201 protein-coding genes, 1 tRNA gene and 1 pseudogene (2 of these 203 cut by a window edge) are annotated in these 224,609 nt (G+C 72.1%); 107 read left to right on the top strand and 96 right to left on the bottom strand.

Features of this window, described 5'->3' with window-relative positions; genetic code table 11:
• Positions 1–422: the start of an esterase-like activity of phytase family protein gene (locus ACIBEJ_RS23205; RefSeq protein ID WP_397184863.1), read on the bottom strand. It extends 760 nt beyond the left edge of the window; the window shows 422 of its 1,182 coding nt (coding positions 1–422); the start codon lies at positions 420–422; its stop codon lies off the left edge, out of view.
• A 158-nt stretch (positions 423–580) separates the two neighbouring features.
• On the opposite strand from ACIBEJ_RS23205, the gene ACIBEJ_RS23200 reads away from it, so the two are divergent.
• The gene (locus tag ACIBEJ_RS23200) at positions 581–1,945 is read left to right on the top strand and encodes a glycoside hydrolase family 16 protein (RefSeq protein ID WP_397184862.1); all 1,365 of its coding nucleotides are present in this window, start codon (positions 581–583) and stop codon (positions 1,943–1,945) included.
• Here the strand turns inward: ACIBEJ_RS23200 and ACIBEJ_RS23195 are convergent.
• The 5 genes from ACIBEJ_RS23195 to ACIBEJ_RS23175 all read right to left on the bottom strand — a co-directional run bounded on the left by ACIBEJ_RS23195 (position 1,938) and on the right by ACIBEJ_RS23175 (position 8,487).
• Positions 1,938–4,502: a M48 family metalloprotease gene (locus ACIBEJ_RS23195; RefSeq protein ID WP_397184861.1), complete on the bottom strand. Its 2,565-nt coding sequence runs from the start codon at positions 4,500–4,502 to the stop codon at positions 1,938–1,940. The genes ACIBEJ_RS23200 and ACIBEJ_RS23195 overlap by 8 nt on opposite strands.
• On the bottom strand, positions 4,499–4,960 hold the full coding sequence (locus ACIBEJ_RS23190; protein ID WP_397184860.1) for a hypothetical protein: 462 nt from the start codon (positions 4,958–4,960) through the stop codon (positions 4,499–4,501). Before ACIBEJ_RS23190 ends, ACIBEJ_RS23195 begins: the two co-directional genes overlap by 4 nt.
• A gap of 75 nt (positions 4,961–5,035) precedes the next feature.
• Positions 5,036–5,212, bottom strand: coding sequence for a hypothetical protein (locus ACIBEJ_RS23185; protein ID WP_397184859.1), 177 nt, complete (start codon positions 5,210–5,212; stop codon positions 5,036–5,038).
• Between the two features lie 48 nt (positions 5,213–5,260).
• Positions 5,261–7,777 carry a PEP/pyruvate-binding domain-containing protein gene (locus ACIBEJ_RS23180; RefSeq protein WP_397184858.1) on the bottom strand — a complete coding sequence of 839 codons (2,517 nt, stop codon included), beginning with the start codon at positions 7,775–7,777 and terminating at the stop codon, positions 5,261–5,263.
• A complete protein-coding gene (locus ACIBEJ_RS23175; RefSeq protein ID WP_397184857.1) occupies positions 7,774–8,487 on the bottom strand; it encodes a TetR/AcrR family transcriptional regulator in 714 nt (237 codons plus the stop codon). The genes ACIBEJ_RS23180 and ACIBEJ_RS23175 overlap by 4 nt, the downstream gene beginning before the upstream one ends.
• 125 nt (positions 8,488–8,612) lie before the next feature.
• Between ACIBEJ_RS23175 and ACIBEJ_RS23170 the strand changes: the two genes are divergently transcribed.
• On the top strand, positions 8,613–9,158 hold the full coding sequence (locus ACIBEJ_RS23170; RefSeq protein WP_397184856.1) for a hypothetical protein: 546 nt from the start codon (positions 8,613–8,615) through the stop codon (positions 9,156–9,158).
• 131 nt (positions 9,159–9,289) lie between these two features.
• Here ACIBEJ_RS23170 and ACIBEJ_RS23165 read toward each other — a convergent pair whose 3' ends face one another.
• Both ACIBEJ_RS23165 and ACIBEJ_RS23160 read right to left on the bottom strand, forming a co-directional pair.
• Positions 9,290–10,486, bottom strand: coding sequence for a cytochrome P450 (locus tag ACIBEJ_RS23165; protein WP_397184855.1), 1,197 nt, complete (start codon positions 10,484–10,486; stop codon positions 9,290–9,292).
• Positions 10,483–12,378, bottom strand: coding sequence for an ABC transporter ATP-binding protein (locus tag ACIBEJ_RS23160; RefSeq protein ID WP_397184854.1), 1,896 nt, complete (start codon positions 12,376–12,378; stop codon positions 10,483–10,485). Before ACIBEJ_RS23160 ends, ACIBEJ_RS23165 begins: the two co-directional genes overlap by 4 nt.
• A gap of 460 nt (positions 12,379–12,838) precedes the next feature.
• Here ACIBEJ_RS23160 and ACIBEJ_RS23155 point away from each other — a divergent pair, with 460 nt between their 5' ends.
• The 7 genes from ACIBEJ_RS23155 (at position 12,839) to ACIBEJ_RS23125 (ending at position 23,485) form a co-directional block, all read left to right on the top strand.
• Positions 12,839–14,353, top strand: a complete 1,515-nt coding sequence (locus tag ACIBEJ_RS23155) for a cytochrome P450 (RefSeq protein ID WP_397184853.1) — start codon at positions 12,839–12,841, stop codon at positions 14,351–14,353.
• A gap of 10 nt (positions 14,354–14,363) precedes the next feature.
• The gene (lanKC, locus tag ACIBEJ_RS23150; RefSeq protein ID WP_397184852.1) at positions 14,364–16,877 is read left to right on the top strand and encodes a class III lanthionine synthetase LanKC; all 2,514 of its coding nucleotides are present in this window, start codon (positions 14,364–14,366) and stop codon (positions 16,875–16,877) included.
• Between the two features lie 167 nt (positions 16,878–17,044).
• Positions 17,045–18,184: a cytochrome P450 gene (locus ACIBEJ_RS23145; RefSeq protein ID WP_397184851.1), complete on the top strand. Its 1,140-nt coding sequence runs from the start codon at positions 17,045–17,047 to the stop codon at positions 18,182–18,184.
• Positions 18,181–19,188 (top strand): radical SAM protein, encoded by a 1,008-nt coding sequence (locus ACIBEJ_RS23140; protein WP_397184850.1) that lies wholly within the window; start codon positions 18,181–18,183, stop codon positions 19,186–19,188. Before ACIBEJ_RS23145 ends, ACIBEJ_RS23140 begins: the two co-directional genes overlap by 4 nt.
• Before the next feature lie 67 nt (positions 19,189–19,255).
• On the top strand, positions 19,256–20,386 hold the full coding sequence (locus ACIBEJ_RS23135) for a sensor histidine kinase (RefSeq protein ID WP_397184849.1): 1,131 nt from the start codon (positions 19,256–19,258) through the stop codon (positions 20,384–20,386).
• A gap of 31 nt (positions 20,387–20,417) precedes the next feature.
• Entirely contained in the window at positions 20,418–21,836 is a 1,419-nt protein-coding gene (locus ACIBEJ_RS23130) for a BTAD domain-containing putative transcriptional regulator (protein WP_397184848.1), read from the top strand.
• Positions 21,833–23,485, top strand: coding sequence for a sensor histidine kinase (locus tag ACIBEJ_RS23125; protein WP_397184847.1), 1,653 nt, complete (start codon positions 21,833–21,835; stop codon positions 23,483–23,485). Before ACIBEJ_RS23130 ends, ACIBEJ_RS23125 begins: the two co-directional genes overlap by 4 nt.
• Positions 23,486–23,497: 12 nt before the next feature.
• Here ACIBEJ_RS23125 and ACIBEJ_RS23120 read toward each other — a convergent pair whose 3' ends face one another.
• Complete coding sequence (locus ACIBEJ_RS23120; protein WP_397184846.1) at positions 23,498–24,277, bottom strand: 1-aminocyclopropane-1-carboxylate deaminase/D-cysteine desulfhydrase; 780 nt, start codon at positions 24,275–24,277, stop codon at positions 23,498–23,500.
• 43 nt (positions 24,278–24,320) lie between these two features.
• Between ACIBEJ_RS23120 and galK the strand changes: the two genes are divergently transcribed.
• The 4 genes from galK (at position 24,321) to bla (ending at position 28,555) form a co-directional block, all read left to right on the top strand.
• The gene (galK, locus tag ACIBEJ_RS23115) at positions 24,321–25,433 is read left to right on the top strand and encodes a galactokinase (protein WP_397184845.1); all 1,113 of its coding nucleotides are present in this window, start codon (positions 24,321–24,323) and stop codon (positions 25,431–25,433) included.
• Between the two features lie 191 nt (positions 25,434–25,624).
• Positions 25,625–26,758: a nitric oxide synthase oxygenase gene (locus tag ACIBEJ_RS23110; RefSeq protein ID WP_397184844.1), complete on the top strand. Its 1,134-nt coding sequence runs from the start codon at positions 25,625–25,627 to the stop codon at positions 26,756–26,758.
• 38 nt (positions 26,759–26,796) lie between these two features.
• Positions 26,797–27,570, top strand: coding sequence for an enoyl-CoA hydratase-related protein (locus tag ACIBEJ_RS23105; RefSeq protein ID WP_397184843.1), 774 nt, complete (start codon positions 26,797–26,799; stop codon positions 27,568–27,570).
• Positions 27,571–27,655: 85 nt separating this feature from the next.
• The gene (gene bla / locus ACIBEJ_RS23100; RefSeq protein WP_397184842.1) at positions 27,656–28,555 is read left to right on the top strand and encodes a class A beta-lactamase; all 900 of its coding nucleotides are present in this window, start codon (positions 27,656–27,658) and stop codon (positions 28,553–28,555) included.
• Between the two features lie 360 nt (positions 28,556–28,915).
• Here the strand turns inward: bla and ACIBEJ_RS23095 are convergent.
• Positions 28,916–28,988 (bottom strand) — tRNA-Asn (locus ACIBEJ_RS23095).
• A gap of 137 nt (positions 28,989–29,125) precedes the next feature.
• On the opposite strand from ACIBEJ_RS23095, the gene ACIBEJ_RS23090 reads away from it, so the two are divergent.
• Complete coding sequence (locus ACIBEJ_RS23090) at positions 29,126–29,407, top strand: YtxH domain-containing protein (protein ID WP_397184841.1); 282 nt, start codon at positions 29,126–29,128, stop codon at positions 29,405–29,407.
• Between the two features lie 27 nt (positions 29,408–29,434).
• Here ACIBEJ_RS23090 and ACIBEJ_RS23085 read toward each other — a convergent pair whose 3' ends face one another.
• Positions 29,435–30,025, bottom strand: coding sequence for a TetR/AcrR family transcriptional regulator (locus tag ACIBEJ_RS23085; RefSeq protein WP_397184840.1), 591 nt, complete (start codon positions 30,023–30,025; stop codon positions 29,435–29,437).
• A 98-nt stretch (positions 30,026–30,123) separates the two neighbouring features.
• On the opposite strand from ACIBEJ_RS23085, the gene ACIBEJ_RS23080 reads away from it, so the two are divergent.
• Positions 30,124–30,891, top strand: coding sequence for an alpha/beta fold hydrolase (locus tag ACIBEJ_RS23080; protein ID WP_397184839.1), 768 nt, complete (start codon positions 30,124–30,126; stop codon positions 30,889–30,891).
• A 19-nt stretch (positions 30,892–30,910) separates the two neighbouring features.
• Here the strand turns inward: ACIBEJ_RS23080 and ACIBEJ_RS23075 are convergent, their stop codons facing one another.
• From ACIBEJ_RS23075 to ACIBEJ_RS23065, 3 genes are all read right to left on the bottom strand, one after another.
• Positions 30,911–31,387 (bottom strand): hypothetical protein, encoded by a 477-nt coding sequence (locus ACIBEJ_RS23075; RefSeq protein WP_397184838.1) that lies wholly within the window; start codon positions 31,385–31,387, stop codon positions 30,911–30,913.
• Entirely contained in the window at positions 31,384–32,661 is a 1,278-nt protein-coding gene (locus ACIBEJ_RS23070) for an amylo-alpha-1,6-glucosidase (RefSeq protein WP_397184837.1), read from the bottom strand. Before ACIBEJ_RS23070 ends, ACIBEJ_RS23075 begins: the two co-directional genes overlap by 4 nt.
• 107 nt (positions 32,662–32,768) lie before the next feature.
• Entirely contained in the window at positions 32,769–32,924 is a 156-nt protein-coding gene (locus tag ACIBEJ_RS23065) for a hypothetical protein (RefSeq protein ID WP_397184836.1), read from the bottom strand.
• Positions 32,925–33,043: 119 nt separating this feature from the next.
• Here ACIBEJ_RS23065 and ACIBEJ_RS23060 point away from each other — a divergent pair, with 119 nt between their 5' ends.
• The 7 genes from ACIBEJ_RS23060 to ACIBEJ_RS23030 are packed head-to-tail and all read left to right on the top strand — an operon-like array spanning position 33,044 to position 41,295.
• Positions 33,044–34,216: a hypothetical protein gene (locus tag ACIBEJ_RS23060; protein WP_397184835.1), complete on the top strand. Its 1,173-nt coding sequence runs from the start codon at positions 33,044–33,046 to the stop codon at positions 34,214–34,216.
• Entirely contained in the window at positions 34,213–36,336 is a 2,124-nt protein-coding gene (locus ACIBEJ_RS23055) for a tetratricopeptide repeat protein (RefSeq protein ID WP_397184834.1), read from the top strand. The genes ACIBEJ_RS23060 and ACIBEJ_RS23055 overlap by 4 nt, the downstream gene beginning before the upstream one ends.
• On the top strand, positions 36,333–37,157 hold the full coding sequence (locus ACIBEJ_RS23050; protein ID WP_397184833.1) for a PP2C family serine/threonine-protein phosphatase: 825 nt from the start codon (positions 36,333–36,335) through the stop codon (positions 37,155–37,157). Before ACIBEJ_RS23055 ends, ACIBEJ_RS23050 begins: the two co-directional genes overlap by 4 nt.
• A complete protein-coding gene (locus ACIBEJ_RS23045) occupies positions 37,150–38,424 on the top strand; it encodes a VWA domain-containing protein (protein WP_397184832.1) in 1,275 nt (424 codons plus the stop codon). The genes ACIBEJ_RS23050 and ACIBEJ_RS23045 overlap by 8 nt, the downstream gene beginning before the upstream one ends.
• Positions 38,424–39,095 carry an FHA domain-containing protein gene (locus tag ACIBEJ_RS23040; protein ID WP_397184831.1) on the top strand — a complete coding sequence of 224 codons (672 nt, stop codon included), beginning with the start codon at positions 38,424–38,426 and terminating at the stop codon, positions 39,093–39,095. Before ACIBEJ_RS23045 ends, ACIBEJ_RS23040 begins: the two co-directional genes overlap by 1 nt.
• Complete coding sequence (locus ACIBEJ_RS23035) at positions 39,092–40,495, top strand: hypothetical protein (RefSeq protein WP_397184830.1); 1,404 nt, start codon at positions 39,092–39,094, stop codon at positions 40,493–40,495. The genes ACIBEJ_RS23040 and ACIBEJ_RS23035 overlap by 4 nt, the downstream gene beginning before the upstream one ends.
• The gene (locus tag ACIBEJ_RS23030; protein WP_397184829.1) at positions 40,492–41,295 is read left to right on the top strand and encodes a transporter substrate-binding domain-containing protein; all 804 of its coding nucleotides are present in this window, start codon (positions 40,492–40,494) and stop codon (positions 41,293–41,295) included. Before ACIBEJ_RS23035 ends, ACIBEJ_RS23030 begins: the two co-directional genes overlap by 4 nt.
• Positions 41,296–41,344: 49 nt before the next feature.
• Here ACIBEJ_RS23030 and rpoD read toward each other — a convergent pair whose 3' ends face one another.
• The 5 genes from rpoD to dnaG all read right to left on the bottom strand — a co-directional run bounded on the left by rpoD (position 41,345) and on the right by dnaG (position 47,754).
• Positions 41,345–42,448 (bottom strand): RNA polymerase sigma factor RpoD, encoded by a 1,104-nt coding sequence (rpoD, locus tag ACIBEJ_RS23025; RefSeq protein WP_397185282.1) that lies wholly within the window; start codon positions 42,446–42,448, stop codon positions 41,345–41,347.
• A gap of 268 nt (positions 42,449–42,716) precedes the next feature.
• Positions 42,717–43,583: an SDR family oxidoreductase gene (locus ACIBEJ_RS23020; protein WP_397184828.1), complete on the bottom strand. Its 867-nt coding sequence runs from the start codon at positions 43,581–43,583 to the stop codon at positions 42,717–42,719.
• Between the two features lie 48 nt (positions 43,584–43,631).
• Positions 43,632–44,762, bottom strand: coding sequence for a hypothetical protein (locus ACIBEJ_RS23015; protein ID WP_397184827.1), 1,131 nt, complete (start codon positions 44,760–44,762; stop codon positions 43,632–43,634).
• Positions 44,759–45,721, bottom strand: a complete 963-nt coding sequence (locus ACIBEJ_RS23010; RefSeq protein WP_397184826.1) for a hypothetical protein — start codon at positions 45,719–45,721, stop codon at positions 44,759–44,761. Before ACIBEJ_RS23010 ends, ACIBEJ_RS23015 begins: the two co-directional genes overlap by 4 nt.
• A gap of 191 nt (positions 45,722–45,912) precedes the next feature.
• The gene (gene dnaG / locus ACIBEJ_RS23005) at positions 45,913–47,754 is read right to left on the bottom strand and encodes a DNA primase (protein WP_397184825.1); all 1,842 of its coding nucleotides are present in this window, start codon (positions 47,752–47,754) and stop codon (positions 45,913–45,915) included.
• A 169-nt stretch (positions 47,755–47,923) separates the two neighbouring features.
• On the opposite strand from dnaG, the gene ACIBEJ_RS23000 reads away from it, so the two are divergent.
• Positions 47,924–48,784: a M23 family metallopeptidase gene (locus tag ACIBEJ_RS23000; RefSeq protein ID WP_397185281.1), complete on the top strand. Its 861-nt coding sequence runs from the start codon at positions 47,924–47,926 to the stop codon at positions 48,782–48,784.
• On the opposite strand, the gene ACIBEJ_RS22995 is transcribed toward ACIBEJ_RS23000, so the two are convergent.
• The 3 genes from ACIBEJ_RS22995 to ppdK all read right to left on the bottom strand — a co-directional run bounded on the left by ACIBEJ_RS22995 (position 48,744) and on the right by ppdK (position 53,909).
• A complete protein-coding gene (locus ACIBEJ_RS22995) occupies positions 48,744–49,907 on the bottom strand; it encodes an NAD(P)/FAD-dependent oxidoreductase (RefSeq protein ID WP_397184824.1) in 1,164 nt (387 codons plus the stop codon). The two genes, ACIBEJ_RS23000 and ACIBEJ_RS22995, sit on opposite strands and share 41 nt — an antisense overlap.
• A 24-nt stretch (positions 49,908–49,931) precedes the next feature.
• Positions 49,932–51,152 carry a deoxyguanosinetriphosphate triphosphohydrolase gene (locus ACIBEJ_RS22990; RefSeq protein WP_397184823.1) on the bottom strand — a complete coding sequence of 407 codons (1,221 nt, stop codon included), beginning with the start codon at positions 51,150–51,152 and terminating at the stop codon, positions 49,932–49,934.
• 120 nt (positions 51,153–51,272) lie between these two features.
• Entirely contained in the window at positions 51,273–53,909 is a 2,637-nt protein-coding gene (gene ppdK / locus ACIBEJ_RS22985; protein ID WP_397184822.1) for a pyruvate, phosphate dikinase, read from the bottom strand.
• A gap of 229 nt (positions 53,910–54,138) precedes the next feature.
• On the opposite strand from ppdK, the gene ACIBEJ_RS22980 reads away from it, so the two are divergent.
• Both ACIBEJ_RS22980 and ACIBEJ_RS22975 read left to right on the top strand, forming a co-directional pair.
• Positions 54,139–55,464, top strand: coding sequence for a cytochrome bc complex cytochrome b subunit (locus ACIBEJ_RS22980; RefSeq protein WP_397184821.1), 1,326 nt, complete (start codon positions 54,139–54,141; stop codon positions 55,462–55,464).
• A gap of 13 nt (positions 55,465–55,477) precedes the next feature.
• A complete protein-coding gene (locus tag ACIBEJ_RS22975) occupies positions 55,478–55,924 on the top strand; it encodes a septum formation family protein (RefSeq protein WP_397184820.1) in 447 nt (148 codons plus the stop codon).
• 46 nt (positions 55,925–55,970) lie between these two features.
• On the opposite strand, the gene ACIBEJ_RS22970 is transcribed toward ACIBEJ_RS22975, so the two are convergent.
• The 7 genes from ACIBEJ_RS22970 to ACIBEJ_RS22940 are packed head-to-tail and all read right to left on the bottom strand — an operon-like array spanning position 55,971 to position 61,865.
• Positions 55,971–57,140, bottom strand: a complete 1,170-nt coding sequence (locus ACIBEJ_RS22970; protein ID WP_397184819.1) for a sensor histidine kinase — start codon at positions 57,138–57,140, stop codon at positions 55,971–55,973.
• Positions 57,137–57,799, bottom strand: coding sequence for a response regulator transcription factor (locus ACIBEJ_RS22965; RefSeq protein ID WP_397184818.1), 663 nt, complete (start codon positions 57,797–57,799; stop codon positions 57,137–57,139). The genes ACIBEJ_RS22970 and ACIBEJ_RS22965 overlap by 4 nt, the downstream gene beginning before the upstream one ends.
• A 5-nt stretch (positions 57,800–57,804) precedes the next feature.
• Positions 57,805–58,653: a S1C family serine protease gene (locus tag ACIBEJ_RS22960; RefSeq protein WP_397184817.1), complete on the bottom strand. Its 849-nt coding sequence runs from the start codon at positions 58,651–58,653 to the stop codon at positions 57,805–57,807.
• Positions 58,650–59,591, bottom strand: coding sequence for a VWA domain-containing protein (locus ACIBEJ_RS22955; protein WP_397184816.1), 942 nt, complete (start codon positions 59,589–59,591; stop codon positions 58,650–58,652). The genes ACIBEJ_RS22960 and ACIBEJ_RS22955 overlap by 4 nt, the downstream gene beginning before the upstream one ends.
• Positions 59,588–60,532, bottom strand: a complete 945-nt coding sequence (locus ACIBEJ_RS22950; protein WP_397184815.1) for a DUF58 domain-containing protein — start codon at positions 60,530–60,532, stop codon at positions 59,588–59,590. Before ACIBEJ_RS22950 ends, ACIBEJ_RS22955 begins: the two co-directional genes overlap by 4 nt.
• Entirely contained in the window at positions 60,529–61,671 is a 1,143-nt protein-coding gene (locus tag ACIBEJ_RS22945) for an AAA family ATPase (RefSeq protein ID WP_397184814.1), read from the bottom strand. Before ACIBEJ_RS22945 ends, ACIBEJ_RS22950 begins: the two co-directional genes overlap by 4 nt.
• Positions 61,668–61,865: a hypothetical protein gene (locus ACIBEJ_RS22940; protein ID WP_397184813.1), complete on the bottom strand. Its 198-nt coding sequence runs from the start codon at positions 61,863–61,865 to the stop codon at positions 61,668–61,670. The genes ACIBEJ_RS22945 and ACIBEJ_RS22940 overlap by 4 nt, the downstream gene beginning before the upstream one ends.
• Before the next feature lie 485 nt (positions 61,866–62,350).
• Here ACIBEJ_RS22940 and ACIBEJ_RS22935 point away from each other — a divergent pair, with 485 nt between their 5' ends.
• The 5 genes from ACIBEJ_RS22935 (at position 62,351) to ACIBEJ_RS22915 (ending at position 65,650) form a co-directional block, all read left to right on the top strand.
• Entirely contained in the window at positions 62,351–63,319 is a 969-nt protein-coding gene (locus ACIBEJ_RS22935; protein ID WP_397184812.1) for a dienelactone hydrolase family protein, read from the top strand.
• 206 nt (positions 63,320–63,525) lie between these two features.
• The gene (locus tag ACIBEJ_RS22930) at positions 63,526–64,002 is read left to right on the top strand and encodes a methylated-DNA--[protein]-cysteine S-methyltransferase (RefSeq protein WP_397184811.1); all 477 of its coding nucleotides are present in this window, start codon (positions 63,526–63,528) and stop codon (positions 64,000–64,002) included.
• A 9-nt stretch (positions 64,003–64,011) separates the two neighbouring features.
• Entirely contained in the window at positions 64,012–64,749 is a 738-nt protein-coding gene (locus ACIBEJ_RS22925; protein ID WP_397184810.1) for a 2OG-Fe(II) oxygenase, read from the top strand.
• 225 nt (positions 64,750–64,974) lie between these two features.
• On the top strand, positions 64,975–65,232 hold the full coding sequence (locus tag ACIBEJ_RS22920) for an Ada metal-binding domain-containing protein (protein ID WP_397184809.1): 258 nt from the start codon (positions 64,975–64,977) through the stop codon (positions 65,230–65,232).
• On the top strand, positions 65,225–65,650 hold the full coding sequence (locus ACIBEJ_RS22915) for a hypothetical protein (protein ID WP_397184808.1): 426 nt from the start codon (positions 65,225–65,227) through the stop codon (positions 65,648–65,650). Before ACIBEJ_RS22920 ends, ACIBEJ_RS22915 begins: the two co-directional genes overlap by 8 nt.
• A gap of 171 nt (positions 65,651–65,821) precedes the next feature.
• Here ACIBEJ_RS22915 and ACIBEJ_RS22910 read toward each other — a convergent pair whose 3' ends face one another.
• From ACIBEJ_RS22910 to ACIBEJ_RS22900, 3 genes are all read right to left on the bottom strand, one after another.
• A complete protein-coding gene (locus ACIBEJ_RS22910; RefSeq protein ID WP_397184807.1) occupies positions 65,822–67,207 on the bottom strand; it encodes a glycine--tRNA ligase in 1,386 nt (461 codons plus the stop codon).
• Positions 67,208–67,293: 86 nt separating this feature from the next.
• Positions 67,294–67,584, bottom strand: a complete 291-nt coding sequence (locus ACIBEJ_RS22905; RefSeq protein ID WP_397184806.1) for an antibiotic biosynthesis monooxygenase family protein — start codon at positions 67,582–67,584, stop codon at positions 67,294–67,296.
• Positions 67,585–67,596: 12 nt separating this feature from the next.
• A complete protein-coding gene (locus ACIBEJ_RS22900) occupies positions 67,597–68,823 on the bottom strand; it encodes a BtrH N-terminal domain-containing protein (protein WP_397184805.1) in 1,227 nt (408 codons plus the stop codon).
• A gap of 255 nt (positions 68,824–69,078) precedes the next feature.
• Here ACIBEJ_RS22900 and ACIBEJ_RS22895 point away from each other — a divergent pair, with 255 nt between their 5' ends.
• A complete protein-coding gene (locus tag ACIBEJ_RS22895) occupies positions 69,079–69,468 on the top strand; it encodes a DUF6703 family protein (protein ID WP_397184804.1) in 390 nt (129 codons plus the stop codon).
• A gap of 55 nt (positions 69,469–69,523) precedes the next feature.
• Here the strand turns inward: ACIBEJ_RS22895 and ACIBEJ_RS22890 are convergent, their stop codons facing one another.
• The 4 genes from ACIBEJ_RS22890 to sucC are packed head-to-tail and all read right to left on the bottom strand — an operon-like array spanning position 69,524 to position 74,677.
• Positions 69,524–71,059: an aldehyde dehydrogenase family protein gene (locus ACIBEJ_RS22890; protein ID WP_397184803.1), complete on the bottom strand. Its 1,536-nt coding sequence runs from the start codon at positions 71,057–71,059 to the stop codon at positions 69,524–69,526.
• Between the two features lie 8 nt (positions 71,060–71,067).
• Positions 71,068–72,675, bottom strand: coding sequence for a thiamine pyrophosphate-binding protein (locus tag ACIBEJ_RS22885; RefSeq protein WP_397184802.1), 1,608 nt, complete (start codon positions 72,673–72,675; stop codon positions 71,068–71,070).
• Complete coding sequence (gene sucD, locus ACIBEJ_RS22880) at positions 72,672–73,547, bottom strand: succinate--CoA ligase subunit alpha (RefSeq protein WP_397184801.1); 876 nt, start codon at positions 73,545–73,547, stop codon at positions 72,672–72,674. The genes ACIBEJ_RS22885 and sucD overlap by 4 nt, the downstream gene beginning before the upstream one ends.
• Positions 73,547–74,677, bottom strand: a complete 1,131-nt coding sequence (gene sucC / locus ACIBEJ_RS22875) for an ADP-forming succinate--CoA ligase subunit beta (protein ID WP_397184800.1) — start codon at positions 74,675–74,677, stop codon at positions 73,547–73,549. The genes sucD and sucC overlap by 1 nt, the downstream gene beginning before the upstream one ends.
• Before the next feature lie 90 nt (positions 74,678–74,767).
• On the opposite strand from sucC, the gene ACIBEJ_RS22870 reads away from it, so the two are divergent.
• The 4 genes from ACIBEJ_RS22870 (at position 74,768) to ACIBEJ_RS22855 (ending at position 77,410) form a co-directional block, all read left to right on the top strand.
• Positions 74,768–75,973 (top strand): hypothetical protein, encoded by a 1,206-nt coding sequence (locus ACIBEJ_RS22870; protein WP_397184799.1) that lies wholly within the window; start codon positions 74,768–74,770, stop codon positions 75,971–75,973.
• A 79-nt stretch (positions 75,974–76,052) separates the two neighbouring features.
• The gene (locus tag ACIBEJ_RS22865; RefSeq protein ID WP_397184798.1) at positions 76,053–76,781 is read left to right on the top strand and encodes a GntR family transcriptional regulator; all 729 of its coding nucleotides are present in this window, start codon (positions 76,053–76,055) and stop codon (positions 76,779–76,781) included.
• A gap of 55 nt (positions 76,782–76,836) precedes the next feature.
• Positions 76,837–77,013 carry a hypothetical protein gene (locus ACIBEJ_RS22860; protein WP_397184797.1) on the top strand — a complete coding sequence of 59 codons (177 nt, stop codon included), beginning with the start codon at positions 76,837–76,839 and terminating at the stop codon, positions 77,011–77,013.
• A gap of 25 nt (positions 77,014–77,038) precedes the next feature.
• A complete protein-coding gene (locus tag ACIBEJ_RS22855) occupies positions 77,039–77,410 on the top strand; it encodes a hypothetical protein (RefSeq protein ID WP_397184796.1) in 372 nt (123 codons plus the stop codon).
• A 35-nt stretch (positions 77,411–77,445) separates the two neighbouring features.
• On the opposite strand, the gene ACIBEJ_RS22850 is transcribed toward ACIBEJ_RS22855, so the two are convergent.
• The 7 genes from ACIBEJ_RS22850 to ACIBEJ_RS22820 form a co-directional block, all read right to left on the bottom strand.
• Positions 77,446–78,405, bottom strand: a complete 960-nt coding sequence (locus tag ACIBEJ_RS22850; protein WP_397184795.1) for a TerC family protein — start codon at positions 78,403–78,405, stop codon at positions 77,446–77,448.
• The gene (locus tag ACIBEJ_RS22845; RefSeq protein ID WP_397184794.1) at positions 78,402–78,794 is read right to left on the bottom strand and encodes a hypothetical protein; all 393 of its coding nucleotides are present in this window, start codon (positions 78,792–78,794) and stop codon (positions 78,402–78,404) included. The genes ACIBEJ_RS22850 and ACIBEJ_RS22845 overlap by 4 nt, the downstream gene beginning before the upstream one ends.
• Positions 78,794–80,200 (bottom strand): Nramp family divalent metal transporter, encoded by a 1,407-nt coding sequence (locus ACIBEJ_RS22840; RefSeq protein WP_397184793.1) that lies wholly within the window; start codon positions 80,198–80,200, stop codon positions 78,794–78,796. The genes ACIBEJ_RS22845 and ACIBEJ_RS22840 overlap by 1 nt, the downstream gene beginning before the upstream one ends.
• 156 nt (positions 80,201–80,356) lie before the next feature.
• Positions 80,357–82,471 (bottom strand): acetate--CoA ligase family protein, encoded by a 2,115-nt coding sequence (locus tag ACIBEJ_RS22835; RefSeq protein WP_397184792.1) that lies wholly within the window; start codon positions 82,469–82,471, stop codon positions 80,357–80,359.
• Positions 82,471–83,694 (bottom strand): formyl-CoA transferase, encoded by a 1,224-nt coding sequence (gene frc / locus ACIBEJ_RS22830; protein WP_397184791.1) that lies wholly within the window; start codon positions 83,692–83,694, stop codon positions 82,471–82,473. Before frc ends, ACIBEJ_RS22835 begins: the two co-directional genes overlap by 1 nt.
• 7 nt (positions 83,695–83,701) lie before the next feature.
• Positions 83,702–85,369 carry a thiamine pyrophosphate-binding protein gene (locus ACIBEJ_RS22825; RefSeq protein ID WP_397184790.1) on the bottom strand — a complete coding sequence of 556 codons (1,668 nt, stop codon included), beginning with the start codon at positions 85,367–85,369 and terminating at the stop codon, positions 83,702–83,704.
• Between the two features lie 85 nt (positions 85,370–85,454).
• Entirely contained in the window at positions 85,455–86,648 is a 1,194-nt protein-coding gene (locus ACIBEJ_RS22820) for a molybdopterin molybdotransferase MoeA (RefSeq protein ID WP_397184789.1), read from the bottom strand.
• A 73-nt stretch (positions 86,649–86,721) separates the two neighbouring features.
• Between ACIBEJ_RS22820 and ACIBEJ_RS22815 the strand changes: the two genes are divergently transcribed.
• From ACIBEJ_RS22815 to ACIBEJ_RS22790, 6 genes are all read left to right on the top strand, one after another.
• Complete coding sequence (locus ACIBEJ_RS22815; protein WP_397184788.1) at positions 86,722–87,699, top strand: 2-dehydropantoate 2-reductase; 978 nt, start codon at positions 86,722–86,724, stop codon at positions 87,697–87,699.
• A 38-nt stretch (positions 87,700–87,737) separates the two neighbouring features.
• A complete protein-coding gene (locus ACIBEJ_RS22810) occupies positions 87,738–89,639 on the top strand; it encodes a molybdopterin oxidoreductase family protein (protein WP_397184787.1) in 1,902 nt (633 codons plus the stop codon).
• On the top strand, positions 89,639–91,531 hold the full coding sequence (locus ACIBEJ_RS22805) for an NAD(P)H-dependent oxidoreductase subunit E (RefSeq protein WP_397184786.1): 1,893 nt from the start codon (positions 89,639–89,641) through the stop codon (positions 91,529–91,531). Before ACIBEJ_RS22810 ends, ACIBEJ_RS22805 begins: the two co-directional genes overlap by 1 nt.
• Positions 91,531–92,370, top strand: a complete 840-nt coding sequence (locus ACIBEJ_RS22800) for a 2Fe-2S iron-sulfur cluster-binding protein (RefSeq protein WP_397185280.1) — start codon at positions 91,531–91,533, stop codon at positions 92,368–92,370. The genes ACIBEJ_RS22805 and ACIBEJ_RS22800 overlap by 1 nt, the downstream gene beginning before the upstream one ends.
• Entirely contained in the window at positions 92,363–93,220 is an 858-nt protein-coding gene (gene fdhD, locus ACIBEJ_RS22795) for a formate dehydrogenase accessory sulfurtransferase FdhD (RefSeq protein ID WP_397184785.1), read from the top strand. Before ACIBEJ_RS22800 ends, fdhD begins: the two co-directional genes overlap by 8 nt.
• 198 nt (positions 93,221–93,418) lie before the next feature.
• Entirely contained in the window at positions 93,419–93,817 is a 399-nt protein-coding gene (locus ACIBEJ_RS22790) for a hypothetical protein (RefSeq protein ID WP_397184784.1), read from the top strand.
• An 87-nt stretch (positions 93,818–93,904) separates the two neighbouring features.
• Here ACIBEJ_RS22790 and ACIBEJ_RS22785 read toward each other — a convergent pair whose 3' ends face one another.
• Positions 93,905–94,549, bottom strand: a complete 645-nt coding sequence (locus ACIBEJ_RS22785) for a TetR/AcrR family transcriptional regulator (protein ID WP_397184783.1) — start codon at positions 94,547–94,549, stop codon at positions 93,905–93,907.
• A gap of 143 nt (positions 94,550–94,692) precedes the next feature.
• Here ACIBEJ_RS22785 and ACIBEJ_RS22780 point away from each other — a divergent pair, with 143 nt between their 5' ends.
• Both ACIBEJ_RS22780 and ACIBEJ_RS22775 read left to right on the top strand, forming a co-directional pair.
• The gene (locus tag ACIBEJ_RS22780) at positions 94,693–95,034 is read left to right on the top strand and encodes a hypothetical protein (RefSeq protein ID WP_397184782.1); all 342 of its coding nucleotides are present in this window, start codon (positions 94,693–94,695) and stop codon (positions 95,032–95,034) included.
• A gap of 30 nt (positions 95,035–95,064) precedes the next feature.
• The gene (locus ACIBEJ_RS22775) at positions 95,065–95,691 is read left to right on the top strand and encodes an SRPBCC family protein (protein ID WP_397184781.1); all 627 of its coding nucleotides are present in this window, start codon (positions 95,065–95,067) and stop codon (positions 95,689–95,691) included.
• A gap of 94 nt (positions 95,692–95,785) precedes the next feature.
• Here the strand turns inward: ACIBEJ_RS22775 and ACIBEJ_RS22770 are convergent, their stop codons facing one another.
• Positions 95,786–96,715, bottom strand: a complete 930-nt coding sequence (locus tag ACIBEJ_RS22770) for a LysR family transcriptional regulator (RefSeq protein ID WP_397184780.1) — start codon at positions 96,713–96,715, stop codon at positions 95,786–95,788.
• Between the two features lie 86 nt (positions 96,716–96,801).
• Here ACIBEJ_RS22770 and ACIBEJ_RS22765 point away from each other — a divergent pair, with 86 nt between their 5' ends.
• Complete coding sequence (locus ACIBEJ_RS22765) at positions 96,802–98,025, top strand: MFS transporter (protein ID WP_397184779.1); 1,224 nt, start codon at positions 96,802–96,804, stop codon at positions 98,023–98,025.
• A 33-nt stretch (positions 98,026–98,058) separates the two neighbouring features.
• Here the strand turns inward: ACIBEJ_RS22765 and ACIBEJ_RS22760 are convergent, their stop codons facing one another.
• Both ACIBEJ_RS22760 and ACIBEJ_RS22755 read right to left on the bottom strand, forming a co-directional pair.
• On the bottom strand, positions 98,059–98,775 hold the full coding sequence (locus ACIBEJ_RS22760) for a DUF5941 domain-containing protein (protein ID WP_397184778.1): 717 nt from the start codon (positions 98,773–98,775) through the stop codon (positions 98,059–98,061).
• On the bottom strand, positions 98,772–100,292 hold the full coding sequence (locus ACIBEJ_RS22755; RefSeq protein ID WP_397184777.1) for a CDP-alcohol phosphatidyltransferase family protein: 1,521 nt from the start codon (positions 100,290–100,292) through the stop codon (positions 98,772–98,774). The genes ACIBEJ_RS22760 and ACIBEJ_RS22755 overlap by 4 nt, the downstream gene beginning before the upstream one ends.
• 118 nt (positions 100,293–100,410) lie before the next feature.
• Here ACIBEJ_RS22755 and recO point away from each other — a divergent pair, with 118 nt between their 5' ends.
• Positions 100,411–101,145 carry a DNA repair protein RecO gene (gene recO, locus ACIBEJ_RS22750; protein WP_397184776.1) on the top strand — a complete coding sequence of 245 codons (735 nt, stop codon included), beginning with the start codon at positions 100,411–100,413 and terminating at the stop codon, positions 101,143–101,145.
• Positions 101,142–101,921, top strand: coding sequence for an isoprenyl transferase (locus tag ACIBEJ_RS22745; RefSeq protein ID WP_397184775.1), 780 nt, complete (start codon positions 101,142–101,144; stop codon positions 101,919–101,921). The genes recO and ACIBEJ_RS22745 overlap by 4 nt, the downstream gene beginning before the upstream one ends.
• Positions 101,922–101,925: 4 nt before the next feature.
• Here the strand turns inward: ACIBEJ_RS22745 and ACIBEJ_RS22740 are convergent, their stop codons facing one another.
• Positions 101,926–102,474 carry a CGNR zinc finger domain-containing protein gene (locus ACIBEJ_RS22740; RefSeq protein ID WP_397184774.1) on the bottom strand — a complete coding sequence of 183 codons (549 nt, stop codon included), beginning with the start codon at positions 102,472–102,474 and terminating at the stop codon, positions 101,926–101,928.
• 93 nt (positions 102,475–102,567) lie between these two features.
• On the opposite strand from ACIBEJ_RS22740, the gene ACIBEJ_RS22735 reads away from it, so the two are divergent.
• Complete coding sequence (locus tag ACIBEJ_RS22735; protein WP_397184773.1) at positions 102,568–103,470, top strand: DMT family transporter; 903 nt, start codon at positions 102,568–102,570, stop codon at positions 103,468–103,470.
• A gap of 86 nt (positions 103,471–103,556) precedes the next feature.
• On the top strand, positions 103,557–104,807 hold the full coding sequence (locus ACIBEJ_RS22730) for a cryptochrome/photolyase family protein (protein ID WP_397184772.1): 1,251 nt from the start codon (positions 103,557–103,559) through the stop codon (positions 104,805–104,807).
• Here the strand turns inward: ACIBEJ_RS22730 and ACIBEJ_RS22725 are convergent.
• From ACIBEJ_RS22725 to ACIBEJ_RS22705, 5 genes are all read right to left on the bottom strand, one after another.
• The gene (locus ACIBEJ_RS22725) at positions 104,789–105,190 is read right to left on the bottom strand and encodes a Fur family transcriptional regulator (RefSeq protein ID WP_397184771.1); all 402 of its coding nucleotides are present in this window, start codon (positions 105,188–105,190) and stop codon (positions 104,789–104,791) included. The genes ACIBEJ_RS22730 and ACIBEJ_RS22725 overlap by 19 nt on opposite strands.
• Positions 105,187–106,020: a metal ABC transporter permease gene (locus tag ACIBEJ_RS22720; protein WP_397184770.1), complete on the bottom strand. Its 834-nt coding sequence runs from the start codon at positions 106,018–106,020 to the stop codon at positions 105,187–105,189. Before ACIBEJ_RS22720 ends, ACIBEJ_RS22725 begins: the two co-directional genes overlap by 4 nt.
• 28 nt (positions 106,021–106,048) lie before the next feature.
• Positions 106,049–106,822 (bottom strand): metal ABC transporter ATP-binding protein, encoded by a 774-nt coding sequence (locus ACIBEJ_RS22715; RefSeq protein WP_397184769.1) that lies wholly within the window; start codon positions 106,820–106,822, stop codon positions 106,049–106,051.
• Complete coding sequence (locus tag ACIBEJ_RS22710; RefSeq protein ID WP_397184768.1) at positions 106,819–107,760, bottom strand: metal ABC transporter substrate-binding protein; 942 nt, start codon at positions 107,758–107,760, stop codon at positions 106,819–106,821. The genes ACIBEJ_RS22715 and ACIBEJ_RS22710 overlap by 4 nt, the downstream gene beginning before the upstream one ends.
• Before the next feature lie 69 nt (positions 107,761–107,829).
• Entirely contained in the window at positions 107,830–111,483 is a 3,654-nt protein-coding gene (locus ACIBEJ_RS22705; RefSeq protein ID WP_397184767.1) for a helix-turn-helix domain-containing protein, read from the bottom strand.
• A 97-nt stretch (positions 111,484–111,580) separates the two neighbouring features.
• Between ACIBEJ_RS22705 and ACIBEJ_RS22700 the strand changes: the two genes are divergently transcribed.
• On the top strand, positions 111,581–113,944 hold the full coding sequence (locus tag ACIBEJ_RS22700) for a GH1 family beta-glucosidase (protein ID WP_397184766.1): 2,364 nt from the start codon (positions 111,581–111,583) through the stop codon (positions 113,942–113,944).
• Here ACIBEJ_RS22700 and ACIBEJ_RS22695 read toward each other — a convergent pair.
• Positions 113,928–115,088: a hypothetical protein gene (locus ACIBEJ_RS22695; protein ID WP_397184765.1), complete on the bottom strand. Its 1,161-nt coding sequence runs from the start codon at positions 115,086–115,088 to the stop codon at positions 113,928–113,930. The two genes, ACIBEJ_RS22700 and ACIBEJ_RS22695, sit on opposite strands and share 17 nt — an antisense overlap.
• A 57-nt stretch (positions 115,089–115,145) precedes the next feature.
• Between ACIBEJ_RS22695 and ACIBEJ_RS22690 the strand changes: the two genes are divergently transcribed.
• Positions 115,146–116,093, top strand: a complete 948-nt coding sequence (locus ACIBEJ_RS22690; RefSeq protein WP_397184764.1) for an isopenicillin N synthase family dioxygenase — start codon at positions 115,146–115,148, stop codon at positions 116,091–116,093.
• On the opposite strand, the gene ACIBEJ_RS22685 is transcribed toward ACIBEJ_RS22690, so the two are convergent.
• Complete coding sequence (locus ACIBEJ_RS22685; protein ID WP_397184763.1) at positions 116,090–116,794, bottom strand: hypothetical protein; 705 nt, start codon at positions 116,792–116,794, stop codon at positions 116,090–116,092. The two genes, ACIBEJ_RS22690 and ACIBEJ_RS22685, sit on opposite strands and share 4 nt — an antisense overlap.
• Positions 116,791–117,924: a hypothetical protein gene (locus tag ACIBEJ_RS22680; protein ID WP_397184762.1), complete on the bottom strand. Its 1,134-nt coding sequence runs from the start codon at positions 117,922–117,924 to the stop codon at positions 116,791–116,793. Before ACIBEJ_RS22680 ends, ACIBEJ_RS22685 begins: the two co-directional genes overlap by 4 nt.
• A gap of 312 nt (positions 117,925–118,236) precedes the next feature.
• Here ACIBEJ_RS22680 and ACIBEJ_RS22675 point away from each other — a divergent pair, with 312 nt between their 5' ends.
• The 3 genes from ACIBEJ_RS22675 (at position 118,237) to rocD (ending at position 120,872) form a co-directional block, all read left to right on the top strand.
• The gene (locus ACIBEJ_RS22675) at positions 118,237–118,710 is read left to right on the top strand and encodes an Lrp/AsnC family transcriptional regulator (protein ID WP_397184761.1); all 474 of its coding nucleotides are present in this window, start codon (positions 118,237–118,239) and stop codon (positions 118,708–118,710) included.
• A gap of 139 nt (positions 118,711–118,849) precedes the next feature.
• Positions 118,850–119,641: a dimethylargininase gene (ddaH, locus tag ACIBEJ_RS22670; RefSeq protein WP_397184760.1), complete on the top strand. Its 792-nt coding sequence runs from the start codon at positions 118,850–118,852 to the stop codon at positions 119,639–119,641.
• Between the two features lie 19 nt (positions 119,642–119,660).
• Positions 119,661–120,872, top strand: a complete 1,212-nt coding sequence (rocD, locus tag ACIBEJ_RS22665; RefSeq protein ID WP_397184759.1) for an ornithine--oxo-acid transaminase — start codon at positions 119,661–119,663, stop codon at positions 120,870–120,872.
• Positions 120,873–120,969: 97 nt separating this feature from the next.
• On the opposite strand, the gene ACIBEJ_RS22660 is transcribed toward rocD, so the two are convergent.
• From ACIBEJ_RS22660 to ACIBEJ_RS22645, 4 genes are all read right to left on the bottom strand, one after another.
• Complete coding sequence (locus ACIBEJ_RS22660) at positions 120,970–122,136, bottom strand: hypothetical protein (protein ID WP_397184758.1); 1,167 nt, start codon at positions 122,134–122,136, stop codon at positions 120,970–120,972.
• Positions 122,129–122,716 (bottom strand): RNA polymerase sigma factor, encoded by a 588-nt coding sequence (locus ACIBEJ_RS22655; RefSeq protein ID WP_397184757.1) that lies wholly within the window; start codon positions 122,714–122,716, stop codon positions 122,129–122,131. The genes ACIBEJ_RS22660 and ACIBEJ_RS22655 overlap by 8 nt, the downstream gene beginning before the upstream one ends.
• 361 nt (positions 122,717–123,077) lie before the next feature.
• A complete protein-coding gene (locus ACIBEJ_RS22650; RefSeq protein ID WP_397184756.1) occupies positions 123,078–123,785 on the bottom strand; it encodes a class I SAM-dependent methyltransferase in 708 nt (235 codons plus the stop codon).
• Between the two features lie 9 nt (positions 123,786–123,794).
• Entirely contained in the window at positions 123,795–125,336 is a 1,542-nt protein-coding gene (locus ACIBEJ_RS22645; protein ID WP_397184755.1) for an alkaline phosphatase D family protein, read from the bottom strand.
• A gap of 242 nt (positions 125,337–125,578) precedes the next feature.
• Between ACIBEJ_RS22645 and ACIBEJ_RS22640 the strand changes: the two genes are divergently transcribed.
• The 3 genes from ACIBEJ_RS22640 to ACIBEJ_RS22630 all read left to right on the top strand — a co-directional run bounded on the left by ACIBEJ_RS22640 (position 125,579) and on the right by ACIBEJ_RS22630 (position 127,615).
• The gene (locus ACIBEJ_RS22640; RefSeq protein WP_397184754.1) at positions 125,579–126,856 is read left to right on the top strand and encodes a Glu/Leu/Phe/Val dehydrogenase; all 1,278 of its coding nucleotides are present in this window, start codon (positions 125,579–125,581) and stop codon (positions 126,854–126,856) included.
• Between the two features lie 74 nt (positions 126,857–126,930).
• Complete coding sequence (locus ACIBEJ_RS22635; protein WP_397184753.1) at positions 126,931–127,119, top strand: hypothetical protein; 189 nt, start codon at positions 126,931–126,933, stop codon at positions 127,117–127,119.
• A 16-nt stretch (positions 127,120–127,135) separates the two neighbouring features.
• Positions 127,136–127,615: a cupin domain-containing protein gene (locus ACIBEJ_RS22630; RefSeq protein ID WP_397184752.1), complete on the top strand. Its 480-nt coding sequence runs from the start codon at positions 127,136–127,138 to the stop codon at positions 127,613–127,615.
• Positions 127,616–127,618: 3 nt separating this feature from the next.
• Here the strand turns inward: ACIBEJ_RS22630 and ACIBEJ_RS22625 are convergent, their stop codons facing one another.
• The gene (locus tag ACIBEJ_RS22625; protein WP_397184751.1) at positions 127,619–127,990 is read right to left on the bottom strand and encodes a VOC family protein; all 372 of its coding nucleotides are present in this window, start codon (positions 127,988–127,990) and stop codon (positions 127,619–127,621) included.
• A gap of 133 nt (positions 127,991–128,123) precedes the next feature.
• Between ACIBEJ_RS22625 and ACIBEJ_RS22620 the strand changes: the two genes are divergently transcribed.
• The 3 genes from ACIBEJ_RS22620 to ACIBEJ_RS22610 are packed head-to-tail and all read left to right on the top strand — an operon-like array spanning position 128,124 to position 131,353.
• On the top strand, positions 128,124–129,503 hold the full coding sequence (locus ACIBEJ_RS22620; RefSeq protein ID WP_397184750.1) for an APC family permease: 1,380 nt from the start codon (positions 128,124–128,126) through the stop codon (positions 129,501–129,503).
• The gene (locus ACIBEJ_RS22615) at positions 129,500–130,510 is read left to right on the top strand and encodes an acetamidase/formamidase family protein (RefSeq protein ID WP_397184749.1); all 1,011 of its coding nucleotides are present in this window, start codon (positions 129,500–129,502) and stop codon (positions 130,508–130,510) included. Before ACIBEJ_RS22620 ends, ACIBEJ_RS22615 begins: the two co-directional genes overlap by 4 nt.
• Before the next feature lie 54 nt (positions 130,511–130,564).
• On the top strand, positions 130,565–131,353 hold the full coding sequence (locus tag ACIBEJ_RS22610; protein ID WP_397184748.1) for a trypsin-like serine peptidase: 789 nt from the start codon (positions 130,565–130,567) through the stop codon (positions 131,351–131,353).
• On the opposite strand, the gene ACIBEJ_RS22605 is transcribed toward ACIBEJ_RS22610, so the two are convergent.
• Genes ACIBEJ_RS22605 through ACIBEJ_RS22595 form a run of 3 tightly spaced genes read right to left on the bottom strand, consistent with a single transcriptional unit; the run spans position 131,337 to position 133,464 of the window.
• Positions 131,337–132,227: a Gfo/Idh/MocA family protein gene (locus tag ACIBEJ_RS22605; RefSeq protein ID WP_397184747.1), complete on the bottom strand. Its 891-nt coding sequence runs from the start codon at positions 132,225–132,227 to the stop codon at positions 131,337–131,339. The two genes, ACIBEJ_RS22610 and ACIBEJ_RS22605, sit on opposite strands and share 17 nt — an antisense overlap.
• Positions 132,224–133,135: an NAD-dependent epimerase/dehydratase family protein gene (locus ACIBEJ_RS22600; RefSeq protein WP_397184746.1), complete on the bottom strand. Its 912-nt coding sequence runs from the start codon at positions 133,133–133,135 to the stop codon at positions 132,224–132,226. Before ACIBEJ_RS22600 ends, ACIBEJ_RS22605 begins: the two co-directional genes overlap by 4 nt.
• Positions 133,136–133,137: 2 nt before the next feature.
• The gene (locus tag ACIBEJ_RS22595; RefSeq protein ID WP_397184745.1) at positions 133,138–133,464 is read right to left on the bottom strand and encodes a YrdB family protein; all 327 of its coding nucleotides are present in this window, start codon (positions 133,462–133,464) and stop codon (positions 133,138–133,140) included.
• 137 nt (positions 133,465–133,601) lie between these two features.
• Between ACIBEJ_RS22595 and ACIBEJ_RS22590 the strand changes: the two genes are divergently transcribed.
• Positions 133,602–134,315 (top strand): TetR/AcrR family transcriptional regulator, encoded by a 714-nt coding sequence (locus ACIBEJ_RS22590; protein WP_397184744.1) that lies wholly within the window; start codon positions 133,602–133,604, stop codon positions 134,313–134,315.
• On the opposite strand, the gene ACIBEJ_RS22585 is transcribed toward ACIBEJ_RS22590, so the two are convergent.
• The 3 genes from ACIBEJ_RS22585 to ddaH (ACIBEJ_RS22575) all read right to left on the bottom strand — a co-directional run bounded on the left by ACIBEJ_RS22585 (position 134,281) and on the right by ddaH (ACIBEJ_RS22575) (position 137,571).
• A complete protein-coding gene (locus ACIBEJ_RS22585) occupies positions 134,281–134,877 on the bottom strand; it encodes a TetR/AcrR family transcriptional regulator (RefSeq protein WP_397184743.1) in 597 nt (198 codons plus the stop codon). The genes ACIBEJ_RS22590 and ACIBEJ_RS22585 overlap by 35 nt on opposite strands.
• 80 nt (positions 134,878–134,957) lie before the next feature.
• Positions 134,958–136,664 (bottom strand): 2-isopropylmalate synthase, encoded by a 1,707-nt coding sequence (gene leuA / locus ACIBEJ_RS22580; protein WP_397184742.1) that lies wholly within the window; start codon positions 136,662–136,664, stop codon positions 134,958–134,960.
• Between the two features lie 163 nt (positions 136,665–136,827).
• The gene (gene ddaH, locus ACIBEJ_RS22575; RefSeq protein WP_397184741.1) at positions 136,828–137,571 is read right to left on the bottom strand and encodes a dimethylargininase; all 744 of its coding nucleotides are present in this window, start codon (positions 137,569–137,571) and stop codon (positions 136,828–136,830) included.
• A 38-nt stretch (positions 137,572–137,609) separates the two neighbouring features.
• Here ddaH (ACIBEJ_RS22575) and ACIBEJ_RS22570 point away from each other — a divergent pair, with 38 nt between their 5' ends.
• From ACIBEJ_RS22570 to ACIBEJ_RS22550, 5 genes are all read left to right on the top strand, one after another.
• Positions 137,610–137,855 carry a DUF2630 family protein gene (locus tag ACIBEJ_RS22570; RefSeq protein ID WP_397184740.1) on the top strand — a complete coding sequence of 82 codons (246 nt, stop codon included), beginning with the start codon at positions 137,610–137,612 and terminating at the stop codon, positions 137,853–137,855.
• A 41-nt stretch (positions 137,856–137,896) separates the two neighbouring features.
• Positions 137,897–138,862, top strand: coding sequence for a GNAT family N-acetyltransferase (locus ACIBEJ_RS22565; RefSeq protein ID WP_397184739.1), 966 nt, complete (start codon positions 137,897–137,899; stop codon positions 138,860–138,862).
• Positions 138,863–138,971: 109 nt separating this feature from the next.
• Positions 138,972–140,288, top strand: coding sequence for an MFS transporter (locus ACIBEJ_RS22560; protein WP_397184738.1), 1,317 nt, complete (start codon positions 138,972–138,974; stop codon positions 140,286–140,288).
• A gap of 10 nt (positions 140,289–140,298) precedes the next feature.
• Positions 140,299–140,964, top strand: a complete 666-nt coding sequence (locus ACIBEJ_RS22555) for a response regulator transcription factor (RefSeq protein WP_397184737.1) — start codon at positions 140,299–140,301, stop codon at positions 140,962–140,964.
• Positions 140,961–142,298 (top strand): sensor histidine kinase, encoded by a 1,338-nt coding sequence (locus ACIBEJ_RS22550; RefSeq protein WP_397184736.1) that lies wholly within the window; start codon positions 140,961–140,963, stop codon positions 142,296–142,298. Before ACIBEJ_RS22555 ends, ACIBEJ_RS22550 begins: the two co-directional genes overlap by 4 nt.
• Here the strand turns inward: ACIBEJ_RS22550 and ACIBEJ_RS22545 are convergent.
• A complete protein-coding gene (locus ACIBEJ_RS22545; RefSeq protein ID WP_397184735.1) occupies positions 142,289–143,194 on the bottom strand; it encodes a TAXI family TRAP transporter solute-binding subunit in 906 nt (301 codons plus the stop codon). The two genes, ACIBEJ_RS22550 and ACIBEJ_RS22545, sit on opposite strands and share 10 nt — an antisense overlap.
• A 67-nt stretch (positions 143,195–143,261) precedes the next feature.
• Here ACIBEJ_RS22545 and ACIBEJ_RS22540 point away from each other — a divergent pair, with 67 nt between their 5' ends.
• Entirely contained in the window at positions 143,262–143,999 is a 738-nt protein-coding gene (locus tag ACIBEJ_RS22540; protein ID WP_397184734.1) for a Mut7-C RNAse domain-containing protein, read from the top strand.
• On the opposite strand, the gene ACIBEJ_RS22535 is transcribed toward ACIBEJ_RS22540, so the two are convergent.
• The gene (locus ACIBEJ_RS22535) at positions 143,960–147,490 is read right to left on the bottom strand and encodes a protein kinase (protein ID WP_397184733.1); all 3,531 of its coding nucleotides are present in this window, start codon (positions 147,488–147,490) and stop codon (positions 143,960–143,962) included. The genes ACIBEJ_RS22540 and ACIBEJ_RS22535 overlap by 40 nt on opposite strands.
• Positions 147,491–147,548: 58 nt before the next feature.
• Between ACIBEJ_RS22535 and ACIBEJ_RS22530 the strand changes: the two genes are divergently transcribed.
• The gene (locus ACIBEJ_RS22530) at positions 147,549–150,071 is read left to right on the top strand and encodes a BTAD domain-containing putative transcriptional regulator (protein WP_397184732.1); all 2,523 of its coding nucleotides are present in this window, start codon (positions 147,549–147,551) and stop codon (positions 150,069–150,071) included.
• Between the two features lie 116 nt (positions 150,072–150,187).
• Positions 150,188–151,720, top strand: coding sequence for an endonuclease/exonuclease/phosphatase family protein (locus ACIBEJ_RS22525; protein WP_397184731.1), 1,533 nt, complete (start codon positions 150,188–150,190; stop codon positions 151,718–151,720).
• Positions 151,721–152,085: 365 nt separating this feature from the next.
• Here ACIBEJ_RS22525 and ACIBEJ_RS22520 read toward each other — a convergent pair whose 3' ends face one another.
• From ACIBEJ_RS22520 to ACIBEJ_RS22480, 9 genes are all read right to left on the bottom strand, one after another.
• On the bottom strand, positions 152,086–152,571 hold the full coding sequence (locus ACIBEJ_RS22520; protein WP_397184730.1) for a hypothetical protein: 486 nt from the start codon (positions 152,569–152,571) through the stop codon (positions 152,086–152,088).
• 45 nt (positions 152,572–152,616) lie between these two features.
• A complete protein-coding gene (gene era, locus ACIBEJ_RS22515) occupies positions 152,617–153,525 on the bottom strand; it encodes a GTPase Era (protein WP_397184729.1) in 909 nt (302 codons plus the stop codon).
• A gap of 18 nt (positions 153,526–153,543) precedes the next feature.
• Positions 153,544–154,023, bottom strand: a complete 480-nt coding sequence (locus tag ACIBEJ_RS22510) for an NUDIX domain-containing protein (protein WP_397184728.1) — start codon at positions 154,021–154,023, stop codon at positions 153,544–153,546.
• Position 154,024: 1 nt separating this feature from the next.
• Positions 154,025–154,342: a cytidine deaminase gene (locus ACIBEJ_RS22505; protein ID WP_397184727.1), complete on the bottom strand. Its 318-nt coding sequence runs from the start codon at positions 154,340–154,342 to the stop codon at positions 154,025–154,027.
• An 11-nt stretch (positions 154,343–154,353) separates the two neighbouring features.
• Complete coding sequence (locus tag ACIBEJ_RS22500) at positions 154,354–154,986, bottom strand: hypothetical protein (protein ID WP_397184726.1); 633 nt, start codon at positions 154,984–154,986, stop codon at positions 154,354–154,356.
• Between the two features lie 510 nt (positions 154,987–155,496).
• On the bottom strand, positions 155,497–156,786 hold the full coding sequence (locus tag ACIBEJ_RS22495) for a hemolysin family protein (protein WP_397184725.1): 1,290 nt from the start codon (positions 156,784–156,786) through the stop codon (positions 155,497–155,499).
• The gene (gene ybeY, locus ACIBEJ_RS22490; RefSeq protein ID WP_397184724.1) at positions 156,783–157,259 is read right to left on the bottom strand and encodes an rRNA maturation RNase YbeY; all 477 of its coding nucleotides are present in this window, start codon (positions 157,257–157,259) and stop codon (positions 156,783–156,785) included. The genes ACIBEJ_RS22495 and ybeY overlap by 4 nt, the downstream gene beginning before the upstream one ends.
• On the bottom strand, positions 157,256–158,293 hold the full coding sequence (locus ACIBEJ_RS22485; RefSeq protein WP_397184723.1) for a PhoH family protein: 1,038 nt from the start codon (positions 158,291–158,293) through the stop codon (positions 157,256–157,258). The genes ybeY and ACIBEJ_RS22485 overlap by 4 nt, the downstream gene beginning before the upstream one ends.
• 97 nt (positions 158,294–158,390) lie before the next feature.
• A complete protein-coding gene (locus ACIBEJ_RS22480) occupies positions 158,391–158,735 on the bottom strand; it encodes a histidine triad nucleotide-binding protein (protein WP_397184722.1) in 345 nt (114 codons plus the stop codon).
• A 296-nt stretch (positions 158,736–159,031) separates the two neighbouring features.
• On the opposite strand from ACIBEJ_RS22480, the gene ACIBEJ_RS22475 reads away from it, so the two are divergent.
• Both ACIBEJ_RS22475 and ACIBEJ_RS22470 read left to right on the top strand, forming a co-directional pair.
• Positions 159,032–159,511, top strand: a complete 480-nt coding sequence (locus ACIBEJ_RS22475; RefSeq protein ID WP_101783532.1) for a SigE family RNA polymerase sigma factor — start codon at positions 159,032–159,034, stop codon at positions 159,509–159,511.
• The gene (locus ACIBEJ_RS22470) at positions 159,508–160,149 is read left to right on the top strand and encodes a hypothetical protein (RefSeq protein WP_397184721.1); all 642 of its coding nucleotides are present in this window, start codon (positions 159,508–159,510) and stop codon (positions 160,147–160,149) included. Before ACIBEJ_RS22475 ends, ACIBEJ_RS22470 begins: the two co-directional genes overlap by 4 nt.
• Positions 160,150–160,153: 4 nt before the next feature.
• Here the strand turns inward: ACIBEJ_RS22470 and ACIBEJ_RS22465 are convergent, their stop codons facing one another.
• From ACIBEJ_RS22465 to hrcA, 3 genes are read right to left on the bottom strand one after another with little or no spacing between them, the layout of a single operon-like run.
• Positions 160,154–160,885: a 16S rRNA (uracil(1498)-N(3))-methyltransferase gene (locus ACIBEJ_RS22465; RefSeq protein ID WP_397184720.1), complete on the bottom strand. Its 732-nt coding sequence runs from the start codon at positions 160,883–160,885 to the stop codon at positions 160,154–160,156.
• A gap of 28 nt (positions 160,886–160,913) precedes the next feature.
• Complete coding sequence (gene dnaJ / locus ACIBEJ_RS22460) at positions 160,914–162,053, bottom strand: molecular chaperone DnaJ (protein ID WP_397184719.1); 1,140 nt, start codon at positions 162,051–162,053, stop codon at positions 160,914–160,916.
• Positions 162,054–162,064: 11 nt separating this feature from the next.
• Complete coding sequence (gene hrcA / locus ACIBEJ_RS22455) at positions 162,065–163,078, bottom strand: heat-inducible transcriptional repressor HrcA (RefSeq protein WP_397184718.1); 1,014 nt, start codon at positions 163,076–163,078, stop codon at positions 162,065–162,067.
• 144 nt (positions 163,079–163,222) lie between these two features.
• Between hrcA and ACIBEJ_RS22450 the strand changes: the two genes are divergently transcribed.
• The 5 genes from ACIBEJ_RS22450 (at position 163,223) to ACIBEJ_RS22430 (ending at position 167,765) form a co-directional block, all read left to right on the top strand.
• Positions 163,223–164,140 (top strand): hypothetical protein, encoded by a 918-nt coding sequence (locus ACIBEJ_RS22450; RefSeq protein WP_397184717.1) that lies wholly within the window; start codon positions 163,223–163,225, stop codon positions 164,138–164,140.
• Positions 164,141–164,157: 17 nt separating this feature from the next.
• Positions 164,158–164,967, top strand: a complete 810-nt coding sequence (locus tag ACIBEJ_RS22445; protein WP_397184716.1) for a DUF3097 domain-containing protein — start codon at positions 164,158–164,160, stop codon at positions 164,965–164,967.
• Entirely contained in the window at positions 164,964–165,686 is a 723-nt protein-coding gene (locus ACIBEJ_RS22440; protein ID WP_397184715.1) for a DUF4870 domain-containing protein, read from the top strand. Before ACIBEJ_RS22445 ends, ACIBEJ_RS22440 begins: the two co-directional genes overlap by 4 nt.
• Before the next feature lie 82 nt (positions 165,687–165,768).
• Positions 165,769–167,385, top strand: coding sequence for a hypothetical protein (locus tag ACIBEJ_RS22435; protein WP_397184714.1), 1,617 nt, complete (start codon positions 165,769–165,771; stop codon positions 167,383–167,385).
• On the top strand, positions 167,382–167,765 hold the full coding sequence (locus ACIBEJ_RS22430) for a hypothetical protein (RefSeq protein WP_397184713.1): 384 nt from the start codon (positions 167,382–167,384) through the stop codon (positions 167,763–167,765). Before ACIBEJ_RS22435 ends, ACIBEJ_RS22430 begins: the two co-directional genes overlap by 4 nt.
• 93 nt (positions 167,766–167,858) lie before the next feature.
• Here the strand turns inward: ACIBEJ_RS22430 and hemW are convergent, their stop codons facing one another.
• The gene (gene hemW / locus ACIBEJ_RS22425) at positions 167,859–169,079 is read right to left on the bottom strand and encodes a radical SAM family heme chaperone HemW (protein ID WP_397184712.1); all 1,221 of its coding nucleotides are present in this window, start codon (positions 169,077–169,079) and stop codon (positions 167,859–167,861) included.
• A gap of 97 nt (positions 169,080–169,176) precedes the next feature.
• Between hemW and ACIBEJ_RS22420 the strand changes: the two genes are divergently transcribed.
• A complete protein-coding gene (locus ACIBEJ_RS22420; RefSeq protein WP_397184711.1) occupies positions 169,177–170,430 on the top strand; it encodes a glycoside hydrolase family 18 protein in 1,254 nt (417 codons plus the stop codon).
• A 145-nt stretch (positions 170,431–170,575) separates the two neighbouring features.
• Here ACIBEJ_RS22420 and ACIBEJ_RS22415 read toward each other — a convergent pair whose 3' ends face one another.
• Both ACIBEJ_RS22415 and ACIBEJ_RS22410 read right to left on the bottom strand, forming a co-directional pair.
• Positions 170,576–171,199 (bottom strand): MOSC domain-containing protein, encoded by a 624-nt coding sequence (locus ACIBEJ_RS22415; RefSeq protein ID WP_397184710.1) that lies wholly within the window; start codon positions 171,197–171,199, stop codon positions 170,576–170,578.
• 43 nt (positions 171,200–171,242) lie between these two features.
• On the bottom strand, positions 171,243–171,515 hold the full coding sequence (locus ACIBEJ_RS22410) for a hypothetical protein (RefSeq protein WP_397184709.1): 273 nt from the start codon (positions 171,513–171,515) through the stop codon (positions 171,243–171,245).
• Positions 171,516–171,603: 88 nt separating this feature from the next.
• On the opposite strand from ACIBEJ_RS22410, the gene ccmA reads away from it, so the two are divergent.
• Positions 171,604–172,233 (top strand): heme ABC exporter ATP-binding protein CcmA, encoded by a 630-nt coding sequence (gene ccmA / locus ACIBEJ_RS22405; protein WP_397184708.1) that lies wholly within the window; start codon positions 171,604–171,606, stop codon positions 172,231–172,233.
• A complete protein-coding gene (locus ACIBEJ_RS22400) occupies positions 172,230–173,672 on the top strand; it encodes a DUF6297 family protein (protein WP_397184707.1) in 1,443 nt (480 codons plus the stop codon). The genes ccmA and ACIBEJ_RS22400 overlap by 4 nt, the downstream gene beginning before the upstream one ends.
• A 2-nt stretch (positions 173,673–173,674) precedes the next feature.
• Here the strand turns inward: ACIBEJ_RS22400 and lepA are convergent, their stop codons facing one another.
• Positions 173,675–175,504 carry a translation elongation factor 4 gene (gene lepA, locus ACIBEJ_RS22395; RefSeq protein ID WP_397184706.1) on the bottom strand — a complete coding sequence of 610 codons (1,830 nt, stop codon included), beginning with the start codon at positions 175,502–175,504 and terminating at the stop codon, positions 173,675–173,677.
• Positions 175,505–175,559: 55 nt separating this feature from the next.
• Between lepA and ACIBEJ_RS22390 the strand changes: the two genes are divergently transcribed.
• The 3 genes from ACIBEJ_RS22390 (at position 175,560) to ACIBEJ_RS22380 (ending at position 177,735) form a co-directional block, all read left to right on the top strand.
• Positions 175,560–176,564 (top strand): hypothetical protein, encoded by a 1,005-nt coding sequence (locus tag ACIBEJ_RS22390; protein WP_397184705.1) that lies wholly within the window; start codon positions 175,560–175,562, stop codon positions 176,562–176,564.
• A gap of 102 nt (positions 176,565–176,666) precedes the next feature.
• Positions 176,667–176,936, top strand: coding sequence for a 30S ribosomal protein S20 (gene rpsT, locus ACIBEJ_RS22385; RefSeq protein WP_397184704.1), 270 nt, complete (start codon positions 176,667–176,669; stop codon positions 176,934–176,936).
• Positions 176,937–177,357: 421 nt separating this feature from the next.
• Positions 177,358–177,735: a hypothetical protein gene (locus tag ACIBEJ_RS22380; RefSeq protein ID WP_397184703.1), complete on the top strand. Its 378-nt coding sequence runs from the start codon at positions 177,358–177,360 to the stop codon at positions 177,733–177,735.
• 56 nt (positions 177,736–177,791) lie between these two features.
• Here ACIBEJ_RS22380 and ACIBEJ_RS22375 read toward each other — a convergent pair whose 3' ends face one another.
• Positions 177,792–178,727, bottom strand: a complete 936-nt coding sequence (locus tag ACIBEJ_RS22375; RefSeq protein WP_397184702.1) for an FkbM family methyltransferase — start codon at positions 178,725–178,727, stop codon at positions 177,792–177,794.
• A 188-nt stretch (positions 178,728–178,915) separates the two neighbouring features.
• On the opposite strand from ACIBEJ_RS22375, the gene ACIBEJ_RS22370 reads away from it, so the two are divergent.
• Positions 178,916–179,179, top strand: coding sequence for an SDR family NAD(P)-dependent oxidoreductase (locus ACIBEJ_RS22370; RefSeq protein WP_397185279.1), 264 nt, complete (start codon positions 178,916–178,918; stop codon positions 179,177–179,179).
• Positions 179,180–179,249: 70 nt separating this feature from the next.
• A complete protein-coding gene (locus ACIBEJ_RS22365; protein ID WP_397184701.1) occupies positions 179,250–179,810 on the top strand; it encodes a cysteine hydrolase family protein in 561 nt (186 codons plus the stop codon).
• 25 nt (positions 179,811–179,835) lie between these two features.
• Here ACIBEJ_RS22365 and ACIBEJ_RS22360 read toward each other — a convergent pair whose 3' ends face one another.
• The gene (locus ACIBEJ_RS22360; protein ID WP_397184700.1) at positions 179,836–180,450 is read right to left on the bottom strand and encodes a hypothetical protein; all 615 of its coding nucleotides are present in this window, start codon (positions 180,448–180,450) and stop codon (positions 179,836–179,838) included.
• A 114-nt stretch (positions 180,451–180,564) separates the two neighbouring features.
• Here ACIBEJ_RS22360 and ACIBEJ_RS22355 point away from each other — a divergent pair, with 114 nt between their 5' ends.
• The 6 genes from ACIBEJ_RS22355 (at position 180,565) to ACIBEJ_RS22330 (ending at position 193,941) form a co-directional block, all read left to right on the top strand.
• On the top strand, positions 180,565–183,786 hold the full coding sequence (locus ACIBEJ_RS22355; RefSeq protein WP_397184699.1) for an FtsX-like permease family protein: 3,222 nt from the start codon (positions 180,565–180,567) through the stop codon (positions 183,784–183,786).
• Positions 183,783–186,350 carry a hypothetical protein gene (locus ACIBEJ_RS22350; RefSeq protein WP_397184698.1) on the top strand — a complete coding sequence of 856 codons (2,568 nt, stop codon included), beginning with the start codon at positions 183,783–183,785 and terminating at the stop codon, positions 186,348–186,350. Before ACIBEJ_RS22355 ends, ACIBEJ_RS22350 begins: the two co-directional genes overlap by 4 nt.
• A 149-nt stretch (positions 186,351–186,499) precedes the next feature.
• Positions 186,500–189,673, top strand: a complete 3,174-nt coding sequence (locus ACIBEJ_RS22345; protein ID WP_397184697.1) for an FtsX-like permease family protein — start codon at positions 186,500–186,502, stop codon at positions 189,671–189,673.
• Positions 189,670–192,330: a hypothetical protein gene (locus tag ACIBEJ_RS22340; protein ID WP_397184696.1), complete on the top strand. Its 2,661-nt coding sequence runs from the start codon at positions 189,670–189,672 to the stop codon at positions 192,328–192,330. The genes ACIBEJ_RS22345 and ACIBEJ_RS22340 overlap by 4 nt, the downstream gene beginning before the upstream one ends.
• Before the next feature lie 2 nt (positions 192,331–192,332).
• Positions 192,333–193,253: an ABC transporter ATP-binding protein gene (locus ACIBEJ_RS22335; RefSeq protein ID WP_397184695.1), complete on the top strand. Its 921-nt coding sequence runs from the start codon at positions 192,333–192,335 to the stop codon at positions 193,251–193,253.
• The gene (locus ACIBEJ_RS22330) at positions 193,246–193,941 is read left to right on the top strand and encodes an ABC transporter ATP-binding protein (protein ID WP_397184694.1); all 696 of its coding nucleotides are present in this window, start codon (positions 193,246–193,248) and stop codon (positions 193,939–193,941) included. Before ACIBEJ_RS22335 ends, ACIBEJ_RS22330 begins: the two co-directional genes overlap by 8 nt.
• Here ACIBEJ_RS22330 and ACIBEJ_RS22325 read toward each other — a convergent pair.
• Positions 193,914–195,191, bottom strand: coding sequence for an MFS transporter (locus tag ACIBEJ_RS22325; RefSeq protein ID WP_397184693.1), 1,278 nt, complete (start codon positions 195,189–195,191; stop codon positions 193,914–193,916). The two genes, ACIBEJ_RS22330 and ACIBEJ_RS22325, sit on opposite strands and share 28 nt — an antisense overlap.
• A gap of 67 nt (positions 195,192–195,258) precedes the next feature.
• On the opposite strand from ACIBEJ_RS22325, the gene ACIBEJ_RS22320 reads away from it, so the two are divergent.
• From ACIBEJ_RS22320 to holA, 5 genes and pseudogenes are all read left to right on the top strand, one after another.
• The gene (locus ACIBEJ_RS22320) at positions 195,259–195,744 is read left to right on the top strand and encodes a MarR family winged helix-turn-helix transcriptional regulator (RefSeq protein WP_397184692.1); all 486 of its coding nucleotides are present in this window, start codon (positions 195,259–195,261) and stop codon (positions 195,742–195,744) included.
• 504 nt (positions 195,745–196,248) lie between these two features.
• Positions 196,249–196,941, top strand: coding sequence for a helix-hairpin-helix domain-containing protein (locus ACIBEJ_RS22315; protein ID WP_397184691.1), 693 nt, complete (start codon positions 196,249–196,251; stop codon positions 196,939–196,941).
• Positions 196,910–198,001: pseudogene (locus ACIBEJ_RS22310) on the top strand (ComEC/Rec2 family competence protein); the annotation flags it as partial. The gene ACIBEJ_RS22315 and the pseudogene ACIBEJ_RS22310, both read left to right, overlap by 32 nt.
• Before the next feature lie 573 nt (positions 198,002–198,574).
• Positions 198,575–199,783: a ComEC/Rec2 family competence protein gene (locus tag ACIBEJ_RS22305; protein ID WP_397185278.1), complete on the top strand. Its 1,209-nt coding sequence runs from the start codon at positions 198,575–198,577 to the stop codon at positions 199,781–199,783.
• A 321-nt stretch (positions 199,784–200,104) separates the two neighbouring features.
• Complete coding sequence (gene holA / locus ACIBEJ_RS22300) at positions 200,105–201,088, top strand: DNA polymerase III subunit delta (protein WP_397184690.1); 984 nt, start codon at positions 200,105–200,107, stop codon at positions 201,086–201,088.
• 318 nt (positions 201,089–201,406) lie between these two features.
• Here holA and ACIBEJ_RS22295 read toward each other — a convergent pair whose 3' ends face one another.
• The 4 genes from ACIBEJ_RS22295 to ACIBEJ_RS22280 form a co-directional block, all read right to left on the bottom strand.
• Positions 201,407–202,213 carry a DegV family protein gene (locus ACIBEJ_RS22295; RefSeq protein ID WP_397184689.1) on the bottom strand — a complete coding sequence of 269 codons (807 nt, stop codon included), beginning with the start codon at positions 202,211–202,213 and terminating at the stop codon, positions 201,407–201,409.
• 13 nt (positions 202,214–202,226) lie between these two features.
• Positions 202,227–203,435 carry an imidazolonepropionase gene (hutI, locus tag ACIBEJ_RS22290; protein WP_379616555.1) on the bottom strand — a complete coding sequence of 403 codons (1,209 nt, stop codon included), beginning with the start codon at positions 203,433–203,435 and terminating at the stop codon, positions 202,227–202,229.
• Between the two features lie 426 nt (positions 203,436–203,861).
• Positions 203,862–205,280, bottom strand: a complete 1,419-nt coding sequence (gene hflX / locus ACIBEJ_RS22285) for a GTPase HflX (RefSeq protein ID WP_397184688.1) — start codon at positions 205,278–205,280, stop codon at positions 203,862–203,864.
• 75 nt (positions 205,281–205,355) lie between these two features.
• Complete coding sequence (locus ACIBEJ_RS22280; RefSeq protein WP_397184687.1) at positions 205,356–206,045, bottom strand: DUF4097 family beta strand repeat-containing protein; 690 nt, start codon at positions 206,043–206,045, stop codon at positions 205,356–205,358.
• Positions 206,046–206,192: 147 nt separating this feature from the next.
• Between ACIBEJ_RS22280 and aceB the strand changes: the two genes are divergently transcribed.
• From aceB to ACIBEJ_RS22255, 5 genes are all read left to right on the top strand, one after another.
• The gene (aceB, locus tag ACIBEJ_RS22275) at positions 206,193–207,770 is read left to right on the top strand and encodes a malate synthase A (RefSeq protein WP_397184686.1); all 1,578 of its coding nucleotides are present in this window, start codon (positions 206,193–206,195) and stop codon (positions 207,768–207,770) included.
• Positions 207,767–209,215: an FAD-linked oxidase C-terminal domain-containing protein gene (locus tag ACIBEJ_RS22270; RefSeq protein WP_397184685.1), complete on the top strand. Its 1,449-nt coding sequence runs from the start codon at positions 207,767–207,769 to the stop codon at positions 209,213–209,215. The genes aceB and ACIBEJ_RS22270 overlap by 4 nt, the downstream gene beginning before the upstream one ends.
• The gene (locus ACIBEJ_RS22265) at positions 209,215–210,495 is read left to right on the top strand and encodes an FAD-binding oxidoreductase (protein WP_397184684.1); all 1,281 of its coding nucleotides are present in this window, start codon (positions 209,215–209,217) and stop codon (positions 210,493–210,495) included. Before ACIBEJ_RS22270 ends, ACIBEJ_RS22265 begins: the two co-directional genes overlap by 1 nt.
• 2 nt (positions 210,496–210,497) lie before the next feature.
• Entirely contained in the window at positions 210,498–211,739 is a 1,242-nt protein-coding gene (locus ACIBEJ_RS22260) for a (Fe-S)-binding protein (RefSeq protein ID WP_397184683.1), read from the top strand.
• 388 nt (positions 211,740–212,127) lie between these two features.
• On the top strand, positions 212,128–212,871 hold the full coding sequence (locus tag ACIBEJ_RS22255) for an IclR family transcriptional regulator (protein ID WP_397184682.1): 744 nt from the start codon (positions 212,128–212,130) through the stop codon (positions 212,869–212,871).
• A 293-nt stretch (positions 212,872–213,164) separates the two neighbouring features.
• On the opposite strand, the gene ACIBEJ_RS22250 is transcribed toward ACIBEJ_RS22255, so the two are convergent.
• Complete coding sequence (locus ACIBEJ_RS22250; RefSeq protein ID WP_397184681.1) at positions 213,165–213,869, bottom strand: VOC family protein; 705 nt, start codon at positions 213,867–213,869, stop codon at positions 213,165–213,167.
• Positions 213,870–213,931: 62 nt separating this feature from the next.
• Between ACIBEJ_RS22250 and ACIBEJ_RS22245 the strand changes: the two genes are divergently transcribed.
• From ACIBEJ_RS22245 to ACIBEJ_RS22235, 3 genes are all read left to right on the top strand, one after another.
• Positions 213,932–214,669 carry an IclR family transcriptional regulator gene (locus ACIBEJ_RS22245; protein ID WP_397184680.1) on the top strand — a complete coding sequence of 246 codons (738 nt, stop codon included), beginning with the start codon at positions 213,932–213,934 and terminating at the stop codon, positions 214,667–214,669.
• 3 nt (positions 214,670–214,672) lie between these two features.
• Positions 214,673–214,885 (top strand): DUF2277 domain-containing protein, encoded by a 213-nt coding sequence (locus ACIBEJ_RS22240; protein WP_397184679.1) that lies wholly within the window; start codon positions 214,673–214,675, stop codon positions 214,883–214,885.
• A gap of 73 nt (positions 214,886–214,958) precedes the next feature.
• Positions 214,959–216,872, top strand: a complete 1,914-nt coding sequence (locus tag ACIBEJ_RS22235) for a hypothetical protein (protein ID WP_397184678.1) — start codon at positions 214,959–214,961, stop codon at positions 216,870–216,872.
• 39 nt (positions 216,873–216,911) lie between these two features.
• Here ACIBEJ_RS22235 and ACIBEJ_RS22230 read toward each other — a convergent pair whose 3' ends face one another.
• Positions 216,912–217,319 (bottom strand): hypothetical protein, encoded by a 408-nt coding sequence (locus ACIBEJ_RS22230; protein ID WP_397184677.1) that lies wholly within the window; start codon positions 217,317–217,319, stop codon positions 216,912–216,914.
• 50 nt (positions 217,320–217,369) lie between these two features.
• On the opposite strand from ACIBEJ_RS22230, the gene ACIBEJ_RS22225 reads away from it, so the two are divergent.
• From ACIBEJ_RS22225 to ACIBEJ_RS22215, 3 genes are read left to right on the top strand one after another with little or no spacing between them, the layout of a single operon-like run.
• Entirely contained in the window at positions 217,370–218,050 is a 681-nt protein-coding gene (locus ACIBEJ_RS22225; RefSeq protein WP_397184676.1) for a response regulator transcription factor, read from the top strand.
• Positions 218,047–219,285: a sensor histidine kinase gene (locus tag ACIBEJ_RS22220; protein WP_397184675.1), complete on the top strand. Its 1,239-nt coding sequence runs from the start codon at positions 218,047–218,049 to the stop codon at positions 219,283–219,285. The genes ACIBEJ_RS22225 and ACIBEJ_RS22220 overlap by 4 nt, the downstream gene beginning before the upstream one ends.
• A 46-nt stretch (positions 219,286–219,331) precedes the next feature.
• On the top strand, positions 219,332–219,649 hold the full coding sequence (locus ACIBEJ_RS22215; protein WP_397184674.1) for a PepSY domain-containing protein: 318 nt from the start codon (positions 219,332–219,334) through the stop codon (positions 219,647–219,649).
• A 3-nt stretch (positions 219,650–219,652) separates the two neighbouring features.
• On the opposite strand, the gene ACIBEJ_RS22210 is transcribed toward ACIBEJ_RS22215, so the two are convergent.
• Positions 219,653–220,327, bottom strand: coding sequence for an HNH endonuclease family protein (locus tag ACIBEJ_RS22210; RefSeq protein ID WP_397184673.1), 675 nt, complete (start codon positions 220,325–220,327; stop codon positions 219,653–219,655).
• A gap of 188 nt (positions 220,328–220,515) precedes the next feature.
• On the opposite strand from ACIBEJ_RS22210, the gene ACIBEJ_RS22205 reads away from it, so the two are divergent.
• Entirely contained in the window at positions 220,516–221,097 is a 582-nt protein-coding gene (locus ACIBEJ_RS22205; RefSeq protein ID WP_397184672.1) for an RNA polymerase sigma factor, read from the top strand.
• A complete protein-coding gene (locus ACIBEJ_RS22200; protein ID WP_397184671.1) occupies positions 221,094–222,158 on the top strand; it encodes a CU044_5270 family protein in 1,065 nt (354 codons plus the stop codon). The genes ACIBEJ_RS22205 and ACIBEJ_RS22200 overlap by 4 nt, the downstream gene beginning before the upstream one ends.
• Here the strand turns inward: ACIBEJ_RS22200 and ACIBEJ_RS22195 are convergent.
• Positions 222,118–224,609, bottom strand: partial view of a 2Fe-2S iron-sulfur cluster-binding protein gene (locus ACIBEJ_RS22195; protein WP_397184670.1) — the 3' portion only. Its footprint extends 601 nt past the window's final position; the window shows 2,492 of its 3,093 coding nt (coding positions 602–3,093); its start codon lies beyond the right edge, outside the window; the stop codon is at positions 222,118–222,120. The two genes, ACIBEJ_RS22200 and ACIBEJ_RS22195, sit on opposite strands and share 41 nt — an antisense overlap.

Raw genomic sequence — 224,609 nt, 5'->3', positions numbered from 1 at the left:
AGGGGGAAGGGGACCAGCTTGCGCGGGTCGGAGAGGTTGAAGCCGCCGTGCAGGCTCAGCTTCTTCGAGCGGAAGTCGGGGCGCACGCGGTGGACGCGCAGCAGGAAGTCGGCGCTGTTGGCCTTGGCGCCGAAGCCGTTGTCCGACAGGACGTCGTAGCCTCCGTCGTGGCGGCGGGCGATGCCGCTGAACCCCTGCACGGGCTGGCCGGGGAAGGGCGGGGTGATCCCGTTGATGGGGGCCGTACCGAGTTGCGCGCCGGACCGCTCGCTGCCCGGCACGTACGTCTGCGCTGGCAGCGAGGCGAACCCGGCCAGGGCGGCCCTGCCGAAGCCGTGCTCGGGCGGGGTCGCGGCGGCCGGGACCGCGGCGCCGCCCAGTGCCAGCGCGCCGGCGCACATCAAGATGGCGATACGTCTCATGGCGGGCACCCTAGGACGGTGAGGTGACGAGATGTTGAACACCGCGCAACCGCTCCGACGCGAGAGCGCTCTCATCGAGGTTGACACGGCGTTAACCGTGTGTTTCCTTCAGGTGTGAGAGCGCTCTCTGCACCCGTCACCCCCCGCTAGGAGCAGTGATGCCGCGCCGCCGTCTCGCCGTCGCCGCCGCCGCCTTGTCGGCCGCCTTCTCCCTCGTCCTGTACGCCGTCGCCGCCTCGGCAGCCGTGCCGCCCCCGCCCTCCGGGTGGTCGCTGGTCTGGGCCGACGACTTCAACGGCCCCGCCGGATCGTCACCCGACCCCGGCAACTGGATCGTCGACACCGGCCACTCCTACCCGGGCGGCCCCGCCAACTGGGGCACCGGAGAGATCCAGAACTACACCGCCAACCCCGCCAACCTCAGCCTCGACGGAACCGGCAACCTGCGCATCACCCCGCACGGCGCCAACCGGGACTGGACCTCGGCCCGCATCGAGACCCGCCGCTCCGACTTCAAGCCCGCCGACGGCCGCATCCTGCGCATCGAAGGCCGCATCCAGATGCCCAACGTGACCGGGCAGGCCGCGCTCGGCTACTGGCCGGCGTTCTGGGCGCTCGGCTCGCCGTACCGGGGGAACTACTGGAACTGGCCGGGCATCGGCGAGTTCGACATCATGGAGAACGTCAACGGGATCAACTCCGTGTGGGCCGTGCTCCACTGCGGGGTCGCGCCCGGCGGGCCGTGCAACGAGTTCAGCGGCCTCGGCGCCAGCCGCGCCTGCCCCGGCGCCTCCTGCCAGTCGGCCTTCCACACCTACCGCTTCGAGTGGGACCGCAGCGTCTCGCCCAACCAGTTGCGCTGGTACGTGGACGGCCAGCAGTACCACTCGGTCAGCCAGTCGCAGTTCGACGCCGCCACCTGGAACAACATGACCGGCCACGCCGGCTACTTCATCCTGCTGAACGTGGCCATGGGCGGCGCCTTCCCCGACGGCGTGGCGGGCTTCTCCACCCCGACGGCGGCGACCGTCTCGGGACGTCCGATGGTCGTCGACTACGTGGCCGTCTGGCAGAGCGGCACCACCGGCCCCACCAACCCGCCGGGCGACGTCGACGCCCGCTCCACCATCCAGGCCGAACGCCACCAGGCCCAGTCGGGCACCATCGTCGAGGCCACCACCGACACCGGCGGCGGCCAGAACGTCGGCGCGATCTCCAACGGCGACTGGCTGCGCTTCGACAAGGTGGCCTTCGGCGCCACCCCCGCCACCCAGTTCCGCGCCCGGGTGGCCTCCGGGGCCGCGGGCGGGGTCAGCGGGCTCGTCCAGGTCAGACTGGGCAGCCCGACCGCGCCGCCGATCGGCGACTTCGCGCTGGCCGGCACCGGCGGCTGGCAGAGCTGGCGCACGATCCCGGCGAACATCTCCCCCGTGACCGGCACCCACACGGTCTACCTGACCTTCAGCAGCGGCCAGCCGGCCGACTTCGTCAACGTCAACTGGTTCACCTTCTCCACTAGCTGACCCGCATGCAGTAGGCGTTGGCGGGCGCGATGAAGTCCCGCAGCCGGTACTGGGCGGCACGGGCGTCGGCGTAGCCGGCGTGCCCGAGCTTGACCAGGAAGTCGCTCCCGCTGGCGCCGATCCTGCTGAAGGCGCGTGCCCACGTCCCGTAGTAGGCGTCCCCGAAGAACGGCTCCAGCGCGGCGTTCGCCACCGATGCGCACGCCGCGCGGGTGCCGACCGTCCCGGGCGGACCAGGCGGAGGTACGGCGGCGCCCGGGTTGTCGACGACCGGGCGATGCGCGAAGTCGATGAAGCCGTACTGGAGCAGCCAGGTCGGAGCCGTCGCGCCGATCCACAGCGCCGACGCCCCCACCGCGGCGATCGCCAGCGTACGGCGCAGCCAGGCACGACCCGGCCGCGCCCCGGACCGCACCGGAGCCGAAGATCCCAGCGCCACGAGGCCCCGCAGGGCGCTCACCGCTCCCGCGGCCAGCAGGCTGACCGGCACCCCGTACCCCATCACGCCGACGCACAGCGCGTTGAACTGGGACAGCAGGAGCGCGGCCGAGCACTGCCCGGCCGAACAGGCCAGCGCCAGCGGCTCCCACACGATCGCCACCGAGCAGCCGAGCCCGACGGCGACCGCGGACAGGACCGCGTGCGAAGGACCGAGCCCGCCGCCGGTCATCGTCGAGACCACGATCGCGATGATCCCCTGCAGCAGCCCCAGGCCGAGGATGAGCCCGACGCCCACCTTCATCATGTCGCCGAGCGAGTCGGTGCGCACGCCCGGGTCCAGCCCGGTGACCACGCTCACCAGCAGCGGCTCCGGCGTGACAAGCTCGGCCCCGAGGACCAGCAGCGTCAGGGCCGCGGCGGGGACGAGGGCCGCGAGCGGCCTGACCCGGGCGGCGGGCAGGGCGAACTCCTGCGGCGTGTCCAGGTACAGCCGCCGCCCCCGCGCCCGCGAGGTGTGCGCCAGCCAGGACCCCAGCGGATACAGCAGCGCCAGGAGCAGCACGGTCAGTTGCCCGGCGTCGAACAACGACGCCAGCAACGCCCAGACGGCCCCGGCCGGCCCAGGCGTCTCCAGCCCGATCCGCGCGGCCATGACCCAGGAGCTGAGGAACAGCCCGAACAGCAGGGTCGCCGGCACCAGGGCGCCCAGGTAGACAGGCAGGAGCGTGCGCGAGCGCGCCACGGGCAGCCACGCGGCCGCGCACGCCGACAGCCAGCGCGCGAACGCCAGGCACAGTCCGAGCAGGATGGCCACCACGAGCGCGGCGACTCCCGGGTCGGCGGCGAAGGACTCCGCCCAGGACAGGCTCATCCGGCTCGGCGCGGCCACCAGGCCCAGCACGATGCCCGCGGCCAGCGCCGCCCCCGCCGCGCCGCCCCTGGGCGCGGGCCGAGCGGCCGCCATGGCCGCAAGCGTCGCGCGGAACGCCCCGGCCAGCAGGATCGCCGCCACGGGCAGCCCGGCGAGCAACGCGCTCACCTGGTAGGCCAGGCGCTCGGCATCGCTGAACCAGAGGCTGACGACCTCCATCACGTACGGCATCGCCAGTCCCGCCGCGATCCCGGCGCCGAGCGCCTCACCCGGCATCCACCGCAGCAGCCGGCCCGGCTGCCTGACCACCTCGGCCCGGTCGGCCGCGCGCGGGTGCAGCCGCAGCAGCCTGACCAGGCTGCCCTTGACGTCTCCCCAGGAGGGGACGGGCGCGCCGCCGGACATGGTCGCCCGCACGTCGGCGTAGTGCTCGCGGGCGCGCAGCACCGACGCCGCCAGCAGGACGACCAGGACGGTGCCGAGCACGGCCCTGATCGACAGGGCGAGTGGCCGTTCCTGGTCGAAGATCGCGGCGTACACCAGCAGCGGCGCGCCGGCCAGCAGCGCGAAGACCCACACGGCCGACAGCGTGAGGTTGGTCAGGTCCACGTCGCGGTTACGCAGGTGGGCGAGCTCGTGCAGGATGATCGCCTTCAGCTCGGTCCGGTCGCCGCGCCGCCTGGCCTCGTGGACGGTCCCGATGTTGAGGCGGAGGCGGTAGCGCGGGTGACGGCCGAACGCGCGGCCGCCCGGCGCGCCGCGATTGGCGTCGAGCAACACCTCGGGTGTACGGCGCAGCCCCTCCTCGGCCGCCAGCCCCGCGACCAGCCCCGACAGCTCCTCCCCCGCCGGCACCAGGTGCTGCCGGGCGATCGTCAGCCGGGGCCTGACCAGGTACAGGGCGAGGATCGCCGCGGCCACGACCAGCAGGGCGCCCAGCACGACCGCGGCCCGCTGCAGGCCGACCTCGCGCAGGCAGCCGAGATAGCCGGCGGCCAGCTCCCGCGCGGTCCCGCCACCGGCCCCCGCCCCGGACCCGGCCGAGGCCCCGGGCACGGCCCCGGCCGCCGACTCGGCGGCGCGGTCGCAGGCCGCGTACGCCGCCTGCCACTGCGAGACGCCGCCCGCGATCAGGTCGAAGGAGGAGGCCGCGGCGGCCGGCACGAACGTGACCAGCAGGAGGAAACGGGAGGTGGTCGCCGCCGGTAACAGGAAGGGGTTGCCAGGACGCTCCCGGCCGTTCACTGGGGAGGCGTCCAGTCGCGGCGGCTCCAGCGCTCCACCGCGCGTTCCGCGATCGCCTGGGCGTGCTCGCACCCGGCGGAGTCCAGTTCCTTGGCGATACGCCGCTCCGCCTCGCCGGCGAACTCGCCGAGCTCCGGCACCGGCGCCCGCGGGTCGCCCGCGGTCCGGCGCTCACGCCAGCGGCGCAGCCTGGACCTGCCGTCGCGCACGCCGACGACCACCATCTCGGTCATGAGGCCGCCGACGACGCCCCAGAGCAGGTTCGTGAGGGTGGGGTCACCCAGGTCGATGCCCGCCGCGCCGGGCTCGTCGCGGGCCCTGCGCGCGCGGCGGGCGGCGGCGGGATCGGCGAAGTACACGCCGGTCATCAGATCGAACTCGGGAAGTTCCTGGGGGGCGAACTCGGCCACCAGTGCGCGTACGAGCGCGCGGCGGTCGCCGACACTGTCCGTCGTCACGTCCGCACTGTAGATCGCCGCGCCGCCTCCGGGAAAGCGTTGACCGGGAGGAGGCAACGGGCGCCACGCAATCGGTCAACAACCCTCGGAGGCGGGGGCCGGCGCGCCGGGGCGGCGGCCGTCGGCGAGGTCACGCGGCCACGGCGCCACCGCGCCCACGCGCCCCTCGTCGCCCGGTCCCGCCCGGTCCAGGGCCAGCTTGGCGCGCCGGTAGACCACGCACCGTTCCTCCCACTCCATCTCGTCGCTCATGACGGACATCGTGACCGCGAAGGGTGATCGTCCGCATGCGCCTTGCCATCAGTTGAGGACTTCCACGCTTCCCCGTTCACCGTCGACGCGCACGCGGTCGCCGTCGTGGATGCGCGCGGTGGCGTTGCCGGTGCCGACGACCGCGGGGATGCCGAGCTCGCGGGCGACGATCGAGGCGTGGGACAGCGGCGCGCCCATGTCGGTGACGACGGCGGCGGCGCGCGGGAACATGGGCGTCCAGCCGATGTTGGTCAGCGTCGTCACCAGGATCTCCCCCGCCTTCAGCCGCTCGCCGTCCTCGGGACCGGTCAGCACGCGGGCCACGCCCTCGACCACGCCGGGCGCCCCGGGGAAGCCGGTCACCGTGTCGGACGGGGGCGCCTGGCCGCCGCGGGCGTCGTAGAGGTCGACCCGCCGGTCGGGCGAGGCGGCCCAGCGGACCGGGTCGAAGGGGCCGACGATGAGCATGGGGTAGATCGGCAGGGCGGCGTACTTGCGGTAGGTGGCCCGCCGTACCGGGATCCTCGCCAGCGGGGCGCGCCCGCCGCGCAGCACGTCGACGATCTCGTCGATCTCCAGGAAGAAGACGTCGTCGCCGAGGCCGGTCAGCTCCCCCGCGCGCAGGACGAACGCGCGCATCGCCCAGAACACGCGCATGTTCTCCGAGCGGGTGTCCTCGCGGTCGCGCACGATGGCGTTCCATCTGGCCACCCGCTCGCGCATCGACGCGCCTTTGCGGGGGTGGCGGTGGTCGAAGCGGGCCCAGGCCGCCGCGCGCGCCTCCTCCTGCCGGGCCAGCAGGTCGCGGGCGTCACCGGAGGCGACCTCGGCGAGCTGCCTGTCGATCCAGCCGGGGTCCTCGCCCGGCCTCGGCACGCTGACCTCGAACTCGTGGGCGCCCCGGTGCCCGTAGACGGCGGCGAACTCCGCGCGGTCGATCTCGCCCCTGGCCAGCTTGCCCAGGCCGATGATCGGGCCCATGCTGGCCAGCTCGCCGTCCGCGTTCGCGCCGGTGAGCATGGCCTCGGCGTCGCTGTCGCCGACCATCTCGCGCAGCTTGTCGCGGGTCATGACGAGCGCGGCGCCGCCCTGGCGCCCCGCCGCCTCCAGCATCCTGCACGTCTCCACCACGTACGGCCGCAGCTCCTCCTCCCAGAAGCGGGCCAGCTCCGCGGGCTCCCCGATCAGCCCGGCGCGCTCGCGCAGCCCCTCGCAGCGCTCGCGGGCGGTGGCCAGGAAGGGCCGCAGCCGCCTCACGTTGGCGGCGACCCGGCGGCGCAGCCTGATCGCCATCGGCAGCATGGCCTTGACCAGCTCCCAGCGGGAGGCGGGCAGCAGCGGCACGTCGAGGCCCGGCGGGATCCTGCCGAAGACCTGCTCGATCGCGCCGAGCCTGCTGCTCATGCCGAACGCCCTGGCGGCGGAGATGGCGATGCTGAGGTTCAGGTAGAAGCGCCCGCCGATGTTGCCGACCAGGCGGTAGCCGGGGATCGCCGAGGCGGACATCGCCTCGCGGATGAACAGCCGCACCAGCGACCAGGTGACCGGGGTCATCACGTCGGGGATGGCCTCGCCGAGGTTGCCGCTGGTCCACAGGTACTGGCCGGTCAGGCTGTCGTTCCACTCCTCCACCTCCTCGGCCAGGCCGGTGATCGGGCGGGCCTGGACGACGAAGAGCTCCTCGCCGCGCCTGGCCCACTCGACGTCCATGGGCGTGCCGTACAGCCGCTGGATCCGCTCGCCCAGCTCGGCCAGGCGCAGGACCTCCTCGTCGGCGAGCACGCGCAGGGAGCGGCGTTCCGGCGGCACGTCCCGCTCGCGCGTGCCCTCCGGCTCGCGCACGGTCATGACGGCCTTCTCTGCGACGATGTACGAGCTCACGCGCCCGTCGGCCACCACGGCGGTGTCCGGCGTGACCTGGCCGCCGACCACGGCCTCGCCGAGGCCCCAGGCGGCGTTGATCACGGTCTGCCCGCGGGCGCCGGTGACGGGGTCGGCGGTGAACATGATCCCGGCGGCGTCGGCGTCCACCATCTCCTGGACGACCACGGCCAGCGCCACGCCGTCGTGCGGCACGCCATTGCGCTCGCGGTAGGCGACGGCACGCGGGTTCCACAGCGAGGCCCAGCAGCGGCGGACGGCGTCGAGCAGGTCGGGGCCGCGCACGTTCAGATAGCTGTCCTGCTGCCCGGCGAAGGACATCTCGGGCAGATCCTCCGCGGTGGCCGACGACCGCACCGCCACCGCCACCTGACCGCCGCCATCGCGCCCGCCGCCGCGCTCGTCAAGGCGGTCGCCGCCGTCGCGTCCGCCCAGGGCGGTGTAGGCGGCGAGGATCTCGGTGGCCAGGTCCTGCGGGATCTTGTGTTCGGTGAACAGTTCCTGCGTGCCGGGAGCGCCGAGGCGGTCGCGGAAGGGCGCGGTGAACGCGCGGTAGGCGTCGGTGGTGATGTGGAAGCCCGGCGGGACCGGCAGCCCGGCGCGGCTCAGGCGGGCCAGCGACGCGCCCTTCCCGCCCGCGACGGCGAGATCGGCGGCCGCGTCATCGAGGGGGAGAACGTTCACAGCGCCTGTCCTTCCAGTGCGGTCTCCAGCTTGTGCCCGGCCAAGTCGGCGGCGTACGCGACGTAGGCGCCGACGGCTTCGGCGATCGCGCGGGCCTCGCGCGGGGACGGCTCGCGCCCCGCTTCGAGCGCGCGGTGCGCGGTGTCGGCCAGCAGCGCGGCCAGCCGTTCCCCGGGCACGCGGTACGGCTCGGGCGTGAGCCGCGCGGCGGTCAGGAACCCGAACACGACCGAGGTGAGCACGCTCACGTGCTCGGCGTCGGTGAGGTCGGGGCGGATCGCGCCGTGCTTCCTCAGCTCGCCGAGCAGCCGGTGCAGCGCCTCGGCCTGGTCGGGGTCGCTGGGCCGCTCGCTCTTCATGGTGGTCAGCCTGCCGAGCACCTCGGTGTCGGACAGCAGCACGGCGCGCATGAGCGGCCTGCGCATGACCTCGGTGGCCACCACCCCGACCAGCTCGCGCAGGGTGGCGGGGGCGGCCCGCCGTACCTCCTCCAGGGTGGCGACGCGCTCGCGGCGCAGCAGCGCGACGAACATCAGCTCGCGCGTCTTCCAGTGCAGGTAGATCGTGCCCTTGGCGACGCCGGCCACGCGGGCGACGTCCCCGATGGTGGTCTTGTCGTAGCCCCAGCGCAGGATCAGCTCGGCGGCGGCGTCGAGCACGCGGTGGGCACGCTCGCGCTGCCGAGCCGGATCGGCGGGCGGCCTGGCCATGCAGCACTCCGTTCTTTGACCGAATAAGCATATGTGGTCAGAAAACCCCTCACAAGGTACGGCCCCGCCCGGACATTCCCGGATCTTCAGCCCCCGAGCCCGCGCCGCGCCGTACGGTAGACCCCATGGCCAAGGCCTTCTGGATCGACCAGGACTTCGACAGGGACCGCCACGGGCGCTACGCCGCGCACGTGGAGAAGAACCTGCCGGAGTTCGAATGGGGCGACATCGCGCCGGTGCGCTTCGCCTGTGCCGCCTGGAGGCTGGCCACGCCGCCCTCGCTCGACCCCGGCTACGTCCGCTGGGACCGGCGCGTGCTCGACGCGACCTGCGCGCGCAACACGTGGGACGGCACGCTGACCGCCCGCGTCAGGATCGTCTCGCCGCTGCCCGAGCCGCTCACCCGCTCGCGCGCGTGGTGGCGCGACCGCGGCTGGCAGGGCTGGCAGGAGCTGTTCGGCCAGTACGTCGAGCCGACCCAGCAGGACCTCGCCAGAAGCCCGTTCCTGCGCGCGACGCTCCTGGTGGAGGCGCCGGTGCCGCTGGCCGGGCTGCCCCCGGAGCCGGAGGGCCCGCACGAGCGCGTCGAGGAGAGCGCTCAGCGGGCCGTGGCCGTCCTGGTGCGCGAGCTCAACGAACTCGTCTCACCGATCCTCGACCAGCTCGGCTAACCCGGCCAGGTTCAGAGTCGACCGGCTCGGCTAACCCGGCCAGGTCCAGAATCGACCAGCTTGGCTAACCCGGCACGGTCCAGAATCGACCGGCTCGGCCGACCCAGGCCGGTCGAGGATCGGGCGGCCCGCTAACCCGGCTCGGGCAACACGCGCAGCTTCTTCGGCTCGCGCAGGTCGCCGGAGCGGTACTCCAGCTCCTCCTCCGCCAGCCGCATCCGGGGGAAGCGGGCAAGCAGTCTCGTCAGCGCCAGCCGCAGCTCGGCCCTGGCCAGCGCGGCACCGAGGCAGAAGTGGTGACCGTAGCCGAAGGCCAGGTGGGCGTTGCCGGGGCGTTCGGGGTCGAAGGCGTCGGGCTCGGCGAAGCGCGCCGGGTCCCGGTTGGCCGCGCCCCACGCGCAGCGCACCACCGCCCGGCCGGGCAGCTCCGCCCCGCACACCCGCACGGCGGCCGTGGTGTGCCGGGGCACGCTCAGCGCGATCGGCGTGACGTAGCGCAGCAGCTCCTCCACCGCGTCGCCGACCATCTCGGGCCGCTCCACCAGCCGCCGCCACAGTCCCGGCTCGCTCAGCAGCAGGGCCAGCCCGTTGGCCAGCAGCGCGGTCACCGCCCGGTGCCCGGCCACCAGCGTGAGCCTGAGCCCCGCCACCAGGTAGGGCTCCGGCAGCCCCTCCCGGTCCGCCTGCCGGATCATGCCGCTGACCAGGTCGTCGGCCGGCTCGCGGCGCCGCTCGGCGATCAGCGCGGCCAGGTGGGCGAGCATCGCGGCGGTCTCGGGGGAGGTCATGTCGGGCCCCGGCGTCATGGCCTCGGGCCGCTCGGGCAGCGCCGCGATCCGGCCGCTCACGTACGCCTGCACGTACGCCCGGTCGGCGTCCGGCGCCCCGATCAGCGCGCACAGCGTCCTGATCGGCAGCGGGCGGGCGAAGGCGGCGACGAAGTCCACGCTCTCGGCAGGCTCGATCGCGTCCAGGAGCTCGTCGGCGATCCGCCGGATCCTGGGCTCCAGCGCGGCCACGCGCCTCGGGGTGAGCTGCCGGGAGATCATCCGGCGCAGGCGCTGATGGTCCTCGCCGGACAGGTCAACCAGGTCCTCCTCGAAGATGACCCGGCCCGCCTTCTCCGCCTCCTCGATCGGGTTGCCCGCCTGGCCGCCGTCGCCCATGAGGCGCTGGTCGGAGAAGCCGGTGACGGCCGCCTCGTAGCCGGTGAGCAGCCATTCCGCGCCGCCCCGGCCCAGGTCGACGTGGTGGACGGGGGCGCTCTCGCGCAGGCTTCGTACCGTGGGGACGTCGTTGAGCTGGGCGGGGGTCAGGCGGGTGGTCATGCGATCCGCTCCTCGAGGTATCCGTCGGCCTGCAGGGTGAACAGCTCGGCGTAGCGGCCGCCCAGCGCCATCAGGTGGCCGTGGGTGCCCTCCTCGACGACGCGGCCGTGGTGCAGGACGTAGATGCGGTCGGCGTGCCGTACGTTGGCCAGGCGGTGGGTGATCAGGACCGTGATCCGGCGCTCGGCGCCGGCGCGCAGGCCCGCGAACAGCGCGTGCTCGGCCTTCGGGTCGAGCGCGGCCGACGGCTCGTCGCAGATGAGCAGGGGCGCGTCGCGGTAGAAGGCGCGGGCGCAGGTCAGCCGCTGCCACTGGCCGCCCGACAGGTCCTGGCCGCCGGCGAAGACCCGCGACAGCAGCGTGTCGTAGCCCTCGGGCAGCTTCTCGATCATCTGGTGTGCGCCCGCCCTGGTCGCGGCGGCGCGCATCCGGGCGGGGTCCTCGTGCTCGGAGCCCAGCGTGATGTTGCGGGCGGCGGTGAACGGCCAGCGCCAGTACTCCTGGCTGACCAGCCCCACGTGCCGCCACAGCTCGTGGCCGTCCACGGCGTCCAGCGGCAGGCCGTCCCAGGTGACCGCGCCGGAGGTGGGGCGGCGTAGCCCCGCCAGGAGCATGGCGAGGCTGGTCTTGCCCGAGCCGTTCTCGCCGACCAGCGCGATCGTCTGGCCGCGCCGGGCGGTCAGGGTGACGCCGTCGAGCGCCGCGGGACCGTCGTGGCCGTAGCTGAGCCCGGCGTGCTTCACCTCGATCGTCTCGGGCGGCGTGATCACGGCGGTGTCGGCGGGCGGCGGCAGGCGGCTCTCGCAGCGCCGCGCGAACTCGGTGAAGTCGCCGTAGTAGAGGCCCTCTTCGTAGATCTTGTTGACGTTGGTGAGCGCGAGCGTGAGCGACTGCCTGGCCGCCTGCAGGGCCAGCACCGCCGTGGCCGCCGCCGCCAGCGGCAGCGCGCCGCCGGCCAGCAGCAGCCCGAGCACCGTGTACAGGCCCGCGGTGGCCGCGCCGGACAGCAGGCCGCCCGCCACCCGCACGCGGGTCTGCGCCGCGACGACCTCCAGCTCCGCCTCGGTCTCCGCGGCGACCATCCGGTCGTACTCGCGCAGCAGGAAGCCGCGCATGGTGAACACGCGCACCTCCGCCGCGGTCAGCCGCTCGGCCATGAGCTCGCCGAGCATCCACATGCGCCGGCGGCGCGAGGTCCTGTTGCGCTCGCTCACGTACGCCAGCCTGGCCACGCGCACCGCCGCCCACGCGCCGGGCAGGCTCGCCAGCACCAGCGCGGCCAGCAGCGACGGGTGCACCACCAGCAGCGCCACCGCGGTGCCGGCCAGCCCGGCCAGGCCCGCGGCCAGGTCGAGGGTGGCGCGCACCAGCGCCTGCAGGGCCATGCCGCCGCGGTTGCGGGCCCGCTTCATCTCGTCGCTGAAACCCGGGTCGTCGAAGGCCGCCAGCTCCACCCGCGTGGTCAGCTCGAACAGCTCCCGCTCCACCAGCGTCAGCACCCTGGGCATGAGCCTGGCCTGCGCCCATCCCGCCCCGATCGACAGCGCCGACCTGGCCGCCACGGCCGCCGCCACGGCCAGCAGGGCGGGCAGCGCCGCCTGGACCCGTCCGAGCGTCGGCCCGGCGGCGAACAGCGCCACGAGCACGTCGCGGGTGGCCAGCAGGCCGTAGGAGGTGGCGACGCCGCCGAGCACGCTCAGCGCGAGGGCGATCGCGGTGTCCCGGCGTCCGGCCCGCCAGGCGACGGCGACCGCGCGGGCGGTGGTGGCGGGCAGCCGGGCGGCGATCCGCAGGAAGCCGGTGCCGGCGAGCGCGGCTGTGTGGGCGTCCCACCAGGCCGTGGCCAGCGACGGCAACTCCCCCGCACCCGCGCCCCGCCTTCGCATCCCCATGTCCCCTCCGCGTGTAGCCCGACGCTCCGCCTGCGCGCCCGCACGCCGCTCCGCGCTTCGGCGGCCGTAGCGTCCGCACGCCGCTCCGCGCTTCGGCGGCCGTAGCGTCCGCACGCCGCTCCGCGCTTGGGCCGGCGCCGCGCCACCGCAGCCACGTGTCGCCCTCCGCGTCACGTCCGACGCCGGTGACCAGCGTAGAAAGGCGGACTTGGAAGTGGCTTGACGACCTCTGGGAGGGCCTTCGTCGGGCCTTTGACCTGCGGGTTCTCCGCCTCCGGGCGGGGCGGGAGGTGGCCGCGTGTTCCGCCCTCCGGGACGGCGCACGGCGCGTCGGGGCGCTGCCGTACACGCTGACCTGCGCGAACACCGTCCCGGGCGGGTTTTGCAGCCGTCTCCCAGGGCGATCCAAGTGCGGCCGTTCATCCTCGGTCTGTCAGGTCGGAAGGCGGAGGGAGCGGTGATGACGGGGACCCTGGTGGTGTTCGGCGCGGGGGCGCCGCCGGTGCGCGAGGGGTGGCGGGTCAGCGTGGCCGAGGCGCCGGACGGCGACTGGCCGCGGGCGGTCGCGGACTTCCTGGCCGCACCCGCGAGCCCCTCCCGCGCGGTCCTCCTAGGCTACGGCCCCGCCGCCGCACCCGTCCTGGATTTCGCCGACCATCACCCGGAGCGCGCGGCGGCCGTCGTCGCCGTGGGCGCCCCCGAGCACCTCGACCCGTCCGGCCTGTGCTGCCCGGCCCTGGTCCTGGCCGAGGACGACCCGAGGAGCGTGAGCTCCTTCCTGGCCGCCCTGGACCCCGGCGGTGAGCCCGGCTGCCCGGTCCGGCTGCCCGCGCTGACCCCGGTCCTGCTCAACGACCCCGACGTGATCCGGCAACTGCGCGTGCTGGGTCCGGTCCACCGGGTCAACGCCCCCGGGGTGTCGACCTCGTGGATCCTCACCGGCCACGCCGCGAGCACCGCCGCCCTCGCGGATCCGGCGCTGGCCGGTGAACTGGAGATCACGGCCGGCTTCCGCCCGCAGGGCGAGCTGGAGCACCGCGGCGAGCAGGACCTGATCACGATCGCCGGCGACGAGCACGCCAGGCTGCGCGCGCTGGTCGGCCCGCACCTGACGCCGCGCAGGATGGACAGGCTGCGCCCGCGCGTGCGGGCGGCGTGCGAGCGCCTGCTGGCCGCGCTGCCCGAGCACGAGCCCGTGGACCTGGTACGCGCCTTCGCCCGCCCGCTGCCGATCATCGTCCTGTGCGACCTGCTCGGCATCGCCGAACAGGACCGCGACGACATCGCCGACTGGCTGCTGGTGCGGATGAACACGGTGCCGCCCGTGGCCCACGCCGACATCGACGAGCGCCTGCGCGCGCTGATCGCCGACCGGCGCGCGCGGCCCCGCGACGACCTGCTGAGCTGGGTGGCGCAGGCCGAGGGCGAGGAGCTGTCCGAGGACGACCTCGTGGCCGCCGCCCGCCTGCTGATGGTCGGCGGGCACCGCGCGCCGACGACGCTGCTGGCCAACGGCCTGGCCGCGCTGCTGCGCGAGCGTGAGCAGTGGAAGCGGCTGGTCGCCGAGCCCGCGCTGGTCGAGAGCGCGGTCGAGGAGCTGCTGCGCTACGTCACGCCGTTCCCCGTCGGCCTGGCCAGGACGGTGTCGTGCCCGGCCGAGGTGGGCGGGCGGGCGATCCCGCCCGGCGACCTCGTGGCCGCCTCCCTGGTGGCCGCCAACCGCGATCCCGCCTTCTTCGCCGACCCCGACACGCTGGACGTCGGCCGCGCCCGTAACCCGCACCTGGCCTTCGGGCACGGCCACCACTTCTGCCTGGGCGCGGCCCTGGCCAGGATGCAGGCGCGGGTCGCCCTGGAGACGCTGGCCGGCCGCTTCCCCGGCCTCGACCTCACACACGACGCCCGCGACCTGCACTACCGGCAGAACCGCGTGCGCTACCTGCTCGAACTCCCCGTCGTCCTCAGCCCGCGCTAGGAGCCCGCCCATGGACGCGACCATCCCCCAGTTGCTCGCCTACTGCCAGGCGGACCCGCTGTTCTTCGAGCCGCCGTGGCGCGTCTCCGACGAGCGGGGCCGCTTCGCCGCCGCGCGCCGCGACCTGCCCGGCGGGTGGCTGCGCAGCGAGCGGGAGCTGTGGGTCGTGCTGCGCCCGCCCGCCGCCGAGCTGCCCGAGCAGGGGTGGAAGATCCACGTCTCCGCCACGCCGGCCGACGCGGAGCGCGTGTGCGACCTCGTCGTGGACCACTGCCTGCAGCGCGGGGTGGCGGTGAAGTTCCTGCGCGGCGCCGCCGCGGTCCGGCTGCTCAACGGCAAGTACGCCGAGCGCGGCAGCAGCGGCAAGCTGCTCACCCTCTACCCGGCCGGCGAGGACGAGCTGAGCCGCCTGCTGCCCGAGCTGGAGGAACTGCTGCGCGGGTACGCCGGGCCGTACGTGCTGACCGATCTGCGCTACGGCGAGGCCCCCGTCTACGTGCGCTACGGCGCGTTCCGCCCGATGACCTTGACCGGCGCGGACGGCGAGACCGTCTACGCGGTGCGCGCGCCGGACGGCGAGCTGGTGCCCGACGACCGCAGCCCGGCCTTCACCGTGCCCGCGTGGGTGCGGGTGCCGGAGGTGCTGCGCGCGTCGCTGGAACGGCGCGGCCAGGGCGGCGCGGAGTCCTTCCCCTACCTGATCGAGCGCCCGCTGCACTTCTCCAACGGCGGCGGCGTGTACCTGGCCCGCGACAGGCAGTCCGGCGGGTACGTGGTGCTGTCGGAGGCGCGCCCGCACGCCGGGCTCGACCGCGACGGCGCCGACGCGGTCGCCCGGCTGACGCGCGAGCGCGAGGTGCTGAGGCGGCTGGAGGGCCTCGACTGCGTGCCCCGCGTCCTGGACCACCTGGTGATCTGGGAGCACCACTTCATGGTCGAGGAGTACGTCGAGGGCAAGACCCTGATGGAGGAGGTCTTCGACCGCTACCCGCTGGCCGGGCCCGATCCGGCGCCCGGGGACCTGGCCGCATACACGCGGTGGGCGATCGACGTGCTGGCCAAGGTCGACCACGCGCTCATGGCCGTGCACTCCCGGGGAGTGCGCTTCACCGACCTGCACCCGGGCAACGTGATCGTGCGGCCCGACGGGCGGGTGGCGCTGGTCGACTTCGAGATCGCCTGCGACCTGGCCGACCCGCACCGGCCGGGGCTGGCGGCGCCCGGCTTCGCCGCGCCGGCGGGGATGAGCGGGCGGGAGGCCGACCAGTACGTGCTGAACTGCCTGCGCCAGTGGGTGTTCCTGCCGATCTCGCCGCTGCAGGACCGCGACCGGGTGAAGCTGTCCAGCCTGACCGGCGTGATCACCGAGCACTTCCCGGTGCCGCCGGGGTTCGGGCCCCGGATGCTCAGGGGGTTCGGGCTGGGCGCGGGGGCGGACGAGCGGGCCGGGATGTTCGACGACCCGTCCTGGCCGGAGATCAGCGACTCGATCACGGCCGGGATCCTGGCCTCCGCCTCCCCGGAGCGGCGGGACCGGCTCTACCCGGGCGACCCGCGCCAGTTCGACACGGGCGGGCACACCGTGGCCCACGGCGCCGCCGGGGTGCTCTGGGCGCTTCATCACACGGGCGGGCCCGTGCCGGAGGAGCACCTGGACTGGCTGGTGACCGCCACCCGGGCGGCGCCGGCGCGGGCCGGGCTGCTCGACGGGCTGCACGGCGTGGCCGTGGTGCTGGACGAGCTGGGCCGCCGCGAGGAGGCCGCGCGGACGCTGGCCCGCGCCAGAGCGGCCGAGGCGGACTGCGTAATCCCCGGGCTCCACGGCGGGCTGGCCGGGGTGGGACTGAGCCTGCTGCACTTCGGGCAGGTCGAGGCGGCCGAGGCGGTGGGCGAGCGAGTGGCCGCCGCGGCCCGCGGCTGCGAACGCGGCGGGCTCCAGCACGGCCTGGCCGGGATCGCCCACCTCTTCCTGCGCCTGCACGCCGCCACCGGCGCGGAACGCCACCTCGACCTGGCGCTGGACGCCCTGCGCCGGGCCGTCGAGCGCGGGCAGGTCCTGCCGGACGGCGGCTTCCAGCTTCTTGAGGACCACCGCTACCACGCCTACCTCGGCACCGGCGGCAGCGGCCTCGCCCTGGTCCTGGCCCAGTACCTCTCCAGGCGGGAGGAGCCCGGCTTCGCCGAGGTGATCGCCGGGGCGCGCAGGTCGTGCCGCGCGCCGTTCGTCAGGCACCCGTTCCTGTTCATGGGCAGGGCCGGCACCATCGCCGCCCTCCACCACCTCGGCCACCCCGAGGACCGGCAGGTGGTCCACGACCACGTGCGCCGGCTCGGCTGGCACGCCCTGTCCTACCGGGGCCACCTGGCCTTCCCGGGAAACCAGTTGCTGCGCCTGTCCATGGATCTGGCCACGGGCACCGCCGGCGTACTGGCCGCCCTAGGCGTCGCGTTCGACCGGAACGCGTCGATCATCCCCGCCGTCGACCTTCGGGTACCCGCGGTCGACGGCGCAGGAAGGAGGTGAAGGAAATGGCATTCGTCCTCGAGCTCCAGGCGCTCAACGCCCCCAAGGCTCTCACGGCACACCCGTGCTACAGCCACGTCACGTCGTACGCAGGCACCTGCTGACCGGCGCCGGTGCCGGGGATCGGGCCGCGGTCCCCGGCACCCGCCCAGGAAAGGGTCTTTCGCATGGAAAGTAGTCTGCCCCTGGTCGGCGTCGAGACGCTGCGCGACATGGACGCGCTGCGCCGGATGCGCGAGGCCGGTCAGGTCCACCACGTCAACATGGGCGGCAGGGAGCAGGGCTGGATCCTGACCAGCCACGAGGCCGCCGCCAAGGCGCTGGTCGACCCCCGGCTGCGCGGCGACGCGCCCCAGGCGCGCGGACCGGAGAAGGAACTCGCCGACGAGGAGGACCTGTTCTTCCTGCCGGGCGAGCAGCACGCCAGGCTGCGCCGGATGATCTCCCGGCAGCTCACCCCGCGCCGCGTGGCCGGGCTGCTGCCGCGCGTCCAGCACGAGGCCGACCTCCTCCTCGACGCGATGCCGACCGGCGAGCCCGCCGACCTCATCGCCGCCTTCTCCCGGCCGTTCCCCGTGGCGGTGCTGTGCGAGCTGCTGGGCGTCCCTCCGGAAGGCCGCCACCACCTGCGCGACTACGTCTTCGGCTGGGTCGCCGAGGCCGGCGTCGGCACCGTGGTCACCGAGAGCGCGGGCGTGGCCATGGCCGGCTACCTCAGGGAGCTGATCGCCTTGCGCGGCGCCGAGCCGCGCGACGACCTCGTCAGCGCGATGGCCGCCGGCGCCGACCCGCGCGACGTCCTGTCCGCGGTACGGCTGCTGCTCGTCGCCGGCCACCGCCCGGTCACCCGCCTGCTGACCGAGGGCGTGGAGATCCTCCTGAGTCGCCGGGGCCTGGCCGAGGCCCGCGCGAACCTCGACGCGACCGTGGAGGAGCTGCTCAGGCTCATCACCCCGACCGCCCTGTCCTCCAGGTACGTCAAGGAGAGCATGGAGATCGGCGGCGTGGAGCTGCCGGAGGGCGGCGGCGTCCACTGCGTGCTGGCGGCGGCCAACCGCGACCCCGACCGCTTCCCCGACCCCGACGCCTTCGCCCCCGGCCGTCCGGCCAACCCGCACCTCTCCTTCGGCCTCGGCCACCGCCACTGCCTGGGCGCCGCCCTGGCCAGGGCGGAGGCCAGGGTCGCGATCGGCACGCTCGCCCGGCGCTTCCCGCGCATGCGGCTCGCCGCCGACCAGGGCCCCGCCCCCACCCGGGCGGGCACCAGGAAGCTGCTCGTCGTCCTCGATCCGGGAGACCCGACGTGACCATCCCCGACCGTCCCCTGGAGATCATCTGGGACATCACCTACGCCTGCCCGCTGCGCTGCGTGCACTGCTACTCGGAGTCCGGCCGGCGGCCCAGCCGCCAGCTCCGCCGCGACGACCTGCTGCGCATGGCCGACGCCATCGTGGCCATGCGCCCCTACGGGATCTCGATCGCCGGCGGCGAGCCGCTGCTGGTGAAGGAGCTGTTCGAGGTCACCGGGCGGATGACGGCGGCGGGCATCCAGGTGGCGCTGTTCACCGGCGGCTGGACGCTGCGGCCCGAGATGGTCCGCGACCTGGCCCGCGCGTTCTTCCGGGTCAGCGTCAGCGTGGACGGGGCCACGGCGGAGGTGCACGACCGCGTGCGCGGCCGGCGCGGCTCCTTCGACCGGGCGCTGCGGGCGCTGGCCATGCTGGAGGGCGCGGGGCCCGTCTTCGGCATCGACTACGTCGTGGTGCGGGGGAACTTCGGGCAGATCGAGCGGGTGTGCACGGAGCTGGTGCCGCGCTTTCCCGGGCTCGGGTTCGTCTCGTTCGGGGCGGTGGTGCCGGAGGGGCTGGCCAGCCGTACCGGATTCGCCGAGCGCGAGCTGCTGACGGACGAGCAGATGGCGGCGATGGGCGAGCCCGCCTTCGGCGAGCGGCTGCGCGCGCTGGTCCCGCCGGGCGTGCGCGTCACCGCCACCGACAACCTCGCCCTGCAGATGCACCCGGACCGGGTCCGCGAGGGCCGGTTCTTCCCCGCGCTGCAGATCGAGCCCGACGGCGCGGTACGGGCGATGCCGGCCTACGAGGGCACCGTCGGTAACCTGCTGACCGACTCCCCCGCCGAGCTGTGGCGGCGCTCGGTCGAGCGGTGGCACGACCCGTTCGTGGTCGCCGCGCTGACCCCGGTGCGGACCGTGCGGGAGTGGGCCGAGGCCACCCGGCGCATCGACTACCACTTCGCCTCCGACGCCGACCGCGCGCGCATCGACCGGCGCCCGGCGTTCGCGCGCCTGTGAGGCGGGTTCCGCGTTGAGCGGACGTTGATCCGGCGTTGGCAGGCCGCGATTAACCTCCCCGGAAGAGATGGGGAGAACGTACCGGGCTCGCAGCGTGGCGGTCGGCGCCGCCACGCTCGCCGTCATGCTCGCGGCGGTGGCGGCGGCCTGCGTCGCCGGCCGGTGGGCGGGTCTCGGGGCCGCGCTGCTCGCCGGCGCGCTCTTCCAGCCCGCCTACCGGCTGGCGCGGCGTCTGGCCGACCGGCTGCTGGACGGCAGGACGGCCGACGTGCGCGCGCTGGCCGCCACCGCCAGGCAGCGCCTGCAGCAGGGCGACCCGCACTCGGGGCTGCGCGCGATCCTCGCGCTGCTGTGCGCCGCGCTGCCGGTGACCGGGGCCGCCGTCGAGGTCGACGGCCGCCTCGTGCGGAGCGGCACGCTGCCCGCCACCGCCACCGCCCTGCCCCTGGACCGGCACGGCGAACCGGTCGGCCGGCTGCTGCTCGGCCCCTGCACCGGGCGGGGCGCGCACGGCCGGGTCACCGCGCGGGTGCTGGCCGCGCTCCTGCCCGCGCTGGCCGACGCCGCGCATGCCGTACGGCTGGCCGGAACGCTCCAGCGCGAGCACGAACGCGCCTCGGCCCTGCGCGCCCAGGAGCGCCGGCGGCTCGGCCGGGACCTGCACGACGGGCTCGGCCAGTCGCTCAGCGGGCTGGCGATGTCCATCCACGCGGCCCGCGTGGCCGCCAGAACCGCCCCGGAACAGGCCGAAGCCTTCTTTACTCGGTTGCTCTCCGCGATGGAGGAGGTGACTATTGAGGTCGGCAGGCTGGTGGACGGCGCGCCCCCGACCCAGCTCGCCGAGCTCGGCCTCCTCAGGGCGATCGAAACGCTCGTCGGTTCCCCGCTCTCCTCGGGGGGCGGTGACCTGGAAGGGCTGCCGCCCGCGGTGGAGCTGGCGGTCTACCGCATCGTCCAGGAGGCGGTGACGAACGCGCATCGGCACGCGGCGGCGACCTCGGTCACCGTCGCACTGGAGCGATGCCAGGACCGGCTGCGAGTGCGGGTCCGCGACGACGGTCGCGGGCTGCCCGCCGAGCCGCCGGCCGGCATCGGTCTGCGGTCCATGCGCGAGCGTGCCGCCGAGCTCGGCGGCTGCTGCGTGATCCGGCACGCGGAGGGAGGCGGGACGGTTGTCGAAGTCGATCTACCCCTGTGAGGTTCCCACGTCCACCCGGCTGAGCTTCCAGATGCTTGGACCGTTCCAGGCCCACCGCGACGGCACCGCCCTCGACCTGGGCGGACTGCGCCAGCTCGCGGTCCTCGCCCGGCTGCTGGTGGCGCGGGGGCGGGCCGTACCCGCGAGCGTGCTCGTGGACGAGATCTGGCCGGGCAGCCCGCCCGCGCAGCCGCTGGCCAGCATCCAGGGGTACGTCTCCCGGCTGCGCCGCGCCCTGGAACCCGACCGGCCGCCGCGCCAGGAGGCCACGGTGCTGGTCAACGCCGCGCCCGGCTACGCCCTGCGGGCCGGCGCCGAGCAGGTGGACGCCTGGCGCTTCGAGTCCGAGGTACGCCGAGCCGCCGGCGAGCCCCGCCAGGTCTGGACGTCGATGGAGGCGGCGCTGGCCCTGTGGCGCGGACCGGCGCTGGCCGAGCTGGCCAACCTGCCATGGGCGGCCACCGAGGCGGCCCGGCTGGAGGAGCTGCGCCTGGTGGCCGTGGAGCGGCACGCCGACGCGGGGATCGGGCTGGGGATGGGCGCCGCGCTCGTACCCGACCTGGAGGCGCACGCGCGCGCCCACCCCCTGCGCGAGGAGTCCTGGCGGCTGCTGGCCAGCGCGCTCTACTCCTGCGGCCGGCTCGGCGACGCGCTCGGCGCGCTGCGCAGGGCCAGGGCCTCGTGGCGGGAGGAGCTGGGCCTGGACCTGTCGGCGGCGCTGCGCGGGCTGGAGGCCGACTTCATCGCCCAGCGCCCGGCCGCGCGCCCGTGGCTGCCCGAGCAGCGGCGCGCGCCCGAGCGTCCGGCGCCGCGGGTGCTGGTCGCCGACGACCAGGCGCTCGTGCGGGCGGGGCTGCGCGTCGTGCTGGACGCCGAGCCGGACGTGCGCTTCGCCGGCGAGGCCGCCGACGGCGAGGAGGCGGTGGCGGCGGTGCGGGCGCTCCGGCCGGACGTGGTGCTGCTCGACATCCAGATGCCGCGTATGGACGGCCTGGCCTCCGCCCGCCGCATCCTGGCCGGTCCGCGACCGCCCAAGGTGATCATGCTGACCACGTTCGGCAGCGACGAGAACCTCTACGCCGCGCTGCGGGCCGGGGTGAGCGGGTTCATCCTGAAGACCTCGCCGCCCGAGCAGCTCGTGGCCGCCGTGCGCGCGGCGGCCGACGGTAACGCGCTCATCGACCCCGCGGTCACCACCCGGCTCATCGCCACCTTCGCCGAGACCGCGGGGCCGGAGACCGACGGGCTCGACGGGCTGCCGCCCGCGCTGCTGACCGTGCTGCGCCTGGTCGCGCGGGGGCTGAGCGACCGGCAGATCGGCCAGGTGATGGACGTCGCCGACGCCGGCGCGCTGGTCGGCGACCTGCTGGCCAGGCTGGGCCTGCGCGACCGCGCCCAGCTCGTCGTGCTCGCCTACGAGTCCGGCCTGGTCACGCCGGGGGGCCGGTGAACCGATGGCCGGCCGTCGCGGCGGCGGCGCTGACGGTCGCGGCGCTGGTGCTGCGGGCGCTGCTGCCCGCCGCGTGGTCGCCCGACGTGCCGCTGCTGCCCGACCACGCGGCCGGGCTGGCCTTCCCCGCGCTGGCGGCGTTCCTGCTGCGCCGCCGTCCCGGTCACCTGCTGGCGCGGCTGATGTGCGCGGGCGGGCTGGCGTGCGCGGTGCGGGTCGGCGCGGAGACGGGCATGCTCACCGCGGCCGCCGCCGGTGACCTCGAACTGGCGGCGCTGCTGCGCTATCCGGCCGCCGTCGGCCGCGTGGTGGGCGGCATGCTTCTGGCCGGGCTGCTGCCCGCGTACTCGCCCGACGGCCGGCTGCCCTCGCCGCGCTGGCGTCCTGTGGTGGCCTTCGCGGTGCTGGTGACGGCGCTGGAGTGTGTGCGGGCGGTGGTGCGGCCGACGCCGGCGGCGCGGCACTGGCCCGCGGCCATACCCAACCCGCTGGCGATCGAGGCGCTGGCGCCGGTCGACGGCCTGCTGCGTGCGGCCACCGAGATCGGCACGCTGGCGGTGGTCGTGGCCGGGCTGTTCTCGCTGGCGCTGCGGGCGCGGGGGGCCGACGCCGCGCTGCGCCGCCAGCTCGCCTGGCCGCTCGGGGCCTTCGCGCTGTATGTCGTCTGCCTGCTGGCCGGGCCGGCGTTCTGGGCGCCGTGCCTGGTCGCGACCGCGCTCGTGCCGATCGCGATCGTCGTCTCGGTGCTGCGCCACCGGTTGTTCGGCATCGAGGTGCTGCTCGGCAAGGCGCTGGTCGGCGCGGGGGTGGCGGGCGTGGTCAGCGGGGCCTACCTGGCCGCGTCCGGCATGGCCAGCCTCGTGGTCTCGGGCCGCGGCCAGCTCTTCGGGCTGGCCGCCGCGCTCCTGGCCGGGGCCGCCTTCCAGCCTCTGCGGGTACGGCTGCGCCGCCTGGTCGACCACGCGATCTACGGCCCCCACGGCGACCCGCAGCGCCTGGCCAGACGCCTGGCCGCCGAGGTCCGCGGCGCCGACCCGGACCAGGCTCTGCGCGCGGCGTTGCGGGTGACGGCCGACGGTCTCGCGGTGCGCGGCCTGGCCGTCCGCATCCGCCGGGGCGCGACGGTGGCGGTGGGCGAGCCGATCATGGTCGGCGACCCCGACACCGGCGGCCGCGACACCGGCGGCCCCGACACCGGCGGCCTGGACACCGGTGGCACGGCCGGGCGGCTCCGGGCGGCGGGCAGGGAACTGCCGCTGGTCTGGTACGGCGAGCCGGTCGGCACACTGGTCATCGGCCCGCCGGGGGCCAGGCAGTTCACGGCCGGCTACACCGAGGAGCTGCTGTGGGCGGCGGCGCCGTACCTGGCCGACTGCGCCCACGCCGTGCGGATGCGCGAGGACCTGCGGCGCTCGCGCGAACGGCTGGCGGCGGCGCGGGAGGAGGAGCGGCGGCGGCTGCGCGACGGGCTGCGCGCCGAACTCGGCCGGGCGCTCGAAGGCGCCCACCGCTCGCTGCGGGAGGCGGGCACGAGCCTGCGCAGTTCGCCCTCGGCGGCCGACCGGCTGCTCGGCGACGTGGGCACCGGCGTGCACGACGCGGCCATGCGGGTGCGCGCGCTTCTGCACGGGCTGACCGAGCGGAGCTGAGCGCCCCTGGTGTCACGGCCCGGCGGTGACGAGGGCGACGATCCGGGCGCCGGGGGCGAAGGCGCCCTGCCGTGCCAGGTCGAGGACGCCGTAGAGCATCTTGGCCACGTAGATCTTCTCGACGTCGTGGCGGGCGGCGAAGGCGTCGAGTTCGGGGGTGGTCCTGGCGTAGCCGCCGAAGTGGTAGCCGGTCTCCAGGCGCCAGTTGCGCCGGACGCGGCCGTAGGCCTCGTGCTGCAGGCGTTCCACCTCGCCGGCCAGGAAGGCGCCGCCCTTGAGGATCGGGAAGCCGATGGCCCGCCGCCCCTCGGGCAGGCCCGCGGAGATGCCGGCGAGCGTGCCGCCGGTGCCGACCGCGCAGCAGATCACGTCGTACGGCTCGGCGATCTCGCCCGGCAGTTCGGCGCAGCCGCGTACCGCCGCGGCGTTGCTGCCGCCCTCGGGCAGGATCGCCACCTCGCCCCACCGCGCGCGCAACATCTCCTGTACGGCCGGCGTGTGCTTGAGCCGGTAGGCGGCCCGGTCGAGGTAGCCGAGGCGCATGCCGCACGCGACCGCGTGGGCCAGGCAGGGGTTGAGCGGCAGGTGCTCCTCGCCGCGGATGATCCCGATCGTCTCGATGCCGCGCTCGCGCCCGGCGGTGGCCACGGCGCGGATGTGGTTGGAGTAGGCGCCGCCGAAGGTGAGGATGCGCGGGTGGCCGAGGTTGTACTTCAGCTTGCGCGGTTTGTTGTCGTCGGCCATCAGCATGACCCGTACCGAGCCCAGCGACGGATCTGCCAGCGTCCGCATGCCGCTAGTCTACGGACGGGCCGTTGTTGAGGAGTGTTGGATTATGCGGGTTACTGAAGCTTTCCGTGCGGCGTTCGGCGCCGACCCCCAGGCGGTCTGGCGCGCGCCCGGCCGGGTCAACCTGATCGGTGAGCACACCGACTACAACGACGGCTTCGTGCTGCCCTTCGCGGTGCCGTGGGGCGTGACGGCCGCGGTCAGCCCGCGCGCGGACGGCGTCGTGCGCCTGCTGTCGCTCCAGGCCGAGGGCGGCCCGGTCACCCGCGCGCGGCTGGAGGACACCCAGGGCTGGGAGCGGTACGCCGCCGGGGTGCTGGCCATCCTCGGCGACCGGGTGCGCGGCGCCGACATCGCGGTGGACGGCGACGTGCCGAAGGGCGCGGGGCTCAGCTCCAGCGCGGCGCTGGAGGTCTCGGTCGGCTCCGCCGTCAACGAGGTGTACGGCCTGGGCCTGACCCCCATGGAGATCGCCCTGATCGGCCAGAAGGCGGAGAACGACTTCGTCGGCATGCCCTGCGGGATCATGGACCAGGCGGCGTCGGCGCTGTCGAAGGAGGGCCACGCGCTCTTCCTCGACTGCCGCTCGCTCGCCTCCCGCAACGTCCCGCTCGACCTGGCCGCCGACGGCCTGGAGATCCTCATCATCGACACCCGCGTCCACCACGAGCTGGCCGACGGGGAGTACGCCAAGCGCAGGGCCGAGTGCGAGTCGGCCGCCCGCGCGCTCGGCGTGCCCGCGCTGCGCGACGTCACCGACCTGGCCGCCGCCCTGGACCGGCTCTCGGGCGACGAGCGCAAGCGGACCATGCACGTCGTGACGGAGAACCACCGGGTCGAGGCGCTCGTCGGCCTCCTGCGGGCGGGCCGGCCGACGGAGATCGGCGCGCTGCTCAACGCCTCCCATCTGTCGCTGCGCGACCAGTTCGAGGTGACCGTACCGGAGCTGGACGTGGCGGCGGAGGCCGCGTTGCGGGGCGGCGCCCGTGGCGCGCGCATGACCGGCGGCGGCTTCGGCGGCTCGGTGATCGCCCTGACGGCCACGGAGCGGGTGGCGGAGGTCCAGCGCTCGGTCGGCGCGGCCTACGCGGAGAAGGGCTGGCGCGAGCCCCGCTTCCTGCGCGCCACTCCGGCTCAGGGTGCCCACGCGCTGACGTAGAGGCCCACGATCACTCTTTGTAGCCATAAGATCACCGAGTTTTCGATTTTGTGGGACAAATGCCTGCCTGTCGGTTAAGGATGTGACTGCTGCGGAAACGGGGCGGTGTGGAAAGGGCGCCGCCACGAGGACGTCAGGGCGGCCCGGAACCGGCCAGGCGATCCGTGTTGTGGAATGCGTTGGTTTCCTGCGTGCGTACCTGGATCAGGTCCCTGCGTCCCTTCGACGCCGTCTCCCTCCACACGATCATCGAGCGGACGGTCGACCTCCGCGAGGCCGAGCGCTTCATCAGGCTCTTCCACGCCGAGAACCCCGGCTCGGGCGACGTGCTGTCCCGCCTACGCCAGGTGGCCGCCGACGTGGCCCGCCACGGCACCTACACCCACACCCCCGAGGAACTGCGGTTCGGCGCCAAGGTCGCCTGGCGCAACAACGACCGCTGCATCGGCCGCCTCTACTGGCGCTCCCTGAAGGTCCGCGACCGCCGCGCGATCTCCAGCGCCGAGGGCGTGGCGCTGGAGTGCGTCGAACACCTACGCCAGGCGACCGGCGACGGCAGGATCCGGCCCATGATCACGGTGTTCGCCCCTGACGCGCCCGCCCGTCCCGGCCCGCGCGTCCTCAACGACCAGCTCATCAGGTACGCCGGGCACCGCGCCCGCGACGGATCGGTGGTCGGCGACCCGCGCTCCGCGGAGCTGACCGCGCTGGCCAGGCGGCTGGGCTGGCGGGGCGGCCGGGGGCGCTTCGACGTGCTGCCACTGGTCGTGCAGCCGGGGTTCGGCGATCCGCTGCTGTGCCATCTGCCCGGGGACGCGGTGCTGGAGGTGCCGATCGAGCATCCGGAGTACCGGTGGTTCGCGGAGCTGGGGCTGCGGTGGCATGCCGTACCGGCGATCTCGAACATGTGCCTGGAGATCGGCGGGATCTGCTACCCGTGCGCGCCCTTCAACGGCTGGTACATGGGCGCGGAGATCGGCGCGCGCAACCTCGCCGACACCACCCGCTACGACCAGCTTCCCGTGGTGGCCGAGCGGCTCGGCCTGGACACCTCGACCGAGCGCTCGCTGTGGCGCGACCACGCGCTGGTGGAGCTGAACGTGGCGGTGCTGCACTCCTTCGACCGGGCGGGGGTGACGATGACCGACCACCACACCGAGTCGCGCCGCTTCCTCACCCACCTGGAGCGGGAGGAGAAGGCGGGGCGGGTGTGCCCGGCGGACTGGTCGTGGATCGTGCCGCCGATCTCCGGCGCGGCCACGCCGGTCTTCCACCGCTACTACGACCGGAGCGTGCTGACGCCCGCCTACGTCCCGCGCCACTGAGCTTGCGCCCACGCCCTAGAACATGGTTCGGTTGTGGCATGCCGGAACTCGTTCTCTCCGCGCTCGACCAGGGCGTGCTCACGCTGACGTTCAACCGTCCCGAGCGCCTCAACGCCTGGACGGACGCGCTCGGCCGCCGCTACTTCGACCTGCTCGAACAGGCCGAGAAGGACCCCGAGGTACGCGCCGTCGTCGTGACCGGGGCGGGCAAGGGCTTCTGCTCCGGCGCCGACTTCCAGACCCTGACCGCGCTGCAGACCGGCGAGTACGACGAGACCCCCGACCCGCGCCCCAACACCTTCCCCACCACGATCCGCAAGCCGATCATCGCCGCGGTGAACGGCGCCTGCGCCGGGCTGGGCATGGTCCACGCGCTCGTCTGCGACCTGGTCTTCACCGCCGCCGAGGCCAAGTGGACCACCGCCTTCCCTCGACGCGGGCTGGTCGCCGAGTACGGGCTGTCATGGGTGCTGCCCCGGCTCATGGGGCAGCAGCGGGCCATGGACGTGCTGCTGTCGGGCCGCGTCTTCACCGGGGCCGAGGCGTACGAGATGGGGCTGGTCAACCGCGTCCTCCCGGCCGCCGGCCTGCTGGAGGGGGCGCGGGCGTACGCGCGGGAGCTGGCCGTGCACAGTTCGCCCGCCTCGATGGCGGTCATCAAGCGCCAGGTGTGGAACGACTGGGACGTCACGCTGGAGGCGTCCGCCAGGACCGCGGTGCAGGAGATGCTCGCCTCGTTCGGCCGCCCCGACTTCGCCGAGGGAGTGGCCAGCTTCCTGGAGCGCCGGAACCCGTCGTTCCCGCCCCTGTAGCCCCCACCTATATCCGGATTTATATCGACACGCCGTTCATATCAATATTGGACGCCCGCGACCGATCTCTGCTCTGCTCTCCGCTATGAGATTCCGGACTTTGCTGAGCGTCGCGGGCGTCGTCACCGCCTCCACCCTGATCGCCACCACCTCCTCCGCCGCGTCGGCCACTTCGTCCAGCCTGGACCAGAAGCTGCGCGCCCTGGAGAAGTCCTACAACGGCCGCATCGGCGCGGTGGCCATGGACCTGGGCACCGGCAAGACCGTCGGTTACCGGGCCAAGGAGCGGTTCCCTTTCAACTCCATGTTCAAGGCGTACGCCTGCGCCGCCGTACTGCGCAAAGCCCGCGACACCGATCCCGGGCTGATGGACCGCGTGCAGCGCTGGAAGCCGGATGAGGTGCTGGACAACTCCCCCGAGACCCGCGAGTACACCGACACCGGCATGACCCCCGCCCAGTTCTGCCGCGCGGCGGTCACCAAGAGCGACGGGTTCGCGGGCAACATGCTGCTCCGCAACATCGGCGGCCCGGCGGCCCTGACCAAGTTCTTCCGTTCCCTGGGCGACCGGGACAGCCGCCTGGACCGCTACGAGCCCCACCTGACCGAATGGAAGCCAGGCTCGGTCCTCGACACCACGACCCCCACTGCCGCCGCGAAGAGCCTGACGGCCATCACCACAGGCAAGGCCCTGCACCCCGACGACAGGAAGCGCCTGATCGACTGGATGCGCGGCGCGGTCACGGGCGACGAGCGCATCAGAGCCGGACTCCCCAAGACCTGGGACATCGGCGACAAGACCGGCACGGGCGGCGCCTCCAACCACGGCACGGCCAACGACATCGCGATCGCCTGGCCGCCCGGCTCCAAGACCCCGATCATCATCTCCATCTTCACCAACCGCAACGTGAACGGCACCCAGCCCGACAACAAGGTGATCGCCACCACCGCCACCGAACTGGCCAAAGCCCTAGGCCACCTCTAACCACCCCGTGGCCTCCCGGCCCACACTCCGGGTCCCCCTCACGCCACACCCCGGGCCTTCCCCGGTTCCGCGCCCTCCGGGCCACGCTCCAGGTTCCACCCTCCCACCCACCGCTCTTCCTGACCGTCCCGTTCTCGCGCCAACCACCTCTCGCCCCCGCTCTCACGGGCGGCCAGGCGGGGGGCCGGACGCGCCGACGCCAAATCGGCCGGGCGGGGCGGTGGCCGGGCGGGGCGGTGGCCGGGCGGGGCGGTGGCCGGGCGTGTGGGGGTGGCCGGGCGTGTGGGGGTGGGGGCGGCGGGGCGTGGGGCCGGGGATGCAGAAGGCCCCCTTCCGTGGTGGAAGGGGGCCTCTGGGTCGCTCCCGCGATAGGACTCGAACCTATAACCTGCCGGTTAACAGCCGGCTGCTCTGCCGGTTGAGCTACACGGGATCGAACTTTGCGCTGGTCCGCAGGGCTTGTGGGCCTGTCCGTCCGGCGCATGAATAGATTAGCGCACTCCGGGAGTGCGTGTCGCATCGATAGCGGGGTAGGCCGGGAGACAGCGGAGGTGCAAGATGCGTTATCGAATGTCATTCGCGGTCGGCCTGGCCGTCGGCTATGTGCTGGGCAGCCGTGCCGGTCGTGAGCGTTACGAGCAGATCAAGCGGGCCGCCCAGCGGGTGGCCGACAGTCCGACGGTCCAGGAGGCCGCGGGGCTGCTCGGGGCCCAGGTCTCCAAGGCCGCCTCGGTCACCAAGGCCAAGGTGGGCGATCGGGTCCCGTTCCTGTCGCGGTACAACCACCACGACACCGGCACCGGCTGGCCCGACGAGGAGCGCAAGCCGGAGGAGACCGGGATTCCGTACTAACCGGGGGGCGGGCCACCCGCCTGCCCCCTAGGAGCCCGGGTCCACGATGCGGGAGAGCCGACGTAGCCCGGTGACCACGTCGGCCCCGGTCGGCGCCTGGGCGGGGTCGGTCAGCCACTGGGTCACCACGCCGGTCAGCAAGGCCAGGTGAACCGCGCCGAGCGTACCCGCCCCCTCTTCCGAAGAGCCGTCGAGTTCTGAAGAGCCGTCGAGCACGGCCGCCAGCCCCCGCCTGCCCTGCTCCTGCCCACCGGCCAGATACCGGCGCAGTTCGTCGGAGTGCTCGGCCTGGACCAGCGCCTCGATCGAGGCCAGCCACAGGGTGCGATGCTCCGCGAAGGACTCGATCACCCGATCCCACATGGCCGCGTAGCGCTCGGCGGGCGTGGCGTCGCCCGCGCCGAAGGCGCCCAGCGTGCGGCCCACCTGCGTGCCCCAGTCGTCGAGCGCCGAGATGAGCGCGGCCGTGAGCAGCGCCTCGCGCGAGCCGAAGTGGTAGCCGATGGCGGCCATGCTGACGCCGGAGGCGGTGGCGATGTCGCGGACCGTGGTGCGGCCCCACCCCTTCTCCTCCAGGCAGCGGCGCGCCCCGGCGAGCAGGTCTTCGCGGTTTCCCATGGCGTGCAGCCTAGTGGATCGCACGCCTAAGACATTTGTCTTGCGCAAATGCGCAAACGCGGGCTAGCGTTACTCCACCCCACACAAGGAGTGACGAAATGATGCGCGCCCACCTGACGATCGACGGCCGCCGCCTGTCCTACCTCGACTTCGGCGGCACCGGCCGCCCGCTGGTCGCCCTGCACGGGCACCTGTCCGAAGGCGCCACCTTCGCCCACCTGGCCGCCGCGCTCGCCCCCGAGTGGCGGGTGATCGCCCCCGACCAGCGCGGCCAGGGCGAGTCCGACCGTGGCGCCGACTACTCGCGCGAGGGCTACCTGGCCGACCTGGAAGCCCTCCTGGACCACCTCAACCTGGGCCGCGTCGTCCTGCTGGGCCACTCGCTCGGGGCGATCAACGCCTACCAGTTCGCCGCCCGCCACCCCGGTCGCGTGTCAGCGCTGGTCAACGCCGAGGGCCCGGTGGTGCTCGACGGCGGGAACCCCTTCGGCTTCCTGCTGGGCCTGCCCTACTCCGCGCCCACCCGCGAAGCACTGGTCGAGGGGCTGGGCCAGGCCGCGCCGTACTTCGCCGACCGGCTGCGGGAGAACCCCGACGGCACCTGGCGCCTGCCGTTCCACCCCAAGGAGATGTACGCGTCGGAGGCGAACGTGCACGGCGACCACTGGGCCGACTGGACCGAAAGCGACTGCCCGGCCCTGCTGGTCCACGCGAGCAAGGGGGTCATCCCGGCCGAGCAGGTGAACGCCATGGTCGAGCGCCGTCCCGGCACGACGTCGGCCCAGGTGGAGGCCGACCACCTCGTGTACACCGCCGCCCCGGAAGAGTTCGCCGCCGCCGTGCGCGCCTTCCTGGCGAACGTCTAGACCGCCGGCCGGCGAAGGTCTAGACGCCCATGCTCCGCCGTACACCCTCAAGGGCCTGTTCGGCCTGGGCGCGCAGGCCCGGGTCGTGGGGGTCGAGGCCCTCGTCGAACACGAGCGTCCATTCCTTGACCTCGCCGCCCGGCGGCCGGCGGGCGACCAGGCGCACGCCACCCCGCCCCGGCAGTTGCACGTGCTTGTTGACCACGATGGTGGCGTTCACCCGCTCGCGGATCGTCTCCGGCAGCCGGCGGGGCTCGCTCACCGGCGCCTGATGGCGCTCGCCCGCGGTGGTGGCGACGTTCAGCACGCCGTCCTCGCTCCACGCCGCCCTGTCGATCGTCTCGTACGGCAGGCGCACCCCACCCGGCAGGAACAAGGCCAGATCGGTGGCGACCACGTACCCCTCGCCGGAGGCGGCGAAGGCGAGCACGCGCTCCCCCGGCTCGGTGGCCAGGGACTTGCGGACGTCGGCGGGCAGGCGGCGCAGAAGGCTCATTCCTCCACGCTATCGGCCAGCAGGTCGAGGGTGAGCGCCGCACTCCAGGAGAAGTCCCTGCACCCGCGCCCGCTGCCGTCGAAGGGGTCGAAGCACTCGCGGAACCCGGCCTGGCGTACCAGGCGGAGCGTTCCCGTGGTGAGCTGGCGGGCGAGCTGGCCGAGGGAGTGGACGGCGGCGGCGCGACGCAGCAGCCAGTTGGTGTTGACCCAGGACGGACCGCGCCAGTACCGGGTGCGGTCGAACTGGGCGGCCCTGATCTCGCAGCTCGGCACGGGGTAGCCGGTGGCGCCCATGAACCTGGCCGACTCCAGCACCTCGATCAGCGCCCGCACGTGTTCGGCGGGCAGCCCGGGGTCGAGCAGGGGGCCGAAGGCGCCGATGGTGCTGACCCTGATGAGGCGGCCGGCGCGCAGGTCGCGGGCGTAGAAGCAGCCGTCCCAGAGGCGGTCGAGCAGCGCCCGCCTGATGCGTTCCGCCTGCTCGCGGTGGGGCGCGGGGTCGGCGCCGGCGACCCGGGCGAGTTCGGCGAGAGCGTGGCAGGAGGCCAGCCAGATGCCGTTGAACAGCGGGTCCTCGACGGCGAAGGGGTGCTCGTCGCGCAGGTATTCGGGGCGGTATCCGGCGTTGCGGTAGCGCAGGGCGAGCCAGACGTAGCGGTCGTGGTCGCTGTCGGGGTGGCGCTCGTCGAGTTCGACGTTGCGGTAGCCGTACCGGATCTCGGGGAGGGCGGCGAGCGGCTCGTCCCAGGACGGGCTGTCGTCCATGCCGGACTCCCACGGATGGATGATCGCGGCGAGTCCCGAGCCGCCGAGGTCGCGGGCGGCGGCCAGGTAGGCGTGCTGGGCGGCGAGCTTCGGGTACAGGTGGCGGGCGAAGGCGGCGTCGCCGCCGTGCCGCCAGATCCACCAGGCGGCGAGCGCGTGCAGGGGCGGCGCGGTGAGGCCGGAGGTGAGCACGCCGCCGGGCGCCGCGGCGTGGTCCTGGGAGCGCCAGACGGACGGCCCGGGGAAGTACGCCTCGGGGGTGTGGAAGACGATGTGCGGCACCATGCCGGTGGACCACTGCCCGGCCAGCAGCCCGGTGAGCTCGGCGTGGGCGCGTTGCGGGCGGTGGCGGGCCAGCCCGATCGCGACGAAGGCGGAGTCCCAGCTCCACTGGTGGGGGTAGAGGCCGGGCGCGGGCACGGTCGCGGTCCCCGTCCAGTTCGCCTCGAGCACGGCCATGGCCTCGCGCCCGAGCGCGGCGTCATCGACCGCGGGCCGCGCTTCCATCAACCCACTATGCGCGCCCCACGTCAAAACCCAAACCCCCAAAAACCTGAGGATCTCGTACGGCTTTCGCCATCAGGCGGACAGTGATGTCCGCCACCCCCGCGGCCTCAGTCGGTGAGCACCTTCTTCACCAGAACCACGCCGAGCGCGACCGCGCCGATGATCAGGGCCCACTTGATCAGCGTGAACACGAGACCGACGAGCGGGCCGAGCAGAAGGAAGGCCGCGACGAGCGCGGCGATGATCAGAAGAATTCGTCCCATGCCCTCGACCGTATGCGCGGATTCAAGCCAAATGCAGGCGTCACAGGGTTGAATCAGGGTCAAGTCAGGGATCCCCCTACCTGGCCTGAACGGGGAGTGTGATGAGCCTGGGTCTGCCCATGAGCCGAGAAGGCGCCGACTACGAGCTCCAAGCCCGCGCGGAGGAACGCGACCGCATCTCCGGCGACCTTCTCGACCTGGATGCCCACGACACCTACCAGTTGCTCAAGGGCGCCACCCTGCGTGGCGTCACCGCGAGCAGGTGGGCCGCCGCGCAGGCGTCGGTGGCCGCGATGTGGGCGCTGTACGACCTCTACCGCGCCGTCCTCCGCCAGGCCGAGGAGGTGCGGGCGCGCCGCGGCAAGCCGGGCACCACCGAGCTGACCGAGATCACCGCGTTGCTGACCGGCCCGTCCGTGGTGCTCAAGGCCGCCGCCAAGCCCGTGGAGCAGCGCACGCTGGGCGAGGCGGAACCGGACGAGCGCCTCACCCTCGACCAGACCGTGGCCAGGATGGACGCGGCGTTCGGCGAGATCACCCAGACCCTTCAGGACGTCGACGCGGTCTGGAACCCCTTCCTGCCCCGCATCGAGCGGGCCGAGGCCGGCGCGCAGACCCTGGCGGCGCTGTCGGCGGAGCTGGGCGAGCGCCTGGACCTGACCGCGGTCGAGTCCGACCTGGCCCGCGTGCGCGCGCAGGTCGTCGAGGACCCCATCGGCGGCCCTCCGCCGGGCCCCGAGCTGGACCGCCTCACCACGCTCCTGGACGCCAGCCGCGCCGACCTGGAGCGCGCCGTGCGCGCCAAGCGCGACTACACCGCCCGCCGCGACCGGCTGCTGGCCGCCATCGACACGGTACGGCAGGCCGAGGCGGAAGCCCGGATCGCCCACGGCAAGGTCGTCGTCAAGATCGTCCTACCGCCCTCGGCGGCGCCCAGGAACCGGCTGCGGAACCTCACCGCCCACCTGGCCGCCCTCGACGCCGCGACCGAGGGCTGGCTGGCCCGCGCCGCCCGCCTCGACGCGCTGGAGAAGTCCGCCGCCGAGGCCGCGGAGCAGGCGCGGGCCACCACGCGGGCGCTGTTCGGCCTCATCGGCCGCCGCGACGAGCTGCGCGGCAGGCTCACCGCCACCCAGGCCAAGGCCGCCAGGGTCGGCCTGGCCGAGAACACCGAGTTCTGCCGTCTGTACGAGCGGGCCCGCCAGATCCTCTGGAGCGCCCCCTGCGACCTGAGGCAGGCGTCCACCGCCGTCGACCTCTACCAGAACGCGATCCATGGAGGCAGCCGATGACCAAGTGTGCCCAGCCGGGCTGCACGGGCACCATCGAGGAGGGCTACTGCGACGTGTGCGGCATGCCGCCCGCCGCGCAGAGCGCCCAGGCGGCGCCCGTCACCGGGCCGATGAGCACACCGATGAGCACGCCGGTCAGCGGCCCGGTCAGCCGCCCGACCGGCGGCCGGCTGGCCGACGCGCTGGAGGACCTGCCGCCGGTGCCCGTCGTCAACCCCGCCGACGTGGTGCTCCAGGACCCGCAGGTGGCCGAGGACAAGCGTTACTGCACCTCGTGCGGCAAGCCGGTGGGCCGGGGCAGGGACGGGCAGCCGGGCCGCGCCGACGGGTTCTGCCCGAACTGCCGCACCCGCTTCTCCTTCAGCCCCAAGCTGAGCGCCGGCGACCTGGTCGGCGGCCAGTACCGGGTCACCGGCGCGATGGCGCACGGCGGGCTCGGCTGGATCTACCTGGCCTCCGACGAGAACCTCGACGGCAAGCCCGTCGTGCTCAAGGGCCTGCTCAACACCAACGACGCCGAGGCCCTGGCCGCGGCCGAGGCCGAGCGGCGCTTCCTCACCACGGTCGACCACCCCAACATCGTCGACATCATCAACTTCCAGCACCACGACGGGCTCAGCTACATCGTCATGGAGTTCGTCGGCGGCCAGTCGCTGCACCAGCTACGCCGCCAGGGCCTGATCCCGCTGCGCGACGCGCTCAAGTACGGCAGGGAGATCCTGCGCGCCTTCGGCTACCTGCACGAGCAGGGCCTGGTCTACTGCGACCTCAAGCCCGCCAACGCCATCCGCGTCGGCAGGCGGCTCAAGCTCATCGACCTGGGCGCGGTGCAGCGGCTCGGCTCGCCGCCCGGCACCTCGTGGGTGACGGTCGGCTACCACGCGCCGGAGCTGGACACCCAGCCCGCCTCCGTGGCCTCCGACCTCTACACCGTGGCCAGGACGCTGGCGGTGCTGGCCGTACCCAACTTCAGCCCGGCGCGCGATCGCAAGGAGAACCCGCTACCCGCCGACTGCGGGCACGAGTCGTTCACCCGGCTCCTGCGCAGGGCGACCGCCCGTGACCCGCTGGCCCGCTTCCAGAGCGCGGCGGAGATGGAGGAGCAGCTCACCGGCGTGCTGAGGGAGATCAGCGCGGCGGCGGAAGGCGTGCCGTACCCGCAGGTGTCGGGGTTGTTCGGCCCCGAACGGCTGGCGGCGGGCGCGGCGCTTTCGCCCGATCCCGCGCGGGTCTTCGCCGAGCTGGATCCGGTAGAGGCCGCGGCGGCGATGCCGGTGCCGCTGGCCGACCCGGCCGACCCCGCGGCCGGCGCGCTGGCGGGGCTCGCGGGCCGCTTCCCCCAGCAACTGCTCGCCCAGGTGGAGGCGATGCCGCAGACGCCGGAGACCGTGCTGACCCGGATCAGGCTGCTGGCCGAGACCGGCAGCCCCGAGGCGGGCAAGGCGCTGAGCCAGGCCGCCGCCACGCTCGGCGGCGACTGGCGCCTGACCTGGTACCAGGGCGTCCACGCGCTGGCCACGGGTCGCGCCGACGACGCCGTGCGCATCTTCGACGAGACCTTCACCATGCTGCCCGGCGAGCCGGCGCCCAAGCTGGGCCTCGCCCTGGCCCTGGAGGCCGCCGGCAAGGACGCGGGCCGCTGGCACGAGACCGTCTGGCGGACCGACCGCTCCTACGTCAGCGCCGCCTTCGGCCTGGCCAGGCGCCATCTGGCCGCGGGCGACACCGCCTCGGCGGTCCGCGTGCTCGACCAGGTTCCCGCCAGCTCCAGCCACCGCGTGGCCGCCCAGCTCGCCTGCGTGGCCATCAGCGCCCGCGCCCAGGCGGGCGGGCCCGACGAGATCGCCGGCGCCGCCGACCGCCTCGACGCGCTGACCGACCTCGACCAGGGCCGCCGCGACGGCATGCTGGCGGAGGTCCTGACCTCGGCGCTCGGCCGGCTCGCCGGTCCCGGCCAGGCGACGGGGCTGACGATCGCCGGCCGGCCGTTCACCGAGGAGAACGTGCGCGGCCAGTTGGAGGCCATCTACCGCCGCCTGGCCCACGCCGCGGGCTCCCGGCGCGAGCGCCACGCCCTGGTCGACCGGGCCAACGCCGTCCGGGTGAGGACGTGGGTATGACCTGTCCCCTCTGCGCGGCCTCGGTGCTGCCGTCGGACTCCTTCTGCGAGGCGTGCGGCCACCCGCTCGACACCCCCTCCTGTACGGCGTGCGGCACCCCGACCGTGGACCCCGAGGGCTACTGCGAACGATGCGGCCTGCGCCAGCCCGCCGGCCGCGACCACGAGGAGGCCGCCCTGTCCGGCGGGGCCGCCGGTGTGACCGACAGGGGGCTGCGCCGTACCCGCAACGAGGACGCGATGGCGCTGCTGGAGGCGGGCGGCACGATCGTCGCCGTGGTCTGCGACGGCGTCGCCTCCTCCCCCAGGGCCGACGAGGCGTCGGCGGCGGCCGTCGGCGCCGCCTGCGCCGCGCTGGCCGGCGGCGCGTCGTCGGAGGAGGCGTTCAAGCTGGCCTTCCGCGCCGTCGCCGAACTGGCCGACGACCTGGACAACCCGCCGGCCTGCACGTACGTGTCGGCCGTGGTGGGCGGCGGGCGGATCACGCTGGCCTGGGCGGGCGACAGCCGCGCGTACTGGCTGCCCGGCTGGACCCAGCTCACCGTGGACGACGCCGCGCCCACCGGCGAGATCACCGCCTGGCTCGGCGCCGACGCCGGCCCGGTCGAACCGCGGGTGCGGACGTTCGCGCCCAGCGAGCCCGGCCTGTTGTGCGTGTGCACCGACGGCCTGTCCGGCTACCTCGGCGAGGGTGTGCCCGACGCGGGCGAGCCCCGCGAGCTCGCCCGCGACCTGCTCAAGCACGCGCTCGACGCGGGCGGGCGGGACAACGTGACCGTCGTTCTGATCCCCGTGAACCCCCTAGGAGGCACTGATGGCTGACTTCACGCTGAATATCGACCAGAACAAGTTCCTGCCGACCGACGGCCGCGAGGTGCACGCCGTCCTGACGATTGAGTCCTCGGGGACGGTCACCAAGGACACGGGTCCGGCCGAGGCCGCCGAGATCATCATCATCGACGTGTCGGGCTCCATGAGCGGGAGCAAGATCAGGGATGCCAGGGACGCCGCCTCCGCGGCGGTGCAGGCGCTGCGCGACGGCGTGCACTTCGCGGTGATCGCCGGCAACCACGATGCCGCGGTCATCTATCCGCAGAGCGGCAGGCCGGTTCCCGCGCACGGCGGCTCGCGCAAGGAGGCGCTGGGCGCGATCAAGCGGCTGGGCGCCGGCGGCGGCACCGAGATCGGCAAGTGGCTCCTGCTCGCCGAGCGCCTGTTCGGCAACCACCCGAACGCCATCAAGCACGCGATCCTCATGACCGACGGGCAGAACAACCAGAGCGCCGACGTCTTCGCCCAAGCGCTGCGCTCGTGCGAGGGGAAGTTCGTCTGCGACAGCCTCGGCATCGGCGAGGACTGGGTCCCGGCCGAGCTGCGCAAGGTGGCCGAGGCGCTGCTGGGCACCTCCGCCTTCGTCAGGAACCAGGGCGACCTGGCCGCGTTCTTCCGCGACCTGACCAAGGAGGCGATGGGCAAGACCGTGGCCGAGCTGGCGCTGCGCCTGTGGACGCCGCAGAACTCGCGGATCAAGTTCGTCAAGCAGGTCAATCCCACGCTCGTGGAGCTCACCGGCAAGCGCGCCGAGGTGAACCCGCTGACCGGCGACTACCCGACCGGCTCCTGGGGCGCCGAGGAACGCGTCTACCACCTGTGCGTCGAGCTGGACCAGCCCGGCCAGATCGGCAGCGAGATCAGGGCGGGCTGGGTGAAGCTCGTGCTGCCCGACACGCAGGAGGTCTTCGCCAGCGGCAACGTGCTGGCCCAGTGGACCGACGACCTGGCCCTGTCCACCCAGCTCAACCCCAAGGTCGCCCACTACAGCGGCCAGGCCGAGATGGCCGTGCTGATCCAGGAGGGGCTCAGCGCCCGCGACGCCGGCGACGTGGACACCGCCACCGCCCGCCTGGCCAAGGCCAGGAAGATCGCGGTCGAGTCGGGCCGAGGCGACACCGCGAAGCTGCTGGACAAGGTGGTCGAGATCGACGCCTCCGGCACCGCGAGGCTGCGCCGTCAGGTGGACAAGGCGGACATGATCGAGCTGGACACGGGCTCCGTGCGTACCAGCAAGCTGCGCAAGGAGGAGGGCTGATGGCCACCTGCCCGAACGGGCATCCGTCGGGCGCCGACGACTACTGCGACGTCTGCGGCACCCAGATGGCCGGCGGCGGGAGCGCGGCCTCCCCGACCCTCCAGCCGCCCACCCAGGTGGCGGCGCGGTCCTCCGCCGCCGAGCCGTGCCCGGTGTGCCAGACGCCGCGGGCGGGGCAGTTCTGCGAGGTCTGCGGCCACGACTTCAACGCGCCCGCGGGCGGGCAGGTCCACGCCGACCTCAGCGTTCCCGCTCCCGGCCCGCCGACGCGCTGGGAGGCGATCGCCGGCGCCGACCGGGCCTACTTCAACGAGGTCATCGCGGAAGGGGGTCCCGACGCCGCCGCCATGGCGTTTCCGCCGTACTGCCCGGAGCGCTCGTTCGCGATGGCCGGGCGGCACGTGCGGATCGGCCGGCACAGCTCCTCGCGCGGCAGCGACCCCGAGATCGACCTCAGCGGCCCGCCCCAGGACCCGGGCGTCTCCCACCTGCACGCCGTCCTGATGCTCAGGGACGACGGCGGCTGGGACGTCGTCGACCCCGGCTCGGCCAACGGCACCCGCGTCAACGGCAGGACGCTCAAGATCAACGTGCCGGTGCCGGTCAAGCCGGGCGACCGCATCCACGTGGGTGCCTGGACCGTGATCACCATCCGCGAGAACACGCCATGACGGTCGTCCAGCCCACCAACGCGCCGCCGCCCGCGCAGACCCAGAGCGCGGTCCCCGCGTCGGTGGTCACGCAGACCGCCGTCTCCCGCCACAGTGTGCCCGGCCGCGTCCGCACCCTCACCGCCGCCGTGCTGCTCGCGCTCGCGCTGCTGTCGGCGCTGCTGGCCGTCGGCAGCGGCAGCGCGCGCGAGGGCCTGCGGGTGATCGGCCACGACTCGGGCCCGCAGGTCGTCGCCACCGCCGGGCTCTATCTCGGGCTGAGCGACATGGACGCGCAGGTCGCCGACGTCCTGCTCATGGGCAGCGAGTACGGCGAGCGCCGCGCCGCCGCCATGACCCAGTACGAGCGCCGCCGCACCGAGGCCAACCAGGCGCTGCTTGACGCGTTCGAGCTGGCCGACGGCGACCCGGCGGAGCGGCTCACCATCCAGTCGGTCCTGGACGGCCTGGGCCGCTACGAACGCCTGGCCGGCGAGGCGCTGCTGCTGAACACCCAGTCCGCCCACGCCGCGGGCGCGCCGCCGGAGCGGGTGCTGCGCGTCTACCGGCAGGCCACCAACCTCATGCGGCTGGAGCTGCTGCCGAAGGCGTACAACCTGACGCTGGAGAGCGGCACGATCGTGCGGCGCACCCACGACGAGGAGAGCGCCGCCGTCCGGGTGCTCATGCTCGGGCTGATCGCCGCGGTGCTCGCCGTCGGCGGCCTGATCGTGGCCCTGCAGGTCTACCTGGCCCGCGCCTACCGCAGGCGGCTGGCGCCCGCGCTGCTCGTCGCGACCGCGCTGGCCGTGATCGCCGGCCTGGTCGGGGTGAGCGTGCTGGGGCAGGCGCTGCAGTCGATCGCGACGGCCAAGCGCGACGGGTTCGACTCGGTGCTGACCACCGCCCGCGCCCGCGCCATCGGCAACAGCCTCCACGCCGACCAGGCGCGCTACCTGCTCGACCCGACCAGGGCCGACACCTACGAGCACGCCTTCCTCGACAAGTCGCAGTCGCTCGTCTACGCCGACGGCGGCAACGTGGAGGCCTACCACGCCACGCTGGCCAAGAACGAGCCGATCAGCCTGGGCCTGCTGGCCCCGGTGCGCGGCAACATCGCCGGGAACTTCGCCGCCTACCGGCGCTTCCAGGAGGCCGACGGGCGGATGCGCGCGCTGGCGACCTCGGGGCAGACGCCGCAGGCCGTCTCGGCCAAGCTCGACGAGCTGGGCAAGAGCTTCACCGAGTTCGACAAGGAGCTGGTGACGGTCGGCGAGCGCTACGAGGCGACGTTCACCAGGACCGTGGCCGCCGGTGACGGCGCGCTGGACGGCCTGTGGCGGCTGGCGCCCTGGGCGCTGGGCGCCGCGGCCGTGCTGATCGTCGCGGGCGTGTGGCCCAGGCTGAGGGAGTACCGATGAGACGGGTTCTGGTCGCGGCCGCACTGGCCCTCCTGGTGACCTCCTGCGGGAACGGCGCGGCCGGGAGCGTGATGGGCAAGGACACGATCAGGATCGGCGTCCGCACCGACCTGCCGGGGATCGGGGTCCGCACGTCCTCCGGCGGGTTCGAGGGCTTCGACGTGGACGTGGCCCGCTACATCGCGGGCAAGCTCGGGGCGCGGCCGGCGTTCGTGCCCGTGCTGGCCGCCGACCGGGAGAAGGTGCTCGCCGACGACCGGGCCGATCTGGTGCTGGCCACGTTCTCCATCACCCAGGAACGCAAGTCGCGGGTGTTGTTCGCCGGTCCCTACCACCTGTCGTACCAGGACATCCTGGTACGGCCCGGCGAGAGCCGGATCAAGAACGTCCGGGACCTGGCCGGACGGCGGATCTGCGAGGTGCAGGGCGCCAACGCCGGCCAGCGGGTGGTCGAGGAGCGCAAGGTGGCCGCCCAGCTCGTCCCTGTGCCCGACTACGGCACCTGCCTGGAACGCCTGAAGGGCGAGCAGGTGGACGCCATCACCACCAACGACATCATCCTCGCGGGGCTGGCCGCCAAGGACGGCTCCGGCCTGCGGCTGCTCAACGCGGGCTTCAACGAGCAGCGGACCGGCGTGGGCCTGCGGGTGGGCGACGTGGAGGGCTGCGAGGCGGTCAACCGCGCGATCACCGACATGTACCAGGACGGCACGGCCAGGTCGCTGCTCAAGAAGTGGTTCGGCACGTCGGGGCTGGACTTCTCGACGGTTGCCGTCCCTCAGTTCGAGGGCTGTTCGTAACACGGACGCGCGGGCCCGGCGGCGTCCGGGCCCGCGTGCGTCGGTGAACTCAGTCCAGGTAGTCCCTCAGCATCTGCGCCCGGGTGGGGTGGCGCAGCTTGGCCAGGGTCTTGGACTCGATCTGCCGGATGCGCTCGCGGGTGACGCCGAACTCGCGTCCGACCTCCTCCAGCGTGCGCGGATGACCGTCCGCGAGGCCGAAGCGTAGCTGGATGATGCGCTGCTCGCGGTCCGACAAGGTCGCCAGGATGTCGTCGAGCTGGTCCTGGAGCATGATGAAGGCGGCGGCTTCCATGGGGACCACCGCGTCCGCGTCCTCGATGAAGTCGCCGAGATCGGAATCCTCCTCACCGATCGGCGACTGCAGCGAGACCGGCTCCTGGGCGATGCGCTGGATCTCCACCACGCGATCGACCGGCAGGTCCATTTCCTTGGCGATCTCTTCGGGGATGGGCTCGCGCCCGAGGTCCTGGTGAAGCTGGCGCTGCACCCGGACGAGTTTGTTGATCGTCTCCACCATGTGCACCGGAATGCGAATGGTGCGGGCCTGATCGGCAATCGCCCGGGTGATCGCCTGACGGATCCACCAGGTGGCGTACGTGGAGAACTTGTAGCCCTTGGTGTAGTCGAACTTCTCGACGGCCCGGATGAGGCCGAGATTGCCTTCCTGGATCAGATCGAGGAAGAGCATTCCGCGGCCCACATAGCGTTTGGCTATCGAGACCACGAGGCGCAGGTTGGCCTCGATGAGGCGCTGTTTGGCCCGGGTTCCCTGCCAGACGAGCTCGCGCAGCTCGGGGAAGGCCAGGCGGGAGACCCCGTTGCCCAGCTTGTCCTCGGCGAACAGGCCGGCCTCTATCGACTTGGCGAGTTCCACCTCCTCCTCAGCGGTCAGCAGCGGCACCCGGCCGATCTCGCGCAGGTAGATGCGGACAAGATCGCTGGTCGGCGCGCGTTTGCCTACGTCTTCCTCGTCGGCGCGAGTGGTCTCGTCGTCGCCCTGAGGCTCGAGGACCTCCACGCCGTTCTCGGCGAGCATGCGGACGACGCGTTCCAGCGCGTCGGACGGCAGCTCGGATCGGTCGAGCGCGGCGGCAACGTCATCGACGGTTACGCTTCCGCGCTCCCTTCCCTTCGCGACGAGGTCCGCCACCTGATCGACCGATGGCGCTCCTGCTGGCAGTACCGATGCACCCACGGGACACAGTCTGCAGTATTGGTTCCATAAAATGGCAGACCCATTTTTGTCACTGAAGGTAAGGCCGGGGCCCTTACCAAATTGAGATCGGTTTAAGGTTTAGCCGGAGTTTGATCAGGAAAGTAAAGTCAATTACGCGATCTGGTTTGGCGCGCCCGGCAACTGTGCGGTGCCGGGCGCACGGCATTCCCTGCCCGGAGTATCGGGAATCAATCCGCTGAATTCACCGGAAATCCTCCACGTGGTCGCGGGCCCAATCGGCGTACGTCCGGCCGGGACGGCCCAGCACCTGCTCCAGATCGGGCCAGGGACGCTCCAGCGCCGACCAGTCCTGGTCGGAGTAGCCGTCCTCGCCGGTGGCGTCGGCACCGCCGTAGTCGACGAACCCGAGCATGAGATCGGCCGCCTCGGCCGCGAACCCGCCCTGCGCCTTCAGCAGCTCCCTGGCCCGCTCGCGCGAGACCTCCTCGTAGCGCACCGGCTCGCCGAGCGCCGCGCCGATGGCCGCCACCTGCTCGCGCACCGTCCACGACGCCGGCCCGGTGATCGTGTACGCACGCCCGTGGTGCCCGTCCTCCAGCAGCGCCTTCACGGCGACGGCGGCGATGTCCGCCTCGTGGACGAGGTTCATCGGCTCGTCGGCGAACGGATAGCGCACCACCCGCTCGGCCCGCACCATCGGGGCCCAGAGCTGCAGCATGTTCGCCATGAACCCGCCCGGCCGCACGTGCGTCCACGTGAGGCCCGACCGCTCGACGACGGTCTCGACCGGGTTGTGGTGCAGTCCCACGCTCACCGAGGCGGCCGACAGGTCGACGATCCGCCGCACCCCCGCCTCCTCGGCCAGCGCCACCACCTGTTCGGCGCGATCCTCGACCGGGAACAGGTAGAGCGCCGCGACCCCCTTCAGCGCCTCGCGCAGGGTCTCCGGCCGTTCGAGATCGGCGCCGACCACCTGGACCTCTTCCGGCAGCCCGTGCGCGCTCCCGGGCCTGCGGGTCGTCGCCCGCGTCTCCACGCCCGCGTCCACGAGCTGCCTCACCACGTTGCGGCCCACGAATCCCGTGGCGCCCGTCACCAGAACCGTCATGCGACCCACGTTAGGAACCATTGCGGCAAGCCTCTTGCCGCAATGGTCTCAGCCGTCCGGGTGAACGGTCCGGTCGACGCCCAGATACGAGTCGGTGGTCCGCACGGCGCCGGTGTCCAGCGAGACCGCCAGCAGCCGGGTACGCCTGCCCGCGGTCACCCGGAACGTCACCTCTCGCGGCCCGGTCCAGAACGCGGCGGCGGGCACGAACCCCCGCGCCAGCGGCACCTCCTCGACCGTCCGGCCGGCCAGGTCGTACAGGGCCACCCGGGGCCGGTTCCCCGGCACGTACACCGCCACCGTCCGCCCGTCCGCCGACAGCGCCCCGGCCTTGTGCTCGTCCCCCGCGATGCCCGTGGGCAGGTTGTAGGCCACCAGTTGCGGCGGCACGTCCTTCACCAGGCGGCGCCCGCCGCGCTCGTGCACGTAGAGCACCGTGCGATGGCCCGCGTACACCATCATCGCCTGGTCGCCGTCCGGGCTGAACCCCCTGAGCTCGCCCACGTCGCCGTCGGGCAGCCTGCCGACCTGCTTGCCGGTCGTCGTGTCGTACACCCTGATCGGGCCGTCGCCCTCCATCGAGGTGTAGCTGAGCGTGCGGCCGTCCCGGCTGAGCGCCAGCCGCGTGGTGTCGGCGCCCACCTTCTCGGTGAACCTCTTCACCCCGACCACCAGGGCCTTGCGCCCCACCCGGTGGACCACCAGCCGCCGATCCCTCGCCCGGAAGAACGCGACGGCGTCCCCGCCGACCGCGATCGGCCCCCACCCCTCCATCACGGGCCGCTCCCCGATCTCCACGGTCCGCCCGTCCCGCAACGCCACCCGAACCTTCCCGCAGGCCCGCTCCCCGCACACCTTCACCGAAACAAACCGAACCACCCCACTCGGCGCCCCCCTCTCCCCCACCGCCGCCGGTCGCACGCCACTTGCCCACGCGCCCATCTCCCCCGCCGCCGCCGGTCGCACGCCATCCCCCCACGCGCCGCTTCCCCGCACAGCCGCCCGTCGCACACCGCCCGCGGCTTCCTCCCCCGCCGCCGCCATTCGCACGCCGCCCGCGGTTTGCTCTCCCGCCTGTCGCACGCCGCTTTCCGGTACGGCCGCGCCCCGCCGTACCTGTGCCATGGCCGGATCGCTCAGCAGCAGCAAGCCCAGCACGCCCGCCAGCACGGCCCTCATCGCGGCACCCCGAACCTGATCATGTACCTGTCCAGTTTCCTGGCCCGGCCCGTGGCGGGGTCGAGCGAGTAGGTGGTGACGACCGAGTCGGCCTCGTCGCCGGACACGTGGGTGAACTCCAGGCGTCCGGCGGAACCCCAGCCGAGTCCTCTGGACCCGCCGCGCACGCTGATCCGCTGGGCCGGACCGACCCAGCCGGGCGAGGCGAGGTCGTAGCGGCGAACGGTCTCGTAGCCGCCGTTCGGGGGCGTGTTGACCACCACCGCCGTACGCCCGTCGCCCTCCAGCGCGAGCTGCGCGTTGTGCGACACCACCGCCTGCGGAGGCACGTCGGACACCTCCGAGCCGTTCGCACCGAGCACGACCACATGGATGGTGTTGTCCGACTGCGGGCGCCGCGCGAGCACCTCGTCCCCGTCGGCGCTGAAGCCGATCACCTCATCCCCGGCGGGGAACGTCCGCACGGTCCTGCCGGTGGTGGCGTCGATCAGCAGACCGGGCCCGTGGCCCTTCTTCTCGGCCAGGCTGTAGTCGACGGCCAGGTAGCGGCCGTCGTGCGAGAGGTTCAGCCTCATGTAGCCGGTGCCGGACGCCTTGCCCAGGGCCGGCAGCACGGTCGCCCTCCCCTTCGGCCAGGGGCGTACGACCACCTTGCCGTCGCAAGCCCTGACATAGGCGAGGTGCCGCCGATCCCCGCTCAGCACGAACGGCGCCGGCCCGTCCTCCACATCCTTGGACAGAGATCCATCAGGCTCAGTGGCGTACCTGGCCGCATCCGGAAATTTCACCTTCTGACCGTTGCTCAGGTACAGCCGCCAGGACGCCCCCTCGCACGGACTGAAGTAGTCACCACCACAGTTCGGCAGGTCCACGGCCCGCACCCACGGGGCCCCGGCCTGCGCGGGCACCGCGGCCAACGCGGCCGTCAGCACCACACCTAACGCGATCTTGATACTCACCCCCGCTTAGACGCCCCCACCCCACCGAAGGTTCAGCCCCTCCCGGCACTCACCGCGCCACAGAGTGCTCGGCGACGCCGTGTCAGACGGCCCGATGGCGCGGCGTGGGGCGGTCCGATGGCACGGCGACGGGCGGCCCGTGGCGCGGGGTGGGCGGTCGGGGGCAGGAGTAGGGCAGGGCGGTGGTGGGGTCAGCTTCCGGCGGCGCGGTCGCGTAGGACGCGGCGCTGCTGTTCCAGGGCGACCAGTTCGCCGAACATCCGGTTGTACTCCTGCTGCTCCTCCACCGGATTGAGCCGCTGGATCCGGGCCTTCACCTGGGCGATGGCCCGGTCGACGGCGACCGCCTCGATGGCGGCCAGCATCGCCGCGCCGTACCTCTCCTCGACGTGCGCGTCGGCCTGGATGACCTCGACGGCGAAGCGCGTCACCAGCCCCCGCGCCGCCTCGTCGGGCGCGTGGTCCAGCAGGCGGTCGACCCACTCGCGCCCGCCGAACCCCGCCGCCGCCATGCCCCCGGACGCGACGATCACGCCGTGGAGCACCACGTGGTCGGCCCCGGTGAACGCCGCCGGGTCGAGCGCGTCGAAGCGCGGGCCGAGCAGGGCGGGGCGCTGGACGGCCAGCTTGAGCAGTTCGCCCTCCACCCGCACGTTGGGGTCGATCGGCGCGGCCCGCGGCGCCCGCTGCGGACGGCCCTGCTGCGCGCCGCCCACCTCGGCGATGCGCTGCATGACGAAGCGCTCGTCCATGAAGCCGAGCCAGCGGTCGAGGTCGATCGCGTAGCGCTTGCGCAGGCCGACGTCCTTGATCCCGGCCACGATCGGCGCCGCCGCGTCGAGTGCCGCGATCTTGCCCTCGTTGCTGCGCAGGTCGTAGCGGCCGATGGTGGAGCGGATCGCGAACTGGAAGAGCGGCTCCCGGCTGGCGACCAGATCCCGCACCGCCGCGTCGCCCTGCTTGATCCGCAGGTCGCAGGGGTCGAGCCCGTCGGGCTGGACGGCCACGTAGGTCTGGGTCACGAACTTCTGCTCGTCGGCGAACGCCCGCAGCGCCGCCTTCTGTCCTGCCGCGTCGCCGTCGAAGGTGAAGATCACCTCACCGGTGGCGGCCGACTGGTCGAGCAGGAAGCGCCGCAGCACCTTGATGTGCTCCTCCCCGAACGCCGTGCCGCAGGTGGCCACGGCCGTGGGCACACCGGCGAGGTGACAGGCCATGACGTCGGTGTAGCCCTCGACGATCACGGCCTGCGAGCGCTTGGAGATCTCCTTCTTGGCCAGGTCGATGCCGTAGAGCACCTGGGACTTCTTGTAGAGCGGGGAATCGGGGGTGTTGAGGTACTTCGGCCCGTCGTCGGCCTCGATCAGCTTGCGCGCCCCGAACCCGATCACGTCGCCCGTGGCGTCCCTGATCGGCCAGATCAGCCGCCCTCGGAACCGGTCGATGGGCCCCCGGCGTCCCTCCTTGGCCAGCCCGCCCTTGACGATCTCGTCCGCCGTGAAGCCCCGGCCCATCAGGTGCCGGGTCAGCGCCTCCCATTCGTTGGGCGCGTAGCCCACCCCGAACAGCTCGGCGTCGGCCCGCTCGAACCCCCGCTCCGACAGGAACTTCCGGCCCGGCGCGGCATCCGGCGACAGCAGCCGGTCGCGGTAGAACTCGGCCGCCGCCCGGTGGGCCTCGATCAGCCGGGCGCGCTCCCCGTGGTCGCGCTTGGGCACGTAGCCGCCCTGCTCGTACTGGAGCGTGATCCCCGCCCGCGCCGCCAGCCGCTCCACGGCCTCGCTGAACGGCAGATGCTCGATCTTCTCCACGAAGGTGATCACATCGCCACCTTCTGAGCAGCCGAAACAGTAGTACATGCCGCGTTCCGGGGTGACGTTGAAGGACGGGCTCTTCTCATCGTGGAAGGGGCACAGGCCCTTCAGGTTGCCGCCGCCGGCGTTGCGCAACTGGATGTGCTCGCCGATCACGTCGGCGATGGGGGAACGCTCACGAACGAGTGCGATGTCGACATCACGGATCCGGCCTGCCACGCGGCAGAGTCTATTGCGATGCACCGACACAATCGCCGCCGCATGCCCAACCCGCCTCGCCGTACGCGGGAAGGTAGCAAGCCCTTTCGGGTAAACAGGTGATGCCGGAGCTCCCGGTCGGCTACAAAGGGAACGGTTGTCGTTGGATACGGTGACACGGGTGGAGAGCATGCGATCGGGGCTTTTGGGGCGTAGTGCCGCCGTGGCGGGGGCATTGCTGGTCAGCGCGGGCTGTGCGCAGGGCGCCGGTGTGGCCGGGGTCAGCGCCAGCGCGCCCGCCACCGTCACCCCCTCCGCCACCCCGATGGTCACCGGCACGATCCCACCCAAGGTGCCGCTCACGCGGCCCACGGGCGACGACCCCGTCAAGGTGCCGCCGCCCAAGATGTCCAAGTACGAGTACGTCTTCCCCGTCAAGGGGTGTAAGACGACCTACCAGCGGCAACTCCTGGTCCTGCCCAAGACGACCATCTGGGCCGCCCAGGGCTGCGCCTTCGTCGCCCCCATCGGCGGGACGATCGACGAGGTCAACACCAAGAACCGCTGGCGTCCCTCGACCGACAAGGGCCCGGACCGCGAGGGCAGGTTCGTGACGCTCATCGGCGACGACGGCGTCCGCTACCTCGGCGGCCATCTCGACAGCGTCACCGAGGGCCTGGCCCCCGGCACCAAGGTCAAGGCGGGCCAGGTGCTCGGCCAGGTCGGCAGATCGGGCAACGCCCGCGACACCGGCTCGAACCTGTACTTCGCCATCTCCTGGAAGACCGGCCCCGCCTACTGGTGGGTACGCCGCGGCATGGTCGAGCCCTGGGCCTTCCTGGACGCCTGGGCCGACGGCAACAAGACCTACTCCCCCCGCGACGCCGCCTTCGACCTGCGCAAGAAGCTGGGCGAGACGCCGCCCTGCCAGGTGCAGTGCAAGTCGAAGAAGGCGCCGCAGCCGACCAACGACACGAAGAAGCCGAAGGAGGACGAGGAGCCGCCGATCGTCATCGGGGACCCGACGACAACTCCTGCGAGTCGACCTTGACCCCTGACCTGATGAGGTCCTGGATGTCGCCGACGACGTCCCAGACGTTGACGTTCATCCCGGCGACGACCCGGCCGTCGCGCATCCAGTAGGCGATGAACTCCAGCGCGTCCACGTCGCCGCGGAAGACGACCTCGTCGTAGCCCTGGATGTCGCCGGAGAACTCCATCCCGATCTCGAACTGGTCGCTGAAGAAGTACGGCACGCGGTCGTACACCACCTCCTGCCCCAGCATGGACCGGGCGGCGGCGGGGCCGCTGTTGAGCGCGTTGGCCCAGTGCTCGACGCGCAGCCTGCGGCCGTACAGCGGGTTGAAGGCCTCGGCCACGTCGCCGGCGGCGTAGACGTCGGGGTCGGAGGTGCGCAGGGCGGCGTCGGTCAGGATGCCGTCGGCGACGTCGAGCCCGGCGTCCACGGCCAGGCCGGTGTCGGGCGCGGCGCCGATGCCGACGACGACGAGGTCGGCTTCGAGCCGTTCGCCGCTGCTGAGCCGTACCCCGGCCTGGGTGATCTCCGCGACGGCGGTGCCGAGGCGCAGGTCGACGCCGTTGCGGCGGTGCACGTCCGCGAAGACCTCGCCGAGTTCGGGGCCGAGCACGCGGTGCAGCGGCGTGGGCTCCGGCTCGACGATCGTCACCTCGCAGCCCGCGCCGCGGGCCGCGGCGCCGGTCTCCAGGCCGATCCAGCCGGCGCCGACGACGAGCACCCGCCCGCCGCGGGCGAAGCGCTCCTTGAGCGCCTCGCTGTCCTGCACGGTGCGCAGGTAGCGCGCGGGCCCCGGCAGGCGTCTGGGACTGGATCCGGTCGCGATGAGCAGCTTGTGGTACGGCTGCCGCGACCCGTCCGACAGCCGGACCGTGCGGCTGCCCACGTCCAGCCGGGTGGCCCGGAGGCCGAGCCGCAGGTCGATATCGTGGTCCGCGTACCAGTCGGCAGCGTGGACGAAGATCTTTTCTCGTTCGCTCTTGCCCTGCAGATAGCCCTTGGACAGGGGCGGGCGTTCGTAGGGTCGTTCGGTTTCCGCGCCGATGAGGATGATTTCGCCGTCGAAGCCCTCTTCGCGCAGCGTCTGCGCCGCCTTGGCCCCAGCAAGCCCGGCACCGACGATCACAAATGTGGCCATGGGGGCAGTATCCGCCCCCTCACGTCATCCGGAAAGTCGCCGGTGCCACGCGACGGCGGAAGTGTCGGTGAGGGAGGCGATCTGGTCGATGACGACACGGACGCGGCCGGCGTCGTCGTCGGCCTTGAGGTAGGCGGGGCGGAAGGCGGGTTCGAGCGTGCGGGGCGCGCCGAGCGTGATCAGGGAGGCCAGTTCGGTGATGAGCTCGCGCTGCCTGGCCTGGTTGGCGTGGTGGTCGTCGCGGGTCATCACGTAGTGGGCGGTGACGCCTTTGAGCAGGGCGCATTCGAGCCGGGTGTCGTCGGGCACGACGAGGTCGGCGCGGTGGCGCGGGCCGTACGCGCCGATGGTGGCGCTCTGCGCGGAGCGGCAGAAGCGTCCGATGAGGCCGCTGGTGAGGGCTTTGAGGCCGGCCAGGTCGGCGATGGTGGCGGCGAACGCGCGGGGCCAGAGCGGGTCGGCGATGAGCTTGGCGAAGACCTCTTCGAGCCGGCCGGGGTCGGCGTCGCGGGCGTACCAGAGCCGGGTGACCTCGCAGACGTCGCGGCGCTCCGCGGCCGACTGGAGGGCCTCGGGGGTGACGTATCCGGCGTGCAGGGCGTCCTCGAGGTCGTGGACGGAGTACGCCACGTCGTCGGCCCAGTCCATGATCTGGGCCTCGAAGCTGACCCGGCCCTCGGGGGCACCGTCGCGGATCCACTCGAAGACCGGCAGATCGTCCTGGTAGACGCCGAACTTGGGGGACTTGTCGCAGGTCCAGGGGTACTTGATGGAGGCGTCCAGGGCGGCCCTGGTCAGGTTGAGCCCGGCGCTCTCGCCGGACTCGGTGAGGACCTTCGCCTCCAGGCGGGTGAGCAGGCGCAGGCTCTGGGCGTTGCCCTCGAAGCCGCCGCACGAGGGGGCGAGCGCGTTGAGCGCGACCTCGCCGTTGTGCCCGAACGGCGGATGCCCGAGGTCGTGCGCCAGGCAGGCGGTCTCCACCAGGTCGGGGTCGACGCCGAGCGTGGCGCCCATCTCCCTGCCGACCTGGGCGCACTCCAGCGAGTGCGTCAGCCGGGTGCGCGGGATGTGCTGGCCGACCCCGAACGTCTCGCCGGGTCCGACGACCTGGGTCTTGGCCGCGAGGCGGCGCAGGGCGGCGCTGTGGAGCACGCGGGCCCGGTCCCGCCCGAACGGGCTGCGCTCGGGGTTGCCGGGTGGTTCCGGCACCCAGCGCTCCTGGTCATGCTGGTCATAGCGGGACATAAGAACGGTGAGTCTACCCCTGTCCACCCAACCCCTCCTGTGCTGGGAGTACTGCCCCGGTGAACACCTCCCTACGCGTCTGGACGGGGCGCCAGGCCGTCCGGCCTGGCGCCGGTGGGGTCAGCGGGTGTCGGAGTCGTCCTGTGTCAGTACGGCCCGGCCCGCCTCCAGCCGCGCGACCGGGATGCGGAAGGGCGAGCAGGAGACGTAGTCGAGCCCCGCCTCGTGGCAGAAGTGGACCGAGTCGGGGTCGCCGCCGTGCTCGCCGCAGATGCCGAGCTTGATGCCGGGCCGGGTGGCCCTGCCCTCCTCGACGGCCAGGCGCACCAGGCGTCCGACGCCGTCGCGGTCGAGGGTCTCGAACGGGGAGACGCCGAAGATGCCGAGCTCCAGGTAGCGGGAGAAGAAGGCGGCCTCGACGTCGTCGCGGGAGAAGCCCCAGGTCATCTGGGTGAGGTCGTTGGTCCCGAAGGAGAAGAACTCGGCGGCCTCGGCGACCTGCCCGGCGGTGAGCGCGGCCCGCGGGGTCTCGATCATGGTGCCGACCAGGGCCTCGACGCCGGCCTCCTGAAGGATCTTGACGGCCTCCTCGCGGACCGCCTCCAGCTCCTGGACGGCGGCCACGAGCGGGATCATGATCTCCGGGCGGGCGCCGGGCACCTCGCGGGCGGCTTCGGCGATGGCCCGCACCTGCATGGCGAACAGGCCGGGGATGACCAGGCCGAGCCGTACCCCGCGCAGGCCGAGCATGGGGTTCTCCTCGTGCAGGCCCTTGACGGCGGCCAGCAGCGCGCGGTCCTTGTCCGTGGCCTCGCCCGTGGCGGCCTTGACGGAGAGGGCGACGAGATCGGGCAGGAACTCGTGCAGGGGCGGGTCGATGAGGCGAATGGTGACAGGAAGACCCTCCATTGCCTGAAAAATCCCGATGAAGTCGGACTTTTGGAGCGGCTCCAGCGCGTCCAGCGCCTTCTGCCGCCCCTCCTTGGAGGAACGTGCCAGCACGAGGTCCTCGACGAGCTGGCGGCGCTCGCCCAGGAACATGTGCTCGGTACGGCACAGCCCGATCCCCTGACCCCCGAAACGCCGCGCCCTGGCCGCGTCCTCCGGGTTGTCGGCGTTGGCCCGGACCCCGAGCCTGCGTACCGAGTCGGCGTGCGACATGATCCGGTCGACCGCCCGCACCAGGTCGTCATCGGGCTCCGCGCCCTCGAAGTACTCCACCACGGCCGAGTCCACGACCGGCACCTCGCCGAGGAACACCTCCCCGGTGCTGCCGTCGATCGAGATGACCTCGCCCTCGCGCACCTCGATCCCGCCCGGCGCGGTGAAGCGCCGCTCCGAGGCGGAGACCTCCAGCTCCTCCGCCCCGCACACGCAGGTCTTGCCCATGCCGCGGGCGACCACTGCCGCGTGGGAGGTCTTGCCACCGCGCGAGGTGAGGACGCCGCGGGCGGCGATCATCCCGGACAGGTCGTCGGGGTTGGTCTCCCTGCGCACGAGAATGACGTCCTCACCCTGCTCGGCCAGCTCGACCGCGCGCTCGGAGGTGAAGACGGCCTTGCCGACGGCGGCGCCCGGCGAGGCGTTCATGCCCTTGGTGATCTTCTCGCGGTCGCCGTCCTTGCCGAAGCGGGGGAACATGAGCTGCGCGAGCTGGTCGCCGCTCACCCGGGTCACGGCCTCGTCGAGCGTGATGAGGCCCTGGTCGACGAGCTGCACGGCGATGCGGAAGGCGGCGGCGGCCGTGCGCTTGCCGACCCGGGTCTGCAGCATCCACAGCTTGCCGCGCTCGATCGTGAACTCGATGTCGCACAGGTCGCGGTAGTGGGTCTCCAGCGTCTCCATGATCGACAGGAGCTCGTCGTAGGAGGTCTTGTCGATGCGCTCCAGGTCCTGCAGCGGGACGGTGTTGCGGATGCCGGCGACGACGTCCTCGCCCTGGGCGTTCTGGAGGTAGTCGCCGTAGATGCCCTGGCGGCCCGAGCCGGGGTCGCGGGTGAAGGCGACGCCGGTGCCGGAGTCGTCGCCGAGGTTGCCGAAGACCATGGCGACGATGTTGACGGCGGTGCCGAGGTCGGCGGGGATGCGTTCCTGGCGGCGGTAGAGGATGGCGCGGGGCGCGTTCCAGGAGTCGAAGACGGCCTTCACAGCCAGGCGCAGTTGCTCGCCGGGGTCGGCGGGGAAGTCCTTGCCGGTCTGCTCGCGCACGATGCCCTTGTAGGTCTCGACGAGGCCCTGGAGTTCGCGCGCGGTGAGGTCGGTGTCCTGGCGGTCCTGCTTGAGCTCCTCCAGCGCGTGCTCGAACAGGTCGCCGTCGATGTCCTGGACGGTCTTGCCGAACATCTGGATGAGCCTGCGGTAGGAGTCCCAGGCGAAGCGGTCGTTGCCGCCCGCCTGCTTGGCCAGGCCGTGGACGGATTCGTCGTTGAGCCCGATGTTGAGGACGGTCTCCATCATGCCGGGCATCGAGAACTTGGCGCCCGAGCGCACGCTGACGAGCAGCGGGTCGTCGGCCTGGCCGAGCTTCTTGCCCATCGCGCTCTCCAGCGCGCTCAGGTGGTCGGCGATCTCCTGCTCCAGCCCCTCGGGGACGGAGCCTTCCGCCAGGTAGTGACGGCACGCCTCGCTGGTGATCGTGAACCCGGGGGGAACCGGCAGCCCGAGGTTGGTCATCTCGGCGAGGTTGGCTCCCTTGCCGCCGAGCAGGTCCTTGAGGTCCCTGTTGCCCTCGGTGAAATCGTAAACGAACTTGGCCACCACAGCTCCAATCAACGCCTCTGCCCTGGACTGTACCGGCGAAAAAGATGATGAAACTGCACAGGTCGGTTAAGTCGCTGTTTTCCCAGGTCAACGGCCAGCATGAGGTCTAATCCAATTAAAACTCCAGTCTCCCGGAAATTGGTTTATACCAATTGGTTTACACCAATTCTTGAGAAAGCTGTGGGGTAGGAGGAGAATCAGAGCACCCCCTGACCGGGAGGCGCCGATGGCCACCCCCACCACCAAGCCGACCCGTCGCGCGCGCCTGACCGCCGGATCGTCACGGGCCGCCACGGGCAGCGCCCGCTACCTGGACGACCGGCTCGGCACAGGCCGCTGGCTCGCGCCCAACCTGCGCAAACTCTTCCCCACCCACTGGTCGTTCCTGCTGGGCGAGTTCGCGCTCTACTCCTTCGTCCTGCTGGTCCTGACCGGCACGTTCCTCACGCTCTTCTACAAGCCGGAGGCCGGCGCGGCGTTCGCGTCGGTGCGCGAGCTGAGCGTGGACGTGCGCGGCGGGCTGCTCATCCGGCAGATGCACCACTGGTCGGCGACGATCTTCGTACTGGCGATCGTGGCCCACATGTTCCGCGTGTTCTTCACCGGGGCGTTCAGGAAGCCGCGGGAGCTGACGTGGGTGCTGGGCGCGCTGCTGTTCGGGCTGGCGTTGTTCGAGTCGTTCCTCGGGGTGACGCTGCCGGCCAACCAGCTCGCCATGTCCGGGCTGCGCGAGGCCCAGGGACTGCTGCTGTCGATCCCGCTGGTCGGCACCTACCTGTCGTCCTTCGTCTTCGACGGCGCCTTCCCCGGCCAGGTGATCCCGCGCGCCTTCGTCACCCACGTGCTGCTGGTGCCCGGCCTCCTGCTGGCGCTGGTGCCGCTGCACGCGCTGGTGCTGACCTGGCGGCAGAAGCACACCGAGCACCGCGGCGAGAGCGGCAAGGTCACCGGGGTGCCGTTCTTCCCCGCCTTCTCCCTCAAGCAGGGCATCACCTCGCTGGGCACGTTCACGGTCGTCGCCGCCCTGGCCACGTTCGTCGTCGTCAACCCGGTCTGGACCGCGCAGCAGACCTACCAGCCCGGCGCCGCGCCGCCGTCGGCGCAGCCGTTCTGGTACTACGGCGTGCTCGAAGGCATGCTGCGCCTGCTGCCGCCGTGGGAGTTCACGATCGCCGGCTTCACCTTCGCGGCCGGGCTCTGGATCCCCATGCTCGTTCTGGGCGGCTTCTTCGCGATCCTGCTGTTCTGGCCGTTCATCGAGCGCCGCTTCACCGGCGACCGCGCCTACCACCAGGTCGTGCAGCGCCCCGCCGCCGCGCCGGTGCGGACCGCGCTGGGCGTCGCGGTCGTGGTCTTCTTCACGGTCATCTGGTCGGCGACGTGGTTCACCACCGACCTCACCGCGGGCCCGCCGCTGCTGGCCGTCCCCGCCGACCTCTACCCCATGCTCCTGAACGGCTTGCGCGTCGCCGTCTTCGTGCTGCCCGGCGTGGCCTACGCGATCACGCTGTGGGTGTGCGGAAGGCGATATCGCGATGTGATCTCCGAATGACACGCTGCCTGGCGTGCGATCCCTGTTAGCCGCCGCCGCGCTGCTGGCGGCCACCGCCTGTTCCGGCTGCTCCGCCTCCTCCGGCGACGCGGCGCCCTCTGCGGCCGCGTCGCCCACCGCGCAGACCTACCACGCCACCGACCTGCGTCCCGGCGACTGCTTCGACGACCTCGCCGCCGACGGCTTCGCGACGCTGGTGACGTGCGAGAAGCCACACGTCTACGAGTTCGCCGGGGTCTGGGTGCTGCCCGACGAGCCTTGGCCCGGCGACGACAAGGTGATCGAGGCGTCCACGAAGGGCTGCGAGGAGAAGGTCAGGATCAAGAAGGAGCTGCGCGACACGGTCACCTGGACGGCCTTCGCGCCGGTGGAGGCGACCTGGCCGAGGCACAGGACCGCCTACTGCGTGGCGCTGTCGGTGGAGGAGGGCGTCAAGCTCAGCGGCCACGTGCTCGCCTAGGGAACGGGCCCGCAAGGGGAACGGGTCCGCAAGGGGAACGGGTCCGCTAGGGGAACGGGTTTTCGCTGGGGACCGGGGCGCTGGTCCCGCCCAGCGGCGGGAACCACAGCACGAACGTCGCCCCCGCGCCGAGCCGGGAGAAGACCGCGACCCTGCCGGCGTGCGACTCCACGATCTGCCGCACGATGGCCAGGCCGAGGCCCGTGTGCCGGTCGCGGCGGCTGCTCTCGCCCCGCCAGAACCGGTCGAAGACCCTCGGCTGGTCCTCCTCCGACAGGCCGGGGCCGTCGTCGGCGACCGCGGTCCAGAGCCAGCCGTCCTCCCGGCCCGCCGCCACCCGGACGCGGCCGTCCGGAGGCGAGAGCCGTACCGCGTTGGACAGGAGGTTGGCCACGGCGCGGCGCAGCGCGTCGTGGTCGCCGCTCATCGCGAGGTCCTGTTCCAGCCGGCGGGTCAGGGTCAGGCCGCGGGCGGCGGCCAGCGCGCCGTACTCCTCGCTGGCCTCCTGCACCACCTTGGCCAGGTCGAGGTCGGCGTCGGCGAAGGCGGAGCCCTGGCGTCTGGCGCTGGCCAGCAGGTCCTCGACCAGGCGGGTCATGCGGGTGGTCGCGCGGTCCACGACGGCCACCGCCCTGGTGCGCTCCTCCTCGCTGGCCTCGGAACTGGCGAGGACGGCGTCCACGTTGGCCCGGATGATCGTCAGCGGGCTGCGCAGCTCGTGCGAGGCGTCGTCGATGAGCCGGCGCTGCGCGCTGAAGGCGGACTCCAGCCGGTCCAGCATGGTGTCGACGGTGTCGGCCAGGTCGCGCAGCTCGTCGCGCGGGCCCTTCAGCCGGATGCGCCGGGTCAGGTCGGTGGCCTGGATCTCCTCGGTCGTGCGGGTGATGGCCCGCACCGGGCGCAGGACGCGGCCGGACAGCACCCACCCGATGCCGAGGCTGGCCAGGAACAGCGCGCCCAGCGTCAGCAGCGAGTAGTCGCGCAGCGTGGCCAGCGTCTTGACGTTGACCGCGTTCTCGACCTCCCCGACGATCACGACCTCCTGCTTGCCCTGGTACTCGCCGCCCCGGTAGGTCTTGGCGAGCTCCGTGGTGTACGGCCGCTGGTCGGTGGTCGTGGACACGCCCCAGTAGATGCCGCCGAGTACCAGCGCGGCCAGCACGAACAGCAGTCCCGAGTACAGCACCGTGAGGCGGAACCTGATCGTGTGGATCATGCCGGCTCCTTCAGCCGGTAGCCCCTGCTGATGACGGTCTCGATGAGCCCGTCCTCCTGGAGCTTGCGGCGCAGGTTGCCGACCGTGACCCGGACGGTGTTGGTGAAGGGGTCGGCGTGCTCGTCCCACACGTGCTCCAGGAGTTCCTCCGAGGAGACCACGTGCCCCGGCCTGGTCATCAGGTAGTGGAGCACGCCGTACTCCTTGGGGGTGAGCGCCAGCGCGCGGCCGCCCAGCGACACCTCCATCCTGGCGGTGTCGATCCGCAGCTGTCCGACTTCCAGGACGGAGGTGCCGCCGGTGTCCCTGCGCAGGAGCGCGCGTACCCTGGCCAGCAGTTCGGGGAAGGCGAAGGGCTTGACCAGGTAGTCGTCGGCGCCTTCGTCGAGCCCGCGCACCCGGTCGTCGAGCCGGTCGCGGGCGGTCACCATGATGACCCGCACGCCGCTGCCCGCCGCGCGGATCTCCCTGCACACCTGGAAGCCGTCGCCGCCGGGCAGGTTCAGGTCGAGCAGCACCAGGTCATAGGTGTTGACCTGGAGCTTCTCGTGCGCGGCGGGCGCGTCCAGAGCCACGTCCACCGCGTATCCGGCACGGGCCAGGCCGACACGCAGCGCGTCGACCAGGTCCTCTTCGTCTTCGACGACCAACAGGCGCATGTGTCCTAGTCTCTGATGATTTGTTCGGCTATGGGGGCCGCGCGGTCGATCGGGATCGCGAAGCCGATGCCGATGTTGCCACCACCCCTGCTCGCCGCGATCGCCGTGTTCACGCCCACGACCTCGCCGCGGGCGTTGACCAGCGGGCCGCCGGAGTTGCCCGGGTTGATGGAGGCGTCGGTCTGCACCGCGCTGCGGGAGGTGCCGCCCAGCCGTACCTGGCGGTCGAGGGCGCTGACGATGCCCGCAGTCACCGTGCCCGACAGGCCCAGCGGCGAACCGATCGCCAGCACCTGGTCACCGACCGCCAGGTCGGCCGAACGGCCCAAGGTGGCGGGCGCGAGCCCAGTGACGCCCGCCACCTCCAGCACCGCCAGATCCTCATCCTGATCAGCACCCAGGACTCTGGCGGAGAACCTGCGACCGTCGTTCAGCACCACGCCCACCGTGCTCGCCTCGCCGACGACGTGGGCGTTGGTGATGACGTGGCCGTCGCCGTCCACGATGAAGCCGGAACCGCCGCCCCTGCCGACGTCGATCGAGACCACGCTGGGCAGCAGCCGCGCCGCCGTACCGGACAGTCCGGCCGTGTTGGGCGCGGCGGGCGCCGCGCGGGGCAGCGTGACCGGTGCGGGGCCGCTCGCCAGCCCCGCGCCCGCGAACCCCGCCACCGCGCCCGTCAGGCTCGCGACGAGCACCGCGCTGAGCAGCAGCGCTCCTCTGCGAGGAGCCCGCCCAGCCGGTACGGCTGCCGCCACCTCCCCGGCAGGCTCACCGAGCACGGAGTGGCCCGGCGGCGGCGCGACGAAGTCGGGCCCACGCGGCGTCCCCAGCCCCCTGCGCGTCCCCGTCATGGCAGCCTCGAGAACCAGATCATGGACCCCACGGCCGCGACCAGCGCCGCCGCCAGGCCCGCGGCCACGAACCACATCCAGATCTCCTGCCGTTCCGTCCGGTAGCCGACCGAGGTGCCGATGTCCTGGTAGACGGCCTGCAACTCGTCGCCGCTGGCCGCCTCGTAGAAGCCGCCGCCCGCGGACTCGGCCAGCTCGCGCAGCGCCGGGCCGTCCACGGGCACCGGCACCCGGCTGCCCTGGAGTTCGACGGTGCCGCCCGGCGTGCCGTACGCGATGGTCGTGACCGGGACACCGCGCGAGGCGGCCTGCGCGGCGGCCTCGCGCACGCTGCGGCCGGTGGTGTTGGAGCCGTCCGACAGCAGGACGATGTGCGCGGGCGGCGTCTCCGCCTCGCGGTCGAGGCCGGCGATGGCCTCCAGCGAGGAGTACACGGCGTCACCGATCGCGGTGCCCGACGCAGTGGTCAGGCGGTCCAGGGCGCTGAAGACGGCCTGCCGGTCGGTGGTCGGCGGCACCGCCACCGACGCCTCCGAGGAGAACGTCACCAGCCCGAGGTTGAAGCGCTCCGGCAGCCCGCGCACGAACTGCGTCGCCGCCGCCCGCGCCGCCGTGAACCGGTCCGGGGCCACGTCCGTGGCGCCCATCGAGGCCGACACGTCGAACGCCACCATGATCGTCGCCCGTTCCCTGGGCACCTGCACCTCCGCCGTCGGACGGGCGAACCCGAGCACGAGCAGGGCGAACATGGCCAGCAGCGCGCCCGCGGGAACGTGCCGCCGCCATCGGGGCCGCTTCGGCGCCACCTTGTCCAGCAGGTCCAGGTTGGTGAAGCGGACGGCGTAGGCGCTGCGCCGTACCGACATCAGGACGTAGGCGAGCGCGAGCAGCGCGACCGGCACGAGCAGCCACAGCCAGACCGGAGAGATCAGCGTCATGCGGCGCCGCCCCCTCCCTGCCACGTGCCGCGCGCGCCCAGCCGCGCCAGCCGCCGCTGGCGCAGCACGTGCTCCACCAGGTCGCGCACCCAGTCGCCGTCGGTGCGCAGCCGCAGGTGCGTGGCGCGGGCCCGGCGCAGCGCCGCCTCGATCCCGTCGCGCTGCTCCGCCGCGGCCTCGGCGTAGCGGCGGCGCAGCCGGGCGCTGGCGGTCGCGTACTCGCGGCGCCGGCCCGTCTCCGGGTCCATCAGCGTGAGCAGCCCCACGTCGGGCAGCGCGAGCTCGCGCGGGTCCAGCACCTCGACCGCGAGCACCTGATGGCGTACGGCCAGCCGCCGCAACTCCCCCTCCCAGGTCTGCGGCGGATCGAGGAAGTCGGAGACCACCACGACCAGCCCGCGGCGCACCACCGTGCGTCCGAGTCGCCCGGCCGCCGCGCCCAGGGCGGCCCCCTTCGTGCCCGGCCGGGAGCGCGGCATCGTGAAGATCTCCTGCAGCAGCGCCATCAGGTGCGGACGGCCGGTCCTGGCCGGCAGCGCCCGCAGGCCGGAACCGTGCAGGAGGTGCGCGCCGATCCGGTTGCCGGTGCGCTGGGTGAGGAAGCCGAGCGCGGCCGTCGCGGCCAGGGCCAGGTCGCGCTTCTCCATGGCGACGGTGCCGAAGTCCATGCTGGCGCTGGCGTCCAGCAGCACCCAGAGCTCCAGCTCGCGGTCGGCGACCACGTCCCGCACGTGCGGCTCGTTGCTGCGCGCGGTCACGTTCCAGTCGATCCGCCGCACGTCGTCGCCCACCTGGTACGGCCGCGCCTCCGCGAGCTCGGTGCCGGGACCGGGCAGCAACCCGAGATGGTCGCCCTGCAGCAGCCCGTCGAGCCGCCGGGTGATCGTCAGCTCCAGGCGGCGCAGCGCGGGCTCGGCCCGTTCGTAACCGTGCAGGTTCATGCCGCCGACTCCCCCCTTCCCATCGCCGCTGTCTGGTGTGGCGCCTGCTGCGGCGCGGGGTAGGGCGCGGGGTGCGGCCCTGACTGCGACGCTGGCTGCTGCGCTGACTGCGCCGCTGGCTGCTGCGCTGGCTGCTGCGCTGACTGCGGCGACGCTGGCTGCGGCGCGATCACCGGTGCCGGCACGGCCGCCAGGACGCGGCCGACCAGCTCGCGGGGCGTGACGCCCTCGGCCAGCGCGTCGAACGACAGCACCAGCCGGTGCGCCATCACGTCGTGCGCCACGTCCCTGACGTCGTCCGGCAGGACGTACTCCCTGCCGCGCAGCAGCGCCAGCGCGCGGGCGGCCGCCAGCAGGCCGAGCGTGGCGCGCGGGCTGGCGCCGAAAGCCAGCATCCGCCCCACGTCCGTTACGGCGTAGCGCTCCGGCTCCCGGGTGGCGTAGACGAGGCGGACGGCGTACTCGGCGACCGCGTGGTGGACGAACACCCGGTCGGCGCGCCCCTGCAGCGCGATCACCCGGGCCGGGTCCAGGATCGGTCGGGCCCGCGGCGGGTCCACGCTCATCCGGTAGACGATCGCCAGCTCCTCCGACTCGCTGGGATAGCCCACGTCGATCTTCATGAGGAAGCGGTCCCGCTGCGCCTCGGGCAGGTGGTAGACGCCTTCCGACTCGATGGGGTTCTGGGTGGCCAGCACCAGGAACGGGGCGGGCACCGGGTGCGTGACGCCGCCGATGCTCACCTGGCGTTCCGCCATGATCTCCAGCAGGGCCGACTGCACCTTGGCCGGTGCGCGGTTGATCTCGTCGGCCAGCAGCAGGTTGGCCATGACCGGGCCGAGCTCGATGTCGAAGCTCTCGGTGGAGGGACGGTAGATCCGGGTGCCGACGATGTCGGACGGGACCAGGTCGGGGGTGAACTGGATCCTGGCGAACGTACCGCCCACCACCGTGGCCATCGTCTCGGCCGCGAGCGTCTTGGCGATGCCCGGCACGCCTTCCAGCAGGCAGTGACCGCGCGCCAGCACCGCCACCATGAGGCGCTCGACCATGTGGTCCTGGCCGACGATCACCCGCTTGACGGCGAAGAGGGCGCTTTCCAGGAGCGCGGTGTCCTCGCGGGCGTCGTGCTGGGTCACGGCTGGACCTTGGCCGGGCAGTCGTCGAGGACGAGCCTGAGCTCCAGGGGCTCAGGGGATTCTGCCTGGCCGGCGTGGGCGGCGCCGGCGGTGGCCAGGACCGCTCCACCGGCCAGCACCAGCGCCGCCAGGCGCGGCAGCCGTACCCGGGGGGCGCCTGACTTGGCGGCCGGGCGGGATATGCGAGGCTTCATGCTGTCCTTCCGCAGGATGGGCGTCGGGGGGACTCCCGATGTCATCGCCCATGTCACCAACCACCCGCGAAAACTGCCGTAACGCACGCCTTTACACGATTTTTCGCCCGACAGGCCCTAAATCCCCGCAACACCCAATCCTTACCAGGGCTAGGCGACTTGCACCGCGTGCGCCCTGCGCGGAGTTTCGCGCGCTTTGTACGAGGCTTCGCGCGCCGTGCGCGAGGTTTGAGGCACGCCTGCGTGAGCCTTGGGGTTTGTGGCTTGACCCGTGTGCGCCCTGTGCCCGGCAGGAGGCATGCCTCCGTGGAACTTCGGGGTCTGCGGTTTGCTCCGCGCGGCCTCTGCCGAGGTTAGGGGGTTTGCCTCGCGTGGTCCTTGCCGGAGGTTGTGTGGCTTGACCCGCGCGGGCCTTGCCGGAGGTTTGGGGGTTGCGCTGCGTGGGCTTTATCCGAGCTTTCGGTGGCCCGGCGTACGGTCCGGGCATGATGTCACCCTTCAAGCGGTATCTCGCGGAAGAGGTGGCCCTCGACCACGCCGAGGGACTCATCCCGCGCCGCGAGGCTCTGAGGCGGCTGGGCCTGCTCGGGCTCACCCTGCCCGCGGCGGGCGCGCTCCTGGCCGCCTGCGGCGCCGACCCGCCCGCTGCCTCGCCCACCACCGGCACACCCGGGACCGGCGCGAACCCGTCCGCCACCGGCGCCAGCCCGTCCGGGACCGGCGCCAGCCCGTCCGGAACAGCCGCGTCAGGCCCGCCCGCCGGCCCCTCCCCGTTGCCCACCGAGGCCATCACCTTCCCCGGCCCGCAGGGCACGGAACTCCAGGGCGCCTGGGCAGCGGCACGCGACCCCAAGGGCGCGGTCCTGGTCATCCACGAGAACCGCGGGCTCAACGACCACACCCGATCGGTCGCCGGTCGCCTGGCCGCCGCCGGCTACTCCGCGCTCGCCCTCGACCTGCTCTCCCGCGACGGCGGCACCGCCGCGTTCACCGACACCGCGCAGGCCACCGCCAAGCTGGGCGAGATCCCGCCGGAACAGTTCGTCGCCGACATGAAGGCCGCCCTGGGCGAACTCCAGAACCGCGCGAAGGGCGCCAAGCTCGGCATGGTCGGCTTCTGCTTCGGCGGCGGCATGACGTGGCTGCTGCTGTCCTCGTCCGAACCGCGCCTGGCCGCCGCGGCCCCCTTCTACGGCCCCCTGCCCGCGGGCGCCGACCTGACCGGCACCAAGGCCGCCGTCCTGGGCGTCTACGCCGAGCAGGACGACCGGGTCAACGCCACCCGCGACGCCGCGCGGGCGGCGCTGGAGAAGGCGGGGCTGACCCACGAGATCGCCACGTTCGCCGGAGCCGGGCACGCGTTCTTCAACGACACCGGCCAGCGCTACAACCCCACGGCCGCGGCACAGGCATGGGACCGGCTGATCGCCTGGTTCGACCGCCACCTGAGCTGAGCCCCATCAGGGCAAAGCCCCATCCGGGCAAAGCCCCACCTGGGCTGAGCCACCACCTGGGCAAAGGCCCCATCTGGGTTGAGCCACCTGGGCTGAAGAGACGTCACCCGGCCCGGTCGAGTAGCCGCCGCCTCCCGCGGCCGGGTGACCAGCACGAAGTCCGAAAACCGCGCCTCATTTCGGGTCTCGGCGGTGTTCTACTCAACATGAGCATCTACACCACCATCGACAGCCCGATCGGCGAGATCGTCCTCACCGGCATCGGCGAGACGCTGACCTCAGTCAAGGTGGGCGTGCCGGTGCCGGAGGGGGCCATCAGGGCCGACGCGCCGTTCGCCGAGGCCGTGCGGCAGTTCGCCGAGTACTTCGCCGGTGAGCGCACCGCCTTCGACCTCGACCTGGGCCCGTCCGGGACCGCGTTCCAGCAGCGGGTCTGGGCCGAGGTCGCGGCGGTGCCGTACGGGAAGACGACCACCTACGGCGAGATCGCCGCGCGCATCGGCGCGCCGCGCGACCGCATCCGGGCGGTCGGCGCCGCGGTGGGGGCCAACCCCCTGCTGATCGTACGGCCGTGCCACCGCGTCATCGGCGCGGGCGGCGCGCTGACCGGCTACGCGGCCGGGATCGAGCGCAAGCGGTTCCTGCTCACCCACGAGGGTGCCCTCCAGCCGGCGCTCATCTGAAGGACCATCATGACCGACATCCAGGACAGAACCCACGACGCCGCGATCCGGGACCGGGTCGCGGCGACCGACTGGCCCGCGCTGGCCCGCGAGGTCGACGCCCACGGCTGCGGCCTCACCGGGCCGCTGCTGACGGCGGCGGAATGCCGGGAGATCGCCGATCTGTACGACGACGTGGCCCGCTTCCGCTCCACCGTCGACATGGCCCGCCACCGCTTCGGTTCCGGGCAGTACCGGTACTTCCGTGAGCCCTTCCCCGAGGTGGTGGCGGCGCTGCGGGAGACGCTCTACCCCCGGCTGCTGCCCATCGCCCGCGACTGGGCGGCCAGGCTGGGCTGGGCGGCGCCTTGGCCGGAGGAGTTCGGCGAGTGGCTGGAGCGCTGCCACGCCGCCGGGCAGGTCAAACCCACACCAATCCTCCTCAAGTACGGCGAAGGCGACTGGAACGCCCTGCACCGGGACCTCTACGGCGACCTGGTGTTCCCGCTCCAGGTGGTCATCGGTCTGGACGTGCCGGGCGCCGACTACACCGGCGGCGAGTTCCTGCTGGTCGAGCAGCGCCCCCGCGCCCAGTCTCGCGGCACGGTGACGATGCTGCCCCAAGGCCACGGCCTGGTGTTCACCACCCGCGACCACCCGGTCCGATCGTCGCGCGGCTGGTCGGCCTCCCCGGTACGCCACGGCGTGAGCACGATCCGCTCCGGCCTCCGCCACACCCTGGGCCTCGTCTTCCACGACGCCACATGACCGGCCCGCATGTGCCGGCCCGACGGACCAGACACGGCACGACTGCCGGTATGCGCCGACCAGGGGCCGGCGGCCGCATGACCGGCGCGCATGTGCCGGCCGGACGGACCACGACTGCCGGTATGCGCCGACCGGGGGCCGGCGGCCGCATGTCCGGCCCGGCTGTGCCGGCCGGGGCAGGCGGCTCGTGACCGGCCCGCATGTGCTGGCCGGGGGAGGCGGCTCGTGACCGGCGTTTATGTGTTGACCGGGGCCGATGGACGTGCGTACCTCAGCCCGTCGCCCGGGGCGCTTGGCGGCCACCGGCGGCAGCGTGTCTACGGGCGGCTGGACTGCCCGTCCGCGCTGCGGGCCATCGCGGCCGGAGGGTACGTCCGTCACCGCGTCTTCTTCGCCGACGAACCGGCCGCCGTGTCGGCGGGTTACCGGCCGTGCGCGGTCTGCCTGCCCGAGAAGTACCGGGAATGGAGGAACAGTGGTTGAGCCAGGTCAGGCCCGGACGGTGGCGGAGCTCGCGGGCCTGCTGAAGTGGCAGGTGCCCGGGGTGGTGACCGTCTCGGTGGGGCACGGCCGCGACCCGGGGTCGGTGGCGGCGGCCGAACGGTTCGTCGCGGAGTGGGAGGCCGGGGGCGGGGTGGTACGGGAGGTGGTGAGCTGGCCGGAGGAGGCCGCCTCGTGGCTGCGACAGGCCCGCCGGTTCGCCTCGGGTGCGCCGGACGCCTGGGTGGTGATCGCGGGGGCGGCGGGGTGGGCGGGCATGCGTTCCCGCCTCCTTCAGCACACCACCTGGGACCCCGCCCGCACCCTGATCGCCCCCGCCACCCCCAACCACCCCAAACCCAAGAGCCACAACCACCCCGAACCCGCGAGCCGTGACCATCCCCGGGTTCCGCGAGGGTGACGTCGCGGCCCGTCGTACCGGAAAGCGCGGCCGTACCGGAAAAGGCGCGGTGAGGGACCACACGCGCGGAAGAACCGAAGGCGCGGGAGGGGCTGAGCGAGCGCGGGTAGCCGGAGAAAGCGCGGGAGGGCGTCCGGCGGGAAGCCGGACGCCCTCGCATGTATGGGGGCCTCAGTCGTTGAGGTGCTGGCGGAGGTAGGAGTCGACCTGGTCGAGTGCGATGCGCTGCTGCGCCATCGAGTCGCGCTCGCGGATCGTCACCGCCTGGTCCTCCAGGGTGTCGAAGTCGACCGTGATGCAGAACGGCGTGCCGATCTCGTCCTGGCGGCGGTAGCGGCGGCCGATCGCCCCGGCGTCGTCGAACTCGACGTTCCAGCGGCGGCGGAGCTGGGCGGCGAGGTCGCGGGCCTTCGGTGACAGGTCGGCGTTGCGCGAGAGCGGCAGCACCGCGGCCTTCACCGGCGCGAGGCGGTGGTCGAGGCGCATGACCGTGCGCTTCTCCATGACGCCCTTGGCGTTGGGCGCCTCGTCCTCGGTGTAGGCGTCGAGCAGGAACGTCAGCGTGGCCCGGTCGACACCGGCCGCGGGCTCGATGACGAAGGGTACGTAACGCTCGCCGGTGTCCTGCTCGAAGAAGGACAGGTCGACGCCGGAGGCCTTGCCGTGGGCGGTGAGGTCGAAGTCGGTGCGGTTGGCGATGCCCTCCAGCTCACCCCACTCCGAGCCGGTGAAGTTGAAGCGGTACTCGATGTCGACGGTGCGCTTGGAATAGTGGGACAGCTTGTCCTTGGGGTGCTCGTACAGGCGCAGGTTGTCCTTGTTGATGCCCAGGTCGGAGTACCAGCGGTAGCGCTCGTCGATCCAGTACTGGTGCCACTCCTCGTCGGTGCCCGGCTTGACGAAGAACTCCATCTCCATCTGCTCGAACTCGCGGGTGCGGAAGATGAAGTTGCCCGGCGTGATCTCGTTGCGGAACGACTTGCCGATCTGGCCGATGCCGAACGGGATCTTCTTGCGCGCCGACTGCTGCACGTTGAGGTAGTTGATGAAGATGCCCTGCGCGGTCTCGGGGCGCAGGTACGCCAGGCCGGACTCGTCCTCGATCGGGCCCAGGTAGGTCTTCAGCAGGCCGCTGAACTGCCGCGGCTCGGTGAAGGCACCCTTGTTGCCGCAGTTGGGGCAGGTGATGTCGGCCAGGCCGTTCTCGGGGGCCTTGCCGTTCTTCTCCTCGTACGCCTCGACGAGGTGGTCGGCCCGGAAGCGCTTGTGGCAGGACTGGCACTCGGTCAGCGGGTCGGTGAAGGTCTCCACGTGGCCGGAGGCCTGCCACACCTCGCGGGCCAGGATGACGCAGGAGTCGAGGCCCACCACGTCGTCGCGGGCCTGCACCATCGACTGCCACCACTGCCGCTTGACGTTGTTCTTCAGCTCCACGCCCAGCGGACCGTAGTCCCATGACGCACGGAGGCCCCCGTAGATCTCGCTCGACGGGTAGACGAGCCCGCGGCGCTTGGCGAGGCTGACGATGGTGTCCATGACGTCTGTACGGCGTGCCATGAGGATGGGTCTCTTTCCGGCTGGAGGTCGGCGAGGAAAAGGATGAGGTCCCAGCTTAGGGGACGTCGGGGCGCCCTCGCGCGCGACTATTCCTCTTGTCCGGATACGTAGATGTCCTCGAAGGCGCTCGGCTCGTTGACCATGAGGATCATCAGCGGATACATCGCCATCCTCGCGGCCGAGAGGGCGCGGCGGTAGTAGCCCGCGCCCTCCCATTCGCTCACCAGCGCCCAGAGGTTCGGCTCGTCGACGGAGCGGGCCAGCCGGCCGCGGAGGAATCCGGGCTGGGCGCGCAGGGTGTCGACGATGTTCTGGCCTTGCTTGAGGAACTCTTGGGACTGAGCTTCCGGAACGGTGTAGCGAATGACGGCGAGCACCTTCTTAGAATGTCAGACGATCTCCCGCAGCCGGGCGATCGCGGCGGACTCCGCGGCATGGATCGCGGTCACGTGCTCGGCGATTGCGGAGAAATCCACCTTTCTCGGCGTGCGATCGGCTTCCGCCCGCAGTCGCCACAGCTCCTCCGCGTCCTCCTCGCGCGCCTCGCCGTCCGACAGCACGGCCTCGCGGACCGCCACCGTCAGCTCCCTGATCCGCCCGAACTCCGCGTACGGCAGGGCCGCCTCGGCCAGCTCATGCCACATCCCGTGAATCCGCCGGAACTCCACCGCCGACTCCCCCAGCTCCTCCCGCCCCAGCAGCCCGGCCGCCGCGTCCAGCCCGTCGGCGAACAGGTCGCGCAGGTTGCCCCCGTCGATGCCCACGGGCTCGACGCCCTCCCAGATCGACAGCAGCGCCCCCGCCAGCCGCGTGCCGTCGGCGAACACCTTCGGCCACCCCTTGGCGTTGCGCTCGTCGGTGAGCAGCCGCCCCCACTTGCGCCAGGCGGGCAGCGAGAACGAGTCGGACGACGACGACAGGTGCTCCACGCAGTCCTTGAGCCCCTCGCCCACGGCCTGCGCGAGATCGCCCGTCGCGGGCCCTCCCAGCACATAAAGGCTGTTCTTGTACGAGGTGACCCGCCCCCTGGCCGCCTCCATCCGCTCCTCCGGCACCAGGATCGGCCCACTGCCCCGGTCGTCGACGTGCACGAAGCCGCCCGACCTGCGGTAGGCGATGACGGGGTGCCCGCCGTACCCGTCGAGCTCCTTCGGCAGCCGCCAGTACCCGATGTGGTAGCGGTCGGGCAGCACCACGCACGGCCGTCCCGCGTCAAGCTCCTCGGCCAGCCGCCGAGCCGCGCCCTTGGCGCCGCCCGTCGAGTGGTTCGTGTACGGCACGCCGAGCCGATCAAGCGTCTTGGTCATCCAGCGGTCGTAGTACTGCCACTGGTTGCGGAAGGCCATGACCAGGGCGGCGCTGTCGTGCCGCTTGAACTCCCACAGGATGTACCCGGCCCCGATCCCGCCTCCGGCCAGGAGCACCAGCGGCTCGGGCACCCCGGTGAGCCGCGAGACGACCGCCGTGTCGGGGTGGTGCCCGCCCCTGAACTCCCAGCCGTGGTCGTCGCGCGGCCGCTGAACGCCGAGGGTGTGCCGTCTGGCGGTGGTGTAGCTCTCGCCGGTCTTCGCCATGCGCGCCCTGATGCGGGCCTTGAGCTGCTTCTTGTCGGTCATAACCGGTGTCCGTGTCCGCGGTCGCGCTGGGGTCCGGTCCACGCCCGCCGACCCCGGCCGCCGCGATGCTGGGCCATGCCGAAGGTTCGTCCCCCGAGGCGCCTGCGTCCCCTTTGCCTCCGTGGTGCGCCGCGGGCAGCGTGGATGCCCGCTGGAAGGAGGTGCGGCGCTGGGAGTCGCCGTGCCGTACATCCTAGGGAGCCCGTGCGCTCCTGTCACGCGACCTGGAGGGACGGGTGGGGTTAGGCTCGGGGCGTGGCCCCAGAAAACGACCGCAGGCACCCGCTGGCACAACCCAGGGCGGCGGCCAAGCCGAAGCGTCCGTTGCCGGCCGGTGAGCGGTTCTTCACGCCCGGCGCGACCGGCCTGCGCAAGGCGGTGGAGCAGCGCAGCGCCGTGCCGATGGCGTATCTGTTCACGCAGGTTCCGCGCTGGATCACGCCCGTGGTCATGGTCGTGCTGCTGCTGGCGGGCTTCGCCGTGCAGAACTGGCTGGGCGGGGTGGCGGTGCTGCCGGTGGTCGCCTTCGTGGGGCTGCTGGCGTACCTGTCGTGGCCGTCGCTCGGCGCCGGCGGCAAGCTGCTGCGGGTGGCCATGGTGACGTTCCTGCTGCTGGTGGTGGCCAGCCGCTTCGGCGCCTTCTGACCCTCGTGTGACGAACGGGGCCGGGGGCGGGACTCGCCCCCGGCCGGTGAGCGGGTTAGCTGGCCAGCAGGGTGTAGGTGGGGAAGTTGCCGGGCAGGCGCTCGCCTTCCGGGCCGGTGGTGACGGCGCGTACCAGGAGGTCGCCGCCGACGAAGGCGCCGCGCCAGGACGCGCCGAGCCCGCCGAACAGCTCGTCCCTGTCCCCGCGCGAGCGCGGCTTGTTGTGGCCGACCTTGAACGCGCGCACCTCGGGCGAGAGCCGGGCGAAGGTCTCCTCGTCGTCGCAGGACAGGGTGGCGACGAGGGCGCCGTTGCTGGCGTTCATGGCGGCCAGCAGCTCGGCCTCGGTGTCCACGAGCACCATGGTGTCCACGGGCCCGAACGGCTCCGCGTGGTACAGGGGTGAGGAACGGGGCGGGTTCAGGATCGCCGTCGGCGCGAAGTAGGCGGAGACATCCTGGTTGGGAAGGAAGTGCCCGTCCGACAGCCGCGCGCGGTAGAGCGGGACCCCGCCCCGCGCGATCGCCTGGTCCACCTGGCCGGACAGCTCGGCCGCCTTCGCCGCGTTGATGAGCGGCCCGAAGTCGAGCTGCGGCAGCGGGTCCTCCGGCGACTCCACCGCCAGCGGGTGCCCGAACCGCAACGATCCCACCGCGTCCAGGTAGGCGGCCAGGAAGTCGGGGAAGAGGTCGCGCTGCACGACGAAGCGCGGGTAGGCGGTGCACCGCTGCTTGGCGTAGTCGAAGGACGCGCGGATCTGCCGCGTGAGCAGCTCCCACCCCGAGTACTCCCACACGCCCCAGCAGTTGAGGCCCTCCTGCTCCAGCACGTGCCGCCGCTCGACGTCGGCCAGCGAGGTCGCCACCTGCGCGCCGGCGTCCCTGCCGCCCACGAACGACACGCATCCCAGCGAACGCCCGCCCACCAGCACCGGCGACAGCGCCGCCCCGCCCCCGCTGACCAGCGTGAACGGCAGCCCCTCCCGTACGGCCAGCGCGCAGGCCAGCGTGAGACAGGCCAGCCCGCCGTCGGTGGGCGTCTTGGCGATCACCGCGTTCCCGGCCAGCGCCTGGACCAGCATGGCGTGCATGAGCACGCTCATCGGGTAGTTCCAGCTCGCGATGTTGCTGACCGGTCCGGGCAGCGGGACGCGCCCGGCGGTCATGCGGTCGATCTCCCCGACGTACCAGCGCACGCCGTCGAGGCAGCGGTCCACGTCGGCGCAGGCCGTCTTCCACGGCTTGCCGATCTCCCACACCAGCAGCAGCGCGAGCAGGTCGCGGTGCTCGGCCATCGCCTCGACGGCCGCCGTGACGCGGGCCTTGCGCTCGGCGGCGGGCACGTGCCGCCACTGCCGGTGCTCGGCCTCGGCGCCGGCCACCGCGCGGCCCGCGCCCGCCCGGTCCAGCCTGGGCGGCACGGCGATGGCGGTGCCGTCGATCGGTGAGAAGACCGCGCTGTCGGGGCGGCCGTCGCGGTGCCAGAAGCCACCCCAGTGGTTGAGCACCCTGTCGTCGTGGAACGCCTCAGGCGCCGCCGTACAGCATCTGTCGTAAGTGTCCTGCCAGGCTGTGCCCGGTTTGATCCGCATCTGGCCTCCTAGTCCGACCAGTCGACGGTGACGAGCTCGGGCAGCGGCTCGAACTCCTTGATCGCGCCGGGCGCGGGGCCCGTGTCGGCCCCCCGCTCGACCATGACCTCCACCAGCGCCGGCAGCCGCGTCCGCGCCATCTCCCGCGACGCCCAGGCGAGCGCGTCGCGCAGGTCCTCCGGCCGCTCGACCCGGCGGGCCGGGCAGCCGGAGGACTCCATGGCCTTCACGTGGTCGACGCGTGCTCCGCCGCGGTGGACGTCGTTCCTCTCGTCCGGAAGCCCGTCGTCGACCAGCAGGATCACGAACGGGATCCGGTGCCGGGCCGCGACCGCGACCTCCTCGGCAGGGAGCCGGCGGGCGACCGCGACGACCTGCCGCTCCGGATGGGCGCACTTGGCCCCCATCGCCGCGGGAACCTCCCAGCCCGCCTGGCCGCAGGCGAGGTGGCGCCGGGGCGGGCAGGCGGCCGGGAACCCGTCCGGCCAGATCCGGTGGAGCCCCGCCGCGGTGACGAAGGTGGTGTCGCGCGGGTAGAAGTCGTCGATCTCCCTGAACGCGCGGGGCGGCTTGATCGGCACGTCGTCGCGGCGTGCCTTCGTGCGGCACAGCTCGCCGGCCCTGCGCACCCACCTGCCGGGTTGCAGGGCCGCCGTACGGCTGCGCGCCTCCGCCACCATCTCAGCCAATACGGGCCGGGCATGCCCGAACACCCCTAAGTCCGGCTCGACGACCCTGCCGAACTGGGTGGGATCGATGTCGACGTGGACGAGGCGGCGGCCCTCGCGGTAGGCGCCCAGATCGCCGGCGTGCCGCCCGTCGAAGCGGACGCCCACGGCCAGCACCAGGTCGCTCTCCAGGAACACGGCGTTGCCCCAGCGGGCCCGCGCCAGGGGCCCAGCCAGGCCGGCGAACAGGGGGTGGTCCTCGGGGAAGGCGCCCCTGCCCATGAGCGTGACCTGGACCGGGATCTGGAGGTGTTCGGCCAGGTCGAGCAGTTCCTCGCCGGCGCCGGCGGTGACGACCCCGCCTCCGGCCAGGATGAGGGGGCGCTTCGCCGTACCGACGAGGTCGACGGCTCTGCGCACGGCCTGCGGCAGCGGGCGCGGGAGCTCGACCGGCAGCGGTGCGTCCAGGGCGCGGTCGTGGTGGCAGGCGCCGCGCTGCACGTCGGCGGGCAGGTCGACGAGGACCGGGCCGGGACGGCCGGAGCGGGCCACGCGGAACGCCTCGCGGAAGATCCAGGGCGCCTGGGCGGGCCGTTCGGGCCGGACCGCCCATTTGGTGACGGGTCCGGCGATCTCCACGATGCCCGGCTCCTGCCCGGTGACGCAGATCATCGGGACCGAGTCGGCCAGCGCGGCGCGCAGGCCGGTGATCACGTCGGTGCCCGCGGACCCCGCCACGCAGACGCCGGCGTTGCCGGTGGCCCTGGCCCAGCCGCCGGCCGCGTGGGCGCCGCCCGCCGCGCGGCCCATCGTGACGTGCCGGACGGAGCTGCGGCGCAGCGCGGCGTACAGGGGAAGGACGGCGGCGCCCGGGAAGCCGAAGACGGTGTCCACGCCCTCCGACTCCAGCACGGCGACCACCGCCTCCATGCAGGGCACCCGGCTCATGCGCCCAGCACCGACCGCATCAGCCGCGCGGTCTCCGAAGGGGTGCGCCCGACCCGTACGCCCGCCGCCTCCAGGGCCTCTTTCTTGGCCTGCGCGGTACCCGACGAACCGGAGACGATCGCGCCCGCGTGGCCCATCGTCTTGCCCTCGGGCGCGGTGAACCCGGCCACGTAGGCGACGACTGGTTTGGTGAGGTTCGCGGCGATGTAGGCGGCGGCCCGCTCCTCGGCGTCGCCGCCGATCTCGCCGATCATCACGATCGCGTCGGTGGCCGGATCCTCCTGGAACGCCTGGAGGCAGTCGATGTGCGTCGTGCCGACGACCGGGTCGCCGCCGATGCCGACCGCGGTGGAGAAGCCCAGGTCGCGCAGCTCGTACATGAGCTGGTAGGTGAGGGTGCCCGACTTGGAGACCAGGCCGACGCGCCCGGCGGAGGTGATGTCGGCGGGGATGATGCCGGCCGACGACTGGCCAGGGCTGATCAGGCCGGGGCAGTTGGGGCCGATGATCCGGGTACGGCCGCGGGCCAGGGCGCGGAACCTGACCGTGTCGTGCACGGGCACGCCCTCGGTGATCACCACGCACAGCGGCATCTCCGCCGCCACCGCCTCCTCCACGGCCGAGCCGGTGAAGCGCGGCGGCACGAAGACCACCGACACGTCGGCGCCGGTCTCGCCCATGGCCTCGGCGACCGAGCCGAACACCGGCACCGTGCGCTCACCGAAGTCGACCGTGCGCCCGCCCTTGCCCGGCGTCACCCCGGCCACCACGTCGGTTCCCGCGGCCAGCATGCGCGCGGTGTGCCGCGCGCCCTCGGCACCGGTCATGCCCTGGACCAGCACCCGGCTGTCCTTGGTCAGGAAGATCGCCATCACGCACCTGCCGCGAGTCTGGCCGCCAGCTCGGCGGCGCCGTCCATGGTGGGAATCTGGCGGACCGCCGGGTGCCGGGCGTCGCTGAGGATGCGCCGGCCGATCTCGGCGTTGTTGCCGTCGAGCCGGACCACGATGGGCCGGGTCCTGCCGCGTTCGCCCAGTTGTTCCAGCGCGGTGACGATGCCCGTGGCCACCGCGTCGCAGGTGGTGATGCCGCCGAAGACGTTGACCAGCACCGAGCGCACGTCGGGGTCGGACAGGATGATCTCCAGCCCGTCCGCCATGACCTGGGCGGAGGCGCCGCCGCCGATGTCGAGGAAGTTCGCGGGATCGGCTCCGGCGCCGGCGACGACGTCGAGCGTGCTCATGACCAGCCCGGCGCCGTTGCCGATCACGCCCACGCGGCCGTCCAGCTTGACGTAGTTGAGCCCCTTCTCCCTGGCGCGGTCCTCCAGGCTGCCGGTCGGCTCCTCGGGTACGCGCTCGTGCCGGAAGGCGGCGTTGTCGTCCAGGGTGACCTTGCCGTCCAGCGCGACGATCCGCTGGTCGGTGGTGAGGATGAGCGGGTTGACCTCGACCAGCAGGGCGTCCTCGGTCACCATGACGTCCCAGAGCCTGCGCAGCGTGGCGGCGGCCGCCTCGGGCAGCCCGGCCTTGGCCACGAGTTGCCGGGCGACGTCGGCGTCCACCCCGACGACCGGGTCTATGGGCAGCCTGACCAGTGCGCCGGGGTCGCGCTCTGCCAGTTCCTCGATCTCCATGCCGCCCTGCGCCGACACCATCGCCAGGAACGACCCGGCCGCCCGGTCGACGAGGAAGGCCGCGTAGTACTCCTCGAAGGGCACGGTGGCCACCTCCACGAGCACGGCGCGGGTGAGGTGTCCCTTGATGTCCATCCCGAGGACGTGCTCCGCCTCCTCCTCGGCCGCCGCCGGTCCCGGCGCGGCCCTGATGCCGCCCGCCTTGCCTCTGCCGCCGGTCTTGACCTGGGCCTTGATGACGACGGGAGCGCCGATCTCGGCTGCGATCGCGCGGGCCTCGGCGGGGGTGCGCGCCACGCTTCCGAGGGGGACCGGGATGCCGTGGCGGCCGAAGAGTTCCTTCGCCTGGTACTCGTACAGGTCCATGCGAGCCTCCTTTGTAGACGGTATACCGTATGGAATAAACCTCGTCCAGAGGCTCGACAAGGATCCGATTGTGTGGATATTCCATACGGTATGGAGAATGCAATTCATGACTGGCGTGGCCGCGCGTACCTGCCCGGCCCCGTCCCCGCCGACCGACCGCGCACGTTCTGGCTGGCCTGGGCCTCGATGGCGGCCATAGCGCCCCTTCAGTACGGCTACGCCGCCCTGCTCACCCGCGACCAGGCCGCGCTCATCCCGCTCGGCGTGTGGATCGTCTGCCAGGCGGCCGGGGCCCTGCTGCGCCGCCGCCTCCCCCTGGCCGCCGGCGCCGCGCTCACCACCGCCGGGCTGCTCGCCCTCGGGCTGGGGGACGGCTGGCCGTACCTCACCGTCTACGCCGTGCTCGGCGGGCTGGGCGCCGGCCTCGTCTACGGCGTGTGCGGCGAGACCGTCGCCGCCTGGCACCCGGAACGGCCCGCCACCCGCGTCGGCCTGGTGACCGGCGCCTTCGGCTACGGGGCGGTGCCGCTGCTGCTGTGGGCGGGCCTGTTCCCCGCCACGCTGCACCAGGCGTTCCTCGTCTCGGGCGTCGTCGCGGCCCTGGTCATCGGCGCCGCTTCCCGGTACGTGCGCATGCCCCCTGCCCTGTGGTGGCCCGACACCGTCGATCCCCGCTCGTACGCGCTGGACGCCGCCGTCCTGCGCAGGACCCCGGCGGCGGTGCGCGAGTTCTCGCTGGCCCAGGCGCTGCGCACCAGGGCGCTGCCGGCGCTGGCCGCCATCCTGGTGTGCGCCGGGGCCGTCTCCATCGCCGACGTGGTCATCGTGGCCGCCTCCGGCGTCTGGGGCGCGGTGGTGGTCCTGGTCGGGCTCAACGGGGCCGGCAGGGCGGTGGCCATGCGGTGCTCGGAGGCGCTGGGCCGTACGGCGGTGCTGGCCGTCGTGCTCACCCTGCTCGCGCTGGGCCAGCTCCTCCTGGCCGCCCACGCGAGCACCGGAACCGTGCTCGGACTCTGGGCCGGGGCCGTGGCTGCGGGACTCGGCGGCGGCGCTTTCTACCCGCTGGTCGCCAGCCTGGTGCGCGACTACTTCGGCGTGGCGGGGACCGGCACCATCCACCCCGTCGTCTACAGCGCCAAGGCCGCGGCCGGGCTGCTGGCGGTCGCGCTGAGCTGGCTGGCGCTGTCCGGGGCGGCCGTGCCCGCGCTGCTGCTCGCCGCCGCGTGCGCCGCGCTGCCCGCGCTGGCCGCCCGGCGGTTGCGCGCGCCGGGCAGGCCGGTCACGATCCCCCTGTGATGAGGCTCACCAGCAAGGTAGTAAACGCAAACTGTATGCTGTAGGCAGTCGACGACAAACCGTTAGTGGAGCCGCGAACATGTTGCTGTCGGATCAGGCCGGTCAGAGCGCGGCCAAGATTCCCCGCCCCGCCACGCTCCGCGAGAGCGTGATCGAGGCCATCCAGGAGCTCATCGTCTCCGGCCAGCTCAAGCCCGGCCAGCACCTGGTCGAGAGCGAGCTGGCCGAGCTGCTCGGAGTCTCCAGGCAGCCCGTGCGCGAGGCGCTCCAGCAGCTCAGCGGCGAGGGCTGGGTCGACCTCTTCCCCGGTCAGGGCGCCTTCGTCCACGTGCCGACCCTCGAAGAGGCCGACCAGCTGCTGGCCGTACGCACGCTGCTGGAGACCGAGTCGGCGCGGCTGGCCGCGCAGAACGCCGGCGAGGACGGCGTGAAGCGGCTGCGCGCCCTGTGCGCGCGCGGTGTCGCGGCGGTGCGCTCGGACGACGTCGACGGCGCGGTCGCCACCAACTCCGAGCTCCACGCGCTCGTGACCGCGCTGTCGGGCAACAAGGTGCTGGCCGAGCTGGCCGCCCAGGTGGCCAGGCGGGTGCGCTGGTACCACACGCCGGTGGCGAGGCGGCGCGGCATGACCTCGTGGGAGGAGCACACCGCGCTCATCGACGCGATCGAGGCCGGCGACGAGGAGACGGCCGCGCGGATCATGCGCGAGCACACCGAGCACACCCGCGCCTCCTACCTGGAGTCACGCGCGGGCGAGCCGGTCGAACCCGCCCCCAAGCCGGTACGGCGCCGCCGCCGCACCGGCTGATTGCCGGCGCGGACCTCGGGTAGAGGATGGAATCCGGACAGGAGGTGACGTGACGATGAAGGCGTTGATCAGCTTTCTCCGCGGTGATCCCATGGGCCAGAGCGGGGACGGACGCTCCTTCGGCATCGGGCTGAGCGCCGCGCTCAGAAAGCAGTACTCGGCCGAGGAGGCCGACCGCTACCTGCGCCTGTGGACAGCCGACCGCGATGTCCACAGATCCCCTCGACCGTGACAGCCCCGCCGGTACCCTGGTTTCCATGCCGTACCTCGAACAACGCATGGACAGCGTTGAAACCGACATCAAGGAGATGCGAAGCGACATCTCCGACCTCAAGTCCGACGTCTCAGTCCTGAAGACTGATGTCGCGGTCCTCAAGTCCGACGTCTCAGTCCTGAAGACTGATGTCGCGGTCCTCAAGACCGACGTCGCGGAGCTGAAGGCAGACATGAAGGTCGTCAAGACCGACATCGTCGACATGAAAGGCGACATCGGCGTTCTGCAACGCTCGGTTGGCAACATCGAGAAGACACTCGGCGTGATGAAGGATCAGCAAGCGCACACGCAAGCGACGATGATCGATCTCAGTAACATGGTGGCCAGACTGCTGGCCAAGTCTGAAGGCCTGTAGCCACGGGCGGACGGCCGCGCCCGCCCGCGGCCGGTTCAGCGCTCGGCAGGCTCCTTGTCCCGAACGGCACGGGACTTCAGCAGGCTGAGCACCGTGGTGACGGCGAGCGTGCCGAGGATGACGCCGAGGGAGACCAGGATCGGGATCTCCGGCGCCCACGACACGCCGTCGTGGTGCAGCGCCTCCAGGATGAGCTTCACCCCGATGAACGCCAGCACCACCGACAGCCCCTTGCTCAGGTAGACCAGCCGGTCCAGCAGTCCGCCGATGAGGAAGAAGAGCTGCCGCAGCCCCATCAGCGCGAAGGCGTTGGCGGTGAACACCAGGTAGGGCTCCTTGGTCAGGCCGAAGATGGCCGGGATGGAGTCCAGGGCGAACAGCAGGTCGGTGGTCCCGATGGCGACCATGACGATGAGCATCGGGGTCACCATGCGGCGGCCGTGGTGCACGGTCAGCCGGGCGCCGTGGTAGGTGTCGGTGGTCGGCAGCACGCGGCGTACCGTCCGCAGCGCGATGTTCTCCGAGAACTCCGCCTCCTCCTCTTCGTGCCCGATCAGCTTCCACGCGGTGTAGACGAGGAAGGCGCCGAAGACGTAGAAGAGCCAGTCGAAGCGGGCCACCGCCTCGGCTCCGGCCGCGATGAAGCCGCCGCGCATGAGCAGCGCCAGCACGATGCCGATGAGCAGCACCTTCTGCCGGTACTGCCGCGGCACCTGGAACCTGCTCATGATCAGCAGGAAGACGAACAGGTTGTCGACGCTGAGAGAGTACTCGGTGATCCATCCGGCGAAGAACTCCCCGCCGTGCGCGGGGCCGGAGAACATCAGCAGGCCGAATCCGAACAGCACGGCCAGGCCGACGTAGAAGGAGACCCAGCCGACGCACTCCCGGAAGGAGGGTTCGCGCGGGTTGCGGGCCACGAGGTAGAAGTCGAGGGCGAGAATGAGGCCGAAGCCGCCGATCGTGGCGAGCCAGACCCACGTGGGCAGGTTCATCGTCTCCTCACGGTCAGGCGTTCGTGCAGCCACACGAAGCCGATGGCGAAGCCGACGCTCACCATCGCCTGGTAGGCCAGGAACAACAGGACGCCGTCCCGCATCCCTATCCCGGCCAGGCTTTCCTGGATGAGCCTGGACAGCGGGAACGCGACCATCCAGAACAGGGCGACGGGGGCGAAGGCCCCGGGCCGGAAGAGCCAGCGTCCGATGAGCAGGCCGTACGCGCCGCCGCACAGCGCCAGGGGTACGGCCAGCGCGAGCGCCGACAGCGCGGCCCGGCCGAGAGGCTGCCCCGCGAGCAGGGTCAGCCCCCCGGCGGCCACGCCGGCGACGGCTCCGATCGCCGCCCCGGGCAGGGCGGGTTCGAGGCTGTGCCGGATCGCCATCAGTCCACGACCACGCCGTACGCGAACAGGCTGTAGAAGAGCATGCCGAGGTAGAACACCGCGCCGAATGCGACGATCACGTTGCTCCACCACCTGGGCCTGATCGGCTTGGGCAGCATGCGGTTGTTGACGAGCAGCAGCGTCACGCAGTACGCGCCCATGGCGAACGTCGACAGGAACGCCAGCGTGTCCAGGATGCCGCTGGGCCCGTCGGCGGGGCCGAAGAGCAGGATCAGGATGCCGAAGATGATGACGCCCCAGAGGAAGCCCGCGTACAGGTGGGACATCTTCCGCTTGCGGGCGCCGGGCACGAAGTTGTAGGTCATGTCGGCCTGCCCGCGCGAGAACGAGTCGAACAGCCCGAGCGTGGCGTTGAGGCCGATCAGCGCGATGAACCCGAGGAAGACCACCCCGAGCACCGAGCTGCCCGCCGAGGAGACGGCGTCCGACATGGCGGTCAGCGCCACCTCGCGGTCGTCGCCCGAGATGACCGTGCGCACTCCGGGGTTCTGCCGGACGGCGGCCTGGGCGATGACCGTGAAGGAGATCGTGACCAGCATCGTCACACCCCAGAACAGCAGCAGCGCGTCGAAGGTGACCCAGCGCCGCCAGCCCTTCCACTTGGCCATCTCCGCCGGGTCGTCGGTGTCGAACATGAAGCCGCGCGTCGGCATGGCCTCTTCCTCGCCGGCGTGGCGCAGGCCGCGGATGCGGGGGATGTGCGCGCCCATGCCGGCGCCAGAGTCGCGCAGGTGCAGCGTGTACCACATCTGCTGCATCCCGGACGGGCCGGCGAACGCGCACGCCCCGACGATGACCGGGAACCACGCCGCCGACAGCGCCTCGGGCGGCAGGTAGCCGAAGGCGAACATGCCGGAGATCGTGGAGACCACGTCACCCCAGGAGCCGACCATCGCCGCGACCACCGCGGTGCCGAGGACGAGGACGCCGATGAGCAGCGACAGCAGGTTCTCCAGCACGTTGTAGATCACCTTGGCCAGGGAGAAGACCACCCCGACCAGGATGAGCCCGATGATCGCGGTGACCATCCACGGGATGCCGGTGATCTCCTCGAAGGCCGCCGCGCCCGCCGACAGGTGGCCCGGCCAGATGTAGACGGCGATGGCCGTCACGAAGAAGAACCACATGATCGGTTTGAACACGCGGGCGGCGCCGGAGAAGATGCTCTCACCCGTCGCCATGGCGTAGCGCGCCATCTCCAGCATGACGACGGCCTGGAGCGTGACGCCGATCAGGAACAACCACCTGATCTCCGGCCCGAACAGCAGGACGAGCCTGGGCCACATGTAGGACTCGCCCATCCCCACGCCCAAGGCGACCAGGAAGACGGTCGGCCCGAGAATGTGCACCGACGGGGGCGCGTCGGGCAGTTTCCTGATGGGCATCGGCTCAAGCCGGCCCGCTTTCCATACGCGTTCGTCCTCAACCGGTGGCGCTGTCGCCGCCGATGGTTTGGATGTGTCCACCTAAGGACCTCCTGGGGGAAAGGTTGGTTCCTATGGGCTGCCCCGATGTGCCCCCTCGCCTGCCGCGTCCGGCTCTTAACGCAGCAGTCCGGCCGCTCGGGCCCAGCGGTACTTGGCGCCGAGCACGGCGACCGGCTTCTCGGTCGTGTACGGGTAGGCGATGACTCCGTGGTCGAACAGGTACGCGCAGGCCTCCTCCACTTCGGTGTCCCCTGCCAGGGACGCGACGACCGGCTTGACGTTGCCCTTCGCCCGCTCCTCGGCCACCACGCGGGCGAGCAGTTCGGCGAAGACCATGGGCGGGGTCACGATCGTGTGCCAGTAGCCGAGGACCAGCGCGTGGACGCGCTCGTCGGACAGCCCGAGCCTGACCGTGTTCTCGTAGGTCGAGGGCGGCTCGCCGCCGGTGATGTCGATGGGGTTGCCCGCGGCCCCGAAGGGCGGGATGTAGGCGCGGAACGCCTCGTCGAGGTCGGGCGGGATCTCCATGAGCGTGAGCCCGGCGTCGACGCAGGCGTCGGACAGCAGCACGCCGGACCCGCCCGCGCCGGTGATGATGACGACGTTCTCCCCCTGCGGGGCGGGCATCAGCGGCAGCGCCCTGGCGTACTCCAGCATGTCGTTGAGACCGGGCGCGCGCACGACTCCGGCCTGGCGCAGGATGTCGTCGTAGACCTTGTCGTCGCCGGCCAGCGCTCCGGTGTGCGAGCCGGCCGCCCGCGCGCCCATCGCGGTGCGCCCGGCCTTGAGCACGATGACGGGCTTCTGCTTCACGACCCTGCGCGCGGCCTCGACGAAGCCGCGCCCGTCCTTGAGGTCCTCCAGGTGCATGGCGACCGCGCGGGTGTTGTCGTCCTGCTCGAAGAAGGTGAGCAGGTCGTCCTCGTCCACGTCGGCCTTGTTGCCGACGCCGACGATCGCCGAGACGCCCATCTTCGTGGTACGGCTGAAGCCCAGGATGGCCATGCCGATGCCGCCGCTCTGCGAGGTCAGCGCGACACTGCCCTTCACGTCGTACGGCGTGCAGAACGTGGCGCAGAGGTTCTCCGGCGTGTAGTAGTAGCCGTAGATGTTGGGCCCGAGCATCCGCACCCCGTGCCGCCGGGCGATGTCGACGATCTCCCGCTGCCCGTCGGTGTTGCCGGTCTCGGCGAACCCCGACGGGATCATGATGGCTCCGGCGACCCCCTTCTTGCCCGCCTCCTCCAGCGCGGGCGCGACGTAGGCGGCGGGGATGGCGAAGACGGCCACGTCCACGTCGTAGGGCACGTCGGCGATGCTCTTGTAGGCGGGCAGGCCCATGATGTCGGCGGCCTTGGGGTTGATCGGGAAGATCTGGCCCTGGTAGCCGCCGTTGATGAGGTTGCGCATGACCGAGTTGCCGATCTTGCCCTGTTCGGCGGAGGCGCCGATGACGGCGATGGCACGCGGCTTGAAGATCCGGGTCATCTGCTCCAGGATGCGCTCCCTCGGCAGCTGTTCGACCGGCGCGGGCGCGGCGCCGACGAGGATGCGCACGTCGGCGGCGACGGCGCCGGAGGCGCTGGCGAAGACGGGGTTGAGGTCGATCTCCACGATCTCGGGGTGCTCGTCGACGAGCCTGCCGACGGCCTCGATGAGCCGGGCGAGCGCCGCGCGGTCCGCAGGCTCCGCCCCGCGCGCCCCACGCAGCACCTCCGCCGCTTTGATGTCGTCGAGCATCGTGAGGGCATCATCACCCGAGACCGGCGCCAGGCGGAAGGTCACGTCCTTGAGCACTTCGACCAGGACCCCGCCCAGCCCGAAGGCGACGACCTTGCCGAAGGTGGGGTCGGTGACGGCGCCGACGATGACCTCGTGGCCGCCGCCGACCAGTTGCTGGACCTGGACGCCGTCGATCTGGGCGTCGGCGTCGTACGCGAGCGCGTTGGCGAGGATTTTCGCGTGGCCTTCGCGTACCTCCTCGGGGGTCTTGAGTCCCACGAGCACGCCACCGGCGTCGGTCTTGTGCAGGATGTCCGGCGAGACGATCTTCAGGACCACCGGGAAGCCGATTTTTGCTGATATTTCGACCGCTTCCTCGGCCGTGGTGGCCAGGCCCTCGCCCGGGGTGGCGATGCCGTACTCCTCGCAGATCGTCCGCCCCTCCGGGGCGGTCAGCGCCGTGCGGCCCTCGGCCAGCGCCTTCTCGATGACTTCCCTCGCGGACATCAGATGACTCCGTTCGTCTTCAGCTCGGCCAGCTCGGCCGCGCTCACGCCGAGCGCGGCGTAGATCTCCTGGTTGTGCTCGCCGAGCAGGGGCGGGGTGACGACGTCGACCGGCGAGTCGGAAAGCTGCAGCGGGCTGCCCACGGTAACGAACTCGCCGCGCTCCGGATGCTCCACCGCCACGACGATGCCCTCCTCGCGCAGGCTCTCGTCCTCGGCCAGCTCCCTGGTCGACAGGATCGGGCCGCACGGGACGTTCTCCGCGTTCAGCCGGTCGAGCACCGTCCATTTGTCGTGGCGGATCGTCCACTCCTCGATGAGCTGGAACATCTTGTCGAGCTTGCCCAGCCGGGCCTCCGGCGTGGCCCACTCGGGGTCGTCGGCCAGCTCGGGACGGCCGATGATGCCCGCGATCGGCCGCCAGCCGACCGGCTGGACGATCACGTAGATGTAGTCGTTGGGCCCGCCGGGCGCGCAGCGCACCGCCCACCCCGGCTGGCCGCCGCCGCTGGCGTTGCCCGAGCGCGGCACCTCGTCGCCGAAGGTCCTGTTCGGGTACTCGCGCAGCGGCCCGTGCGCCAGCCGCTGCTGGTCGCGCAGCTTCACCCGGCACAGATTCAGTACGGCGTGCTGCATCGCCACCTGCACCCGCTGCCCGCGCCCGGTGCTCTCCCGCTGGTACAGGGCGGCCAGGATGCCCGCCACCGCGTGCACGCCGGTGCCCGAGTCGCCGATCTGCGCGCCCGTGGCCAGCGGCGGGCCCTCCTCGAAGCCCGTGGTGGTCATCGAGCCGCCCATGGCCTGGGCGATCACCTCGTACGCCTTGAACTTGGCGTACCTGCCGGCGCCGAAGCCCTTGATCGAGGCGTAGATGAGGCGCGGGTTGAGCTCGCTCAGGCGGTCCCAGGTGAAGCCCATCCGGTCGACGGCGCCGGGGCCGAAGTTCTCGACCAGGATGTCGGCGCCCTTGACCAGTTCGGTGAACAGCTCCTTGCCGCGCTCGGACTTCATGTTGAGGGTGATGCTGCGCTTGTTGCAGTTGAGCATCGTGAAGTAGAGGCTGTCGACGCCGGGTTTGTCGCGCAGTTGCTGGCGGGTGATGTCGCCCGTGGGCGCCTCCAGTTTGACCACGTCGGCGCCGAGCCAGGCGAGTAGCTGGGTGGCCGACGGCCCGGACTGGACGTGGGTCATGTCGAGGACGCGGACGCCTTCCAGAGCCTTCATCTGAGCCTCACTTGTACATCGTCTGGTTCATGGTTCCGGGGGCGTAGACCTCCGGGTCGACCCACACGTTGATCAGCGAGGGCTTGCCGGACTCGCGGGCCCTCTGCAGCGCCGGGCCGATCTCCTCCGGGTCGCGGACCTCCTCGCCGTAGCCGCCGAGCAGCTTGGCGAAGTCGCCGTAGCGGATGTCGCCCAGGGTGTTGCCGACGCGGGCGCGGTCCTCGCCGTACTTGGCGGCCTGGCCGTACCTGATCTGGTTCATCGAGGAGTTGTTGCCGATGACGCCGATGAACGGGAGGTCGAAGCGGATCATGGTCTCGAAGTCCCAGCCGGTCAGGGAGAAGGCACCGTCGCCGAACAGGCAGAGCACCTCCTTGTCACGGCGGGCCTGCTTGGCGGCCATCGCGAACGCCATGCCGACGCCGAGCGTGCCGAGCGGGCCGGGATCCATCCAGTGGCCGGGCGACTTGGGCTGCACGACCTGGCCGGAGAAGGTGACGATGTCGCCGCCGTCGCCGATGTAGATGGTGTCCTCGGTCAGGAACTCGTTGATCTCGTGGACCAGCCGGTACGGGTCGATGGGCGTGCTGCCGGAGAGCTGCCTGGGCAGGCGCTTGTCGTAGGACTGGGTCTCGACCGCGCGCAGCTCCTCGATCCACTCCTTGCGCCGGGCGGCGGCGTCGCTGATCCGGCCGCTCGCGGCCTGGACCGCGGCCGACAGGATGAGGCCGGCGTCGCCGACGATGCCGAGGTCGATGTCGCGGTTCTTGCCGACCGTGCGGTAGTCGAGGTCGATCTGGACCACGGTGGCGGTCGGGGACAGGCGCTTGCCGTACCCCATCCTGAAGTCGAACGGGGTGCCGACGATGATGATGAGGTCGGCCTCGGTGAAGGCGTACCTTCTGGAGAGCTGGAAGTGGTGCGGGTCGCCGGGCGGGAGCGTGCCGCGGCCGGAGCCGTTCATGTAGGCGGGCACGTTCAGGCTTCTGACGAAGTCGATCGCCGCGTCGGTGGCCCGGCAGGTCCAGACCTGGCTGCCGAGCAGGATGCACGGCTTCTCGGCGTGGGCGAGCAGGTCGGCCAGGCGCTCGATCGCCTCCGGGTCGCCGGCCTGGCGGGTGGAGGCCCGGTAGTTCTTGGGGATGCGCGCCTTCTCCAGCGGGATCTTCGCGTCCAGGACGTCACGCGGGATCTCCAGGAACGACGGTCCGGGAGCGCCGTGGTAGCACTCGCGGAAGGCCATCGACACGATGTCGGCCACGCGCTCGGTGCTCGGCACCGTGGCGGCGAACTTCGTGATCGGCGTCATCATGTCCACGTGCGGCAGGTCCTGGAGTGAGCCCATCTTGTGCTGGCTCAGCGCGCCCTGGCCGCCGATGAGGAGCATCGGGCTCTCGGCGCGGAAGGCGTTGGCCACGCCGGTGACCGCGTCGGTCGTGCCCGGTCCCGCGGTGACCACCGCGCAGCCGGGTTTGCCGGTGATGCGCGCGTAACCGTCCGCGGCGTGCGCGGCCACCTGCTCGTGACGAACGTCGATCACCTCGATGCCCTCATCGACGCAACCGTCGTAGATGTCGATGATGTGCCCGCCGCACAGCGTGTAGATCACGTCCACGCCCTCGGCCTTGAGCGCTTTGGCTACCAGATGACCGCCAGAGATCGTTTCCGACATCATGCACCCTTCCCGGCGACTGTCTCCCGCATACTGCATACCGTATGACGCCAATGGTTACTCCCTTGTGAACGGCCTGTCCAGACCTCTAGGGCAACTCGATCAACTCCACGGGCCCGCCGCACCACCCCGGCGGCACCGCCGCCAGGGCCTCGGCCAGCGCCGCTCCCCACAACGAACCCGGCCGATCGTGACCGACCGGAACCGCGCCCTTCCCCGACCGGCGGACCGGGACGAGGCGGGTGTCGCGCGGATGCGCCCGCACCGGTCCCGCCAGCGTGCTGCTCTCTCCCCGGTACGGCCCGCCGAGCAGGGGCACGAGCAGCGTCAGCGCCGCCCCGAGCGCGGCGAACGGGTTGCCCGGCAGGCCCACGAGCATGGCCCCTGACGTGAGGCGGGCCAGCAGTTGCGGATGCCCGGGACGCACGGCCACCCCGTCGACCAGCACCTCGGCGCCCTGGAGCACGCTCCGCAGGTGGTCGGCAGGCCCCTTGGACGAGGCCCCGCACACCACCACGACATCCGCCCTCTCCCCCACTTCCTGCCCCAGACCCCGGCCCATGGAGTGGCCTTCACCAGGGCTCGCGTCTTGATCCACGCCGCGGCCCGCGAGCGCCTCTCGCAGCACGTGTTCGCTGTCGGGCAGTCTGGTGACGCCTAGCAGGCGGCCGCCCGCGTGCTCGACCAGACCCGGCAGCATCGGCCCGATCGCGTCGCGTACCCGGCCCGGCGCCGGGAGCCCGGCGAAGACCACCTCGTCACCCGTCACCAGCACCGACACCGCGGGCTTGCGCAGCACCCTGAGCCGGTCGTGTCCCAGTCCGGCGGCCAGCCCCAGCACGGCCGGGGTCACCACCGTCCCGGCCCCGAGTACGACGGCGTCCTGGGGGACGTCCTCGCCCCGGCGCCTGATGTGCCGGCCCGTCTCGGCCGAGCCCTTGACCCACTGGCCGTCGGCGTCGGCGATTTCGTAGGGCAGCACCGCCATGGCGCCGGCGGGCACCGGGGCTCCGGTGGCGATCTCCACGGCCTCGCCGTCGGCCAGCGACGGGTGGGCCGCTCCCCCGGCCAGCACCCTGCCCACCAGCCGCCAGGGCGGCGGACCGCAGATCGCGTAGCCGTCCATGGCCGACACGTCGGTGCCCGGCACCGGGACCAGGGCGCGGAGGGGTTCGGCGAGGCGGCAGCCGTACACCTCGGGGAGGGGGAGATCGGCCGGTGCGGGCGGGCAGGCGTGGGCCGCGGCGAGGGCGCGCGCCCGCTCCCAGGACAGTGTGCTCATGGGCGGCTCCTTGACCGGCATTTTTCCATACTGTATACCGAATGCAGATTCCGACGCGAGAACGGAGCGCAGCATGAAAGTCGCTGTTCTTGGCGCCGGCGCCATCGGCGCGTACGTGGGAGCCGCCCTGCACAGGGCGGGAGTCGAGGTGCATCTGATCGCGAGAGGCGAGCACCTTGCGGCCATCCGCCGCGAGGGAGTACGGGTGCTCAGCCCCCGGGGCGATTTCGTCGCCCACCCCCATGCCACCGACGATCCGACCCACGTCGGCCAGGTGGACCACGTCTTCCTGGGCCTCAAGGCGAACAGCTACGCCGCCGCGGGCCCCATGATCAAGCCGTTGCTGCACGAGGCCACGAGCATCATCGCCGCGCAGAACGGCATCCCGTGGTGGTACTTCCACGGGCTCAACGGCCCATACCAGGGCTACCGCATCGAGAGCGTCGATCCGGACGGGGCCGTCACCGCGGCGCTGCCGCTGGAGCGCGCGATCGGCTGCGTCGTCTACGCCGCCACCGAGATCGAGGCGCCGGGCGTCATCCGGCACCTGGAGGGAACCCGGTTCTCCATCGGCGAGCCGAGCGGGCAACTGACCCCCCGGTGCGCCGCCTTCAGCCAGGCCGCGGTCGAGGGCGGGCTCAAGTGCCCGGTCGAGGCCGACGTCCGGCGCGATGTGTGGATCAAGCTGATGGGCAACATCGCCTTCAACCCGATCAGCGCCCTGGCCCGCGCCACCATGGCCGGCATCGCCCGCCATCAGGGCACGCGCGAACTGGTCATGGCGATGATGCGGGAGACCGTCGAGGTGGCGGGAAGGGTCGGGTGCGATCCGGGTGTGTCGATCGAACGGCGGCTGCGCGGCGCGGAGAAGGCGGGCGAGCACAAGACCTCCACGCTGCAGGACCTGGAGAAGGGCAAGCCGCTGGAACTGGACGTCCTGCTGGCGGCGGTGGTCGAACTGGCCGATCTGACCGGCGCCGAGGTGCCGGTGCTGCGTGCGATCCACGCGGTGAGCGACCTGCTGAACGAGAACCTTGTCCCTACGGCTTAGCCCGACATACCGTAGGCTGTATACAGAATGGAGGGATCATGAGCTATGACCGCCTGACCCGTCCACTGGTGCGTGAGGACGGCGTGCTGCGCGAGGCCACTTGGGACGAGGCGCTCGACCGCGCCGCCGAGGGCTTCAGGCGTGCCGTCGAGCGGCACGGCCCCGACACCTTCGCGATGTTGTCGTGCGCACGCTCCACCAACGAGATGAACTACATAGGCCAGAAGTTCACCCGTGTGGTCATGGGCACCAACAACGTGGACTCCTGCAACCGCACCTGCCACGCGCCCAGCGTGGCGGGGTTGTCGGCGGTGTTCGGCAGTGGAGGCGGCACCTCCTCCTACCAGGAGGTCGAGGACACCGACGTGATCGTGATGTGGGGTTCGGCTGCCAGGAACGCCCACCCCATCTTCTTCCACCACGTGCTCAAGGGCATCCACAAGGGCGCCCGCATGTTCGCCGTCGACCCGAGGCGCACCGGCACCGCGCAGTGGGCCGACCGCTGGCTCGGCCTGAACGTCGGGACCGACATCCCCCTCGCCCACGCCGTAGCCCGCGAGATCATCCACTCCGGGCTGCACAACCAGGCGTTCATCGAGCGGGCGACGTCGGGGTTCGCGGAGTTCGCCGCCTCGGTCGAGCCGTGGACGCTCACCGCCGCCGAGCAGGTGACCGGCGTACCGGCGGAGGCGATCAAGGAGCTGGCCCACGCCTACGCCCGCGCCGACCGGGCCCAGCTCTGCTGGACGCTCGGCATCACCGAGCACCACAACGCCACCGACAACGTGCGCGCGCTGATCAACCTCGCGCTGCTGACCGGGCACGTCGGCCGCTACGGCTCCGGTCTGTCGCCGCTGCGCGGCCAGAACAACGTGCAGGGCGGCGGGGACATGGGGGCCATCCCCAACCGGCTGCCGGGCTTCCAGGACATCCTGGACCCGGCGGTGCGGCGGCGCTTCGAGTCCGCCTGGAATATCGGGATTCAGCCGAAATATGGGCTTAATCTCACCCAGATGCTGGAGGCGATGGCCGAGGGCGAGGTCACCACCTGCTACCTCATCGGCGAGAACCCCGTCCAGTCCGAGGCCGACTCGCTGGCCTGCGTCAAACGCCTGTCCATGCTCGACCACCTGGTCGTCCAGGACATTTTCCTCACCAAGACCGCCCAGCTCGCCGACGTGGTCCTGCCCGCCAGCGCCGCCTGGTGCGAGAGCGACGGCACCTTCACCAACAGCGAGCGCCGCGTCCAGCGTGTCCGCAAGGCGCTCGACCCGCCCGGCGAGGCCCGCGACGACATCTGGATCATGTGCGAGCTGGCCCGCAGGCTCGGCCACGACTGGCACTACGACGGCGCCGAAGAGGTCTGGAACGAGCTGCGCGCCCTGTCCCCCGCCCACGCCGGTATGACCTACCAGCGGCTGGCCGACCTGCAGGGCATCCAGTGGCCGTGCCCGTCGGAGGACTCCGTCGAACCGCCCTACCTGCACGGGCGGCTCTGGGAGAGCGACCCCGCCCGGCGCGGCGTCCCCGCCCCCTTCGCCGTGCTGCGCCACTCGCCGCCGGTGGACCTGCTCGACGAGGAGTACCCGCTCCGGCTCACGACCGGGCGGCGGCTCGACTCCTACAACACCGGCGTGCAGTCCTCCGGGTTCGCCTCGCCGCTGCGGCGCGGGGAGACCATCGAGCTGTGCCCGGAGGACGCGATCCGGCTCGGGCTCGCCGCCGGGGAGGAGGTGCGGATCACCTCCAGGCGCGGCTCCGTCGTCGCGCCCGTCTTCATCGATCCCGCGCTGCGGCCCGGGCTGGTGTTCATGACGATGCACTTTCCCGACGAGGTGGACACCAACGCCCTCACCATCGAGGCGACCTGTCCCATCGCGGGGACGGCGGAGTTCAAGGCGGCAGCCGTACGGGTCGAGAAGCTTGTGAAGGTGGGCTGATGGACCTGCGCTTCCGCGACGCCGAGCCCACCCCCGAGGAGCGCGCCGCCGTCGACGCGCTCCTCGGCCCGCCCGCCACCGCGTGGGACGGCGGCGACAGAACCGCCGCCGACCTGCGCTTCGCCGCCCGCGCGGAACCGGCCAGGGACCTGTTGCTGCCCGCGCTGCACGCGGTCAACGACCGGGTGGGGTGGATCAGCGAGGGCGCGCTGGACTACATCTGCCGCCGCCTGACCGTGCCGCCGGCCGAGGCGTTCGGGGTGGCGTCGTTCTACTCGCTGTTCTCGCTGTCCGAACGTCCCGCCTCGGTGCTGCACGTCTGCACGGACCTAACCTGTCACGCTCGGGGCGCCTCCCAGGTACGGCAGGCGGTCGAGGACCGGCTCGGGCCGCCGGGGACGGCCTGGCAGGAGAGTCCTTGTCTGGGATTGTGCGAACGGGCACCGGCCTGCCTGACCTTGACGGCAGGCAACCCCCCATCAGCCACCATCCACGCCCCAGCCACCCCAGATCTGACCACCTCCGGTCTGACCGACTCCGGTCCAGCCGGCTCAGGTCTGACATCCCCAGGTCTGACAACCTCAGGTCTGACCGACCCCGGTCCGACATCCCCAGGTCTGACATCCCCTGGTCTGACCGACCCCGGTCTGACCGATTCCGTTGCGGGTGAAACGCCCGTGGCGGCGGCGGTGCCGCAGGCTGGGCGGGGCGGGCTGGTGCTGTTGCGGCGGGCCGGGGTCGTGGACCCGCTGAGCCTGGACGACTACCGGGCCCAGGGCGGCTACCAGGCCCTGCGCCGGGCCTTCCAGCTCGGCCCCACCGGCGTGATCAGGGAGGTCACCGAGTCCGGCCTGGTCGGCAGGGGTGGCGCCGCGTTCCCGACCGGGCGCAAGTGGGAGGCGACGGCCCGCCAGCCCGACCATCCCCACTACCTGGTCTGCAACGCAGACGAGAGCGAGCCGGGCACCTTCAAGGACCGCGTCATCATGGAGGGCGACCCGTACGCGCTGATCGAGGCCATGACGATCGCCGCCTACGCCACCGGCTGCGCCAAGGGCTACCTGTACATCAGGGGCGAATACCCACGGGCAAGGCACGCGCTGGAGAACGCCATGGCCACCGCCCGAGCCCGGGGCCTGCTCGGCGCGGACATCCTGGGCCAGAGATTCTCCTTCGACATCGAGCTCAGGCGGGGCGCGGGCGCGTACATCTGCGGGGAGGAGACGGCGATCTTCAACTCCATCGAGGGGCAGCGTGGCGAGCCGCGCAGCAAGCCGCCGTTCCCGGTGGAGAAGGGCCTGTTCGGCAAGCCGACCGTGGTCAACAACGTGGAGACGCTGGTCAACGTCCTGCCGATTCTGGAGCGGGGTCCTGAGGCGTACAGGGGCGCGGAGCCCAAGCTGTTCTGCGTGTCCGGAAATATCGGGAAACCGGGGGTGTATGAGCTGCCCTTCGGCGGCACGCTCAGGGAACTGCTCGACCTGGCCGAGCCCACCGGCGCGGTCAGGGCGGTGCTGCTGGGCGGCGCGGCCGGGGCGTTCGTCACCGATCTGGACATCCCGCTGACCTTCGAGGGCACCCGGCAGGCCGGAGCCACGCTGGGTTCCGGCGTCGTGCTCGTGCTCGGCGAGGACGTCGACCTCAAGGGCATCCTGCTGCGCATCGCCGAGTTCTTCCGCGACGAGTCGTGCGGCCAGTGCGTGCCGTGCCGGGTCGGAACCGTCCGGCAGGAGGAGGCGCTGCACCGCCTCTCGCGCCGCGTCGACCACGCCGACCTGGTCCTGCTGCGCGAGGTCGGCCAGACCATGCGCGACGCCTCCATCTGCGGCCTCGGCCAGACCGCCTGGAACGCGGTCGAGTCGGCCATCGACCGGTTGGGAGTCTTCAAGTGATCCCGTTGCAACCCCCTCGGCGGCTGATCGACGTCGAGATCGACGGCGAAGCCGTACGGGTGCCCGAAGGAGCGACGCTCCTGGACGCCTGCGCGACGGCGGGAAAGGACATCCCGACGCTCTGCCACGGCGACACCCTCACCCCGAAGAACGCCTGCCGCGTCTGCGTGGTCGAGGTCGAGGGCGCGCGCACGCTGGCCCCGGCCTGCTCGCGCAAGGCGGAGGCCGGGATGAAGGTGGCCACCGGCACCGAGCGCGCCCGCCACAGCCGCAAGGTCGTGCTCGAACTGCTGGCCTCCTCCACCGACCTGTCTACGACCCCGCGGGCCAAGGAGTGGATGGCGGAGTACGGGGCCGACCCGGCCAGGTTCGGCGAGGACGCGGCCACCGTCGAGCAGCCCGCCAAGGTGGACAACGACCTGTACGTGCGCGACTACAGCAAGTGCATCCTGTGCTACAAGTGCGTGGACGCCTGCGGCGAGCAGTGGCAGAACTCCTTCGCCATCACCGCGGCCGGGCGCGGCTTCGACGCCACCATCTCCACCGAGTGGGACGCGCCGCTCACCGACTCGGCCTGCGTCTACTGCGGCAACTGCGTCGAGGTCTGCCCGACCGGGGCGCTGTCGTTCAAGACCGAGTTCGACATGCGCGCCGAGGGCACCTGGGACGAGGAGCGCCAGAGCGAGACCACCACCGTCTGCAGTTACTGCGGCGTCGGCTGCAACCTCACCCTCCACGTCCAGGACAACAAGATCGTCAAGGTGACGTCACCCCACGACAACCCGGTCACCCACGGCAACCTCTGCGTGAAGGGACGTTTCGGGTACGGCTATGTCTAGAGTGACGATCAAACGCCCCATCCTGCGGGTCCGCGACACCACGACCCGCCGCTTCGACTCCCTCGCCGCCGAGGAACCCCTCGAGATCCGCCTCGACGGCACCCCCCTGACCGTCACCATGCGCACGCCGGGCGACGACTTCGACCTGGCCGCCGGGTTCCTGGTCAGCGAGGGCGCGGTGGGGCGCGCCGCCGACGTCGCCGCCATCCGCTACTGCGCGGGGGCCCTGGCCGACGGGACCAACACGTACAACGTCCTCGATGTACGGCTGGCGCCCGGCCTGCCCCGGCCCGAACCCCGCAACTTCTACACCACGTCGTCCTGCGGCGTGTGCGGGAAGGCGTCGCTGGAGGCGGTACGCACCGTGGCCAGGTGGACGCCGCGCGAGGACCAGGTCAGGCTGAGCCACCGGACGATCACCGCCCTGCCCGACCGGTTGCGCTCGGCCCAGCGTGTCTTCGACCGCACCGGGGGGCTGCACGCGGCGGGCCTGTTCACCCCGGCCGGGGACGCGATGTGCGTACGCGAGGACGTGGGCCGGCACAACGCGGTGGACAAGCTCATCGGCTGGGCGCTGCGCGGCGACCTGCTGCCGCTGCGCGAGACCGTCCTGATGGTCTCGGGACGCGCCTCCTTCGAACTGGTGCAGAAGGCGGTCATGGCCGGGATACCGGTGCTGGCCGCGGTGTCGGCGCCCTCCTCCCTGGCCGTGGAACTGGCCGCCGAGGAGGGGATGACGCTGATCGGCTTCCTGCGGGGGGAGTCGATGAACGTCTACACCGGCGAGCACCGCCTCGACGTCACCCCGGCCACCGGCCTCGGCTCTGCCGGTGGACGCAGTCCGGGGTGATGACGGGATGCCGCACGGTGCTCCGGTGCCCCCGACACCGTCCGGCATCCCACCCACCCAGCACGGCCCGCCGTTCAGGACGTGAACCCGTTCGTCCCGGTGACGAGTCACGCCTGCCCGATAGCAGGAAAAGCCGATCTAAAGCGGTGATTGTCATGATTTCTCCCTAGAGAACCCACCCTCGTCAAGGAGAAATCCATGCCCGGAATGGTCAGCAGGCGTACCCGAGAGGTCTCATCGGCCCGCAAGCGCGGCAGGGTGGCGATCGCCGGCCTCAGCGGTCTGGCCACGGTCGCCGCCGGCCTCGTCACGCTGTTCGCCGCCGCCGGACCGGCGCAGGCGGCGACGGATGTATGGGTCAGCGGCATGCTGGATTGCAAGATCACGCGAGTTTCCGATCTGCAGGGCGACATCACCAAGTTCTCGGTCCGCTGCCGGGCCAAGTACACCTCCGTGAACGGGTACTACATCGCGGGCTGGTGCAACGGCAGGTACCAGACCAGCGGGGAGGCCAGTGCCAACATCTGGGGCTACGGCGCCTCCGTGTACCTCAACTGCTCCTCGGGCTTCACCAAACTCCAGGTCTTCAGCACCTGATAAGTCAGCCTCGGCACTGATCGCGCACGCCCCCAGGCACTGACGTCGACCGTCGCGCCGCGGGGGCGTCTGCGTGTTCCGGAGCGGTCAGCGGGTCAGGAGGTCGTTGAGTTCGGCTTCGAAGAGCAGGGCGGGGTCGAAGCGCATGCCGGTGAAGTGGCCGGCGAGTTCCAGGGACAGGACGCCGTGTACGCGGGTCCAGAAGCTCAGTGCCCGGTGCAGGGCCTCGGGCGGGGCGGGGTGGCCGGCGGCCCAGTCACGGTGGTCGGCGAGGTGCAGGTCCAGGGGGGTCGGCTCGGCATGCTGGGGGAGCTTCACGGCGGCGTCCAGAAGGGCCGTCATGATCTCGGATGAGATGAGCGTGATGTCGTCGGGCGCCTGGTAGCCGGGCACGGGAGTGCCGTAGATCAGCAGGTAGCGCTGGGGGTCCGCCAAGGCCCAGTCGCGCATCGCGTGGGCCAGTCCGGCCAGGTCGGCGCCGGCCGTCGCGGCACTCAGGACGGTGTCGGCGAGGCTTCGGTAGGCGTCCCTGATGAGCTCGGTGATCAGGTCGTCGCGGCTGGCGTAGTAGCGGTAGAGGGCAGGGCCGCTCATGCCCATCTGCTTGGCGATCGCGTTCAGGGAGAGCGCGGAGGCGCCAGTGGTGGCGATCTGTTCCCAGGCGTGTTCCTTGATCTCCGCGCGTACCTGGGTGCGGTAGCGCTCGCGGGGGCTCTTCGTCGTCTCCGCCATCTCCTGCCGCCTTCCGCCGCCGCGAACTACATCCTCAAGATTTCGTTAGAAGGTATCACGAAACCTCTTGACGCTTCCTTCCATGCTTCGTTATAACTTCTAACGTAAGCATGAAGCTCTAGCAGCGACCGGAAGGAACCGTCATGACCACCGCCCTCGCCCCCGCCACCAGCCGGCGCATCCCGCTCGCGGTCACCATCTCCGCCTGGGCGGTTCCCGTCATGGTGGTCGGCCAGTTCGCCATGCTGGCGATCATCCCGGTCGTCGTCGCGCTGGTCGGCGCGCTCCGCCTGGTTCGCGACCGGCTGGTGCGCGTGACGGCCGCGATCGTCGCCGCCACGTGGACGATCCCGTTCATCATCTGGCAGGCGCGTCCCGACGGCGCGCCGAGCATGTCCAAGGACATCCACCCCGGCTTCGTCGCCCTGATCGTCGCCGCCTCCGCCGCGCTCATCGTGGCCATCCTCCGCGCCCGCCGCGGCTGAACCACCGAACCGCACCGAAAGGGAAACCTCATGCCCAAGCTCGCCGCCCTCACCCTCTCCCTCGCCGCCGCCGGGGTACTCCTGGCCAACGCCCCGGCCGCACAGGCCGCCACCCGGCCCGGCCCCGACGCCCCGCAGACCGGTGGCCTGACCTGCCGCGGCGTGGGCGTGGACCCCGGCGCCAAGGTCCGCTACCGGAGCGAGATCCTGGTCAAGGCGCCCATGCGGACGATCTGGAAGCTTCAGACCGACGTGGAACGCTGGCCGGACTGGCAGAAGCCCGTCGCCACCATGAAGCGCCTCGACAAGGGGCCGTTCCGCGAGCACTCGCGCTTCCGCTGGACCACCCCGGTGCCCGCCACCCCCGTCACCCCGCCCACCACGCTGGTCATCACCTCCACGGTGAAGCAACTGAAGAAGGACCGGTGCATCCGCTGGACCGGCCCCGCGATCGGCGAGGGACTCCGCATCGACCGGGGCGTCCACGTCTGGACGTTCGAGAAGGTCAAGGGCGGTGTCCTGGTACGCACCGAGGAGACCCACGCCGGCAAGCAGATCGAGTCCAACGCCCCGCTCGCCACCCAGTTCCTGGGCAAGGGCCTGGAGGCATGGCTGCGTGACCTGAAGACCACCGCCGAGGCCGAGCACCGGCGATAGCCGTACCACCGAAGACCAGGCCCGCACCGGCGCGAAACCGCCGGCGCGGGCCTCGGGGTCGTCACGACCTCGGCCGGCGCGGCGTGGAGTGAGGTCAGTGTGGGTTGGTCCAGGTCGGGGTCCAGACGTCGTCGCCGGGCTCCTGCCGGGTGGCGAAGTGGGTGCGGAGGGCGGCCAGGGCCGGGTGGGGGTTGTCGCGGCGCCAGGTCAGGGAGTGCGGATAGACAGGCATGGGATCGGTCACGGCGATGCGGCGCAGGCCGTGGTCGGCGGGCCAGACGAGTCTGGTCTGCTCGCCCACGAAGGTCGCCAGCGAGCGCGAGTCGGCGATCGTGTCCAGGAGCGGCTCTGTGCCGAAGTCGGGGCCGGTGATCTCGATGGTGAGGCCGAACGCGGCGGCCAGGTCGGCGTAGTAGGCGCCCCACTCGGTGCCGGGGACGATGCCGGGCATCCAGATCCGGTGGCCGGCCAGGTCGGCGGGGGTGACCGTGCGGGCGGTGGCGAGGGCGTGGGCGGGGCCGGTGAGGAGCTGGATGGGTTCGTCGTGGACCCGGGCGGCCTCCACGTCGTCGGGGAGCCTTCTGCCGGGCATGGTGACGGCGCGGAAGGACGCGTCGATCGTGCCGGATCCGAGCGCGGCCATGGCGGCGTCGGCGTCGAAGAGGGTCACGACGTCGAGTTCGATCTCGGGGTGGGCGCGGTGGAAGGCGCCCAGGAGGGCGGCGGGGGCCAGCCGCCTGCCGATCACATCCACGCGTAGCGCGCGGCTGCCGGGGCGGACGCTGGCGACCGCTCGCTCCTCCGCCTTCAGCAGGTCGCGGGCATGCGGCAGGAACGCCTGGCCGTCGATGGTGAGCCTGCTCCCTCGCGCGGTGCGCGTGAACAGCGGCACGCCGAGGTCGCGTTCCAGGGCCGCCACCCGCTTGGAGACGGCCTGCTGGGTGATCGACAACTCGTCGGCGGCGTCCTGGAACCGGCCCGCGTCGGCGGCGGCCACGAAGGTCCGCACGGCATCGAGATCCACGCCGACCGATGCTAGTGCCACAACGTTCGGTTGTGTCCGAGGGCCGCGTCGGTTGTTTGATCCGGCCCTCCGCCTGCCGCTTGGATGTGCCCGTGACAGACGGGCTACGGAGGGGTTCGCGCGGATGTGGGTTCGGGTGGTTGTGGGGGGCTTATGCGATCAGCTCGTACGGCACCAGCCTGAGCTTCGGAGCCTTTCCCCTGATCGCGGTCCTCGTGCTGGGATCAGGGCCGGCCGAGGTATCGGCGTTGTCCGCCGCCGGACTCGCCGTCGGGGCGATCGTCGCGATCCCGCTGGGCCCGTGGGTGGAGTTCCGCCGCAAGCGGCCGGTCATGGTCACGACAGACCTGGTCAGGTTCGGGGCACTGGCGAGCGTCCCCGTGGCGTTCGCGCTCGGCCTGCTCAGCTTCGCCCAGCTCCTGGTGGTGGCGATCATCAGCGCCGCGGCCAAGATCGCCTTCACGGCGGCCGGCGGCGCGTACCTGAAGGCGCTGGTTCCGCAGGAGGACCTGCTGGCCGCCAACAGCCGCTTCGAGTCCACGATGTGGTCGGCGACCGTCGTCGGCCCGCCGCTCGGCGGAGCCGCGACCGGGCTGTTCGGGCCGGTGACGACGGTCCTGGCCGACGCGGTGAGCTACCTGCTGTCGGCCCTGTGTGTACGCGCGATCCGCTGGGACGAGCCGCGCCCCACCCGCACCGCTCCCTCACGCCCAAGCGCCGGTGACCTGCTCGAAGGATGGCGCGACATCCTCGGGAACCCAGTGCTGCGCCGCCTGTTCGTCAACACGATCCTGGTCAACGGCCTGATCATGGCGGCCGAGCCGCTGATGGCCGTGCTCATGCTGGGCCATCTCGGGTTCGAACCCTGGGAGTACGGCCTCGCCTTCGCACTCCCCTGCCTCGGCGGCCTGGCCGGGGCCCGGCTGGCCAGGCGGCTGGTGAGACGGTTCGGGCAGCGCGCGATGATGCTCACCACCGGCACGCTGCGCGCGATCTGGCCCGTCGGGCTGGCGTTCGTACAGCCCGGCCTGCCCGGGATCGTGCTCGTGATCGTCGTCCAGTCGGGGCTGGTGACCTGCTTGGCGATGTTCAACCCGGTCCTGGCCACCTACCGGCTCGACCACACCGGGCCCGGCCGGGTCGCCCGCACGTTGTCCGCCTGGTCGATCAGCACCAGCCTCACCATCGCGGCCATGACCGCCCTGTGGGGCCTGCTGGGCGCCCTCGCCGGCACCCGAGCCGCGATCGCGGCGGCGGGGGTGCTGCTCCTGGCCACGCCGCTGCTGCTGCCCCGCAGGGCGACCGGGTGAGGGCGGGGCCGTGGCCCCGCCGTACCGGAGGGATCAGCCCTTGTCGGCCTCGCCGGTGGCCGCTTCCTGGGCCTCCTCGGGGGAGGCCTCGAGGTCCTGCTCGGCGTCGGCGCCCGCCTGGGCGGAGGCCTTGTCCAGCCGGACCCAGGAGGTGACGCTCTCCACCGCGAACAGCACGAACAGGTACGCCGTGAGCACCGCCAGCACCGGCAGCAGGATGCCGAGGGCGGCACCGGCGCCGATGATCAGGAGGCGCACCTCCCAGCCGAGACCCGCGTGGAAGACCCAGGCCGGCGGCCAGATGCTCTGGCGGGTGCGGTAGACGGTGTCGTAGGTGTGGTAGCCGACCACGTAGACCAGCACGAACACCAGCCACTTCGGCGCGTCGGCGGCCAGGCTCACCAGAATCACGGTCAGGAGCTCGGTGCCGCGCAGCAGCGGCGGCGTGAGCCAGTCGAAGCGGCCCAGGTGGTCGCGCGGGGCGGTCGGCAGCACCAGCAGGACCACGATCAGCGGCGCCACGAAGAGCATCGGGCCGGACTTCAGCAGCCCGGCGACACCCAGGGCGATGACGACCAGCAGCGCGGCGAGCGTGGCCGGCACCGGGGGCAGGCCCTTGCCGATCTTGCCGGCGAGGGCGTGGACGAGGGGGCCGTCGTCGCGGTAGGCGAGCAGGCGGGCCGTCTGGATGCGGCGCCGCTCCTCGTCGGGGTCGGGCGTGGTGGCGGCGGCCTGCGGCTGGGTGATCATGCGAGCGACCTCATGAGGCGTCCGGTGAGGGTGTAGGCGGCGGCGACGGTGCCCCAGGCCACCAGGGTGATGAAGGTGACGCGGGCGTCGAAGAGGGCGGCGGTGATCGCGATGGCCGCGAACCGCTCGCCGATGGGGAACACGATCATCTTGCGGGCCCAGTGCACGGCCCGGTAGCGCCCGGCCTTGGTCCACATCTTCAGCAGGCCGCGGATGCCCTGGCTGCGCTCGATCTTGCGCTTCTCCAGGTCCTTGCGGAGCCTGCGGTCGTCGGGGGCGTCCAGCGCCAGCGTGGGCAGCGGGGCGGGCGGCCTGCGGCGGTTGGAGATGCCGAAGGAGAAGTCGAGCAGGTGGCGCACCGACTGCAGGCCGAGCGCGGCCAGCGCGAGGATCCAGATGTCGTCGCCGTTGCCGGAGACCACCCAGCCGACGGCCAGCCCGGCGAAGACCACGTACTCCTTGAACCGGTCGAACGTGGCGTCCAGCCACGCGCCGAGCACGCCGAACTTGCGGGCGTAGCGGGCGACCTGGCCGTCGACGCAGTCGAAGACGAAGGCGAAGTAGATGAGCACGCCGCCGGCGACCATCCACGGACGCTGGCCGGTGGCGAAACAGGCCGCCGCCGCCACGCCGAGCAGGATGGAGATCAGCGTCACCTGGTTGGGCGTGAGGCCGCGGCGGGCCGCCCAGCGGGCGATGAAGCGCGAGTACGTCGAGACGAAGTACGTGGTGAAGAAGCCGTCGGCGCCCTTGACCGCGTTGTCGAGCCTGGCACGGTCCTCGTTCATGCCGGCCATCTCGGCGCCGGCCTCGTTGGCCTCCTCCTGGGTGGTGACCCGGCGGTAGAACAGGTCGCGACGCCCGCGCAGGCCGACGGAGACACCCTTGCGCACCAGGCCGAACACGACGAGCTGCACCAGGTCGTCGTCAGGGCCGAAGCGGTCGGTCATGCCGGCCAGCTCGCGGCAGGTCTCCGCGAGGATCGGCATGTGCTGCGCCTTGATGTGGAGCGGTCCGAGCAGCACCGTGTTGGGCCTGGTCACCGCGATGGTGGCGGTGCCGACGGAGACGATGCGGGACTTGCCGGCGCGGGCCCGGACGGGCAGCCCCTCCAGCGTGCGATCGCCGATCTCGGGGTCGGCCTCGTCGATCGGGACGGTGTCGGGAACGCTGTCCTCCTGCGCCTCCTCACCGTTGTCCGGCCGCGGCTCCTTGGCCACGAGCGCGATCGCGCCGCGCTTGGCCTTGGTGATCTGGTAGATCAGCTCGTCGTGTACGACGGAGTTGGCCGGGAGGATGAGAAGGTTGTCCGTTGCGGATTCTGCGACGTCGGCAAGGGCACGCAGGGCGGCGGCCACGTCGTGGGGCTCGATCGTGGCCGGCTGCGGATCCAGGGAGAGGATCTGACCGCGCAGTCTCTCGCCAACCGTGGGGTTGCCGGGCAGCGCGGCCAGCCGGAGGCCGGTCGGAGCGGTGTCGGGGCCGGGCGAAGAGCCCAGCAGGACCACGCGGGTCATGACTCCCTTTCGAGGCAGTTGCGGGGGGTTGAACAACGGGTAATGCGGGGACAGACGTCAAAGTCTAGTGAGCCTTGGGTAAAGCCGGTCCACCCGTGTGTCCCAATAGGATGTCCTGGTGAGTCTCTATCGTGACGAGGGCGTGGTCCTGCGCACGCAGAAGCTGGGCGAGGCCGACCGCATCATCACGGTGCTCACCAAGCGGACGGGCAAGGTCAGGGCGGTCGCCAAGGGCGTGCGGCGCACCACGAGCAAGTTCGGGGCGCGCCTGGAACCGTTCACTCACGTAGATCTTCAACTGCACGTCGGACGCTCGCTCGACGTGGTCACGCAGGCCGAGACGCTCAGACCGTACGGCGAGGCGCTGGCGATCGACTATCCCAAGTACACCGCGGGCAGCGCGATGCTGGAGACCGCCGACCGGCTCACGCACGGCGAGAAGGAGCCGGCGCTGCGGCAGTTCCTGCTCCTGGTGGGCGGGCTGCGCACGCTGGCCGACGGCGAGCACGAGTCCAGGCTGGTCCTCGACGCGTATTTCCTGCGCTCGCTGGCCGTCGCCGGGTACGCTCCGGCGCTGGAGGCGTGCGCCAAGTGCCGTGCCCCGGCGATCAGGGCGTTCGCGATCGTGGCCGGTGGCGTGGTGTGCGGCGGCTGCAAGCCGGCGGGCTCCGCCGTACCGTCGATCGAGACCATCGGGCTCATGACGGCGCTGCTGCGGGGCGACTGGACGGCGGCCGACGCGTCCGAGCCGCGCCATCGCAGCGAGTGCAGCGGGCTGGTTGCCGCCTACCTGCAGTGGCACCTGGAGCACGGCATCCGCTCGCTCCGACACGTAGAAAGAGAGCCGGTTTGAACGTCCGTCCGCCAGCGCCCCACCCTTCAGGCGCGACGCCGCCGCCGATCCCGCGCGACCTGGTGCCCAGGCATGTGGCGATCGTCATGGACGGCAACGGCCGCTGGGCCAAGCAGCGCGGGCTGCCGCGCACGGAGGGGCACAAGGCGGGCGAGGCGTCGCTGTTCGACGTGATCGAGGGCGCGATCGAGCTCGGCGTGCCCTATCTGTCGGCCTACGCCTTCTCCACGGAGAACTGGAAGCGCTCGCCCGAGGAGGTGCGCTTCCTCATGGGCTTCAACCGCGACGTGATCCGCCGCCGCCGCGACGAGCTCAACGCCATGGGCGTGCGGGTGCGCTGGGCGGGCAGGCCGGGGCGGCTGTGGAAGAGCGTGATCTCCGAGCTGGAGACGGCGCAGGAGATGACGGCGCTCAACCGGACGCTGACGTTGCAGTTCTGCGTCAACTACGGCGGGCAGGCCGAGATCGTCGACGCCGCGGTGAAGCTGGCCGCCGACATCGCCGCGGGCCGGGTGAAGCCGGGCAAGGTCAACGAGAAGGTCTTCGCCCGCTACCTTGACGAGCCGGACGTTCCCGAGGTCGACCTGTTCGTACGCTCGTCGGGCGAGCAGCGCTTCTCCAACTTCCTCCTGTGGCAGTCGGCCTACGCGGAGATGGTCTTCCTGAACCGCCTCTGGCCGGACTTCGACCGCCGCGACCTGTGGGAGGCGTGCGAGGTCTTCGCCAAGCGCGACAGACGGTACGGCGGTGCCGTGCCCAACGAGATCCCCCGATGACCCGTCAGGCCCGCCGGCGGGCCCGGTAGGCGGCGACGTGCATGCGGTTCCCGCAGGTACGGCTGTCGCAGTAGACCCGTGAGCGATTGCGGGACTCGTCCACGAACACGCGCTCGCAGTCGGGCGCGGAGCAGGTGCGCAGCCGCTCCCACTCGCCCTCGACGAGCAGTTGGGCGAGCGCGACCCCGCAGTCGGCCGCCACGTGCTCGGACAGCACGGCGTCCTGCGCGAAGTAGTGGATGTGCAGCGGATGCCCGTCGTGCTCGGCCAGCCGGGGCGTGATCCGGGTCTCGGCCAGCAGCGAGTTGAGCAGCCGGACCGCGACGGTCTGGTCGGCGGCGACGAACACCCGGTGGAAGGCCTCCCGCAGCATGCGCACCTGCCCCAGGTCGCGGGGGGTGAGCACGCCGATGCCGCTGATCTGCCGCGACTCGACGAAGGCCTGCAAGTCGCCCAGATCGGCCAGGCCGTCGTCGCCCCCGGTCGAGGGTGAGGTGTTCACAAGCTCGACGACGGTGGCCAGCGAGTGCACCATGTCATGGCCAAACGGCATATTGACTCCTGTCTACGCCTGCTCATAGCGTGGACGAAGCGTATCTCTACAACGGGCGGGCGGGGGTCCTCGGTGAGTGCACATCGCCGTATCGTGCTGATCGCCGTGGTGGGCGCGCTCGTCATCTCCACGTCGGGGCCGCTCGTGCGGCTGTCCGAGGTGTCCCCGGCCACGTCGGCGTTCTGGCGGCTGGCGTACGCGGTGCCGCCCCTGCTCGTGCTGGCCTGGCTGGAGCGGCGCCGGCTCGGCCCGCTGCCGGCAAGGGGGCGCTACCTGTCCTGGGCGGCGGGCTTCGTCTTCGCCCTCGACCTGCTGTTCTGGCACACCGCGATCGAGTACGTCGGCGCCGGGCTGGCCACCGTGCTCGGCAACCTTCAGGTCTTCCTGGTGGCGTTCGCCGCCTGGGCCGTCTTCCGCGAGCGTCCCTCCACCCGGCTCATGATCGGCACGCCGGTGGTGTTCGCCGGCGTAGTCCTGATCTCCGGGCTCTTCGACAGCGCCGCCTATGGCACCGATCCCCGGCTCGGCGTGGTGTTCGGGCTGGCCACCTCGGTCGCCTACGCCGCGTACCTGCTGCTGATGAAGGCCGCGGGCCCGCACGCCATGGCGCCCCTGGCGCACACCGTCGTGGTCGCCACGCTCTCGGTCGCCGCGCTGAGCCCGCTGTTCGGCGGCGCGGGGTTCGTGCCGACCTGGCCCGCCCACGGCTGGCTGCTCGCCCTGGCCCTGGGGCCCCAGGTGCTCGGCTGGGCGCTCATCACCTGGGCCCTCCCCCGCCAGCCCGCCGCGCTCACCGCGCTGCTGCTGCTCATCCAGCCGATGACGACGGTCGCGCTGTCGGCGCTGGCGCTGGGCGAACGGCCGTCGCCGTTGCAGCTCGCCGGCTGCGTGGTGGTCATCCTGGGAGTCCTGTACGGCTCCCGCGGCTCCGCGCCCCCGCCGCCGGCCCCCCGTGAACCGGCCGAGGCGCTGGGCTCCTCCTCCCGGCGAGCCTGAGGGGCGGCTCCTGGGCCCCTCCAACTTTGCGACCGCATATCCCCAAGGCCGCAACCACCGGCCGGGCGGCCGCGAACACTGACGGCATGGAGACCGTGATCGTCCTGTTCAACCGGGACCTGCGCGTGCACGACCACCCCGCGCTGGCCGCCGCCTGCGAGCAAGCCCGCAGCGTGGTCCCGTTGTTCGTGCTCGACCCCGCCATACCGGCGGGCCGCCGCACGGGGTTCCTGCTGGACTGCCTCGCCGACCTGCGCGAGGCCCTGCGTGCCAAGGGCGGCGACCTCGTCGTACGGCACGGCGACACCGTCACCGAGACCATGCGGCTGGCCAGGCAGGTGAAGGCGGCGGCGGTCTTCGCCTCGGCCGACGTCAGTGCCCTGGCCCACCGCAGGCAGCGGCGCCTGGAGGCCGAGCGGATCGACCTGCGGCTCTTCCCCGGCGTCACCGTCGTCCCGCCGGGCGAGCTCGAGCCCGCCGGAGGCGACCACTACCGGGTCTTCACCCCGTACTGGCGCGCGTGGACCAAGGCGCCCAGACGCGACCTCGCGCCCACGCCGGCGAAGATCCGCGTCCCGGAGGGCCTGGACCCGGGCGCCCTGCCGGAGGCCCAGCGCTGGGGCGCGATCCGCGGCGGGGAGACCCGTGCCAGGACCCGCATGCGCACCTGGATCGACCGGCATCTGGACGACTACGACGACGGCCACGACGACCTGGCCGGGGACCGTACCTCCAGGCTGAGCCCCTATCTGCGCTTCGGCTGCCTGTCACCGCTGGAGCTGTCCACCCGGGGCAACGAGCCGTTCACCAGGCAACTGTGCTGGCGCGACTTCCACCACCAGGTCGCCCAGGTCTTCCCCGACCTCCCGCGCGCCGACTACCGGCCGCGCGGCCACGACTGGCGCGACGACCCGGAGGCCGCGCAGGCGTGGGCGGCCGGGCAGACCGGGGTCCCGATCGTGGACGCGGGCATGCGCCAGTTGGCCGCCGAGGGGTGGATGCACAACAGGGCCCGCATGATCACCGCCGCCTATCTGGTGAAACACCTGCGCGTCGACTGGCGGACGGGCGCGGCGCACTTCTTCGAGCTGCTGCTGGACGGCGAGGTGGCCAACAACTCGGGCAACTGGCAGTGGGTGGCCGGGACCGGCAACGACACCCGTCCCAACCGCGGCTTCAACCCGATCCGCCAGGCCAGGCGCTTCGACCCGGACGGCGCGTACGTGCGGCGGCACGTCCCGGAACTGGCCGACGTTCCCGCGCCGCTGATCCACGAGCCGTGGCTGGCGGACCGGCCGATCCCCGGCTACCCGCCGCCCTACGAGACGCCGGACTGAGCGCAGGCGGCCATCGAGCAGCCGGCGCAGGTGCCGAACACCTCGACGGTGTGGGTGATCTCCGTGAACCCGTGGTCGCGGCCGACCGCCTCGGCCCACCGCTCCACGGCGGGCCCGGCCACCTCGACCGTCCGCCCGCACCTGCGGCACACCAGGTGGTGGTGATGGTCGTCGGTCGCGCAGGCCCGGTAGACGGACTCGCCCTCGTCGGTGCGCAACACGTCGACCTTGCCGCCGTCGGCCAGCGCCTGGAGGGCACGGTAGACGGTGGTGAGGCCGATCTTGGCCCCGTCCTGCCGCATCTCCGCGTAGACGTCCTGCGCGCTGCGGAACCCCTCGCTGCGGCGCAGCGTGTCGTGGACGGCATCGCGCCTGGTCGTCATGTGATCTCCTGTGGTCGGCCTCGCCGTACGAATTTACCGACCCCGAGGGCCAGTACGAAGCCGGCGAGCGCGAGCAGGACGATCGACGCGCCCGGCGGCACCTTGGGCGAGACGGTGGACACGAGCAGCCCGCCGACCGCCGCCACCATCCCGAACACCGTCGCCAGCCCCATCGTCGCCTTGAACCCCCTGGTCAGCTGCTGGCTCGTGGCGACCGGGATCACCATGAGCGCGCTGACGAGCAGCAGCCCCACCACCCGCATGGCGATGACGACGGTCAGCGCCGCCGTCACGGCGATCAGCAGGCTGAGGAAGCGCACCGGCAGCCCGCTCGCCTTCGCCACCTCCTCATCCTGGCAGAGCACGAACAACTCTCTCCCGAAGAAGCCCACAACCGCCAGCACCGCGACCGCGAGCGCGCCGATGATCCAGATGTCCTGGCGGGTGACGCTGGCGATGGCGCCGAACAGGAAGGAGTTGAGCTTGGCGTTGCTGCCGCCGGGCGCGATGGCCATGAGCATGACGCCGCCGGCGATGCCGCCGTAGAACAGCAGCGCGAGCGCGACGTCCCCGCTGGTACGCCCGCGCGCCCGCACCAGCTCGATGGCGACCGCGCCGGCGACCGAGACGAGCACGGCGGTGAGCACCGGCGCGGTGTCGGTCAGGAACCCGAGGGCGACGCCGGTCAGCGCCACGTGGCCGATGCCGTCGCCGAGCAGGGCCAGGCGGCGCTGCACGATGAACGTGCCGACGGCGGGCGCGCACAGCCCCACCAGCAGGGCGGCGACGAGGGCGAGCTGGAAGAACTCCCTCTGCAGAAGATCGCTCACGGATGCACTTGCCAATCGGGTCGGGTGGCTACGGTTTGACGCGGAGGTCGGTCAGCGGGCCGGCGACGGCCTCCTCGGCGTGCGGGTGGACGTGCTCGTGTCCCGGCCGGGCGCACTCCCCTTCGGGCTGCGGCGGCCGTCCGTCGTGCTCGATGCGTCCGGCGCGGACCAGGACGCCGCGCGAGATGACGGGTTCGAGCGGGCCGAGCTCGTGCGCGACGAGCACGACCGTGCGTCCCTCGCGCACGAGCGTGGCGAGCGTGCCGGCGAGCAGGCTCTGGCTGTCGGCGTCGACGCCGGCGGTGGGCTCGTCCATCACGAACGTGTCGGGCTCGCCGGCCAGCGCCCGCGCGATGAGCACGCGCTGCTGCTGGCCGCCGGACAACGACTGCACGGGGTCGCCGGCCCGCCCGGCCAGGTCGACCGCCTCAAGCGCGCGCGCCACCGCCGCGTGGTCCTCCTTGCTGGTACGGCGGAGCCTGCTCTGCCTGGCGATGCGCCCGGAGGCGACGATCTCCCTGACGGTCGCGGGCACGCCGCCGCCGACGGCCAGGCGCTGGGGCACGTAGCCGATGCGCCGCCAGTCGCGGAACCTGCCGGGCGGCACGCCGTACAGGAGGGTCTGGCCGCCCGACAGCGGGGTGAGGCCGAGCAGGGCGCGCACGAGCGTGGACTTGCCCGAGCCGTTGGCGCCCATGATGGCCACGACCTCGCCGGCGCGGACGGTGAGGTCGACGCCGCGCAGGATCGGGCGGCCGTCCAGGGTGACCTGGCCGCCGGTCATCTGGAAGACGGTGCTCATGCGCAGCCCAGGGCGGTCTGGAGCGTCTTGAGGTTCTGCCGCATCTGCGTAAGGTAGTCCCCGCTGCCCGGCTTGCCCTCCAGCGGGTCCAGCACCGCGGTCTTGGCGTGGACCTCCTGGGCGAGCACTTCGGCGACCTTCGGGCTGACCAGGGCCTCGGTGAAGATGGTGGTCACCTTCTCGGCGTTGGCGAGCTTGGCGACCTCGGCGATGCGCGCGGGCGACGGCTCGCTCTCCGGGTCGAGCGTGATGCCGACCTGCTTGAGCTTGTAGCGGTCGGCGAGGTAGCCGAACGCCTCGTGGCTGGTCACCATGGTCTTGCTGGTGCAGTTGGTCAGGCCCTTGGTCATCTCCTGGTCGAGCGCGGAGAGGTCGGCCGCCGTCTTGGCGGCGCGGTCCTTGTACGCCTGGGCGTGGGCGGGGTCGGCCTGGGCCATGCGCTCGCCCAGCTTCCCCGCGACGGTGGCGAACCTGGACGGGTCCAGCCACAGGTGCGGGTCGTAGGAGACCTCGTGCTCGTGCTCGTGCGCCTCCTCCCCCGCGTGCTCGGCGGCGGGCAGCGTCGGTACGGCGGTCGCCGCGTCGAAGGCCCGGTCCGCCTGCTGGGCCAGCGCGTCGTCCACGGCCGGCTGGACGCCCTTGATGTAGACGGCCAGGGTGGCGTCCTCGAGGTCGGCGATCTGCTGGGCGCCGAGTTCGAGGTCGTGCGGCTCGACGCCGGGAGCGGTGAGCACGGACACGTCGATGTCAGCGCCGCCGACCCGCTCGGCCAGCCATTGCAGCGGGTAGAAGGCCGTGACCACGCGGGGCTTCTCGCCCGGGGCGGCGGTGGAGGAGGCGGCGGTCTCGGCGGCGCCCGAACCGCAGGCGGCGGTGGCGAGGAGCCCGGCGCCCGCGAGCAAACCCGCCGCGCGCACCCGGAAATGTCCTGACATCATGGGAGTCATTATGCGGCAAAATGAAAATGGTTGTCAAAATCAGGCGTGATCACGGCCCACTGCGGGCACCTAGCGGCAGGGCGGCTCGAAGGGCAGTCCGGGGAAGTGGCGCTGCCACTCGGCGGCGGTGATCCGGGGCGTGGCCAGCGCGCAGAGCCGCCGCGCGACCCGTTCGGGATCCATGTCCCACATCCTGACCGTGCTGTCGCTGCTGCCGGTGACCAGGCCGCCGGGGGCGAAGACGACGGAGTTCACCCGGTCGGTATGGCCCGTCAGCGGCACCGGCGGGCCGGGGCTGCCGGGGCGCGTGATGTCCCAGACGCGGGCCGTACCGTCGAAGCCCGCCGTGGCGAGCGTGCGGCCGTCGGGGCTGAAGGCGAGGCCGTTGACGCTGTTGCTGTGGCCAGAAAGGACCGACAGCGACCTCGGCGCGCGCGGGTCGGACAGGTCCCACAGGCGCGCGGTGTGGTCGTAGCCCGCGCTGGCCAGGACGCGACCGGAGGGGGCGAACGCGACGGCCGCCACCGTGTTGGCGTGCCCGCCGATCGTCGCCAGCGCGGCCGGGCGGCGCGGGTCGGACAGGTCCCACAGCCGGACCATGCGGTCGGCGCTCGCGCTGGCCAGCGTGCGGCCGTCGGGGCTGAAGGCCAGCCCCAGCACGCGGTCGGTGTGGGCGCGCAGCACGCGTAGCTCGACCGGGGCGCGCGGGTCGGACAGGTCCCACACGCGCACGACGCCGCCGTCCTCCCCCACCGCCAGGACCCGGGCGTCGGGGCGCAGCGCCAGCGTGAACGTGTTGGCCGGTGCGCTCGTCGTGCCCAGCCGGACGGGGCGGCGGGGGTCGCGCACGTCCCACAGTCGCGCGGTGCGGTCGAGGGAGACGGTGGCCAGCCGGGCGCCGTCCGGCGTGAAAGCGGCGGTCAGGATGTTGTCGGTGTGCTCCTTCAGCATGACCAGAGGCGCCGGCCGGTCGGGGTCGGACAGGTCCCACAGGTGCGCGCGGCGGTAGCTGTTGGCCACGAGCAGCCGCCCGCCCGGACCGGGCACCGCCGAGTGCACCGGGCCCGCGTGGCCGTAGAGCACCGGGCCCGTGACCTCCCACAGCCGGGCCGTGGTGTCGCGGCCGCCGCTGGCCAGCGTGCGACCGTCGGGGCTGAAGGCGACCGCGTAGACGGTGTCGGTGTGCCCGGTCAGCGCGACGGGGACGGCGGCGAAGGCGGGTTCCGTGATGTCCCACAGGCGCACGGTGAGGTCGTAGCTGCCGGTCGCGACGGTGCGCCCGTCGGGGCTGAAGGCGACCGCGACGATGCCGCTGACGTGGCCGGTCAGGGCGGCCAGCTCGACCGGCGCGGCGGGCTCACGCACGTCCCACAGGCGCAGGGTGTTGTCGAAGCCGCCGGTCGCCAGCGTGCGGCCGTCCGGGCTGTAGGCGGCGGCGAGGACCCGGTCGGTGTGGCGTACCTGGGCCACCTGCCGCGGCTTGCGCGGGTCCGCCACGTCCCACAGGCGCACGGTCGCGTCCCCGCTGGTGCCGGCGAGCGTACGCCCGTCCGGAGCGAACACCGCGGCCGAGACCCCGTCGCCGTACCCGCCCAGCTCGGCGAGCTGCCTGGCCAGGGCCGGGGTCGTGACGTCCCAGAGCCGGACGGTGCGGTCGGCGCCGGCCGAGGCCAGCGTGCGGCCGTCCGGGCTGAACGACACCCGCCTGATCTCGCCCTCGTGCCCTCTGAGCGTGGCCACCTCGGCCGGGCGGGCGGGGTCGACGAGGTCCCACAGCCGCGCGGCGCCGTCCTGCCCCGCGGTGGCCAGCAACCGCCCGTCACCGCGGATCGCCGCTCCGAGCAGCCCGCCGGAGCCCGGCACCACGGCCAGCGGCCGGGGCGCGTGCCGCGCGCCGACGTCCCACAACCGGACCGTTCCGTCCGTGCCCGTGGTGACCAGCCGCCGCCCGTCCGGGGTGAACTCGGCCGCGTAGACCGCCCCGGTGTGCCCGGTGATCCTCGTCGAGTACGGCGTCGCAAACGTGCTGAGCAACGCCCCTCTGGCCTCCGCCGTGGGCGCCAGCCGGTAGGCGGCCAGGCCGATCTGCGCGGCCAGCGCGGGATTCGTGCCGCGCAGCGCCACCGCCTCGTTGGCCGCCTTGCCGGACAGCGCCTGGTTGCGCTGGTCGCTGACGGTGTCCAGGCTGCGCACGCTGACCACGGTCGCCGCCACGGTGAGCAGCAGCATCGCCGCCAGCCCCGCCACGAGCTGGTAGAGCCGCCGGGTACGCCGGCGGGCGGCGGCCAGCTCACCGGCCTCGCGATCGACCGAGGCGTCGAGGAAGGCCCGGTCCGAGGGCTGGGTCGCGCCCAGTTCCCTGGCGGCGGCCAGCCGGGCGCCCCGGTAGAGCAGCGCGGGGTCGCGGTGCTCGCGTTCCCAGGCGGCCGCGGCGTCGGCGAGCTGCCTGCGGATCACCAGCTCCGCCCGGTCCTCCTCCAGCCACTGCCGCAGCAGCGGCCAGGCGGTCAGCAGCGCCTCGTGGCTGATCTCCACCGCGTCGGTGTCGGCGGTGATCAGCCGCTGCGCCACGAACCGGTCGAGCACCTCCTCCATCTCCTCCGGCAACCGCTCGGCCGAGACGCGCCGCCGGGTGTCGGCGGTGTCGGCGGCCACGTGGACCAGATCGACGAACAGCCGCCTGGCCAGCTCCCGCTGCGGGCCGCTGAGCGCCGCGTAGACCTGGGTGGCGCTGGCCGCGACCGCGCCCTCGATGCCGCCCACCGCCCGGTAGTCGGCGATGGTCAGGCGCCGCCCGCCACCCTGCCGCCAAGTGGCGTACAGGGCGTGCGACAGCAGCGGCAGCACCCCCGCCTCGTGGGCGCCCGCGCGCGGGGCGACCTCGCGCAGCAGCAGGTCGACCAGTCCCTCGCCCAGCTCGACGCGGGCCTTGCGGGCCGGTTCCACGATGGCTTCGCGCAGCTCCGCCTCGTTCATCGGGCCCACCGCGAACTGGCCGTTCCTGGCGGCGGCCAGCAGCGGCGGGTGGCGCAGGGCGTGGGCGTAGAAGTCGGCGCGCAGGCCCAGGACGACCGTCGCGCCGTCGGCCGCCGCCTCGGCCAGCTCAGCGATGAGCGCCTGGCCGGGCGAGCTCGTGGTGAAGACCTCCTCGAACTGGTCCACGACGACGAAGCCGCCCAGCTCGCCGGGCGGGCGCGTGCTGGGCGTGAACAGCCGCACCGGCCGCTCCCCCAGCTCCGGGATGAGGCCGGCGCGCAGCAGCGAGGACTTGCCCGAGCCGGACGCGCCGACCACCAGGTGCAGGCCGTGGCCGGAACCGTTGGTGAGGCGGTCGAGGAGCTCCTCGGTCAGCGCGCGGCGGCCGAAGAACCACTCGGCGTCCTCGACCTGGAATCCGGCCAGGCCCCGGTAGGGTTCCGGTCCGGCCGGGCGGGGGCCGGGGGCGCGCCGTACCCTCAGCCAGGCTTCCCGCCACCGCTCCCGCTCGGCGGGGTCGTCGACCCCGCACGCCCGCAGGACGCGGTCGAGCAGGTCGCGCGAGCCGGTGGAGGGCAGCCCGCGGCCGGCGAACCAGTCGCCGATCGTGCTGTGCGCGCCCTGCACGCCCGTGGCCGCGGCCACCTGGCGCACGGTGAGGCCCGCGCGCTCGCGCGCCGCGGTCAGCTCACGGGCGAAGTCCTGGCGGGTGTGGATCAGGTCGATCGCGTGCGAGCTCTCGGACATTCATGTCTCGATTCGACACGTGCGACGTCGGGTCACCGCGATGGTACGGCCTCGCCCGGATCTCCGGACTCCCCGGCGGCGTCGGCACAATGAGGTCATGCGATTTCCCGATGGCTTCGTGTGGGGCGTCTCCACGTCGGCCTACCAGATCGAGGGCGCGGCGGGCGAGGACGGCAGGGGCCCGTCGATCTGGGACACCTTCTCCCATGCCCCCGGCCGGATCGCCGACGGCGCCGACGGCGACGTGGCCTGCGACCACTACCACCGCCACGCCGAGGACGTCGGGCTGATGAAGGGGCTCGGGGTGCGGGCCTACCGGTTCTCGGTGAGCTGGTCGCGGGTGCTGCCCGAGGGCGCGGGCAAGGTCAACGCGGCCGGGCTCGACTTCTACGAGCGGCTGGTCGACGAGTTGCTCGGCAACGGCATCGCCCCCTACGCCACCCTCTACCACTGGGACCTGCCCCAGGCGCTGGAGGACCGCGGCGGCTGGCCCGCCAGGGAGACCGCGGAGCGGTTCGCCGACTACGCGGCAGCCGTACACGAGAGGCTGGGTGACCGGGTCGACACCTGGTTCACGATCAACGAGCCGTGGGTGGCGGCCTTCCTCGGGTACGCGGCGGGCACGCACGCGCCGGGGCGGCGCTCGGCGGCCGAGGCGTTCCGGAGCGCGCACCACATGCTGCTGGCCCACGGACTGGCGACCGGCGTGCTGCGGGCGGCGGGGGCGCGGCGGATCGGCGTGGCGCTCAACCTGTCGCCCGTGCTCACGCCCGGCCAGCTCGGCGACCAGGAGCAGGAGCTGACGCCCGAGGACGCGGCGGCGGTGTCGCGGATCGACACGCTGCTCAACCGCCAGTTCCTGGACCCGCTGCTGCGCGGCTCCCACCCGCCGGAGCTGCTTGAGGTGGTCGGCGCGCACGCCGGGCTCGGTCACGTGCGCGACGGCGACCTCGACGTCATCGCCCGGCCGATCGACGTGCTCGGCGTCAACTACTACGCGCCGCACGTCGTCCAGGCGCAGCCGAGCCTGCCGGGCGAGCCCGCCTTCCCCGGCAGCGAGGGCGTGCTGTTCGCCGGCACGCCGGGCCCCGCCACCGCGATGGGCTGGCCGATCGTGCCGAGCGGGCTGACCGTCCTGCTGCGCAGGCTGGCCGCCGACCATCCCGATCTCGACCTCATGGTGACCGAGAACGGCGCCGACTTCGGCGACGGGCCGCGTGACGGCGACCGGGTGGCGTTCATCGAGGCGCACGTGCGCGCCGCCCACGCCGCGATCTCCGACGGGGTACGGCTGCGCGGCTTCCTGGCCTGGACGCTGATGGACAACTTCGAGTGGGCCGACGGCTACCGGCGCAAGTTCGGCCTGGTCCACGTGGACTTCGCCACCCAGCGGCGGACCGAGAGGGACAGCGCGCGCTGGCTTCGCGAGGTGATCGCCCGCAACGGCCTGCCCGCCGCGCCCCGGCCGACGCTGGAGACCGTCGCGGCGCGGGCCGGAGTCTCCAGGGCGACGGTCTCGCGGGTGGTGAACGGCGAGGCGTCGGTCCGTCCCGAGGTCAGGGCCAGGGTCCAGGCGGCGGTCGAGGAGCTCGGCTACGTGCCGAACCAGGCCGCCCGCAGCCTGGTCACGCGGCGCACGGGCACGGTGGCGCTGGTGCTGTCCGGGCCGCGCCACGACAACGCGGAGCTGGTCTCGGCGGTCGTCCAGTACGTGACCAGCGTCCTGGAGGCGAGCGGGCGGCAGGTGCGGCTCATGCTGGCCGACTCCGAGCAGAGCCACCGCCGCGTCCTGGCCCAGGCGGAGGGACGGCACGTGGACGGCGTCATCCTGCTCCCTCCGGACCTGGCGGAGGAGCGGCCGACGACCGGGCCTTCACCGGCCGCGCGGCCGGCGGCCGGGCCTTCAGCGGCCGCGCGGCCGGTGACCGGGGGCCCACTGGCGGAGCGGCTGGCGACGAGCGGCGTGCCTTTGGTACTGCTCGGCGGGCCTGACGTGGGCGTGGACGACGCGGGCGGCGGCGCGGCGGTCGCCCGTCACCTGCGCGATCACGGCTGCACGCGACCGGCCGTCCTGACCGGGCCGGGCGCGGCGGCGGCCGCACGGATGCGGGGCTTCCTGGAGGTCTTCCCGGAGGCGGAGGTCGCCACCGACCCCCGGCGGCCGCTCTCCGGCCATGACGCGGTCTTCGCCGTCTCCGACCCCCTGGCGCTGGCGGTGCTCGGGGCGGCGCGGGAGGCGGGTCTGCGGGTTCCCGGGGACCTGGCGGTGGCCGGGTTCGGGGACGGCGAGGCCGGGCGGCACACGCGGCCCACGCTCACGACGGTCTCCGTCCCCGTGACCGAGCTGGCGCTGGCCCTCGCCCGGTCGATGCTGTCCGCGCTGGACGGCCAGCGGGCCGCGCCGAGCATCCTGCCCGTGCACCTGGTCGTCAGGGAGAGCACGGTCAGCGGCGGGCGATGATGCGCTCCGCCCAGCTCGCCGCCTCCGGATCCTTCAGCCCCTCCACCACGCCGCCCAGATAGGCCGTGGCCAGGCTGTGGAAGCCGTTGTCGAGCTGGCGGATCCGTCCGGCCCGCCGCCGGTCGGCGCCCTGGAGGTGCTGGCCGATGCTCTCGGCGTACCCGGCGTCGTGCTGGTAGGCGGCCTGGGCCCGCGCGCAGGCGGCCGCGTCGTGGTCGCGCTTGGCGCGCAGCTCGCGCAGCCGCCGGTCGTTCGGGTTGTGCATGCGGCGGCCGAGGTCGGCGGCGATGAGCGCGGTGGCGATCAGCAGCGCGAGCAGGAGCACCATCGTGGGCAGCTCGCCGACGCCCTGGGAGGTGGGGCCGATCTCCTGGCCGTCCACGACCAGTGGCTTGACCAGGGCGTCGCGGCGCAGCACGGCCACGGCGACGATCAGGCCCAGCCACACCAGCGCCACCCCGGCCAGCAGCCAGCGACCGCGGGCCGGGCTGCCGTTCTCCTGCCAGGCGCGGAACGCCCTGCCGTACATGTGGGGCGCGACCAGCATGATCAGCGCGGCGCCGGTGGCGAGCAGGGCGGTCATGGCGACGCTGTCGCCCCAGTTCAGGATGACCTGGTAGAGGATGGGCACCTCGACGATCAGCAGGAGCAGCAGCAGGAGCGCGCCGGGCAGCCAGCGCCTGACCGCGAGCCAGCGGCTGCCGGACACGGCGATCGAGCTGGGCCGCCCGTCGCCGGGGCGCCTGCTGGGCTGTTCCAGCTCGGCGACCAGCCGCTGGGAGTCGTCGAGCGTCCTGCGCAGGTCGGAGAAGGTGCGCTGCGACTCGGCCAGCCGGATCTTCTGCGCCTCGAACTCGGCCCTGGCCTGCTGCGCCTCGCGTTCGGCGCACTCCTCGACGCGGGCCAGCTCGGCCAGCCGTTCGTCCTCCAGCTCGTGGAAGCGCGGGACGCTGCCGGTCTCCAGCGTGAGCGTGTCGATCTGCCCCTCGGCGGCGTGGCCGCGGCCCAGCTCGCGCTCCTCCGCGCGGCGGGTGCGCCAGTCGGGCAGGTGGTACAGGTCCCCGTCGTAGGCGATCGCGGGGGTGATCCGTGCGACCTGCGCGGGCTCGTCGGGAAGGTTTTCGTGCCGTCTGCGTAAACGCATCGCCCCTCCAGCTTCTGGTTCGATGCTAATCGCCGAAATTCACGGAGAATGGCTGGCGTGAGCGAATTGCCGGTTATCGATATCGCGCCCCTTCTCTCCGGTACGGCCGGCGACGTGCCCGGCCGGATCGGGGCGGCCTGCCGTACCAGCGGCTTCTTCTACATCACCGGGCACGGCGTGCCGCCCGCGCTGATCGAGCGGCTGGACGCGGCGGCGCGCGCGTTCTTCGAGCTGCCGCTGGAGGTCAAGAACGAGATCTCCATGGAGCGCGGCGGCCGGGCCTGGCGCGGATTCTTCCCCGTCGGCGGCGAGCTCACCTCGGGGCGGCCCGACCTGAAGGAGGGCGTCTACTTCGGCGCCGAGCGCCCGCCCAGCCGCACGCCCCTGCACGGGCCGAACCTCTTCCCCGCCCAGGTCCCGGACCTGCGCGAGGCGGTGCTCGCCTACATCGAGGCGATGACCGGGCTCGGCCAGGCCGTCATGCGCGCGATCGCGCTCAGCCTGGGACTGCCCGGCGACTACTTCAGCGCCGGGTACACCGCCGACCCGACCGTATTGTTCCGCGTCTTCCACTACCCGCCGTCCGAGCCGGACACGGACGGCTGGGGCGTCGGCGAGCACACCGACTACGGGCTGCTCACGCTGCTGCTCCAGGACGCCAACGGCGGGCTCCAAGTCCACACGCCGGGCGGCTGGATCTCCGCGCCGCCCATCCCCGGCACGTTCGTGTGCAACATCGGGGACATGCTGGACAAGCTGACCGGCGGGCTGTACCGCTCGACGCCGCACCGGGTGCGCAACCTCAGCGGGAACGAGCGGCTCAGCTTCCCGTTCTTCTTCGATCCGGGGTGGGACAGCGAGGTGCCGCCGCTGCCGTACAAGGAGGGCGGGCGGGCCCGCTGGGACGGGCAGGACCTGCGGGCCTTCTCGGGGACCTACGGCGAGTACCTGCTCGGCAAGGTCTCCAAGGTCTTCCCCCACCTGCGCGCGGACGTCCTCGACTAGAGCAGGTCGGCCGAGACGGCGCCGGACGCCTCGAACGCCTCACGCCAGAAGGCCTCCAGCAGCGGGAAGCGGTCCGGGTTCGAGGTCTTGGCGCGCAGGAAGCCGTGTACGACCACCTCGTAGCCGGTCAGGTCGGGCAGGAGGCGGGCCTGTCGCAGTTCCTCGATCTTCCGCTTCCTTCCGGCGTCGCTGAGGTCGAGCTTGTTGACGTCGAGGTCGCCCCGGTTGTTGATCAGGTCGCTGAAGACGGCGATCCGGTGCGCGCTGTCCGGGCTGCGCTGCGCGGTCATCTGCTTGGCCAGGTAGCGCAGGGCGCCGATCACGTCGGAACCCTTGCCCTCCTCCGGGCAGTCGAACAGCTTGAGCGCCTTCGGCAGCACCTGTCCCAGACGGTGCTTCCTGATGCGCTCGTCGACCACGGGGTTGTCGTTCGGGTTCTCCCGCTGGGTGGCGGCGATCCTGACCGGGGTCTCGCGGCACGTGCTGCTCTCCGAGGCGCCGGTGACGGCGGCGAAGCCCATCCAGTCGCAGCCGCCGGTGAACTCGGGCAGCTTGGCCGACACGTCGTTCCTGGAGGTTGCGGGTTCGGCGTAGGAGGTGGAGTCCACGATGGTGCCGCAGAGGGCACGCGCGTCGGCCCCACACCCACTCACCCCCGCCCCGACCAGCACCACCACCACAACCCCCACCAGCCCCCTCACCCTTCCCCCTTCCCCGACCCGCCCTCAGCCCCTCCGGCCTCCCCCCATTCCGAACCAGCCCTCCCGGCATCACCCCTTACCGGGTCGGCCGTTCCTGGGTCGACTCTTCCTGGCTCGGCGCGTTCCCGATCGACGCCCCCGCCGGGGTTGCCCCACCCGTACCCGCTCCTCCCGGAACCGCCCTGCTCGGCACCTCCGGCGTCAGCCCGGCCTCGGTCGCCCCACCCGTACCCGGCCTTCCCGTAACCGGCCTGCTCAGCGCCCTCGGGGTCGGCTCTTCCTGGGTCGGCCCACCCGTACCCGGCTTTTCCGGAATCGGTCTGGTCGGTGCCTTCGGGGTCGGCTCTTCCGGGGTCGGCTGGTTGGTCTTTGGCGGGGTGGGAGGTGGGTGGTGCGGTGAGTTCGGGGGTGTGGGTGGTGGGCAGTTCGTGTCGCCCGGTCACCTCGGCCTGCCAGAGCTCGACCCGCCGCTCCACCTCCTCCAGCAGCCCGCCCAGCTCCTCATCCCCGGCCACCGGGGCGGCGGTGTCCATGGCGGTCACCTCGCCCTTCCACAGCGGCGGGATCTCCTCCCGGCGCGGATGCGCCCGCATCACCCCGCTCCGGTAGGCGGCGATCATCCGCTGGGCCCAGGCGTGCACCTGCTCGACGTCGTGGTTGCGCCGCAGCACCGCGCCGTCCCACTCGCGCGCCAGCCGTTCCATCTCCGCCCGAGCCGCATAGACCTGCTCGGCGGCGTCCTCGACCTCGGCGGCCCGCCGACGTTCCGCCCGCCGCCGCCGGGCCTCGGCGATCGTGATGAACTCGTCGTCCCCCCGCCCGTTGGCGGCGCGCGTCCCGTTCGGCGGCGCGGGCGGCGCACCACCCACCGTCATCCGCAGTACGGCCTGCCGCGCCGCACCCGCCTCCCGTAACAGCCCGGTACGGACGTCGGCCAGTTCCCTGTCCAGCCGGGCGATCCGCTCGCGGGCCATGGCCCGTACCTCGCCCAGGTAGGCGGGCTGGCAGTCGGGGTCGGTGAACTCGTGCAGCGCGTGCTGGCGGGCATCGCGTACACCTTGCTGGTGAGCGTCCTCCCGCTCCTGGTCCAGCCCCGTGCTCCGCCTGAACAGCCGCGCCAAGAACGCCATCCGCGTCTCCCGAGTGTCCCTGGATTCTCCACACTAATCGCCCATTCCGGAGACGGGCGGGAAGAGCGACCGGGAGGTATCGGGCAGACGACAGCCGAGGACGGACCCGGGACGTGGTTGCCAAGAGGTGCCGGGCCGGACCGAGAGGGTCACGGGTGACCGGGCCGGGTGGCCGGGCGGGGTTGGGCGGTGCGGGGTGAGGCCGTGCGGGGTGAGGCCGTGCGGGATGGGCGGTGCGGGGTGAGGCCGTGCGGGATGGGCGGTGCGGGGTGGGGGCGGGCTCCGTCGGTGGGGAGGCGGTATACAGGTCGCGTGGAACTGGATCGGCTGGACCGCGAGATCATCGGTGCGCTCATGGAGGACGCCCGGGCGACATACGCGGAAATAGGCCAGCAAGTGGGTCTGTCCGCCTCGGCGGTCAAGCGGCGCGTGGATCGGTTGCGTGAGGCGGGCACGATCACGGGGTTCAGCGCCGTCGTCGCCCCGCAGGCACTGGGATGGACGACCGAGGCGTACGTGGAGCTCTTCTGCCAGGGCAAGACGAAACCCTCCGACATCGCGCTGGCCGTGGCGCGTTTCCCCGAGGTGGTGGCGGCTGCGACGATCACCGGCGAGGCCGACGCCCTGCTGCACATCCGGGCGACCGACGTGGGCCACGTGGAGCGGGTGATCGAGCGCATCGCGGCCATGCCGTTCGTGGTGCGGACCAAGAGTTCGATCGTGCTGTCGAGGCTGGTCGACACGGCGGTCCCGACCGCACGCAACGGATCGCCCATCACCGGCTGAGACTCGCAACAGACCCGCGCCAACACGCAATATCGGCCGCTTGGCCTGCATAATCATGCATTCTTAGGCTGTCTCCGTCCCCCGAGACGCCCATGTCGGCCCGGAGGGGATCCCCCGACGACGATGACGGAGACCTGGCATGCCCAAGCACTTCCTGATGTGCCGCCCCGAGCACTTCACGGTGGCGTACGCGATCAACCCCTGGATGGACCCGGCGGCGGGCGCCGATCGTGACGTCGCCGTGCGGCAGTGGGAGGGGCTGAAGGCCGCCTATGAGGCCCTGGGCCACCAGGTGAGCCTGATCGACCCGATCGAGGGCCTGCCGGACATGGTGTTCGCCGCCAACGGCGCCACGGTGGTCGGCGGCCGGGTGTACGGCGCGCGTTTCGCCTTCCCGCAGCGCGGCCCGGAGGGCCCCGCGTACCTGCGCTGGTTCGAGGAGCGCGGCTACCAGGTGAAGAACCCCGAGCACGTGAACGAGGGCGAGGGCGACTTCCTGACCCTGGACGAGGTCGTCCTCGCCGGTACGGGCTTCCGCACCGATGTGCGCGCGCACCAGGAGGCGCAGGAGTTCCTGGGGCGCCCGGTGATCTCGTTGTCGCTGGTGGACCCGCGTTTCTACCACCTCGACACGGCGCTATTCTCACTCGACGGACGCAACGTCGCCTACTACCCCGGCGCCTTCTCCCAGGGCAGCCAGGAGGTGCTGAAGCGGTTGTTTCCCGAAGCGGTCCTGGCCACGGCGGCCGACGCCGAGGTCCTCGGCCTCAACGCGGTCAGCGACGGCGAGCACATCGTCATCAACTCCGAGGCCGGAGAGCTCCAGCTCGAGCTCAAGCGGCGCGGTTACGAGGTGATCCCCGTCGAGCTGGCCGAACTCCGCAAGGCGGGCGGCGGGCCCAAGTGCTGCACGCTGGAAATCCGGGCATAAAGTGATATAGGGGGAGATAATGACCAGCACCACACAAGAGCTGATCGAGATCAGCGAGCGGCGCAGCGCGCACAACTACCACCCGCTGCCCATCGTGATCCACGAGGCGCACGGCGCCTGGGTGACCGACGTCGAAGGCAGGCGCTACCTGGACTTCCTGTCCGGCTACTCCAGCCTGAACTTCGGCCACGGCAACCCGAAGATCATCGAGGCCGCCCAGACCCAGCTCAAGAACCTCACGCTGACCAGCCGTGCGTTCTACCACGACCAGTTCGCCGCGTTCTGTACCGGACTGGGCGACCTGACCGGCAAGGACATGATCCTGCCGATGAACACCGGCGCCGAAGCGGTCGAGACCGCCATCAAGGTCTCCCGCAAGTGGGGCTACGAGGTCAAGGGCGTCGCGCCGGAGCAGGCCAACATCATCGTGATGGAGGACAACTTCCACGGGCGTACCACCACGATCATCAGCTTCTCCACGGATCCGGACGCGCGCGACAACTTCGGCCCGTACACCCCCGGCTTCAAGATCGTCAAGTACGGCTCCGCCGAAGCCGTCCGCGAGGCCATCGACGCCAACACCGTGGCCGTCCTGGTCGAGCCCATCCAGGGCGAGGCCGGAGTCCTGGTGCCGCCGGACGGCTACCTCACCCAGATCCGCGAGATCTGCACCGAGAACAACGTCCTCATGATCGCCGACGAGATCCAGTCCGGCCTCGGCCGTACCGGAAAGACGTTCGCCTGCGACCACGAAGGCGTCGTGCCCGACATCTACATCATGGGCAAGGCCCTCGGCGGCGGCGTCGTCCCGGTCAGCGCCATCGCGGCCGACGAGGACGTCCTCGGCGTGATCAAGCCGGGCCAGCACGGCTCCACGTTCGGCGGCAACCCGCTGGCCTGCGCCGTCGGCAACGCCGTCATCGAGATCCTCAACACCGGCGAGTTCCAGGCCCGGGCCACCCAGCTCGGCGAGGTCCTGCACGCCCGCCTGGACGAGCTGGTCGGCAACGGCGTCGTCACGGTACGCGGACGCGGGCTGTGGGCGGGCGTGGACATCGACCCGTCGCTGGCCACCGGCCGCGAGGTCTCCAAGGCCCTGATGGCCCGCGGCGTCCTGGCCAAGGACACGCACGGCTCGACGATCCGGCTCGCGCCGCCGATCGTCATCTCGGAGGAGGACCTCCTCTGGGCCGTCGACCAGCTCGCCGACGCCATCGCCTCCTTCCGCTGACCTCACCGGAAGACCCTCCCGGGCGGACCCAGCCTTTCTGGCAGGCCGCCCGGGTCAAGGCCGAACCCGCCGGGAGACCGCTCCAGCCCGGGTCCTGTCAGCTCCCCGGTGGGATCGGGGTCGGCTCCAGGCTCGCCTCAAGGTCCACGCTGGGCCGGTCCGGCATCGGGGTGAACGTCACCACCGTCTCCGGGGTGGGAGTGACCTTCTCCGCATCGCCCTTCTCCGGAGTCGGGGAGACGGACTCCGGAGTGGGCCGAGCCGGGGTGGCCGTCTCGACGTCGGCCGGAGTCGGGGTGACCTTCTCCACCGTGGCCGCCGGAGTCGGGACGGCGGTGGGGTTCGCCGGGCAGGGGGCGATCTCGTGGCCGTCGATCTTGGGCAGCGCGTCGGCCACCCGCATGCCGAGCTGCGCCGTCAGCGCCACCACGCTGCCCTCGGGCGCCCCCGCCGCCTTCTCGTCCACGACCGTGTCGCGCAGGCCCATGTACTGGCCGGTCTCGGGGTCGAAGATGAGCTGCTGGAGGACCCCGTCGTACACGAGCCCGATGCCCGTCCCCAGGCGCCCGAGGTCGTCGGCGACGTCGTCGGCCACCCGCACGCCCGGGACCGCCTTGAGCGCAGCGATCACGGCGTCCAGTTGCTCCTCTGTCAGGTACCGCTCGGCCACCATCCCCCGCGCCCGGTCGAAGGCGACGGCGGCGGGGTCCCTGCCCGGCTCGGCGGGCTCGGCGGGGTTGGGACGCAGCGCCGCCTCGTCCGAGGGCACCACGGGCGCACCCAAGGGACATTCGGCCAGCCGCAGCCACTCCGTGCGCGGCGGCTCGGGCGTCTCCCCCGCCCGCGGCTCGGACGGCAGCGTCTCGCTGCGCACGTACACCGGCTCCGTACCCGACGCCGTCAGCCACACCTGCCTCTTGACCCGCTGCGGAACCCGCCCCTCCGCGCCGTCGCGGCCGAGGATCGGGCGGCCCTCGGTGCCCTGCGACTCGATCACGATGTACTGGCCCGGCTGAGGATCGAGCCCACCCGGCGAGGCCACCGTCCCCGGTCCCCCGCGGGTCAGCGCCCCCGCCACCCCGCCGACCAGCAGCACCGTCACCGCGAACGCCGCCACCGCCTGCCAGCCCAGGCGCGGGAGCCTGAGCCCGCGCCGCCCCCGCGCCGCACGCAGCAGTCCCTCCCGCGCCCGCGAGCGAGTCTCTTCCGGGTACGGCGGCGCCGCCGGACGCCCTTCTGCGAAGATCCTGATCTCGTCATCCACGGTGGGCCTCCTCGGCAGCGAACGGATCGGCACCGCCGAGAGCCCTGCGCACCTTGGCCCGCAGCCGGTGCAGCCGCGAACGCACGGTGCCGACCGGGATGCCCAGCGCCAGCGCCGCGTCCTCGTAGGTGAGGTCGGCCCAGGCGAGCAGGAGCAGAAGGTCGCGTTCGGCCGCGGTCAGCTTGGTGAGCGCCCGCGCCAGCCTGGGCTGGAGCAGTTCGGCGCTGACCCGGTCCGCGCTGCGCTCGTCGAAGCCGTCGGGGCGCTCCACGCTCACCTTGGCCATGGCCTGGTTGCGGCGGCGCTCGGCCCTGCGGTGCTGGGCCACGACGTTGGTCGCGATGCCGTACAGCCAGGGTCTGGCGTCGGGGCGGGCCAGGTCGTAGCGGGTGCGGGCGCGGAAGGCGACCAGGAACACCTCGGCGGTCACGTCCTCGGCGAGTTCGGCGCCCAGCCTGCGGGCGGCGTACCGGTGGACCTCCTCGGCGTGGCGGTCGAACAGCGCGGCGAAGCTCTCGGGGTCGCTCAGGGAGCGCCCGATCAGCGCCGCGTCGTCCAGCCGTTCTTGAACACCCACCACGTTCCGGTCCTCTCGTGTGCGGTCACCCTGTTGTTGACCGCACCGGAACCAGCGGTTCCCCCTTTTTCTTCACCGCCCCCACCCAACACCCCAGCCACCCCACCCAGAAACCCGCTGACCGCCCCCTCCCGGGGCCTTCGGGAACCCGGAGGCAGGCTCCAGCAGCGCAGTTGCCGGGGCAGAGTCACGGCACAAACCCCGAGCCCAAGCCCAAGCCCGAGCCCCGGGCAGGATCCCGGGCACGAGCCCGCGCGGAGGTCACGGGCGGGAGCGCTGGGGCGGGGTTCCGGGGGCGGTTCCGGAGGCGGGTTCCGGGGGTGGGGCGCGCGAGGTGTCGGGCAGGCGGGATGCCGGGGTGGGGTTAGGGGTGGTGCCAGGTTAGGAGGCCGTCGGGGGATGGGGCGGGGGTGAAGCCTGCGGCGGTCAGCTCCTTGGTCAGGTCTTCGAGGGAGGGGCGGTAGCCGTCGCTCTCCACGACGTCCTCGCTGATGACCACCCCGCGCTGCAGGATTCGGTAGGAGAAGCGCGACCTGGCCACCTCCTCCGTAGCCGACACGACCTGGCCGAGGATCTCGTAGGTGTGCCGCCCCACCCGGTACGACCCCATGACCTCGGACGGCCCCGGCACCGCGACGGGCCGCCGGCGCCAGTTGAAGATCAGGCGGCCGCCGGGCCGGAGCTGTCTGGCCAGCGTGTCCCACAGTTGCTCGCGTGCCGGCGGCGCGAAGCCGTACAGGACGGAGATCATCACGACGGCCTCCACGGGCTCGTCGAGGTCGGTGTCGAGCGCGCCGTAGGGCAGGACGGTCACCCGCTCCCGCAGGTCTGGCCGGTCGGACAGGCGGGACAGCAGGACGGCGCGCATGCCCAGCGACGGCTCGACCGCGAAGATCTCGCCGGGCACGCTGTCGCCGATGACCTGGGTGATGAGGCCGGTGCCCGCGCCGATCTCCAGGACGCCGCCGGTGACGCCGTCCAGGAGCGGCGGCAGGAGCCGTCTGATCTCGGGGACGTGCCCGTCCTCATGCCAAAGGTCGTAGAAGGGTGCGGTGCGGGTGTAAGCGTCCAAGGTCACAGATCATGTTAGGTGCACGGTGTCGATGGGCTTGACCGAGTCGTCGGTGGCCTGGTACCAGGTCACGGAGTTCGGAAAGGTCAGTACGGCCAGCGCGTTCTGGAACCACGGCCCATGCGTCACCCGCCAGCGGATGGGCGGCCGGGGGATGCGGGCGAGCCTGGCCAGCGTCCCCCCGATGAGCGTGGCGATGCCGAACTGGGTGAACACGTTGGCAAGCCGCAGCACCCTGCTGAGCGGGTTGCGGATGGGCGAGCAGACCAGTTGGGTGATGTTCCGAGATTTCGCGACATAGGAGTAGTGGACGTCCCCGGACAGGATCATGACCGGCACACCGGTCTTCAGCAGCAGCTTGGCCAGCGAGTCGAAAGAACGCCGGAACGCCGCCCAATGCTCAAGGTCGAACGCCTGCCGGAGGACCTCGGACAGCCTGGCCACCACCTTGCCCCACTTGCCGTCGCACAGGGCCTCGTTCCAATTCTGGACCGAGTGCACGCCCTCGGGCAGCATGAACGGGATCGACGAGCCGATGATCAGCCGCTCGGCCGGCAGCGCGACCTGCTCCTCCAGCCAGGACCACTCGACCGCGTCGAGCATGCGCCGGTTGCCAGGGGTGAGCTGGCGGGCGCAGCGGGTGTCGACGATGAGCAGCCGCGTGTGGCCGAGGTCGCGGGCGTAGCTCCACCGGTTGCTGCTCGGCTCGACGTCGGCCTGCTCGGCGAAGGCGTCGAGGCGCTCGGAGCCCGCGCCCTTGATGAGGTCCTGCAGCAGCGGGTCGACGGCCCGCTCGGCCGGAGACAGGTTGCCGAGGTGCTGGTAGACCCAGTAGGCGCCGAGCCCGGAGATCACCCGGTGCTTCCACCAGGGCACCTTGGCCATGGTCTCGCGCCAGGTCTGGGAGGTGTTCCAGTCGTCGCGCACGTCGTGGTCGTCGAAGATCATGGCGGTCGGCACGGTGGACAGCAGCCAGCGCAGCTCCGGTTCCGTCCAGGCCTGCCGGTAGAGCTCGGCGTACTCCTCGAAGTCGGCGATCTCGTCCTGCGGCTCGGTGGTGCGCCGGGAGCGGATGTAGTCGAGCATCTCGGGCGAGGGGTTGTCGGCGTAGACCTGGTCGCCGAGAAGCAGCAGCAGATCCGGCCAGTCGGGGTCGGCCGCGGTCTCGAGGTGGTCGCCGTAGGCGCGCAGCACGTCGGGGCCGTGGGTGCGGACGTGCGCCGCGTCATGGGGCACGCTGGTACGGCAGGAGCCGAACGCCAGCCGGCGCGGCCCCTCGGGCGGGATCAGCCGGATCCTGCTGGGCTCGCGGCCCTCCAGGGGCCAGACGGACGTGCCGTCCAGCTCGACCCGGTACTCCGGCACGTCCCGCGTCAGCTCGGTGAGATCGACGATGGCGTAATGGTGGCCGTGCACGGTGAACGTCGGGGCGGCGTAGTCGCCGTCCGGCGTCGTGACCGTGACCTGGCATGGCTCGTCGGTTTCCACCCATATGGAGGCGCTCGTCTCGTCGACGTAGCGCAGCATGGGACCGATCACCAACCCGGGCATCCCACCTCCTCTTGTGACAGTTCGGCGAAGACCTTCTACCCAGCCTGCCAGTGTGGCACGTTCCCTGAGTGACGATCACACGCTTGGATTTGTAGACAACGGATCGGCTGCGAATCGGACAGAATCCCTACGCAATTCAAAACCACTCGATATAGGCTGATCACGACAATAGCGTCCAAATGGATCGGGCAACGGCGCCCAATCCACTGATTTGGGCGTACTTCACAGGAGGATTTTCTTCCATGACCGTCATGGTGCCGTCAACGACGCCGGCCCTGATCACCCCTGGACAACAGGCTCTCGACTCCGCTCTCCACCAGCTCGGCCACGCCGCCGAGCACCTGGGCCTCGACGACGGGCTGCGCACGATGCTGGCCACGCCCCGCCGTTCGCTGACCGTCTCCGTGCCGGTCCGCCGCGAGGACGGCCGCATGGACGTGGTCCAGGGCTTCCGCGTCCAGCACAACGTCTCGCGCGGCCCCGCCAAGGGCGGCATCCGGTTTCATCCCAGCACCGACATCCACGAGGTCACCGCGCTGGCGATGTGGATGACGTGGAAGTGCGCGCTGGTCGGCATCCCGTACGGCGGCGCCAAGGGCGGCGTCTCCGTCGACCCGACCGTGCTGACCACCCGCGAGCTGGAGCGGCTCACCCGCCGCTACGTCAACGAGATCCTGCCGCTCATCGGCCCGGAGAAGGACATCCCCGCCCCTGACGTCGGCACCGACGAGCAGACCATGGCGTGGATCATGGACACCTACAGCGTCAACGCCGGCTACTCGGTGCCCGGCGTCGTCACCGGCAAGCCGATGACGCTCGGCGGCTCCCTGGGCCGCGCCGGTGCGACCTCGCGCGGCGTGCAGATCGCGGCGCTGGCCGCGCTCGGCCGCTCGCCCGAGGGCGTCACCGTGGCCGTGCAGGGCTTCGGCAAGGTGGGCGCGCTGGCCGCGCAGTACCTCGCCGACGCCGGCTGCAAGGTCGTGGCCGTCTCCGACGTGCGGGGCGCGGTCCACGCGCCGTCCGGCCTGGACGTCGCCGACCTGCGCGCCCACAGCGCCGAGACCGGCAGCGTGTACGGCTACCGCCACGCCGACGCCATGGACCACGCCGAGCTGTTCGAGCTGGACGTGGACCTGCTGGTCCCGGCGGCGCTGGAGGGCGTGATCACCGGGGAGAACGCGCCGAGGATCCGCGCCCGCCTCATCGTCGAGGGGGCCAACGGCCCGACCACACCGGAGGCCGACGAGATCCTCGCCGCCTCCGGCACCACCGTCGTGCCGGACATCCTGGCCAACGCGGGCGGCGTGATCGTGTCGTACCTGGAGTGGGTGCAGAACATGCAGGCCTTCTCCTGGAGCGCCGCCGAGGTCGAGATGAAGCTGCGCGACCTGATGCGGGGCGCGTACGGCGAGGTGAAGTCGCTGGCCGCGGAGAAGGACCTGACGCTGCGCCAGGCCGCCCACGTGATCGGCGTGGGCCGGGTGGCCGAGGCGCACACGATGCGCGGCCTCTACCCGTGAGCGCGACTTAAGTAGGTGACGTGACCGTCCTGGGACCGATGCACCGGCCCCGGGGCGGTTGCGAGGCTGACCCCATGAGAGAAATCGTGGGGTTCATCCTTCTCCTCCAAGGGGTGGCCGGCTTCGTCGGCCTCACGTTCTTCGACGCCAAGTGGGGTGTGCTGCACCGCGTCGCGGAGGTCCCGAACTGGGGCTACCTGGGCATCGCGCTGGCCGGCGCCGGCCTGATCATGTGGGGCGAGTCGGCCAAGAAGAAGAGCTAGCCCGTACGCTCTGACCATGACCTATCCCGATCCGATCTACCACGGTGACCAGGGCGAGAAGAGCGCGCTGTACCGTCCGGCCGCCCACGCGCCAGAGCTGGTCTACCCCAACGGCAACGAGGTCCACTACATCGCCACCGGCGCCTCGACCGGCGGGCTGTTCGGCCTCTACCGGTGGGTCATGGGGCCGACGCCCAGCGGGCCCGGCCCCCACTTCCACAAGACGATCACCGAGTCGTTCTACGTGCTGCGCGGCACGATCCGCATCTTCAACGGCGACGAGTGGCTCGAGACCGAGCCGGGCGACTGGGTGCACGTCCCGGCGGGCGGCATCCACGGCTTCAGGAACGAGTCGGGCGAACCCGCCGAGATGCTCCTGCACTTCTCGCCGGGCGCGCCCCGCGAGGGGTACTTCGAGGGCCTGGTGGAGTCCGCGGACATGACCGACGAGGAGCGTGCGGCCTTCTATCTGCGCCACGACAACTACTGGCTGTAGCGCTCAGGCGTAGGGCGCGGTGATGACCTCCATGTTGTGGCCGTCGGGGTCGTCGAAGTAGACGCCGCGCCCGCCGTACAGGTGGTTGATCTCGCCGGGGGTGTGGTGTCCCGGGTCGGCCCAATACTCCACGCCGGCCTCCTCGATCCGCGCGAAGATCTCGTCGAACTCCGGCTCGCTGACGATGAAGCAGTAGTGGTTCGGCTGGATCGAGGTGGCCTCCATGTAGTCGAGCGTGACGCCGTTGGCGGTCTCCAGGGGCGTGAACGGCCCCCAGTCCTTGCCCACCCGGAGCCCGAGGATCCTGCCCAGGAACTCGGCCGAGGCGCGCTTGTTCCGGCTCTGCACGATCGTGTGGTTCAAGTCGACTGCCATACCAGCCAAGCTATGCCCGCCCCACGCCCGATGCCAGGACCATGGGCCCGAATTGCCCCTTTCGCGGGGGTGTGTCGCCGTTGGATACTCGCGATCATGGCCCCCACAGGGGCTCGATGAGAGGACCGGCAACATGTCCACACCCCCCAAGACAGTGGAGCGGTTCGGCTACCGCCAAGAGCTCCAGCGATCCCTGGGCTTCGCGGATCTGATGATCTACGGGCTCGTCTTCATGGTGCCGATCGCCCCGTTCGGCATCTTCGGCACCGTCTTCTCCACCTCCGGCGGCATGGTCGCGCTGGCCTACGTCGTCGGCCTGGTCGCCATGGCCTTCACCGCGCTGTCGTACGCCCAGATGGCACGGGCCTTCCCGATGGCCGGATCGGTCTACACCTACGCCGGCCGCGGCATCGGCGCCCCCGTCGGGTTCGTCGCCGGCTGGGCGATCCTGCTCGACTACCTGCTCGTGCCGGGGCTGCTGTACCTGGTCGCCGGCGTCGCCATGAACTCCTTCGTGCCCGCCGTACCGGTCTGGGCGTGGGTGGTGGCCTTCGTGGCGCTCAATACCGTGGTCAACTACCTGGGCATCCAGATGACCGTGCGCATCACCCGCATCATGCTGGTCGCCGAGCTGGTCGTGCTCGCGATCTTCCTCGTCGTCGGTGTGGTCGCGCTGGCCCAGGGCAAGGCGCAGACGGGCGCGCTGACCCCGCTCTTCGACTCCTCGACGTTCACCCTGCCGCTGGTGTTCGGCGCCGCGTCGGTGGCGGTGCTGTCGTTCCTCGGCTTCGACGGCATCTCGACGCTCGCCGAGGAGAGCCGCGAGGACGCCAGGCGGCTGGGCCGTTCCATGGTGGCCGCGCTCGCGCTGGCGGCGGTGCTATTCGTGGCGCAGACCTGGGTGGCCGCGCTGCTCACGCCCAACCGGGCCACGCTGCTGGAGAAGGGCGACCCGGCCGGCAGCGCCTTCTACGACACCGCCGCCTTCGCCGGCGGCCCCTGGCTGGCCACGCTCACCGCCGTCGCCACCGCGATCGCCTGGGGCTTCGCCAACTCCCTGGTCGCCCAGGCGGCCACGTCCCGGCTGCTGTTCGCGATGGCCCGCGACCGGCAGTTGCCCGCGTTCCTGGCCCGCGTCCACCCCCGCCACAAGGTCCCGGTCAACGCCACGCTCGTGGTCGCGGCGCTCTCGCTGGCGCTGGGCGTCTACATGAGCACCCGCGCCGACGGCATCCCGCTGATGAGCTCGCTGGTCAACTTCGGTGCGATGACCGCCTTCCTGCTGCTGCACGTCGCAGTGGTGGTCCACTTCCTGGTACGGCGGCGCAGCGGCAACCTGGTCGCCCACCTCCTGGTCCCGCTGCTGGGATTCGGCATCCTGGTCTTCGTCGTGATCAACGCGAACGTGGCCGCGCAACTGCTGGGGTTCGCCTGGCTCGGACTGGGCCTGGTGGTCCTCGGTGTCATCCATCTCGTGGGCCGCCGCCCGCGCCTGCCGGAAGAGGTCATGTGAACATCCACTCCCACCGCCCAGCCCCGGACGAGCTGAGCTACACCTTCGGCGGCCGCGCCCCGGTCGCCGAGGTAGGGCCGGGCACGCTCCTGGAGCTCTACACCGAGGACTGCTTCGGCGGCCGGGTGCGGACCGTGGACGACCTTCCCTCCCAGGTGTGCGAGTTCCCGTACCTCAACCCGGTCACCGGCCCCTTCCACGTGACCGGCGCCGAGCCGGGCGACACGATCGCGCTGCACTTCGTCTCGATCACCCCAGCCCGCGACTGGGCGATGTCCACGACGTTCCCGCACTTCGGGGCCCTGACGGCCACCCACACCACCGCGATGCTGCACCCGGCGCTGGAGGAGCGGGTCTGGCGCTACGACCTGGACCTGGCGCGCGGCGTGGCCGTCTACCGGGCCAGGAAGAGCGACTTCACCGTCGAGCTGCCCCTGGACCCCATGCACGGCACCGTCGGCGTGGCCCCCGCGGCCGGCGAGGTCAAGATGACGATCACGCCCGACGCACATGGCGGCAACATGGACACCCCGGAGCTGCGCGCCGGCGTCACCGTCTACCTGGGCGTCAACGTCGAGGGCGGGCTGTTCGCGCTCGGCGACGGGCACGGCCGCCAGGGCCACGGCGAGGTGTGCGGCACCGCGCTGGAGACCGCGATGAACACCGTCGTCGCGGTCGACCTGATCAAGGGCGTGCCCACGCCGTGGCCGCGCATGGAGGACGACCTGCACCTCATGTCCACGGGCTCGGCCCGGCCGCTGGAGGACGCCTACCGCGTCAGCCAGCACGACCTGGTCACCTGGTCGGCCGAGCTGACCGGCCTCGAGACGCTCGACGCCTACCAGCTCATCAGCCAGGCGGGCCAGGCGCCGGTCGGCAACGTGTGCGACACCAACTACACGATGGTCGCCAAGGTCGCCAAGGCCCACCTCAGGGACCCGTCCGCCTACGGCTCCGCCCACGCCCGGCTGCGCGCCCTCGGCGCGGAGTATCTTTCTTCCCGCTGAAAAGGCGGGTGTCGCAGGTCAGGTTAATGATCACCTTCGCTCTACAGTGGAGGCGTGCTCCGGCTGCTGCTGTCCATGACCCTGCTCAACCCGACGGCCGAGCCACCCCTCGACGCCGTTCCCGCCGCCCGCGTGCTCACGCCCGGCGGCGACCGGCTGGGGTACGCCCCCGCCGCCCGCCCCCGGCCCGACACCGGCGTGCTGATCGGCCACGACCCGGTGGCGGGGACGGCCGTGATGTGCGGCGGCGCCGTGCTCAGGTCGCGCAGCAGGAGCCTGGTCCTGACCGCGGCGCACTGCCTCTACCACCGGGGCAGGCCGCTGCGCGGGCTGGTGTTCATGCCGGGCTACGAGGGCGGGCGGGCGCCGATGGGCGTCTGGCCCGCCGTGCGGAGCTGGGTGCCGGCGGGTTGGCGCAACCGGCCGGACTCCCCCGCCCGGCTGCCCTACGACCTCGCGCTGGTCGGCGTCGCCGGGAAGGGGCGCTCGGCGCTGGAGTCGGTGACCGGGCGCGGGCTGCGGCCGGTGGAACGCGGGACGCTGTCGCGCCGCCGGGCGCTGGACCTGCTCGGCTACCCGGCCGGCCGGCACTACCCGGGCACGCGGCTCTACCACTGCCTGGGGGAGGCGGCGCCGTACCGGGGGGTGCTGGTGACGCACAACTGCCACGCGTCGGGCGGCGGGAGCGGCGGCCCAGCCCTGTACGGCGGGGCCGTGGCGGGCGTGGTCTCCTCCTCCAGCCCGCTGTCGGACCCGGCCGGGTTCACGGTGCTGGCGCCGCTGGACTCGCGCCCCTTCACCCGCATGCTGGCCAAGGCCGACCGCGTCATGAGGCGTGGCTGACGATCTCCTCGCAGATCGCGTGGGTGGCCAGCGCGTCACCGGCGTCCAGGACGCGGCCCTCGCGCACGGCGGCGAGGAACTCCAGCGTGACCTGCTCGATGCCGCGCTGCCGCGCGACCGGCACCCAGTCGGGACGGCGGCGCAGCACCTCTCCGGCGCCGGTGTAGTCGACGACGTCGCCGAGGTTGACCACGCGGCGCTTGACGCCGTCGCCCATGACCTCGCAGCTCTCCTCCGAGGCGCCGCTGACGCGGTTCATGACGCCGAGGGCGGTGAAGCCGTCGCCGGACAGCTCCAGCACCAGGTGCTCGACCCGGCCGGCGCGGACCCGGGTGCGGACGCGGGTCTCGCGCACCTCGCCGGGCGCCAGGAAGCGCAGGGTGTCCACGACGTGGATGAAGTCGTCGAAAACGACCGGGCGGGGCGCGTCGGGGTGGTTCTCGCGGTTCTTCTCCATGATCACCAGGTGCCTGGGCAGCTCGGCCAGGGCCGCGTAACCGGGGGCGTACCTGCGGTTGAAGCCCGTCATCAGCGAGCGACCCGACGCGCGGGCGAGGCCGACCAGCCGCTCGCACTCAGGGAGGCTGTCGGCGATGGGCTTGTCCACGTAGACGTGCACTCCCGCGTTCAGCAGCGCCCCCACGATCTCGGGGTGGGCGCCGGTGGCGGCGTGGACGAACGCCGCGTCGAGCCCTTCCTCGATCACCTGCTCGACCGCGGTGAAGCGCTTGGCGATCCGGTGCGCGGCGCCCACGCGTTCGAGCGTCGCGCCGTTGCGGGTGCACAGGTGGAGGTCGAGGCCGGGCTGGGCGGCCAATACCGGGAGGTACGCCTTCTCCGCGATGTCGCCCAGGCCGATCATGGCAATCTTCATCCGGCCAGGCTAGCCTCAAGCGCCTCGTCGACCGGCGTGGGCGCGGCGCCGAAGGTGCGCTGGAAGGCGCTGGAGTCGAGCACGAACGGCGCGACGAACTGGTAGCGGATGTGGGGCAGCTCGCCGATCATCGGGTTGAACAGGCCGACCGCGCGCACGACCGGCCACGGCAACCGGCTCATCCTGGGCGCGGGACGGCCGAGGAGGGCGGCCATGCGCTCGCCGATCTGCCGGAAGGTCATCGGCTCGTTCGTGGGCACGTGCCACGGCCGGCCCCAGGCCCGCTCGTCGGCGGCTGCGGTGACGAGCGCGTCGGCGACGTCGGGCAGGTAGGTCCAGCTATGGGGCACGTCGGCCGGCCAGACGAGCTGGATCGTCCTGCCCGCCTTGAGCGGCTCGACGAAACGCGCGCCCAGGTACGACTGGTCGGTGGCCCCGGGCCCGAAGAAGTCGGAGGCGCGCACCTCGGTCGCCCGGATGCGGCCGGCCTCGTGCAGGGCCAGCGCGTCCTGCCAGATCTTGGCCCTGACCATGGCCTTGGGGCTGCGCGAGGCCAGCGGCAGGTCCTCGGTCATGGGGCGGGTGACCGGGCCGTAGGGATAAAGGTTGCCGAGGATGGTCAGCACCGCGCCGGAGGACTCGGCGGCGGCCAGGAACGCGGCGGCCATCGGCGGCCAGTCGGTGAGCCAGCGGTGGTACTTCGGGTTGACGCAGTTGTAGAGGGCGTCGGCGCCCTTGGCGACCTCGCTCAGCCGGGCGGCGTCGGCCACGTCCGCGGCGACCTTGGCAACGCCGTCCGGCCCGCCGCCCGAGCGGGTGACGACCGTGACCTCGTGGCCGAGGTCGCGGAGCTTGACGGCGAGGTGGCTTCCGACCTGCCCGGAACCGACGATGACGTGCTTACCCATGATCAGGCCTGCTTCCAGATGAGGCGGAGGACCGCGTTGACGGCGAAGGCGATCGCGAAGGCGGCGGCCGGTACGGCGGCGCCCGCGGCGTAGAGGGCGGCGGCCCCGCCGCCGAACCAGAGGATCTCCAGGACCCCACGCCAGATCCCGGTGGCCGGGAAGGTGGCGTTGGCCCCGCCACCGGCGCCGAACAGCGCCCAGGCGGCGATGAAGAGGGCCGGCCCGCCGAGTCCGGCGAGCACGTTGATGATCCAGTTCGAGCTTACGGTGAAACCCCAGTATCCGACGGCGGCGATGACGCCGAGTTCCAGGAGGAACATCAGCAGCATATTCGCGTTCTTCATCATCGCGGAGTTCCGCCCTTCGTGACTGCCGTTCGCTTACGAGAGCAATGCTCTCCCAAAAGAGCACCCATCGTCAAGAGCGGTGCTCTCGTTTTTTGTCACCGCTCTGATAGCGTGCTGGCATGACCGCTAGCAGGACCGCGCGAGAACGCGTCAGAGCCGAGCTCACCAAGGAGATCGCCGACATCGCCCGGCGGCAGCTCGCCACCGAGGGGGCGAACGGGCTGTCGCTGCGCGCCGTGGCCCGCGAGATGGGGATGGTCTCCTCGGCCATCTACCGCTACTTCCCCAGCAGGGACGACCTGCTGACCACCCTGATCATCGACGGCTACAACGCGATCGGGGAGCGCGTGGAGCAGGCCGACGCCGCCGTCTCACGCGAGGACCACCTGGGCCGCTGGCTGGCGGTCTGCCACGCCGTACGCGGGTGGGCGCTGGCCCACCCCCACGAGTACGCCCTGCTGTACGGCTCCCCCGTCCCCGGCTACCAGGCCCCGCAGGACACCATCGAGGCCAGGATCCGCGACACCGTCGTCTTCGGCCGCATCCTCGCCGACGCCTATGAGGCGGGTGCCCTCAATCCGCCGGCCATCGCCCCCGCTCCCCCGGCCGTGCTGTCCGAGGACGCCGCGCTGGTCCGCGACGTCATGCCCGGCGTCCCCGACCTGGTCGTCTTCCTCGCCATCAACGCCTGGACCGGCCTGTTCGGCTGGGTCAGCTTCGAGGTGTTCGGCCAGTTCAACAACACGCTGAACCACCTCGACACCGCCTTCGAGCACTCCATGCGCACCAACGCCGCCCTCATCGGGCTGGACGGCCCAGCAGGGGCACGATGACCTCGTCGACCACCTCGACGATGAGCGCGTCGGGGATCGGCGGCCCGTGGAACAGGAAGTACTGCCTGATCATCGCCTGGCCTACGTCCAGCCGGCACGGGGTGACCGCGCCCGCCTCGACCTCGCCGCGCTCGACCGCACGCCCGACCACCACGTGCATCATCCTGCGGCCCGCGCCCTGCGAGCTCTCACGCAGCGTCGCGGCCCGCCCGCGGTCGCCGAGCGCCTCGCTCAGCAGCCCGCGCATGGCCTCGCCCGGCGCCCCGTCCAGCGCCGCCGAGGTACGGCGGAGCAGGGCCAGCAGGTCGCCGCGCAGGCTGCCGGTGTCGGGCACGTCGGAGGGATCGGGCAGCAGGGAGTAGACCGCCGCCATCACCAGCTCGATCCGCGTCGGCCAGCGGCGATACAGCGACGCCTTGCCGGTCCTGGCCCGCTCGGCGACCCGTTCCATGGTCAGCCTGGCGTAGCCGACCTCGGCCAGCTCGTCCAGCGTGGCCTGGAAGATGGCGGCGTGCAGCGCCTCGCCCCGCCTGCGGGGTCGCTTGCGGTGGTCGGTGACCATGGATGCATCCTACGAACCACCTGGAACCCGTGGCGGCGGCCAGGAAGTGGGCGGCGCGCGCAGGCGCCGCCCGACCGGCCCTAGCGGGAGGCCCGGTTGACCGCGGAGATGATCGCCTTGAGCGAGGCCGTGGTGGTGTTGGCGTCGATGCCCACACCCCACAGGATCCGCCCGTCCACCTCGCACTCCAGGTAGGAGGCGGCCTTGGCGTCGGTGCCCGCGCTCATCGCGTGCTCCACGTAGTCGAGCACGCGCACCTGGATGCCGACCCCGGCGATCGCGTCGATGAAGGCCGAGATGGGCCCGTTGCCCGCGCCCTCGATCTCGCGGATCTCCCCGTCGAGGCGGACGTCGGCGCCGATGCGGTCGTTGCCGTCCACGGTCGACTCGTGGCGGTGGGCCATGAGGCTGAGCCGGCCCCAGCGGTTGCCCGGCGTGGGCAGGTACTCGTCCTGGAAGATCTCGAACATCTCCGCCGGCGTGACCTCGCCCCCCTGGGCGTCCGTGCGGGCCTGCACGACCTTGGAGAACTCGATCTGCAGGCGGCGCGGCAGGTCGAGCTGGTGGTCGGCCTTCATGATGAAGGCCACGCCGCCCTTGCCCGACTGGCTGTTGACCCGGATGACCGCCTCGTAGCTGCGCCCGATGTCCTTGGGGTCGATCGGCAGGTACGGCACCGCCCACGCGAAGGAGTCGACCGGCACGCCCGCCGCGCCCGCGTCGGCGGCCAGGTGCTCGAACCCCTTCTTGATGGCGTCCTGGTGGGAGCCGGAGAAGGCGGTGTAGACCAGCTCGCCGCCCCACGGGTGGCGCGGGTGCACGGGAAGCTGGTTGCAGTACTCGGTGACCCGGCGGATCTCGTCGATGTCACTGAAGTCGATCTCGGGGTCGACGCCCTGCGAGAACAGGTTCATGCCCAGGGTCACCAGGCAGACGTTCCCGGTGCGCTCGCCGTTGCCGAACAGGCAGCCTTCGATGCGGTCGGCGCCGGCCATGTAGCCCAGCTCGGCGGCGGCCACGGCGGTGCCGCGGTCGTTGTGCGGGTGCAGCGACAGCACGATCGCCTCGCGGTTGCGCAGGTTGCGGTGCATCCACTCGATCTGGTCGGCGTAGACGTTGGGCGTGGCCATCTCGACCGTGGCGGGCAGGTTGATGATCACCTTGCGGTCGGGGGTGGGCTGCCACACCTCGTTGACCGCGTCGCACACCTCGACCGCGTAGTCCAGCTCGGTCCCGGTGAAGGACTCGGGCGAGTACTGGTAGTAGACGTCCACGTCGCTCGCCTCGGCGAGCTTGCGTACGAGCTTGGCGCCCTCGACGGCGATGGCGGTGATGCCCTCGCGGTCCTGGCCGAACACGACGCGGCGCTGGAGCGTGGAGGTCGAGTTGTACAGGTGGACGATGGCCTGCCTGGCGCCCTGGATGGACTCGAAGGTGCGCTCGATCAGCTCGGGCCTGGCCTGGGTCAGCACCTGGATCACCACGTCGTCGGGGATGCGTCCCTCGTCAATGATCTGGCGGACGAAGTCGAAGTCGGTCTGGCTGGCGGCCGGGAAGCCGACCTCGATCTCCTTGTAGCCCATCTTGACCAGCAGGTCGAACATCTGCAGCTTGCGGTGGGAGTCCATCGGGTCGATCAGCGCCTGGTTGCCGTCGCGCAGGTCTACCGCGCACCATCGGGGCGCCTTGGTGATCACCTTGCCGGGCCAGGTGCGGTCGGCGAGCCGGACGGGCTCGAACGGCTGGTAACGCTGGTAAGGCATGGACGTGGGCTGCTGAGCGGTCATCTGAGGTGTCCTCAAAGTCGGTCCTGACGGCCGACGCGCATGGCTCGCTCCGCGACGAGGGAGCCGGCCTGCTTCTAGAGGCCCTCGCCGCGGCAGCTAAGAAGCAGCCCGCGCAGCATGCGATTCACGGTAGCAGACGTCTCGCCGTGAGCCCGCCCCGATCTCACCTGATGAGAACCGAGAGGCAGGTGACGCAGCCCTCCAGCTTCTCGAACTCCGAGATGTCCACGCTCAGGACGGTAAGTCCCCTGTTTCGGAGCATGTCGGCCGTGTGCGGAGCGGAGGCCGCCATCAGCACGGTGTCCTCGTCCAGGACGACCACGTGCGAGCCCGCCTCCTCCGGGGGCGCGAGCAGGTCCGGCAGGTCCACCAGGGACGGGTCGCCGATCAGCGTGCCGTCCGGCAGCGCGGTGACCGCCGACTTCAGGTGCAGCACCCCGCGCAGCTCCACCGGGACCACGCGCCGGTCGGGGAGGTGCCTGGCGAGCTGGGCGATGCCCTCGTCGTTGGTGCGGGCCGAGCGTCCGGCGTACACGGTCGCGCCGACCTGGAGGACGTCGCCGCCGTCGAGCGTGCCGGGCGCCTCCACGGTCACGGCACGCAGCCCCCGGTCCCGCACCAGCCGCGCCACGGCCGCCACCTCGGGCCGCCGCCGCGGCGCCCCGGGACGCGCGAGTATGGCCAGCCCGCCGCACACCACCACGGTGTCCTCCACGAACACCGCGTCCGGCAGGTCGTCGGCCCGCGGCACGCGCACCGGCTCCCAGCCCGCCTCGGAAAGCGCCCGGACGTAGGCCGCGTGCTGTTCCAGGGCGCGGCCGTGGTCGACCGCCCGCCGTTCGAGATGGGTGACGATGCCCTCGGACAGACGCGGACCAGGTTCCCTTACCAGCGCGATACCCCGCATGGAGCGTGTTCTATCACGCGCCGGTTAGAGTCAGGATCATGCAGGATAACGAGATTCTCACCAGGATCAGCGCCCTCGTCGCGGAGGAGCACGAGCTGCGCAACCGGCTCGGCGCCGGCGAGGTGACCTCCGAGGAGGAAAACGCGCGGGTCAAGGAGCTTGAGGTCGCCCTGGACCAGTGCTGGGACCTGCTCAGGCAGCGCCGGGCCCGCCGCGGCGCCGGGGAGAACCCGGACGAGGCCGCCGCCCGCCCGGTCAGCGAAGTTGAGAGCTATCAGCAGTAAACCGGTGGCGGGAAGGGGCGCGGGTACGCTTGCCTGACGGCATGACGATCCAGCGGATAGATCTCGCCGCCCCTCTGGACGAGGTGTACACCGCCTACCGCGCGGCCACCGCCGACCGGCCGGGCCCCGCCATGTCGCGGCCCCACTACGAGTGGATTCTGCGCAAGGGCGACTCCGGCGCACTCACCGAGGCCTGGGCCGTGATCGAGGACGGCCAGGTCGCCGGCGCCGTCGGCCTGCAGTACCCGACGCGCGACAACACCCACCTCGTGGAGGTGTTCGAGCTGTTCGTGGTGCCCGGTCACCGGCGCCGCGGCCTCGCTACGGCGTTGTTCGAGCATGTCAAGAAACGGTCCAGAGCCGAGGGCAGAAGACTGCTGGTCGGCGAGACCGAGAAGACGGGCAGCGGGGCCGCGTTCATCGCCGCCATGGGCGGGCAGGTCGTGCTGCCCGAGGCCCGCCGTACGCTGGACCTGCGCAAGGTCGACTGGGAGGCGGTCGGCGACCTGATGCGGCCCACCGAGGACTACGTCATCGAGCGCTTCACCGGCCCCGCGCCCGAGCGGCTGCTGCCCGACATGGCACACCTCATGGGCGGCATGAACGACGCGCCGCGCGGCGAGGACATCGAGGAGCTGCGCTTCGACGTCGAGCGGATGCGCGAGTTCGAGGCGGCGATGGTGCCCAGCGGCAGCGATGCCTACACCCTGATCGCCCGGCGCGCCTCCGACTCCGCGCCCGCCGGCTACACGCGCATCTACCTCGAGGCCGACCGCTCCGACGGCTGGGCCCGCCAGGCCGACACCACCGTGCTGGCCGAGCACCGCGGCCACGGGCTCGGGATGCTGCTGAAGGCCGCCAACCTGCAGTGGCTGCGCTCGGCCGAGCCGCACCTGGAGCAGGTCATCACCTGGAACGCGACCTCCAACCGGCACATGCTGGCGATCAACGAGGCCCTGGGCTTCGAGCTGCTCGACGAGTGGAGCACGTGGCAGGCGGACGCCTGACGTTGCGCCGATGTTAAGCGCACGTTAGATCTGCGCACGCTCCCCTTGTCCGGGAAACCTCCGGCGGAGAGGCTCTGGCCAGCACAGACTCCCCCCTGGAGGTTTCCCGTTGAGCAAGGCACGCATGCCGTGGAAGAACGTCATCGGCGGTTCCGTCGGCAACCTCGTCGAGTGGTATGACTGGTTCGTCTACGCGAGCTTCGCCACCTACTTCGCGGCCTCCTTCTTCCCCAAGGGAGATCCGACCGCCCAGTTGCTGAACACCTTCGGCATCTTCGCCGTCGGCTTCTTCATGCGCCCGATCGGCGGCTGGCTGCTCGGCCGCTACGCCGACCGCAAGGGCCGCAAGGCCGCCATGACCATGACGGTCACGCTGATGTCGGCCAGCGCCCTGCTGATCGCGATCGCGCCCACCTACGACACGATCGGCGGCGCCGCCGCGGTGGTCCTGCTCGTGGCCCGCCTGCTCCAGGGCATCTCGGTCGGCGGCGAGTACGCGGCCAGCGCCACCTACCTCACCGAGGCCACCCCGCCGGGCCGGCGCGGGTTCGCCTCCAGCTTCCAGTACGTCTCGATGACCGCCGGCCAGCTCGTCGGGCTCGGCCTGCAGATCATCCTGCAGAACACCATGTCCGAGCAGGCCCTCAACTCCTGGGGCTGGCGCATCCCGTTCATCATCGGCGCCCTGGCCGCCGCGGTCGTGTTCTACCTGCGGCGCAGCCTGATGGAGACGGAGGCGTACGGCGAGGAGTCCGCCGACGGGCGCGCCGCCGAGGAGCGCGGCACGCTCAAGGCGCTCCTCACGCACAAGAAGGAGTTTCTGCTGGTCATCGCCCTGACCATGGGCGGCACCGTCGCGTACTACACCTACACGACGTACCTGACCACGTACCTGTCGAACACCGCGGGGCTGACGAAGTCGACCGCCTCCGCCGTGAGCTTCTGCGCGCTGTTCATCTTCATGTGCGTCCAGCCCGCCGCCGGAGCGCTGTCCGACCGGATCGGCCGCCGCCCGCTGCTCATCACCTTCGGCGTCGGCTCGACCCTCGGCACCGTGCCGCTCATGTACGCGCTGTCGTCGGTCGGCGGCTTCTGGAGCGCCCTGCTGCTCTCGCTCACCGGCCTGCTCATCATCACCGGCTACACCTCGATCAACGCCGTGGTGAAGGCCGAGCTGTTCCCGACCAACGTCAGGGCGCTCGGGGTGGCGCTGCCGTACGCGATCGCCAACGCGCTGTTCGGCGGCACCGCCCAGTACGTGGCGCTGTGGTTCAAGGACGCGGGCATGGAGCCCGGCTTCTACTGGTACGTGGCCGGGTGCGCGGCCGTCTCCCTCGTCGTGTACTTCTCGATGCGCGAGACCCGCGACGCGGCCCTGACACGCAGCGAGCGCGGCGTGGCCGAGCCGGTCCCCGCGCGCGTCTAACCTGGTCGGCATGCGGGTTCTCCTGGTCGAGGACGACGACCGGCTCGCTGCGGCACTGACCACGGCACTGTCGCGGCACGGACACGAGGTCGTCCGCGCCGCGCTGGCCGTCGACGCCCTCCGCCTGGCGGGGGGCGTCGGCTTCGTCCTGCTCGACCTCACCCTGCCGGACATGGACGGGCTGGAGGTGCTGCGCCGGTTGCGGCGCAGCTCGGCCGTGCCGCTGATCGTGGTGACGGCGCGGGTGGAGGAGCGCGAGGTGCTGCGCGGGCTGCGGTCCGGCGCCGACGACTACCTCGTCAAGCCGTTCCGCACGGCGGAGCTGATGGCGCGCATGGACGCCGTCCTGCGCCGCGGCACCCGCCCGCTGCCGGTGCGCGACGAGGTCGTGACCGTCGGGGACGTGCGGATCGACCTGGACGCCCGGCAGATCCACGTGGCCGGTGAGCGGATCACGCTGACCCGGCGCGAGTTCGACGTGCTGGCGCTGCTGGCCCGCAGCCCCGGCGTGGTGCGCAGCCGCGAGGAGATCCTCGACGAGGTCTGGGGCGACCCCCTGCTGTCGGCCTCCCGCTCGCTCGACGTGCACGTGGCGGGGCTGCGCGCCAAGACCGGCCGCCCCGGTCTGGTCGAGACCCTGCGCGGCACCGGCTACCGCCTGGGCTCGACGGCGTGAACTTCCGGCTGGTGGTGACGTTCACCACCCTGATCGTCTTCCTCATCGCGGCGCTGGCCGTACCGCTGGGGCTCTTCTACGCCTCGCACCGCACCAACAGGCTGCTGCTCGACCGCCGCGCCGACGCCACCCGCTTCGCCGAGCTCGCCGACCAGTCGGCGCGCGACGCCGACCACTCCGCGCTGAGCGCGGAGATCGAGCGCTACAGCGAGCTGTACGGCGCGGCCGTCCGCGTCCTGGGCCGCGACAGGACGGTGCTGGCCGAGGCCGGCCGGATGAGCGGCGACACCGCGGCGGCGACCAGGCTCGCGCTGTCCGGCCGCACCACCGAGGAACTGCCGGTCATCGGCCCGCTGGGCCCCGAGACGGTGCTGCTGGCCGAACCCGCGGGCCGCGACGCCCAGTTGTCCGGCGTGGTGCTGTTGCGGGCCCGCACCGACGCCGCCCGCGCCGACGTCACGCTCGTCTGGGGCGCGCTGGCGGCCGGAGCCCTGGTCGCGCTGGCCTACGCGGTGCTGGCCGCGCGCCGCCTGGCCCGCTGGGTCCTGCGCCCGGTCACCGAGCTCGACCGCACCACGCGCGCGATCGCCGAGGGCCAGCTCGACGCCCGCGCCAGTCCGGGCAACGGCCCGTCGGAGCTGCGCCGCCTGGAGGAGCGCTTCAACGCGATGGCCGACGCCGTGTCCGGGGCGCTGGAGCGGCAGCGGGCGTTCGTGGCCGACGCCTCGCACGAATTGCGCACCCCGCTGACCGTGCTGTCGCTGCGGCTGGAGAACCTGGAACCGCACCTGCGCGAGGCGGGCTCGGCCGAGTACGAGGAGGCGCTGGCCGAGCTCGACCGGCTGGCGCTGCTGGTCGAGGACCTGCTGGCGCTGGCCAGGGTCGAGGCGGGCGCCGTCGCGGTCACCACGCGCACCGCCCTGGCGCCGAGGCTGGCGGGCTGGCGCGAGGTCTACGCCGCGCGCGGGCTGACCCTCGACGCGGCGGTCCCCGAGACGGCGGCGGTGCCGGAGCCGGTGGCCAGGATCGCCGACATCGCGCTGGACAACGCCCAGAAGTTCGTGCCCGCCGGCGGCACGGTCACCGTGACCCTCGACGACGGGGTCCTGAGGGTCGCCGACGACGGCCCCGGGCTCGGCGAGGAGGAGCGGGCCGAGGCGCGGGGACGGTTCTGGCGCTCCGGCTCCCACGCCAACGTGCCGGGCAGCGGCCTGGGCCTGGCCATCGCCACCGAGCTGGCCAGGGCGTGCGGCGCGACGCTCAGCCTGCTGCCCGCCGACCCGCGCGGACTCGTCGTCGAGGTGCGTCCAGGCCGATCCGCCGGTCAGCCGTAGACCGAACGGTAGTAGCGGGCGGCGCCGGGGTGCAGGGGGACGGCGCCGGTGCCGATGGCGTAGCGGCGGTCGAGGCGGCCGCCGGGGGCGTCGGGGGCCTGGAGGCGGTCGCGGCTGGCGAACAGGGTCGCGGTCAGCTCCCTGGCCATCTCCGCGTCCAGGTCGCGGCGGCAGACCAGGTAGCTGGGGGTGCCGATGGTGGCCACCGGTTCCGCCGCGCCGTACGTGCCGGCGGGGAAGGCGGCGTGCTCGTACAGCGGGCCGTGCGCGCGGCGCAGGACCGGGACCATCGTGTCCAGCGCGAGCAGCCGCACGTCGTCGAGGACGGCCAGCGCGGGCGTGGGCACGCCGCCCGACCAGAAGAAGGCGTCGACCCTGCCGTCGCGCAGCGCCTTGATCGACTCGTCCAGCCCCAGCTTGAGCGGCCGGGCGCCGGTCAGCCCCGCCGCCCGCAGCACCCGCTCGGCGGTGACGGCCGTGCCCGACCCCTCCGCGCCGAGCGAGACCGACCGCCCGGCCAGGTCCCGCGGCGCCATGACCGCCGAGCCCGCGCGCACGACCAGGTGCACGTAGTTCATGTACATGCGGGCCAGCGCGGCCACCGGCTGCCCGCGCACGCGCACCGCGTGGTCGGCGCTGTCGGCGAGCGCGAAGGCGGCGTCGGCCCGCCCGTCGCTGAGCATCGCCAGGTTCTCGACGCTGGCCGCCGTCCGCAGCACGACGACGTCGAAGCCGACCCGCCGCAGCTCCGCCGCGAACCGGTCCCCCAGTTGCTCGTACGGCCCGCCCGCCGCCCCGGTCGCCAGCCGGATCCGCCCGCCCCGCACCTCGCCCGCGGCGCAGCCCGCCAGCGCCAGCCCGGCGAGGGCGAGGAAGGAACGGCGCGGCAGGCTCACCCCACCAAGGTATCCGCCCCGCTGAAATGGGGTGATCCCCCGACGGCCCCCGTGACATCCTGACCGTGTGGACGAGACGGACGTACGCCTGCGCATCGCCCCCGAACTGCGGTTCTTCCTGCCCGCGAGCCGCCGTCAGGAGTGGCAGCAGGCGCCGGCGGACCGCACGTCCACGCTGGGCCACGTCGTGGAGTCGCTGGGCATCCCGCTGACCGAGGTCGGCCCGATGACGGTGGCGGGCGCCGGAGTGGGCCCCGCCTACCTGCCGCGCGGCGGCGACGTGGTGGAGGTCGCGCCCGTTCCCAGGCCCCAGCCGCTGGCGGCCGAGCCGCGCTTCCTGCTCGACGTCCACCTGGGCACGCTGGCCAGGCGGCTGCGGCTGCTGGGCATCGACACCGCGTACCACAACGACATGGACGACCCGGCGCTGGTGGTCCAGGCCAACGCCGAGCGCCGGGTCCTGCTCACGCAGGATCGCGGGCTGCTGCGCCGCCGTGCCCTGTGGATGGGGGCGTACGTGCGGGGGGCCAAGGCCGACCTCCAGCTCAGCGACCTGCTGGACCGCTTCGCGCCGCCGCTACGGCCCTGGACCCGGTGCACCGCGTGCAACGGCGTCCTGGCCGAGGTGAGCAAGAGCGAGGTGGCCGCCGCCCTGCGCGACGGCACCCGGCGCAGCTACGACGCGTACGGCAGGTGCCGCGAGTGCGGCCAGGTGTACTGGCGCGGCGCGCACAGCGACCACCTGGAGAAGATCGTCGAGTCGGCCTACGCGCACACGGCGAAGGGCTCCACCCCGGCCAGGTGAAGCCGCCACTCCTGCGAGGTGAGCGCACGGCCGGCCCGCGCGCAGACGGCGCGGGCGACGCGCTCTGCGTCCAGGGGATGGCTGCGCAGGACCCCGTCGGCGCCCGCGCTGTAGAGCGTGTGCCCGTCGGCGGCGAACGCGACCGCGCCGGCCGACTCGGGTCCCGGCCTGCCGCTGTTGTGGACGATGCCCGCGGGGCGGCGGCCACGCACGTCCCACAGCCTGATCAGGCCGCCGCTCTCCTGGGTGGCGATCGTCGTGCCGTCCGGCGACCAGGTCGCCGTCATCGGGACGGGGTCCTCCTCCTGGGCGACCGGCCCGCCGCCCACGCCGAACACCCTGGTGCGCCACTCCCTGATGAAGGCCGCGCCCTCGGTGCGGGTGAGCGCGCCGTCCCACAGGCGCAGTTGGGTCGCGGCGTCCACACCCGAGGCCAGGTCGCCGCGCGGGCTGAAGGCGATCGGCGACTGCGCGGCGCCGGCGGGCTTGGCCAGGACCCGTCCGGCGACCGGGTCGATGAGCGACGAACCGGCCACGAGCAGCCGCCCGTCGGGCCGGTAGACGCCGGCGACGCCGCCCGGCTCCGCACGGACCCGCCGCACGGTGCGTGACGCGAGGTCCCACAGGTCCACGGTGGACTCGCCGGTGACGGCCAGCGTGCGGCCGTCCGGGCTGAAGACCAGGCCCCACGCCGCCTCCTTCAGCGCCAGCCTGAGCAGCACCGCCCCGGTGCCCGCGTCGGCGACCACGGCCCGCTTGCCCCGGGCGGCGGCGATCCTGCCGCCGTCGCGGTCGAAGGCCAGCACCGGCTGCTGCCCCCCGTTCCCGCCGGGTGGCACCGGCACCGGGCCGCCCGCGGGGCGTCGCGCCGCCACGTCCCAGATCCGCACCGCCTCTCCGGCCAGTACGGCCAGCCGCCGCCCTCGGGCGTCGAACGCGGCGGCGCCCTCGGTGTCGCCGGGCAGCACGGCGGGGGCGGTCAGCGTGGCGGCGTCGAGGGTGAACACCTCGCCACCGTCACCCAGCAGGCGCAGCGCGCGGGCGCCGGGGTCGAACCGGAGGTCCGCGATCGGCACCGTCAGGTACCGCTGCGTCATGAGCTCCCTGTCGCTCAGCCGCACCACGGTCAGCACGCGCGCGTCCCACAGCGCGGCGAACCGGTCGTCGTCGAAAAGGGTGATCTGCCCCTGCGCCGGCCCCAGTCCGTCGGCGGTCAGCGGCTGGCCCGACGGCACCCGTACCGCCTTGAGGCCGATGCCGCCGAGGTCGGGCAGCCGGTGGGTGAGGAGGAGGCCGCGCCCGTCCGCGGTGAAGGCGGCCGACCTGATGTGGCGTCCGGCCGGGAGCCAGGGGGCGGGCAGCCGCCTGCCGCGCGCCAGGTCCCACAGCTCGGCCCGGCCCTTGGAGTAGGCCAGGCCGTGGCGGCGGTCGGCGCTGACCACGTCGAGCCGGGGGCGGAGCGGACGCCGGGTGACGGGGTCCCACCAGGTGAACGCCCCGTTGGAAGGCACCGCCCCTTGTGGGAGCCCCGCATCGTCCGTGGGGACCGCGAGCAGGCCGCTTGGGTCGAAGGCGAGCTTTCCCGGGCCGTCCGGCAGTGGCCCGGCGTCGAGATCAGGTCCCGTGGGCGTGCCCCTGGCCACGTCCCAGAGGCGCAGCCGCCCGCCGTCCCTGGCCGCGAGCAGGCGGCCGTCGGGGCTCAGGGCGATGCCGTCCCGGCCGCCCGCGCCGGTGAGGCGGGCGGTGACCCGCCCGGCCCGCAGGTCGCAGACCACGGCGTCGCCGCCCTGCGCGACGACCAGCAGGTTTCCCTCCCCGCCCAGCGCTGACGCCGCGTCCGGGAGGGTTCCCGGGCAGGTGAAGGCGTCGCCGAGCGGCTCGGAGAGCGCGTCGTTGAGCGCGGCGCGCGTGTCCGGCACCTCCGGGGCCAGCCGCCAGGCCGCGACGCTCAGCAGCATGGCCAGCTTCGGGTCGGTGTCCCTGAGGTCGGCCGCGCGCAACGCCCAGGCCCTGGCGGTGGCGGCGCGCCGCTCGGTCTCCGCCTCCGCCCTGCGGAACTCGGCCAGGGCCAGGCCGCCCAGGGCCAGGACGAGGAGGACCGCCATCGCGCCGGCCAGCATCGCGCGCAGCCGTACCTGGCGGCGGGAGCGGGCGGTGGCGGCGTCGAGGAACTCGCGCTCCAGCCGTACCAGCGTGAGGTCCTTGCGCTCGGCCGCCGCCCAGCGCAGGGTGCGGTCCAGGTGGGAGCCCTGGAGGAGGTCGGCGGGCTTCCTGCCGTGGCCGTCCCAGAAGCGCGCCGCCTCGGCCAGGCGGCGCTGCACGGGCAGGCCGTCGCGGTTGTCGGCCAGCCACGCGCGCAGCCTCGGCCAGGCCTGGACCAGGCCGGGACTGGCCAGCGAGTAGGTGTCCGCGCCGGGCGCGGACAGCAGTCCCGACGCGGTGAACAACGTCAGCAGCCCGTCGACGGCCTCCTCGTCGGGCAGTTCCGCGCGGGTGACCTCCCTGAGGTTCTCGCCGTCGGTCAGGCGCAGGAACACCTCGGGGGCGGCGGCCCGCTCGCGTTCCGACAGCTCGCCGTACAGTTCCTCGGCGACGGCGCCCAGACCGGGCTCGTCGTCGGCCCCGCCGAGCGTGGCGGCGAGCGCGCCGCCACGAGCGAGCGCCGCGTCGGCGTCCGTCGGGTCGGCGTCTGTGGGGTCGCTGTCTGTGAGGTCGGGCAGTCCCAGCAGAGCCAGCAGTACGGCCCGCGCCTCCGGCCGCCCTCCGGGCTCCTGGGCCAGCGCGGCGGCCACCAGCGGCCCGAGCGGCTCGGCCAGCCCGTCCACGTCCGGCCGGAACCCGAGCACCTCCGTCAGAACGGCGACCGGTTCGCCCGCCTCGACCGCGTCGGCCCCCCGCGCCGCGAACAGCACGACGAGCCCCCACGACCACAGGTCGGCCGCCGCCCCCGCCCCACGCCCGGTGAACACCTCGGGCGCCATGTAGTTCGGCGTCCCCATGACCGGTCCGGTCGTCGTGGGCCCGGCCTCCCGCGCCACCCCGAAGTCGATCACCCTCGGCCCGTCCGGCCCCATGATGATGTTGTCCGGCTTGAGGTCGCGGTGCACGACCCCGGCCCGGTGGATGGCGGTCAGCGCGGTCGCCACCCCGACCGCCAGCCGGTGCAGCGCCTCCCCCCGGTACGGCCCGTCCCGCCCGACCACCTCCCGCAAGGTCCGGCCTGGGACGAACTCACTCACGACGTACGGCACGCCGAGATCCACCTCGACCACCCGGGCGGTGCAGAAGGCCGCCACCCGGCGGGCCGCGTCCGCCTCCTTGGCCAGCCGCCGCCGCGACTCGGCCGAGTCCGCCCGCGGCACCTTGATCGCGACCCGTTCCCCGTCGGGCCCGTAGGCGTCGTAGACCACCCCTTGCCCGCCCGCGCCGAGCCGCCCCGCCAGCCAGTAGCCGCCGAGACGGTGTGGGTCAGAAGGAGTGAGCGCCGCCATCAGATATGAAATTCTGTGCCCATAGAAGATCACAGACGCGTGGATTGCGGGAAATAGCGTGGACTTTCGGATCATGGGGCCGCTGGAAGTGTGCTGCCAGGGGGAGGACCGGACCCCCACCGCGCCCAAGCATCGCGACCTGCTGACCATGTTCGTGCTGAACGCCCGCCGCCCGCTGAGCGTCGGACGGCTGCGCGACCTGTTATGGCCCCGCGAGGGCGGCGACCGCTCCGACTCGCTGGTGCGCGGCTACATCGGCCAGTTGCGCCAGCTCCTCGGCAAGGACGTGATCACCACGGTCTCCGGCACCTACACGCTGGCCGTGGAGGAGGAGCAGCTCGACGTCAACCGGTTCAGGAGCCTGGTCGAGAAGGGCGGCTACGACGAGGCGCTGGCGCTGTGGCGCGGCCAGGCGCTGGAGGACGTCGACCCCGACGGCTCGCGCTGGCTGGAGACCGGGCGGCTGCGCGAGGAGCTGGACGAGCTGCGCCTGCTGGCCATCGAGCGTCGCAACCAGCGGGCCCTGGACGCGGGCCGGCACCGGGAGATCCTCGCCGAGCTGCGCGGCCTGGTCGCCAGGCACCCGCTCTGGCAGCGCTTCCGCGGGCAGTACATGCTGGCCCTGTACCGCAGCGGCCGGCGCGTGGACGCCCTGGCCGCCTACGCCGCGCTGCGCGAGGAACTGGACGGCGGCCACGCCATCGAGCCCGACCCCGACCTGCAGCTCCTCTACCACCGCATGCTCCACGACGACGTCTCCCTGCACGTCTCCGCCGGGCCGCCAATCCTGCTGCCGCGCGACGTGGCCGACTTCACCGGCCGGGGCGAGCTGCTGGAGGAGGTGATCGGGGACCAGGTGGTGGTCCACGGCCAGGCGGGGACGGGCAAGTCGGCGCTGGCCGTACACGCGGCGTGGCAGCAGCGCGCGAGCTTCCCCGACGGCATCCTCTACGCCGACCTGCGCGAGAACGGCGACCCCGCCGCGGTCCTGGAGGACTTCCTGCGCTGGCTCGGCTGCCCCGCCCAGGCCGTCCCCGGCACCACGGAGGGCCGCGAGCGGCTGCTGCGCTCCTACGCGGCCGGCCGCCGCCTGCTCATCCTGCTCGACAACGCCACCGACGAGGAGCAGGTACGCCCGCTGCTGACCTCCTCCCCCACGGTCGTCACCAGCCGCTCCGCCCTGGCCGGGCTGCCCGGCGCCCGGCGGCTGCCCGTCGGCGTCCTCGGCCCGCGGGAGTCGCTGGAACTCCTGACCAGAAGCTCCGGCCGCGAGCCCGGCGAGGCGCTGGTCCGGCTGGCCCGCTTCTGCGGCGGCCTGCCGATCGCGCTGCGCGTGGCCGGGTCGCGGCTGGCCGCGCGGCCAGCCTGGACCACCGAATACCTCGTCGGCCTGCTGGAGGACGAGCACCGCCGCCTCGACGGCCTGCACGCCGGCGACCAGACCGTGCGCAGCGCGTTCGCCATCGGCTACGACGGGCTGCCGGAGCCGGCGGCGCGGACGCTGCGCGGGCTCGGCGCGCTGTCGGCGCCCGACGTCGGCGACTGGGTGGCCGGGGTCTTCGGCGGCCAGGCCGAGGCGCTGGTCGAGGCGGGCCTGCTGGAGGCGTACACGGTGGACGTGGCCGGGCAGGTCCGCTACCGCGTGCACGAGCTGGTCCGGCTGTTCGCCCGCGAGCAGCCGGATCCGCCGGGCCTGTCGGAGCTGGCCACGCTGGTGCTGGCCAGGGTCCGTGTCTCCCGCTTCCCGCTGGTCTCCGGCGACCCCGCGGCCACGTTCGCCACCCGCGAGATCAAGGAGTCGGTGCAGTGGCTGGCCGCCGAGCGCGGCTTCCTCGTCGCCCTGATCGCCGACCTGCGCGCCGCCGGTCACGACGCCGCGTGCTGGCAGCTCGCGCACCTGCTCACGCCGTTCCTGGAGCGCCACCGCCTGCTCGACGACTGGCGTGCCGTCCTGGCCCACGCCCTGCCCGCCGCCCGCGCCACCGGCGAGCCGAAGGCCGAGGCCCTGGTCCTGCGCGACGAGGGCGACCTGCTCCTCGCCGAGCACCGCTGGCAGGAGGCGCACGAACGCCTGCGCCTGGCTCTCGGCCTGTTCCTCCGCGACGGCTCCGCGCGCGAGGCCCACCACACCCGCCGCCGCCTCGGCCGCGCCCACCTGGAGCTGGGCCGCCTGTCGGACGCCGAACGCCTGCTGACCGCCTGCCTGGGCGCCACCACGAGCGAACGCGAGAGCGCCGACACCCTGCTCGTGCTGGGCGAGGTCCTGCGTCGCGCCGCCCGCCCCGAGGAGGCCGCCGCACACCTGACCGCCGCCGCCGAACACCTCGCCGACCTCGGCGACCGCCACCGCCGCACCGACGCCCTGCTCGCCCTGTCCAAGGTACGGCTGGCGCAGAACGACGTGCCCGCCGCCCGCGACGCCGCCGAACAGGCGAGAAGCATCGCCCTGCGGCTCGGCGACCGGCTGCTCGACGCCGCGGCGCTGACCGCCCTGGCCGAGGTCAACGCCGCGGAGGGCGCCACCGGCCGCGCGGCCGAGCTGACCGCCCAGGCCCGCAGCCTTCTCCGCGAGCTTGTCTAGACATCTGCGCCACTTGTCCACTCTTGACCAGGGTTGATACTAGTCAGGCTGCGTACATCTGGGCTTTACTTTGCCAGTGGATGCTCTCTTCGGACAGCCAGCCACTAGGAGCCCCGATGCGCCTAATCCTCCTGTTAGCCGCCGCACTCCTCGCCACGACCACCGTGACCCTCCCCGCCCCGGACGGCACGCTCACCCTCCAGTCGAGCGCCGTCAGGGCCGGTGACCCGATCAGGCTCTCCTACTCCACGCCCCGCCCCCACGCCACGAACTGGGTCGGCCTCTACACCGAGCCCGGCAACGGCCCCGTCGCCGAGCAGTTCGTGGGCCCGTCGCTCAAATGGGTCTACACCCCCGACGCCGCGGGCACCGCCACCCTGCCCACGCAAGGACTGGAGCCCGGCGACTACATCGTCTACTTCCTCGCCCAGGACGGCTACGCCTGGCTGGCCCAGCCCGCCCGGCTCAAGCTCGTCAGCTCCACGCCGCTGCACTTCGTCACCTCGCCCTTCACGTTGCGCAACGGGCGGGCGGGCACGCCGTACAGTGCGAGCGTCACCGGACTGGTGAAGGGCGACACGAGCGGACTGACCTTCACCAAGCGGGCGGGCGCGGCCTGGATCGGCGTCGCCCCCGATGGCCGCGTCACCGGCACCCCCACCGCGTCCGGCACCTCGACGCTCACGGTCGAAGCACGCAACGCGGCAGGCCAGACCAGCACCGCAGCGATCTCCATCAGAGTCCGCGCCGCGACGGACATCCTGGTGCCGAAGCTGAAGGCGATGAGCTGGAACCTCTGGCACGGCGGCAGCCAGGTCTCCGGCGGACGCGAGAAGCAGCTCCGCTTCCTGCTCGACCGGGACGTGGACGTGGTCGGGCTGCAGGAGACGTCCTCGACCGCGGCGCAGGAGCTCGCCCAGGCGCTCGGCTGGGACCACTTCCAGGCCGGCGCCAGCCTGGGCATCATCAGCCGCTACCCGATCACCGCCCGCGGCCCGCTCCCCTCCCAGTCCGGCCTGGCCGGGGCGTACTCGCGCATCCGCCTGGACGAGCGCACCGGCCGCGAACTGGTCCTGTGGACCGCTCACCTCGGCTACACGCCTTATGGCCCGTACGACGCCTGCTTCTCCAACCGCAACACCCAGCAGTTGCTGAGCCGGGAGGCCAGCGCCGGCCGCACCGCCCAGATCCAGGCGATAGTCCAGGCCATGGACGCCCACCTACGCGCCGCCGGCACCCACCCGGTGCTGCTGACCGGCGACTTCAACGCCCCCTCCCACCTCGACTACACCGCCGCCGCGGCGCCCTCCCACTGCGGCCGCTCCGGCATCCCGTGGCCGACCTCGAAGACCCCCGAACAGGCGGGCTTGAGGGACTCCTACCGAGTGGCCCACCCCAACCCCGTCACCCACCCCGGCAACACCTGGTCACCCGTGTACAAGACCTTCACCGGCGGTTACGGCTACGACCACCGCACCGGCGACCCGGAACCACAGGACCGAATCGACTTCGTCCACTACGCCGGAACCCTGACCGTCGACTCCTCCGACACCCTCGTAACCGGCACCCCGACCCCGTACCCGGGCCACGGCAACAACGAGTGGACCTCCGACCACGCCGCCGTCCTGACCACCTTCACCGTCAACTAGCTCTACCCCCGGCAGCGGCACCCCCGCCGCTGCCGGCCCCACCCACCCGAAACCAACCCGCCCCGGGAGCACCGCGCCACGCGGCACGCGAGCAACGCCACGTGAGACCGATACGCGACACGCGAGCAACGCGCTGCGCGCGAGCAACACCCGCGGGACGGACGCGCGAGGCGCAAGCTTCGCCGCGCAGGACCGACGCGCAGCGCGAGACCAACTCGCAGCGCGCGAGCAGCGGCGCACGGGGAGGACGCGCGACGCGCGAGCTACGCGCCCCGCGCGAGCAACAAGACACGAGACCGACGCCCCCGCGCGAGCAACGCCACGCGCGACCGACGTCGTAACGCGCGAGCAAGGCGGCGCGGGAGTTACGGGCGGCGGGGAAGCAGGGACAGGATGGCGAGGACCACGACGGCCAGTGCGCTGCCAAGTGCCGCGAACCAGCCGTACTGGAGCACCGGCTCGATGGCCAGGAAGCCGCCCAGGTCGACTGAGATGCGGTCGCCGGCGCCGCGCGGGTCGGTCACGAACAGGACGAGGACGGCTGCCGCCACCCCGCCGGGAAGGGCCGCGAGGCCGGCCCATGGGCGGCGGCCCGTCAGCAGTCCGGCCACTCCGAAACCGGCCGCCACCAGCCCGGCGATCAAGGTGTAGACACCGAAGGCGTCGTCGATGCCGCGTACCGTCCTGACGACGCCCGCGCCGATCAGGTCGCTGCGCGCCGAGAGCCCCGCCCACGGCAGGATCGCGCAGACCACCAGCAACGCCCCAGCCGCGACGACGGCGAGCGCGTAGCCCCTGCGTGTCCTGCGTTCCGGCCTGCCCGACACCCGCGGCGAAAGGTAGTCGCCCACCCGATCACCATAAGCCCGCCCGGCCGCCGGCACCACAACCCGGGCTCAGTCGAAGAAACCCAGCCTGCGCAGTTGCTTCGGGTCGCGCTGCCAGTCCTTGGCGACGCTGATCCGCAGGTCGAGGTAGACGCGGGTGCCGAGCAGCGCCTCGATCTGCTTGCGTGCCCTGGTGCCGACGTCGCGCAGCCGTTCGCCCTTGTGCCCGATGATGATGGCCTTCTGCGAGGGACGCTCCACGAACAGGTGCGCGTAGATGTCGAGCAGGTCGTCGCGGCCCTCGCGGGGCAGCATCTCGTCGACGACCACGGCGATCGAGTGGGGCAACTCGTCGCGCACCCCTTCCAGCGCCGCCTCCCTGATCAGCTCGCCGACCAGCACCTGCTCGGGCTCGTCGGTGAGGCGGCCGTCCTCGTACAGCGGCGGGGACTCGGGCATGTGCCCGACGAGCACGTCGGCCAGCGCGTCGAGGTTGTCCCCCGAGGTGGCGGAGACCGGGACGATGTCAGCGAACTCCCCCAGCTCGGACACCGCCAGCAACTGCTCGGCGATCTGCTCTCTGGAGGCCAGGTCGCACTTGGTCACCACGGCCACGACCGGCGTCTTCTTCACCGCGGCGAGCTTCTCGGCGATGAAGCGGTCACCCTTGCCGATCGGGTCTCCGGCGGGCACGCAGAAGCCGATGACGTCCACCTCGGTGAGCGTGGACAGCACGAGGCTGTCGAGGCGCTCGCCGAGCAGGGTGCGCGGGCGGTGCAGGCCCGGCGTGTCGACGATGATCAACTGGGCGTCGGGGCGGTGGACGATGCCGCGGATGACGCGCCGGGTGGTCTGCGGCTTGGAGGAGGTGATGGCCACCTTGGTGCCGACCAGGGCGTTCATCAGCGTGGACTTGCCGACGTTCGGCCTCCCCACGAAGCAGGCGAAACCGGCGCGATGATTGTCTGGCGAAGTCACATAGTCGATTGTGGCCCATCAGCCACCGTGCTGCCGCCACCAGGTGAACGCGTCGGGCAGCACGTGCGGCGACCACGAGGTCAGGTCGAGCCCGGCGAGGTCGCCGGGAACCGCCCAGGTGAAGGCGTTGATCTCCTCGCCGTCCGGGGTGGGCGTCGCGGTTCCGGTGAGCACGCAGGCGTAGGCGGTGATCACGTACGCGACCTGGTGGCCGTTGGGGTAGTGGGTGCGGAAGTCCGGCCCGCCGTACACGCCGATCAGGCCGCGCACCGAGACCTCCACGGACAGCTCCTCGCGCAGCTCGCGCACGACGGCGTCCTGGGGACGCTCGTCGGGGTCGATGCCGCCGCCGGGCGTCGCCCACTTGCCGACGTCGCCGTGGCGGGCCAGCAGCAGCCGTCCCTCCGCGTCGAACACGCACCCGGTCACCGAGGGCAGCACCAGCAACCGGCCGCCCACCACGGCCCTGAGCTCGGCCAGGAACGGCGACATCGCCATGTCAGCCCCTCACCTGCCCGTCGGGACCGGCCACGAGCAGCTTGCCGCCCAGCTCGCCGACCACCGCGGCGTCGGCCTCGCTCGGGCCCTCGCCCTCGGTGACCAGCGCGGCGGCCTCCAGGCCGCGCGCGCCGCTGGAGATCGCCATGGCGGCGGCGACCTGAACGGCCGAGAGCGTGAGCGCGTCGAGCGCGACGTTCGTGGCCGCGTAGGTGCGTCCGGTCTCATCGCGTACGGCGGCGCCCTCCCGCGAGCCGTTGCGCGCCCTGGCCGACCGGGCCAGCGTGATGATCTTGCTGTCTTCGGGATCGAGAGTCACGGAAGACTAGGTTAGGCCCTGGCCATCCCGAGCACCGACTGCGCGAGTTGCTCGGTTCGCTTGGGATCGACCCGCTTGAGCCCGGTGTGCACCAGCGACAGCAGTGTGTCCCCCTGGCGCACGAGCAACACGTTCAGCGCGTACGGGTACCCGTTCAGCCGCCCGGCCAGCTCAGCGGCCACCGCCTCGTCGCCCACGCCACCGACCGGCAGCGAACGCAGCCGCAGATCGGTCCCGGCTCCGGCGTTGACCGCGTGGCACTCCCGCAGCGCCTTGCCGAGGTCGTCGAGGTGCCACTCGGCCTCGGCGCCCGCGTACCGCGCCAGCGCCACACCGGCCGTCTCCCCCAGCGCGTTGCCGGGATAGCTGGCCGCCGCCTGCGCGGTGAGCGCCCGCCGCGGCGCCTGTCCCGCCACGGGCTCCAGTACGGCACGGCAGTTCCGGTCACGGGCGGCGAACGGCACCTTCCACGCCTCCTGCGGGCGTACCGAGAACCCGTCGGGCAGCTTGGGATCCTTGTTCAGGATCTCCTTGAGCCGTTCCTGCGCCCCCGCGTCGAACTGCGCGTCGACACCTGCGCCCCCGCACGCGGTCAGCCCCGCCATGAGCAGCGCGCCGACGATGATCCACACTCCGCGTTCCATGGTTTCCCCCCGGAGTGCGATCTCCCCAGAACGCGAATGCGGCAATCCACCAGAGCCGCCAACAACCGGTCAGATACGCTTAAGGGTGCTCTCGCCCGGGTTAATCGGACGAGAACACCCTTTACGCCGAGCAACGTCGCGATCGGCTAGCTGACCGAGACGTTGCCGTCCCCCCAGAGGCTCACCTCGCGCCGCGAACCCCACCCGGCGTCCGGATCACCCCTTCTGCGACACCCACCGCACTGGGCGTCTGTGAACAGACTGGGGGATGACGCTTGCATTTCGCTTGTAGAACACTTAATACGGTTTTGTACGACCTCCCACCCACCCCCACCTGCACAAACCCACCCCAACCCCGGCCGACCCGCCCGCGCCAAGCCGAGCCGCCAAGAAGCGCTCCGGACCCCGCAACGCCAGGGCCGAAGCTCCGGGGACGGGACGCGTGACACCGGGTCACGGGAACACCGGGACGCGGGCGCCCGATCGCGGGACGTCGGGGTCGGGGGTGGGTCAGTCCTGTTCGGCGGAGGCGGGGATGGGTTCGTCGGATTCCGGCGACACGCGGCGTACCACCACCGTGCTGATGCGGTTGCGGCGCCCGGCCAGGCTCTCGGCGGTCAGTTCAAGCCCCGCCACCCGAGCCTGCGACCCCGCGATCGGCACCCGCCCCAGCGCGTGCGCCAGCAGCCCGCCCACCGTCTCGACGTCGTCCACCTCGATCTCGGTGTCGAACAGCTCGCCCAGCTCGTCCACCGGCATCCGGGCCGTCACCCGCATCGCGCCGTCGGACATGGGCTCGACCCGGGGCGCCTCCTGGTCGTACTCGTCGGTGATCTCGCCGACGATCTCCTCCAGGACGTCCTCGATGGTGACCAGCCCGGCGGTCCCGCCGTACTCGTCGATGACGATCGCCAGGTGGATCTGCCGCGCCTGCATCTCGCGCAGCAACTGGTCGATCGGCTTGCTCTCCGGCACGTACGTGGCCGGCCGCATGATGGACTCGACCTTCTCCGTGCCCTCGCCGCTCTCGTGCACGCGCCGCGTGATGTCCTTGAGGTACGCGATGCCGATCACGTCGTCCTCGTTCTCCCCCACGACCGGGATGCGCGAGAACCCGCTGCGCAGGTGCAGGGAGAGCGCCTGGTCGAGCGTCTTGCCGCGTTCGATGAAGACCATGTCGGTACGCGGCACCATGACCTCGCGCACCAGCGTGTCCCCGAGCTCGAAGACCGAGTGGATCATCTCGCGCTCGTCCGGCTCGATGACCCGCCGTTCCTCGGCCAGGTCGACGAGGTCACGCAGCTCCGCCTCCGAGGTGAACGGACCCTCGCGGAAGCCCTTGCCGGGTGTGAGCGCGTTGCCGAGCAGGATCAGCAGCTTGGGCAGCGGACCGAAGATCTTGGTCAGCCCGTAGACGACCGGGGCGCCGGCCAGCGCGATCGGCTCCGCGTGCTGGCGGCCCAGCGTACGGGGAGAGACTCCGACGATCACGTAGCTGACCACGATCATGACGGCGGCGGCGCTCACGTACGCCCAGCCCTGATCGCCCTGGACGTCGATGAACAGCAGCGTGACGATCACCGTCGCGACCAGCTCGCAGCTCAGCCTGAGCAGGAGCAGCAGATTGAGCGAGCCGGACGGGTCGGTGACGATGTCCTGCAGCCGCTTGGCGCCCCTCCTGCCCTCGCGCACGAACTCCTCCGCCCGCACCCGGGAGATGCGGGTCAGCGCCGTCTCCGCGCTGGCGATCAGGCCGGCGATCACCACGAGGAGGATGGCCAGAGGCAACCAGGCGTTCACCGCGGGGAGCGCACCTCTTTCCACGACGCGAGAAGCTGGGCCTGCAGCCCGAACATCTCCTTGTGCTCCTCAGGCTCGGCGTGGTCGTAGCCGAGCAGGTGGAGGATGCCGTGGGTGCACAGCAGCTCCAGTTCGTCGGCGGCACTGTGGCCGGCCTCGGCGGCCTGTCTGGCCGCGACGGGCGGGCACAGCACGACGTCGCCGAGCAGTCCGGGCTCGGCCGGGCTCTCGGAGTCGCCGCGGGCGCCGCCGCCCGGACGCAGTTCGTCCATCGGGAAGGCGAGCACGTCGGTGGGGCCGGGTTCGCCCATCCACTTCTCGTGGAGGTCGGCCATGGTGTTCTCGTCCACGATGAGGAGGGACAGCTCGGCGAGCGGGTGGATGCCCATCTCGCCGAGCACGTGGGTGGCGAGGGCGACGAGTGTCTCCTCGTCGACCTCGTCACCCGACTCGTTGTTGATCTCGATGCTCATCGCCTGGGCCCTCGCTGCTGCTTGACGGACTTCAGCTCCTGCTGCTTCTGCGCGTCGTAGCGGCCGTAGGCGTCGACGATGTCGCTGACGAGCCGGTGGCGCACCACGTCGACGCTGGTCAGCGTCGCGAAGTGGATGTCACGGATGTCCGAGAGGATGCCCTGCACGACGCGCAGGCCGCTCTCGGTGCCGGAGGGGAGGTCGACCTGGGTGATGTCGCCCGTCACCACGATCTTGGAGCCGAAGCCCAGCCGGGTGAGGAACATCTTCATCTGCTCGGGCGAGGTGTTCTGCGCCTCGTCGAGGATGATGAAGGCGTCGTTGAGCGTACGGCCGCGCATGTACGCCAGCGGCGCGACCTCGATCGTGCCCGCGGCCATGAGCTTGGGGATCGTCTCGGGGTCGAGCATGTCGTGCAGCGCGTCGTAGAGCGGCCGGAGATAGGGGTCGATCTTCTCGTAGAGCGTGCCGGGCAGGAAGCCCAGCCGCTCCCCCGCCTCGACCGCCGGCCGGGTGAGGATGATCCGGTTGACCTTCTTCTCCTGAAGCGCGCGCACCGCCTTGGCCATGGCCAGGTAGGTCTTGCCGGTGCCGGCGGGACCGATGCCGAACACGACCGTGTGCTTGTCGATGGCGTCGACGTAGCGCTTCTGGTTGGCCGTCTTGGGGCGGATGGTCCGCCCCCTGGAGGACAGGATGTCGAGCGAGAGCACCTCGGCGGGCCGCTCTGAGGTCATCTTCATCATGGCGATGCTGCGCTCGACGGCGTCGGGCGACAACTCGCCGCCGTTGCGCAGGACCTCGACCAGCTCCTCGAACAGGCGCACGACGGCGCCGCTCTCGTCGGGGGTGCCGGTGATGGTGATCTCGTTGCCGCGGACGTGGATGTCGGCCCGGAAGGCGCCCTCGATGACACGCAGCAGCTCGTCACGGGAGCCCAGGAGGCTGACCATCGGGTATTCGTCCGGGATCAGCACCTTGGCCTGAGTGCGCGAGGGAGGTGCCGCTCGTCGGGATTCGTGTAGTTCGGACATGGGTCAGGCCCTCGGGCCTGATGCCTCCCGGTCTTAATTCGGGTGTACTTCTCTGGCCCCATCGTAGCCGGGAGCGGCCCGCGCGCTCGCGTCAATATCAGCCGGGAGGCCAGGTCAGGTTGCGCCCGCCGAGAACATGCGCGTGCACGTGGAAGACGGTCTGCCCCGCGCCCGCCCCGGTATTGAACACCACGCGGTAGCCGGTTTCGGCCACCCCTTCCTGTACGGCCACGGCGTGGGCGGCCTTCAGCACGTCGTCGGCCAGCCCGTCGTCGGCCACGGCCAGGGCGGCGGCGTTGGGGTGGTGCTCCTTGGGGATCACGAGCACGTGGGTCGGCGCCTGCGGGTTGATGTCACGGAAGGCGAGAGTGCGGTCGCTCTCGTGGACCACGTCGGCCGGAATCTCCTTGGCCACGATCTTGCAGAAGAGGCAGTCGGTCACAGGAGTACCCTATCGAGGCGACCCGTTGCCAATCGGTAATCCTGCGTACCGTGCGCTGGAAGATCCGCGCGGTTAGGGTGTGTGTGCGACACTTCAGCACAAAAGACGATTCAGGCTCAGGCGAGGCCACCTGGCGAGGACACGACTGGGTAATGCACCCCAAGGAACCGGGAAAACCTCAAGAACCGGAAGAGCGTAAACCCGCAGGGAAGGCCGAGCGTCCCATTGATGTGACCACCGAAACCCTTCTGGCCGACAGGTCGCTGGGGGCGGTGCCGGTCGGATGGGACGCCGACATGGCCGTTACCGCGCTGTACAGCGCGCACTTCCGGTCATTGGTTCGTCTCGCCGTGTTGCTCGTGCGCGACATAGCAACAGCGGAGGAAGTCGTGCAGGACGCGTTCGTCGCCATCCATGGCGCCTGGCGCAGACTGCGTGACCCCGACAAGGCACTCGCCTACCTGCGGCAGTCTGTCGTCAACCGGTCCCGTTCCGTTCTGCGTCACCGAGCCGTCGTCGAGAAATACGCACCCAAGGGCCTGCCCGACGCCCCCAGCGCCGAGAACGGCGCCATCGGCGAACTGGAGCGGTCCGCCGTCATCGAGGCTTTACGCGCGCTGCCGACCCGGCAGAGAGAGGCCCTTGTCCTTCGCTACTACGGGGATCTGTCCGAGGCTGAGATCGCCCATGCCATGGGCATCAGCAAGGGCGCGGTCAAGAGCCACACCGCCCGTGGCATGGCCGCCTTGCGATCCGTCCTGGAGAAGATGTCATGACCCAGCCGCCCGACGAGTACGGCGACATTCTGCGCCGCGTGCTCCGCGCGGAGGCGGACGCGGTCGTGCCGTCTCCGGAAGGTCTGGAGATCATCCGCGGCCGCATCGAGCGGCGGGGCGTGCGCAGTGTGTTGTGGTGGCGCATCGGCGCCGCCACGGTCAGTGCCGTACTGGTCGCGGGCACCGTCGTCATGGTGGTCCCCTCTCTGCGGGAAAGGGTCATCACGCCGACCGAGGTCGAGCACGTCCGCGAGACCGAGGCGCCGCCGGACAACTCCTCCACCAACCGCCCCCAGGACAAGCCCAGCCCCAGCAGGTCCGAGCCGGCGATTCTGCCGCCCGACCCGACGCCCACGCCGACCGCGCCGGGACAGGCCACCGAGTCGGCCAAGTCGACCGCGAAGCCGTCCCCGAGCCCGAGTTCGGCCAAGCCCACGCCGTGCCCGTCCACCGCGGAGGAGGAGGCCGCGCCGGAGGAGGACTGCCCGACGGCCTCCGCCAGCCCCACGGCCACGCCGGGCCCCAGTGACACGCCCATCCCGTCCGGAAGCTGCCCGCCCGAGGAATGCCCTCCGGACGACCCGCCGGCGCCGCCCACCGACCTGACGACGCCGCTGACCTCCAACCAGGTGGGCTGAGGTCTCACCAGCGCCCGGTGCGCGCCATCAGCACCGCCGCCGCGGCCACTCCCGCCGTGGAGGTGCGCAGCACCGTGGACCCCAGCAGCGCCGGTACGGCTCCCGCCGCCACGAACCCGGCCAGCTCGCCCTCGGAGATCCCGCCCTCCGGCCCGACCACGAGCACGATCTCCCCGTCCGTGGGCAGGCCGACCCGCGACAGCGGCTCCACCGCCTCCTCGTGCAGCACGAGCGCCAGCGCCGCCTGGCCGAGCAGTTCCTCCACCTGGGCCGTGGAGGCCAGGTCGGCGACCTGCGCGTGGTGGAAGCGCCGCGCCTGCTTGCCCGCCTCCCTGGCGGTGGAGCGCCACTTGCCGAGCGCCTTGGCGACCTTGTCGCCCTTCCACTGGGTGACGCTGCGCGCGGCCGCCCAGGGCACGATGCGGTCGACCCCGGCCTCGGTCATCATCTCGACAGCCAGCTCGCCCCTGTCGCCCTTGGGCAGCCCCTGGACGACGACCAGCCGCGGCGCGGGCGCCGGGACCTCGTAGCGCTTGACGACGTCGAGCAGCAGCCGGTCCTTCAGCGCCGCGCGCACGACGCACTCGGCCACCGCGCCCGCGCCGTCGGTCAGGTCGACCCGCTCGCCGGCCCGCAGCCGCCTGACGGCCGCCGCGTGGCGGCCCTCGGGGCCGTCGAGCACCGTCTCATCGCCGCCGAACGCCTCGCGCTCGGCCAGGAACACCGGAACGCTCATGGCCGCCCCCGCTCGCCGTACAAGGAAGTCAGCGGCCGTTGAACGCGTCCCGCAGGCGGGAGAAGAAGCCCTGCTGGCCCGGCGCGAACTTGCCCGGCGGGCGCTCCTCCCCGCGCAGCTTCGCCAGCTCGCGCAGCAGCTCCTCCTGGGCCGGATCGAGGCGGCCCGGCGTCTCCACGTTGACGTGGATGAGCAGGTCGCCGCGGCCGGAGTCGTTGAGCCGCTGCACGCCGCGGCCGAACATGGAGATCACCTGACCGGACTGCGTGCCGGGGCGGACGTCGACCTCCTCGGCGCCGTCGAGCGTCTCCACCGTCAGCACCGTGCCGAGCGCGGCGGCGGTCATCGGGATCTGGACGGTGCAGTGGAGGTCGTCACCGCGCCGTTCGAAGATCTCGTGCGGCCGCTCGACGATCTCCAGGAAGAGGTCTCCGGGCGGGCCGCCGCCGGGGCCGACCTCGCCCTCGCCGGCGAGCTGGATGTGGGTGCCGTCCTCGACGCCCGCGGGGATGCGGACCTTGATGGTACGGCGGGTGCGCACCCGCCCGTCGCCCGAGCACTCCTGGCAGGGGTTGCGGATGATGGAGCCGAAGCCCTGGCACTGGGGGCACGGCCGCGAGGTCATGACCTGGCCCAGGAAGGACCTGGTGACCTGGGAGACCTCGCCCCGGCCGCCGCACATGTCGCAGGTGTCGGGATGCGTGCCGGGAGCCGCGCCCGCGCCCTGGCAGACCTCGCAGACGACGGCCGTGTCGACGACCAGTTCGCGCGTGGTGCCGAACGCGGTCTCGCGCAGGTCCAGCTCGACGCGGATGGTGGCGTTGCGGCCCCTTCTGGCCCGGGAGCGCGGGCCTCGGCCGCCGCCCGCCGTACCGAAGAAGGCGTCCATGATGTCGCTGAAGGGGAAGCCCGCGCCGAAGCCGGCCGCTCCGGCGCCCGCGCCGGCGGTGGCGAAGGGGTCGGCGCCCAGGTCGTACATCTGGCGCTTCTGCGGGTCCGACAGCACCTCGTACGCCTGCGTGATCTCCTTGAAACGCTCCTGCGTCGCGGGATCGGGGTTCACGTCCGGGTGCAGCTCACGGGCCAGCCGCCGATAGGCCTTCTTGACCTCGTCGGGACTGGCGTCACGGCGCACCCCGAGGGTGCTGTAGTAATCGCTGTTTGCCACTTATCGACCTCTTAAGAAGCAGCCAGGATCTGGCTGACGTAGCGTGCCACTGCGCGCACGGCGCCCATGGTCACCGGGTAATCCATCCTCGTGGGGCCGAGGACGCCCAGCCGGGCCAGTTGCTTGTCGCCAGAACCGTATCCGGTGGCGACGATGGACGTGCCGTGGAGATAGGGGTTTTCCGCTCCGATGCGCACGGTGAGCGCGGTCGGGGTGTCCGTTGTCGTCTCGCCGAGCAGGCGCATGAGCACGACCTGCTCCTCCAGCGCCTCGAGGACGTCGCGCAGGCCGATGGTGAAGTCGGCGCCCGCCAGGTTGGCCGCGCCGGCGAAGACGATCTTCTCGTCGTGCCGTTCGACGAGCGTCTCCAGCAGGACCGACAGGATCGTCGCGACGACCGGGCGGTCCTCCACCGGAAGCCGTTCCGGCAGATCGGCCACCAGGCCGGGCACCTCGGCCAGCCCGCACCCGTCGAGACAGGCGTTGAGCACGGCGCGCAGGTGCGCGATCCGGTGGTCCTCGATGACCTCGGGCAGCTCGACGACGCGCTGCTCGACCCGGCCCGTGTTGGTGATCAGGACGAGCATGATCCGCCGCTCGCTCAGCGGCACCAGCTCGACGTGCCGCACGCTGGAGCGCGTCAGCGTCGGGTACTGCACCACCGCGACCTGCCTGGTGAGCTGCGCCAGCAGCCGCACCGTGCGGGTGACCACGTCGTCGAGGTCGACCGCGCCGGCCAGGAACGTCTCGATGGCCCTGCGCTCGGCGCCGGACATCGGCTTGATCTGCGAGAGCCGGTCGACGAAGAGCCGGTAGCCCTTGTCGGTCGGCACCCGGCCCGCGCTGGTGTGCGGCTGGGTGATGTACCCCTCCTCCTCCAGCGCGGCCATGTCGTTGCGCACCGTCGCCGGGGAGACCTTGAGGTTGTGGCGCTCGGCCAGCGCCTTGGAGCCCACCGGTTCGTTGGTGGACACGTAGTCCTCGACTATCGCGCGGAGGACCGCGAGCTTCCTGTCGTCGAGCACGTGTGCACCTCCTACCTCTTTCCCTTGGGAAACGCCAGGTCTAGCACTCTGTGTTCCCGAGTGCCAAGTGTACGGCTCTCGCCCACAAGGTGCGATAACCCACGTGCTAGCGGACGGCAAGCAGGTACAGCCACACTTGCGGGTATGAGTGATGATTTCCGGCAGGGTGGAGGATGGCAGCCTCCGCAGCAGCCTCCGTACGAGCCTCCGCCGCAGGGCGGACCCCAGTACGGCCCCCCGCCGCAGAGCGGTCCCCAGCACGGGCCCCCGGGCGGCCCGCCGTACGGCCAGCCGCCGTCGGGACCGCAGTACGGCCAGCCACCCCAGCACGGCCAGCCCCCCTCAGGCCCCCAATACGGCCAGCCACCGTCGGGCCCCCAGTACGGACAGCCGCCCTCGGGCCCCCAGTACGGCCAGCCACCCCAGTACGGCCAGCCGTCCGGCCCCCAGTACGGCCAGCAGCCGTTCGGCCAGCCGCAGTACGGCGGCGCGCCCCAGTTCCCCCCGCCCGTCGACAACAAGCGGCTGCGCCCGCCCCTGTGGCACCTCGCCGTGGCCTGGGGCGTGGCGGTGGTGTTCGTGATCGCCGGGATCGCCCTGTTCGCGGGCGGCGTGGTCGGCGGGGTGAGCGGGGCGGCCCCGGGCAAGTCGTTCCAGCCAGGCCAGCCCGCCACGGTCACCATCGACCCGGCCGACCGCCCGGCCCTCTACCTGACGCGCGGCACGCAGGTGAGCTGGGAGTGCCAGATCAACGGCAACGCCAAGCTCGTCACCACCCCCGTGAACCAGACCGTCGAGCTCAACGGCACGAGCTGGGAGCTGATCGCGCTGATCAACGCCCCGGCCCAGGGCGACTACCAGATCAGTTGCACGATCGAGCCCGACGCGCAGACCCGCTTCGGGGTCGGCAAGGACCTGGCCTCGGCGGCCGGAGGCGTCATGGGCGGGGTGGCGGCGCTGTTCGTGCTGCCCGCGCTGGGTGTGCTCATCGGGGTGGTGTGGACGGTCGTCGTGCTGGTGCGCCGCAGCAGCCACCGCAAGCGCCTCGCGATGGGCGGGTGATTTGCTACGGTCCCCGTGTGTACGACGGTGATGTGCTCGCGGGGAACTGGCGGCGTCCGGGCAAGGGCAAGATCCCTCAGGTCCCGGCGGAGCTCGACCTGGTCGTGGAGGACGCCGACAGCGGCTTCTGCGGCGCCGTGGTGGCCTGCGACAAGGAGGCCGTCACGCTGGAGGACCGCTTCGGCAAGCGCCGGTTGTTCCCGCTCGCGCCCGCGGCGTTCCTGCTGGAGGGCAGGGCGGTGACGCTGGTGCGGCCGGTGGCCGCGGCGGCGGGCGGCCCCAGGCGCAGCGCGTCCGGCTCGATCGCCGTCGAGGGACTGAAGGCCCGCGTGGCCCGCGAGAGCCGCATCTACGTCGAGGGCGTGCACGACGCCGCGCTCGTGGAGAAGATCTGGGGCCACGACCTGCGGGTCGAGGGCGTGGTCGTGGAGTACCTGGAGGGCGTGGACGACCTGCCCGCGATCGTCGAGGAGTTCGGCCCGTCCACGGGCCGGCGGCTCGGGGTCCTGGTCGACCACCTGGTGCAGGGGTCCAAGGAGAGCCGGATCGCCGCCCAGGTCACCTCGCCCGACGTGCTGATCGTCGGGCACCCGTACATCGACATCTGGCAGGCGGTCAAACCGTCCGTCCTGCGCATCCCGGCCTGGCCCGACGTGCCGCGCGGGGTGCCGTGGAAGGAAGGCGTGATCGCCGCTCTGGGCTGGCGCATGGAGCCCGCCGAGGCGTGGCGGCGCATCCTGGGCGCCGTCTCGACCTATTCCGACCTCGAGCCCGAGCTTCTCGGCCGGGTCGAGGAGCTGATCGACTTCGTCACGGAGGCATCATGAGCCAGGACCATCCCCAGCCCGACGACGACTCCACCCGCCGCGTGGAGCGCTCCGACATCCCCGGGTACGGCCAGCCGCCCTCGGGAGGCCAGCCCCAGCCCGGCTACGGCCAGGGCCAGCCCTCGGACGGCTACGCCCAGCCCCAGCCCGGCTACGGCCAGCCGTCGGGATACGGCCAGCCCTCCGGTTACGGCCAGCCGTCGGGTTACGGCCAGCCCTCGGGCGCGTACGGCGACCCCTCGGGCGGTTACGGCCAGCCCTCCGGCGCCCAGTACCCCTACGGCCAGCAGCCCTCGGGCCCGCAGGGCTACGGCTACCCCCAGCAGCAGGTCCCCCCGCCCGGCTACGGCTACGCGGCGGCCCCCCAGCCCCACGTCCCCGGCGTGTACGGCCCGCGCCCCGGCACCGACGACACCACGATGGCCATGCTGTCCCACCTGCTGGGCCTGCTGGTCTCCTGGATCGGCCCGCTCATCATCTACCTGATGAAGAAAGACGAGTCGCCCTACGTCCGCGACCAGTCGGCCGAGGCGCTGAACTTCCAGATCACCATGTTCATCGGCTACCTGGTGTCCTTCGTCCTGACGATCGTCATCATCGGCTTCCTGCTGCTGCCGGTGGTCTGGGTCATCTCGCTGATCTTCCACATCCAGGCGGCCATCGCCACCAACAAGGGCGAGAACTACCGCTACCCGATCAGCATCCGCATGATCAAGTAACACGGAGAATCACGGTTCGATCACTCTCCGGAATGTTCGCAGCTCCCCGGGTGACGATGGACGGGTCACCCATGGGGAGGTCATGGTGCACGAGCGCCTGCGCAACACCACCAGATACCTGGCCGCCGCGGCATACCTGGATCCCGGCTTCCGCGACCGGGCGCTGTACGCGCTGATCGAGCGCCGCCACCACGCGGTGGCCCCGTCGGTCGGCGGGTTCGACCTGGGCCCGGTGCTGCGGCACTGCCTCTACGCGCGGTCGATGCTGACCGTCAGGGAGGCCGCGGTCACGGTGATGCTGGCGCTGGCCCTGCTGTTCGACTTCGAGGCCGCGATGCCGTGGCTCATGGTGCTGGGCGTGCTGGCGGCCTTCGCCTCCGGCGGCTTCGGCGGCCAGGGGCAGCGCAAACGGCTGAGCCCCGTCGTCGTGGCCGGCGTGGTGGTCGGCGTCTTCGCCCTGCTGGTCGTGCCCGCGATGCTGCTGACCCGCTATCTGGGCGCGGACAGCTCGGGCTACTCGGGGTACGAGGAGGACGGCGGGGCGGGCTGGATGGCGCCTCTGATGCTCCTGGCCGCCGTCGTCACCGTGCTGGCCTACCGGGTGCGCGTCTACCGGATCCTGTCGGAGCGGCTGCGGCCGGGCGCCGGCCGTACCGGGCAGGAGGCGGGCCCGCGCATGACGGAGGTGAAGCTCGCGCAGCACGGCAACCTGACGCTCTACTCCGGCGAGAACCCGTTCGTCGGCGCGGGCGAGCTCGTGCGGGCCTGGACGATCGCGGCCGAGCTCGACCGGCGCACCGGCGAGGCGGGCCGCGCGCCCGCCCTGGTGGACGCGGTGGACCTGCACGAGTTCGTGGGCGAGCGGCTCGGCGAGATGCGCGACTCCGCCGAGCCTGGCATGCCCGTCCACCTGGACGTCCTCGACCACGTGATCGCGCAGGGCCGCCTCAACCAGCTCCACGGCGACCATCCGCTCCTGTACGGCACCCGCCCCCGCTACCAGCTCAGCGACCGGGAACTCCAGGCGGTGATCCGCAACCCACAGTCCGGCGCCCGCCACTACCGGTGGATCGTGGTCGGCACCAGCGGCGCGGCCGTCACCGATGCCGAGGGCGAGGAGGTGCTGCCCGCCGAGGACCGCGACACCACCGTGTCGATCTTCATCCATCTGGCCGTCGAGGGCCGGATGCTCTACACCGAGTTCATCGTCACCGCGCTGCCGCCGGTACGCGGCGTCTACCGGGTCGTGGACGAGTTGCCCAGGCAGGCGGGGCCGGGGCTGGTGCTGGCGGCGCTCACCCGCGCGCCGCTCTCGCTGGCCCGCGACGTCGTCGGCGCGCCCGCCCGGCTGCTGCGGCGGATCTTCGTGGCGATGCGTTTCCCGGAGGACCCGGACAAGTACGTCGTCTACGACTACGGAGCCAGGATCAGCCTGCGCGAGGCGGCCGCCGAGCCGCGCATCAACACCTTCCTCGAAGGGCTCGACGCGTTCAAGTACGCCAAGCTCGTCGAGGAGCGGCTGAACAACGCGGTGCTGGACTTCCTGGAACGGCGTGGCGTGGACACCGCCGCCTACCGGCAGCAGATCGCCGCGGTCATCAACAACGGCACGGTGGTCAACGGCGGCACCTTCACCGGGACCAGCATCGGCGGGCAGGGCGCCCAGTTCGCCGCCCCCGCGGCCAAGGGGACACCATGAGCACGCCCGACCCGTCCGCGCCCAACTACGGGACCGTGATCAGCGGCGGCACCTTCACCGGGAGCAACATCGGCGGCCAGGGCGCGGTCTTCCAGCCCGGCCAGGCGCCACCCGCCGGACGGGAGGAGCTGGAGCGGCTGCGCGCACAGGTGGCGGCATTGCTGGCCCTCGTGGAGCAGCACGCGGCCGAACTGCCGCAGGCCCGGCAGGCGCGGCGCGACCTGGAGGAGGTGCTCGCCGAGGCGGAGGCGGCGCCCGGGGAGCGCGACCCGGCCAGGGTGACGGCCGCCCTCGACCGTCTCGCCACCCGCCTGTCCCCCGTCACCGCCCTGGCCACCGCACTGGGCCCGATCGCCGACCTGGCCTCAGCTCTGCTCTGACCCGCCCATCCGTCCCCGCGCTGTCGCGCTCTGATCTGCCCTGTCGCGCTCTGATCTGCCCTGTCGCGGACTTGTCGGCCTTCGGGCCGCGGGTCACAGGGTGAGGTCGCGGATCAGGGCGTCGGCGAGCAGCCGGCCGCGCAGGGTCAGCACCATGCGGCCCGCCTTGAACGCCTCCTGCTCCAGCAGCCCGTCCCCCACGGCCCTGGCCACGGCGAGCCGGGCGTCCGGCGCCACGTCGGCCAGCGGGTAGCCGGTGACCAGCCGCAGCTCCAGCATCAGCCGCTCCACCTCGCGGTCGGCGTCCTCCAGCACCTCCCTGGCGTGCGCGGGGGAAAGCCCCTGGGCCAGCCGCTGCGCGTAGGGGGCGGGGTGCTTGACGTTCCACCAGCGGGTGCCGCCGACGTGGCTGTGCGCGCCGGGCCCGACGGCCCACCAGTCGCCGCCGGTCCAGTAGAGCAGGTTGTGGCGGCACCGGCCCGCCTCCGAGGTGGCCCAGTTCGACACCTCGTACCAGGAGAAGCCCGCCTTGGCCAGCAGTTCGTCGGCGATGAGGTAGCGGTCGGCGGCCACGTCGTCGTCGGGCATCGGCAGCTCGCCGCGCCTGATCCGGGCCGCCAGCCGCGTGCCGTCCTCGACGATGAGCGAGTACGCCGAGACATGGTCGGGCCCGGCGGCGATCGCCGCCTCCAGCGACGCCCGCCAGTCGTCGTCGGTCTCTCCGGGAGTGCTGTAGATGAGGTCGAGGTTGACGTGCGCGAACCCGGCCCCCCGAGCCTCCTGTACGGCTTGCGCCGCCCGCCCCGGCGTGTGGTGGCGGTCGAGCACCTTCAGCACGTGCTCCCTGGCCGACTGCATGCCGAAGCTGATCCGGTTGAAGCCGCCCGCGCGCAGCTCTGCCAGGTAGGCCGGGTCCACGGACTCGGGGTTGGCCTCGGTCGTGACCTCCGCGCCGGGGCGCAGGCCGAACTCCTCGTCGATCGCCGCGAGGATGCGGGCCAGGTCGCGGGCGGGCAGCAGGGTCGGCGTGCCGCCGCCGAAGAACACGGTCTCGACGGGCAGATCGGCGTCACCGAGTACGCGGCGGGCCAGCCGTACCTCCTCGATGGCGGTGTCGGCGTAGTCCCGGTGCGAAGCGCCGGGGCCCAGCTCGGCGGCGGTGTAGGTGTTGAAGTCGCAGTAGCCGCAGCGCGTCACGCAGAACGGGACGTGCACGTAGAAGCCGAACGGACGCTCGCCCAGGCCACGCAGGGCGCTGGCGGGCAGTTCGCCCGTCGTGGGCGCGGGATCGCCGTCGGGCAGAGTGGATGGCACCCTTCCAGTCTGCCGTCTGCCATTGACTGCCCGATCACACCGTCCTACTGTCGGGACGACTTAAAGGAAAGTTTCCTATCAATTCAGGAGACGCCGCGTGAAGAAAGTCCTGCTCGCTCTCACCCTCTTACTCGGCATGACCGTGGTGTCGGCGCCCGCCGAGGCCCACGGCACCGACTACAAGAGAGTCGCCTACTTCGTCCAGTGGGGCGTCTACGGGCGCAACTACCACATCAAGGACATGGAGACCAGCGGGGCAGCCCGCAAGCTCACCCACATCAACTACGCCTTCGGCTTCGTGAACCAGCAGGCCGAGTGCTACTCCTCCGACCCCTGGGCCGACTGGCAGCGGCCCGTCCCCGCCGAGCAGAGCGTGGACGGCGTGGCCGACGCCCCCGGCCAGGCGCTCAACGGCAACTTCAACCAGCTCAAGAAGCTCAAGGCCAAGTACCCCAAGCTCAAGGTCCTGATCTCGCTCGGCGGCTGGACCGGCTCCAAGTACTTCTCCGACGCCGTCCTCACCCCCGAGTCGCGCAGCAAGCTCGCCAAGTCCTGCATCGACCTGTGGCTGCGCGGCAACCTGCCCGGCCTGGCCGACGGCACGGGCTCCGGCGTCTTCGACGGCATCGACCTCGACTGGGAGTGGCCCGGTTACCCCGGAGCCCCCGGCAACGTCGTGCGTCCCGAGGACAAGCAGAACTTCACCGCCTTCGTCGCCGAGCTCAGGTCGCAGATGAACGCTTACAAGCGTTCCGGCCTGATCACCGCGTTCCTGCCCGCCGCCACGCGCGTCATCGACGCGGGCATCGAGGTGCGCAAGGTCTTCCGCAACCTGGACTACGCCACCATCCAGGGCTACGACCTGCACGGTCCGTGGGACAAGATCACCGGTCACCACTCCAACCTCTTCAACGACCGCCGCGACCCCAACGAGATCCGCGAGAGCCTCGACCAGACCGTCAACTACTACCTGGAGCGCGGCGCACCCCTGCGCAAGCTCGTGGCAGGCGTTCCGGCCTATGGCAAGGGCTGGACCGGCGTCCCCGCGGGCCCGGCCGGTGACGGCGTCTACCAGCCCGCCACCGGCGCCGCGCCCGGCAAGTGGGAGGCCGGCTCCGAGGACTACAAGGACATCCTCGCCAAGCCCGGCAAGCGCTACCGCGACCTGCGGACCGGCGCCGTGTGGCTGTACGACGGCAACGAGTTCTGGACCTACGACGACCCGATCGTGATGCTGCAGAAGGCCGCCTACATCCGGCACAAGGGGCTGGGCGGCTACATGATGTGGTCCATCGACGGTGACGACGCCAAGGCCTCGCTCACCTCGGCCCTGTACAAGGTCCTGCGCTAGAAAACGGACGGCGCACGGGCCGCACCAGCGGGGGGCTGCCCGTGCGCCACCCCCCGCCCCAACCCCGCCCCACGTCCTGAGGCATACATCCCCACCACGCGGCCCAGCGCGCGGTGCCGCCACGCCCCCGGGCACGAGCGGGCCGTCAGCGGAGGAGGCGTTCCGCTCGGCGGTCCCAGAAGGAGGCGTGGCCGGGGAAGGTGAGGATGCGGGTGAGGATGTCCTTGTCACCGTGGTAGGCCAGCACGGACTCGGCGATCGTGACGCTCGCCTCCGGCCGGGCCACGATCTCGACCTCGTCGCCCACCCCCAGTTCGCCGGTCTCGACCACGCTCAGGTACGCGCCCACCCGCCCGGCCGCGGTGAAGCGCTTGACCCAGCCCGGCTCGTCCATCCAGTTGCGGAACACCACGCACGGAATGCGCGGCCCGCTCACCTCCAGCAGCGCGGTGCCGACCCGCCAGCGCTCGCCCAGCACCGCCCCCGACACGTCCACCCCCGACGTGGTGAGGTTCTCGCCGAACAGCCCGTCGCGCAGCGGCCGCCCCAGCTCCCCCTCCCACCAGTCGTAGTCCTCCCGGGCATACGAGTAGACGGCGTGCGTGGGCGCGCCGTGGTTGGACCGGTCGGCCCGCTCGTCGCCGTCGAGCCCGTTCTGCCGCACGCCGACGCGGCGCGTGACCGCCGTCTTGTCGATGGCGGTACGCCCCAGCTTGCCCGCCCACTCCGCGTCGACCGCACGGCCCACGTTCACTGAGATCAGCCGCATGGCTCCGACGGTAGCCGACCGCACGCGGTGCGACCGCACGAGGTCACCGGTGCAGCCGCAGGTCGGCAAGCTGTAACAACGTCGACAGCGCCGCCTCCCTGGCCTCCTCCTCCCCGCCCTCCTCACCGAAGCACTCGGCGGCCACGTCGAGCACCGCCCGGACCACGGCCGCGTCCGGATAGGGCACCTCCACCCCGACCGTCCCGTCGGCGGCCACCTCGGCCGGGCGCAGGTGCAGGCGGAGCAGCCGCCGCGTCTCCTCCGCGATCGCGACCCCCAGCAGGGCCGCCCTCTCATACCGCTCGGCAGCGATCACCACACGCCTCCTGTCGTACTCATGTTCGAGATTGTGAAAGGCTAGAGGGCGGCACCGACAGAATCGGGCCGCCGGGTAGGGTCGAACGGTGCGCGATCCCCTCCTGACCACCTCCCGCCTGACCGTCGAGCTCGGCGGCAACCCCGTCCTCACCGAGGTCGACCTGGTCGTCCGACCGGGTGAACTGGTCGCCGTCGTGGGCGAGAACGGGTCGGGCAAGTCCACGCTCCTGCGCTGCCTGTCCGGCCTTCAGCCGCCGACGAGCGGGCAGGTCACGGTCTTCGGGGCGCCTCCGGCCGACGCGGCGGCGTTCTGGCGCCGGGTGGCGGTGACGGGTGACGAACCGGCCTGGTATCCGGGCCTGACCGCCCGGGAGCACCTTGAGCTGGTGCTGGCCGTACACGATGAGGGGCGCATGAGCGTGGAGCGGGCGCTGGAGCTGTTCGACCTCGGCCCGCGCGCGGACGCGGTCCCGCTCAACCTCTCGACGGGCCAGCGCCAGCGCCTCACGCTGGCCACAGCTCTGGTACGGCCCAGCCGCCTCCTTCTCCTGGACGAGCCGGAACGCGGCCTGGACGCCGCCTTCCGCGACCGCCTGGGCGCCCTCCTCCTCGAGTACACGACCGGCGGCGGCACCGTCGTCATGGCCACCCACGACGGCGACCTCGCCACCCGCGCCCGCCGCGTGCCCCTCGCCACCCGGGTGGCGGGCCGATGACCGGCGTGCGGGAGGTCAGGGCGCTGGCCAGGGGCAAGGCGGGGCGCGCCAGGAGCCTGAGCGACCGTTATGCCGCGTTGTTCGGGCTGGCGATGGTCTGCGCGATGCTGGCCCAGCCCGTCTCGTCCGCGTTCCAGGCCATGGCGGCGCCCCCACGGCCCGAGCAGGCGGGCGCGGGGCTGGCGCTCGTGGTGCTGGTGCTGGCGGGCCTGCTGTGGGCGGCGCGCGCGATCGGTCCCGTCGTGCTGTCGGCGGCGAACGCGACCTGGCTGCTGCTGTCCCCGCTGGACCGCCGCGGCGTGCTCGGACGCTCCGCGCGGACGTTGCTGCTGGTCAGCCTCGTGGCCGGGGTGGGTCTCGGGCTGGCGGCGCTGGCCGTGACGGGCGCGCCCGACCACCTGGTGTGGCGACTGGTCGGCGCGCTCGTGGCGGGCGTGTCGGTGAGCGCGGGCGGGATGGCCATCGCCGTGCTCGCCCAGACCTCCGACCCGTGGGACCTCGCGCTGAAGGCGGTGATCGCCGCGCTGGTTGCGGCGGCGGCCGTCCTGATGCTGCTCGCCGACCGTAACGTACTGGCCACCCTGCCCGCGCCCGCCTGGTCGGCGGTCCCAGCGGTGCTCTCCGCCCTCCTGGTACGGCAGGCCTGGTCGGCCCTGGGCCGCCTGCCCGCCCGCCGCCTGCTGTCGTCGTCGGCCAGAGCCGGGCACCTGGCCAACGCCACCGTGAGCCTCGATCCGAGCCTCCTGAGCTGGATGGCCGAGGACAACCACTGGCGTGGCGCCCGCCTGCGCAGCCGTAGGTGGCCGGGGCTGCCCGCGGTGTTCGCGCCCGCCTGGCAGGAGGTGCTGCGGCTGGCGCGGCGGCCGGGCCGGCTCGCCGTACTCGCGGGCTCGACGGCCGCTCCCCTGCTGCTGACCCAGGCCACCGCGGGTACGGCGGGGCCTGCTGTGGCGGCGCTCGTGCTGGGCGGCGGGCTGGCCGCGGCGGCGTCCGCGGTGTCGGGAGCGCGCTGGGACGCCGACAACCCCGCGCTGGCCCGCCTGCTGGCGCTGCCGGAGCGCGGGGTGACGGCGGCACGGGCCGTCCTGCCCGCGCTGCTGGCCGCCGCGTGGATGAGCGCGGCGCTGATCCTGCTACCGGGTACGGCGGGGCCCCTGCTGTGGTTCGCGCCACTGGCGGCGCCCGCGCTGGCCGCGGCGGCGCTGCGGATGGCCAGGCGGGCTCCGGTGAACCACGCGATGCCGGTCCTCGACACCGGAACGGGGGCGATTCCGACCGGGCCGCTCCTGTGGGCGCTGACCGGCCTCGATCTGGCGCTCGTCGGGTGCTTCCCGATGGCGCTGGCCCTGGTGAGCGGGTTCTCCGGGGTGCTGCTGGCCGTACAGGCGATCGCGGGTGTGGCGGTGCTCGCCGCCTACGTGAGCAGGCGGCGAGCCTAGGGCTACTTCTTGGGCTTGTCCGTGCTGGAGTCGGTCGACAGGGCGGCCACGAACGCCTCCTGCGGCACCTCGACCCGGCCGACCATCTTCATCCGCTTCTTGCCTTCCTTCTGCTTCTCCAGCAGCTTGCGCTTACGGCTGATGTCACCGCCGTAGCACTTGGCGAGGACGTCCTTGCGGATGGCGCGGATGTTCTCGCGGGCGATCACCCGGGCGCCGATGGCGGCCTGGATCGGCACCTCGAACTGCTGCCTCGGGATCAGCTCGCGCAGCTTCTTGGCCATGTCGACGCCGTAGCCGTACGCCTTGTCCTTGTGGACGATCGCGCTGAAGGCGTCGACCGGCTCGCCCTGCAGCAGGATGTCGACCTTGACCAGGTCCGCCTCCTGCTCGCCTGCGGGCTCGTAGTCGAGCGAGGCGTAGCCGCGGGTGCGGGACTTGAGCTGGTCGAAGAAGTCGAAGATGATCTCGCCGAGCGGCAGCGTGTAGCGGATCTCGACGCGGTCCTCGGACAGGTAGTCCATGCCCAGGAGGTTGCCGCGGCGTCCCTGGCAGATCTCCATGATCGCGCCGATGAACTCGGCCGGCGCCAGGATCGTCGACTTCGTCACCGGCTCGAAGACCTTGTCGATCTTGCCGCCGGTCGGGAACTCCGACGGGTTGGTGACGGTCAGCTCCTTGCCGTCCTCCATGACCACCCGGTAGACGACGTTGGGCGCCGTGGAGATCAGCGACAGGCCGAACTCGCGCTCCAGCCGTTCACGGATGATCTCCATGTGGAGCAGGCCGAGGAAGCCGACGCGGAAGCCGAAGCCCAGCGCCGCCGACGTCTCCGGCTCGTAGATCAGGGAGGCGTCGTTGAGCTGCAGCTTGTCGAGCGCCTCGCGCAGCTCCGGGTACTCGTCGCCGTCGATCGGGTAGAGCCCGGAGAACACCATCGGCCGGGGGTGGTCGTATCCGGCCAGCATCTCCTTCGCGCCGTGCACGGCCGAGGTGACCGTGTCGCCGACCCGCGACTGGCGCACGTCCTTCACACCGGTGATCAGGTAGCCGACCTCGCCGACGCCAAGGCCCAGGTCGGCGACCTTGGGCTCGGGCGAGATGACGCCGATCTCCAGCGTCTCGTGGGTGGCCTGCGTGGACATCATGGTGATGCGCTCGCGCTTGCCGAGGTGGCCGTCGAAGACGCGTACATAGGTGACGACGCCCCGGTAGGTGTCGTACACCGAGTCGAAGATCAGCGCGCGGGCGGGCGCGTCGGCGGCGCCCACGGGCGGCGGGACGGTCGAGACGACGTGGTCGAGCAGCTCGCGCACGCCCGCGCCCGTCTTGCCGGAGACCCGCAGCACGTCGGAGGGGTCGCAGCCGATCAGGCCCGCGATCTCGTCGGCGAACTTCTCCGGCTGGGCGGCCGGAAGGTCGATCTTGTTGAGCACCGGGATGATGTGCAGATCGTTGTTCATCGCGAGATAGAGGTTCGCGAGCGTCTGCGCCTCGATGCCCTGGGCGGCGTCGACCAGCAGGATCGCGCCCTCGCACGCCTGCAGCGACCGGGACACCTCGTAGGTGAAGTCGACGTGGCCGGGCGTGTCGATCATGTTGAGCACGTGCCCGTCCCAGGGCAGCCGGACCGCCTGGGACTTGATCGTGATGCCGCGTTCGCGCTCGATGTCCATCCTGTCGAGGTACTGCGCCCGCATGGAACGGTCGTCGACCACGCCGGTGATCTGCAGCATGCGATCGGCAAGCGTCGACTTGCCGTGGTCGATGTGCGCGATGATGCAGAAGTTGCGGATCAACGCGGGGTCGGTCTGGCCAGGCTGATTGCGCACCGAAGTCCGTTTCGACAGGGTTGAGGTCAAGCGTCTTTCATGGTGACATGCCCGGGTGATTGCCCGAACCGTCATCCGCCGCGGCCTGCGCCTGCTCGCGCTTGCCTTGGCCATCGTGGTCGTGCTGGTCGGCGTGGTCGCCGCAGCCTTCCGAGTCCAGTTTACCGGCGAGCCCGCGGACTGGGCCAAGAGCACCGGCAACGACGCCCTGTGGATGGGCCACATGTGGGTGGACGGCCGCCGTACAGAGCAGGACGTCAAGGATCTGGCGGTACGGCTCCGCAGTACCGGCATCAAGGACATCTACGTCCACAGCGGCCCGTTCAAACGGGACGGAACCCTCGACATGGGCGCCATCTCCACCGCGGAAAGCTTCGTCGCCTGGGCCCACAAATACCTCCCCGACGTACGCGTCTCGGCCTGGCTGGGCCAGAAGGTGGACGGTTTCCTCGACCTGGCCTCCCCCGCGACCAGGCAGAACATCCTCACCAGCGTCACCGCGATCACCGCGCTCGGCTACGACGGCATCCACTACAACTTCGAGCCGATCAGCTCCGACGACCGCCACTTCCTCGACCTGCTCGACCGGACCAGGCCGCTGACCGAACTGCTGTCCACCTCCACGCCGCAGATCGAGCCCTACCCCCTGATGCGGCCGGTGGCCAGGGCCGTCATCGACCACGACAAGTACTGGGCACAGGGCTACTTCGGCGAGGTGGCCCAGCGCGTCGACCAGGTGGCCGTCATGTCCTACGACTCGGGCATGCCCCTCACCTCCCTGTACGGCGGGCATGCCGTACGGCAGGCCAAACTCGCCCTCGACCTGGTGCCCGACTCCAAGACCGTGCTGCTGGGCGCACCCGCGTACCACGACCACGGCGTCCCCTGGAGCGACTCCGCCGAGAGCGTGGCCGACGCGGCGCTGGCCGCCCGCCTGGCCATCACCGACAGGGGACCCCGCGAACGCTACGGTCTGGCCATGTACGTAGACTTCGCGGCGACGGAGGAGGACTGGCGCGAGTACACCACGCAATGGCTACGCTCGGAGTCGTCGATTTGAGCGGCGACCTGGGTTCTTGGTAGCCTGTTCAACTGCGTGTGGCGCGCCCTCTCTCGAGCCCGCGCGCCCCATCCATCACCAGATTCTCACCGAGGCTTCTTCGTGGCGAACATCAAGTCCCAGATCAAGCGCAACAAGCAGAACGAGAAGGCTCGTCTGCGCAACAAGGCCGTCAAGTCGTCCCTGAAGACCGCGGTCCGCAAGTTCCGCGAGGCCGCTGAGCAGGGCAACGTCGAGGAGGCCGTGGCAGCGCAGCGCGTGGCCGCCCGCCAGCTCGACAAGGCCGTGAGCAAGGGCGTCATCCACAAGAACCAGGCCGCGAACCGCAAGTCGGCGATCGCCAAGCAGGCCGCCGCGCTGGCCGCCAAGTAGCCTGACGCCTTCCTGGACGCCGTGCCCCCGGTAGGGGTGCGGCGTTTCCGCATGCCCGGAAGGGCAAGGTGCTTCGCACGTCCTTCCAGTCGGGGCACGGCCCCGACCCCTGCTGGTCCTCCCTCCGGTCGGGCGTCCTTTCAGGCCCCGCCCGTTGCCCAGCCAAGTGGCAGGCCAGTGGGACCCCATCCCGCTATCGCCACCCGGAAGGCTGCCAAGCCGCGCTGTGGGCGGCCATCCGAGTGCGCACCAGAAGCCCATGCCTGCGCGACATCGACGGCTACACCGTGTGATCGACGCCCAGCCGTGACGGTGTGTCGCCGGACCGGTGTGTCCGTTGGCAGGGGCGGAGGGCGGTTCTAGGTTCGGTGCGTGCGTGCAGTGATTCTCCCCGGAGTGGCTTGGGGGGCTCGGGGCCGCGTTGTTCGATGAGCTTCATCCGGCCCAGTTCCCCGGGACGGTGGAGGTGACCGCGTTCCTGGACGGTGCGCAGGAGGCGGTGCTGGTGCACAACGCGGGCGTCGTCGAACCGCTGAGGGCCATCGGCACGCTGGACGCCGGCATGGTGATGTCCGCGGTGCAGGTCAACCTGCTCGCCCCGATGCGCGATCGGCGAGGCTGGGTGGTGCACAGCGTCAATCCCGGCTGCATGGACACCGGCATGCGGGAGGTCATGCGGCGTACGCCTGGGGAGGTGTGGTTTCCCGCTCGCGGTCGCTACAGCCGGCTGGCCGCCGATGGTGACCTGCCCGCGCCGGATGACGTCGCCCGCCGGATCATCGCCTACCGGCTGCCGTGAACTCCATGACCCGCCGCCTTGCTTCCGTGCGGGCGGCTGCGCCGGTTGGAGCCGCGCTATCGCCGTACGTACAGCTCCAGGGGGTTGGGGCTGGCAGGCGCCTTCCCGCGCGGAGGGACGTGGTGGAAGCCGGCGCGGCGCAGGGTGTCACGGACGCGGGCGCCGTCGATGTACTTGTCGTGGATCTCCATGACGACGCGCTCGACGCGCTCCATCCAGCCGCGGACGCCGTCGAAGATTTCGATCTCGCCGCCTTCGATGTCGACTTTCAGCAGGTCTACGCGGTCGATGCGGCGGCGGGTGAGCAGGTCGTCCATGGTCACGGTGCGGACGGTGACGCTGGGGCGTTCCAGGCGGTTTTCCAGCCGGTAGGGGCGGCTCTTGCGGAGTTTCGCCACCTCCGGGATGCAGGTGCAGTTGCACCACATCCCGGACACCGCGAACTCGCGCTCGCCGGCGTGCGCGGCGATGGCGGCGTCCTCGATGGTCCAGGGGGTGGGTGAGAGGGCGGCGTTGCGGCGCAGCATCGTCAGGTTCTGCGGGATCGGCTCGACCGCGACCAGGGTGGCGGGCCGGTAGCGGGCGGTCAGGTACGCGGCGGCCAGCCCGGTGTTGGCGCCCAGGTCGACGATGGTGTCGAGGCGGCCGATCGGAGCGCAGGCGTAGACGCGGTCGAGTTCGTACACCCGCTGCAGCAACATCTGCCAGGCGATCAGCACGTCGCTCTGGTTCTTGCGCACGCAGACCTGGACGTCGCCGCCCGGCGTGCGCAGGTTCCAGACGCCGTGGTCCTGGCCGTCCAGCGGCTGGCCACCGGCACCGACGAAGGCGCGCAGCATCCAGTACGGCACGGCGATCTTGCTCAGGCCGCGGCCGTAACGGGCGCCGTCGATCAGCGTCCGGGCACAGCCAAGCCCTTCGCGCACCACGATGCGCCCCATCGGCGTGCCCGTGACGCGGTCGGTGTCGTCGCGGAGATAGTCAAGGCCCATGTCGCATTCCTCCCTGCGTTATGAAGGCGTCCGGCAGATCAGGCCCGAAGGGCGGACAGGACGACACTCCACAACCAATCACGACATAGTGTAGTTGACTGACCACTATCAGTATTCAAGCGGGCATTACCGGGCGCCATCGGCATGTCCGGGTGGGCGGCGGCTCTCAACACAAGGATGGTGACGTGATGCGCTTCGAGGGCGACACCGTGGCGGTGACCGGCGCGGCCGGTGGCATCGGCCAGGCGATCTGCGCGGCCCTGGCCGACGAGGGCGCGAGCGTGTTCGTGCTCGACCGCTGCTCGTCGACGGCGGTTACAGCCTCCGGTGATACGGCCCAGGGGACCTGCCGCTGTCCCTCGCGGCCATCTGCGAGCCAATGCGCCCTCAGCCCGGAAAGCGTCCCTGCCAGGGAGGGGCCCGGTGGTGTGACACGACCGGGCCGCACATAAGGGGACATGTCGCACTATCGTCGGCCTTGAGGGACAACGAACCGCCGGCCGACTGTAAGGACACCCCTGTATGACCACCACCGCGCTCATCGTCGGCGACCTCCAGGCGGGCATCGTGGACAACTATCCGTTCGCCGCCGGTGTGCTTCCCGTGATGGAGAAGGTGATCCCGGCGGCCAGGGCGGCCGGGGTACCGGTGGTGTTCGTGCGGTTCGGGCTGCGGGCCTCGGGGCTGGACATCGGGGTGGGGAACGGGGTGGTCGGCGGGCTGCACGGGGTGGGGACGCTGTTCCACGAGGAGTCGCCGGAGACGCAGGTCCACGCGCGCATCGAGCCGCTGCCCGGCGAGGCCGTGGTGCTCAAGCGGCGTGCCTCGGCCTTCTCGGGTACCGATCTCGATCGGCTCCTGCGTGCCCAGGGGGTCGGCTCGATCGTGCTGACGGGGGTCGCGACCGGGGCGATGGTCGCCGCCACGTTCTTTGACGCCGCCGACCGCGACTACCGCCTGACCGTGCTCAGCGACGGGTGCGCCGACGGCGAACCGGACGTGCACGACTTCCTGGTCAGCCGCCTCTTCCCGGCGAGGGGCGCGGAGGTCGTCACGGGTGAGGAGTGGATCGCCCGGCTGTGAGCTACCGTCCGCGCCAGGAGATCGGCTAACGATCTTCTGCTGAGAGCGCGGCCAGTTCGGCGGCTCGCCGCAGGTCCTTGGGACGGCCGATGGCGCGGCGCATCCGGATCAGGTCGGCCGACGAGACGTAGTGGACCTCCAGACCGTCCGGGCCGGCCGCGGTGAGCGCGCGGTCCAGGCACTCCCGCACCTCGAGCCCACCCCACGGCAGCGCCGGAGTGCAGCAGTCGCCGCCGGCCCCCGGCGAGGTGAAGGGCACCTTGGGGTGAAGGAAGGACTCGGGTACGGGCTCCCCGCCGTCGGCCAGCCGGGCACCAACGGCGGCGAAGGCGGCGGCCAGGGCGGGGGCGTGTCCGGGCGAGCCGTCCCAGAGCAGGTCGAGATCACCGGTCAGTTCGGTGGAACCGTGCATGATCCCGGCGACCTGCCCGATCACCACGGCCCGGACACCGTGCCGGTGCAGGGACTCCAGGAGCGGGAAGGGGTCGAAGCCGAGGGCGCCGTCCGTGCCGATCGTGCCGACCTCGTCGTCGGCGTCCTGGTGGGCGAGGCCGGTGCCGCCCCGGTCAAGCGCCAGTTCCCGGGTACGGCGGGCGGCCGCGCGCAGCCGTACCAGAGGCGCGTCGATCTTCTGGGTCATCCAGAGATCATCGGCGAATGTCACGATTTCCGCATCACACGGGAATCTCGGCTGGATCACCATTGAGCCCCCGGCCATTGTCCGGCCCCGCGCGCTGCGCTGATCGTGGAACCCATGCGGGGGCTGTTTGTCATCAGACGGGCGTTGAGCGAGCCCCTGCTGCTGCTTGCCGCCTTCTTCTCGATCCTCCTGGCGACCGCGACGCTGGTGGCTTTGACCACGTACGCCGCGACGATCACGGAGGCGGGCGTGCGGCGCACCATGGCGACCGCCGCGATACCGGACAAGGCGACGATCCTGTCGGCCGCGGTGACGAAGGACGGCTTCGCCCCCACCGACGCCATGATGCGCGAGCAGGTCAAGCGGGCCTACCAGGGCCTGCCGGTGGCGGTGACGGCCACGGCCAGGTCGGCGACCTACGTGGCGCCCGGGCAGCTCGGCCGTAAGACGCCGGAACTGTTCACGTTCGGCCTGTACGAGGATCTTGACCGGCACGCCAAGCTGGTCGCGGGGTCCTGGCCGCGGCATGGGTCGGTGGTGGAGGCGGCGCTGTCGCAGCCGGTGGCCACGGCGCTGGGGCTGGCTCCCGGGCGAACGTTCACCACGCGGGGGCGGGTGGACAAGAAGCCCGCGACCGTGCGGGTCTCGGGGATCTTCCAGCTTGACGACCCGTTCGGGGAGCGGTGGTTCGCCGAGCCGCTGCTGGTGCGCGGGGCCGAGGTGGGCAACTACACGACGTACGGGCCGCTGGTCGTGGCCCGCGAGACGTTCCTGGAGCGCTTCGCCGACCACGTGACGGTCACCTGGCTCGCCGTCCCCGACCTGCGCGGGCTCCAGCCCGACCGGCTCGGGCAGCTCGCGGGCGACGTCACGGGGACCAAGGAACGGCTGGCCCAGGCGGGCTGCGTCAACTGCGGCGCCACCTCCCGGCTGCCCGAGGTCATCGCCCAGCTCGACACCGCGGCGCTGGTGGCGCGTTCGACCATGCTGATCCCGGTCCTGCAGCTCGTGCTGCTCGCGGGGTACGCACTGCTGCTGACCGCCCGCCTGCTGGCCGACCACCGGCGCATGGAGGTGGCGCTGCTGCGGGCCCGTGGCGCGGGCAGCACGCGGCTGGCCTTGCTCACGGGCGCGGAGGCGTTGCTGGTGGCGGTGCCGTGCGCGCTCGCGGCCCCGTTCCTGGCACCACTCCTGCTGTCCGCGACGGGCGCCGAAGTGAACACGACGGGCACGGGGGCGAGCGCGACAGGCTCAGCAGCGGACGCGACGGGCGCGGGGGCGTTCTGGGTGGCGGCGTTTGTCGCGGCCGCCTGCGCGGTGCTGCTGGCGCTGCCCGCCCTCTCCGGCGCCCGCCGTACCTATGTGGAGACGCAGACCGCCCGCGTTCGCAGAGGGCTGGTGCAGCGGGCCGGGGCCGATCTGGTGCTGGTCGGGGTGGCGGCGCTGGCGATCTGGCAGCTCCGCCACTACGGCGCACCGGTCACCGCGACCGCCGCGGGCGGCCTGGGCGTGGATCCGCTGATCGTCTCCGGCCCGGCGCTGGCGTTGCTCACGGGCGGCCTGCTGAGCCTGCGCCTCGTGCCGCTGGTCTCCGGCGTGGCGGAACGGCTCACGACGCGACGAACCAGCCTGGCCCCGGCACTGGGCGCGATGCAGGTGAGCCGCAGACCGCTGAGGTACGCGGGCCCCGCCCTCCTGCTGACCATGGCCGTGGCGATAGGCGGGCTGTCCCTGGCCACCGAGGCGACCTGGCGGACCTCCCAGGACGACCAGGCCGCCCACCAGACAGGCGCGGACCTGCGCATCTCCGACCCGCCCGAGAACAACGAGCTCGGCGTCCTGGGCCGCGGCACCGCGTTCGCCGCGTTGCCGGGCGTGAGCGCGTTCAGCCCCGTCTACCGGGGCGGCGCCGACGTCGGCGGCAAGGACGTCACGCTGCTCGGCGTGGACGCGGCCCGGATCGGCGCCATCATGCGGCTGCGCGCGGACCTGTCGCCCGACAGCATGCCGGACATGGCCGCCCGCCTGCTGGCCGGTCGCCCCAGCCTCCAGACGATCCCCCTGACGGGCGACAAGCTGCGCCTGGGCATCAGGCTGGAGGCGAGCGCACCGGTGGAGGTCAAGGCCAGCCTGGTGGACGGGCTGGGCGTCTGGCGCGAACTGGCCCTCGGCCCGCTGGAGCCGGGCGCGCGCACGCTGGAGGCCGACCTGCGCCCCCTCTACGGCCGCTCCGGTACGGCAGGCCGCCTGAACCTGCGCGGGCTCACCTTCGACCTCCCGATCCCCACCCGAGCCGCCCAAGACGCGGACAACCCGGCCCCCGCCCAGAGCGCCCCCACCCGCATCGCCGTCACCGGCCTGACCGTCCCGCCCGGCGCCACCTGGACCCACGCCATCCAACGCCCCGGCCGGCTGCGCGGCGAGCGGCTCAAGGCGGCGCGGGACGGCTTCACCGTGGAGGTGCCCGCGGCCAAGCCCGCCTCGGCCCCCGCCGACCCGCAGCCACTGGTCGTGACCCTCGGCCCGGCCGAGCTGATGGCCGCCCCGAGCGATCGCCGCCACCCCCTGCCCGTCGTGGTGTCGCGGGACCTGGCCGAGGTCATGAAGGCGCGCGAGGGCCAGGTCACCGCGGTGGCGATCGAGGGCCGCAACACCGCGGTGCGCGTCGCGGGCATCGTGGAGTCGCTGCCCTCGACGGCCGCGGGACGGCCCGCCGTACTGCTGGACCTGCCCACGGCGCAGGCCCGCGACCAGGCGTGGGCGCTGCCGCCGAAACCCGTCACCGAGTGGTGGGCGGCGGTGCGCGGCGGCGACACCGCGCCCGCGGTGGAGCGGCTGCGGAGCACGCCCGCGTGGGGCGCGAGCGTCGTGGACCTGCCCGCGCAGGCGGCGAAGCTGCGTGACGACCCGCTGGCGGCGGGGCTGGAGGGTGCGCTGACGCTGGGGTTCGCGGCGGCGCTGGCCTTCGCGGTGCTCGGGTTCCTGGTGAGCGCGGCGGTGGCGGCCCGCGAGCGGGCCGGTGAGCTGGCGATCCTACGGGCGCTGGGGATGAGCGGGCGGCAACTGTTCCGGTTGCTGGCGGTGGAGCAGGCGTTCGTGATCGGGCTGGCGATGGCGGCGGGGATCGGGCTGGCGGTGGTGGTCGGGTACCTGGTGGTGCCGCACATCGTGCTGACCGGGCAGGCGGCGGCCGTGGTGCCCGCGGTGGAGCCGGTGTTCCCGTGGGCGGCCACGCTGGGGATGGCGGCGGCGGTCTGCGTGGTGTTGTTCGGCGTGGTGGCGGGGCTGGCGGGGAGTCTGCGCCGCCGTGCGCCGCTGGTCAGGGAGGACCTGTGAACGCGCTGCGCCTGGCCAGGACCTGCACCGGGGCGCTGGCCGTGCTCGCCGCCCTGGTGGCCGCGGCGGCGTTGCTGGCGGCGGCGCTGCCGAAGACGATGGAGGCCGCCTACGACCGGGCGTTCGCGCACTCGGTGGGCTCGGCGTCCGCGGACTGGACCGACCTGACCGTCGAGTACTTCTCCCAGAGCGACCCGCCCGAGCACCGCACCGCCGGGGACTTCGCGCGGCGCGACGCGCGGCTGCGCGAGATCCTGTCGCCCGCCCTGCGCGCCGTGGTGGGCCCGGGGCACCAGCGGGCCTCCACGTTCAACCTGCCGGTGATGAAGGGGCCGGTGGCGAGCGGCCCGCTGTTCGTGGACCCGACCTGGGTCTCCGGCGTCGAGGAACGCATCAGGTACGTGGCGGGACGCCCGCCCGGCCGGTCGGACGGCACGCGCTTCGAGCTGGCGATCGTCAGGTCGGCCGCCGAGGCCATGAACATCCGGGTCGGCACCCGGCTGGAGATCGGCACCGTCGGCGTCGTCGACGCGACCGTCACCGGCCTGTTCGACGTCGTGGACGCCGGTGACCGCTTCTGGGACCACAACCGCGCCGTACGCGCGGTCAACCGGGTCCCGATCCCCGGCACGGACCTGCACGAACTGCACGTGGACGCGCTCGTCTCGCCCGAGAGCCTGCCCGTGCTCGGCGGCGCCGAGCGGCAGCTCCGCTACGCGTGGGTGATCCCCGTGGACACCGCCAGAGTGAGCGCGCGCGAGGCGCCCGCGCTGCCCGCGGCGATCGCCGAGTACGAGCGGGAGGCCGGGGTCGAGGCCGCCGACCCGTGGAACCGCTACGTCCTCGACACCCGGCTGCCGGAACTTCTCACCCGGTTCCTGGGCGAACTGGCCACCGCGCAGACCGTGATGACCGTCGTACTGGGCGGGCTGCTGGCGGTCGCGCTGTGTGTGGTGCTGCTGGCCGTACAGGTCGTGGTGGAGCGTACCGACCGGGCGCTGGCGCTCGCGCGGGCGCGCGGCGGGTCGCTGCGGCAGGTCGCGGGCGCGGGGACGGGCCTGGTGGCGCTGGCCGCGCTGCCCGCCGCCCTGGCGGGCTACGCGCTGTCCTATGCCGTGCGGGGCCCGCTCACGCCGATCGTGCACGCCGGTCCCGCGCTGATCGCCGTGGCCGTGGTGGCGGGCGCGGCGGCGCTGCTCGCGCTCAGGCACCGCGCGCCCCTGCACGAGCGGCGGGCGGACGTGGTGGCGGCCCGGCTCTCGCCCGCCCGGATCACCGTGGAGGCCGCGGTGGTGGCGCTGGCGCTCGGCGGCGCCTTCCTGCTGCGCCTGCGCGGGCTGGGCGTCGGGGACCCGTTCCTGATGCTGGTGCCGTTCGGGCTGACGGTGGCGGTCGCGGTGATCACCGTGCGCTGCTATCCCTTCCCCCTGCGCCTCCTGGTACGGCTGGCCGCGCGCGGACGCCGGGCGGTGCCGTTCCTGGGACTGACGCTGGCGGCCAGGGCGCGCTCGTTCTCGGTGCTGCCGGTGCTGGTGCTGCTCCCCGCGCTGGCCGTCTCGGTCTTCTCCGCGGTGGTCGCCTCCGGTATCTCGACGGCCCAGGCGCAGGTGGCGTGGAACGAGGTCGGCGCCCACGCCCGCCTCCAGGCAACCAGCATGTTCTCCCCCGAGGCCGTCGAACGGGTGCGTAAGGTCCCCGGGGTGCGCCGGGTGGTGCCCGCGCAGATCGCGACCGTGCGGATCGGCGAGCGCCACCCGACGCTGGTGGCCCTCGACCTGGACGCCTACCGCGCGATCGTGGCGGACACGCCGCTCAGGCCGCCCGGCCCGCTGCGCGACGGTCCCGGCATCCCCGCGCTGGTGCCGCCCGACCAGGTGGGCGCCGAGGTCACGATGACGTGGAACGTGCAGGCCACGCTGCGTCCCCAGGGCTCCGTGACGTCCTTCCCGGGGCTGGGCGGGCCGCGGGAGTTCGTGGTGACGCCGCTGGACGTGCGGGCACGGATGGGCCGCCAGGTGGAGGTCAACACGTTGTTCGTGGCGGGTGAGGGCGTGGCGGCGGCGGACCTGGAGGCGGCGGCGGGCGCGGGGACGCGGGTGCGCACGTTCGGCGACGCGCTGCGGGCGATCGAGGACGAGCCGCTGACGGCGACGGTCCAGGTGGTCTTCCGCGTGGTGACGCTGGCGCTGGGCGGCTACGCGCTGGCCGCGGTGGTGCTGGCGCTCGTGGTGGGGGCGGGGGAACGGGCGCGGGCGCTGTCGTTTCTGCGCACGCTCGGGCTGTCGGCGGGGCAGGCGCGGCGGCTGACGGTGCTGGAGGTCACGCCGTTGATCCTGCTGACGGCGCTGGCGGGGCTGGGGCTGGGTCTCGGGCTCGGTCCCGCGCTGGGTCCGGCGATCGACCTGTCGGCGTACGCGGGTGGGGCCGCGGTGGCGGGGTCGGAGGTGGGGTGGCCGCTGGTGCTGGCGGCAACCCTGGCCCTCGTGTCGGTTTTAGGGGTATATATCCATATTTGGCTAGGGCGCCGAGCCGCAGTGGGCGCGATACTTCGCGTGAATGAGTAAGAGCGTCCAGGTCCTGTGCGATTTGTGTCACAGTTTCGATATCACACGCGCATCGCCGCAGCGTATCGGGTGCGCATCCCTTGAGAAGATCACCTTGCCCTCGACTTGGCCGATCCTCAAAAGTTCACTAAACGGGTGAAGGGGGTCATATGCGGGGGCCGTTGATCGTCAAGCGGGCGTTCAGTGAACCGCTCCTCCTGCTCGCCGCCCTCGGCTCCATCCTCCTGGCCACCACCACGCTCGTGGCGCTGACCATGTACGCCTCGACCATCGCCGACGTCGGCGTCCGACGCACCATGGAGACCGCCTCCTTCGGCAACACCGCCGTCACCGTCACCGCGCCGGTCAAGGGCGAGACGTTCCCGAAGCTGGACCAGGCCATCCGCCGGCAGGTGGACGAGCTCTTCACCGGCGTCCCGACCGCGATCGGCGCCAGCTTCCACTCCGACTCCTTCGCCATGCCCGGCCAGGAGCGCAAGGAACGCCCCGAACTGCTCAGGTTCGGCAGCTACGACGGCCTCGACCAGCACGCCAAGCTCGTCTCCGGCACCTGGCCGCGCGAGGACGCGCAGCCCATGGAGGCCGCCGTCTCCCTGCCCGCCGCCTCCGCCACCTCGTTCAAGATCGGCCAGGTCATCAGCACCCAGGGCCGCGTGGACAAGAAGACCCGCCAGGTGAAGATCGTCGGCATCTTCCAGCTCGACGACCCCTTCGGCGACCGCTGGAACGGCGAAGCCCTGCTCAGCCGCGGCGTCGAGAGCGGCTCCTACACCACCTACGGCCCGCTCATGGTCGGCAGGAACACCTTCCTCACCCACTTCGCCACCACCGTCAGCACCACCTGGACCGCGCTGCCCGACCTGCGCCAGGTCTCCCCCGAACAGCTCCGCCCGCTGGCCGAGGGCGTCACCGGCCTGCGCGAGCGGCTGCGCGCGAACGGCTGCTCCGAGTGCACCGCCGTCAGCCGCCTCAACGGCGTGCTCACCCAGCTCGACACCGCCGCCCTGGTCTCCCGCTCGACCATGCTCATCCCGGTGCTGCAACTGCTGCTCCTGGCCGCGTACGCGCTGATGCTCACCGCCCGCCTGCTGGCCGACCACCGGCGCATGGAGGTCGCGCTGCTGCGCTCGCGCGGCGCGGGAACCTGGCGCCTGGCCTCCCTGGCCGGGGGTGAGGCGTTGCTGGTGGCCGTCCCGTGCGCGGTCGTCGCGCCGTTCCTCGGGCCGCCGCTGCTGGCCGCGGTCAACACGCTGCCCTGGATCGAGGCCTCGGGCGTACGGCTGGCGCCGGTCGCCGACCTCGGCACCTTCCTGGTCTCCACCTCGGTGGCGCTCGTGTCGGCCGTGCTGCTGGCGCTGCCCGCCCTCGCCGGGGCCCGCCGTACCTATGTGGAGGAACAGTCGGCCCGCGGGCGCAGCGGCGCGCGCGGCCTGATCGAGCGGGCGGGCGCGGACCTGGCGCTGCTGGTCGTGGCCGGGCTGGCGATCTGGCAGCTCCAGCACTACGGCGCGCCAGTCACCTCGACCACCAGCGGAGAGCTGGGCATCGACCCGCTGATCATCTCCGGTCCCGCGCTGGCGCTGCTCACCGGCGGCATGCTGGGCCTGCGCCTGGTCCCGCGCATCTCCAAGGTCGCCGAGCGGTTCACCACGAAGCGGGCGAGCCTCGCGCCCGCGCTGGGCGCCTGGCAGGTGGCCAGGCGGCCGCTGCGCTACTCCGGGCCCGCGCTGCTGCTGACCATGGCGATCGCCATCGGCATCGTCTCGATGGCCACCGCCTCCACCTGGCGCGCCTCGCAGAGCGACCAGGCCCGCCACCAGGCCGGCACGGACCTGCGGCTGACCGGGCCGCCCGACGGCGGCGACCTCGGCACCCTCGGCAGGGGCACCGCCTTCAGCACGCTGCCCGGCGTGCGGGCCGCCGCCCCCGCCTACCGGGGCCGCGCCGACGTCGACAACACCTTCGTCAACCTGCTCGCCATCGACGCCGCCAAGCTCGGCCAGGTCTTCCAGCTACGCCCCGACCTGTCGGTCAGCACGGTCGCCGAGCTCGGCGCCGCGCTCACGGCAGGCCGGCCCAAGACCGCGCCGGTCGCGCTGCCCGGCACCCCGCGCACGCTCACCGTGGACGTCGCGGCGCCCTTCGGCGCCGTCCCCCTGCAGGTCGTGATCTCCGACGCGCTCGGCGTGCGCCACGCCCTGCCGGTCGAGGCGACCTCCAAGACGGTACGGCAGGCCGCCCTCGACCTCACCGCCCTGACCGGCCGCAGCGGCGAGATCAGCTACCCGCTCGCCGTCGAGGGCTTCGTCGCCGGAGCCAGCGAGACCGACCGCGAGGCCCGCGTGCTCGCGCTGCGCGCCGACGGCCAGGAGGTGGACGTGCCCGCCGACCGGCGCTGGGCGGGCGGCGGACAGGCCGCGGAAGGGCTGTTCACCATCGAGTCGGGCCGCGAGGGCGCGGTCGTGATGCCCGCGCCCCCGGGCGTGGACGCGGCCAAGATGCTGCTGCGCCCACGCGAGGCCGGCGCCACGGTCAACGCGCCGCTGCCCGTCGTGCTCACCGCCGACCTGGCCGCCGCGCTCAAGCTGTCGGTCGGCCAGGTCGCGCCGATCACCTTCGAGCGGAAGGTCATCGAGGTCAAACTGGCCGGGGTCGTGGAGCGCATGCCGACGACCACGCCGGAGCAGCCGGCCGTACTCGTGGATCTGCGGACGCTGCAGGACCGCACGCTGAGCGCGGGCGAGCTCCCGCTGCCGGCGACCGAGTGGTGGCTGAACACCGGCGGCTCCTCCGACGCGGCCTACGAGAAGATCAGGACCAACCCGGTCTGGAACGTCACCGCGCTCGACCAGCGGCGCCTGGCCACGGAAATGCGCGACGACCCGCTGGGCAGCGGCCTGCAGGGGGCGCTGATCCTCGGCTTCCTCGCGGCGCTGGTCTTCGCGGCGCTCGGCTTCCTGGTCAACGCGGCGGTCGCGGCCCGCGAGCGGATGTCGGAGTTCACCATCCTGCGCGCGCTCGGCGTGAGCTTCCGCCAGGTGTTCGGGCTGCTGGCCATCGAGCAGACGTTCGTCATCGGGCTGTCGCTGGCGGCCGGGACCGGGCTCGCGGTCGCGGTCGGCTACCTGGTCGTGCCGCACATCGTGCTCACCGGCCAGGCCGCCGCGGTCACGCCCGACGTGCGGCTGGACATCCCGTGGCCGGCCACGGCGGCCATGCTCGTCGCGGTGGCCGCGGTGTTGTTCGCCATCGTCGCCGGGCTGGCCCGCAGCATGCGGCGGCAGGGTCTCGGTCAAGTGCTGCGCATCGGGGAGGACCAATGAAGACCCTGCGGCTGGCTCGGGTGCACCCCGGCGCCCTCGCCATGCTCGCCGTCCTCACCCTGAGCGCCTGCCTGCTCATCGCCGGCATGCCGAGGATGATGCAGGGGGCCTTCAACCGGGCGATGGCGCAGGACCTCGACTCCGCTCCCGCGCAGCAGGCCGACCTGACCGCGCTCGCCTCCTCCAACGGGTACGAGCAGGACATCGGCTCCCCCGAGCAGTTCGCGCGCTGGGACGCGGAGCTGCGCAAGCTCGTCCCCGCCGGCCTGCGCACGGTCGTGCGCCCGCCCGGCGCCGGCACCTCCCACATGAGCGCCAAGACCGCGCGCACCCCGGTGCACAACAGCGGCGGCATGCGCTACATCAACCTGGCCTGGCTGTCCGACGCCGACCGGCACGTACGGTGGATCGAGGGCCGCGAACCCGGCAAGCCGTCCAGCAGGCGGTTCCAGAACGACGACATCCCCCTGTTCGAGGTCGGCGTCGTCGCCGACGCGGCGAAGAAGATGGGGCTCACCGTCGGCGCCGAGCAGATCATCGGCGAGAGCGACTACGCCGCGATCAGGGTCGTGGGCATCTTCCAGGCGGTCGACCCGAACGAGCGCTGGTGGAGCCACAACGGCGACGCGCTCCACGTCAACGAGGTGCAGCCGCCCGGCAAGCTCGACCTCGAACAGCACATCACCGCGCTCATCCCCGGCGCGGCCCTGTCCGTGCTGAGCGGGCAGGCCCGCCAGCTCGACTACCGCTGGGTCATGTCCGTCGACACCGCCGCCATCAGCCGCCTCGACCCCGTCGAGGTGCGGGCCTCGGTCAACGCCTTCGACAAGGCGCTTGCGCTCAACGCCAAGTACGACCTCAGCCACCGCCTCGACACCCAGCTCGGCAACCTCATCGCCGCCTTCCTCACCAAGCTCGCCACCGCGCAGACGATCATGTACCTGGCGCTGGGCGGCCTGCTCGTGGTCGCGCTCGGCGTCATCGTGCTCGGCGTGCAGCTCGTGCTGGACCGCATCGACCAGGCGCTCGGGCTGATGCGGGCGCGCGGCGGCGCGCTGTCCCAGATCGTCGCGACCGCGGGCGGCCTCACCGCAGCCGCGCTCCTGCCCGCGGTCCTTCTCGGGTACGGCCTGGCCTACCTCGTACCGGGACCCGCCGTCGCGCTCGTCCACGTCGGCCCGGCGCTGCTGCTGCTCACCGGCATCGGCTATGCCTGCGCCCGTGCCGCCCTGGAGCACCGCGCCCCGCTGAACGAGCGGCGCGGCGACGTGGCCACCGCCAAGCCGTCGGCCAAGCGGATCACGCTGGAAGTGCTGGTCATCGGGCTCGCCCTGGTCGGCGCGTACCTGATCCGCACCCGCGGCCTCACCACCGACGTGGCCGCCCAGGGGCAGGACCCGTTCCTGCTGTTCGTGCCGATCGCGCTCACGCTGGCCGCCGCGCTGATCACCCTGCGCTGCTACCCCTACCCCCTGCGCCTCATCGTACGGCTGGCCGCGCGGGCCAGGCCCGCCGTACCCTTCCTGGGCCTGACCAGGGCGGCCCGCGCCCGCGCCTTCAGCGTGCTGCCGGTCCTGATCCTGCTGCCCGCGCTGGCCGTGTCGGTGTTCGCCTCGCTGATCTCCAGCGGCATCGTCCGCACCCAGGAGGTCGCCATCTGGCAGAAGGCCGGCGCGCCGGTCCGCGTCGAGTACGCCGGCATCCTCACCGACGAGGCCGTCGCCCAGATCGGCAGGACGCCCGGCGTCGACCAGGTCGTCCCCGCGCAACTGGGCACCGTGCAGGTCGGGTTCACCGCCGAGCGGGCCGGCATCCTCGCCGTGGACCTGGCCGCCTGGAACAAGCTCGTCGCCGGCTCGCCCATCACCCTGCCCGCCCAGCCCGGCGGCGACGGCATCCCCGCGCTCGTCTCGCCGGGGCTCAAGGGCCGCGGCACCATCGACATCGGCTGGCAGAACCGGATGAAGGTCCGCGAGGCCGGCGTCATCGACAAGGTGCCCGGCTTCTTCAGCCAGGGCCGCTTCCTCGTCGTGCCGCTGGACACCAACCAGCGGGCCGGCACCCGGGTCAACGTCAACACCCTGCTCATCGGCGGCAGCGCCGACCCGGCCCGGGTCCGGGACGAGGCGGTCAAGGCGGTCTCGGCCGCGGTCAACGGCGGGGACGGCGCCAAGCTCGTCACCGTCTCCGGAGTGGCCGAGGCCCGCGCGGCCATCACCGGCGACGCCCTGACCGGGACCGTCCTGTCGATCCTGCGCATCGTCACCGTGGCACTGGCGGCGTACGCGCTGGTCGCGGTCGTGGTGACCCTCGTGATCAGCGCGGCGGAGCGGGCCTCGGCCCTGTCGTTCCTGCGTACGCTGGGGCTGTCGGCACGCCAGGCACAGGGGCTCACCGTCCTGGAGATCTCCCCGATGATCGTGCTGACCTCGCTGGCCGGGCTCGCGCTCGGCCTCGTCCTGCCCACCGCGCTCGGACCCGGTGTCGACCTGTCCGCCTACACCGGCGACCTCGACGTCCAGAGCTACGACCTCGACCTGTTGACCCCGACGCTTCTGGCCGCCGGGCTGACCGGCGTCGCCGTACTGGGCGCCTACGCGCACACCGCCATCAGCCGTCGCCGCAGCCTCGGCTCCGTACTCCGAGTGGGTGAGTGAACGTGAACCCGACCCTGTCCGAGCTGGAAGCCCAGGCGAGCCAGGAGAAGGCCGCCTTCGGCGGTGACGCGCACATCGTCTGCGACAACCTCGTGCGCATCTACAAGACCGAGGGCGTCGAGGTGGTCGCGCTCCAGGGCCTGGACCTGCTGGTGCAGAAGGGCGAGCTGGTCGCCATCGTCGGCGCGTCGGGCTCCGGCAAGTCGACGCTGCTCAACGTGCTGTCCGGCCTCGACGTCCCCACGGCGGGCCTGGCCAAGGTGGCCGGGACCGACCTGCTGTCCATGGCCGCCAAGGACCGGCTGCGCTACCGGCGCGAGGTGGTCGGCTTCATCTGGCAGCAGACGGCGCGCAACCTGCTGCCGTACCTGACCGCGCAGGAGAACGTCGAGCTGCCCATGAAGCTCGCCGGCAAGGCGCGTAAGGGCCGGGCGGCGGAGCTGCTGACGCTGCTCGGCGTCGGCTACTGCGCCGACCGGCGGCCGTCGGAGATGTCCGGCGGCGAGCAGCAGCGCGTCGCCATCGCCGTGGCGCTGGCCAACTCCCCGCAGCTCATCCTGGCCGACGAACCCACCGGCGAACTCGACAGCGACACCTCCGAGGAGGTCTTCGACGCGTTGCGCAAGGCCAACCGCGAGCTCGGCGTCACCGTCGTCATCGTCACCCACGACCCGCTGGTCTCCGAACAGGTGGACCGCACCATCGGCATCCGCGACGGCCGTACCTCCAGCGAGACGCTGCGCCGCGAGGGCGCCGAGGGACAGATCGTCGCCGAGGAGTACGCCGTCCTCGACCGCGTCGGCCGCCTCCAGCTTCCCCGGGACTTCATGAACGCCCTGGAGATGGAGCGGCGCGTACGTCTCGAACTCGAGGCCGACCACATCGGCGTATGGCCCGCGCGAGAGGAGAGCAACGGTGAGTGAGCCCCTGGTCGTCGTCGACGGGCTGCGCAAGGTCTACCGGACGGGCCCCAAGGAGGTCGTGGCCCTGCGGGAGGTGTCGTTCCAGGCGTTCCCCGGCGAGCTGATCGCCATCCGCGGCCGCTCGGGATCCGGCAAGACCACGCTCCTGAACCAGATCGGCGGCCTCGACCGTCCCGACGCCGGCCGGGTCGTCGTGGCGGGCGAGGAGGTCACCGCGATGAGCGAGGACGCCCTGCTCGCGCTGCGGCGCGACACCGTCGGCTTCGTCTTCCAGTCCTTCGGCCTCATCCCGGTGCTGTCGGCCGCCGAGAACGTCGGCGTGCCCATGCGCCTGGCGCGCACGCCCGTGGAGGAGCGCGAGAAGCGGGTACGCATGCTGCTGGCCCTCGTCGGCCTCGAACAACACGTCAACCAGCGCCCCTACGAGCTGTCCGGCGGCCAGCGCCAGCGCGTGGCCATCGCCCGCTCGCTGGCCAACCGGCCGAGGCTGCTCATCGCCGACGAGCCCACGGGCCAGCTCGACTCGCAGACCGGCCGGCAGATCATGCAGCTCATCCGGGCGCTGGTGCGCAGCGAGGGCGTGACGGCGCTGGTCGCCACCCACGACCCGAGCCTGATCACGCTGGCCGACCGGGTGCTGGAGATCAGCGACGGCGTGGTTCAGGAGTCGGTGCTGCAGGAATCCTGACTCCGGCGGCCAGGTCGGTCGGCACATCGGGAATCCTGATCACGGCGCTCAGACCGGCCGCCACCCCGGGAATCCTGATCACGGCGGCCAGGTCGGCCACCGTCCTCGGGTATTCGGATCACGGCGGCGAGGTTGGCCGCCGCCACCAGGACCCCCGCCACCAGCAGCAGCCCGGTCTCGCCCGCCACGCCCGCCAGCGGCACCGCGACCGCGAGCCCGAACGGCCGCGACGCGAACGAGATCAACTGGTCGAACGCCCGCACCCGCCCCAGCGCCTCCTGCGGGATCTCCTGGGCCACGACCGTCTCCCACAACGGGCTCAGCAGCCCCAGCCCGAACATCGCCACCAGGTAGGCCCCCGCCAGCACCCACACCGGGGCGGAGAACGCCAGCGCGGCCATCGGCAGCACGTAGAGCGCCGCGCTCGCCTGGACCGCGACCATCGGGCGGCGGATGGGCAGCCTGGGGGCGGCGAACACGCCCGCGACCAGGCCGGCCGTACCGCACTGCACGATCAGCACCCACCCGGCCTCGCCCGCCGCGGCGGTGACGGCCAGCGGGCCCAGGGTCAGGAACAGTCCGGCGGCGAAGTGCCAGACGCCGTGGCCGAGCACGCTGGTCAGGAACCAGGGGCGGCGCCTGACCTCCTGCCAGCCCTCACGCAGGTCGGCGCCGAAGGAGCGATGGGCCGGGCGGGGGCGGCCGGCCGTACGGACGGAGCCGAGGGTCAGGGCCGCGCACGCGAACAGCAGCCCGGTCAGCAGCGCCGCCCAGCCTGGACCCGCCACGAGCACCACCCCGCCCGCGAGCGCGGGCGCCGCGACCGCCGACAGGCTCGTCGCCACGCCGATGCGCGCGTTGACGCGCAACCGGTCCTGCTCTGGCACGACCGCCGCCACCAGCCGTGGTACGGCGGGCATGCCGAACGCGATCGCCACCCCCGCGGCGGCCGACAGCAGGACCAGGTCGAGGATCCTGCCCACGCCGAGCAGGAGTTCCGCGCCGATGCCGAGCTGGGTGAGACAACGGGCAAGGTCCGCGCCCAGCGCCACCCGCTCGGGCCGCAGCCGGTCGGCGAGCACGCCGCCGACCGGCAGGAACACGAGCAGCGGGACGAGCTCCGCGGCCAGCACGAGGCCGAGGTCGGTGCCGGAGCCGGTGGTGCGCAGGACGGCGAGGGTGAGGGTGGTGGGGATCAAGGCGGTGGCCAGAGCGGACAGCGCGCGCCCGGCGAGGAGGCGGGTCGTCATGGGCTGGAATGGTATTTCGCTGGCGAATGTTTCGTCAACTAAATACTTGGCGGCGTATGATCCGATCGTGGAAGACTCCGTCGACCGTCACCTCGCCCGCTGGCGCGGCAAGGCTCCCTACGACGAGCTCGTCGAGGGGGTGGTGACGCGGATGCAGATGCTGGTCAAGCACCTCAGCCAGACGAAGGCGGCGGCGCTGGCCGAGGTGGGGATGCAGGACTTCGAGTTCGAGACGCTGCATCGGCTGGAGGCGCACGGGGGGAGCGCCACGCCTTCCGTGTTGGCGGGGGAGCTGATGTTGTCGCCGGCGGGGATGACGGGGCGGCTCGACACGCTCGAACGGTCCGGGCTGATCAGGCGGGTGCGGAGCAGTGATGACCGGCGGCGGGTGGATGTGGAGTTGACGGGGCGGGGGCACGAGTTGTGGATGGAGGCCATGGAGATTCGGGCTGAGGTGGAGTCGGGGATGATCGCGGCGCTTTCGCCGGGGGACCGGGTAACGCTGGACGGCCTCCTGAAACAACTCCTCCACAACGTCGAATCCACCCGCTAACCCCTTCCCCACCTACAGCCCAACTCCGCCCTTTCCCCACTCACCCCTCTCGCGCCCATTCAGCCGCTCCCGCTCCGCCCCCCTTCCACCCGCTCCGCCCCCCTTCCACCCGCTCCGCCCCCTTCCACCCGCTCCGCCCCCTTCCACCCGCTCCGCCCCCTTCCACCCGCTCCGCCCCCTTCCACCCGCTCCGCCCGCTCCGCCCGCGTCGCCCCCCTCCGCCCCCTTCCGCCCCGTCCGCGCTCACTCAGCCCTTTCCGCGCCTGTAAGCGCCCTTCCTACGACCGTGGGCCGCTCTGGGCGCCCATCCCTGCCACGCCCCCATCGCCCGCGCCGTCCCCTCCCCCGGCCACTTGGCCGCCCATTTCCTGCAGCTCTCTGGCCGGTCAGCCCAGCATCCTGGCGTGCTCTTCCCGCGGCGGAGGTTGTCCACAGCCCCCGCCCCGTCCCCAGAACCCCGTTCGCCCCACCCCCCTCACCCCGCCCCGCCGTACCGTCACTGCCGTGCGCTCCCCCGACCCCACCACCGAGCAGGCCATAGCCGAGGCGAGGCTGCGATCGATCACCCACCCAGGGACGGGCGAGCGCACCCCAGGCCTCCCACCCACCTTCCAGGCATTCCGCGCAGCAGTAGCCACCCAGGCCCCCACCCGCACAGGCGTACGCGTCCTCATAGCCATAGGCGTCCTGGCAGCCGCGATAGCCGCGTTCACCTTCTGGCGCTCAACCCCCACCCCCGCACCACTCCCCCCACCCCCGGCCGCCCCCACCACCCCACGCCCAACAGCCTCGGTCACCATCCACATCACCGGCAAAGTACGCACCCCAGGCGTCTACCGCCTCCCCACCGGATCGAGGGTCACCGACGCCCTGGCGGCAGCCGGGGGCCTGCGCAAGGGCATCGACCCCAGCCCCCTGAACCTGGCCCGCCGCCTGATCGACGGCGAGCAGATAGCGGTGGGCGCCCCCGAGGCGATGGCAGCCCTGGCCGCCGACCCCGCAACGTCGATCATCGACCTCAACACCGCCACCCCCACCCAGTTGGAACAGTTACCGGGCGTAGGCGAGGTCCTGGCCACCCGCATAGCCGAGTTCCGCGACACCAACGGCGGTTTCACCAGCGTCGACCAGCTCAAGGAGGTGACAGGCATAGGCCCCCGCAAGTATGAAGACCTCAAAGACCGAGTCCGCGTATAGCGCCGCCGTCTTCCCCGCCCTGGCCACCTGGGCCACCGCCCTGATCCTCCTGGCAGCCCCGCCCAAGGCCGCGTTCGTCTGCGCAGCGATAGCCATAGCACTAACGGCGATCCTCTACAAAACAGGCGAGTGGCGAGGAACAGCCGTAGCCACAGCCGCCTGCACCGCCGCAGCAGCGGCAACAGTGGCCTTCCACACCCAAGCGATAACAACAGGCCCGATACCAGCCCTGGCCAAGAGAGGCATCACAGCGACAGCAGAAGTGGTCCTCACAGACGACCCCCGAATCCGCAGGAACCCCCGCTTCCCCGGCGAAAGCGTGGTGGCAGAAGCCCGCCTAGAACGCCTGCAAACCCCCACAACCCACCTAACCCTGAACACCCCGGTAACCCTCTTCGCCACCGGAGGCTCCTGGCGCGCCCTCCTCCCCAGCCAACGCCTGAAGATCACCGCAAAACTGACCCCCGCCAGCCCCTCCGACCTGACAGCAGCCCGCCTCCTGGTGAAGGGCACCCCCGCCCCCATAGGAACCCCGTCAACCCTCCAAACCGCAGCAGGAGCCCTACGCTCCGGCCTGAGAGCAGCAGCCACCCCGTTCCCTCAGGACCAACGCGGCCTACTCCCAGCCCTGGTGGTAGGCGACACCTCCCGCATGGACCCCCAGGTAACCGCCGACTTCAAAGAAGCAGGCCTAACCCACCTAACCGCCGTATCCGGCGCCAACCTGGCCATCATCGCCGGCGCCACACTGGCCATATCCCGCCTGACGCCCCTCCCCCTCCCCGCAAGAGCAGCCCTGGCCGCAACAGCCATGATCGCCTTCGCCGTGGTAGCCCGCCCCTCCCCCAGCGTCCTACGCGCCCTGGTCATGGGCCTGGCAGCAGCCCTGGCACTGGCCACCGGACGCCCCCGCGACGGCGTAGCCGCCCTCTCCGTCTCCGTCCTACTACTGATCCTCTTCTCCCCAGACTTGGCCCGCTCGTACGGCTTCGCCCTCTCCGTAACCGCCACCGCCGGCATCCTCCTCCTGGCCCCTCGCTGGCGCGACCACCTATTAACCCTCCAACGGCCACCCCAGCCACCCCTCCACACCCCAGCCCAACCTCCGCCCCACACCCAAGCTCATCCCCCGCTCCACACGCCAGGCCAACCGCCGCCGCCAGCCTCCGTCGCCCCAGCTCAGCTCCCGCCCCCAACCCCGTACACCCCAGCCCAACCTTCGCCAGCAACGCCACCCGCCCAAGCCCGCATGACCGCCCCAGCGGATCCCACGCCCGTAAACCCCACCCCTGGTGACCCCACCCCCGAACCCGTCACGGCGGGACCCTTCACCACCGAAGCCCTCGCCACCGAACCCCTTACGGCCGGACCCCTCACCACGGGACGCCCTACCACCGGACCCCTCACCACGGGACGCCCTACCACCGGCCCCCTCACCACGGGACGCCCTACCACCGGCCCCCTCACCACGGGACCCCCTACGACCAGACGCTCCACGACGGCACGCCCGGCCGCCTACCTCACCCGCACCAAGGGAGCCCTCCAGACCCGAAGCACTGGCAATCGAAACCGCTCACACCCCAGACCCCCCATGGCCAAGGCGGCGGCGAACCTCCTGCGGCCCCGGCGAGCCATGCCCAGGTGGCTGGCGGAGGCGATCGCCGTACCGGCTGCCGCGCAGCTCGCCGTGACGCCGGTGCTGATCCTGATGTCCGGCCAGATCACCCCGGTAGCGGTGATCGCCAACCTCCTGGCCGGTCCCGCGGTCGCCCCGGCGACAATCCTGGGCTTCGCCGCCGCAGTTGTGGCCCCGATCAGTGTGGAGGCGGCCCAAATCCTGCTGATCCCAGCCGGATACGCGGTCGGCTGGATCATCACGGTCGCGCGGTGGGCGGCGAACCTGCCGTTCGCCACCATCCCGTGGCCAGGCGGCCTGCTCGGCCTGGCATTGCTGGCGATGGCGGTGGCGGTAGCCGTACCTCTGCTCCGAAACCAACGATGCCGAGCGATCACCCTGGCGGTAGTAGCGGGCGTACTGGTGGCATCCATAACCCTCCCACCAGCCCTGTCCCCATGGCCCCCGCGCAGATGGCTGATGGTGATGTGCGACGTAGGCCAGGGCGACGGCATAGCCATAGCCGCAGGCCCAGGCAGGGCGGTAGTGGTCGACACAGGCCCGGACCCCACCCCCATGGACCGCTGCCTAAGCGACCTAGGCATCCAGGAGATCCCCTTGATCATCCTGACCCACCCCCACGCCGACCACACAGGCGGCCTCCCCGGAGCCCTAAAGAACCGCAGAACAGGCGCAGCCCTCCTAACCAGCCACCCCACCCCGCCCCCCATCACCCAAACCCTGACAACCCACAAGATCCCCCAATGGACCGCCACCCCCGGATCCCAATGGACCTTCGGCCCCTCGGAGCTAACAGTCCTAGCCCCACCCACAGCACCCCCAACCACCCACACCACCACCGAAGGCACCGAGATCAACAACACCAGCGTCGTACTCCGCGTCCGCTGGCGAGCAGGCTCCATCCTGCTGAGCGGCGACATAGAAACCGAAGCCCAAGCCGCCCTCCTGACCACCGCCTCCCCAGCCGCCGACATCCTGAAGGTCCCCCACCACGGCTCCGCCCGCCAGGACCCCGCGTTCATCACCGCGGTGGGCGCCAGAGCAGCCCTGATCAGCGTCGGCTCCGACAACAGTTACGGCCACCCCGCCCCCGCCACCCTCTCCCTCCTCCACCGCTCAGGCGCCCGCATCTACCGCACCGACCAGTCCGGCGACCTAGCCATAACCGACCACAACACCACCCTGGCCATCACCCCCCGCAACTAACCCCGGCCAACACAGGGCCTCCCCTTCAGCCGTCCAACCGCGCGCCCCCTCTCACCCCCTGCCGTCTTCCGCACCCCCACTCACGACCACCCCGCGACTTCGAGGCCACGCCGTCCGCCTCCCGGCTCCCGACCGTCCAGACCCGGTCCGTGGCGCGGCGGCGCTCGCCTAACCCAGGGCCCTGTCGGCGCCAGCCCGAAACCCAGGTCCCCAGCCGAGACCCGCTCCTCCAGTGCCGGTCCGTAAGCCAGGTCTCAGGCTTGGCTGCGGGCCGGGTGGGTGGGTCGTGGATTGAGTTCCTGGTTGTCGGTGTGACGTGGCATGCTGCTCGACATGGCCGCAACCGATCCACCACTCGTGACCCTGGTCGTCGGCGACGAGGAACTGCTGGCTGAGCGGGCCGTTGGCGAGGTTGTCGCCATCGCGCGTGCTGCCGATGCCGGGGCGGAGGTGCACGATCTGGTCGGGTCCAAGGTGGCGCAGGGGGAGCTGACGCAGTTGGCCTCGCCGTCCCTGTTCGGCGACCGGTCGGTGGTGGTGATCCGGTCGGCGCAGGATCTGGGCAAGGATGTGATTGCCGAGGTGCTGGCCTATGCGGGGCAGCCTTCCGACGACACGGTGCTGCTGCTGGTGCATCCCGGCGGGGTCAAGGGGAAGGCGCTGGTCGACGGGCTGAAGAAGGCTCGGGTCAACGTCGTCACCGTCAGCAAGCTCACCAAGCCCGCCGAACGGCTCGACTTCATCAAGAACGAGGTGAAACGGGCCAAGCGCGCCATCGCCGGTGACGCGGCCCAGGCGCTGCTGGAAGCCGTAGGCAACGATCTTCGTGAGCTGGCGGCGGCGTGTAGTCAGCTCGCGTTCGACACGCAGGAGAAGACGATCACGCTGGCGGCGGTCGCGCGCTATCACAAGGGGCGGGCCGAGGTCACGGGGTTCAACGTGGCGGACTCCGCCGTCGAGGGGCGGCTGGCGGACGCGCTGGAGCAGTTGCGCTGGGCGCTGGGCACGGGGGTGGCGCCCGTGCTGCTGGTCAGCGCGATGGCGGGCGGCCTGCGGTCGCTGGCCAAGGTGGGCGGCGCGCCGCGCAACCTTCGCGGCGGTCAACTGGCCGGCCACCTGGGGATGCCGCCGTGGAAGGTCGATCGGGTACGCCGCCAGCTCAACGGCTGGGGACCGGAAGGCTTGTCCCGGGCGCTCCAGGCAGTGGCGGTGGCCGACGAGCAGGTCAAGGGCGGCGGCGCCGACCCGGGCTACGCCCTCGAACGCGCAGTCCAGACGATCGTCTCCAACCGCACCGGCCGCTGAGCCCAGCTCCAGCACACGGGCAAGAAGGTCGGCCCAATCTCGACATACGCCCTGGACTCGGGGTGCATGGCCAGGAAACCCCATGTGCCGCCCGGGGTGAGGGGCGGAGCGGGTCATGAGGGGCCGGACGAGTGAAGGCGGCGGGCGCGTGGTGAGGGGCCGGGCGGGTCGTGAGCGGCCGGGCGAGTGGTGAGGGGCGGCCCGGGAGACGAGCGGCGGAGCGGGGCATGAAGGGCCGTGCGGGTGGTGAGCGGGCGGGCGCGTGGTAAGCGCGGGGCAAGCCGTGGGGTCGGGCGGGTCGTCAGGGGGCGGGGGTGGTTAGGTGGGGGTGAGGGTTATGCCGAGGGTGCCGGGGCCTACGTGTGCGCCTACCACGGCGCCTATCTCGACCAAGGTGAGGTCGCGGAGTTGAGGTAGGCGTTTGCGGAGGCGGTCGGCCAGAGATTGGGCTCGGTCGGGGGCGGACAGGTGTTGGACAGCCACGTCCACCGGAGATGAGGCGGCGGCCTCCACGGCCAGGTCTTCCATGCGGGCCACCGCCCGAGCAGCCGTGCGGACCTTTTCCAGGGGCTGGATGGTGCCGTCCTTGATGTGCAGCAGGGGTTTGATCATGAGGGCGGAGCCGAACAGCGTGGCGGCCGCGCTGACCCGGCCGCTGCGGCGGAGCTGGTCCAGGGTGTCGACGTAGAAGAACGTACGGGTGGCGGCGGCGCTGGCACGCGCGGCCGAGGCCACCGAGGCGAGGTCGGCGCCCTGGGCGGCGGCGCGGGCGGCGGCCAGGACCGGGTATCCGAGGCCCATGGCAAGCGACCGGCTGTCCACGACCTCGACCGGTAATGATGCTGACGAGGCGGCCAGTTCGGCCACGCCGACGGTTCCGGACAGTTCGGCCGACAGGTGGATGGAGACGATCGCGGTGTGCCCGGCCGAGGCGAGCGTACGGTAGCAGGCGGCGAAACGTTCGGGTGCCGGCTGCGACGTCGTCGCCGTGGCCAGGTCGCCGGTGAAGTCGGGCTCGTCGTACGCCGTCCCGCCCGCCACCACGGAGAGGGGAACGACGGAGACGCCATCGACGGCGGGCAGGTAGGCGGTGGAGTCCGTGACGACGGCGACCGAAGGCGGCATACCCCGAGATTAACTACTGAACGGGGGTGCCACCCCGCCAGACCCGGCGCGGCTTGAGGCCGAAGGACCAGGCGAAGGCGCCCTCGTGGTCGGCGTCCCACTGGACGATGTCGGCCAGGCGGCCGGGTGCGAGCACGCCGCGGTCGGGCGCGCCCAGGACGGTGGCGCCACCGAGTGTGGCGGCGCGCAGCGCGTCGTTGACGCTCATGCCGAAGGCGGCCACGGCCATCGCGATGACCTGGGACATCGAGGTGATGCCGCAGTAGCCGGGGTTGTGGTCGCTGCCGAGGGCGACGATCACGCCGTGCTTGATCATCTTTCGCACCGGCGGGAGGTTGCCGCGCTGGAGCGCGGTGGCCGGGCAGACGACGGCGGGCACGCCGTACCTGGAGAGGATGGCGAGGTCCTCGTCGGAGGTGTGGTGGAGTCCGTCGGCGGAGGCGCAGCCGAGTTCGGCGGCCAGTTGGACGGCGCCGCGGCGGCTGAACAGGCCGGCGTGGATGCGCGGCAGCAGGCCGACGTTGCGGCCGGAGGCGAGGACCCAGCGGGATTCCTCGGTGGTGAAGTGGCCCTCGTCGCAGTAGACGTCGACGCTGTCGGCTCCGGCGGCGGCCGCGTCGGCGCACCAGGCGCCCACGGCCTCGACGTACTCGCGCTGGCGGCCGAAGTACTCGGGCGGGACCACGTGTGCCGCGAGGAAGGTGACGTGCACCCGCGGCATCATCGGCTCCTTCTCCAGCTCGCGCAGGAGCCGCACGTCGGCCAGTTCGCCGTCGCGCGTCAGGTGGTAGCCGGTCTTGGCCTCGACGGTGGTCGTGCCGCTGAGCAGCCAGGCGCGAAGGCGCTCGCGCACGCCGTTGCACAGCGTCCACGGGTCGGTGCCGCGGGTCACGGTGACGGTGGAGCCCACGCCGCCGCCCGCCGCGGTGATCGCCGAGGAGGTGGAGCCGCCGGTGCGGATGGCCAGTTCGGCGTAGCGGTTGCCGGCGTAGACCGGGTGGGTGTGCGCGTCGATGAGGCCGGGCGTGACGAGGGCGCCGCCGAGGTTCTCCACGTGGTCGACGTCGACGATGTCGTCGACGACGCCGGGCACGCTCTGCGGCAGGTCCGGCGCGCGGCCGACCCAGGCGATGCGGTCGTTGTGCACGAGGATGGCCGCGTTGCTCAGGACCTCGTTGCCGGTCCAGAGGCGGCCGATGTTGGTCAGCAGGCGAACGGTCACCGCATCACCGCCACGCACGGACGCGAAACACAGCGCACGGCTTCCGCCGCGCCCACTGAGTCCGCTCCGGGTCCGGACGACATGGGGTCTCCTGCTCTCATCCGCCAATGATGTGCGGTGACCGTTTCGCCGGACACATGATCCGGCGATTTCAGTTCAGTTACGTTATTTCACAGGTCGGCCGACTGTACAGGGTTATTCGGAAGAAATCACAATCGTCACAGCGCCCCCTGCATGCGTCTCGTCCCGCAGCAGCCATCATCCGCAACCCGTGCCCTTTGCTCTCCTGAGGCTTGGCCAATGGTAGCAATCCCAAGCACATCAAGGCCACTGTCGCATTTGTCAGGATTTAAGATGTACGGCTACCGCCATACGCTGGGCATTCACCCAATCGAGATAGCGGCAGCCGTACCGTGAAAATGGAGATCAGACCCGTTCGACCGGCTTGGCGACCTTCTCCAGCTCGTGGAACAGGCTCGACAGGACCCAGGCGTGCAGGATCGTGCCCTCCTCCACGTGCTCGACGGAGACGACCTCGCCCTCCTCGTGGGCCCGCGAGACCAGGTCTCCCCTGTCGTAGGGGACCAGCAGGCGCACCTCGTGGTCCAGGCGGGGCAACTGCCGTTCGATGAGCTCCATGAGCTCGGGCAGGCCCGCGCCGGTCCGCGCGGAGACGACGATGCTGTTGCGCTCGCGCCGCATGACGCGGTCGATCACTTCCTGGTCGGCGGCGTCGGCCTTGTTGATCACCACGAGCTCGGGCACGTCGAGCGCGCCGTCGATGGTGGAGAAGACCTCGCGGACCGCCGCGATCTGCCCCTCGGGGTCGGGGTGTGAGCCGTCCACCACGTGGAGGATCAGGTCCGCGTCGGCGACCTCCTCCAGCGTGGACCGGAACGCCTCCACCAACTGGTGCGGCAGGTGGCGCACGAAGCCGACGGTGTCGGCGATCGTGAACAGCCGCCCGTCCGGCGTGCGCGACCTGCGCACGGTCGGGTCCAGGGTGGCGAACAATGCGTCCTCGACCAGCACGCCCGCACCGGTGATGCGGTTGAGCAGCGAGGACTTGCCCGCGTTGGTGTAGCCGGCGATGGCCACGGCCGGCACCTCGCGGCGCTGGCGCTGGTGGCGCATGACCTCGCGCGAGGTGGACATACCGGAGATCTGCTTGCGCAGCTTCGACATGCGCTCGCGGATGCGCCGCCGGTCGAGCTCGATCTTGGTCTCACCGGGTCCGCGCCCGCCGACGCCGACGCCGTTGGAGGAGCGGCCGCCGACCTGTCGCGACAGGTTGCCACCCCAGCCACGCAGGCGCGGCATGAGGTACTGCAACTGGGCGAGCTCGACCTGGGCCTTGCCCTCGCGGCTCTGCGCGTGCTGGGCGAAGATGTCGAGGATCAGCATCGTCCGGTCGACGACCTTCACCTTGACGACCTCTTCGAGCTCGCGCAGTTGCGCCGGGGTCAGCTCGCCGTCGCAGATCACCGTGTCCGCGCCGGAGGCGTCGACGATGTCGCGCAGCTCCAGCGCCTTGCCGGAGCCGATGTAGGTTGCCGGGTCGGGCTTCTGGCGCCGCTGGATGAGGCCTTCGAGCACCTCGGATCCCGCTGTCTCGGCCAGGAGCTTGAGCTCCAGCAGGGAGTTTTCCGCATCGCTCGAAGACCCGGAGGTCCAGACGCCCACGAGGACCACCCGCTCGAGTCGGAGCTGGCGGTATTCGACCTCGGTGACGTCCTGGAGTTCCGTGGACAGGCCTGCCACGCGGCGCAGCGCGTGGCGCTCTTCGAGGTCCATCTCGCCGGTCTCGATCTGGTCGAGCGTGGAGTAATTCTGCATTCGTGTCATCTCTAATAGGGAACGTCCGGACACCGTGGTGTCTTCCCCAGATGGTGGCACGACATCCCCGCCGCCAACACCTGGTTATCCGGGCACCACGCTGATGTTGCCCGATCCGGCCTCGATGTTCACGCGGTTGGCGGCGCCCGGGTCGTTGGTGACCTCGACCTTGGAGTCTCCGGAGTCGGCGTTGGCCCTGACGTTGTAGGAGCCGCCGGGCAGGGTCAGTGTGACGTCGCCGGATCCGGCTTCGAGGCTGACGTCGCTGGGGGCGCTGGCGTACTTGAGGTCGATGCTGCCGGAACCCGCGTCGGCCAGGACCTTCTTGCCGCCGAGGGAGGAGGCCTCGATGTCGCCGGAGCCCGCGGAGGCTTCGAGCTCGCCGGTGAGGTTGCGCAGCGTGATGGTGCCGGAGCCGGCGTCGGCCTTGACCTTCAGGCCCTTGGGCACCTCGATCTTGTAGCTGACGCTGCAGGAGCCGAAGCCGCCCTTGCAGTCATAGGTGACGCGCAGCGTGTCACCCTCGACCTTGTGCTCGGCCTGGGGTTTGTTGTTGCGCCACTGGAGGGTTTCCGTGACGCGGATGCCCGCGCGCTCGCTCTCGGTGATCACGATGTCGCCGGATCCCGAGTTGACGTCCAGGGCCGCGACCTTGTCGTTCACGTCGTAGCTGACGACGCTCTCCTCGGTGGGGCCCCCAATGCTCGCCAGCCCGCAGCCGGTGAGGACGGCCGTGGAGGCCAGCAGAGCCCCCGCGAACACGATTGTTTTCATGTCTCAAATCTGCCCCGGCGAGGCGGGGGCCCACATCCGGGATACCCCCTACTCCACCCCCGTCTTTGACCCTCGACCCCTCATGAAGTAGCTTCACTTCCATAATCCAGAACATGTTTTCCACGCCATGGAAAGGGGTTTCGGCCCATGGAGATCACCGGCCCGATGCTCGACCGGTTCGACGAGGTCCTTACCCCGGAGGCGCTCGAGTTCGTGGCAGCGCTCCATCGGCGTTTCGACGCCCGCCGCCTGGAACTCCTGCAGGCCAGGCAGGCGCGGCAGGCGGAGCTGTCGGCCGGTGGCACGCTCGACTTCCTGCCCGAGACGAAGGCGGTCAGGGAGGGCGAGTGGCAGGTGGCCGCCCCCGCGCCTGGGCTTGAGGACCGCCGGGTCGAGATCACCGGCCCGGTCGACCGGAAGATGACCATCAACGCGCTCAACTCCGGCGCCAAGGTCTGGCTGGCCGACTTCGAGGACGCCAACTCGCCGCTGTGGGAGAACTGCGTCGCCGGCCAGCTCAACCTGCGCAGCGCCCTGGAGCGCGCCATCGACTTCGAGACCGGTGGCAAGAGCTACACGCTGGGGCCCGACGAGGAACTGGCCACGGTCGTGGTCCGCCCGCGCGGCTGGCACCTCAACGAGAAGCACGCTCTGGTCGACGGCCAGGAGGTCGCCGCCTCGCTGTTCGACTTCGGCCTCTACTTCTTCCACTGCGCGCGCCTCCAGCTCGACAAGGGCAAGGGCCCGTACTTCTATCTGCCCAAGATGGAGTCCCACCTCGAGGCGCGCCTGTGGAACGACGTCTTCGTCCACGCGCAGGACGCGCTCGGCATCCCCCAGGGCACGATCCGGGCGACCGTCCTGATCGAGACGTACCCGGCCGCGTTCGAGATGGAGGAGATCCTGTACGAGCTGCGCGAGCACTCGGCCGGTCTCAACGCGGGCCGCTGGGACTACCTCTTCAGCGTGATCAAGAAGTTCCGCACGCGGGGCAGGGAGTTCCTGCTGCCCGAGCGCAACGCGGTGACGATGACCGCCCCGTTCATGCGCGCGTACACCGAACTGCTGGTCCGCACCTGCCACAAGCGGGGCGCGCACGCGATCGGCGGCATGGCCGCGTTCATCCCGAGCCGCCGCGACCCCGAGGTCAACGCGGTCGCACTGGAGAAGGTGCGCGCGGACAAGACCCGCGAGTCGGGCGACGGCTTCGACGGCTCGTGGGTGGCGCACCCCGACCTGGTGCCGATCTGCCGCGAGGTCTTCGACGGCGTGCTCGGCGCGCGTCCCAACCAGCTCGACCGCACCCGCGAGGACGTCCAGGTCAGCGCCGAGGACCTGCTCAACGTCTCGGCCACCCCCGGCGGCATCACCGAGACCGGGCTGCGCAACAACGTGGACGTCGCCCTGCGCTATCTGGCCGCCTGGATGGGCGGGCTCGGCGCGGTCGCGATCCACAACCTCATGGAGGACGCCGCCACCGCCGAGATCTCCCGCTCGCAGATCTGGCAGTGGATCCACAACGGCATCGCGCTGGCCGACACCGGCGAGACGGTCACGAAGGAACTGGTCGAGCGGATCATCGCCGACGAGCTGGCCAAGATCGCGAAGGAGCCCGGCTACGACGCCGAGCGCTACGCCCAGGCCGAGGCGCTCTTCAAGGAGGTCGCGCTCGACGATGATTTCGCGGAGTTCCTCACCCTTCCGGCTTATGCTCGCATGCCATGACCCCTCTGGCTGAGCTCATCACGGCGCTTCAGGGGGTGGCCTCGGGTGAAGGCGAGGTCATCACCGACCCGGTACGCCTGCGCACCTACGAGTGCGACGGCCTGACCTACCACCGGGCCACCCCGGGCGTCGTGGTGCTCGCCGACTCCGCGGCACAGATCGCCGCGATCGTCAGACTCTGCAACAGGTACGGCGTGCCGTTCGTCGCCAGGGGATCGGGCACGGGCCTGTCCGGCGGCGCGCTGCCCAGGACCGACGGCGTGCTCATCGTCACCTCGAAGATGCGGCGCGTCCTGGAGATCGACCTGCCCAACCGGCGCGCGGTCGTCGAGCCGGGCGTCACCAACCTGGCGATCACCGAGGCGGTACGCGACCAGGGCTACTACTACGCCCCCGACCCCTCCAGCCAGCAGATCTGCTCCATCGGCGGCAACGTGGCCGAGAACTCCGGCGGCGCCCACTGCCTCAAGTACGGCTTCACCGTCAACCACGTCGAGGCCCTGGAGATCGTCACCCCCGACGGGGACATCGTGACGCTTGACCGGATGGATCCGGGTTACGACCTGCTCGGGGCGTTCGTGGGCTCGGAGGGCACGCTGGGCATCGCCACCAAGGTCACGGTACGGCTCAGCCGTACCCCTGAGGCCGTGACGACGGTGCTGGCCGCCTTCGCGAGCATCGAGCAGGGCGGCCAGGCGGTGTCGGCGATCATCGGCGCGGGGATCGTGCCGGCGGCCATCGAGATGATGGACGCGCTGTCGATCGAGGCGGCCGAGGCCGCGGTGGCCTGCGCCTACCCCGAGGGGGCCGGGGCGGTGCTGATCGTGGAGCTGGACGGGCCGGCCGAGGCGGTCGAGCGGCAGTTCGCGCAGCTCAAGGAGTTGTGCGCGGGGGCGTTCGAGCTGCGGGTGGCGGCCGATCCGGCCGAGCGGGCGGCGATCTGGAAGGGCCGCAAGTCGGCGTTCGCGGCGGTGGGGCGGATCAGCCCGGCATACATCGTGCAGGACGGCGTGGTGCCGCGCACCAGCCTACCCGCGGTGCTGGCGAGCATCGACCGGCTCTCCGCCGAGTACGGGATCAAGGTGGCGAACGTCTTCCACGCGGGCGACGGGAACCTGCACCCGCTGGTGCTGTTCGACGACGCGGAGCCGGGGGCGGGCGAGCGGGCGGAGACGGTGTCGGGCAAGATCCTCGATCTGTGCATCGAGAACGGCGGATCGATCACGGGTGAGCACGGGGTCGGGGTGGACAAGTCCCGATATATGCCGAGGATGTTCTCCGACGACGATCTCGACACCATGCAACTCGTCCGCTGTGCCTTCGACCCCTCGAACCTGTCCAACCCCGGCAAGGTCTTCCCCACGCCGCGGCTGTGCGGCGAGGTGCCCGGCGTGCGCAGGGGCGTGCATCCCCTGGTCGAGTCGGGGAAGGCGGAGCAGTTCTGATGGCGGACGTGGCGGCGCGGGCGCTGGCCGGGAGCGGCGTGGCCGTACGCGAGGCCGGTCCGCTCGACGCGGTCGGCGGCGTGCGGCCCGGTCTGGTCGCGCTGCCGGAGTCGGTGGAGGAGATCTCCGCGCTGCTGCGCGCCTGCGCCGCGGCGGACCTCGCCACGGTGACCGTCGGGGGCGGCACCAAGCTCGACTGGGGCGCGCCGCCCGAGCGCTGCGACGTGCTGATCGACACCTGCTGCATGAACGAGATCATCGAGCACGCCGCCGGCGACCTCGTGGTCCGCGCGCAGGCGGGCGTCACGCTGGCGGCGCTCGCCGCCCACCTCGCGGCGCAGGGCCAGGAACTCGTCTACGACGGCCCGTTCCGCGACGAGGCCACCGTCGGCGGCCTGCTCGCCACCGGCGCCACCGGCCCCCGCTCCTTCCGGTACGGCACGCCGCGCGACCTCCTCATCGGCATCACCGTCGTCCTGGCCGACGGCACCATCGCCAAATCCGGGGGCAAGGTCGTCAAGAACGTCGCCGGCTACGACCTGGGCAAGCTGTTCACCGGCTCGTTCGGGACGCTCGGGGTGATCGCGGAAGCCACTTTCCGTCTGCATCCGCTGGCGGCCGAGCGGGTGTGGGTGCGCACGCGCGTGGCTCCCCCGCAGGTCCAGGAGTTCGCGGTACGGCTGGCCGCGGCGCAGGCCGAGCCTGCGGCGGTTGAGCTGGACTGGCCTGGAACCTCCGGTCCTGTCACGATCGCGGCCTTGGTGGAGGGCGCGGCCGCGGAACGTCGTGCGCGGGCGCTCTTGGACAGCGAGGGCGACGGCGGTGGCCTTGTCGGTGAGGGCGGTCGCGGTGATGGTGAGGGCGACGCCGACGGCGGTGAGGTCGCCCTGATGGGTGGGCATGGTGGCATGCCCGCCTGGTGGGGCGAGGTGGGGGACGGCGAGTGGCTGGCCGAGGTGCGCTGCCTGCCCGATCGGGTCTCAGGGGTTCTGGGTGCCTTGGAGGGCTCTGGGCTGGCTTTGCGGGGTTCGCCGGTCTCCGGGCGGTTCTTCCTCTGGGGGGACGGGTCCGAGGCCGGGGCCGGGGCCGGGGCCGGGTTCGGGTTCGGGAAGGCGGTGGACGGGCTGCGGGGGGCGGGGGCCCGGGTCAGCGTGCTGGCCTCGCCGTACGCGGTGGACAGGTGGGGTGAGGTGTCCGCGCTGCCGCTGATGCGGCGGGTGAAGGAGCGGTTCGATCCCGGGCGCAGGATGTCCCCCGGCCGGTTCGTGGGAGGGATCTGACGGTGGATCCGAAGCTGATCAAGGACTGCGTGCACTGCGGGTTCTGCCTGCCCACCTGCCCGACCTACGTGCTGTGGGGCGAGGAGATGGATTCCCCTCGCGGGCGGATCCACCTCATGAAACAGCACACCGAGGGCACACCGGTCACTCCCCAGATGGCCGGGCATTTCGACGCCTGCCTCGGGTGCATGGCGTGCGTGACGGCGTGCCCGTCCGGGGTGCAGTACGACCGGCTGATCGAGCAGACGCGGGCCGAGGTCGAACGGGTGCACGTGCGCGATCCGCTGGAGCGGGCGGTGCGCGGGATCGTGTTCAGCCTGTTCCCCTATCCCCGGCGGCTTCGGGCGTTGCGTCCTGGTATCGGGCTGGCCGAGCGGATGGCGCCGTTCCTGGAACGGGTGCATCCGAGCCTGGGCGCGATGGCCGCCCTCGCACCGCCGGTCGCCCCTCGCAGGCAGCGCCTGCCCCGCCGGGTACGGGCGCGCGGGCCGCGCCGGGCCGTGGTCGGCATGCTCACCGGGTGCGTGCAGGGGGAGTTCTTTCCCCAGGTCAACGCCGCGACCGCGCGGGTGCTCGCGCTGGAGGGGTGCGAGGTCGTGATCCCTCCCGGCCAGGGTTGCTGCGGCGCCCTCAGCGTGCACTCCGGCCGCGAGGACCAGGCCCGCCGCTTCGCGCGGCGCACCATCCGCACCTTCGAACGCGCCGGAGTCACCACCGTCGTCGTCAACGCCGCCGGGTGTGGCTCGTCCATGAAGGAGTACGGCGAGCTGCTCGCCGGCCAGCCGGACTGGGCGGCGAGGGCCCGTGCCATCAGGACCGTCGATCTGGCCGAATGGCTCGCCGAACTCGGCCCCGCCGCCACCCGCCACCCCCTGCCCCTGACCGTCGCCTACCACGACGCCTGCCACCTGGCCCACGCCCAGGGCATCCGGGCCCAGCCGCGTGCACTGCTGTCGGCCATTCCCGGGTTGTCGGTGCGTGAGGTGCCGGAGGCGGCGATCTGTTGCGGGTCGGCGGGGACGTACAACATCTTCCAGCCGGATGCGGCACGTGAGCTGGGTGAACGGAAGGCCAGGTCGGTGGCGTCGACCGGGGCGGAGGTGCTGGTGTCGGCGAACCCGGGGTGCACGATGCAGATCGCCTCGGCTGTGGGGCGGGCGGGGGGCTCGATCCGCGTGGCCCACACGGCCGAGATCCTCGACGCCTCGCTACGTGGTGTCTCCCTACGCGACGTCTCACCGTGAGGGACGCAATGACCCACCGACACGCCACCCCAGCCCGGTCCCTCACCCCTGCGGCCGTCAGACCGCAGACCGTCATCCCCCAGACCGTCAGACCGCAGACCATCAGACCAAGGGCCGTCGGACCCCAGGCCGTCGGACCCCAGGCCGTCAGACCCCGGACCGTCAGACCCGGGACCGTCAGACCTGGGACCGTCAGACCCCAGGTTGTCCGGCCGCAGGCCATCGACCCCGAGGCTGACAGACCCCAGGCCGTCAGACCGCAGACCGTCAGACCCGAGGCTGTTGGACCCGAGTGGGTTGGGTCGTGGGGGTTGGGTTGGTCTGGAGGTGGGTGGATCGGGAGTAGGTTTCCCGGGGGAACGGGTGGGGAGCGAGCGGGGGTGAGCGGGTGAGCGTGCAGTCGGTTGATCGGGCGCTCGACGTGCTGGAGGCGCTGGCCGAGCATGGCGGCGAAGCGGGGCTGTCGGAGATCGCGGCCAGGACGGGCCTGCCGTACGGGACGATCCACCGGTTGCTCCAGACCCTGCTGTCACGCGGGTATGTACGCCAGGAGTCGGACCGGCGCTATGCCCTCGGGGGCGGGCTGGTACGGCTGGGCGGTATCGCCGAGCGGATGGTCGGGGTGTGGGCGCAGCCGTACCTGACCAGGATGGTCGAGTTGTCCGGCGAGACGGCCAACCTGGCCGTGCTGGAGGGTGACTTCATCGTCTACGTGGCGCAGGTGCCGTCGCCGCGCAGGTTGCGGATGTTCGCCGAGGTGGGGCGGCGGGTGCTGCCGCACAGTACGGCCGTGGGCAAGGTGCTGCTCGCCGACCGGACCACCGACGAGGCCCTGAGCCTGTTCGAACGCACCGGCATGCCCCGCAAGACCGCCAACACCATCACCGACCCGCAGTCCATGCTCGCCGAACTGGACCGGGTCCGCGTTCGCGGCTACGCGATGGACCTGGGCGAGGAGGAACTGGGCGTCCACTGCCTGGCGGTACCGGTCCAGGACGGCAACCGCGTGGTGGCCGCCATGTCCGTCTCCGGCCCCGCCGAACGCATAGACGCCCTGGACCGGGACGAACTCGCCACCGGCATGCGCAAAATCGCCACCGCCTTCGGCACCGAACTCAGCCCCGCCCCCTGACCCACCCTCCACACGCTCCGCCACCCCTCCAACGAAACCCATCCCACCTGCCCACCCCTGCCCCGCGGCGCGGCCTCCGGACTGAACAAGACGCGGGACAACCCCAACCCGGGAGCCACCGCGCAAGGCGGGTGCCCTCCGAAAACGAGCGCGCATGCCACGAGCCGAGGTGGGCCACATGAGCAGGACCTTCCCGGGCAGACGATGCCGGAGCCAGGTACCGGTGCGGCGGTGGCCGGTCGGACCGGGGCGGGTGGTGTTGGCTGAGCGGGTCGGGGTGGTGGGGTGTGGGGTTAGGTGGGGGTGGGGGTGATGGTGGTGAAGGGGATGCCGGAGGGGTCGCCGATGATGGCCAGGCGGCCTTGGGGGGAGTCCACGGGGCCGTGGCCCACTGTGCCGCCCAGCCTTTCCGCCAGCGAAGCCGTAGCCTCCACGTCCTCCACCGCGAAGTACGTCATCCAGTGCTCAGGGATCCCCGCCCACTCCTCGTCGGACATCTCCAGCCGCCCCGCCACCGCGCGCCCACCGGCGTGCCACAGCGAGTAGTCCGCGGACGCCGGACGCACGTCGTAGGAGAAGACAGCCGAGTAGAAGGCGTCGATCCGCGAGCCATCGCGGGTGTTGAGGTCGAGCCAGTGCAGTCCGCCGCCGGCGAACTCACCCGCCTGCCACAACGCGAACGGCGTCCCGGCGGGGTCGGCGGCGCGGGCGTAGCGGCCGTGGCCGGGTACGTCGAAGGGTTTCTCCAGCAGGGTGCCCCCGGCCTCGGGGACCCGGGCGGCCGCGGCGGTGACGTCGGGGGTGGCCAGGTAGACCTCCCACGCCTCTCCCGGCGCCTGCGTGATCTGGGCCGCGGGCCTGGTGCCGTCGAAGCACATGGTGAAGGCGCCGCGATCGTCGAAGGTCCAGCCGAACAGGCCGCCGTAGAAGCGCTTGGCCGCCTCGGCGTCGGGTGTCAGCAGTTGTGCCCAGCAGGGCGCGCCTTCTGAGAACGTCATGGTGGAGAGCTTCCCACTCGGCACTGACAGAAAAGCCGGCAGAAAATCAGTAGTGTTGCGCCATGAGCAACAGCTCGGTGCAGTCCGTGGATCGGGCGATCGCGATCCTGGAGATCCTCGCCAAAAAGGGCGCCACCCGGGTCACCGATCTGGCGGTGGAGCTGGACGTGCACAAGTCGACCGCGTTCCGGCTGCTCAACGCCCTCGAACAGGGCGGCCTGGTCGAGCAGAGCGGCGACCGCGGGCGCTACCGGCTCGGGTTCGGCGTGGTACGGCTGGCCGGGGCGGCCACGGCGCAGCTCGATCTGTCCAAGGAGAGCCGGGAGGTGTGCCGCCGCCTGGCCGAGGAGGTCGGCGAGACGGTCAACCTCGCGGTCCCCCAGGACGGCCACGCCGTCAACATCAGCCAGGTACGCGGCCCGGCGGCCATCAGCGGACACAACTGGGTGGGCCAGCGCACCCCCTCCCACGCCACCTCCAGCGGCAAGGTTCTGCTGGCCTTCGGCGCGCTGCCGATCCCCCGCGAGCTGGAGCGCTACACGCCCGCCACGATCGTCACGGTCGAGGGCCTTGGCCTGCCCGAGATCAGGGAACGCGGCTGGGCGGCCACGGTCGAGGAGCTCGAGATGGGGCTGAACGCGGTCGCGGCCCCGGTGCGCGGTTCGGACGGCTCGGTGGTGGCGGCGGTGAGCGCGTCGGGGCCGTCGTACCGGCTGACGCGCGAGCGCCTGCCCGAGGCCGGGGCCGTCGTGGCCGCCGGTGCCCGGGAGATCAGCCAGCGCATCGGCTATTACCGTTGAGGCATGTGTAGAAGCATCAAGACGCTGCGCCCGCCGTACACCGAAGACGTGACCGAGGAGGACGTGCGGGCCGCGGCGCTGCAGTTCGTGCGCAAGATCTCGGGGTTCCGCGCGCCCGCCGCGCACAACGCGGAGGCCTTCGACCGCGCCGTGGAGGCGATCACCCACGCCTCCGAGGAACTCCTCAGCTCCCTCCAGGTCCGCGGCGCTCGCTGAAACGGCCTGTTGACAGGCTCCCTCGGCGAGGGGAACGTCCCCGGTGTAACCCCCATCGGGAGGGAGCCCCCCAATGATCAGCGGGCTGTACCAGGGTCAGAACGGCGACGCGCGGCTGGAGCTCAGGGTCGACGTCGACGGAGCGCGTCCCACCGGACGGGTCAGCGGCGACCTGTTCTCGGTGGCGGGGGCGACCACCTCGTACGTGGGCTCCTTCCGCGTCGACCAGCCGAACGTTCAGGCGGAGGGCGACACGGCGCGCGTCTGGGGCTCGGGCCGGTTCACCTACAGCGTTCCCACCAGGAGCGTCAGCATCACGATCACCCATGAGGGCGCGAGCGCGCACGTGGGCGGTGACGACTTCCAGCTCGCCTACGTCTCGCCGTACTTCCGCACGGTCCTGCTGGAGCAGGATTCGGTGGTGGGCGCGGTGCCGTTCGTGTCGTACCACACGGGCTCGCTGCCGGGCCCGGCCGCCTCGCCCGCGCGCGAGCTCAACGTGCCCGCCGCCTACGCGGAGGCCGGGATCGAGCTGCGCGTGACCGAGCCGGGCGTGGTGGCCACCGGGGGCGAGGGCGCCGACCTGGCCTGGGACGACGCGGAGCTGCACCACGCGATGACGACCCAGTTCAGCAGGTACGGCGACGCCGCAGCCTGGCGGGTCTGGCTGCTGGTGGCCAGCAAGCACGTGGGCGGCTACCGGGGCATCATGTTCGACTACAACGACGGCTTCCAGCGCCAGGGCGCGGCCGTCTTCTACGACGCGATCCAGGGCCAGAGCCCGCAGGCGCAGCGCGCCCAGCTCCGCACGTACGTCCACGAGCTGGGCCACGCCTTCAACCTGCTGCACTCCTGGCAGAAGAACCTGGCCACCCCGCCCCAGCCGCTCGGCCCGAACGGCGGCTTCGGCGACCTGTCGTGGATGAACTACGTGCAGAACTACCGTCCGGGCGGCGAGCAGGGCTACTGGGCGGCGTTCCCGTTCCAGTTCACGGACGTGGAGCTGGTCCACCTGCGCCACGGCTTCTTCCGCGACGTGGCGATGGGCGCCAACGCGTTCGGCACCGGGGCCGCCGAGATCGACCCGTTCGAGCACCCGGTCATGGACCAGTCGGGGCTGCGGCTGGAGCTGCGGGCCAAGGAGTCGTTCGGCTTCGGCGAGCCGGTCGTGGTGGAGCTGAAGCTCGGGGTGACCGGCGAGCCGCGTACCACGCACAGCCATCTGCACCCGGACACGGAGTTCACGCAGGTGTGCATCACGCAGCCCGGCGGCCGCACGGTCGTCTACCGGCCGATGATGCGCCACTGCGTGGACACCTCGCCGGACATCCGCCTGGACGACAACAACCCGGCCGTCTACCGCAGCGCCTACATCGGCCACGGCCGCGACGGCCACTACTTCCAGCAGCCGGGCGAGTACCAGGTGCGCGCCCAGTACATCGCGGGCGACGGCTCGCGGATCGTCTCCAACGTCTGCGCGATCAGGGTCGGCTACCCGGTCTCGGCCGACGACCACCGGGTGGCCGAGCTGATGCTGGGCGAGGAGCAGGGCAAGCTGTTCTCGCTGCTCGGCTCGGACTCCCCGGCGCTGCGCTCGGGCAACGACGCCCTCGACGAGGTCATCTCCCGGTACGGCTCGCACCCCCTGTCCGTCTACGCCCGGATGGTCAAGGGACTCAACGCCGAGCGGGAGTTCAAGGACCTGACCCCGGCCAGGAACCTGCGCATCCGCCCGCCGGACACCAAGGAGAGCATCGAGCAGCTCGGCGTGGTGGCCAGGAACCCCTCGATCGACAACATCACGCTCAACATGGTCATGCGCCGCCTGGCCCGCGCCGAGGCCCGCCAGGGCGACCTAGCCCAGGCCCACGCGGTCATGGACGGCATGGTCGCCACGTTCGAGGCCAAGGGGCTGAACCCGGTCGTGATGCGCCAGATCCGCCGCCAGGCCGACCTGACGAAGGCGGCACTGGCCGCGGAAGGCTAGACGAAGGGGCGGCACTGGCCGCGGAAGGGCGGGCGAAGGCTAGATAACGGGCCGGCCGTTCTGGCAGCGGACCACCACCTCGACGTCCTCGCCCTCCTCCCGGTCGAACTCGATCTTCAGGGAGGAGGCGGGGCCGGGCGAGGGGTCGTCGACGGAGTAGCCCTGGAAGGGGCTCCAGTTGCGCAGGCTGACCTGACCGGCCGGGGAGCAGGTGGCGATGACGGTGCCGCCCGCCGTCCTGATCACCTTGCCGCCGGTCGAGGCGGGAGAGGCGCCCGAGGTGGCGGTTCCGGGCGGCAGCGTGGCGAGCGCGGAACGAGCCTCCGCCTGTGTCATGACATTTCCAGACTGGCCGGTGAGCACGCCGCCCAGCAGGCCCAGCACCGCCACCGCCGCCCCCGCGGCGGCCAGCGCCGTCACCGCCCATGCCAGCATCAGTCTCTTCACGGCCCAACACTCCCCCAACCAGGTCTAACGCCAGGTTAACGTGGAGTTATATGGCCTCCATCCTCCTCATCGAGGACGACGCGACCATCCGCACCGCCCTCACCAGGGGCCTGCGGGAGCTGGGTCACGCCGTCTCCTCCTCGCCCACCGCCCTCGACGGCCTGCGCCTGGCCGTGCAGGACCGGCCCGACCTGGTCGTGCTCGACCTCGGCCTCCCCGACCTCGACGGCCGCGAGCTGCTGCGCATGCTGCGCTCGGTCAGCCAGGTCCCGGTGATCGTGGCCACGGCGCGCGACGGCGACGCCGAGATGGTCCCGGTCCTGGACGCGGGGGCGGACGACTACGTGGTCAAGCCGTTCAGCGCCGCCCAGCTCAACGCCAGGATCAAGGCGGTGCTGCGCCGTACCGCCGAGGACCGCCCCGACGCGTCGGTGCGGGTGGGCGGGCTGAGCCTCGACCCGCGCTCGCGGGTGGCCGCGCTCGACGGGACGACGCTGGACCTGACGCCGCGGGAGTTCGACGTGCTGCACTACCTGGCGGCCCGCGCGGGCGAGGTAGTCTCGAAGCGCGAGCTGCTCACGGAGGTCTGGCAGATCCCGTACGGCGGCGCCGACAAGACCGTCGACGTCCACCTGTCGTGGCTGCGCAGGAAGCTCGGCGAGACCGCCTCGGAACCCCGCTACCTGCACACCGTCCGCGGCGTCGGCGTCAAGCTGGTCGGTCCCGCGTGAGGCGCTGGCTGGGGCTGCTCGTAGCGGCGACGACGTCGGTGGTGCTGATCGCGCTGCTGGTGCCGATGGCGCTGCTGATCCGCTCGGTGGCCGAGAACGGCGCGATGGCGCGGGCGACCAGCGCGGCCGAGTCGGTGGTCGTGGCGGTGGGCACCCCCGACCTGGAGCTGGCCGTGGAGCGGGTGCCCGCGCCCGTGTCGGTGTTCCTGCCGGACGGGCGGGTCATGGGCAGGCAGGCGAAGGAGTCGGACGCGGTACGGCTGGCGCGCGCCGGGCGCAGCGTCACCGCGGAGACCGCGGGCGGCAGGGAGGTCCTGGTCTCGGTGCGCTCCGCGCAGGGCCCGGTGGTGATCCGGGTGTTCGTGAGCGACGCCGAGCTGTTCGCGGGCGTGCGGGAGGCGTGGCTGGCGCTGCTGCTGCTCGGCCTGGCGCTGGTGGTGCTGGGGATCGTGCTGGCCGACCGGCTGGCGTTGCGGGTGACGCGGCCGGTGGACGAGCTGGCCCGGGTCTCCCACCGGCTGGCGGGCGGCGACCTGGACGCGCGGGCGGAGCCGGGCGGTCCGCCCGAGGTGGAGTCGGTGGGCCTGGCGCTCAACCACCTGGCCGGCCGGATCGGCGACCTGCTGGCGAGCGAGCGCGAGTCGGTGGCGGACCTATCGCACCGCCTGCGCACGCCCCTGACCGGCCTGCGCCTGGACGCCGAGTCGCTGCGCGACCCGGAGGAGGCGGCTCGCGTGGGCGCGCGTGCCGACGCGCTGGAACGCGCGGTGAGCGCCCTCATCACCGAGGCGCGGGGCCGCGCGGGCGGTCGCCCGCCGAGCGCCTCGTGCGACGCGACGGCCGTGGTGGGCGACCGAGTGCGGTTCTGGGCGGTGCTGGCCGAGGACCAGGAGCGCGCGCTCACGGTCGAGCTGCCCGACCGGCCGCTGGAGGTCGCGGTGGGCGCGGCCGAGCTGGCCGCGTGCGTGGACGCGCTGCTGGGCAACGTCTTCGCCCACACGCCCGAGGGGGTCGCCTTCTCGGTACGGCTGGCGCCGCACGAGAAGGGCGCCGCCCTGACCGTCGCGGACGAGGGCCCCGGCTTCCCGCCCGAACTGCGCGAACGCGGCTCCAGCGCGGCCGGTTCCACCGGACTGGGCCTGGACATCGCCCGCCGTACCGCGGAGTCGTCGGGCGGGTCGATGACGGTGTCGAGGGCCGCGGTCGAGCTGGTCCTCGGGTTAACCCAGCCTTAGGGTTGCCACAGCGCGGCTTTACCCTTGATCGCGCTTTTCTTGACCCATGAACATCACCAAGAAGATCGTCATCGCCGGTGCCGGCGCCGTGGTCCTGCTCGCCGGCGGCGGCGTCGCCTACGCCTCCGTCAACGCCCCCGTCGCCCCGAAGGTCACGGTCGAGCAGGCCATCGACCTCGCCAAGAAGCAGGTGCCCGGCGCCTGGGTGAGTGGCGTCGACCACGACGACGACGGCACCTGGGACGTCGACCTGGTCAAGGGCGACGTCGAGCACGAGCTGAAGCTCGACGCGAACACCGGCAAGGTGCTCACGAACGCCCCCGAGAAGGCCGACGCCGAGACTGAGACCGACGACGACGACTGAGCCTCAGCACCCGTCGAGTACGCGCTCCATGGCCTCCTTCTCGGCGGCCGTGACCCAGAGCGCGTACTTGACCTTCACGTCGATCTGCCGCGCGATGTAGGCGCACCGGTAGCCCTTGCGCGGCGGCAGCCAGGTGGCCGCGTCGGAGTCGCTCTTCTGGTTGTTGAGCGGCCCGTCGACGGCCATGAGGTTGAGCGGGTCGTTGGCGAACTCCTTGCGCTTGCCCGCCGCCCACTGCTGGGCGCCCTTCTGCCACGCGTCCGACAGCGGGATCACGTGGTCGATCTGCACGTCCATGCTGGTGTCGTTGCCCCGCCTGAACTTGATCGTCTTGCCGCTGTAGGGATCGTCGAGCACGCCGGTGAGCACGATGCAGTCGTGCGTGCCCTTCCTGAACGTCTCCTCGCGCATGTCCCGCTTGAGGATGTCGTTGCGCGTGTCGCAGCCGTTGCGGTCGACGTCGGCCCAGGCGGGCCCGAACTTCTCGCGCTCGAAGCCGGTACGCGGCGCCCGCCCCTTGACCGAGAGCTTGTCCAGCTTCTTGCGGGCCTCGCCCGCCTTGACCGGGGTCGTGGCCTTGTCGGCGACCTCCGGTTCGACGCCGGCCTGCAACCCTCCGCACCCGGCGGCCAGCGCCGCGACGACGACCAGCCCGCCCGCGAGACGACGTACGCGCACCACAACCTCCACGTCAAGAAAAGGTCAAGCCATTCCCCCCAGAGTCTAAACAGGGCAAATATCTTCATATCCTGATTTGGGGCGTTCAAAAGATCTTGGGAACCGATCCGCCGGTGCGGGGGAGAACGGGGTGAAGGGCGCGAACGCGCCCTACGGAAGGAAAGCCCCAACATGGAAAGACTCACGCTGTGGTGAGCGCCGCGCTGTCCGGCCGCCCGACGGCCGACGCCGACGCCGCAGTCATCGCGGAGTCACTGGCCGAGCCCGATCGTTTCGCCCGCATCTTCGACCTGCACGCGGACGAGATCCACCGCTACGCCGCCCGCAGGCTCGGCGCCGACCAGGTGAGCCTGGCCGACGACGTGACCGCCGAGACGTTCCTGGTCGCCTTCCGCAAGCGCCGGCGCTACGACCTCACGCGCCCCGACTCCCGGCCCTGGCTGTACGGCATCGCCGCCAACCTGATCGCCAAGCACCGCCGTACCGAGATCAGGAAGCTGCGGGCGCTCGCGCGCACCGCCGAGCCGGAGGGCGAGGCGTTCGAGCAGCGCAGCGTCGACCGCATGGACGCCGAACGGCTCGGCCCCAGCCTGGCCGCCGCCCTGGCGGGGCTCGCCACGGCGGAGCGGGAACTGCTGTTCCTCGTCACCTGGGCCGAGTTGTCCTACGAGCAGGCGGCGGAGGCGCTGGGCATCCCGGTGGGCACCGTGCGCTCGCGCCTGTCACGCACCCGAGCCAAGATCCGCAGCGCCCTGGAAGGCACCCGATGAACGAGTTCGACCTGGTGAACCAGGCACGTCCCGACGTCCCCCCGTACGATCCCGGCACCAAGGCCATGGCCAGGGATCGACTGGTCGCGGCGGGCAGGAGGCGCCTGGCGTGGCGCAAGCCGTACACCTTCGCCGTGGCGGGAGCGCTCGTGCTCGCCGTCGGCGCGGGCGCGGCCGTGTTCCTGCCCGCCGAGACCACCTCCGCGCGGCCGGGCGGCCCGGTGGTGGCCCAGCCGAAGATGGCGCTCATGTCGGCCGAGCAGGTCTTCGACCGTGCGGCGGGGGCCGCTGTCGAGGAGCTGGAGCCGCGCGACGACCAGTACGTGGTCACCGAGTCCCAGACCATGTACACCTCGGAGTCCATCGGCGAGGGCACGGTGGAGCGCTGGCTGTACCGGACGAAGCGGAAGATCTGGCTCAGGGCCGATGGCAAGGAGGACCCTCAGGGCCGCGAGGGCGTGCTCCGGATCGAGACCATCGACCCCGTCGCCTACCCGGGCTGGACGATCCCGGAGAAGGCGTACGCGGAGAAGGGCACCGAGGTGATGCCGCTGGTGTACTGCGGAGCGCCGGGCCCGTGGAGCAAGGACTACACGACGCTCAAGGGGCTGCCGACCGAGCCCGAGGCGATGAAGGCGTGGCTGTACAAGTCGTTCCCCGCCAACGGCGACAAGCAGGTCGCGCCCGAGTTGACGGTCTGGGACGGCGCCAGTGAGCTGCTGCGCGAGTCGTACATGCCGCCGCGGCAGCGGGCCGCGCTGTTCAAGGCGCTGGGCACGCTGCCCGGCATCACCGTCGCCGAGGACGCCGAGGACGCCGCCGGGCGCAAGGGGCTCGGCGTCGGCGGCGTCTGGAACGGCCGGCGCTCCGAGCTGATCATCGACAGGGAGAGCTACGCCCTGCTCGGCGAGCGCAGCGTCGTCGTCGAGGAGAAGGCGGGCGGGGCGCCGGTCGGCAGCCTGCTCGCCTCCACCGCGCAGCTCAAGGTCTCGGTCTCCGACACCGCGCCCGACGCGCCGGTCACCGAGAAGGAGTCCTGCTCGCCGCAGCAGGGTGGCTGAGCGCGTCCAGCAGCCACTCGGCCAGGTAGCCGGTGAACGACGAGCGCACGTAGACGCGGAAGGTGCCGGGGGCGGTCCGCTCCAGGATCACCCCGGCCTTTCCGAGCAGCGTCTGCGCGTAGCCGGGGAAGGCCGCGGGGTGCAGGTCGATCGGACAACCGGTGACCAGCACCTCGACGGCGTCCGGGCCGGACAGCTCCAGCACGGTCCGCTGGCCGGAGACGTCCGTCCAGCCCTCCCGGCCGTCGTCGCCGGTCACCAGCCACCAGGCCGGGCCCAGGCGCAGCCCCTGCCCGGGGTCCTGGCCGCGTACCTCCCACATGCGCACGAACGGCAGCTCGCGCAGCCGTACCCGATCGGAGCTCGCGGCCAGGAAGCGGTGGGCGTAACGCGCGGCCGGGCTCTCCGGCCGCCACTCCCCCACCGTTCCGGCCGGCTCGGCGGGCTCGCCCTCGCGGCGGGTGTTGTCCGGGTCGTAGAAGACCGGCTCGACCACGGTGACCGGCACCGTCCGCCCGTCGCAGACCGCCTCCAGCCGGTCGCCCGGCGCGACGTCGCGGGCCATCGCCAGCACCGCGCCGGTGTAGCTGGAGGTCACGTGCCCCAGCATCGCGCCGCCGCCGGGCGCGAGCAGTTGCGCCCCCTCCTCCACGAACGCCTCGGGCAGTAGCCCGACCAGCCGCTTGCGGCCCGCGCGGACGGTGTCGGGGCGGGCGTGCGAGCGCCTGCCCACGTAGTCGGGCTTGCGGCGCGAGACGATCCACTCCATGCCGAGGTCCTGCGGGGTGACGGTCCCGTCGGTCTCCTGCCCGACGATCGCGAAGCCCTTCTCGGCGCGCAGCACGTGCATGGTCTCGGTCCCGTACGGCACCGCCCCCAGGGCCAGCACGCTCTCCCACAACGCCGCGCCGTACCACCAGGGCACGTTCACCTCGTAGGCCAGCTCGCCGGAGAAGCTGATCCTGAACACGCGCCCGTCCACCCCGGCGACCTTCGTCTCCACGCAGCGCATGAACGCCAGCTCCGCCGCCTCGGGCGCGAGCGCCGCCACGATCCCGCGCGCCTTCGGACCGGCGATCGCCACGGTCGCCCAGTGGTCGGTGACCGAGGTGAACCGCACGTCCAGCTCGGGCCACTCGGTCTGGTGCCACTCCTCCAGCCAGTCGAGCACGGCGGCGGCGTTGCCGGTGGTGGTGGTCATGAGGAAGTGCTCGGGCCCGAGCCTGGCCGTGGTGCCGTCGTCGAAGACCATGCCGTCGGCCTTGCACATCAGCCCGTAGCGGCAGGCGCCCACGGCCAGCGTCGAGTACATGTTGGTGTAGATCCGGTCCAGGAACTCCCCGGCTCCGGCGCCCCTGATGTCGATCTTGCCGAGGGTGGAGGCGTCCATGGCGGCCACCGCCGTACGCGCCGCCCGGCATTCGCGCCGCACCGCCGCCGCCATGTCCTCCTCGCCGAGGGGGAAGTAGCGCGGGCGCTTCCACTGGCCGACGTCCTCGAAGACCGCGCCCCTGGCGAGGTGCGCGTCGTGCATCGCGGTGGTCCGCACGGGGTCCGACAGCGCGCCGCGGTCGCGCCCCGCCAGCGTCGCGAAGGACACCGGCGTGTACGGCGGGCGGAACGTCGTCGTCCCCATCTGCCCCGGCGCCGCCCCGAGCAGCGCGGACATGACGCCCACGACCACCGCTCCGGCCGTCTTGCCCTGGTCGGCGCCGGTGCCCGCGGTGGTGTAGCGCTTGACGTGCTCCACCGAGCGCATCCCGGTGCCCGCCGCGCGCCGCAGGTCGGCCACGGTGACGTCGCGGTGCAGGTCGGCGAAGGAAGTGGCGGGGTCGTCGCCCATCGTCCAGAGCGCGGCCGGGGGCCTGAGCGGCGGCTCGTCACTGTCCGGGATGCGATGGTTGGTCCGCTCGGCGAACCCGGTCAGCCCGGCCGCCTGCGCGCCGGCGGCGAAGCCGTCCGCGATCGCCTCGGCGGTGCCGTACAGACCTCTGCACGCCCCCGCCGAGCGCTCGGCCTGCGCCGACAGGTGCGGGACGAACGCCTGCAGCTCCTCGTCGAAGCGCAGCCTGCCCTGCGACTGGCTGAACAGGTTGACCACCGGGTTCCACCCACCCGCCACGGCCAGCAGGTCGGCGTCGACGTGCTCCCCGCCCCGCCTGCGCACGCCCGTCAGCAGCCCTTCCGCATCCGCGGTGGTGCCGGTGATCTCCGCGCCGTCGCGGGCGTCGAGCACGGCGACCACCTCGACCCCGGCCGCCGCCAGGTCGCGGGCCGCCTCGTGGCCGGAGTCAGCGCAGGTGAAGACCACCGCTCTGGTGCCAGGCCGCACGCCGTACCTGTTGGCATAGGTACGCGCGGCCGAGGCGAGCATCACCCCGGGACGGTCGTTGTCAGGGAAGGCGAGCGAGCGCTCCTGCGCGCCCGTCGCCAGCACCACGCGGCGGGCCC

The sequence above is a fragment of the Nonomuraea sp. NPDC050790 genome (assembly GCF_044456745.1).
GTDB lineage: Bacteria > Actinomycetota > Actinomycetes > Streptosporangiales > Streptosporangiaceae > Nonomuraea.
This window is presented reverse-complemented; position numbering and strand designations above follow the sequence as displayed.

Coding starts and splice junctions, on each gene's coding strand:
- ACIBEJ_RS22470 (WP_397184721.1), top strand. CDS start 159,508: ATGACCCAGCCGCCCGACGAGTACGGCGACATTCTGCGCCGCGTGCTC.
- lanKC (WP_397184852.1), top strand. CDS start 14,364: ATGGACGCGACCATCCCCCAGTTGCTCGCCTACTGCCAGGCGGACCCG.
- ACIBEJ_RS23055 (WP_397184834.1), top strand. CDS start 34,213: ATGACCAAGTGTGCCCAGCCGGGCTGCACGGGCACCATCGAGGAGGGC.
- ACIBEJ_RS22590 (WP_397184744.1), top strand. CDS start 133,602: ATGACCGCTAGCAGGACCGCGCGAGAACGCGTCAGAGCCGAGCTCACC.
- ACIBEJ_RS22295 (WP_397184689.1), bottom strand. CDS start 202,213: ATGCCGCCTTCGGTCGCCGTCGTCACGGACTCCACCGCCTACCTGCCC.
- ACIBEJ_RS22780 (WP_397184782.1), top strand. CDS start 94,693: ATGACCACCGCCCTCGCCCCCGCCACCAGCCGGCGCATCCCGCTCGCG.
- ACIBEJ_RS22925 (WP_397184810.1), top strand. CDS start 64,012: ATGACCGACATCCAGGACAGAACCCACGACGCCGCGATCCGGGACCGG.
- ACIBEJ_RS23120 (WP_397184846.1), bottom strand. CDS start 24,277: ATGCGGACGCTGGCAGATCCGTCGCTGGGCTCGGTACGGGTCATGCTG.
- ACIBEJ_RS22375 (WP_397184702.1), bottom strand. CDS start 178,727: ATGGGCCTTGACTATCTCCGCGACGACACCGACCGCGTCACGGGCACG.
- ACIBEJ_RS22605 (WP_397184747.1), bottom strand. CDS start 132,227: ATGAAGATTGCCATGATCGGCCTGGGCGACATCGCGGAGAAGGCGTAC.
- ACIBEJ_RS22265 (WP_397184684.1), top strand. CDS start 209,215: ATGGCGGACGTGGCGGCGCGGGCGCTGGCCGGGAGCGGCGTGGCCGTA.
- sucC (WP_397184800.1), bottom strand. CDS start 74,677: ATGGACCTGTACGAGTACCAGGCGAAGGAACTCTTCGGCCGCCACGGC.
- ACIBEJ_RS22940 (WP_397184813.1), bottom strand. CDS start 61,865: ATGAAGCCTCGCATATCCCGCCCGGCCGCCAAGTCAGGCGCCCCCCGG.
- ACIBEJ_RS22270 (WP_397184685.1), top strand. CDS start 207,767: ATGACCCCTCTGGCTGAGCTCATCACGGCGCTTCAGGGGGTGGCCTCG.
- ACIBEJ_RS23145 (WP_397184851.1), top strand. CDS start 17,045: ATGGAAAGTAGTCTGCCCCTGGTCGGCGTCGAGACGCTGCGCGACATG.
- ACIBEJ_RS22635 (WP_397184753.1), top strand. CDS start 126,931: ATGAGAGAAATCGTGGGGTTCATCCTTCTCCTCCAAGGGGTGGCCGGC.
- ACIBEJ_RS22370 (WP_397185279.1), top strand. CDS start 178,916: ATGCGCTTCGAGGGCGACACCGTGGCGGTGACCGGCGCGGCCGGTGGC.
- ACIBEJ_RS22430 (WP_397184713.1), top strand. CDS start 167,382: ATGAGCACGCCCGACCCGTCCGCGCCCAACTACGGGACCGTGATCAGC.
- ACIBEJ_RS22960 (WP_397184817.1), bottom strand. CDS start 58,653: ATGACGGGGACGCGCAGGGGGCTGGGGACGCCGCGTGGGCCCGACTTC.
- ACIBEJ_RS23080 (WP_397184839.1), top strand. CDS start 30,124: ATGATGCGCGCCCACCTGACGATCGACGGCCGCCGCCTGTCCTACCTC.
- ACIBEJ_RS23160 (WP_397184854.1), bottom strand. CDS start 12,378: ATGGGGATGCGAAGGCGGGGCGCGGGTGCGGGGGAGTTGCCGTCGCTG.
- ACIBEJ_RS22325 (WP_397184693.1), bottom strand. CDS start 195,191: ATGACGACCCGCCTCCTCGCCGGGCGCGCGCTGTCCGCTCTGGCCACC.
- ACIBEJ_RS22345 (WP_397184697.1), top strand. CDS start 186,500: ATGCGGGGGCCGTTGATCGTCAAGCGGGCGTTCAGTGAACCGCTCCTC.
- ACIBEJ_RS22900 (WP_397184805.1), bottom strand. CDS start 68,823: ATGACCGACAAGAAGCAGCTCAAGGCCCGCATCAGGGCGCGCATGGCG.
- ACIBEJ_RS23200 (WP_397184862.1), top strand. CDS start 581: ATGCCGCGCCGCCGTCTCGCCGTCGCCGCCGCCGCCTTGTCGGCCGCC.
- ACIBEJ_RS22695 (WP_397184765.1), bottom strand. CDS start 115,088: ATGCGTTTACGCAGACGGCACGAAAACCTTCCCGACGAGCCCGCGCAG.
- ACIBEJ_RS22890 (WP_397184803.1), bottom strand. CDS start 71,059: ATGCGGATCAAACCGGGCACAGCCTGGCAGGACACTTACGACAGATGC.
- ACIBEJ_RS23000 (WP_397185281.1), top strand. CDS start 47,924: ATGCGATCGGGGCTTTTGGGGCGTAGTGCCGCCGTGGCGGGGGCATTG.
- ACIBEJ_RS22930 (WP_397184811.1), top strand. CDS start 63,526: ATGAGCATCTACACCACCATCGACAGCCCGATCGGCGAGATCGTCCTC.
- ACIBEJ_RS22570 (WP_397184740.1), top strand. CDS start 137,610: ATGCAGGATAACGAGATTCTCACCAGGATCAGCGCCCTCGTCGCGGAG.
- ACIBEJ_RS22600 (WP_397184746.1), bottom strand. CDS start 133,135: ATGGGTAAGCACGTCATCGTCGGTTCCGGGCAGGTCGGAAGCCACCTC.
- ACIBEJ_RS22885 (WP_397184802.1), bottom strand. CDS start 72,675: ATGAGCCGGGTGCCCTGCATGGAGGCGGTGGTCGCCGTGCTGGAGTCG.
- ddaH (WP_397184760.1), top strand. CDS start 118,850: ATGCCCAAGCACTTCCTGATGTGCCGCCCCGAGCACTTCACGGTGGCG.
- ACIBEJ_RS23060 (WP_397184835.1), top strand. CDS start 33,044: ATGAGCCGAGAAGGCGCCGACTACGAGCTCCAAGCCCGCGCGGAGGAA.
- ACIBEJ_RS22870 (WP_397184799.1), top strand. CDS start 74,768: ATGGAGAATGCAATTCATGACTGGCGTGGCCGCGCGTACCTGCCCGGC.
- ACIBEJ_RS22855 (WP_397184796.1), top strand. CDS start 77,039: ATGCCGTACCTCGAACAACGCATGGACAGCGTTGAAACCGACATCAAG.
- ACIBEJ_RS22785 (WP_397184783.1), bottom strand. CDS start 94,549: ATGGCGGAGACGACGAAGAGCCCCCGCGAGCGCTACCGCACCCAGGTA.
- ACIBEJ_RS23155 (WP_397184853.1), top strand. CDS start 12,839: ATGACGGGGACCCTGGTGGTGTTCGGCGCGGGGGCGCCGCCGGTGCGC.
- ACIBEJ_RS22435 (WP_397184714.1), top strand. CDS start 165,769: ATGGTGCACGAGCGCCTGCGCAACACCACCAGATACCTGGCCGCCGCG.
- ACIBEJ_RS23175 (WP_397184857.1), bottom strand. CDS start 8,487: ATGGCCAGGCCGCCCGCCGATCCGGCTCGGCAGCGCGAGCGTGCCCAC.
- ACIBEJ_RS22355 (WP_397184699.1), top strand. CDS start 180,565: ATGCGGGGGCTGTTTGTCATCAGACGGGCGTTGAGCGAGCCCCTGCTG.
- ACIBEJ_RS22980 (WP_397184821.1), top strand. CDS start 54,139: ATGGCCACCCCCACCACCAAGCCGACCCGTCGCGCGCGCCTGACCGCC.
- ACIBEJ_RS22715 (WP_397184769.1), bottom strand. CDS start 106,822: ATGAGCACCGTCTTCCAGATGACCGGCGGCCAGGTCACCCTGGACGGC.
- ACIBEJ_RS22250 (WP_397184681.1), bottom strand. CDS start 213,869: ATGACGTTCTCAGAAGGCGCGCCCTGCTGGGCACAACTGCTGACACCC.
- ACIBEJ_RS22825 (WP_397184790.1), bottom strand. CDS start 85,369: ATGATGTCGGAAACGATCTCTGGCGGTCATCTGGTAGCCAAAGCGCTC.
- ACIBEJ_RS22305 (WP_397185278.1), top strand. CDS start 198,575: ATGCCCAGGTGGCTGGCGGAGGCGATCGCCGTACCGGCTGCCGCGCAG.
- ACIBEJ_RS22365 (WP_397184701.1), top strand. CDS start 179,250: ATGACCACCACCGCGCTCATCGTCGGCGACCTCCAGGCGGGCATCGTG.
- ACIBEJ_RS22775 (WP_397184781.1), top strand. CDS start 95,065: ATGCCCAAGCTCGCCGCCCTCACCCTCTCCCTCGCCGCCGCCGGGGTA.
- ACIBEJ_RS23185 (WP_397184859.1), bottom strand. CDS start 5,212: ATGAGCGACGAGATGGAGTGGGAGGAACGGTGCGTGGTCTACCGGCGC.
- ACIBEJ_RS22790 (WP_397184784.1), top strand. CDS start 93,419: ATGCCCGGAATGGTCAGCAGGCGTACCCGAGAGGTCTCATCGGCCCGC.
- ACIBEJ_RS23105 (WP_397184843.1), top strand. CDS start 26,797: ATGCCGGAACTCGTTCTCTCCGCGCTCGACCAGGGCGTGCTCACGCTG.
- ACIBEJ_RS22240 (WP_397184679.1), top strand. CDS start 214,673: ATGTGTAGAAGCATCAAGACGCTGCGCCCGCCGTACACCGAAGACGTG.
- ACIBEJ_RS22730 (WP_397184772.1), top strand. CDS start 103,557: ATGGAGACCGTGATCGTCCTGTTCAACCGGGACCTGCGCGTGCACGAC.
- ACIBEJ_RS22475 (WP_101783532.1), top strand. CDS start 159,032: ATGGCCGTTACCGCGCTGTACAGCGCGCACTTCCGGTCATTGGTTCGT.
- ACIBEJ_RS22860 (WP_397184797.1), top strand. CDS start 76,837: ATGAAGGCGTTGATCAGCTTTCTCCGCGGTGATCCCATGGGCCAGAGC.
- ACIBEJ_RS22970 (WP_397184819.1), bottom strand. CDS start 57,140: ATGATCCACACGATCAGGTTCCGCCTCACGGTGCTGTACTCGGGACTG.
- ACIBEJ_RS23040 (WP_397184831.1), top strand. CDS start 38,424: ATGGCCACCTGCCCGAACGGGCATCCGTCGGGCGCCGACGACTACTGC.
- ACIBEJ_RS23015 (WP_397184827.1), bottom strand. CDS start 44,762: ATGAGGGCCGTGCTGGCGGGCGTGCTGGGCTTGCTGCTGCTGAGCGAT.
- ACIBEJ_RS22340 (WP_397184696.1), top strand. CDS start 189,670: ATGAAGACCCTGCGGCTGGCTCGGGTGCACCCCGGCGCCCTCGCCATG.
- ACIBEJ_RS22400 (WP_397184707.1), top strand. CDS start 172,230: ATGACCGGCGTGCGGGAGGTCAGGGCGCTGGCCAGGGGCAAGGCGGGG.
- ACIBEJ_RS22850 (WP_397184795.1), bottom strand. CDS start 78,405: ATGAACCTGCCCACGTGGGTCTGGCTCGCCACGATCGGCGGCTTCGGC.
- ACIBEJ_RS22935 (WP_397184812.1), top strand. CDS start 62,351: ATGATGTCACCCTTCAAGCGGTATCTCGCGGAAGAGGTGGCCCTCGAC.
- ACIBEJ_RS23070 (WP_397184837.1), bottom strand. CDS start 32,661: ATGGAAGCGCGGCCCGCGGTCGATGACGCCGCGCTCGGGCGCGAGGCC.
- ybeY (WP_397184724.1), bottom strand. CDS start 157,259: ATGAGCATCGAGATCAACAACGAGTCGGGTGACGAGGTCGACGAGGAG.
- ACIBEJ_RS22215 (WP_397184674.1), top strand. CDS start 219,332: ATGAACATCACCAAGAAGATCGTCATCGCCGGTGCCGGCGCCGTGGTC.
- ACIBEJ_RS22815 (WP_397184788.1), top strand. CDS start 86,722: ATGAAAGTCGCTGTTCTTGGCGCCGGCGCCATCGGCGCGTACGTGGGA.
- ACIBEJ_RS23085 (WP_397184840.1), bottom strand. CDS start 30,025: ATGGGAAACCGCGAAGACCTGCTCGCCGGGGCGCGCCGCTGCCTGGAG.
- sucD (WP_397184801.1), bottom strand. CDS start 73,547: ATGGCGATCTTCCTGACCAAGGACAGCCGGGTGCTGGTCCAGGGCATG.
- ACIBEJ_RS22630 (WP_397184752.1), top strand. CDS start 127,136: ATGACCTATCCCGATCCGATCTACCACGGTGACCAGGGCGAGAAGAGC.
- ACIBEJ_RS22760 (WP_397184778.1), bottom strand. CDS start 98,775: ATGATCACCCAGCCGCAGGCCGCCGCCACCACGCCCGACCCCGACGAG.
- ACIBEJ_RS23020 (WP_397184828.1), bottom strand. CDS start 43,583: ATGACGGTTCTGGTGACGGGCGCCACGGGATTCGTGGGCCGCAACGTG.
- ACIBEJ_RS22585 (WP_397184743.1), bottom strand. CDS start 134,877: ATGGTCACCGACCACCGCAAGCGACCCCGCAGGCGGGGCGAGGCGCTG.
- ACIBEJ_RS22950 (WP_397184815.1), bottom strand. CDS start 60,532: ATGAACCTGCACGGTTACGAACGGGCCGAGCCCGCGCTGCGCCGCCTG.
- ACIBEJ_RS22705 (WP_397184767.1), bottom strand. CDS start 111,483: ATGTCCGAGAGCTCGCACGCGATCGACCTGATCCACACCCGCCAGGAC.
- ACIBEJ_RS23090 (WP_397184841.1), top strand. CDS start 29,126: ATGTCATTCGCGGTCGGCCTGGCCGTCGGCTATGTGCTGGGCAGCCGT.
- ACIBEJ_RS22845 (WP_397184794.1), bottom strand. CDS start 78,794: ATGGCGATCCGGCACAGCCTCGAACCCGCCCTGCCCGGGGCGGCGATC.
- ACIBEJ_RS22710 (WP_397184768.1), bottom strand. CDS start 107,760: ATGATGTCAGGACATTTCCGGGTGCGCGCGGCGGGTTTGCTCGCGGGC.
- ACIBEJ_RS22990 (WP_397184823.1), bottom strand. CDS start 51,152: ATGTCCCGCTATGACCAGCATGACCAGGAGCGCTGGGTGCCGGAACCA.
- ACIBEJ_RS22280 (WP_397184687.1), bottom strand. CDS start 206,045: ATGAAAACAATCGTGTTCGCGGGGGCTCTGCTGGCCTCCACGGCCGTC.
- ACIBEJ_RS22740 (WP_397184774.1), bottom strand. CDS start 102,474: ATGCCGTTTGGCCATGACATGGTGCACTCGCTGGCCACCGTCGTCGAG.
- ACIBEJ_RS23170 (WP_397184856.1), top strand. CDS start 8,613: ATGGCCAAGGCCTTCTGGATCGACCAGGACTTCGACAGGGACCGCCAC.
- ACIBEJ_RS23050 (WP_397184833.1), top strand. CDS start 36,333: ATGACCTGTCCCCTCTGCGCGGCCTCGGTGCTGCCGTCGGACTCCTTC.
- ACIBEJ_RS23030 (WP_397184829.1), top strand. CDS start 40,492: ATGAGACGGGTTCTGGTCGCGGCCGCACTGGCCCTCCTGGTGACCTCC.
- ACIBEJ_RS22840 (WP_397184793.1), bottom strand. CDS start 80,200: ATGCCCATCAGGAAACTGCCCGACGCGCCCCCGTCGGTGCACATTCTC.
- ACIBEJ_RS22910 (WP_397184807.1), bottom strand. CDS start 67,207: ATGGCACGCCGTACAGACGTCATGGACACCATCGTCAGCCTCGCCAAG.
- ACIBEJ_RS23065 (WP_397184836.1), bottom strand. CDS start 32,924: ATGGGACGAATTCTTCTGATCATCGCCGCGCTCGTCGCGGCCTTCCTT.
- ACIBEJ_RS22245 (WP_397184680.1), top strand. CDS start 213,932: ATGAGCAACAGCTCGGTGCAGTCCGTGGATCGGGCGATCGCGATCCTG.
- ACIBEJ_RS22510 (WP_397184728.1), bottom strand. CDS start 154,023: ATGGCGATGTCGCCGTTCCTGGCCGAGCTCAGGGCCGTGGTGGGCGGC.
- ACIBEJ_RS22360 (WP_397184700.1), bottom strand. CDS start 180,450: ATGACCCAGAAGATCGACGCGCCTCTGGTACGGCTGCGCGCGGCCGCC.
- ACIBEJ_RS22645 (WP_397184755.1), bottom strand. CDS start 125,336: ATGCCCGGGTTGGTGATCGGTCCCATGCTGCGCTACGTCGACGAGACG.
- ACIBEJ_RS23075 (WP_397184838.1), bottom strand. CDS start 31,387: ATGAGCCTTCTGCGCCGCCTGCCCGCCGACGTCCGCAAGTCCCTGGCC.
- ACIBEJ_RS22680 (WP_397184762.1), bottom strand. CDS start 117,924: ATGGCGTTCTTGGCGCGGCTGTTCAGGCGGAGCACGGGGCTGGACCAG.
- ACIBEJ_RS22640 (WP_397184754.1), top strand. CDS start 125,579: ATGACCGTCATGGTGCCGTCAACGACGCCGGCCCTGATCACCCCTGGA.
- ACIBEJ_RS22620 (WP_397184750.1), top strand. CDS start 128,124: ATGTCCACACCCCCCAAGACAGTGGAGCGGTTCGGCTACCGCCAAGAG.
- ACIBEJ_RS22820 (WP_397184789.1), bottom strand. CDS start 86,648: ATGAGCACACTGTCCTGGGAGCGGGCGCGCGCCCTCGCCGCGGCCCAC.
- ACIBEJ_RS22965 (WP_397184818.1), bottom strand. CDS start 57,799: ATGCGCCTGTTGGTCGTCGAAGACGAAGAGGACCTGGTCGACGCGCTG.
- ACIBEJ_RS22805 (WP_397184786.1), top strand. CDS start 89,639: ATGGACCTGCGCTTCCGCGACGCCGAGCCCACCCCCGAGGAGCGCGCC.
- ACIBEJ_RS22450 (WP_397184717.1), top strand. CDS start 163,223: ATGAGTGATGATTTCCGGCAGGGTGGAGGATGGCAGCCTCCGCAGCAG.
- ACIBEJ_RS22440 (WP_397184715.1), top strand. CDS start 164,964: ATGAGCCAGGACCATCCCCAGCCCGACGACGACTCCACCCGCCGCGTG.
- ACIBEJ_RS22225 (WP_397184676.1), top strand. CDS start 217,370: ATGGCCTCCATCCTCCTCATCGAGGACGACGCGACCATCCGCACCGCC.
- ACIBEJ_RS23035 (WP_397184830.1), top strand. CDS start 39,092: ATGACGGTCGTCCAGCCCACCAACGCGCCGCCGCCCGCGCAGACCCAG.
- ACIBEJ_RS22955 (WP_397184816.1), bottom strand. CDS start 59,591: ATGACGCTGATCTCTCCGGTCTGGCTGTGGCTGCTCGTGCCGGTCGCG.
- ACIBEJ_RS22835 (WP_397184792.1), bottom strand. CDS start 82,471: ATGTCCGCGAGGGAAGTCATCGAGAAGGCGCTGGCCGAGGGCCGCACG.
- ACIBEJ_RS22995 (WP_397184824.1), bottom strand. CDS start 49,907: ATGGCCACATTTGTGATCGTCGGTGCCGGGCTTGCTGGGGCCAAGGCG.
- ACIBEJ_RS22500 (WP_397184726.1), bottom strand. CDS start 154,986: ATGGAACGCGGAGTGTGGATCATCGTCGGCGCGCTGCTCATGGCGGGG.
- ACIBEJ_RS22465 (WP_397184720.1), bottom strand. CDS start 160,885: ATGAGCGTTCCGGTGTTCCTGGCCGAGCGCGAGGCGTTCGGCGGCGAT.
- ACIBEJ_RS22810 (WP_397184787.1), top strand. CDS start 87,738: ATGAGCTATGACCGCCTGACCCGTCCACTGGTGCGTGAGGACGGCGTG.
- fdhD (WP_397184785.1), top strand. CDS start 92,363: ATGTCTAGAGTGACGATCAAACGCCCCATCCTGCGGGTCCGCGACACC.
- ACIBEJ_RS22595 (WP_397184745.1), bottom strand. CDS start 133,464: ATGCTGCTGATGTTCCTCCTGGAACTCGGCGTCATCGCCGCCGTCGGA.
- ACIBEJ_RS22235 (WP_397184678.1), top strand. CDS start 214,959: ATGATCAGCGGGCTGTACCAGGGTCAGAACGGCGACGCGCGGCTGGAG.
- aceB (WP_397184686.1), top strand. CDS start 206,193: ATGGAGATCACCGGCCCGATGCTCGACCGGTTCGACGAGGTCCTTACC.
- ACIBEJ_RS22625 (WP_397184751.1), bottom strand. CDS start 127,990: ATGGCAGTCGACTTGAACCACACGATCGTGCAGAGCCGGAACAAGCGC.
- bla (WP_397184842.1), top strand. CDS start 27,656: ATGAGATTCCGGACTTTGCTGAGCGTCGCGGGCGTCGTCACCGCCTCC.
- ACIBEJ_RS22700 (WP_397184766.1), top strand. CDS start 111,581: ATGCGATTTCCCGATGGCTTCGTGTGGGGCGTCTCCACGTCGGCCTAC.
- ACIBEJ_RS22755 (WP_397184777.1), bottom strand. CDS start 100,292: ATGACCCGCGTGGTCCTGCTGGGCTCTTCGCCCGGCCCCGACACCGCT.
- ACIBEJ_RS22485 (WP_397184723.1), bottom strand. CDS start 158,293: ATGTCCGAACTACACGAATCCCGACGAGCGGCACCTCCCTCGCGCACT.
- ACIBEJ_RS22200 (WP_397184671.1), top strand. CDS start 221,094: ATGAACGAGTTCGACCTGGTGAACCAGGCACGTCCCGACGTCCCCCCG.
- ACIBEJ_RS22865 (WP_397184798.1), top strand. CDS start 76,053: ATGTTGCTGTCGGATCAGGCCGGTCAGAGCGCGGCCAAGATTCCCCGC.
- ACIBEJ_RS22535 (WP_397184733.1), bottom strand. CDS start 147,490: ATGGCGGCGCTCACTCCTTCTGACCCACACCGTCTCGGCGGCTACTGG.
- rocD (WP_397184759.1), top strand. CDS start 119,661: ATGACCAGCACCACACAAGAGCTGATCGAGATCAGCGAGCGGCGCAGC.
- ACIBEJ_RS23135 (WP_397184849.1), top strand. CDS start 19,256: ATGGGGAGAACGTACCGGGCTCGCAGCGTGGCGGTCGGCGCCGCCACG.
- ACIBEJ_RS23130 (WP_397184848.1), top strand. CDS start 20,418: ATGCTTGGACCGTTCCAGGCCCACCGCGACGGCACCGCCCTCGACCTG.
- ACIBEJ_RS22415 (WP_397184710.1), bottom strand. CDS start 171,199: ATGCGGCTGATCTCAGTGAACGTGGGCCGTGCGGTCGACGCGGAGTGG.
- ACIBEJ_RS22725 (WP_397184771.1), bottom strand. CDS start 105,190: ATGACGACCAGGCGCGATGCCGTCCACGACACGCTGCGCCGCAGCGAG.
- holA (WP_397184690.1), top strand. CDS start 200,105: ATGCTGCTCGACATGGCCGCAACCGATCCACCACTCGTGACCCTGGTC.
- ACIBEJ_RS22555 (WP_397184737.1), top strand. CDS start 140,299: ATGCGGGTTCTCCTGGTCGAGGACGACGACCGGCTCGCTGCGGCACTG.
- leuA (WP_397184742.1), bottom strand. CDS start 136,664: ATGACCGCTCAGCAGCCCACGTCCATGCCTTACCAGCGTTACCAGCCG.
- frc (WP_397184791.1), bottom strand. CDS start 83,694: ATGAAGGCTCTGGAAGGCGTCCGCGTCCTCGACATGACCCACGTCCAG.
- ACIBEJ_RS23045 (WP_397184832.1), top strand. CDS start 37,150: ATGGCTGACTTCACGCTGAATATCGACCAGAACAAGTTCCTGCCGACC.
- hflX (WP_397184688.1), bottom strand. CDS start 205,280: ATGACACGAATGCAGAATTACTCCACGCTCGACCAGATCGAGACCGGC.
- ACIBEJ_RS22525 (WP_397184731.1), top strand. CDS start 150,188: ATGCGCCTAATCCTCCTGTTAGCCGCCGCACTCCTCGCCACGACCACC.
- ddaH (WP_397184741.1), bottom strand. CDS start 137,571: ATGCGGGGTATCGCGCTGGTAAGGGAACCTGGTCCGCGTCTGTCCGAG.
- galK (WP_397184845.1), top strand. CDS start 24,321: ATGCGGGTTACTGAAGCTTTCCGTGCGGCGTTCGGCGCCGACCCCCAG.
- ACIBEJ_RS22565 (WP_397184739.1), top strand. CDS start 137,897: ATGACGATCCAGCGGATAGATCTCGCCGCCCCTCTGGACGAGGTGTAC.
- ACIBEJ_RS23165 (WP_397184855.1), bottom strand. CDS start 10,486: ATGACCACCCGCCTGACCCCCGCCCAGCTCAACGACGTCCCCACGGTA.